General features: G+C 55.4%; 229 protein-coding genes, 2 tRNA genes and 4 rRNA genes (2 of these 235 cut by a window edge). 83 read left to right on the plus strand and 152 right to left on the minus strand.

Going from position 1 to position 228,126, the window contains the following annotated elements:
* The 4 genes from gltB to BFV65_RS18910 all read left to right on the plus strand — a co-directional run.
* A protein-coding gene (gltB, locus tag BFV65_RS18895; RefSeq protein ID WP_069596995.1) for a glutamate synthase large subunit crosses the window boundary here: on the plus strand, positions 1-1,589 show its 3' portion. It extends 2,872 nt beyond the left edge of the window; 1,589 of the gene's 4,461 nt are visible here — the last part of the coding sequence; its start codon lies off the left edge, out of view; it ends in the stop codon at positions 1,587-1,589.
* 9 nt (positions 1,590-1,598) lie between these two features.
* Entirely contained in the window at positions 1,599-3,017 is a 1,419-nt protein-coding gene (gene gltD, locus BFV65_RS18900; protein ID WP_023298729.1) for a glutamate synthase subunit GltD, read from the plus strand.
* Between the two features lie 187 nt (positions 3,018-3,204).
* Entirely contained in the window at positions 3,205-4,455 is a 1,251-nt protein-coding gene (gene codB, locus BFV65_RS18905; RefSeq protein ID WP_069596996.1) for a cytosine permease, read from the plus strand.
* Positions 4,445-5,725, plus strand: coding sequence for a cytosine deaminase (locus BFV65_RS18910; protein WP_058677026.1), 1,281 nt, complete (start codon positions 4,445-4,447; stop codon positions 5,723-5,725). Before codB ends, BFV65_RS18910 begins: the two co-directional genes overlap by 11 nt.
* Before the next feature lie 150 nt (positions 5,726-5,875).
* On the opposite strand, the gene BFV65_RS18915 is transcribed toward BFV65_RS18910, so the two are convergent.
* The 11 genes from BFV65_RS18915 to zapE form a co-directional block, all read right to left on the minus strand.
* The gene (locus BFV65_RS18915; protein WP_022649546.1) at positions 5,876-6,580 is read right to left on the minus strand and encodes a DUF1120 domain-containing protein; all 705 of its coding nucleotides are present in this window, start codon (positions 6,578-6,580) and stop codon (positions 5,876-5,878) included.
* Positions 6,577-7,107, minus strand: a complete 531-nt coding sequence (locus BFV65_RS18920) for a DUF1120 domain-containing protein (RefSeq protein WP_022649547.1) — start codon at positions 7,105-7,107, stop codon at positions 6,577-6,579. The genes BFV65_RS18915 and BFV65_RS18920 overlap by 4 nt, the downstream gene beginning before the upstream one ends.
* Complete coding sequence (locus tag BFV65_RS18925) at positions 7,104-9,491, minus strand: fimbrial biogenesis usher protein (protein ID WP_069596997.1); 2,388 nt, start codon at positions 9,489-9,491, stop codon at positions 7,104-7,106. The genes BFV65_RS18920 and BFV65_RS18925 overlap by 4 nt, the downstream gene beginning before the upstream one ends.
* Before the next feature lie 24 nt (positions 9,492-9,515).
* Positions 9,516-10,187, minus strand: a complete 672-nt coding sequence (locus BFV65_RS18930) for a fimbria/pilus chaperone family protein (protein WP_069596998.1) — start codon at positions 10,185-10,187, stop codon at positions 9,516-9,518.
* A 147-nt stretch (positions 10,188-10,334) separates the two neighbouring features.
* Positions 10,335-11,081, minus strand: coding sequence for a DUF1120 domain-containing protein (locus BFV65_RS18935; protein ID WP_022649550.1), 747 nt, complete (start codon positions 11,079-11,081; stop codon positions 10,335-10,337).
* Between the two features lie 49 nt (positions 11,082-11,130).
* On the minus strand, positions 11,131-11,871 hold the full coding sequence (locus BFV65_RS18940) for a DUF1120 domain-containing protein (RefSeq protein ID WP_022649551.1): 741 nt from the start codon (positions 11,869-11,871) through the stop codon (positions 11,131-11,133).
* 268 nt (positions 11,872-12,139) lie between these two features.
* Positions 12,140-12,637, minus strand: a complete 498-nt coding sequence (gene sspB / locus BFV65_RS18945; RefSeq protein WP_069597117.1) for a ClpXP protease specificity-enhancing factor — start codon at positions 12,635-12,637, stop codon at positions 12,140-12,142.
* Between the two features lie 5 nt (positions 12,638-12,642).
* Positions 12,643-13,281, minus strand: coding sequence for a stringent starvation protein SspA (sspA, locus tag BFV65_RS18950; protein ID WP_003860438.1), 639 nt, complete (start codon positions 13,279-13,281; stop codon positions 12,643-12,645).
* Between the two features lie 307 nt (positions 13,282-13,588).
* The gene (gene rpsI, locus BFV65_RS18955; protein ID WP_003860436.1) at positions 13,589-13,981 is read right to left on the minus strand and encodes a 30S ribosomal protein S9; all 393 of its coding nucleotides are present in this window, start codon (positions 13,979-13,981) and stop codon (positions 13,589-13,591) included.
* Between the two features lie 15 nt (positions 13,982-13,996).
* The gene (gene rplM / locus BFV65_RS18960; protein ID WP_003860434.1) at positions 13,997-14,425 is read right to left on the minus strand and encodes a 50S ribosomal protein L13; all 429 of its coding nucleotides are present in this window, start codon (positions 14,423-14,425) and stop codon (positions 13,997-13,999) included.
* Positions 14,426-14,828: 403 nt separating this feature from the next.
* Positions 14,829-15,953: a cell division protein ZapE gene (gene zapE, locus BFV65_RS18965; protein ID WP_069596999.1), complete on the minus strand. Its 1,125-nt coding sequence runs from the start codon at positions 15,951-15,953 to the stop codon at positions 14,829-14,831.
* Positions 15,954-16,142: 189 nt separating this feature from the next.
* Between zapE and zapG the strand changes: the two genes are divergently transcribed.
* The 3 genes from zapG (at position 16,143) to degS (ending at position 19,239) form a co-directional block, all read left to right on the plus strand.
* Complete coding sequence (zapG, locus tag BFV65_RS18970; protein ID WP_022649554.1) at positions 16,143-16,541, plus strand: Z-ring associated protein ZapG; 399 nt, start codon at positions 16,143-16,145, stop codon at positions 16,539-16,541.
* A gap of 170 nt (positions 16,542-16,711) precedes the next feature.
* Positions 16,712-18,079: a serine endoprotease DegQ gene (gene degQ, locus BFV65_RS18975; protein WP_022649555.1), complete on the plus strand. Its 1,368-nt coding sequence runs from the start codon at positions 16,712-16,714 to the stop codon at positions 18,077-18,079.
* A gap of 92 nt (positions 18,080-18,171) precedes the next feature.
* Positions 18,172-19,239 carry an outer membrane-stress sensor serine endopeptidase DegS gene (degS, locus tag BFV65_RS18980; protein WP_003860430.1) on the plus strand — a complete coding sequence of 356 codons (1,068 nt, stop codon included), beginning with the start codon at positions 18,172-18,174 and terminating at the stop codon, positions 19,237-19,239.
* 51 nt (positions 19,240-19,290) lie between these two features.
* Here the strand turns inward: degS and mdh are convergent, their stop codons facing one another.
* Positions 19,291-20,229: a malate dehydrogenase gene (mdh, locus tag BFV65_RS18985; protein ID WP_069597000.1), complete on the minus strand. Its 939-nt coding sequence runs from the start codon at positions 20,227-20,229 to the stop codon at positions 19,291-19,293.
* 397 nt (positions 20,230-20,626) lie between these two features.
* Between mdh and argR the strand changes: the two genes are divergently transcribed.
* Together argR and yhcN are read left to right on the plus strand one after the other, a co-directional pair.
* Positions 20,627-21,097: a transcriptional regulator ArgR gene (gene argR, locus BFV65_RS18990; protein WP_003860428.1), complete on the plus strand. Its 471-nt coding sequence runs from the start codon at positions 20,627-20,629 to the stop codon at positions 21,095-21,097.
* Between the two features lie 378 nt (positions 21,098-21,475).
* Positions 21,476-21,739: a peroxide/acid stress response protein YhcN gene (yhcN, locus tag BFV65_RS18995; protein ID WP_006812160.1), complete on the plus strand. Its 264-nt coding sequence runs from the start codon at positions 21,476-21,478 to the stop codon at positions 21,737-21,739.
* Positions 21,740-21,798: 59 nt separating this feature from the next.
* On the opposite strand, the gene BFV65_RS19000 is transcribed toward yhcN, so the two are convergent.
* The 5 genes from BFV65_RS19000 to aaeX all read right to left on the minus strand — a co-directional run bounded on the left by BFV65_RS19000 (position 21,799) and on the right by aaeX (position 26,774).
* Positions 21,799-22,071 (minus strand): barstar family protein, encoded by a 273-nt coding sequence (locus tag BFV65_RS19000; protein WP_022649557.1) that lies wholly within the window; start codon positions 22,069-22,071, stop codon positions 21,799-21,801.
* 45 nt (positions 22,072-22,116) lie between these two features.
* Positions 22,117-23,571: an NAD-dependent succinate-semialdehyde dehydrogenase gene (locus tag BFV65_RS19005; RefSeq protein ID WP_017382714.1), complete on the minus strand. Its 1,455-nt coding sequence runs from the start codon at positions 23,569-23,571 to the stop codon at positions 22,117-22,119.
* 86 nt (positions 23,572-23,657) lie between these two features.
* Positions 23,658-25,625: a p-hydroxybenzoic acid efflux pump subunit AaeB gene (aaeB, locus tag BFV65_RS19010; protein WP_063146511.1), complete on the minus strand. Its 1,968-nt coding sequence runs from the start codon at positions 25,623-25,625 to the stop codon at positions 23,658-23,660.
* A 5-nt stretch (positions 25,626-25,630) separates the two neighbouring features.
* Positions 25,631-26,563, minus strand: coding sequence for a p-hydroxybenzoic acid efflux pump subunit AaeA (gene aaeA, locus BFV65_RS19015; RefSeq protein WP_023298740.1), 933 nt, complete (start codon positions 26,561-26,563; stop codon positions 25,631-25,633).
* Positions 26,564-26,570: 7 nt separating this feature from the next.
* Positions 26,571-26,774, minus strand: coding sequence for a p-hydroxybenzoic acid efflux pump operon protein AaeX (gene aaeX, locus BFV65_RS19020; RefSeq protein ID WP_003860416.1), 204 nt, complete (start codon positions 26,772-26,774; stop codon positions 26,571-26,573).
* Between the two features lie 178 nt (positions 26,775-26,952).
* Between aaeX and aaeR the strand changes: the two genes are divergently transcribed.
* A complete protein-coding gene (gene aaeR / locus BFV65_RS19025) occupies positions 26,953-27,879 on the plus strand; it encodes an HTH-type transcriptional activator AaeR (RefSeq protein WP_022649561.1) in 927 nt (308 codons plus the stop codon).
* 113 nt (positions 27,880-27,992) lie between these two features.
* Here aaeR and tldD read toward each other — a convergent pair whose 3' ends face one another.
* From tldD to csrD, 8 genes are all read right to left on the minus strand, one after another.
* Positions 27,993-29,438, minus strand: coding sequence for a metalloprotease TldD (gene tldD / locus BFV65_RS19030; protein WP_022649562.1), 1,446 nt, complete (start codon positions 29,436-29,438; stop codon positions 27,993-27,995).
* An 83-nt stretch (positions 29,439-29,521) separates the two neighbouring features.
* The gene (gene yhdP, locus BFV65_RS19035; protein ID WP_069597001.1) at positions 29,522-33,328 is read right to left on the minus strand and encodes an AsmA2 domain-containing protein YhdP; all 3,807 of its coding nucleotides are present in this window, start codon (positions 33,326-33,328) and stop codon (positions 29,522-29,524) included.
* 42 nt (positions 33,329-33,370) lie between these two features.
* A complete protein-coding gene (gene rng, locus BFV65_RS19040; protein ID WP_003860405.1) occupies positions 33,371-34,840 on the minus strand; it encodes a ribonuclease G in 1,470 nt (489 codons plus the stop codon).
* Positions 34,830-35,423, minus strand: coding sequence for a Maf family protein (locus BFV65_RS19045; protein WP_003860403.1), 594 nt, complete (start codon positions 35,421-35,423; stop codon positions 34,830-34,832). Before BFV65_RS19045 ends, rng begins: the two co-directional genes overlap by 11 nt.
* A gap of 9 nt (positions 35,424-35,432) precedes the next feature.
* A complete protein-coding gene (gene mreD, locus BFV65_RS19050; protein WP_003860402.1) occupies positions 35,433-35,921 on the minus strand; it encodes a rod shape-determining protein MreD in 489 nt (162 codons plus the stop codon).
* Entirely contained in the window at positions 35,921-36,937 is a 1,017-nt protein-coding gene (gene mreC, locus BFV65_RS19055) for a rod shape-determining protein MreC (protein ID WP_003860400.1), read from the minus strand. Before mreC ends, mreD begins: the two co-directional genes overlap by 1 nt.
* 62 nt (positions 36,938-36,999) lie before the next feature.
* Positions 37,000-38,043, minus strand: coding sequence for a rod shape-determining protein MreB (mreB, locus tag BFV65_RS19060; protein ID WP_000913396.1), 1,044 nt, complete (start codon positions 38,041-38,043; stop codon positions 37,000-37,002).
* A 282-nt stretch (positions 38,044-38,325) separates the two neighbouring features.
* Positions 38,326-40,266 carry an RNase E specificity factor CsrD gene (gene csrD / locus BFV65_RS19065; protein ID WP_045622126.1) on the minus strand — a complete coding sequence of 647 codons (1,941 nt, stop codon included), beginning with the start codon at positions 40,264-40,266 and terminating at the stop codon, positions 38,326-38,328.
* 183 nt (positions 40,267-40,449) lie between these two features.
* Between csrD and acuI the strand changes: the two genes are divergently transcribed.
* The 14 genes from acuI (at position 40,450) to BFV65_RS19135 (ending at position 53,378) form a co-directional block, all read left to right on the plus strand.
* Positions 40,450-41,424: an acrylyl-CoA reductase (NADPH) gene (acuI, locus tag BFV65_RS19070; protein WP_023298743.1), complete on the plus strand. Its 975-nt coding sequence runs from the start codon at positions 40,450-40,452 to the stop codon at positions 41,422-41,424.
* 77 nt (positions 41,425-41,501) lie between these two features.
* Positions 41,502-42,503 carry a protein-methionine-sulfoxide reductase catalytic subunit MsrP gene (gene msrP / locus BFV65_RS19075; RefSeq protein ID WP_032626457.1) on the plus strand — a complete coding sequence of 334 codons (1,002 nt, stop codon included), beginning with the start codon at positions 41,502-41,504 and terminating at the stop codon, positions 42,501-42,503.
* Complete coding sequence (gene msrQ / locus BFV65_RS19080) at positions 42,504-43,103, plus strand: protein-methionine-sulfoxide reductase heme-binding subunit MsrQ (protein WP_022649567.1); 600 nt, start codon at positions 42,504-42,506, stop codon at positions 43,101-43,103.
* 234 nt (positions 43,104-43,337) lie between these two features.
* Entirely contained in the window at positions 43,338-43,790 is a 453-nt protein-coding gene (gene aroQ, locus BFV65_RS19085; RefSeq protein WP_022649568.1) for a type II 3-dehydroquinate dehydratase, read from the plus strand.
* 21 nt (positions 43,791-43,811) lie between these two features.
* Positions 43,812-44,273 carry an acetyl-CoA carboxylase biotin carboxyl carrier protein gene (accB, locus tag BFV65_RS19090; protein ID WP_010436174.1) on the plus strand — a complete coding sequence of 154 codons (462 nt, stop codon included), beginning with the start codon at positions 43,812-43,814 and terminating at the stop codon, positions 44,271-44,273.
* Positions 44,274-44,283: 10 nt separating this feature from the next.
* Positions 44,284-45,633 (plus strand): acetyl-CoA carboxylase biotin carboxylase subunit, encoded by a 1,350-nt coding sequence (gene accC, locus BFV65_RS19095; RefSeq protein ID WP_003860388.1) that lies wholly within the window; start codon positions 44,284-44,286, stop codon positions 45,631-45,633.
* 108 nt (positions 45,634-45,741) lie between these two features.
* Positions 45,742-45,984, plus strand: coding sequence for a YhdT family protein (locus tag BFV65_RS19100; protein ID WP_022649569.1), 243 nt, complete (start codon positions 45,742-45,744; stop codon positions 45,982-45,984).
* Positions 45,974-47,425, plus strand: coding sequence for a sodium/pantothenate symporter (panF, locus tag BFV65_RS19105; protein WP_022649570.1), 1,452 nt, complete (start codon positions 45,974-45,976; stop codon positions 47,423-47,425). Before BFV65_RS19100 ends, panF begins: the two co-directional genes overlap by 11 nt.
* Before the next feature lie 11 nt (positions 47,426-47,436).
* Positions 47,437-48,318 carry a 50S ribosomal protein L11 methyltransferase gene (gene prmA, locus BFV65_RS19110; protein ID WP_046620921.1) on the plus strand — a complete coding sequence of 294 codons (882 nt, stop codon included), beginning with the start codon at positions 47,437-47,439 and terminating at the stop codon, positions 48,316-48,318.
* 138 nt (positions 48,319-48,456) lie between these two features.
* Positions 48,457-49,197 carry a carbonic anhydrase gene (locus tag BFV65_RS19115; RefSeq protein ID WP_069597002.1) on the plus strand — a complete coding sequence of 247 codons (741 nt, stop codon included), beginning with the start codon at positions 48,457-48,459 and terminating at the stop codon, positions 49,195-49,197.
* A gap of 329 nt (positions 49,198-49,526) precedes the next feature.
* Positions 49,527-50,492, plus strand: coding sequence for a tRNA dihydrouridine synthase DusB (dusB, locus tag BFV65_RS19120; RefSeq protein WP_006812176.1), 966 nt, complete (start codon positions 49,527-49,529; stop codon positions 50,490-50,492).
* 23 nt (positions 50,493-50,515) lie between these two features.
* The gene (fis, locus tag BFV65_RS19125; RefSeq protein ID WP_000462905.1) at positions 50,516-50,812 is read left to right on the plus strand and encodes a DNA-binding transcriptional regulator Fis; all 297 of its coding nucleotides are present in this window, start codon (positions 50,516-50,518) and stop codon (positions 50,810-50,812) included.
* A gap of 177 nt (positions 50,813-50,989) precedes the next feature.
* Positions 50,990-51,154: a DUF2556 family protein gene (locus tag BFV65_RS19130; RefSeq protein WP_003860373.1), complete on the plus strand. Its 165-nt coding sequence runs from the start codon at positions 50,990-50,992 to the stop codon at positions 51,152-51,154.
* A 139-nt stretch (positions 51,155-51,293) separates the two neighbouring features.
* Complete coding sequence (locus BFV65_RS19135) at positions 51,294-53,378, plus strand: putative bifunctional diguanylate cyclase/phosphodiesterase (protein ID WP_069597003.1); 2,085 nt, start codon at positions 51,294-51,296, stop codon at positions 53,376-53,378.
* Here the strand turns inward: BFV65_RS19135 and envR are convergent.
* On the minus strand, positions 53,373-54,020 hold the full coding sequence (envR, locus tag BFV65_RS19140; protein WP_022649574.1) for an acrEF/envCD operon transcriptional regulator: 648 nt from the start codon (positions 54,018-54,020) through the stop codon (positions 53,373-53,375). The two genes, BFV65_RS19135 and envR, sit on opposite strands and share 6 nt — an antisense overlap.
* Positions 54,021-54,416: 396 nt before the next feature.
* On the opposite strand from envR, the gene BFV65_RS19145 reads away from it, so the two are divergent.
* From BFV65_RS19145 to BFV65_RS19155, 3 genes are all read left to right on the plus strand, one after another.
* Entirely contained in the window at positions 54,417-55,556 is a 1,140-nt protein-coding gene (locus BFV65_RS19145; RefSeq protein WP_022649575.1) for an efflux RND transporter periplasmic adaptor subunit, read from the plus strand.
* A gap of 11 nt (positions 55,557-55,567) precedes the next feature.
* Positions 55,568-58,681: an efflux RND transporter permease subunit gene (locus tag BFV65_RS19150; RefSeq protein ID WP_069597004.1), complete on the plus strand. Its 3,114-nt coding sequence runs from the start codon at positions 55,568-55,570 to the stop codon at positions 58,679-58,681.
* Positions 58,682-58,928: 247 nt separating this feature from the next.
* Positions 58,929-59,150, plus strand: a complete 222-nt coding sequence (locus tag BFV65_RS19155) for a lipoprotein (protein WP_003860364.1) — start codon at positions 58,929-58,931, stop codon at positions 59,148-59,150.
* Between the two features lie 347 nt (positions 59,151-59,497).
* Here the strand turns inward: BFV65_RS19155 and rrf (BFV65_RS19160) are convergent.
* The 6 genes from rrf (BFV65_RS19160) to BFV65_RS19185 all read right to left on the minus strand — a co-directional run bounded on the left by rrf (BFV65_RS19160) (position 59,498) and on the right by BFV65_RS19185 (position 64,722).
* A 5S ribosomal RNA gene (gene rrf / locus BFV65_RS19160) occupies positions 59,498-59,613 on the minus strand.
* A gap of 43 nt (positions 59,614-59,656) precedes the next feature.
* A tRNA-Thr gene (locus BFV65_RS19165) sits at positions 59,657-59,732 on the minus strand.
* 14 nt (positions 59,733-59,746) lie between these two features.
* A 5S ribosomal RNA gene (rrf, locus tag BFV65_RS19170) occupies positions 59,747-59,862 on the minus strand.
* A 71-nt stretch (positions 59,863-59,933) separates the two neighbouring features.
* Positions 59,934-62,838, minus strand: a 23S ribosomal RNA gene (locus tag BFV65_RS19175).
* A 182-nt stretch (positions 62,839-63,020) separates the two neighbouring features.
* Positions 63,021-63,096: transfer RNA gene (locus BFV65_RS19180), tRNA-Glu, on the minus strand.
* Positions 63,097-63,180: 84 nt separating this feature from the next.
* Positions 63,181-64,722: ribosomal RNA gene (locus BFV65_RS19185) — 16S ribosomal RNA — on the minus strand.
* Together the 16S, 23S and 5S rRNA genes with 2 tRNA genes alongside form the textbook arrangement of a ribosomal RNA operon.
* 473 nt (positions 64,723-65,195) lie before the next feature.
* Between BFV65_RS19185 and BFV65_RS19190 the strand changes: the two genes are divergently transcribed.
* Positions 65,196-65,750 (plus strand): gamma carbonic anhydrase family protein, encoded by a 555-nt coding sequence (locus BFV65_RS19190; RefSeq protein WP_069597005.1) that lies wholly within the window; start codon positions 65,196-65,198, stop codon positions 65,748-65,750.
* On the opposite strand, the gene BFV65_RS19195 is transcribed toward BFV65_RS19190, so the two are convergent.
* From BFV65_RS19195 to dprA, 6 genes are read right to left on the minus strand one after another with little or no spacing between them, the layout of a single operon-like run.
* Positions 65,726-65,974, minus strand: coding sequence for a DUF1488 family protein (locus BFV65_RS19195; protein ID WP_022649578.1), 249 nt, complete (start codon positions 65,972-65,974; stop codon positions 65,726-65,728). The two genes, BFV65_RS19190 and BFV65_RS19195, sit on opposite strands and share 25 nt — an antisense overlap.
* Positions 65,971-66,789 (minus strand): shikimate dehydrogenase, encoded by an 819-nt coding sequence (gene aroE, locus BFV65_RS19200; RefSeq protein WP_023307090.1) that lies wholly within the window; start codon positions 66,787-66,789, stop codon positions 65,971-65,973. Before aroE ends, BFV65_RS19195 begins: the two co-directional genes overlap by 4 nt.
* A gap of 4 nt (positions 66,790-66,793) precedes the next feature.
* Entirely contained in the window at positions 66,794-67,366 is a 573-nt protein-coding gene (tsaC, locus tag BFV65_RS19205; RefSeq protein ID WP_022649580.1) for an L-threonylcarbamoyladenylate synthase type 1 TsaC, read from the minus strand.
* Positions 67,359-67,913, minus strand: a complete 555-nt coding sequence (locus tag BFV65_RS19210) for a DNA topoisomerase family protein (protein ID WP_023298754.1) — start codon at positions 67,911-67,913, stop codon at positions 67,359-67,361. The genes tsaC and BFV65_RS19210 overlap by 8 nt, the downstream gene beginning before the upstream one ends.
* A gap of 26 nt (positions 67,914-67,939) precedes the next feature.
* On the minus strand, positions 67,940-68,413 hold the full coding sequence (smg, locus tag BFV65_RS19215) for a DUF494 family protein Smg (protein WP_000460665.1): 474 nt from the start codon (positions 68,411-68,413) through the stop codon (positions 67,940-67,942).
* Positions 68,385-69,509 (minus strand): DNA-protecting protein DprA, encoded by a 1,125-nt coding sequence (gene dprA / locus BFV65_RS19220; protein ID WP_038416821.1) that lies wholly within the window; start codon positions 69,507-69,509, stop codon positions 68,385-68,387. Before dprA ends, smg begins: the two co-directional genes overlap by 29 nt.
* Positions 69,510-69,636: 127 nt before the next feature.
* Between dprA and def the strand changes: the two genes are divergently transcribed.
* The 5 genes from def to mscL all read left to right on the plus strand — a co-directional run bounded on the left by def (position 69,637) and on the right by mscL (position 74,415).
* Entirely contained in the window at positions 69,637-70,146 is a 510-nt protein-coding gene (def, locus tag BFV65_RS19225; RefSeq protein WP_006812188.1) for a peptide deformylase, read from the plus strand.
* A gap of 23 nt (positions 70,147-70,169) precedes the next feature.
* The gene (gene fmt, locus BFV65_RS19230; protein ID WP_069597006.1) at positions 70,170-71,117 is read left to right on the plus strand and encodes a methionyl-tRNA formyltransferase; all 948 of its coding nucleotides are present in this window, start codon (positions 70,170-70,172) and stop codon (positions 71,115-71,117) included.
* A gap of 52 nt (positions 71,118-71,169) precedes the next feature.
* Entirely contained in the window at positions 71,170-72,456 is a 1,287-nt protein-coding gene (gene rsmB / locus BFV65_RS19235; protein WP_069597118.1) for a 16S rRNA (cytosine(967)-C(5))-methyltransferase RsmB, read from the plus strand.
* 22 nt (positions 72,457-72,478) lie between these two features.
* Positions 72,479-73,855 carry a Trk system potassium transporter TrkA gene (trkA, locus tag BFV65_RS19240; protein ID WP_003863337.1) on the plus strand — a complete coding sequence of 459 codons (1,377 nt, stop codon included), beginning with the start codon at positions 72,479-72,481 and terminating at the stop codon, positions 73,853-73,855.
* A gap of 146 nt (positions 73,856-74,001) precedes the next feature.
* Positions 74,002-74,415: a large-conductance mechanosensitive channel protein MscL gene (gene mscL, locus BFV65_RS19245; protein ID WP_003863335.1), complete on the plus strand. Its 414-nt coding sequence runs from the start codon at positions 74,002-74,004 to the stop codon at positions 74,413-74,415.
* Here the strand turns inward: mscL and BFV65_RS19250 are convergent, their stop codons facing one another.
* The 31 genes from BFV65_RS19250 to rpsJ form a co-directional block, all read right to left on the minus strand.
* On the minus strand, positions 74,416-74,631 hold the full coding sequence (locus BFV65_RS19250; protein WP_022649585.1) for an alternative ribosome-rescue factor A: 216 nt from the start codon (positions 74,629-74,631) through the stop codon (positions 74,416-74,418). It abuts the gene before it with no gap.
* Positions 74,632-74,688: 57 nt separating this feature from the next.
* Positions 74,689-75,114 carry a Zn(2+)-responsive transcriptional regulator gene (gene zntR / locus BFV65_RS19255; protein WP_003863328.1) on the minus strand — a complete coding sequence of 142 codons (426 nt, stop codon included), beginning with the start codon at positions 75,112-75,114 and terminating at the stop codon, positions 74,689-74,691.
* A 2-nt stretch (positions 75,115-75,116) separates the two neighbouring features.
* A complete protein-coding gene (locus tag BFV65_RS19260; protein ID WP_022649586.1) occupies positions 75,117-75,485 on the minus strand; it encodes a DnaJ family domain-containing protein in 369 nt (122 codons plus the stop codon).
* Between the two features lie 107 nt (positions 75,486-75,592).
* Entirely contained in the window at positions 75,593-75,976 is a 384-nt protein-coding gene (rplQ, locus tag BFV65_RS19265) for a 50S ribosomal protein L17 (protein ID WP_001216368.1), read from the minus strand.
* A gap of 40 nt (positions 75,977-76,016) precedes the next feature.
* Positions 76,017-77,006 carry a DNA-directed RNA polymerase subunit alpha gene (locus BFV65_RS19270; protein ID WP_002919219.1) on the minus strand — a complete coding sequence of 330 codons (990 nt, stop codon included), beginning with the start codon at positions 77,004-77,006 and terminating at the stop codon, positions 76,017-76,019.
* A gap of 25 nt (positions 77,007-77,031) precedes the next feature.
* Positions 77,032-77,652, minus strand: a complete 621-nt coding sequence (gene rpsD, locus BFV65_RS19275; protein ID WP_003863314.1) for a 30S ribosomal protein S4 — start codon at positions 77,650-77,652, stop codon at positions 77,032-77,034.
* Positions 77,653-77,684: 32 nt separating this feature from the next.
* Complete coding sequence (rpsK, locus tag BFV65_RS19280) at positions 77,685-78,074, minus strand: 30S ribosomal protein S11 (protein WP_003863312.1); 390 nt, start codon at positions 78,072-78,074, stop codon at positions 77,685-77,687.
* 16 nt (positions 78,075-78,090) lie between these two features.
* Positions 78,091-78,447 (minus strand): 30S ribosomal protein S13, encoded by a 357-nt coding sequence (gene rpsM, locus BFV65_RS19285; protein ID WP_003863308.1) that lies wholly within the window; start codon positions 78,445-78,447, stop codon positions 78,091-78,093.
* 146 nt (positions 78,448-78,593) lie between these two features.
* Positions 78,594-78,710: a 50S ribosomal protein L36 gene (rpmJ, locus tag BFV65_RS19290; protein WP_000868187.1), complete on the minus strand. Its 117-nt coding sequence runs from the start codon at positions 78,708-78,710 to the stop codon at positions 78,594-78,596.
* Between the two features lie 31 nt (positions 78,711-78,741).
* Positions 78,742-80,073, minus strand: a complete 1,332-nt coding sequence (gene secY, locus BFV65_RS19295; protein ID WP_003863305.1) for a preprotein translocase subunit SecY — start codon at positions 80,071-80,073, stop codon at positions 78,742-78,744.
* 7 nt (positions 80,074-80,080) lie between these two features.
* Complete coding sequence (rplO, locus tag BFV65_RS19300; protein WP_014885468.1) at positions 80,081-80,515, minus strand: 50S ribosomal protein L15; 435 nt, start codon at positions 80,513-80,515, stop codon at positions 80,081-80,083.
* Positions 80,516-80,518: 3 nt separating this feature from the next.
* Positions 80,519-80,698, minus strand: coding sequence for a 50S ribosomal protein L30 (gene rpmD, locus BFV65_RS19305; protein ID WP_003863301.1), 180 nt, complete (start codon positions 80,696-80,698; stop codon positions 80,519-80,521).
* 6 nt (positions 80,699-80,704) lie between these two features.
* The gene (gene rpsE / locus BFV65_RS19310) at positions 80,705-81,205 is read right to left on the minus strand and encodes a 30S ribosomal protein S5 (protein ID WP_003863299.1); all 501 of its coding nucleotides are present in this window, start codon (positions 81,203-81,205) and stop codon (positions 80,705-80,707) included.
* Between the two features lie 14 nt (positions 81,206-81,219).
* A complete protein-coding gene (rplR, locus tag BFV65_RS19315; RefSeq protein WP_003863297.1) occupies positions 81,220-81,573 on the minus strand; it encodes a 50S ribosomal protein L18 in 354 nt (117 codons plus the stop codon).
* A gap of 9 nt (positions 81,574-81,582) precedes the next feature.
* Positions 81,583-82,116, minus strand: coding sequence for a 50S ribosomal protein L6 (gene rplF / locus BFV65_RS19320; protein WP_003863296.1), 534 nt, complete (start codon positions 82,114-82,116; stop codon positions 81,583-81,585).
* 12 nt (positions 82,117-82,128) lie between these two features.
* On the minus strand, positions 82,129-82,521 hold the full coding sequence (gene rpsH, locus BFV65_RS19325) for a 30S ribosomal protein S8 (RefSeq protein WP_006178918.1): 393 nt from the start codon (positions 82,519-82,521) through the stop codon (positions 82,129-82,131).
* Positions 82,522-82,551: 30 nt separating this feature from the next.
* Complete coding sequence (gene rpsN / locus BFV65_RS19330; protein WP_003863291.1) at positions 82,552-82,857, minus strand: 30S ribosomal protein S14; 306 nt, start codon at positions 82,855-82,857, stop codon at positions 82,552-82,554.
* A 14-nt stretch (positions 82,858-82,871) separates the two neighbouring features.
* Positions 82,872-83,411 carry a 50S ribosomal protein L5 gene (gene rplE, locus BFV65_RS19335; protein ID WP_022649589.1) on the minus strand — a complete coding sequence of 180 codons (540 nt, stop codon included), beginning with the start codon at positions 83,409-83,411 and terminating at the stop codon, positions 82,872-82,874.
* A gap of 14 nt (positions 83,412-83,425) precedes the next feature.
* A complete protein-coding gene (gene rplX / locus BFV65_RS19340; protein WP_003863287.1) occupies positions 83,426-83,740 on the minus strand; it encodes a 50S ribosomal protein L24 in 315 nt (104 codons plus the stop codon).
* Positions 83,741-83,750: 10 nt separating this feature from the next.
* Positions 83,751-84,122 (minus strand): 50S ribosomal protein L14, encoded by a 372-nt coding sequence (gene rplN, locus BFV65_RS19345; protein ID WP_002919748.1) that lies wholly within the window; start codon positions 84,120-84,122, stop codon positions 83,751-83,753.
* Positions 84,123-84,288: 166 nt separating this feature from the next.
* The gene (gene rpsQ / locus BFV65_RS19350; protein WP_002438707.1) at positions 84,289-84,543 is read right to left on the minus strand and encodes a 30S ribosomal protein S17; all 255 of its coding nucleotides are present in this window, start codon (positions 84,541-84,543) and stop codon (positions 84,289-84,291) included.
* A complete protein-coding gene (rpmC, locus tag BFV65_RS19355) occupies positions 84,543-84,734 on the minus strand; it encodes a 50S ribosomal protein L29 (RefSeq protein WP_003863282.1) in 192 nt (63 codons plus the stop codon). The genes rpsQ and rpmC overlap by 1 nt, the downstream gene beginning before the upstream one ends.
* Complete coding sequence (gene rplP, locus BFV65_RS19360; RefSeq protein WP_002919759.1) at positions 84,734-85,144, minus strand: 50S ribosomal protein L16; 411 nt, start codon at positions 85,142-85,144, stop codon at positions 84,734-84,736. The genes rpmC and rplP overlap by 1 nt, the downstream gene beginning before the upstream one ends.
* A gap of 12 nt (positions 85,145-85,156) precedes the next feature.
* Positions 85,157-85,858: a 30S ribosomal protein S3 gene (rpsC, locus tag BFV65_RS19365; protein WP_000529945.1), complete on the minus strand. Its 702-nt coding sequence runs from the start codon at positions 85,856-85,858 to the stop codon at positions 85,157-85,159.
* Positions 85,859-85,875: 17 nt separating this feature from the next.
* On the minus strand, positions 85,876-86,208 hold the full coding sequence (gene rplV / locus BFV65_RS19370) for a 50S ribosomal protein L22 (RefSeq protein WP_002919773.1): 333 nt from the start codon (positions 86,206-86,208) through the stop codon (positions 85,876-85,878).
* A 14-nt stretch (positions 86,209-86,222) separates the two neighbouring features.
* Complete coding sequence (rpsS, locus tag BFV65_RS19375; protein ID WP_001138117.1) at positions 86,223-86,501, minus strand: 30S ribosomal protein S19; 279 nt, start codon at positions 86,499-86,501, stop codon at positions 86,223-86,225.
* A gap of 16 nt (positions 86,502-86,517) precedes the next feature.
* A complete protein-coding gene (rplB, locus tag BFV65_RS19380; protein ID WP_000301859.1) occupies positions 86,518-87,339 on the minus strand; it encodes a 50S ribosomal protein L2 in 822 nt (273 codons plus the stop codon).
* Positions 87,340-87,356: 17 nt separating this feature from the next.
* Positions 87,357-87,659: a 50S ribosomal protein L23 gene (gene rplW / locus BFV65_RS19385; RefSeq protein ID WP_000617546.1), complete on the minus strand. Its 303-nt coding sequence runs from the start codon at positions 87,657-87,659 to the stop codon at positions 87,357-87,359.
* Positions 87,656-88,261 (minus strand): 50S ribosomal protein L4, encoded by a 606-nt coding sequence (rplD, locus tag BFV65_RS19390; RefSeq protein WP_000424395.1) that lies wholly within the window; start codon positions 88,259-88,261, stop codon positions 87,656-87,658. The genes rplW and rplD overlap by 4 nt, the downstream gene beginning before the upstream one ends.
* Positions 88,262-88,271: 10 nt before the next feature.
* The gene (gene rplC / locus BFV65_RS19395) at positions 88,272-88,901 is read right to left on the minus strand and encodes a 50S ribosomal protein L3 (RefSeq protein ID WP_006178923.1); all 630 of its coding nucleotides are present in this window, start codon (positions 88,899-88,901) and stop codon (positions 88,272-88,274) included.
* A 32-nt stretch (positions 88,902-88,933) separates the two neighbouring features.
* Entirely contained in the window at positions 88,934-89,245 is a 312-nt protein-coding gene (rpsJ, locus tag BFV65_RS19400; RefSeq protein WP_001181005.1) for a 30S ribosomal protein S10, read from the minus strand.
* A 380-nt stretch (positions 89,246-89,625) separates the two neighbouring features.
* On the opposite strand from rpsJ, the gene BFV65_RS19405 reads away from it, so the two are divergent.
* Entirely contained in the window at positions 89,626-90,099 is a 474-nt protein-coding gene (locus BFV65_RS19405; RefSeq protein WP_022649590.1) for a prepilin peptidase, read from the plus strand.
* Here the strand turns inward: BFV65_RS19405 and bfr are convergent.
* From bfr to fkpA, 11 genes are all read right to left on the minus strand, one after another.
* Positions 90,083-90,559, minus strand: a complete 477-nt coding sequence (gene bfr / locus BFV65_RS19410; RefSeq protein ID WP_003863270.1) for a bacterioferritin — start codon at positions 90,557-90,559, stop codon at positions 90,083-90,085. The two genes, BFV65_RS19405 and bfr, sit on opposite strands and share 17 nt — an antisense overlap.
* 72 nt (positions 90,560-90,631) lie before the next feature.
* A complete protein-coding gene (bfd, locus tag BFV65_RS19415) occupies positions 90,632-90,826 on the minus strand; it encodes a bacterioferritin-associated ferredoxin (protein ID WP_003863268.1) in 195 nt (64 codons plus the stop codon).
* A gap of 178 nt (positions 90,827-91,004) precedes the next feature.
* Complete coding sequence (gene tuf, locus BFV65_RS19420) at positions 91,005-92,189, minus strand: elongation factor Tu (protein ID WP_017693880.1); 1,185 nt, start codon at positions 92,187-92,189, stop codon at positions 91,005-91,007.
* 69 nt (positions 92,190-92,258) lie between these two features.
* Entirely contained in the window at positions 92,259-94,373 is a 2,115-nt protein-coding gene (gene fusA / locus BFV65_RS19425; RefSeq protein WP_022649591.1) for an elongation factor G, read from the minus strand.
* A gap of 96 nt (positions 94,374-94,469) precedes the next feature.
* Positions 94,470-94,940, minus strand: coding sequence for a 30S ribosomal protein S7 (gene rpsG, locus BFV65_RS19430; protein ID WP_003861706.1), 471 nt, complete (start codon positions 94,938-94,940; stop codon positions 94,470-94,472).
* Between the two features lie 96 nt (positions 94,941-95,036).
* On the minus strand, positions 95,037-95,411 hold the full coding sequence (gene rpsL / locus BFV65_RS19435; protein ID WP_000246815.1) for a 30S ribosomal protein S12: 375 nt from the start codon (positions 95,409-95,411) through the stop codon (positions 95,037-95,039).
* A 124-nt stretch (positions 95,412-95,535) separates the two neighbouring features.
* Complete coding sequence (gene tusB, locus BFV65_RS19440; RefSeq protein ID WP_022649592.1) at positions 95,536-95,823, minus strand: sulfurtransferase complex subunit TusB; 288 nt, start codon at positions 95,821-95,823, stop codon at positions 95,536-95,538.
* A 7-nt stretch (positions 95,824-95,830) separates the two neighbouring features.
* A complete protein-coding gene (gene tusC / locus BFV65_RS19445) occupies positions 95,831-96,190 on the minus strand; it encodes a sulfurtransferase complex subunit TusC (RefSeq protein ID WP_023298759.1) in 360 nt (119 codons plus the stop codon).
* Positions 96,190-96,576 carry a sulfurtransferase complex subunit TusD gene (gene tusD / locus BFV65_RS19450; RefSeq protein ID WP_069597007.1) on the minus strand — a complete coding sequence of 129 codons (387 nt, stop codon included), beginning with the start codon at positions 96,574-96,576 and terminating at the stop codon, positions 96,190-96,192. Before tusD ends, tusC begins: the two co-directional genes overlap by 1 nt.
* A complete protein-coding gene (locus tag BFV65_RS19455; RefSeq protein ID WP_003861697.1) occupies positions 96,576-97,298 on the minus strand; it encodes a helix-turn-helix transcriptional regulator in 723 nt (240 codons plus the stop codon). The genes tusD and BFV65_RS19455 overlap by 1 nt, the downstream gene beginning before the upstream one ends.
* A 167-nt stretch (positions 97,299-97,465) precedes the next feature.
* A complete protein-coding gene (gene fkpA / locus BFV65_RS19460; protein WP_003861695.1) occupies positions 97,466-98,284 on the minus strand; it encodes an FKBP-type peptidyl-prolyl cis-trans isomerase in 819 nt (272 codons plus the stop codon).
* A 238-nt stretch (positions 98,285-98,522) separates the two neighbouring features.
* On the opposite strand from fkpA, the gene BFV65_RS19465 reads away from it, so the two are divergent.
* Entirely contained in the window at positions 98,523-98,741 is a 219-nt protein-coding gene (locus BFV65_RS19465; protein ID WP_023298761.1) for a protein SlyX, read from the plus strand.
* A gap of 51 nt (positions 98,742-98,792) precedes the next feature.
* Here the strand turns inward: BFV65_RS19465 and slyD are convergent, their stop codons facing one another.
* The 4 genes from slyD to kefG form a co-directional block, all read right to left on the minus strand.
* On the minus strand, positions 98,793-99,383 hold the full coding sequence (gene slyD / locus BFV65_RS19470) for a peptidylprolyl isomerase (protein WP_003861691.1): 591 nt from the start codon (positions 99,381-99,383) through the stop codon (positions 98,793-98,795).
* 94 nt (positions 99,384-99,477) lie between these two features.
* Positions 99,478-99,678: a YheV family putative zinc ribbon protein gene (locus BFV65_RS19475; protein WP_022649597.1), complete on the minus strand. Its 201-nt coding sequence runs from the start codon at positions 99,676-99,678 to the stop codon at positions 99,478-99,480.
* A 13-nt stretch (positions 99,679-99,691) separates the two neighbouring features.
* Positions 99,692-101,497 (minus strand): glutathione-regulated potassium-efflux system protein KefB, encoded by a 1,806-nt coding sequence (gene kefB, locus BFV65_RS19480; protein WP_003861688.1) that lies wholly within the window; start codon positions 101,495-101,497, stop codon positions 99,692-99,694.
* The gene (gene kefG / locus BFV65_RS19485; protein WP_003861686.1) at positions 101,497-102,048 is read right to left on the minus strand and encodes a glutathione-regulated potassium-efflux system ancillary protein KefG; all 552 of its coding nucleotides are present in this window, start codon (positions 102,046-102,048) and stop codon (positions 101,497-101,499) included. Before kefG ends, kefB begins: the two co-directional genes overlap by 1 nt.
* 132 nt (positions 102,049-102,180) lie before the next feature.
* Between kefG and BFV65_RS19490 the strand changes: the two genes are divergently transcribed.
* Together BFV65_RS19490 and BFV65_RS19495 are read left to right on the plus strand one after the other, a co-directional pair.
* Positions 102,181-104,085 (plus strand): ABC transporter ATP-binding protein, encoded by a 1,905-nt coding sequence (locus BFV65_RS19490; RefSeq protein ID WP_063152845.1) that lies wholly within the window; start codon positions 102,181-102,183, stop codon positions 104,083-104,085.
* Between the two features lie 15 nt (positions 104,086-104,100).
* The gene (locus BFV65_RS19495) at positions 104,101-105,033 is read left to right on the plus strand and encodes a LysR substrate-binding domain-containing protein (protein ID WP_022649599.1); all 933 of its coding nucleotides are present in this window, start codon (positions 104,101-104,103) and stop codon (positions 105,031-105,033) included.
* 102 nt (positions 105,034-105,135) lie between these two features.
* Here the strand turns inward: BFV65_RS19495 and mdcH are convergent, their stop codons facing one another.
* The 8 genes from mdcH to mdcA all read right to left on the minus strand — a co-directional run bounded on the left by mdcH (position 105,136) and on the right by mdcA (position 112,182).
* Complete coding sequence (mdcH, locus tag BFV65_RS19500; RefSeq protein ID WP_069597008.1) at positions 105,136-106,032, minus strand: malonate decarboxylase subunit epsilon; 897 nt, start codon at positions 106,030-106,032, stop codon at positions 105,136-105,138.
* Positions 106,032-106,649, minus strand: coding sequence for a malonate decarboxylase holo-ACP synthase (locus BFV65_RS19505; protein WP_069597009.1), 618 nt, complete (start codon positions 106,647-106,649; stop codon positions 106,032-106,034). Before BFV65_RS19505 ends, mdcH begins: the two co-directional genes overlap by 1 nt.
* A gap of 2 nt (positions 106,650-106,651) precedes the next feature.
* Positions 106,652-107,611: an AEC family transporter gene (locus BFV65_RS19510; protein WP_023307100.1), complete on the minus strand. Its 960-nt coding sequence runs from the start codon at positions 107,609-107,611 to the stop codon at positions 106,652-106,654.
* A gap of 123 nt (positions 107,612-107,734) precedes the next feature.
* The gene (mdcE, locus tag BFV65_RS19515; protein ID WP_003861675.1) at positions 107,735-108,535 is read right to left on the minus strand and encodes a biotin-independent malonate decarboxylase subunit gamma; all 801 of its coding nucleotides are present in this window, start codon (positions 108,533-108,535) and stop codon (positions 107,735-107,737) included.
* Positions 108,535-109,368 carry a biotin-independent malonate decarboxylase subunit beta gene (locus tag BFV65_RS19520; RefSeq protein WP_003861672.1) on the minus strand — a complete coding sequence of 278 codons (834 nt, stop codon included), beginning with the start codon at positions 109,366-109,368 and terminating at the stop codon, positions 108,535-108,537. The genes mdcE and BFV65_RS19520 overlap by 1 nt, the downstream gene beginning before the upstream one ends.
* Positions 109,361-109,660: a malonate decarboxylase acyl carrier protein gene (gene mdcC, locus BFV65_RS19525; protein ID WP_000411786.1), complete on the minus strand. Its 300-nt coding sequence runs from the start codon at positions 109,658-109,660 to the stop codon at positions 109,361-109,363. The genes BFV65_RS19520 and mdcC overlap by 8 nt, the downstream gene beginning before the upstream one ends.
* A 9-nt stretch (positions 109,661-109,669) precedes the next feature.
* Positions 109,670-110,527 carry a triphosphoribosyl-dephospho-CoA synthase gene (locus BFV65_RS19530; RefSeq protein WP_022649605.1) on the minus strand — a complete coding sequence of 286 codons (858 nt, stop codon included), beginning with the start codon at positions 110,525-110,527 and terminating at the stop codon, positions 109,670-109,672.
* Entirely contained in the window at positions 110,527-112,182 is a 1,656-nt protein-coding gene (mdcA, locus tag BFV65_RS19535) for a malonate decarboxylase subunit alpha (protein WP_069597010.1), read from the minus strand. The genes BFV65_RS19530 and mdcA overlap by 1 nt, the downstream gene beginning before the upstream one ends.
* A gap of 228 nt (positions 112,183-112,410) precedes the next feature.
* On the opposite strand from mdcA, the gene BFV65_RS19545 reads away from it, so the two are divergent.
* Genes BFV65_RS19545 through BFV65_RS19555 form a run of 3 tightly spaced genes read left to right on the plus strand, consistent with a single transcriptional unit; the run spans position 112,411 to position 114,547 of the window.
* Positions 112,411-113,433 carry a hydrolase gene (locus BFV65_RS19545; protein WP_063150934.1) on the plus strand — a complete coding sequence of 341 codons (1,023 nt, stop codon included), beginning with the start codon at positions 112,411-112,413 and terminating at the stop codon, positions 113,431-113,433.
* Positions 113,430-113,648, plus strand: a complete 219-nt coding sequence (locus BFV65_RS19550) for a YheU family protein (protein WP_022649608.1) — start codon at positions 113,430-113,432, stop codon at positions 113,646-113,648. The genes BFV65_RS19545 and BFV65_RS19550 overlap by 4 nt, the downstream gene beginning before the upstream one ends.
* 29 nt (positions 113,649-113,677) lie before the next feature.
* Complete coding sequence (locus BFV65_RS19555; protein WP_003861663.1) at positions 113,678-114,547, plus strand: phosphoribulokinase; 870 nt, start codon at positions 113,678-113,680, stop codon at positions 114,545-114,547.
* An 85-nt stretch (positions 114,548-114,632) separates the two neighbouring features.
* Here BFV65_RS19555 and BFV65_RS19560 read toward each other — a convergent pair whose 3' ends face one another.
* Positions 114,633-115,037 (minus strand): OsmC family protein, encoded by a 405-nt coding sequence (locus BFV65_RS19560; protein WP_022649609.1) that lies wholly within the window; start codon positions 115,035-115,037, stop codon positions 114,633-114,635.
* Between the two features lie 310 nt (positions 115,038-115,347).
* Between BFV65_RS19560 and crp the strand changes: the two genes are divergently transcribed.
* Both crp and BFV65_RS19570 read left to right on the plus strand, forming a co-directional pair.
* The gene (gene crp / locus BFV65_RS19565; protein WP_000242758.1) at positions 115,348-115,980 is read left to right on the plus strand and encodes a cAMP-activated global transcriptional regulator CRP; all 633 of its coding nucleotides are present in this window, start codon (positions 115,348-115,350) and stop codon (positions 115,978-115,980) included.
* 57 nt (positions 115,981-116,037) lie between these two features.
* Positions 116,038-118,125 (plus strand): YccS/YhfK family putative transporter, encoded by a 2,088-nt coding sequence (locus BFV65_RS19570; RefSeq protein WP_046620320.1) that lies wholly within the window; start codon positions 116,038-116,040, stop codon positions 118,123-118,125.
* Here the strand turns inward: BFV65_RS19570 and argD are convergent.
* The 4 genes from argD to ppiA form a co-directional block, all read right to left on the minus strand.
* Complete coding sequence (gene argD / locus BFV65_RS19575; protein WP_201788117.1) at positions 118,122-119,342, minus strand: bifunctional acetylornithine/succinyldiaminopimelate transaminase; 1,221 nt, start codon at positions 119,340-119,342, stop codon at positions 118,122-118,124. The genes BFV65_RS19570 and argD overlap by 4 nt on opposite strands.
* 87 nt (positions 119,343-119,429) lie before the next feature.
* Positions 119,430-119,993, minus strand: a complete 564-nt coding sequence (gene pabA, locus BFV65_RS19580) for an aminodeoxychorismate synthase component 2 (protein ID WP_048966611.1) — start codon at positions 119,991-119,993, stop codon at positions 119,430-119,432.
* A 30-nt stretch (positions 119,994-120,023) separates the two neighbouring features.
* A complete protein-coding gene (locus BFV65_RS19585) occupies positions 120,024-120,608 on the minus strand; it encodes a putative adenosine monophosphate-protein transferase Fic (protein ID WP_069597012.1) in 585 nt (194 codons plus the stop codon).
* A gap of 105 nt (positions 120,609-120,713) precedes the next feature.
* A complete protein-coding gene (gene ppiA, locus BFV65_RS19590; protein ID WP_022649614.1) occupies positions 120,714-121,286 on the minus strand; it encodes a peptidylprolyl isomerase A in 573 nt (190 codons plus the stop codon).
* Positions 121,287-121,564: 278 nt separating this feature from the next.
* Between ppiA and tsgA the strand changes: the two genes are divergently transcribed.
* From tsgA to BFV65_RS19625, 5 genes are all read left to right on the plus strand, one after another.
* A complete protein-coding gene (gene tsgA / locus BFV65_RS19600) occupies positions 121,565-122,749 on the plus strand; it encodes an MFS transporter TsgA (protein WP_022649615.1) in 1,185 nt (394 codons plus the stop codon).
* Between the two features lie 260 nt (positions 122,750-123,009).
* A complete protein-coding gene (nirB, locus tag BFV65_RS19610; RefSeq protein WP_069597013.1) occupies positions 123,010-125,553 on the plus strand; it encodes a nitrite reductase large subunit NirB in 2,544 nt (847 codons plus the stop codon).
* Positions 125,550-125,876, plus strand: coding sequence for a nitrite reductase small subunit NirD (gene nirD, locus BFV65_RS19615; RefSeq protein ID WP_022649617.1), 327 nt, complete (start codon positions 125,550-125,552; stop codon positions 125,874-125,876). The genes nirB and nirD overlap by 4 nt, the downstream gene beginning before the upstream one ends.
* A gap of 134 nt (positions 125,877-126,010) precedes the next feature.
* The gene (cysG, locus tag BFV65_RS19620; protein ID WP_069597014.1) at positions 126,011-127,384 is read left to right on the plus strand and encodes a siroheme synthase CysG; all 1,374 of its coding nucleotides are present in this window, start codon (positions 126,011-126,013) and stop codon (positions 127,382-127,384) included.
* A 146-nt stretch (positions 127,385-127,530) separates the two neighbouring features.
* On the plus strand, positions 127,531-127,701 hold the full coding sequence (locus BFV65_RS19625; RefSeq protein ID WP_003861638.1) for a YhfL family protein: 171 nt from the start codon (positions 127,531-127,533) through the stop codon (positions 127,699-127,701).
* 134 nt (positions 127,702-127,835) lie between these two features.
* Here the strand turns inward: BFV65_RS19625 and trpS are convergent, their stop codons facing one another.
* The 12 genes from trpS to BFV65_RS19690 form a co-directional block, all read right to left on the minus strand.
* A complete protein-coding gene (trpS, locus tag BFV65_RS19630) occupies positions 127,836-128,840 on the minus strand; it encodes a tryptophan--tRNA ligase (RefSeq protein ID WP_023298773.1) in 1,005 nt (334 codons plus the stop codon).
* Positions 128,833-129,594, minus strand: a complete 762-nt coding sequence (gph, locus tag BFV65_RS19635; protein ID WP_017384158.1) for a phosphoglycolate phosphatase — start codon at positions 129,592-129,594, stop codon at positions 128,833-128,835. Before gph ends, trpS begins: the two co-directional genes overlap by 8 nt.
* Positions 129,587-130,264 carry a ribulose-phosphate 3-epimerase gene (rpe, locus tag BFV65_RS19640; RefSeq protein ID WP_063150942.1) on the minus strand — a complete coding sequence of 226 codons (678 nt, stop codon included), beginning with the start codon at positions 130,262-130,264 and terminating at the stop codon, positions 129,587-129,589. Before rpe ends, gph begins: the two co-directional genes overlap by 8 nt.
* Before the next feature lie 39 nt (positions 130,265-130,303).
* Entirely contained in the window at positions 130,304-131,116 is an 813-nt protein-coding gene (gene dam / locus BFV65_RS19645; protein ID WP_022649620.1) for an adenine-specific DNA-methyltransferase, read from the minus strand.
* Between the two features lie 67 nt (positions 131,117-131,183).
* The gene (damX, locus tag BFV65_RS19650; RefSeq protein ID WP_022649621.1) at positions 131,184-132,482 is read right to left on the minus strand and encodes a cell division protein DamX; all 1,299 of its coding nucleotides are present in this window, start codon (positions 132,480-132,482) and stop codon (positions 131,184-131,186) included.
* A 92-nt stretch (positions 132,483-132,574) separates the two neighbouring features.
* On the minus strand, positions 132,575-133,663 hold the full coding sequence (gene aroB / locus BFV65_RS19655; protein ID WP_022649622.1) for a 3-dehydroquinate synthase: 1,089 nt from the start codon (positions 133,661-133,663) through the stop codon (positions 132,575-132,577).
* A 57-nt stretch (positions 133,664-133,720) separates the two neighbouring features.
* Entirely contained in the window at positions 133,721-134,242 is a 522-nt protein-coding gene (aroK, locus tag BFV65_RS19660) for a shikimate kinase AroK (protein WP_003861630.1), read from the minus strand.
* Between the two features lie 286 nt (positions 134,243-134,528).
* The gene (hofQ, locus tag BFV65_RS19670; RefSeq protein ID WP_069597015.1) at positions 134,529-135,767 is read right to left on the minus strand and encodes a DNA uptake porin HofQ; all 1,239 of its coding nucleotides are present in this window, start codon (positions 135,765-135,767) and stop codon (positions 134,529-134,531) included.
* The gene (locus BFV65_RS19675; RefSeq protein WP_032621951.1) at positions 135,679-136,083 is read right to left on the minus strand and encodes a HofP DNA utilization family protein; all 405 of its coding nucleotides are present in this window, start codon (positions 136,081-136,083) and stop codon (positions 135,679-135,681) included. Before BFV65_RS19675 ends, hofQ begins: the two co-directional genes overlap by 89 nt.
* Entirely contained in the window at positions 136,073-136,525 is a 453-nt protein-coding gene (locus BFV65_RS19680) for a HofO family protein (RefSeq protein ID WP_022649624.1), read from the minus strand. The genes BFV65_RS19675 and BFV65_RS19680 overlap by 11 nt, the downstream gene beginning before the upstream one ends.
* 3 nt (positions 136,526-136,528) lie before the next feature.
* Entirely contained in the window at positions 136,529-137,023 is a 495-nt protein-coding gene (locus BFV65_RS19685; protein WP_022649625.1) for a PilN domain-containing protein, read from the minus strand.
* Entirely contained in the window at positions 137,023-137,796 is a 774-nt protein-coding gene (locus tag BFV65_RS19690; protein ID WP_032626799.1) for a type IV pilus biogenesis protein PilM, read from the minus strand. Before BFV65_RS19690 ends, BFV65_RS19685 begins: the two co-directional genes overlap by 1 nt.
* Before the next feature lie 120 nt (positions 137,797-137,916).
* Here BFV65_RS19690 and mrcA point away from each other — a divergent pair, with 120 nt between their 5' ends.
* Positions 137,917-140,469 (plus strand): peptidoglycan glycosyltransferase/peptidoglycan DD-transpeptidase MrcA, encoded by a 2,553-nt coding sequence (mrcA, locus tag BFV65_RS19695; RefSeq protein WP_045308980.1) that lies wholly within the window; start codon positions 137,917-137,919, stop codon positions 140,467-140,469.
* 93 nt (positions 140,470-140,562) lie between these two features.
* Here mrcA and nudE read toward each other — a convergent pair whose 3' ends face one another.
* Positions 140,563-141,123, minus strand: a complete 561-nt coding sequence (nudE, locus tag BFV65_RS19700; protein WP_003861622.1) for an ADP compounds hydrolase NudE — start codon at positions 141,121-141,123, stop codon at positions 140,563-140,565.
* Positions 141,124-141,450: 327 nt separating this feature from the next.
* Between nudE and BFV65_RS19710 the strand changes: the two genes are divergently transcribed.
* The 4 genes from BFV65_RS19710 (at position 141,451) to hslO (ending at position 145,638) form a co-directional block, all read left to right on the plus strand.
* Positions 141,451-143,589, plus strand: a complete 2,139-nt coding sequence (locus BFV65_RS19710) for an intracellular growth attenuator family protein (RefSeq protein ID WP_063163904.1) — start codon at positions 141,451-141,453, stop codon at positions 143,587-143,589.
* Positions 143,590-143,653: 64 nt separating this feature from the next.
* Entirely contained in the window at positions 143,654-144,337 is a 684-nt protein-coding gene (gene yrfG / locus BFV65_RS19715) for a GMP/IMP nucleotidase (protein ID WP_000550486.1), read from the plus strand.
* Positions 144,334-144,735 (plus strand): ribosome-associated heat shock protein Hsp15, encoded by a 402-nt coding sequence (gene hslR, locus BFV65_RS19720; protein ID WP_003861618.1) that lies wholly within the window; start codon positions 144,334-144,336, stop codon positions 144,733-144,735. Before yrfG ends, hslR begins: the two co-directional genes overlap by 4 nt.
* Before the next feature lie 18 nt (positions 144,736-144,753).
* Positions 144,754-145,638: an Hsp33 family molecular chaperone HslO gene (hslO, locus tag BFV65_RS19725; RefSeq protein WP_006812239.1), complete on the plus strand. Its 885-nt coding sequence runs from the start codon at positions 144,754-144,756 to the stop codon at positions 145,636-145,638.
* A 122-nt stretch (positions 145,639-145,760) separates the two neighbouring features.
* On the opposite strand, the gene BFV65_RS19730 is transcribed toward hslO, so the two are convergent.
* Positions 145,761-147,518: a DUF4153 domain-containing protein gene (locus BFV65_RS19730; protein WP_069597017.1), complete on the minus strand. Its 1,758-nt coding sequence runs from the start codon at positions 147,516-147,518 to the stop codon at positions 145,761-145,763.
* 376 nt (positions 147,519-147,894) lie between these two features.
* On the opposite strand from BFV65_RS19730, the gene pckA reads away from it, so the two are divergent.
* Positions 147,895-149,511, plus strand: a complete 1,617-nt coding sequence (pckA, locus tag BFV65_RS19735; protein WP_046620356.1) for a phosphoenolpyruvate carboxykinase (ATP) — start codon at positions 147,895-147,897, stop codon at positions 149,509-149,511.
* 94 nt (positions 149,512-149,605) lie between these two features.
* Here pckA and envZ read toward each other — a convergent pair whose 3' ends face one another.
* Together envZ and ompR are read right to left on the minus strand one after the other, a co-directional pair.
* Positions 149,606-150,952: a two-component system sensor histidine kinase EnvZ gene (envZ, locus tag BFV65_RS19740; protein ID WP_003861615.1), complete on the minus strand. Its 1,347-nt coding sequence runs from the start codon at positions 150,950-150,952 to the stop codon at positions 149,606-149,608.
* Complete coding sequence (ompR, locus tag BFV65_RS19745) at positions 150,949-151,668, minus strand: osmolarity response regulator transcription factor OmpR (protein WP_069597018.1); 720 nt, start codon at positions 151,666-151,668, stop codon at positions 150,949-150,951. The genes envZ and ompR overlap by 4 nt, the downstream gene beginning before the upstream one ends.
* Before the next feature lie 228 nt (positions 151,669-151,896).
* Between ompR and greB the strand changes: the two genes are divergently transcribed.
* From greB to feoC, 5 genes are all read left to right on the plus strand, one after another.
* Positions 151,897-152,370 carry a transcription elongation factor GreB gene (greB, locus tag BFV65_RS19750; RefSeq protein ID WP_022649631.1) on the plus strand — a complete coding sequence of 158 codons (474 nt, stop codon included), beginning with the start codon at positions 151,897-151,899 and terminating at the stop codon, positions 152,368-152,370.
* Positions 152,371-152,457: 87 nt separating this feature from the next.
* The gene (locus BFV65_RS19755) at positions 152,458-154,788 is read left to right on the plus strand and encodes a Tex family protein (protein WP_069597119.1); all 2,331 of its coding nucleotides are present in this window, start codon (positions 152,458-152,460) and stop codon (positions 154,786-154,788) included.
* Positions 154,789-155,091: 303 nt separating this feature from the next.
* A complete protein-coding gene (gene feoA, locus BFV65_RS19760; protein WP_022649633.1) occupies positions 155,092-155,319 on the plus strand; it encodes a ferrous iron transporter A in 228 nt (75 codons plus the stop codon).
* Positions 155,320-155,349: 30 nt separating this feature from the next.
* Positions 155,350-157,668: a Fe(2+) transporter permease subunit FeoB gene (feoB, locus tag BFV65_RS19765; RefSeq protein ID WP_058645894.1), complete on the plus strand. Its 2,319-nt coding sequence runs from the start codon at positions 155,350-155,352 to the stop codon at positions 157,666-157,668.
* Between the two features lie 11 nt (positions 157,669-157,679).
* Positions 157,680-157,916, plus strand: a complete 237-nt coding sequence (gene feoC, locus BFV65_RS19770) for a [Fe-S]-dependent transcriptional repressor FeoC (protein ID WP_015571443.1) — start codon at positions 157,680-157,682, stop codon at positions 157,914-157,916.
* On the opposite strand, the gene bioH is transcribed toward feoC, so the two are convergent.
* On the minus strand, positions 157,891-158,673 hold the full coding sequence (gene bioH, locus BFV65_RS19775; protein WP_045622171.1) for a pimeloyl-ACP methyl ester esterase BioH: 783 nt from the start codon (positions 158,671-158,673) through the stop codon (positions 157,891-157,893). The genes feoC and bioH overlap by 26 nt on opposite strands.
* A gap of 36 nt (positions 158,674-158,709) precedes the next feature.
* Here bioH and gntX point away from each other — a divergent pair, with 36 nt between their 5' ends.
* From gntX to gntT, 3 genes are all read left to right on the plus strand, one after another.
* Positions 158,710-159,390 (plus strand): DNA utilization protein GntX, encoded by a 681-nt coding sequence (gntX, locus tag BFV65_RS19780; protein WP_023298787.1) that lies wholly within the window; start codon positions 158,710-158,712, stop codon positions 159,388-159,390.
* Between the two features lie 61 nt (positions 159,391-159,451).
* Positions 159,452-160,027 carry a Fe-S biogenesis protein NfuA gene (nfuA, locus tag BFV65_RS19785; protein ID WP_003861601.1) on the plus strand — a complete coding sequence of 192 codons (576 nt, stop codon included), beginning with the start codon at positions 159,452-159,454 and terminating at the stop codon, positions 160,025-160,027.
* A 305-nt stretch (positions 160,028-160,332) separates the two neighbouring features.
* On the plus strand, positions 160,333-161,649 hold the full coding sequence (gene gntT, locus BFV65_RS19790; RefSeq protein WP_022649637.1) for a gluconate transporter: 1,317 nt from the start codon (positions 160,333-160,335) through the stop codon (positions 161,647-161,649).
* Positions 161,650-161,736: 87 nt separating this feature from the next.
* On the opposite strand, the gene malQ is transcribed toward gntT, so the two are convergent.
* Positions 161,737-163,815 carry a 4-alpha-glucanotransferase gene (gene malQ / locus BFV65_RS19795; protein ID WP_023298789.1) on the minus strand — a complete coding sequence of 693 codons (2,079 nt, stop codon included), beginning with the start codon at positions 163,813-163,815 and terminating at the stop codon, positions 161,737-161,739.
* A gap of 9 nt (positions 163,816-163,824) precedes the next feature.
* The gene (malP, locus tag BFV65_RS19800; RefSeq protein ID WP_022649639.1) at positions 163,825-166,218 is read right to left on the minus strand and encodes a maltodextrin phosphorylase; all 2,394 of its coding nucleotides are present in this window, start codon (positions 166,216-166,218) and stop codon (positions 163,825-163,827) included.
* A gap of 573 nt (positions 166,219-166,791) precedes the next feature.
* On the opposite strand from malP, the gene malT reads away from it, so the two are divergent.
* A complete protein-coding gene (gene malT, locus BFV65_RS19805; protein ID WP_022649640.1) occupies positions 166,792-169,497 on the plus strand; it encodes an HTH-type transcriptional regulator MalT in 2,706 nt (901 codons plus the stop codon).
* A gap of 97 nt (positions 169,498-169,594) precedes the next feature.
* On the opposite strand, the gene BFV65_RS19810 is transcribed toward malT, so the two are convergent.
* From BFV65_RS19810 to glpE, 3 genes are read right to left on the minus strand one after another with little or no spacing between them, the layout of a single operon-like run.
* Positions 169,595-170,353 (minus strand): DeoR/GlpR family transcriptional regulator, encoded by a 759-nt coding sequence (locus BFV65_RS19810; RefSeq protein WP_022649641.1) that lies wholly within the window; start codon positions 170,351-170,353, stop codon positions 169,595-169,597.
* Positions 170,354-170,369: 16 nt separating this feature from the next.
* Positions 170,370-171,200 (minus strand): rhomboid family intramembrane serine protease GlpG, encoded by an 831-nt coding sequence (gene glpG, locus BFV65_RS19815; RefSeq protein WP_069597019.1) that lies wholly within the window; start codon positions 171,198-171,200, stop codon positions 170,370-170,372.
* A 47-nt stretch (positions 171,201-171,247) separates the two neighbouring features.
* Positions 171,248-171,580 carry a thiosulfate sulfurtransferase GlpE gene (glpE, locus tag BFV65_RS19820; protein ID WP_022649643.1) on the minus strand — a complete coding sequence of 111 codons (333 nt, stop codon included), beginning with the start codon at positions 171,578-171,580 and terminating at the stop codon, positions 171,248-171,250.
* Between the two features lie 250 nt (positions 171,581-171,830).
* Here glpE and glpD point away from each other — a divergent pair, with 250 nt between their 5' ends.
* Positions 171,831-173,339 (plus strand): glycerol-3-phosphate dehydrogenase, encoded by a 1,509-nt coding sequence (glpD, locus tag BFV65_RS19830; protein ID WP_038416857.1) that lies wholly within the window; start codon positions 171,831-171,833, stop codon positions 173,337-173,339.
* Positions 173,340-173,430: 91 nt separating this feature from the next.
* On the opposite strand, the gene glgP is transcribed toward glpD, so the two are convergent.
* The 6 genes from glgP to asd form a co-directional block, all read right to left on the minus strand.
* Positions 173,431-175,878 carry a glycogen phosphorylase gene (gene glgP, locus BFV65_RS19835; RefSeq protein ID WP_023307123.1) on the minus strand — a complete coding sequence of 816 codons (2,448 nt, stop codon included), beginning with the start codon at positions 175,876-175,878 and terminating at the stop codon, positions 173,431-173,433.
* 18 nt (positions 175,879-175,896) lie between these two features.
* A complete protein-coding gene (gene glgA, locus BFV65_RS19840) occupies positions 175,897-177,330 on the minus strand; it encodes a glycogen synthase GlgA (protein ID WP_069597020.1) in 1,434 nt (477 codons plus the stop codon).
* Positions 177,330-178,625: a glucose-1-phosphate adenylyltransferase gene (gene glgC, locus BFV65_RS19845; RefSeq protein ID WP_003861582.1), complete on the minus strand. Its 1,296-nt coding sequence runs from the start codon at positions 178,623-178,625 to the stop codon at positions 177,330-177,332. Before glgC ends, glgA begins: the two co-directional genes overlap by 1 nt.
* Positions 178,626-178,642: 17 nt before the next feature.
* A complete protein-coding gene (glgX, locus tag BFV65_RS19850; protein ID WP_069597021.1) occupies positions 178,643-180,616 on the minus strand; it encodes a glycogen debranching protein GlgX in 1,974 nt (657 codons plus the stop codon).
* Positions 180,613-182,799 carry a 1,4-alpha-glucan branching enzyme gene (gene glgB, locus BFV65_RS19855; protein ID WP_023298793.1) on the minus strand — a complete coding sequence of 729 codons (2,187 nt, stop codon included), beginning with the start codon at positions 182,797-182,799 and terminating at the stop codon, positions 180,613-180,615. The genes glgX and glgB overlap by 4 nt, the downstream gene beginning before the upstream one ends.
* A gap of 239 nt (positions 182,800-183,038) precedes the next feature.
* Positions 183,039-184,142, minus strand: a complete 1,104-nt coding sequence (gene asd / locus BFV65_RS19860; protein ID WP_022649649.1) for an aspartate-semialdehyde dehydrogenase — start codon at positions 184,140-184,142, stop codon at positions 183,039-183,041.
* Between the two features lie 178 nt (positions 184,143-184,320).
* Here asd and yhgN point away from each other — a divergent pair, with 178 nt between their 5' ends.
* Positions 184,321-184,914: an NAAT family transporter YhgN gene (gene yhgN, locus BFV65_RS19870; RefSeq protein WP_003861574.1), complete on the plus strand. Its 594-nt coding sequence runs from the start codon at positions 184,321-184,323 to the stop codon at positions 184,912-184,914.
* Between the two features lie 109 nt (positions 184,915-185,023).
* Entirely contained in the window at positions 185,024-186,181 is a 1,158-nt protein-coding gene (locus BFV65_RS19875; protein ID WP_023305267.1) for a DDE-type integrase/transposase/recombinase, read from the plus strand.
* Between the two features lie 136 nt (positions 186,182-186,317).
* Here BFV65_RS19875 and gntU read toward each other — a convergent pair whose 3' ends face one another.
* From gntU to BFV65_RS19900, 5 genes are all read right to left on the minus strand, one after another.
* Positions 186,318-187,658, minus strand: coding sequence for a gluconate transporter (gene gntU / locus BFV65_RS19880; RefSeq protein WP_017693851.1), 1,341 nt, complete (start codon positions 187,656-187,658; stop codon positions 186,318-186,320).
* A 3-nt stretch (positions 187,659-187,661) separates the two neighbouring features.
* Positions 187,662-188,189 (minus strand): gluconokinase, encoded by a 528-nt coding sequence (gntK, locus tag BFV65_RS19885; protein ID WP_003861569.1) that lies wholly within the window; start codon positions 188,187-188,189, stop codon positions 187,662-187,664.
* 126 nt (positions 188,190-188,315) lie between these two features.
* The gene (gntR, locus tag BFV65_RS19890) at positions 188,316-189,311 is read right to left on the minus strand and encodes a gluconate operon transcriptional repressor GntR (protein ID WP_003861567.1); all 996 of its coding nucleotides are present in this window, start codon (positions 189,309-189,311) and stop codon (positions 188,316-188,318) included.
* 91 nt (positions 189,312-189,402) lie between these two features.
* Positions 189,403-190,098 (minus strand): pirin family protein, encoded by a 696-nt coding sequence (locus BFV65_RS19895; protein ID WP_003861565.1) that lies wholly within the window; start codon positions 190,096-190,098, stop codon positions 189,403-189,405.
* Between the two features lie 123 nt (positions 190,099-190,221).
* Positions 190,222-191,259, minus strand: a complete 1,038-nt coding sequence (locus tag BFV65_RS19900; RefSeq protein WP_069597022.1) for an oxidoreductase — start codon at positions 191,257-191,259, stop codon at positions 190,222-190,224.
* A 257-nt stretch (positions 191,260-191,516) separates the two neighbouring features.
* Here BFV65_RS19900 and yhhY point away from each other — a divergent pair, with 257 nt between their 5' ends.
* Positions 191,517-192,005 (plus strand): N-acetyltransferase, encoded by a 489-nt coding sequence (yhhY, locus tag BFV65_RS19905; protein WP_069597023.1) that lies wholly within the window; start codon positions 191,517-191,519, stop codon positions 192,003-192,005.
* Between the two features lie 100 nt (positions 192,006-192,105).
* On the opposite strand, the gene ggt is transcribed toward yhhY, so the two are convergent.
* The gene (gene ggt, locus BFV65_RS19910; protein WP_072201895.1) at positions 192,106-193,851 is read right to left on the minus strand and encodes a gamma-glutamyltransferase; all 1,746 of its coding nucleotides are present in this window, start codon (positions 193,849-193,851) and stop codon (positions 192,106-192,108) included.
* Positions 193,852-193,973: 122 nt separating this feature from the next.
* Between ggt and BFV65_RS19915 the strand changes: the two genes are divergently transcribed.
* Complete coding sequence (locus BFV65_RS19915) at positions 193,974-194,345, plus strand: DUF2756 family protein (RefSeq protein ID WP_069597024.1); 372 nt, start codon at positions 193,974-193,976, stop codon at positions 194,343-194,345.
* On the opposite strand, the gene ugpQ is transcribed toward BFV65_RS19915, so the two are convergent.
* From ugpQ to livK, 10 genes are all read right to left on the minus strand, one after another.
* Positions 194,335-195,075, minus strand: coding sequence for a glycerophosphodiester phosphodiesterase (ugpQ, locus tag BFV65_RS19920; protein ID WP_038416862.1), 741 nt, complete (start codon positions 195,073-195,075; stop codon positions 194,335-194,337). The genes BFV65_RS19915 and ugpQ overlap by 11 nt on opposite strands.
* Positions 195,072-196,142: a sn-glycerol-3-phosphate import ATP-binding protein UgpC gene (locus BFV65_RS19925; protein WP_022649656.1), complete on the minus strand. Its 1,071-nt coding sequence runs from the start codon at positions 196,140-196,142 to the stop codon at positions 195,072-195,074. Before BFV65_RS19925 ends, ugpQ begins: the two co-directional genes overlap by 4 nt.
* A gap of 1 nt (position 196,143) precedes the next feature.
* Positions 196,144-196,989, minus strand: coding sequence for a sn-glycerol-3-phosphate ABC transporter permease UgpE (gene ugpE, locus BFV65_RS19930; protein WP_023298800.1), 846 nt, complete (start codon positions 196,987-196,989; stop codon positions 196,144-196,146).
* Positions 196,986-197,873, minus strand: a complete 888-nt coding sequence (ugpA, locus tag BFV65_RS19935; RefSeq protein ID WP_022649658.1) for a sn-glycerol-3-phosphate ABC transporter permease UgpA — start codon at positions 197,871-197,873, stop codon at positions 196,986-196,988. The genes ugpE and ugpA overlap by 4 nt, the downstream gene beginning before the upstream one ends.
* 129 nt (positions 197,874-198,002) lie before the next feature.
* Complete coding sequence (ugpB, locus tag BFV65_RS19940; RefSeq protein ID WP_069597025.1) at positions 198,003-199,319, minus strand: sn-glycerol-3-phosphate ABC transporter substrate-binding protein UgpB; 1,317 nt, start codon at positions 199,317-199,319, stop codon at positions 198,003-198,005.
* A gap of 246 nt (positions 199,320-199,565) precedes the next feature.
* A complete protein-coding gene (gene livF / locus BFV65_RS19945; protein WP_023298801.1) occupies positions 199,566-200,279 on the minus strand; it encodes a high-affinity branched-chain amino acid ABC transporter ATP-binding protein LivF in 714 nt (237 codons plus the stop codon).
* A 1-nt stretch (position 200,280) separates the two neighbouring features.
* Positions 200,281-201,048, minus strand: coding sequence for a high-affinity branched-chain amino acid ABC transporter ATP-binding protein LivG (livG, locus tag BFV65_RS19950; protein WP_022649661.1), 768 nt, complete (start codon positions 201,046-201,048; stop codon positions 200,281-200,283).
* Complete coding sequence (locus BFV65_RS19955; protein ID WP_069597026.1) at positions 201,045-202,322, minus strand: high-affinity branched-chain amino acid ABC transporter permease LivM; 1,278 nt, start codon at positions 202,320-202,322, stop codon at positions 201,045-201,047. Before BFV65_RS19955 ends, livG begins: the two co-directional genes overlap by 4 nt.
* Positions 202,319-203,245 (minus strand): high-affinity branched-chain amino acid ABC transporter permease LivH, encoded by a 927-nt coding sequence (gene livH, locus BFV65_RS19960; RefSeq protein WP_022649662.1) that lies wholly within the window; start codon positions 203,243-203,245, stop codon positions 202,319-202,321. The genes BFV65_RS19955 and livH overlap by 4 nt, the downstream gene beginning before the upstream one ends.
* A gap of 46 nt (positions 203,246-203,291) precedes the next feature.
* The gene (gene livK / locus BFV65_RS19965) at positions 203,292-204,401 is read right to left on the minus strand and encodes a high-affinity branched-chain amino acid ABC transporter substrate-binding protein LivK (RefSeq protein WP_069597027.1); all 1,110 of its coding nucleotides are present in this window, start codon (positions 204,399-204,401) and stop codon (positions 203,292-203,294) included.
* A gap of 424 nt (positions 204,402-204,825) precedes the next feature.
* Here livK and panM point away from each other — a divergent pair, with 424 nt between their 5' ends.
* On the plus strand, positions 204,826-205,209 hold the full coding sequence (panM, locus tag BFV65_RS19980; RefSeq protein WP_069597028.1) for an aspartate 1-decarboxylase autocleavage activator PanM: 384 nt from the start codon (positions 204,826-204,828) through the stop codon (positions 205,207-205,209).
* A 163-nt stretch (positions 205,210-205,372) separates the two neighbouring features.
* Here panM and livJ read toward each other — a convergent pair whose 3' ends face one another.
* The 6 genes from livJ to ftsY form a co-directional block, all read right to left on the minus strand.
* Positions 205,373-206,473 carry a branched chain amino acid ABC transporter substrate-binding protein LivJ gene (livJ, locus tag BFV65_RS19985; RefSeq protein WP_015571474.1) on the minus strand — a complete coding sequence of 367 codons (1,101 nt, stop codon included), beginning with the start codon at positions 206,471-206,473 and terminating at the stop codon, positions 205,373-205,375.
* 197 nt (positions 206,474-206,670) lie between these two features.
* Complete coding sequence (locus BFV65_RS19990) at positions 206,671-207,936, minus strand: 4-aminobutyrate--2-oxoglutarate transaminase (RefSeq protein WP_069597029.1); 1,266 nt, start codon at positions 207,934-207,936, stop codon at positions 206,671-206,673.
* Positions 207,937-208,072: 136 nt separating this feature from the next.
* Positions 208,073-208,930: an RNA polymerase sigma factor RpoH gene (gene rpoH / locus BFV65_RS19995; protein WP_000159624.1), complete on the minus strand. Its 858-nt coding sequence runs from the start codon at positions 208,928-208,930 to the stop codon at positions 208,073-208,075.
* Positions 208,931-209,180: 250 nt separating this feature from the next.
* The gene (gene ftsX, locus BFV65_RS20000; RefSeq protein ID WP_022649667.1) at positions 209,181-210,236 is read right to left on the minus strand and encodes a permease-like cell division protein FtsX; all 1,056 of its coding nucleotides are present in this window, start codon (positions 210,234-210,236) and stop codon (positions 209,181-209,183) included.
* Positions 210,229-210,894: a cell division ATP-binding protein FtsE gene (gene ftsE / locus BFV65_RS20005; RefSeq protein ID WP_006812284.1), complete on the minus strand. Its 666-nt coding sequence runs from the start codon at positions 210,892-210,894 to the stop codon at positions 210,229-210,231. The genes ftsX and ftsE overlap by 8 nt, the downstream gene beginning before the upstream one ends.
* 2 nt (positions 210,895-210,896) lie before the next feature.
* The gene (ftsY, locus tag BFV65_RS20010; RefSeq protein ID WP_069597030.1) at positions 210,897-212,357 is read right to left on the minus strand and encodes a signal recognition particle-docking protein FtsY; all 1,461 of its coding nucleotides are present in this window, start codon (positions 212,355-212,357) and stop codon (positions 210,897-210,899) included.
* 126 nt (positions 212,358-212,483) lie between these two features.
* Between ftsY and rsmD the strand changes: the two genes are divergently transcribed.
* Together rsmD and BFV65_RS20020 are read left to right on the plus strand one after the other, a co-directional pair.
* Positions 212,484-213,086 (plus strand): 16S rRNA (guanine(966)-N(2))-methyltransferase, encoded by a 603-nt coding sequence (gene rsmD / locus BFV65_RS20015; RefSeq protein ID WP_022649669.1) that lies wholly within the window; start codon positions 212,484-212,486, stop codon positions 213,084-213,086.
* The gene (locus tag BFV65_RS20020; RefSeq protein WP_022649670.1) at positions 213,070-213,351 is read left to right on the plus strand and encodes a DUF1145 family protein; all 282 of its coding nucleotides are present in this window, start codon (positions 213,070-213,072) and stop codon (positions 213,349-213,351) included. The genes rsmD and BFV65_RS20020 overlap by 17 nt, the downstream gene beginning before the upstream one ends.
* Positions 213,352-213,438: 87 nt before the next feature.
* Here BFV65_RS20020 and BFV65_RS20025 read toward each other — a convergent pair whose 3' ends face one another.
* Positions 213,439-213,798, minus strand: a complete 360-nt coding sequence (locus BFV65_RS20025) for a DUF2500 domain-containing protein (protein ID WP_022649671.1) — start codon at positions 213,796-213,798, stop codon at positions 213,439-213,441.
* A gap of 129 nt (positions 213,799-213,927) precedes the next feature.
* Here BFV65_RS20025 and BFV65_RS20030 point away from each other — a divergent pair, with 129 nt between their 5' ends.
* Both BFV65_RS20030 and zntA read left to right on the plus strand, forming a co-directional pair.
* Entirely contained in the window at positions 213,928-214,554 is a 627-nt protein-coding gene (locus tag BFV65_RS20030; RefSeq protein WP_022649672.1) for a lysoplasmalogenase, read from the plus strand.
* Positions 214,555-214,630: 76 nt separating this feature from the next.
* Positions 214,631-216,802, plus strand: coding sequence for a Zn(II)/Cd(II)/Pb(II) translocating P-type ATPase ZntA (zntA, locus tag BFV65_RS20035; RefSeq protein WP_069597031.1), 2,172 nt, complete (start codon positions 214,631-214,633; stop codon positions 216,800-216,802).
* An 89-nt stretch (positions 216,803-216,891) separates the two neighbouring features.
* Here zntA and BFV65_RS20040 read toward each other — a convergent pair whose 3' ends face one another.
* The 4 genes from BFV65_RS20040 to tusA form a co-directional block, all read right to left on the minus strand.
* Positions 216,892-218,178: a TRAP transporter large permease gene (locus BFV65_RS20040; RefSeq protein WP_022649674.1), complete on the minus strand. Its 1,287-nt coding sequence runs from the start codon at positions 218,176-218,178 to the stop codon at positions 216,892-216,894.
* Between the two features lie 10 nt (positions 218,179-218,188).
* A complete protein-coding gene (locus BFV65_RS20045; protein ID WP_003861278.1) occupies positions 218,189-218,698 on the minus strand; it encodes a TRAP transporter small permease in 510 nt (169 codons plus the stop codon).
* Positions 218,699-218,710: 12 nt separating this feature from the next.
* The gene (locus BFV65_RS20050; protein WP_069597032.1) at positions 218,711-219,682 is read right to left on the minus strand and encodes a TRAP transporter substrate-binding protein; all 972 of its coding nucleotides are present in this window, start codon (positions 219,680-219,682) and stop codon (positions 218,711-218,713) included.
* Between the two features lie 234 nt (positions 219,683-219,916).
* A complete protein-coding gene (gene tusA / locus BFV65_RS20055) occupies positions 219,917-220,159 on the minus strand; it encodes a sulfurtransferase TusA (RefSeq protein WP_045308776.1) in 243 nt (80 codons plus the stop codon).
* A gap of 169 nt (positions 220,160-220,328) precedes the next feature.
* Here tusA and BFV65_RS20060 point away from each other — a divergent pair, with 169 nt between their 5' ends.
* From BFV65_RS20060 to BFV65_RS20110, 11 genes are all read left to right on the plus strand, one after another.
* Complete coding sequence (locus tag BFV65_RS20060) at positions 220,329-220,994, plus strand: 7-cyano-7-deazaguanine/7-aminomethyl-7-deazaguanine transporter (protein ID WP_022649676.1); 666 nt, start codon at positions 220,329-220,331, stop codon at positions 220,992-220,994.
* Between the two features lie 72 nt (positions 220,995-221,066).
* Positions 221,067-221,624 (plus strand): DcrB family lipoprotein, encoded by a 558-nt coding sequence (locus tag BFV65_RS20065; protein ID WP_022649677.1) that lies wholly within the window; start codon positions 221,067-221,069, stop codon positions 221,622-221,624.
* A 135-nt stretch (positions 221,625-221,759) separates the two neighbouring features.
* A complete protein-coding gene (locus tag BFV65_RS20070; RefSeq protein WP_003861270.1) occupies positions 221,760-222,809 on the plus strand; it encodes an AI-2E family transporter in 1,050 nt (349 codons plus the stop codon).
* Positions 222,810-222,934: 125 nt separating this feature from the next.
* Complete coding sequence (locus BFV65_RS20075; RefSeq protein WP_023307137.1) at positions 222,935-223,657, plus strand: beta-ketoacyl synthase chain length factor; 723 nt, start codon at positions 222,935-222,937, stop codon at positions 223,655-223,657.
* Complete coding sequence (locus BFV65_RS20080; RefSeq protein ID WP_063149277.1) at positions 223,654-224,469, plus strand: lysophospholipid acyltransferase family protein; 816 nt, start codon at positions 223,654-223,656, stop codon at positions 224,467-224,469. The genes BFV65_RS20075 and BFV65_RS20080 overlap by 4 nt, the downstream gene beginning before the upstream one ends.
* The gene (locus tag BFV65_RS20085; protein ID WP_003861263.1) at positions 224,450-224,707 is read left to right on the plus strand and encodes a phosphopantetheine-binding protein; all 258 of its coding nucleotides are present in this window, start codon (positions 224,450-224,452) and stop codon (positions 224,705-224,707) included. Before BFV65_RS20080 ends, BFV65_RS20085 begins: the two co-directional genes overlap by 20 nt.
* 11 nt (positions 224,708-224,718) lie before the next feature.
* Complete coding sequence (locus BFV65_RS20090) at positions 224,719-224,970, plus strand: acyl carrier protein (protein ID WP_022649680.1); 252 nt, start codon at positions 224,719-224,721, stop codon at positions 224,968-224,970.
* On the plus strand, positions 224,942-225,541 hold the full coding sequence (locus BFV65_RS20095) for a COG4648 family protein (protein WP_058645921.1): 600 nt from the start codon (positions 224,942-224,944) through the stop codon (positions 225,539-225,541). Before BFV65_RS20090 ends, BFV65_RS20095 begins: the two co-directional genes overlap by 29 nt.
* Positions 225,534-226,880 (plus strand): AMP-binding protein, encoded by a 1,347-nt coding sequence (locus BFV65_RS20100; RefSeq protein WP_069597033.1) that lies wholly within the window; start codon positions 225,534-225,536, stop codon positions 226,878-226,880. Before BFV65_RS20095 ends, BFV65_RS20100 begins: the two co-directional genes overlap by 8 nt.
* Positions 226,867-227,217 (plus strand): ApeI family dehydratase, encoded by a 351-nt coding sequence (locus BFV65_RS20105; RefSeq protein ID WP_022649683.1) that lies wholly within the window; start codon positions 226,867-226,869, stop codon positions 227,215-227,217. Before BFV65_RS20100 ends, BFV65_RS20105 begins: the two co-directional genes overlap by 14 nt.
* Positions 227,208-228,126: the 5' portion of a glycosyltransferase family 2 protein gene (locus BFV65_RS20110; protein WP_063149274.1), read on the plus strand. The gene runs 773 nt beyond the window's last position; only the first 919 of its 1,692 coding nucleotides appear in the window; its start codon is at positions 227,208-227,210; its stop codon lies off the right edge, out of view. The genes BFV65_RS20105 and BFV65_RS20110 overlap by 10 nt, the downstream gene beginning before the upstream one ends.

Genomic DNA, 228,126 nt, shown 5'->3' on the forward strand with positions numbered 1-228,126 from the left:
ACTCGGTGCCGGGCGTGACGCTGATCTCCCCGCCGCCACACCACGATATTTACTCTATCGAGGATCTGGCGCAGCTGATTTTCGACCTGAAACAGGTCAACCCGAAAGCGATGATCTCCGTGAAGCTGGTTTCCGAGCCGGGCGTTGGCACCATCGCCACCGGCGTGGCGAAAGCCTATGCGGATTTGATCACCATCGCCGGCTACGACGGCGGCACCGGCGCAAGCCCGCTCTCCTCCGTAAAATATGCGGGTTGTCCGTGGGAGCTTGGCCTGGTGGAAACCCAGCAGGCGCTGGTCGCCAACGGCCTGCGTCACAAAATCCGTTTGCAGGTAGACGGCGGGCTGAAAACCGGCCTCGACATCATCAAAGCGGCGATTCTGGGTGCGGAAAGCTTCGGCTTCGGTACCGGCCCGATGGTTGCGCTCGGCTGTAAATACCTGCGTATTTGCCACCTGAACAACTGCGCAACGGGCGTTGCTACCCAGGACGAAAAGCTGCGTAAGAATCACTATCACGGCCTCCCGTTCAAAGTGACTAACTACTTTGACTTCATCGCCCGTGAAACCCGCGAGCTGATGGCGCAGCTGGGCGTGAAGCGTCTGGTGGATCTGATTGGCCGTACCGACCTGCTGAAAGAGCTTGAGGGCTTCACGGCCAAGCAGCAGAAGCTGGAGCTGTCTAAGCTGCTGGAAACCGCTCAGCCGCATCCTGGCAAAGCGGTTTACTGCACCGAGAACAACCCGCCGTTCGACAACGGCGTGCTGAACGCGCAGCTGCTGCAACAGGCGAAGCCGTACGTGGATGAGAAGCAGAGCAAAACGTTCTGGTTTGATATCCGCAACACCGATCGTTCCGTGGGTGCATCCCTCTCCGGTTACATCGCGCAAACGCACGGTGACCAGGGCCTGGCGTCGGATCCGATTACCGCGCACTTCAGCGGTACCGCGGGTCAGAGCTTCGGTGTGTGGAACGCGGGCGGCGTTGAGTTATACCTGACCGGTGATGCCAACGACTACGTCGGAAAAGGCATGGCGGGCGGTCTGCTGGCGGTGCGACCTCCGGTTGGTTCAGCCTTCCGCAGCCATGAAGCAAGCATTATCGGCAATACCTGTCTGTACGGTGCAACCGGCGGTCGTCTGTTTGCCGCGGGCCGTGCGGGCGAGCGTTTTGCGGTGCGTAACTCCGGTGCCATCACCGTGGTGGAAGGCATCGGCGATAACGGCTGTGAATACATGACGGGCGGAATTGTGTGCGTCCTGGGTAAAACCGGCGTGAACTTTGGCGCGGGCATGACGGGCGGTTTTGCCTACGTCCTGGATGAAGACGGTGAGTTCCGCAAACGCGTGAACCCGGAACTGGTGGAAGTGCTGGACGTTGATACGCTGGCCATCCACGAAGAACACCTGCGCGGCTTAATTACCGAACACGTGCAGCATACCGGTTCTTCGCGCGGCGAAGAGATCCTGGCCAACTGGCCGGCGTTCTCTGCGAAATTTGCGCTGGTTAAGCCGAAGTCCAGCGATGTTAAAGCCCTGTTGGGTCACCGTAGTCGTAGCGCAGCAGAGCTGCGCGTGCAGGCGCAGTAAGGAATTCAGATGAGCCAGAACGTTTACCAGTTTATCGACCTTCAGCGTGTTGATCCGCCAAAGAAACCGCTGAAGATCCGTAAAATTGAATTTGTTGAAATCTACGAGCCGTTTTCAGAAGGCCAGGCCAAAGCACAGGCAGACCGCTGCCTGTCCTGCGGTAACCCTTACTGCGAATGGAAGTGTCCGGTCCATAACTACATCCCGAACTGGCTGAAGCTGGCCAACGAAGGGCGTATTTTTGAAGCCGCCGAGCTGTCTCATCAGACCAACACCCTGCCGGAAGTGTGCGGCCGCGTGTGCCCTCAGGATCGTCTGTGTGAAGGCTCCTGTACGCTGAACGACGAGTTTGGCGCGGTGACCATCGGCAACATCGAACGCTATATCAACGATAAAGCGTTCGAAATGGGCTGGCGTCCGGATATGACCGGCGTGCGTCAAACCGACAAGCGCGTGGCGATTATCGGCGCGGGCCCGGCAGGCCTGGCCTGTGCGGACGTGCTGACCCGTAACGGCGTGAAAGCGGTGGTCTTTGATCGCCACCCGGAGATTGGCGGCCTGCTGACCTTCGGTATCCCGGCCTTCAAGCTGGAGAAAGAGGTGATGACCCGCCGCCGCGAAATCTTCACCGGCATGGGCATTGAGTTCAAACTCAACACCGAAGTGGGCCGCGACGTGCAGCTCGACGACCTGCTGAAAGATTACGACGCCGTGTTCCTGGGCGTAGGCACTTATCAGTCCATGCGCGGTGGTCTGGAGAACGAAGATGCGCCAGGCGTGTACGACGCGCTGCCGTTCCTGATTGCGAATACCAAACAGCTAATGGGCTACGGCGAGACCGCCGATGAGCCGTTCGTCAGCATGGAAGGCAAACGCGTGGTGGTGCTGGGCGGCGGTGATACCGCGATGGACTGCGTGCGTACCTCCATTCGTCAGAACGCGGCGCACGTCATCTGTGCTTACCGTCGTGACGAAGAGAACATGCCGGGCTCTAAGCGCGAAGTGAAAAACGCGCGTGAAGAGGGCGTGGAGTTCCAGTTCAACATCCAGCCTCTGGGTATTGAGGTGAATGCCAACGGTAGAGTGAGCGGCGTGAAGATGGCGCGCACGGAGATGGGCGCGCCGGATGCGAAAGGCCGTCGTCGCGCGGAGATCGTGGCCGGTTCTGAACACGTGATCCCGGCTGACGCCGTGGTGATGGCGTTTGGTTTCCGTCCTCACAGCATGGAGTGGCTGGCGAAGCACAGCGTAGAGCTGGACTCTCAGGGCCGCATAATTGCGCCGGAAGGCAGCGACAACGCGTTCCAGACCAGCAACCCGAAAATCTTCGCCGGTGGCGACATCGTTCGCGGCTCTGACCTGGTGGTGACGGCGATTGCCGAAGGCCGTAAAGCGGCTGACGGGATCATGAACTTCCTGGAAGTGTAAGCCCCTCTGACTCCCCGGCAGAAGCATAAAGCGGAACGCTGGGGAGCCTGTTTTCAGTAGCCTGCCCTTAAGTTAATGATACCTTTTTAAGCAAAAAAGCAGCATGAATCCAGACGTAAACGTTTGCTTTCATGAAAAAACTGTATATTATGCGGCGGATTTTTTGGCCAAAATTCAAGGAGGCGTTGTGTCGCAAGATAACAATTATAGCCAGGGCCCCGTCCCTCTGGCGGCGCGGAAAGGCGTGATTCCACTCACTTTTGTGATGTTAGGGTTAACCTTTTTTTCCGCCAGTATGTGGACCGGAGGTACGCTCGGTACCGGTCTTTCCTATAATGATTTCTTCCTTGCAGTTCTCTTCGGCAATCTCCTCCTCGGTATTTACACTGCTTTTCTTGGCTACATTGGCGCAAAAACCGGCCTCTCAACCCATCTTCTTGCGCGTTACTCGTTCGGTATAAAAGGTTCCTGGCTTCCCTCCATGCTTTTAGGCGGTACGCAGGTAGGATGGTTTGGCGTCGGCGTAGCGATGTTTGCCATCCCGGTGAGTAAAGCCACGGGCATCGACGTCAATATCCTGATCGCGGTATCCGGTCTGTTGATGACCATGACCATCTTCTTTGGTATCTCAGCGCTGACGATTCTGTCGATCATCGCCGTTCCCGCGATAGTTATCCTCGGCAGCTACTCCGTCTGGCTGGCGGTGCACGGCGTGGGCGGGCTGGATCATTTAAAAGCGATGGTGCCACAGACCCCGCTCAGTTTTTCAGGCGCGCTGGCGCTGGTCGTCGGCTCCTTCATCAGCGCCGGAACGCTGACCGCCGACTTCGTCCGCTTTGGGCGTAACGCGAAAGGCGCCGTGGTGGTGGCAATGGTGGCGTTTTTCCTTGGCAACTCGCTGATGTTTATCTTCGGTGCGGCAGGCGCCGCGGCAGTTGGACAGGCGGATATCTCGGACGTGATGATCGCTCAGGGGCTACTGCTGCCCGCCATTATCGTTCTCGGCCTGAACATCTGGACAACCAACGACAACGCGCTCTATGCGTCGGGTCTGGGCTTTGCCAACGTGACCGGCCTTTCCAGCCGCACGCTGTCGGTGGTTAACGGTATTATCGGCACGCTCTGCGCGCTGTGGCTGTACAATAACTTTGTCGGCTGGCTCACCTTTCTGTCGGCGGCGATCCCTCCCGTCGGTGGGGTGATTATCGCCGACTATCTGATCAACCGCCGCCGCTACGCCAGCTTCCATAGCGCTACCTTTGTGCCGGTCAACTGGGTAGCCATTCTTTCAGTCGCGCTCGGCGTGGCTGCCGGGAATATTATTCCCGGTATAGTGCCGGTGAATGCGGTCCTCGGCGGCGTATTCATCTACCTTCTGTTAACCCCCTTAGTCAGACGTACCTTTGCTACCGCCCCGGAGGCTCCACATGCAGAATAATACCCTCACCATTCGTCAGGCCCGTTTACAGGGGCAAGAGGGGTTATGGCAGATCGCAATTGAAAACGGGCGCTTTAGCCGTATTGAACCGCAGGACGCGGCATCGTCACCTGTGGGCCAGGTGCTTGATGCTGAAGGCGGGCTGATCATTCCCCCTTTCGTTGAGCCGCATATCCATCTGGATACCACTCAAACGGCTGGTGAACCGAGCTGGAACCAGTCTGGTACCTTATTCGAGGGGATTGAGCGCTGGGCTGAACGTAAGGCGCTGCTCACCCACGAAGATGTTAAGACCCGCGCAATGCAGACGCTGAAGTGGCAGATGGCCAACGGCATTCAGCATGTGCGTACTCACGTTGACGTCTCCGATCCCACGCTGACGGCGCTGAAAGCGATGCTGGAAGTGAAGCAGGAGGTCGCCCCGTGGGTCGATCTGCAAATCGTGGCGTTCCCCCAGGAGGGCATTCTTTCTTATCCCAACGGTGAAGCGTTGCTGGAAGAGGCGGTGCGTATGGGGGCGGACGTCATTGGCGCAATTCCGCACTTTGAATTTACCCGCGAGTATGGTGTGGAGTCGTTGCACAAAACCTTCGCACTGGCGCAGAAGTACGACAGGCTGATCGACGTACACTGCGACGAAATCGATGATGAACAGTCGCGCTTCGTGGAAACCGTCGCCGCGCTGGCGCACCGTGACGGGATGGGCGCGCGCGTTACCGCCAGCCATACCACAGCGATGCACTCCTATAATGGCGCCTACGCGTCCCGCCTGTTTCGTTTGCTGAAAATGTCGGGCATCAACTTCGTCGCCAATCCGCTGGTGAACATCCACCTTCAGGGCCGTTTCGACACCTATCCTAAGCGCCGCGGCGTAACGCGCGTGAAAGAGATGCTGGAGGCGGGGATCAACGTCTGCTTTGGGCATGATGACGTTTTCGATCCGTGGTATCCCCTGGGCACCGCCAATATGTTGCAGGTGCTGCATATGGGTTTACACGTCTGCCAGCTGATGGGGTACGGGCAGATTAACGACGGGCTGAATCTGATCACCACCCACAGCGCGAAAACGCTCAACCTGCAGGACTACGGCGTGAAGGTGGGTAATTCTGCGAACCTGGTTGTTTTACCGGCCGAAAATGGCTTTGATGCGGTTCGTCGCCAGACGCCAGCGCGTTATTCTGTTCGTCACGGGCGGGTTATCGCCGAGACGGTACCCAGCCAGACAACGCTGCATCTGACGCAGCCGGAAGCGGTAACCTTTAAACGGTAATTATCGCTTCAGGAAATCTCATCCGGAGACGTATCAGCCTGTTTACGCTTTATCAGGTCTACAAATCGCAGCCTCTTTGCAGACCTGGTAAGCGCGGCGCCAGTGGTGAACTGGCGCGTCTATTTTCGATATTCTTTTACAGAAAAGAGATTATAAATAGACCAGCGTAATCACCGCCTCGCCGTCCAGCTTGATCTCTTGCCCGCTGCCAAGCCCGTTGGCGACAGCGGCGCTCACCTGTAGCGGAACAACCGCCGATGAGATCGGCTGCGGAATATCCGTGCCTTTTTGCACAAACGTATAGAAAAAGTCCTGCTGGGTCGGCAAGGGCAATAGCGTCGTGCGCGTCCATGGACCATTTTTGGTCGCGGCCCCGGCGATCTCCACCTGAACAGCGGCACTTTCGTCGGCTGCCGTCACGCCTGCCGCGTTAATTTGCACCCCATAACTGCCAATCGGCTTCTGCTCGCTGGTCAATCCTAAACCAAACAGGCGGGTCGTATCACGCACATAGGCACCGTTATTTATCTGGAATTTTACCCCTTCTTGCCCGGATTTATCTTTGCCAACGACCACGGAACTGGCGCGGGTATCACGCGCGGTAATCGCAACTCCCGTAGAAGATTCACACGTCACCGATAGTGTAAGATCGCGAGTACCAAGCTGTGTGAATGCGCTGGAGGAGAGCGACCCCGCATAGCGCGTGCCGAAATCTGCCACACCGCCATTGCTCAACGCCGGTGTACAGGCGGCAGCGTCAACGGTGACATCCACATCAATATTGACCGTATCAGTTGCCCATACCGCTGAAGCGGCAGACATTCCGCAGAGTAATAGCGCTATACGCTTTTTCATTGTACATCCATCCTTACGCGTAAATTTCCGCGCCACACTTCTCTGTCCGTAATATGGTTACTTTTGAAGCGCGGTTTGATGGTAAGCGTGACAGACGCCGTTTTTCCCCGCAGCTCCTGACCGTTGATAAACGCAATCCCTTCGTTAAGCGCTGGCGCGATCTCTCTCACGCCGCCATTGGTAACCCACGGGTCGCCGGCATGAATAGCCGCCAGATTGACTGTACGATCGTCCACCGTTGCCTGCGCGGCAGTAACGCGCATGACGCCGTTATCACCAAAACCAAATTCATGCCCTTTCGGTACGTTACTGCCCAGAAAGAGACGAATACGCGACGGTTCATCGCATATCACGTTCAGGACAATCTGTTTCTCCGGCATCTCAATCAACCTGTTCCCTTCCGCCTGGCGCTCTGCGGCACTCATACGGCCATAGCTGAGTTTTTGCTGGCTTGATACTAACTGGCAGTCAGCCATAGCATGCAGAGAAAACGCCATTGCGCACACGGCTAAAAAAAGCGCCTTCATTTACACACCTCATTGACAGTTTCATAGAATGTATCGGTATTTGCCTCTTTCGGAAGCTTCAGACCAAATGCACAGGTGCCGTTATCCAGTTTTGCCACCACCTGTAGAGCAGGTTCAACATCGTTAAAAAAGACCACGCCGTCATCCACTGAGGTCGTAAGATAATTTCCGTGCGAATCCTCAAGGGCGATCCCTTTCGGCAGCTTTTTACCGTTTGCCAGGGTAACGTTCACCAGTGCACGTCGCTGGGTTAACGCAGTAAAATCAAGATGCCCTACCGCTCCTTTGCCAAGCGTGACGACACGGGTTCCATTCCCGATATCCATATTTTTCGGCAATGTTTCCGTATCCACTTCTACCCGCGCTGGGCGCCAGGCTCCCACTGACGGTACCACTGCCTGACCACGGAAGTCGGTCCATACCGGCCCCTGGGGCGTGTCAATCCTCACACCGGAGACGGGTTTATCCAGAGCAGCGATCGCGAACGTGTCGCGGATCGCCCATGGAGAGAACGTAACGCCTTGTCCATGAACCGCGATGCCCCCCTGTAGCGATCCTGAATAGCTGCGGCTATTCTCGTTATCCGAACTGGCGCTCAGGCCAAGCTGCGTATAGTGAAGGTTGCTGCTTATCCCACCGTTTACATTATCGCGATTCGTGGCCTGATCGTGTTCAGCTCCCAGCGACCAGGATGTGGTATCACTTACAACGCCAAGCGCAGAGGCGCCATACCGCGTTTTATGGTCATCATGACGGCTGTACAGGCTAACGCTATTGCTGGCACCAAAAGGAATACTGAGGTTGACGTAGAACAGATCGCCATCATCCTCATTCTCCTCATCTGCACTCAACTGATGTTGCCAGTTCATGGAAATCGTGGCGTACTTGAATGACTTGTTCCAACCCGCAGAGATGAAGCGGGAATCATCTGACTTATCATAACCCTGCGTTTGGTAGTAGCTGGTGCTAAGCGTGCCTAAGTAGGGCACACTCCAGGTCAGCCCGGCGGAATACTCATTTTTATTACCGCTGTCGAAATCATCATCCAGTGCTTCAAAAAGTTCGCGATAGTCTTGCGATTTATGCGTAACAGAGGCGTTAGCCCCCATGCCAAATGCGGGGTCAGAACTCCATGTTGCCGATAGCGTGTACCTCTGCCCTTTCAGTGAATCTTTCGAATCGTTGGACTGGTTCGCCTGGAGTGAAACAAGCCAGGCTGGTAGCGGCACTGTATCAAGGCTGGTGGCGACAGCCTGGTAATCTTCGCCTACGATTGAGCCTGCGTTGAAATTCACCCGTTCGCTTAGTTTCCAGCCTCCAGAAAGGCTGGCTACCCATGGCGTTTCACTATAGCTATCGCTCACTCGTCCCAGCGCGAAGTGATATCCTGAAGGCGCCCCTGCGCTCTGGTTATACAGCGCTGCGGGCACCACATAGCTGTGCTGGCTGCCATCGGTTTCCACTACCGTCACGTTCAGATCGCTAACGCCGTTACGTACCGGCACATCGGTGAGATTAAACGGCCCGACCGGCACCAGTGTGCTGTACACCAGAACATTTTGCTGACGCACTTCAATACGGGCCTGAGGCGTATTGGCGATACCGGACACGCTCACTCCGCTACCGCCCTGTTGTAAGGCGCTCTCCGGTGAAAGCTCGATACCATAGATTCCCGTTCCCTGAAGAAGGGAGTTATTGATATTGACCTCGCCCGCCCTCAGGGTACTTTTCAGGGGGACAAAAGTATGCTGCAAATAGGTCGACGAGTTATTACTCTCGAATTCTCCGTCGCTCCGGCTCAGCAGTTGCTGAGTACGTAAGATCCAGTCGTCGAAATTGACCCCACCGTCCAGCATGGCCTGTGAATAGTCTGAGTGCCCGTCACCAAACTCATTGCGCGAGGAGAGAAGAGAATAATTCAACAGCGCAGCAGTGCCACCGGAAGTATAAGCTCCGATATCCGATTCGCTGTTTGCTATCCGATCCGCCGGTACAACCAGACTTAGAGATTCTTGCGCAGGCGAAGCCTCCACAATAGCGCTCGGGATATGACCGGTATAATCGTAGCAGCCGGACTCATAGTCAGAGGGAACTTTTAATCCTGCCTGCTCCATAAAAGGTTTGTCGAAACAGAGATCGCCGTTGTTGTCGAAACGAGCAATAACGTTGCCTTTATTATCACCATTCACCTTCAGGGCGACGGAAACGCTACCCGGTAAATACTTCGTCTTGCGAGAGAAATAATTTGATACGTCCGGGTTTATCCCCAGTGAACGAAGCGTTTCCTGATCAAAATTAATGGCAGCAGTCTCCATCTGCTGAGCCATCGCCTGGCCAGAACAGACCAGGCCAATGAGACAGGCGAGTAACGTTTTTTGCTGCATATCCTTTGCTGTCCTTATAGAGGCTTACTTCAAATCTGTAGTAAAGCGATCCCCTTTATAGCCGTAACGACTCGCCGGATAGAATTCAACTTTATTATCAGAGAAATTTGGTAATGTTGTTTTTATCGAGGTGTGAGGAAGGATGTAGGTCTTATCCAGCACACCCGCTTTTCCTGAGGGTAATGTTTTAAAGGATGCCGTTATACGAACAACGTAATCGCTGGAATTGTTGATAACCAGGCCATCACCCTTTTTGTTCCATGTCAAAAATTTCCATGGCTGCGTCTCCTCAGGTAGACCCGCAGGATGAATTACAACAGGAAGATCCTGGCGGATAGTCAACGCAACTTTATCTTCTCCTTTCTCCTTTGGAGGAATGCCTTCGAACGTGACGCGTTTAAGTTCTTCATACTTCATGGGTTTGCTGGTTTGCAGCAGAAAACGCATTCGCTGTGTTTCCCCGGCGTCGACACGGACTACAGGTTGAGAAACGATTAAACGAATAGATTTATCGCTATCAGGTAAATCTACAATGTTTGTATAAAGCAATGCAGGTTGCGAATCCGTATTTTTAACATTCATACTGGCTTCGCCTTTTTGTGCATCGACTAATAAAACCGATGTTTCTGGAACCATACCGGTGGCACAACACTTTGTCGCTACAGCCAACAACGCAAGATATAGAATTTTCTTCATGACTTTCCACTCACATAAATAAATAAAAATCATACCGGCATTATTTTTATTATTCTTGCGGCAGAGAAAGCTATTTTAATGCAAAAAAAGCGTGACAATGGCTTTTAAATACTCTAACCATTGCCACGTTAATTAAGCGTTAAATTATTAGAGATATACCAGACTAATGGTTGCGTTACCGTCCAGCGTAATTACGTCAGTCGTACCTAATACCGAGTTATCCTGCACTGCAGAGGTAACCAGCAACGGCACGCTAAGCTGTTTGAAGGCTTTTGGCTGCGTGGTACCGGCTGTTGCTACGGTATTCGCTTTTTGGTAGCCCGTGCAGCCATTAAGCGAGCAGAGGTAACCCAGGCCTGGCGCAACTTTCTCCCAGGAACGCTGGCCTTCAGTGATGCTCCCTGTTACCAGGGTGTCAACATTCGCGCCATCCGCTGTGACCGCTTCAGTATTGATGGCAACGGTGTAAGCACCAATGCTCACGCCAGCGGTGGTTTTACCCAGACCAAAGGCACCAGCGGTGTTGCTGAAGTCTGATTTATCCGTACCGCTACCTGCGATAAACGCGGTTGAAGACAGGTTAACGCGACTGTCCAGGCGGTTATCGGTGGAGGTAAAAGCAACGCTCATGTTGCTTTCGCAACTGATATTTAGCGTGATGCTTTTCTGCCCCAATTGTACCAGCTTGTTTGTCGCACCGGTCGGTGCAATATTTTGGTTCAGTACCGTTCCATAATCTACAACGCCGCCATCAGGCAGGGTCGGCGTACATGCAGCCGGGTTAATCGTACCGACAACTTTCAGCGTAACATCGTTAGCGGCCTGGGCAGCAAAAGCGGATAAACCGAAGGCTACGGCGACGGTTGCTGCCGAGAGTACTTTTTTAAATTCCATTATTTTCATTTCCCGATTTATTTTCTACAGCATTTAGCAATAACGAATATCAAAGATAAACAAGGCTCAGCGTGGCATTACCGTCAAGCGTGATAGTATCGCCTGTACCCAATACAGTGTTGTCCTGAAGCGCAGTTGTAATGCGTAACGGCATATTCATAACTTTAAAAGCTTTTGGTGTGGTGGTTCCCGATGCAGCAGCCGTAAAGACACGTGTCTGGCCTGTGCCACTGTTAACTGGTGCAAAAGCACCCGTACTGGATTTTACCCAGGTATAATTTGATGTATCGGTACCTGTGGCTGCAATGAGATCAGCGACAACACCATCTGTTGTTGTATTAACGGGATCTGCTGCAATGACATAGGAGCCAATATTCACACCCGCACTCGTTTTACCCAAGCCATAGGCGTTTCCTGAAGCGTTAGCATTTACATTATCGAAAAACCCATTTTCAATATAAGCGGCGCTCCCCAGGCCCACACGAGTATCATGGCGGTTATCCGTAGAAGTCACCCCAACGCTGGTATCGCTGTCACAGGTAATAGTGAGAGTAATACTTTTAGCCCCCAACTGAACCAGTGTATTCGCCGTGCCAGTGGGATTGATGGTAGAAGCTGGCATTGTGCCATAATCTACCACTCCACCGTTTGGCAGCGAGGGTACGCAGGAACCAGGAACGATATTACCAATAACTTTCAACGTCACATCATTAGCAGCGTGTGCATTTGACATGGCGAGGGCTGCACAAATAGCAGCAGATGAAAATAATTTTTTAAAAGTGATATTCATAATTTGTCCTTAAAAGAAAATCCGTTTTTGTTAACGCACATATATATTTTCACAGGGTGATATCGGATACAATCAAATTAAAATAAAACATTATTGAAGATAAATTTAACTGTCCTACAGAAAATAACCCAACAAGATTAATCCCATGCCAATTAATAGACCGATATCTTTTGCAAAGACACAAGTTTTTTAGAGAGTAATTTTATGCAGAAAATAAAAAAACCTGCACAGTTGTGCAGGTTCGGAAAAATATTGTGCTTTATGAAGTTTATTTGACGACACGTAGTGCCGGACGACCACCGCGCGGAGGCGGATCGTCATTAGGGTCATTGTCGTCGTGATGATCGGGTTTATCGCCATCAATCACAGACATTACCGTGTCGCTTTCACGTTCATCGGATGTCCCATCATCGTTCAGGCTGGCGACCTCTTCATCATAAGCCGCTTCCGGTTCGAACATGGTACCTGCACCGTTTTCACGGGCGTAGATAGCCAGAACCGCAGCCAGCGGAACGGAAACCTGACGCGGCACGCCGCCGAAACGCGCATTAAAGCGCACTTCGTCGTTCGCCAGTTCCAGGTTACCCACTGCACGTGGCGCAATATTCAGTACAATCTGTCCGTCGCGTGCGTATTCCATTGGAACCTGCACGCCCGGCAACGTCACATCCACAACCAGGTGCGGCGTGAGCTGGTTATCCAGCAGCCATTCATAGAAGGCGCGCAGCAGATACGGACGGCGTGGTGAAAGTTGTGACATTTCCACAGTCATTAGCCTCGGCCGAGACGCATTTCGCGCTCCGGTTCAGTTAAGGATGCCAGGAAAGAGTCGCGTTCGAATACGCGAGTCATGTAGCCTTTCAGCTCTTTCGCGCCAGGACCGCTGAATTCTACGCCCAGGGTTGGCAGGCGCCACAGCAGCGGTGCCAGGTAGCAATCTACCAGGCTGAACTCATCGCTCAGGAAGAAAGGTTTTTGACCAAATACCGGCGCAATCGCCAGCAGCTCTTCACGCAGCTGTTTACGCGCAGCATCCGCTTCTGAAGAGGAACCGTTAACGATAACGTTCATCAGCGAGTACCAGTCTTTCTCGATACGCTGCATGTACAGGCGGCTTTCACCACGCGCAACAGGGTAAACAGGCATCAGTGGCGGATGCGGGAAACGCTCATCCAGGTATTCCATAATGATACGGGATTCCCACAGGGTCAGCTCACGATCCACCAGCGTCGGTACGCTTTGGCTCGGGTTGAGATCGATCAGATCCTGAGGCGGGTTATCCTTTTCCACATGCTCGATCTCAAAACTGACACCCTTCTCGGCCAGCACGATACGAACCTGATGGCTATAAATGTCAGTAGGACCAGAAAACAGCGTCATTACCGAACGTTTGTTGGCAGCGACAGCCATGAAAACCTCCAGGTATATTCAGAATTTTTACTGCTACCAGCCCAACGGGGCCAGCCAGATGATGTATCGCCCATCCCAGAGAAAACACATTGTTCAAGAATCGAACAAAAATCGAGTATTCACCGATATTTGGGCATAAAATTGGATGATAGTTTACCAGATTTTGATGGCTTTGTGGTGAGGGGATGCCGGAAATGTGGAAAAAGAGAAGATATATGAAATGTTACTGTGGATAACCTGCGCATTATCCATAAAAAAACCCGCCGAAGCGGGTTTTTCGCCAATCGTTCTGCGTAAGCAGAATAGATTAACGTTTGGAGAACTGTGGACGACGACGTGCTTTACGCAGACCCACTTTCTTACGTTCAACCTGACGAGCGTCACGAGTAACGAAGCCAGCTTTACGCAGTTCAGAACGCAGGGATTCGTCGTACTCCATCAGCGCGCGGGTGATACCGTGACGGATCGCACCTGCCTGACCGGAGATACCACCACCTTTAACGGTGATGTACAGATCCAGTTTTTCTACCATATCAACCAGTTCCAGCGGCTGGCGAACTACCATGCGGGCAGTTTCGCGACCGAAGTATTGTTCCAGAGAACGCTGGTTAATTACGATTTTACCACTGCCCGGTTTAATGAAAACGCGAGCTGCGGAACTTTTGCGGCGACCAGTGCCGTAGTATTGATTTTCAGCCATTGCCTATAATCCCGATTAGATGTCAAGAACTTGCGGTTGCTGTGCCGCGTGGTTGTGCTCGTTGCCTGCGTAAACTTTCAGTTTACGGAACATAGCACGACCCAGCGGGCCTTTTGGCAGCATGCCTTTAACCGCGATTTCAATCACACGCTCAGGACGGCGGGCAATCATCTCTTCAAAGGTCGCTTCTTTGATACCACCGATGTGGCCGGTGTGGTGGTAGTACATTTTGTCAGTACGCTTGTTGCCGGTAACAGCAACTTTGTCAGCGTTCAGAACGATGATGTAATCACCGGTATCAACGTGCGGAGTATATTCCGCTTTATGCTTACCGCGCAGGCGACGAGCCAGTTCAGTAGCCAGACGGCCCAGAGTTTTACCGGTCGCGTCAACAACATACCAGTCGCGCTGTACGGTTTCTGGTTTAGCTGTAAAAGTTTTCATTAAAAGCTTACCCAAATAATAAGTTACACGTTGGTGAACACCCAAACGTTTAGTCAGTTGAGGTTCACACGACAAAGTCCGGCAAACCTACCCCTTCGAATAGCACATGCCGACACATAGAAAGTTTCGGGAAAAAAACCTTCTCGTAACGTGGGGTCGCAAGATTATAGAGAAGTTGAGGTCAAAGATCGACCCTTAAATGTGATTTGGGATGGGTTTTTCGGGGCTACGTATTGTGCGGTCTGGTGCCCTCACCCCCAGCCCCTCTCCCACGGGGAGAGGGTAGCGTTTGTTAAGGTCTGGTGCCCTCACCCCCAGCCCCTCTCCCACAGGGAGAGGGTAGCGTTTGTTAAGGCCTGGTGCCCTCACCCACAGCCCCTCTCCCACGGGGAGAGGGTAGCATTTATGGCATATGCTCACGCTTGAGGTACTCTTCGCTCTGCATCTCTTGCAGGCGCGACAGGCAGCGCTGGAACTCAAACTTCAGGCGCTCGCCCTGATAGATCTCATATAAAGGCACCTCGGCACTGACTACCAGCTTGACGTGGCGCTCATAAAACTCGTCCACCAGCGCGATGAAGCGGCGCGCTTCGCTCTCCATGAGTGGGGTCATGACGGGCACATCCCATAACATAACGGTATGGAACAGACGCGAAAGCGCAATGTAGTCATGCTGGCTGCGGGCGTCCACGCAGAGCGTTGCAAACGAGACGGCCAGCGTCTGGTTCTCTACGCCAAGCGTCGGCAACGGACGATGATTAATCTCCAGCGCTGGCGCGTTATCCCGCGGCGCCCCTGCCAGCGCCAGCCAGAGTTTATCCATCTCGCTGGCTGTGTCGGCGTTCAGCGGTGAAAGCCACAGGTGCGCCTGCGTCAGCGTGCGCAAACGATAGTCGACGCCAGCGTCGACATTCATGATGTCGCAGTACTGCTTAATGGCATCTATGGCTGGCAGGAAACGCGCCCGCTGGAGACCGTTGCGATAAAGCTCATCCGGCGGGATATTTGAGGTCGCCACCAGGGTGATCCCACGCGCAAACAGCGCTTTCATCAGCCCCCCCAGCAGCATCGCGTCCGTAATATCGGAAACAAAGAATTCGTCGAAGCAGAGTACGTCCGTTTCCGCCTTGAAGCGGTCCGCCACGATTTCCAGCGGGTCGGTTTCGCCCTGGAGCGCCGTCAACTCCTCATGAACCCGCAGCATAAAACGGTGAAAGTGCAGACGCTGCTTACGCGTGCCGGGCAGGCTCTGGTAGAACATGTCCATCAGCCAGGTCTTACCCCGCCCAACGCCGCCCCACATATATAAGCCACGAACCGGTGCGTTTACCGTGGGCTCTTTTTTGCCCAGTAAACGGCCGAATGCCGCCTTCAGCCCACTGCTCTGCACCGCATCGGCGGGTTTCGCCAGAAGCTCCTGGTAAATCGTGTCCAGGCGGTTTACCGCTTCAAGCTGGACATCATCCGGCTGGTGTGTGCCCTCACTCAGGGCGAGTTGGTAACGCGATGATGGGGACAGGTTTTGCATGATGTTATTGTTATTCCTTTAGTTAAACCTCATCAGCGGTCGTGGCTGATGAAAAAAAGGCCGTTCTACACTACGCGATGATACGTCAGGATTCCACTTCTGCGGAAATAGCGGTTATAGTGGCATAATCAGGCACAGGCAGGAGCCGAGCCAACACCCTACGGAACAACAAGACAACGGGAGAAGTTCATGACCTGGGAATATGCGCTAATCGGTTTAGTCGTCGGCATCATCATTGGTGCTGTGGCCATGCGTTTCGGTAACCGCAAATTGCGTCAGCAGCAGTCACTGCAATACGAACTGGAAAAGAACAAAGCCGAACTGGAAGAATACCGCGAAGAGCTGGTCAGCCACTTTGCCCGTAGCGCTGAGCTGCTGGACAACATGGCGACAGATTATCGCCAGCTCTACCAGCACATGGCGAAAAGCTCCAGCAGCCTGCTGCCGGAAATGACCGCGGAGAGCAACCCCTTCCGCAATCGTCTGGCGGACTCTGAAGCCGGTAACGATCAGGCACCGGTTCAGATGCCACGCGACTATTCAGACGGCGCGTCCGGCCTGCTGCGCGGTGGCGTAAAACGCGATTAATCGCACAACCTGAATAAATTTTACGGGCGCACCTTATGCGCCCGTCCTTTCTTCCCGTCCCCAGCTATTATTTAGTCAAACACCTCATTGTTCAGCGGTTGAAAATTCAATAACATCAAGATGTTTTTGGGGCCGTTCTTTTTCATTCCAGGATACGAGAGTCAGCATCGATGAAGAAAAAAAACCAGCTGTTGAGCGCCTTAGCGTTAAGTGTCGGGTTATCTCTCTCGGCGTCCTTCCCCGCCAGTGCGGCACTACCTTCGCAGGTGCCAGGACAAGAAGCCATTCCCAGCCTTGCGCCGATGCTTGAAAAAGTCCTGCCTGCGGTAGTCAGCGTTCAGGTGGAAGGGACGGCACGCCAAAGCCAGCGTATTCCCGAAGAGCTGAAGAAATATTTTGGCGAAGAGGCGCCGGATCAGCAGGCTCAGCCGTTTGAAGGCCTTGGTTCAGGCGTGATTATCGACGCGGCCAAAGGCTATATCCTGACCAATAACCACGTGATCAGCCAGGCTGATAAAATCAGCGTTCAGCTGAACGATGGCCGGGAGTTTGACGCCAAACTGATCGGCGGTGACGATCAGAGTGATATCGCCCTGCTACAGGTGCAAAACCCCAGCAACCTGACCCAGATCGCCATCGCCGATTCCGATAAGCTGCGCGTGGGTGATTTTGCCGTCGCGGTCGGTAATCCGTTCGGTTTAGGGCAGACCGCCACCTCCGGGATTGTCTCTGCCCTGGGGCGCAGCGGCCTGAATCTCGAAGGGCTGGAAAATTTCATCCAGACCGATGCCTCCATCAACCGGGGCAACTCCGGCGGTGCGCTGCTTAACCTGAACGGCGAACTGATCGGCATCAATACCGCTATCCTCGCACCAGGCGGCGGTAGCATCGGGATTGGTTTTGCCATTCCGAGTAACATGGCTAAAACCCTGTCTCAACAGCTGATACAGTTTGGCGAGGTTAAGCGCGGGCTGCTGGGCATTAAAGGCATGGAGATGAGCGCCGATATCGCCAAAGCCTTTAAGCTCAACGTCCAGCGCGGGGCGTTTGTCAGCGAAGTGCTGCCCAACTCAGGCTCTGCGAAAGCGGGCGTGAAATCCGGTGACGTTATTGTCAGCCTGAACGATAAACCGCTGAGCAGCTTCGCTGAATTACGTTCGCGTATTGCCACCACGGAGCCTGGCGCTAAAGTGAAGCTGGGCCTGATCCGCGAGGGCAAACCGCTGACCGTGGAAGTGACACTGGACAAGAGCACCTCCTCTTCCGCCAGTGCAGAACAGATCTCCCCGGCGCTACAGGGTGCAACGCTGAGCGACGGTCAGCTTAAAGACGGCACGAAAGGCATTTCTGTCACTGCCGTTGAGAAAAGCAGTCCAGCCGCGCAGGCAGGTTTACATCAGGACGACGTGATCGTGGGCGTGAACCGCACTCGCGTGCAGTCTATTGCCGAAATGCGCAAGGTGCTGGAGAGTAAACCGGCGGTCATTGCCCTGCAAATTATCCGTGGCAACGACACCCTCTACATTTTACTGCGTTAACCATTTGCGACTCCGGGCATCGCCGCTGCGTGTGATGTCCGGATAACTCATGTTATGCTGCAAACCGTTCCTTTTTTAACGACACACGCATCATGCTTTTAAAGCTCTTTCGTTCAATTGTCATTGGTTTGATCGTTGCCGGTCTGCTGCTGGTGGCTATGCCATCTTTACGCCAGTTCAACAAACTGTCGGCTCCTCAGTTCGACAGCACGGATGAAACGCCTGCAACGTACAATCAGGCGGTACGCCGTGCCGCCCCCGCCGTGGTTAACGTCTATAACCGCGGGCTTAACAGTTCCGCTCATAACCAGCTGGAGATCCGCACGCTCGGTTCCGGTGTGATCATGGATGACCGGGGTTACATCATCACCAATAAACACGTGATCAACGATGCCGACCAGATTATCGTCGCCTTGCAGGATGGCCGCGTGTTTGAAGCCCTGCTGGTGGGGTCGGACAGCCTGACCGATCTGGCGGTGCTGAAGATCAACGCCACGGGCGGTCTGCCGACTATCCCGATTAATCGCAAACGAACGCCGCACATCGGCGATGTGGTGCTGGCGATCGGTAACCCGTATAACCTGGGCCAGACCATCACTCAGGGGATCATCAGCGCGACAGGTCGAATTGGACTGAACCCGTCAGGGCGGCAGAACTTCCTGCAAACCGATGCCTCGATCAACCACGGTAACTCCGGCGGTGCGCTGGTGAACTCTCTGGGCGAACTGATGGGCATTAACACCCTCTCCTTCGACAAGAGCAACGATGGTGAAACACCGGAAGGGATTGGCTTTGCCATTCCGTTCCAGCTGGCGACCAAGATCATGGACAAGCTGATCCGCGATGGCCGCGTGATCCGTGGCTACATCGGTATTGGCGGGCGTGAAATCGCGCCGATGCATACGCAGGGCGGTGGTATCGATCAGATCCAGGGGATTGTGGTCAACGAAGTGGCACCTGGCGGCCCGGCGGCCAATGCAGGTATCCAGGTGAACGACGTTATTCTTTCCGTCAACGGCACGCCGGCGGTCTCTGCGCTTGAAACGATGGACCAGGTGGCGGAAATTCGACCGGGCTCTATCATCCCCGTAGAAGTCATGCGTAATGACAAGAAGCTCACGATTCAGGTCACCATCCAGGAATACCCGGCCACTAACTGACGGGCATAAAAAAACGGAGCTTAGCGCTCCGTTTTTTTTACCGGGACAAGATCACTTGTTAACGAACTCTTCGCCCAGCGTGATGTCTTTCTTCAGCGTATCCAGCATGCCTTCCATCGCGTTTTGCTCAAACGCGCTCAGCGTGCCGATAGACTTACGCTCTTCAACGCCGTTTTTACCCAGCAGCAGCGGCTGAGAGAAGAAGCGCGCGTGTTCACCGTCGCCTTCTACGTAAGCGCATTCAACCACGTTTTTCTCGCCCTGCAGCGCGCGAACCAGAGACAGGCCGAAACGCGCCGCCGCCTGGCCCATAGACAGGGTTGCAGAACCGCCACCCGCCTTCGCTTCCACCACTTCGGTGCCTGCATTCTGAATACGTTTGGTCAGGTCAGCCACTTCCTGCTCGGTGAAGCTCACGCCCGGGATCTGCGACAGCAGAGGCAGGATGGTCACGCCAGAGTGTCCGCCGATAACCGGCACTTCCACTTCCGTTGGCTGCTTGCCTTTCAGCTCAGCCACGAAGGTATTGGAACGGATGATATCCAGCGTAGTTACGCCGAACAGTTTGTTCTTGTCGTAAACGCCCGCTTTTTTCAGCACTTCTGCTGCGATGGCAACGGTGGTGTTCACCGGGTTGGTGATGATACCGATGCACGCTTTCGGGCAGGTTTCAGCGATCTGCTGAACCAGGTTTTTCACGATGCCCGCGTTGACGTTGAACAGGTCTGAACGATCCATACCCGGTTTACGTGCAACACCCGCGGAGATCAGCACCACATCGGCACCCTGCAACGCAGGACGCGCATCTTCACCGGAGAAGCCTTTGATTTTCACAGCTGTCGGGATGTGGCTCAGGTCAACCGCCACACCTGGGGTTACCGGAGCAATATCGTACAGGAAGAGTTCTGAGCCTGAAGGCAGTTGGGTTTTCAGTAGTAGGGCAAGCGCCTGGCCGATACCACCAGCAGCGCCGAGGACTGCGACTTTCATCCTAAACTCCTTATTATGGTTAACTTAAGTATCTGTAACTCCGTTGCGGCGACCATAATTCAGCACGTCATTAATTACAATTTTCATCGCTAAAGAATTTGAGGTCGCACGTCTTTGACCTTCACCCGAATGCTATCAGGCTGTGGGCAACAACGAATTAAGAGGGGGTTACAATACACCCTGCCACGCCACCAAAACAACATCATTTTGATAACATTTAATTTACTTTTAAGCTTATTTGCGCGGCGTGACCCAGGCATGTTTTCTGATAACGAAATCTGATAAAATCTCTCCCTTTCATAACATTATTTCAGCCTGGTGCCAGGTAGATAATTTGCATAAAAATTCATCCACATGCATAATAATGTTGTTTCTATCGTCATATTCCGGGTGACTTATGCGAAGCTCGTCTAAGCAAGAAGAATTAGTGAAAGCGTTTAAAGCGCTACTCAAAGAAGAGAAATTCAGTTCTCAGGGAGAAATTGTTCAGGCGTTGCAGGAGCAAGGCTTCGACAACATCAACCAGTCGAAGGTCTCCCGCATGTTAACCAAGTTTGGTGCAGTGCGTACGCGCAACGCCAAAATGGAGATGGTTTATTGCCTGCCTGCTGAACTTGGCGTGCCAACGACCTCCAGCCCGCTGAAAAACCTGGTTCTGGACATTGACTATAACGATGCCGTGGTCGTGATCCACACCAGCCCGGGTGCAGCCCAGCTGATTGCCCGCCTGCTGGACTCGCTGGGTAAAGCAGAGGGGATCCTCGGGACCATCGCCGGCGATGACACCATTTTTACGACCCCGGCAAATGGTTTCTCGGTGAAAGACCTCTACGAAGCGATTCTGGTCCTGTTCGAACAGGAGCTGTAATCTTCTGCCCCGTAGCGCCTGGCTGCGGGGATCATTCTGCTGCCGCCTCGTTTTACCCTGCTTTTCTCTGCCTGCTGCTTTTGCAAATAGTGCTTTTTACCGCCTGTTAACATTCATTCAGTGAATGATCTGCCGTAAAATCGCACTAAAAATCAAAGCCACCTATCCAATTGATTTACATAAGAAAAAATCATAACACCTGCAGAGTAACGCCCTTTTTTATTCATTCCCGTTATAAAAAATGATGTTTTTAACACGTAATAACAGGCGAAACCATTAGTCTGGTATTAATTTTTTGCGTGATTAGTGTATACTTGATTTTGTGATGAGGGTCACAGAACAAAGACCCCAGTAAAATAATTGACGAGGTAAATAATCATGAAAATTAAAACCACTGTAGCTGCCCTGAGCGTACTGTCAGTCCTGTCATTCGGTGCGTTTGCAGCCGACACTATTAACGCCGAACAGGCACAATCCCGTCAGGCTATCGGGACCGTTTCTGTTGGTGCCATCGGTACTTCTCCGATGGACATGCACGAAATGCTGAACAAAAAAGCGGAAGAACAGGGTGCGTCATCTTATCGCATCATCGAAGCGCGCAGTGGCGACCACTGGCACGCTACCGCAGAACTGTACAAATAAACCCTCGTCGTATCTCATCATACGACTTGCCCCTGACCTCCCGGTCAGGGGCTTTTTTATCACTGGCGCACGTTGAAACGCAGTTGCCCTTCCAGCTCCTCCTCCGCTTCATCAAACAATAAAATCAATGCGCCAAAGCGTCTGCGCAGTTTTTCAGGCAGATGGGTAAATTCGATCTCCAGCGGTAACGGCAGCCTGTCGCCGGTAACTACATCCCATAGCATATCAAGATTGTTTACGCTGCCCCGCTCCAGGTCGAACGCCCGGATAAACTCGCGGTAGAAGTCTTCCTGACTATCAATTTCGTCAAAATCAAAGGTATAAATTTTCATTGCCAGCCACCCGGTACAGGCGGGCGGCAGATGCCGCCCTGTCTATTATAAGCCCCCGATATGCAGGGTTTTAACTTCCAGAAACTCCTCCAGCCCCAGCACGGACCCCTCGCGTCCCAGCCCGGACTCTTTTACGCCCCCAAACGGACCCAGCTCGGTCGAGACCGCACATTCATTAATTCCGATCATGCCGCTCTCAATGGCCTGTGAGACGCGGAACACGCGCGAGAGATTCTGGGTATAAAAGTAGGCCGCCAGCCCGTAAGGCGTATTGTTAGCGCGCATAACCACTTCGTCTTCCGACGTGAAGCGGAAGCAGGCGGCAACGGGACCAAAGGTCTCTTCTTCTGCCAGCTTCATGCCTTCATGGCAGTCACCGAGTACGGTTGGCATCCAGAAGTTGCCGCCAAGTTCGTGCGGTTTACCCCCAGCCAGCACCGTGGCCCCCTTCGCTACCGCATCTTCGACGTGCTCACGGACTTTCTCGACAGCCGAAGGCTCAATCAGCGGGCCGACAACGACGCCCTCGTCCAGACCGTTACCCACCTTCAGCGCCTTCACCGCATCGGCAAGCTGATTGACAAACTTGTCATAGACCGTCTCCTGAATATAGAAACGGTTTACGCTGACGCAGACCTGCCCGGCGTTACGGAATTTATTGGCGATGGCGCCTTTGACGGCGGCCTCAATATCCGCGTCCTCGAAAACGATATACGGCGCATTGCCGCCCAGCTCCATAGATACCTTTTTCATGGTCTCAGCGGAATTGCGAACCAGCGTTTTCCCGACGGCGGTTGACCCCGTAAACGAGATTTTGCGCACGTCATGGCTGGCCATAATGGCGTCGCTAATTTCTGAGGTGCTCCCCGCGACCGCATTCAGCACACCATCCGGCACACCGGCCTGCTTCGCCAGCGTCAGCAGCGCAAAGGCGCTCAGCGGCGTGTTGTTTGCAGGCTTGATGACGCCGGTACATCCTGCTGCCAGCGCCGGGCCGAGCTTACGGGTGAGCATAGCCATCGGGAAATTCCATGGCGTGATAGCAGCAACCACCCCAACAGGTTCACGAGTGGCCAGAATACGGGAGCCGGGTTTAACCGGAGGAATGATTTCACCGTTAGCGCGCTTGGCCTGCTCCGCAAACCACTGAATAAAGCTGGCAGCGTAGTCCACCTCGCCCTCAGCCTCTTTCAGCGGCTTGCCCTGCTCGGTGGTCATCAGCCGCCCGAGCCAGCTTTTGTTCTCGATAATCAGTTCATACCAGCGATAGAGGATCGTGGAACGCTCTTTTGCCGTTTTTGCGCGCCATGCGGGAAAGGCTTTCGTCGCGGCCGCAATGGCCTCTTCGGTTTCGGCTTTCCCTGCTTTCGCCACTTTCGCAACCACCTCGCCCGTGGCCGGGTTTAGCACATCAAACGTGGTGTCGAGTGTTTTCCAGATACCGTTAACCAGATACCCGGTCTGAAAAAGAATACTGTCCTGAAGAGCCTGGGTTGTCATGTGTCCTCCCTTCCTGAATGTTTGAACCTGCAAGAATAAGTATAGCCACAAAAAAACCGACGCTTTTGGCGTCGGTTTTCTCTTCGTTAGCTGTCTGTCAGCGCATTCTGGTAGCGGTGCAGCATAAACACCAGCCGCTCTACCGGCTCGGTAACCTGCGGCGGGGCTTCCCAGACTCGCAGTTTCTCCTGGTAGATATCCAGCTCCTCCAGCAGTTGCTTAAAGTAGCGGCGACGTTTGTCATCACTGGATGCCGATATCACATGGTCCGCCGTTCGCCGTAGCTGGCGGTGGAAAGCGGACAAATCGTCGTTGATCGGCACTGGCGCGTTCCGCAGACGCTGGTGCGCGATAATCATGGTTAACGCCAGACGGAAGCGAGCGACATCGCCCGGGAATTTATTCAACAGCAGGAACAGTTGCTGGTAAAGGGCCGGAAGGTGGTTCTGCTTGCGCCGCGCGGTGTTGGTGGTCAAGGACGATACGGCGGCCGACACAAACTGATTGAGCAGCACGCGCCCTGTCCGCGCCTGAGAGTTATCCCGCACCAGCAGGATCACCATCATCGCCAGGAAACAGCCCACCAGCTGGCCTAATGCGCTATCCAGGAACTGGCTGAAATGGAAGGTCATCGGGTTATCCAGCACGAGGATGTTAATCGTACTCGCCAGCGCACCTAACGATCCCAGACGGCGTTTTTGTACCTCAATCCCGATAAAGAACGCCATCACCGCCAGGCTGATACAGAGCAAAAGCATGCTTTGCTGCGTCGAGGGGATGATTACCAGGAAGTAGAACGCGCCAATGGGTAACGCCGCAATGGTGCCGTACAGAAAATCAATAGCGACCATGCGCGGGTTGGGCAGACGCATCGCCAGCGCGGTAACGACGGCAATCATCACCATCGCGCCGCTGCCGGACGTCCAGCCGGTCCACAGCCAGAACAGCGTGCCGAGTATACAGGCCAGGGTGGTACGCCAGAAGTTAACCATCGCATGATGACGCTCGGCGGATTCCGGTTTGATCACCACTTCGCCCTGTAACACCTCTTCTTCCGCCGCACTGATTTTGGTGTTGCTAATCACGCCGCGTTTCAGAAGCAGGTAGCGCGTTGCGGCGCCAACCCAGGTATAAATGGTGACTGGCGTATCCCGTTCGCCCGTCCAGGCAATCACACGACGCATGCGTTTAAGCTGTCGATGCACGTCCTGCACTGTCTCCACAGGCTCATCAAACAGTTCGCGGAAGGTATCCGTTACCACTTCGGGGCGAGTGTTCTGAATCAGGTAGGTTTCACACGCCTGGGTGATCAGCGTTAACGAGACGGTATTGATCGCTTTCAGTCGACGATTGGCACGCTCCCAGCGGGAAGACTCCATATTGAGATTACTGCGCATCCCTTCCAGCGCCTGCGTGCGGCGCACCAGCGCGCTCCAGGCCTTGTCGACCTCTTCGCTGTCGCCGTGCTTAATGCACAGCTGCATGAGCTGGTACTGGGCAACAATCAGCGCGTCCAGCTCACGATCGACTTCCTGCTTGATGGATCGCGGAGAGAAAAGCAGATCGGCGACAATCGCGCAGACGATACCAATGACAATCTCGCTGCAACGTTCCACGGCGAACTGCGGAGCAAGCAGCGGTTCACTCTGAATGGTGATGATAATAATCAGCGCGGTATATCCCGCCAGGCCCCAGGCGTACGAGTTCTCCACCTTCACCAGCGAAGAGACCCAGGTGCAAAAACCCGCCCAGATACAGCATACAATCAGCATCAGCAGCGGCGTGCGGATCATCAGGATGATAATGGTCAGGGCGGCGATACAGCCGATAAAGGTACCGATAATACGCAGCATCCCGCGATAGCGAATTGCCCCGGAGTAAGGCTCGCCACCCGCCGCGAAGGCAGGACCGGCGGCGACGATCGCGGCGGTCAGAACAGCCCAGCGCGGCGTTTCAAGCTGGAAATGGAAGCCAACAAACAGCGCCAGCACAATGGCGCATGCCAGCTTCACGGCGAAGCGGATGTGCTGGCTGGCGATGGAAAAAATGCCCATAGCGATCAACCAAACTCGCGCAGGCGATGGGCGATTTGACGGAAGATAGAATCCTGGCTGGCATCACGGTCTTTTTCACCGGTGATCACTACCGTCGCCGTGGTGCCTGCGGGCCAGAGGTTGCTCTGCTGCTCATCCAGACGAATGCGTACCGGTACGCGCTGCGCCAGACGAACCCACTCGAGGTTAGAATCGACGGTCGCCATCCCTTTTGAATCATTGGTACTGCTGGCGTTGGTCACCCCCGCGGCCACGCTGTCCACGGTTCCTTTCAGGACCCGGTTGCTGCCGAGCGGCGTGATTTCGGCGCGATAGCCCGGACGCACGCCTTCCAGCTTGGTCTCTTCCATATAGGCGAGGACGTAGAAAGAGTTCTGTTTCACCAGCGCCACGGCGGTGGAGCCGCGCGTGATAAACTCACCCGCATAGACGTTGAGGTTGGTTACCCAGCCATCGGACGGGGCGCGGATAACGGTACGTTCCAGATCGAGCTTCGCCAGATCGCGCGTCGCCTGCGCTTTTGCCAGCTGATGCAGCACGGTTTGCAGCACGTTATTGGACTGATCAATCTCTTCCCGGGACATGGCCTGGATGCCCAGCTTGTTACGACGTCCTGCTTCACGGCGTTTTTCAGCGGCCAGCGCGTTGTAATACGCTACGTCGGCTTCCGCTTCTTCCAGCGCTTTTTGATAGCGCGGCTGGTCGATAGTGAACAGTACCTGATCTTTTTTCACCAGCTGGTTATCGTGGACATTGACCGCCGTAATGAGACCGGCGACATCGGGCGCTATCGCGACCACCTCCGCGCTGAAACGCGCATCGCGCGTCCACGGGGATTCGGTGTAATAAACCCAGGCGCGAAAAATAGCGATGAACGCCAGGATGACCAGCGCCATAGTGATGGCAGTGCGGGAGATTTTTCTTGTTAGCGTTTTCACATCAACCTCAGACAAACATGCGCGATATTAAATAGAACAGGCAGCAATACAGCGCGGTATTAAACAATGCAGGATGCCAGACGAAATCATAAATCCCGGTAGGGACCAGCACCTTGCGCACCAGCCAGAAGATCGCCAGTGATAAAAGAAGCTCGAAAAATATCGGTGGGAACGACAGACCGAACACCACGATAACGGGAAACAGACTCATGTTGACCTTGATTAAAGAGATGCAGGTTACTGAATTATTAAGCTCACGCCGCCGCAGGAGAGCATGAATTGCCGGGCGAGAGTGGCGCAGCCGTTATGTAATTAATAATATATTAACGTAACTGTTATGCTGTTATCTATCATATGTGATCTAAATCACTTTTAAGCCAGAGTGAATAATGGAACGTCTAAAACGCATGTCCGTCTTTGCGAAAGTGGTTGAGCAAGGCTCTTTTACCGCCGCAGCACGTCAGCTACAAATGAGCGTCTCATCCATTAGCCAGACAGTGTCAAAACTGGAAGATGAGCTCCAGGTGAAGCTGCTCAACCGCAGCACCCGCAGCATTGGGCTGACGGAAGCGGGTAAAATTTACTATCAGGGCTGCCGTCGAATGCTGCATGAAGTGCAGGATGTTCACGAGCAGCTCTACGCCTTTAACAACACGCCTATCGGCACGCTGCGTATCGGGTGTTCTTCAACTATGGCACAAAATGTTCTCGCTGCCATGACGGCGGAAATGCTGAAAGAGTATCCCGGTTTAACCGTTAATCTGGTAACGGGTATTCCGGCACCGGATCTGATTGCCGATGGGTTAGACGTGGTGATCCGCGTTGGCGCATTGCAGGACTCGAGCCTGTTCTCGCGTCGACTGGGCAGCATGCCGATGGTGGTCTGCGCTTCGAAAAGCTATCTGGCACAGTATGGCGTACCGGAAAAACCTGCCGACCTGAGCAACCACTCGTGGCTGGAATACAGCGTTCGCCCAGATAACGAATTTGAATTGATCGCGCCAGAAGGGCTTTCCACCAAACTGCTGCCTGAAGGCCGCTTCGTGACCAACGATCCGATGACCATCTCACGCTGGCTGGTGGCCGGGGCCGGGATCGCCTACGTGCCGCTGATGTGGGTGATCAACGAGATCAACAGCGGCGAACTGGAGATCCTCTTCCCGCGCTACCAGTCGGATCCGCGCCCGGTGTACGCGCTCTATACCGAAAAGGACAAGCTGCCGCTGAAGGTGCAGGTCTGTATTAACTATCTGACGGACTATTTTGTGGAAGTGGCAGAGCTGTTTCAGGGGATGCGGGGAAGAAGGAAAGAGTAGGCCTCCCCCCTCACCCCGGCCCTCTCCCCAAAGGTGCGAGGGAGAAAAGACGGCACGGAGCAGTCCCCTCTCCCCGTTGGGGAGAGGGTTAGGGTGAGGGGAAAATGAAAAAATTACGCCGTGCCGCCCACCGTCAGGTTATCGACCTTCAGGGTTGGCTGGCCCACGCCTACCGGCAGGCTCTGACCTTCTTTGCCGCAGACGCCCACGCCGTTATCCAGCTTCAGGTCGTTACCCACCATGGAGATCTGCTGCATTGCTTCAATCCCGGATCCGATCAGCGTCGCCCCTTTTACCGCTTTGGTCACTTTGCCCTTCTCAATCAGATACGCCTCTGAGGTAGAGAAGACAAATTTACCGGAGGTGATATCCACCTGGCCGCCGCCAAAGTTCGGCGCGAAGATCCCGTAATCAACGGATTCGATAATCTCCTGCGGCGTGGATTTACCCGGCAGCATGTAGGTGTTGGTCATGCGCGGCATCGGCAGGTGTGCGTAGGATTCGCGACGACCGTTACCCGTTGGCGCAACGCCCATCAGACGCGCGTTAAGCTTGTCCTGCATGTAACCTTTCAGTACGCCATTTTCGATCAGCACGTTGTACTGGCCCGGCGTGCCTTCATCGTCGATAGAAATCGAGCCGCGACGGTCGAGCATGGTGCCATCATCCACCACGGTACACAGCTCGGAGGAGACAAGCTGCCCCATCTGACCGCTGAATACGGACGTCCCGCGACGGTTGAAATCCCCCTCCAGGCCGTGACCGACCGCTTCGTGCAGCAGCACGCCAGGCCAGCCTGCGCCCAGAACCACCGGCAGCGTACCGGCAGGTGCCGCCACGGCAGACAGGTTGACCAGCGCCATGCGCACGGCTTCTTTTGCCCACGCATCCGCGCGCGCTTCGCCGTCAACGTCGCCGAGGAACCAGTCGTAGCCAAAACGACCGCCGCCACCGCTTGAGCCGCGCTCGCGCTTGCCGTCGTCTTCCACCTGCACGCTGATAGAGAGGCGCACAAGCGGACGCACGTCGGCGGCCAGCGTACCGTCCGTCGCCGCCACCAGAATCAGCTCATAGACCCCGCTCAGACTGGCAGAGACTTCCTGCACGCGTTTGTCCGCCGCGCGAGCCACTTTGTCCACGCGACGCAGGATGTCCAGCTTCTCTTCGCGGCTCATGCTTTGCAGTGGGTCGATGCTGGTATAAAGCGCAGCGTGCTGCACTTCACCCAAGGTTTTCACGCGACCGTCGCCGGTATCACGCACAATGGTTCGCGCCGCCTGCGCGCTCTGCTCCAGCGCGGCCAGGCTTATCTGGTCTGCATAAGCAAAACCGGTTTTTTCGCCGCTGACGGCGCGCACGCCGACGCCCTGGTCAATGTTATAAGAACCATCTTTAATGATGCTGTCTTCTAAAACCCAGGATTCGTGATAGCTCGACTGGAAATAGAGATCGCCGTAGTCGAGGCGGCGTTCGGTCAGTTGACCAAGAATGGAGAACAGGTCCTGATGGCTCAGGCCGTTCGCTGCGAGCAAATGTTCACTTACCAGGTTCAGACTCATCGTATTGCTACTCGTTCGTTGCCGCCAGTGGCGGTATAAAATCAATATTATTGAGAGTGAGGCAATTACCTGCCCACGTCAAATCATTGCTGTGCTTCTTTGCGCGGCTGGCGCAGCACTTCATTAATCTGCGGTTTATCGATTGGGCCCGTAATGCGGTAACGCAGAATCGAGACTTTGCTCCAGAGCGGCCCCAGCACTTTGCTGGCGGCAAATACCGCCGCGCCGATTATCGGATTGACCACAAAAGCGGTAGCAACACCCACTGTAGCGGAGATTTCCGGGGCAACAACCGCTTCCATATCCAGCTCCCGGCGCACGAGGTTCACTGATCCTTTCATGGCGATGTCCGCTTCCAGGCCGTCCAGCAGCGTATCATCGGTATGCATCACGCCGTCCTTGATCCAGGCCGTTCCGCGAATGGAGTCATAATAGAAACCGTCGTTGAAGGTATCGCTGAAATCGAAGCGCAGCTTGCGCAGCAGCGCGTCAAAGCTCAGCAGGCGCAGTATTTGCCCTGCATGACCGGTGCTAACATCGGCAATTTGTCCCTTACCAAAACGGGTTCTGAGGATACCGTTCAGCGAGGCAACGTCCGGCTGCCACGGTGCCGCGCGCCAGTGCAGATCGTAATTCACATCGAAGGACGATCCGCGAAGCGGCGTGCTGATCCCAAAGAAGTTAGCCGCGGAGTCCAGCTTGTTGCCTTTAATATCGCCCTTCAGCGAGGTGCGCTGTTCACCCGGTTTGTTCACCCACTCGCCAGCGGCGGTCATGCGGCCAAAGCCGGTATCCACCAGCCCACCAGAGAGGCTCAGCGTATTGCCCTGAATAGCAAAATCACCGTCGATACGGCCATATTTCTGTCCCCACAGCCAGCACTCCGCACAGCGCAGCTGGAGATCGGGCCAGTTGCTGAAATCCACGCGCGACGTTCCACTGCTGCTGAAAGGAGACGTACTTGTCGACTGTGTTTTAGACGCCGTAAAGGTCGGGTTGTAATAGAGATAACGGATAGCCGCCTGCCATGGCGCGTTATCGCGCATCGTCAACGAACCGTTAATTTCACGCCCCTGCGCCTCGACCTTTGAGCCGTTCACCGTCGGCCGGGAGACAATACTCAGGTTGTTCCACTGCTGCCCACCCAGCGTCAGCGCAGGCGTGCGCAAGGTAATGGACTGCGGGAACTGCGCCGTTTGATCGACGTTTTGCCCGACACCTTTCTGAAACAGTGCCAGCCACTCTGCGCCATCCATCGGCGGGAGATTCAGTTCAATGCCCGCCTGCTCCGGCAGCGGCGGCGTGGTACGGCTGTCCGTCGTCCAGATCGCCCTGTCCAGCGTCAGCTTGCGGTTAAGCAGCCAGCGGCTGTTGAAGTGGTTTGTTCCGCCAGCGTTTCCGGTTAAATCAAAGCTGTTAAGGTTGCCCGCAACCTTAACGTTGACGGGCAGTGCTTCACCGCTTTTCTTGTTCAGCGGTGCGGGAAGCTGGCTACTGAGGTTTTTTAGATCGCCCGTAATGTCGACGTTATAGCGCGCACCGGCATGATAAGGCAGGTCGATGGCGACCTTGCCATTCCATGACACCGCGCCGTCCACCGCATTCTCAATCGGCTTCGGCAGAACATCCATGCGTGACGGCTGCCAGTTCGCGTCCATATTGACCGCCACCTGGTAGGCTTTATCGCCCTCGGTGGTGGAGAAATCGATATTAACGGGTTGATTGAACCAGGTCGCTTTCAGCGGCTTACTTTTCAGATTGCCGTTAACAAAGCTGAACTGACCGCTAAGGTTTTTCAGCGTGCTGTCCAGCGGCTTGATATAGAGGCTGTTATTGTTCAGACGAACGTCGCCTTTGGCGGTGGTCATTTCACCGTCGAGCGGGATATCCAGATGTAAGCGAGCATTCACATCACCATCTAACTGCAACTGCTGGAGAGTGGCCGCCAGGGAGTCATCCAGCGGCGTATCTTCAAAATACGGGCCAACCGCTTTACCCGGCCCCTTAATATCCGCATCAATCAGCAGTTTCTCTTTGGAGTAATCCGGGATGTTTGCCGTCAGGTTGCTTGCCGTTACGCCGCCCAGCGCAACGCTGTCCGTCTTCATCCACAAGCCGTCATTCAGGAAGTTGAGTTCGATATTCAGATTCTTCAGCGCGGGCCAGTCCGGCTGGAAGGCATAGGTGGCGTTGCGTAGCGGCACCAGAACCTGGAACTGGCCTTCGTTATGCTTATACGGGAACAGGTGCGGATTGCCGCCGTAGACCAGCGTGGCGTTGTCCGCCTGACCGCCCTGAATGGCGCCGCTGAGATAGTCTACCAGCGCTTTCCCCATCAGGTTTTCCGGGAAGTAGCGCCACGCCTGCGAACCGTCATCTGTGCTGATGCCTGCCAGAATGCCCAGCCACGGCTCATCGCCTTCAGGCTGTAGATAACGGAAATTACCGCGGGCATGTACCGCTTTGGCTTTTACATCAATATCGCGACCATCGAGCTGAAAACCTTTGTCATTCTTCAGCCAGTTAAGAGTGGCGTTTCCCTTTTCGATCTCCAGTGGCGCACGGAAGACCGTTTCGTACGGCATTTTTGCTTCCTGCATTTCTGCCGTCAGCCTGCCGTTTTCCACGCTTCCTTCCAGTTTACCGCTGAAGTGCTCGGCACCCGGCAGCAGCTTCCACTGTTTCCATGCGAGATTTTTCCATGCCGCCTGAAAACGCGTCTTTTCCGTGGCCTGGAGCGGAATATCCAGCGCCAGCCGGTTTATCTGCCCGCTCGGTTGCGTCGCCAGCCAGATTTCGCCCAGCTCCGGGGAGAGTTTTGCGGCCATTGAACGCAACCCTTCGATCGCCGTCAGATCCAGGTTACTGGCACGGATACGCAGCTCATCGCTGCGTTTACCGTTTATCCCGCCGACGTCCTGCTCCGGCATCCACGCCAGCGTCAGTGCGCCGCGCGGCCAGGGTTTGTTATCCATGGAGATGCGCGTATCCGGAATAGCGAACTGCCAGCCGCCTTTATCCTGCGTCACGTGTGCGGTGAGGTTATCGACGGAAAGCTGATGCTGATGGTTTTCCCCCTTCCAGCTCGCGCCCCCCTGCTTAAGCCAGATATCCCCGCTGGCGAATGCCCCGTTCGTCAGGGTCATCCAGCCTTCCAGGCTGAAGCGCGCGGTTTCCAGCTGCATGTTCTGCTGTAGCCACTCACCCAGCCACGGCTTCACGTCCACGTCGTCCGCCTGTAGCCACACCCTGCCGTTGTTCAGCAGGCCATTGTCGTCGCGCAGATCCATCCGCACCTGCATAACGCCGTGCTGCCCGTTCAGGCTGGAGAGATTCACCTGCCCCTCGGCGCGGTGGCGATCTTTCCCGTTTAGCCAGGTCAGCTGTGGGATCGCCAGCTCAGCGCGCTGTCCGGAAAGGGTTATAAAGCTCACTTCGCTGTCGCGGAGATCGAAATGATCGAACTGACGCAGGAAGAGATCGCTGATACGGCTGGTTTCCAGCCCACGATCGCTGTCGCCGCTTTGCAGCGGCGTGTTGGTCATCAGCTGAAGTTGCCAGAAGGTGAGATCGCGAAACTGCCAGCGCAGATGCAGCAGGCTTTGCCAGACATCCAGCGCCAGGGTGACGCGTTTGATTTTAAGATGGCCGCCATCTTTCAGGCTGGCGCTGATATCCCGCGCATCAAGCGTCGGGCCAAAGTTCTGCCAGCTTGCCTCGATATGGCTCACGTCCACCGGCAGACCGGTGGCAGATTCGATTTTTGCCAGGATCTGCGGCCGCCAGCTGTCCAGATGCGGCAAGGCGAGACGCAGCCCGCTCACGAGCAACGCGACAATCACGACCAGCGTTGCCCCTGTAAGCAGTAAAATCCCCGGCAATCGCCTCACGCGTCTCTCCTTGTCAGCCTTAAATCTCGCAGCGAACTGCGTTTACATCATGACGACGTCAAACTGCTCCTGGTTATAGAGCGGCTCAATTTGCACTTTTACCTGTTTGCCGACAAAGATTTCCACTTCCGCCAGCGCGTGCGACTCTTCCCCTTTCAAGGCCTCTGCCACCGCAGGGGAAGCATAGACCAGAAAACGGTCTGAGTCGTAGGCATGATGGACACGGACAATCTCACGCATGATCTCGTAGCAGACCGTCTCCACCGTCTTTACCGTTCCGCGTCCATGGCAGGTTGGACACTCATTACACAGGACATGTTCCACGCTTTCGCGGGTCCGTTTCCGGGTCATTTCCACCAGACCGAGCTGCGAGAAGCCATTGATGCTGGTTTTCACGCGATCTTTACTCAGCGCCTGCTCCAGGGAGTGCAGCACGCGACGGCGGTGGTCTTCATTATTCATATCGATAAAGTCGATGATGATAATACCGCCCAGATTACGCAGGCGAAGCTGGCGTGCGATGGCCTGCGTCGCTTCTATATTGGTATTAAAGATGGTGTCATCGAGGTTGCGATGGCCGACAAACGCGCCGGTGTTGATGTCGACGGTGGTCATCGCTTCGGTTTGATCGATGATCAGATAGCCACCCGATTTCAGCTCAACCTTACGCTCCAGCGCACGCTGGATTTCGTTTTCAACGTCATAGAGATCAAATATCGGCTGGCGTCCGGTGTAATGCTCCAGCAGCCCCGGCATTTCCGGGATGTACTCGGCGGTGAACTCCAGTAAGGCTTCGTACGTCAGACGGGAGTCCACGCGGATTCGGTCGAGCTGCGCATCGGCGAAATCACGTAATACGCGCTGAGCGAGCGCCAGCTCACCGTACAGCCGGTAGCGGGTCTGGTTGCGTTTTTTACGCTCCATCACTTTGGTCCAGACGCGCTTCAGATAGGCCGCATCCGAGGCCAGGTCTTCTTCGCTGATCCCTTCCGCTGCGGTACGGATAATAAACCCGCCCTGCTCGTCGCAGTAGGCGCTGACCACCTTTTTCAGGCGTTCACGCTCGCTTTCGCTCTCAATACGCTGTGACACGCCGACGTGCGACGCCCCCGGCATAAAGACCAGATAACGTGAAGGAAGGGTGATGTCGGTGGTCAGACGCGCGCCTTTGGTGCCCAGCGGATCTTTTACCACCTGCACCATCAGATCCTGGCCCTGACGCACCAGCTCAGAGATGTCGCGCACGGCAAACTGCTTTTGCTCTTCGCCTGCCACGCATTCGGTATGCGGCATGATGTCGGAGGCGTGTAAAAACGCCGCTTTATCGAGCCCAATATCTACAAAAGCCGCCTGCATACCCGGCAGTACACGACTGACACGACCTTTGTAGATATTGCCTACGATTCCGCGCCGCGCTTCACGCTCAATATGAATTTCCTGAAGAATGCCACCATCAATGTAGGCCACACGGGTTTCCGATGGCGTTACGTTTACCAACAATTCAGCCGTCATAATTATCCCTTCCCTCACGCAGTGAGTTAAAATTGCTCAGCAACTCATACGTTTCCACCAGCGGTAAGCCGACTACGGCGTGATAGCTGCCATTTATCTTCCTGACAAAACAGCCACCCAACCCTTGAATACCGTATGCACCTGCTTTATCCATAGGTTCACCGCTGGCGATATAGCCGGCGATCTCCTCGTCGGTGAGGACTCTGAACGTCACTTCCGTTACCACAAGGCAATCCAGAACGTACTGGCTGTCTGCCAGCGCTACCGCCGTCATCACCTGATGGGTTTGTCCGGACATGTTACGCAGCATCCGCGCAGCATGGTCTGCGTCGCGGGGTTTCTCAAGCACCTCACCATTGAGGATGACGATGGTATCGGCCCCCAGCACCGGTAAGTCACGCGGCACGCATGCAACGCCCGCCTGCGCTTTTTCACGCGCCAGACGGGAGACATACTGCTGAGCGCTTTCGCCCTCAGCACGTTTTTCTTCGATACCGGTAACGATGCGTTCGAAGGATACACCCAACTGCGCGAGCAGTTCCTGGCGACGCGGAGAACCGGAGGCAAGATACAAAGACGTCATAGAAACCTTTTATTGCACGGCAAACTGCTGGCGAATTTTACGCATCAGCAGGAACAGCCACGGCCAGAGCACACCGTTTACTACACTACTCCAGAACACTTCCGGTCGGAAAGAGACGTTGATCACTAAAAACTCTGCCCAGAAAACAACGATATCCGCAGCGAGCGACAACAACATCACCACCAGCGCCTGTTGCCAGAGCGCAAGGTTACGAAAGAGCTGGAATTTGAGTGCAACGAGATACGCAATAATGCTCATGGATAAGGCGCGGACGCCAAGCGTAGAGCCACTGATAAGATCCAGTATGGCACCCATCACAAAACCTGTGCCGACATTTACGCGGTGCGGCAGGGCAAGGATCCAGTAGAGCAAAATGAGTAATACCCAGTTTGGCCGGAAAACAAGAATGTCGTCCGGCCAGGGCATAATTTGCAGCAACAATGCAACGAGGAATGAGAGCCAGATTACCCAGCGCCCCTGGCTACGATAACTGGCCACTACTGCCCTCCACCCGAGACTTGCGGCGGTGGCGGCGCATCCGGTAGCGGCTGCGTTAACCCCGTCGCCGGAGCCGGTACGGGCGCAGGTGGCCCCATTGCATCCGGCGCAGGCAGCACCTGCGGCATCATCTGCATCAGGCGCTCATTGGCCACGCGATGCACATCTTCCGGCGTCATCGGGTTAGCGCCGTTACGATCGGCGCCCCATAGCAGCAGCAGGTAGCGTAAACGCTGCAAGCCAGCCGTTGGACGCGCCTGGATCACGGTGTAGGCACGTTGAGTGTCGAGCTTCACGGAAGAGACAACCGCAACCGGGTAGCCTTCAGGGAAACGACCGCCCAGACCAGACGTCACCAGCACGTCACCCACGCGGATATCCGTGTTGGCGGGCAGGTGTTCCAGTTGCAGATCGTCGGTACAACCATTACCGGCGGCAATTACGCGAATATCGTTACGCAGCACCTGAATCGGCAGTGCATGGGTGGCATCGCAAATCAGCAGCACACGGCTGGTCAGTTTGGCAACCGCCACGACCTGGCCCACAACGCCTTTATCGCTGATGACAGGCTGACCTTCGTATACGCCGTTCACGCTGCCTTTATCAATCACCACCTGATCGCTGTATGGATCGTTTACGGTGGAGATCACCTGGGTGACCATTTTCTGTTCATCCTGGCGCAGCGGCGAGCCAAGCAGTTCCCGCAGACGCGCGTTTTCCTGCTTATATTGCCCCAGCATCAGTAGCTCGCTGTTTTTCAGCAGCAGTTCCTGGCGTAATGCACGGTTTTCGAGTTCGAGCTGGTCACGCGATGAAAGCGTTTGCGACACGGAGTCGAGCAGTTCACGGGGACCATTTGAAATAAAGTAGAAAGGACTGACGGCGGTATCCATGTACGTTCGGATCTGGCTGAACGTACCGAGGCGGCTATCGGCAATAATGACCCCGAGCGCCACCAGAACCGCCAGGATCAGGCGAAACTGTAGCGACGGGCCACGGCTAAAAATTGGCTTCATAGGCTATGCGTATTCTCGCGTCAGAGAGAAAGGGTAGCCATTTGCTACCCTCTCACACCCGACTACTCTTCGCTAAACAAGTCGCCGCCGTGCATGTCGATCATTTCCAGCGCCTTGCCACCACCACGGGCGACGCAAGTCAGTGGATCTTCTGCAACTACGACAGGAATACCTGTCTCTTCCATTAACAGGCGGTCGAGGTTACGCAGCAGCGCACCACCACCGGTCAGAACCATACCGCGCTCGGAGATATCGGAGGCCAGCTCTGGCGGGCACTGTTCCAGCGCAACCATCACCGCGCTCACGATGCCGGTCAGCGGCTCCTGCAACGCTTCCAGGATTTCGTTGGAGTTCAGGGTGAATCCGCGTGGCACGCCTTCTGCCAGGTTACGACCGCGAACTTCGATCTCGCGAACTTCATCACCCGGATAGGCAGAACCGATTTCATGCTTGATGCGCTCTGCGGTCGCTTCACCGATCAGAGAGCCGTAGTTACGGCGAACGTAATTGATGATGGCTTCGTCGAAACGGTCGCCGCCGATACGCACGGAAGAGGAGTACACCACGCCGTTCAGGGAGATAACGGCCACTTCAGTAGTACCGCCACCAATATCCACCACCATAGAACCGGTTGCTTCAGAAACCGGCAGACCCGCACCAATTGCCGCAGCCATCGGTTCTTCAATCAGGAACACTTCACGCGCACCGGCACCCTGAGCGGATTCACGGATTGCACGGCGTTCAACCTGGGTTGCGCCAACCGGCACACACACCAGTACGCGCGGGCTTGGGCGCATGAAGCTGTTGCTGTGAACCTGCTTGATGAAGTGCTGAAGCATTTTTTCGGTCACGAAGAAGTCAGCAATAACGCCATCTTTCATTGGGCGGATCGCGGCAATGTTGCCCGGCGTACGGCCCAGCATCTGCTTCGCATCATGGCCTACTGCGGCCACGCTTTTTGGCGAGCCAGCACGATCCTGACGAATGGCCACAACGGAAGGCTCATTCAATACGATGCCTTGTCCTTTTACATAGATAAGGGTATTCGCGGTACCCAGGTCAATGGACAGGTCATTGGAAAACATGCCACGAAATTTTTTCAACATACTAAGGGATAATCCTGAAAGCTGGGGCGGAAAACAAAATCCGCTTACTTTACCAACCACACGCAGCAGCGACAAGGCGCAAAAATCGTCTGCTACGGTGAAAATTAGTGCAGCACGTTTCCTTTGTTACAAATTCATCCCCTGAATCCCTCAGGGCTGAGTAAACAGCAGCGTCCCTCACTTTCACTTGTAACCTATAAAAGGTCGTTCACTGGCTTTTATGCTCGTCTTACTCAAAGCTACAGGCGCGATATTCTACGTGAAAACAAAGTAAACGGCAGGTCAAACAGAGTATCTTTGCAAATATTTTTTCACATTGGTGTCAAGCGGCTGAGAGGCGGCAAAAAAATCCCCCTGACCGCCCGTCACGCCGCGCTCTGTCAACATCTGCCATTCACTGCGTGAACGTACGCCTGCGGCAAATACTTGCGTTTGCGTTCCTTTGCACGCCTCCACCAGGCTTTGTACCAGCAGCTGGTTTTCCGTGCGCTTTTCGATATTCCTTACCAGACCCGGATGCAGCTTCAATAATTCGACATCCAGCTCTTTGATCCAGCTGGTGCTGACCAGGGTAAGACCCGCCTGTGTTACCGCCACGCGAGCCCCAAGCGCATTGATTAAACGCACAACCGAGCGCAACCGGCTGATGTGTTGACCTACATCTGCCTCTGCAAGTTCAAAAATAATGCGTTTGCGTTGCGATTTTTCGCATTGCATTAACGTGTCACGTAACCAACGCTGAAAACGCGGACGGATCAGCGATTCGACGGTCACCTGTAAAGCCAGATTTTCTTCAGGCCAGTACGATAAAAACGGAATGAGGCGGGTGATTTGCTGGCGGTCATACTCTTCGGACAATCCGAATTGCAGCACCATCGGCAAATACTCTGCGGAGATAACCTCCTCGGTCCCGTCAAAAATACGGCACATCAGCTCACGATGATGGACATGACCATTTTTTATGACCGCCGGTTTTTGATAGATGCGCGGTCCACCCCGGCTCAGCATCTGTTCAATCAGGGTTCGCCAGCGTACGTTGCCGCGCCCTTTTTCCGGTAGCGTATCATCATAGACCGCCCAGCCGTTCGCCCCCTGCAATACGGCGTTGCGCGTGGCCGCTTCTGCATGTTCCATCACCTGCTCCGTCGACTGACCGCCGCGCCAGGCACAGATGCCCATATGCACCATGTCGTCGCGGTCGAGCATTTTGCTCTGGGGTAGCGCATCGACGGCTTTCAACAGCTGGCTGGCGATACTCTCGGACTCCTTTAAGGTGCGATGCGGCAGCAAGACGGCAAAGTCGCTGCGGTGGTAGCGTGCCAGTAACGCGCCGGGGTAGCGCATAATAAAGGTGGACAGCAGGTTAATCAGCGTGAAGAGGTTCTCTTCCGCCACGCGCTGGCCCCAGGTATCACGGAGCAGATCGAAGTCGGGCAGGCGAATCATCATTACCACGCCATGCGTCCCCACCTTTTCGGGGTCATCAAGAAGCGTAGCCAGCTGATTATCAAAGAAGAGACGGTTGTTAAGGCCCGTTTTGTTATCCTGCGCGGCGTAGGAGCGAATCAACGTGTCCATACGGCTACGCTGATCGCTGGCAAACTGGATTTCGGAGAGCAGCACGTCCAGGGCGCTACTGGTACGTGATGGCCATTCATAAACCGATCCCCGTACCTGCGGACCCCGCTCGCCATTCAGTATTCGCACCGAGCGTGTTTCCAGCAGTTCCTGGCCGGAAAGTTGACGACGCTGCCAGCGAACGGCGAGGAAAATCAGCAGGACGATCAAGGCTACGGCGATGGTTAAGGGCGCGGTGGTCATGAGCGAGCGTAAATAGTTGCTCATCGGATCCTGGTACATCAGATGGATTGTCATACCCGGATGTTTAAGTGAGCGTACCGTTATGTCCCGATACTGATCTACCGTGCCGGCAGGACGGTAGCTGCCCTGACGGGTATGGCTGAAAACGGTCTGCTTCCCCTGTTTAATGTCGATCTGCACGATATCCACAGGCACCATTAACTCATCCAGTTCACGCGAAAGTGTCGGGAAGGAGGTTGTAATCAGGCGAGTGTCGATAACCGATGCAACCGATTCTACCCGGTTAACCAGCTTATCCTGGATGGCATTATAAAAGCTCAGCGAGCAGCCGATTAGCGTGACAAATATGGTCAGTCCCGTCAGCAAGGTGATAAAAGCTGAGAACTTCGTCGTTAATCGCATCCTTGAGATTACTCCGTGGGTTGAAGGGGTCGCAAGTGAGCGCTAACTTGCATTTCAAATGCGGCATACTACCAAACCTGGTGTATCTGGCAATTTATTGCGTTAAATCGGCACTGCGTTTCATTGAGCGAGTATAGTCTTCAGTACATATTTTCCCATCATCAATCCTAGTGAGGACCCTGTATGCAGGCTTTGATCTTAGAACAGCAGGACGGCAAAACCGTTGCCTCGGTGCAAGCCATTGACGAGAGCCGCCTGCCGGAGGGCGACGTGACCGTAGATATCGACTGGTCAAGCCTGAACTATAAAGATGCACTGGCCATTACGGGAAAAGGTAAAATCATCCGAAATTTCCCAATGGTGCCAGGCATCGACTTGGCTGGCCGCGTGCATACCAGTGAAGATCCGCGTTTTCACGCCGGACAGCAGGTGCTGCTCACCGGCTGGGGCGTAGGTGAAAACCACTGGGGAGGACTGGCAGCGCAGGCGCGCGTAAAAGGTGACTGGCTGGTCCCGATGCCGAAAGGCCTGGACGGCCGTAAGGCGATGATCGTCGGCACGGCAGGTTTCACCGCCATGCTCTGCGTGATGGCGCTGGAAGAGGCCGGGATCCGTCCTGACTCTGGCGAAATTGTCGTGACTGGCGCCAGCGGTGGCGTGGGCAGCACGGCCGTCACGCTGCTGCACAAGCTGGGGTACCAGGTCGCCGCCGTCTCTGGCCGCGAAAGTACGCATGATTATCTACGTCAGTTGGGCGCAAGCCGTATTCTGAGCCGCGACGAATTCGCCGAGACCCGTCCGCTGGAAAAACAGGTCTGGGCTGGCGCTGTAGATACCGTCGGCGACAAAGTGCTGGCGAAGGTACTGGCGCAAATGAATTACGGTGGCTGCGTGGCGGCCTGTGGTCTGGCGGGTGGTTTTGCCCTGCCGACGACGGTGATGCCATTTATTCTGCGTAACGTGCGTCTTCAGGGTGTCGATTCGGTCATGACCCCAGCCGAGCGGCGGGCTGAGGCCTGGGAACGTCTGGCGCGGGATCTGCCAGCCTCATTCTATGAGCAGAGCGCCACTGAGATCACCCTGAGCCAGGCGCCAGAGTACGCCAATAAAATCATGGACAACCAGTTCCACGGTCGTGCGCTGGTTAAAATCGCCTAATCTTCAAATTTTCGTGACATATTCGCGCTAACCCTCCTCCTCCTTCATGCTTAGAAAAACGCCTGACGGAGGATGCCATGAAAACCCGAAAACTGACGGAAGCCGACGTAACGTCCGAGTCTGTCTTTATGCTACAGCGTCGCCAGATCCTGAAAATGCTTGGCATCAGCGCCACTGCCCTGACGCTCACCCCTGCGGCCCACGCCGATCTGCTCGACTGGTTTAAGGGCAACGACCGCCCGAAAGCCCCCTCTGGCGCACCGCTTAACTTCACGAAACCGGCGCAGTGGCAGAATAAACTGACGTTGACGCCGGAAGATAAAGTCACCGGCTATAACAACTTCTATGAGTTTGGCCTCGATAAGGCCGATCCTGCCGCCAACGCCGGGAGCATGAAAACCGATCCCTGGACGCTGAAGATTGATGGCGAAGTGGCAAAGCCGCTGACGCTGGATCATCATGACCTCACCACCCGCTTCCCACTTGAAGAACGCATTTACCGTATGCGCTGTGTGGAAGCCTGGTCGATGGTGGTGCCGTGGGTAGGTTTCCCTTTGCATAAACTGCTGGCGCTGGTTGAGCCCACCAGCAACGCGAAGTATGTTTCCTTCCAGACGCGCTATGCCCCGGACGAGATGCCAGGCCAGAAGGATCGGTTTATCGGCGGCGGGCTGGAGTATCCCTACGTTGAAGGTTTACGTCTCGACGAAGCCATGCATCCGCTTACGCTGCTCACCGTCGGGGTTTACGGCAAAGCGCTGCCGCCGCAAAACGGGGCGCCCATTCGCCTGACCGTACCGTGGAAATACGGTTTCAAGGGCATCAAATCGATCGTCAGCATTAAGCTCACCCGTGAACGCCCACCCACCACCTGGAATCTCGCAGCGCCAGATGAGTATGGTTTTTTTGCCAACGTTAACCCGCACGTTGATCATCCACGCTGGTCGCAGGCGACGGAACGTTTTATCGGTTCCGGCGGCGCGCTGGATGTTAAACGCCAGCCAACGCTGCTGTTTAACGGCTATGCAGATGAGGTGGCATCCCTCTATCGTGGGCTGAATTTACGGGAGAACTTCTAAGTGCGTTTAACGGCAAAGCAGATAACCTGGCTGAAGGTACTCCTGCATTTAGCCGGATTGCTCCCCTTTATCTGGCTCTTTTGGGCAGCCAGCCAGGGACAGTTCAGTGCCGATCCGGCTAAAGATATTCAGCATTTTACGGGTCGGATGGCTCTGAAATTTTTGCTGGCGACCTTGCTCGTCTCACCGCTTGCGCGCTACGCTAAACAGCCATTGCTAATACGTACCCGTCGGCTTTTGGGGCTATGGTGTTTTGCCTGGGCGACGCTGCATCTCACCAGTTACGCCCTGCTGGAACTGGGCATTAACAACCTGGCACTCCTTGGCAGCGAACTGGTTACGCGTCCTTATCTGACGCTGGGTATCGTAAGCTGGCTGGTTTTACTGGCGCTGACACTGACATCCACGCAGTACGCGCAGCGAAAAATGGGACGGCGCTGGCAACTGCTGCACAACTTCGTCTATCTTGTCGCGATCCTCGCGCCCATCCATTACCTGTGGTCGGTGAAGATTTTATCTCCTCAGCCGGTCATCTACGCCCTGCTGGCATTGGCCCTTTTAGCATGGCGTTACAAGAAGTTCCGCCAGTGGGTACGATAGTCCACGAAACTGTGCGTTTTCCCGCAGATTATTTATCAGCCGCGAATCTTTTTCGGATAGCGGTTGATAATCTTCCCTGATAAGACCAGTATTTAGCTGCCAAATGCTACGAAATCGTTATAATGTGCGACTTCGGTTTTCCGGACAGGGGTTTTTGGCCTCTGAAAGGGTGACAATTGCGTGTTGACGGTATATGTTGTTTTTTACCCGAAAATCGCAGGAGATAGCGGCACAATGGCTGACAAATTCCAAATTTTAGTATTGAACGGACCGAACCTGAACATGCTCGGCACCCGTGAGCCAGAGAAGTACGGCACGCTGACATTGAGCGAAATTGTTAACCGTCTGGGTACGGAAGCAGCCTCGCTGAATGTGGATTTGGACCATTTTCAGTCAAACGCGGAGTACGCAATCATCGACCGTATTCATCAGGCTAAAGACACTGTGGACTATATCCTGATCAATCCGGCCGCGTTTACGCACACCAGTGTTGCTATACGCGACGCACTGCTCGCGGTGAGTATCCCGTTTATCGAGATCCATCTGAGTAACGTGCACGCCCGAGAGCCGTTCCGCCACCATTCCTACTTGTCAGATATCGCCGCTGGCGTGATATGTGGGCTGGGTGCAGACGGCTATTCATACGCTTTACAGACAGCGGTAAAACGCTTGTCACAATCACACTAAACAAGAGTACGGAACCCACTCATGGATATTCGTAAGATTAAAAAACTGATCGAGCTGGTTGAAGAATCAGGCATCTCCGAACTGGAAATTTCTGAAGGCGAAGAGTCTGTACGCATCAGCCGTGCAGCCCCAGCCGCTAGCTTCCCGGTAATGCAGCAAGCTTATGCTGCGCCAGTGCAGCAGCCTGCGCTCTCCGCAGCCGTTGCACCAGCAGCAGAAGCCGCACCTGCAGCAGCTGCAGAAATCAGTGGTCACATCGTACGTTCCCCAATGGTTGGTACTTTCTACCGCACCCCGAGCCCGGACGCGAAAGCGTTCATCGAAGTGGGTCAGAAAGTCAACGTAGGCGATACCCTGTGCATCGTTGAAGCCATGAAAATGATGAACCAGATCGAAGCAGACAAATCAGGTACTGTGAAAGCGATTCTGGTCGAAAGTGGTCAGCCGGTAGAATTTGACGAGCCGCTGGTCGTCATCGAGTAACGAGGCGAACATGCTGGATAAAATTGTTATCGCCAACCGTGGCGAGATTGCACTGCGTATTCTTCGTGCCTGTAAAGAACTGGGCATCAAGACCGTGGCCGTGCACTCAAGCGCGGATCGCGATTTAAAACACGTATTGCTGGCGGATGAGACGGTCTGTATCGGTCCGGCTCCGTCCGTAAAAAGCTATCTGAACATCCCGGCGATCATCAGCGCCGCCGAAATCACTGGCGCGGTCGCGATTCACCCGGGTTATGGTTTCCTCTCTGAGAACGCCAACTTTGCTGAGCAGGTTGAACGCTCTGGCTTTATCTTCATTGGCCCGAAAGCCGACACCATTCGCTTGATGGGTGACAAAGTGTCTGCCATCACCGCGATGAAAAAAGCCGGCGTGCCAACCGTACCGGGCTCTGACGGCCCGCTGACCGACGATATGGATGCTAACCGCGCCCATGCTAAACGCATTGGCTACCCGGTTATCATCAAGGCGTCTGGCGGCGGCGGCGGTCGCGGTATGCGCGTTGTACGCAGCGATGCTGAACTGGCGCAGTCCATCTCCATGACCAAAGCGGAAGCGAAAGCGGCTTTCAGCAATGACATGGTCTACATGGAAAAATACCTGGAAAACCCACGCCACATCGAAATTCAGGTGCTGGCTGACGGTCAGGGCAACGCGATCTATCTGGCTGAACGTGACTGCTCCATGCAGCGTCGTCACCAGAAAGTCGTCGAAGAAGCGCCAGCGCCGGGCATTACGCCGGAACTGCGTCGCTACATCGGTGAGCGTTGCGCCAAAGCGTGTGTCGATATCGGCTATCGCGGGGCGGGTACCTTTGAGTTCCTGTTCGAAAACGGCGAGTTCTACTTCATTGAGATGAACACCCGTATTCAGGTTGAACACCCGGTTACCGAAATGATCACCGGCGTTGACCTGATCAAAGAACAGCTGCGTATCGCAGCCGGTCAGCCGCTGTCCATCAAACAGGAAGAAGTTGTGGTTAAAGGCCATGCGGTAGAGTGCCGTATCAACGCCGAAGACCCGAACACCTTCCTGCCAAGCCCGGGTAAAATCACGCGTTTCCACGCGCCGGGTGGCTTTGGTGTGCGCTGGGAGTCCCATATTTACGCCGGTTACACCGTACCGCCGTACTATGACTCAATGATCGGTAAGCTGATCTGCTACGGCGAAAACCGTGACGTGGCCATTGCCCGCATGAAGAACGCCCTTCAGGAGCTGATCATCGACGGGATCAAAACCAACGTTGATCTCCAGATGCGCATCATGAGCGACGAGCACTTCCAGAATGGTGGTACTAACATCCACTACCTGGAGAAAAAACTCGGTCTGAACGAGAAGTAAGAGACCAGTGTTGCTAAAAGGCCGGATTATCCGGCCTTTTTTATTTCTGGGGATCGCAAAGCCCCATCATGTACAATCCCCGCTTTCTTCATCCTCAAGGGACAAAAAATGGACAAACGTTTTGTTCAGGCCCATAAAGAAGCGCGCTGGGCGCTGTGGCTGACCCTTCTCTATCTCGCTGCATGGTTAGTAACTGCTTACTTACCTGATTCAGCGATTGGCATTACCGGCCTCCCGCACTGGTTTGAAATGGCCTGCCTGCTGCTGCCGCTGGTGTTTATTGTGCTGTGCTGGGCGATGGTGAAATTCATCTATCGCGATATCTCCCTGGAGGACGATGATGCAGCTTGAAGTCATTCTGCCGCTTGTCGCTTACCTGTTCCTGGTGTTTGGCCTGTCGGTTTATGCGATGCGTAAACGTTCGACCGGCACCTTTCTGAACGAGTATTTTCTCGGGAGCCGCTCAATGGGTGGCGTCGTGCTGGCCATGACGCTGACCGCTACTTACATCAGCGCCAGCTCGTTTATCGGTGGCCCGGGCGCCGCTTATAAGTACGGACTGGGCTGGGTACTGCTGGCCATGATCCAGCTGCCTGCCATCTGGCTCTCTCTGGGCATACTGGGTAAAAAGTTTGCCATTCTGGCCCGTCGCTACAATGCCGTGACGCTGAACGATATGCTGTTTGCCCGCTATCAGAGTCGCTTGCTGGTATGGCTGGCAAGCCTGAGTCTGCTGGTGGCGTTTATTGGTGCGATGACGGTGCAGTTTATCGGCGGCGCACGTCTGCTGGAAACGGCAGCCGGGATCCCCTACGAGACGGGTCTGGTCATTTTCGGTGTGAGTATCGCGCTGTACACCGCGTTTGGCGGGTTCCGTGCCAGCGTTCTGAACGACACGATGCAGGGAATGGTGATGCTTATTGGCACTCTCGTTCTGCTGGTGGGTATCGTGCATGCCGCAGGGGGCCTGAGCCATGCGGTTGAAACCCTGGAAGCGATCGATCCGAAACTGGTCTCGCCGCAGGGGGCGGATGACATCCTCTCTCCAACCTTTATGACCTCGTTCTGGGTGCTGGTGTGCTTTGGCGTGATTGGCCTGCCGCATACCGCCGTGCGCTGCATCTCATATAAAGACAGCAAAGCGGTACACCGCGGGATTATTATCGGGACAATTGTGGTGGCAATCCTGATGTTTGGTATGCACCTGGCGGGCGCGCTGGGACGCGCGGTGATCCCTGACCTTACCGTACCGGATCTGGTCATTCCAACCCTGATGGTGAAAGTACTTCCGCCGTTTGCCGCCGGAATTTTCCTCGCCGCACCCATGGCGGCCATTATGTCGACCATCAACGCTCAGTTGCTGCAAAGTTCCGCTACGATCATTAAAGATCTCTATCTGAATTTGCGCCCTGAACAGGTCGAAAATGAGCGACGCCTCAAGCGCATGTCGGCGGTGATTACCCTGGTGCTGGGGGCGTTGCTGCTGCTGGCCGCGTGGCGTCCACCGGAGATGATCATCTGGTTGAACCTGCTCGCCTTTGGCGGGCTGGAAGCCGTTTTCCTGTGGCCGCTGGTGCTGGGGCTGTACTGGGAACGCGCGAATGCCGCGGGTGCATTAAGCGGCATGATTGTCGGGGGCGTCCTGTATGCCGTTCTCGCCACGTTGAAAATTCAGTATCTTGGCTTTCACCCGATCGTGCCTTCGTTACTGTTAAGTTTACTGGCGTTTGTGGTGGGTAACCGTTTTGGCCGTCCCGTTCCACCCGCCACCCTGATTTCTACTGATAAATAAAGAGTTTTGCCATGCCGTGGATCCAATTGAAACTGAACACAACCGGCGCGAACGCCGAAGAACTGAGTGATGCGCTGATGGAGGTCGGTTCGGTCTCTATCACGTTCCAGGACACGCATGACACGCCGGTCTTTGAGCCGCTACCAGGCGAAACGCGCCTGTGGGGTGATACGGACGTTATCGGCCTGTTCGATGCAGAAACCGACATGAAAGAGGTCGTGGCGATTCTGGAAAACCATCCGCTGCTGGGCGCGGGTTTCGCGCATAAAATCGAACAGCTGGAAGACAAAGACTGGGAACGCGAGTGGATGGACAACTTCCATCCGATGCAGTTTGGTCAGCGTCTGTGGATCTGCCCAAGCTGGCGCGACGTTCCCGATGAAAATGCGGTCAACGTAATGCTGGATCCGGGTCTGGCGTTCGGCACCGGTACCCACCCGACAACCTCCCTGTGCCTGCAATGGCTGGATGGCCTGGATCTGGAAGGCAAAACCGTGATCGACTTCGGTTGCGGATCCGGGATCCTCGCTATCGCGGCGCTGAAACTGGGCGCGGCAAAAGCCATCGGGATCGACATCGATCCGCAGGCGATTCAGGCCAGCCGTGATAACGCCGAGCGTAATGGTGTTTCCGATCGCCTTGAACTGTATCTGCCTGATGCACAGCCAGAGGCCATGAAAGCCGATGTGGTGGTCGCGAATATCCTGGCTGGCCCGTTACGCGAGCTGGCGCCGTTAATCAGCGTGCTGCCGGTTGAAGGCGGTCTGCTGGGCCTGTCCGGTATCCTTGCCAGCCAGGCAGACAGCGTCTGTGAAGCCTACGCCGATCTCTTTGCGCTCGACCCGGTTGTCGAGAAAGAAGAGTGGTGTCGCATCACCGGTCGTAAAAAATAAGCCTTTGGCGTGGTCGTCTGACCACGCCTTTTCCCTTCGGTTTTTTCTCCCCCCCTTCATCCTTTCTTCGATAAAATAACCGCACAAATCATAATGTTAATCATTGATTTGGATAATAAAATTCACAGGAAGAATACGATGAAACACATTTCAGGCAAGGCAGCGCTGCTGGCGCTGAGCGTGATTTCGGCTTCAACTTACGCCTCACACTGGAGCTATCAAGGAGAAGGCGCACCGGAACACTGGGGCGAACTGGACGAGGCGTACAAGACATGTAAAAGCGGGATGTATCAGTCGCCGGTTAACATTGATAATACGGTCAAAGCTCACATCTCTCCGCTGGAAACGCACTATATCGACGGCCCGGTCACCCTGACAAACAACGGCCATACTATCCAGGCGAGTGAAAATGCCGATACACGCGACAGCATCACGCTTGATAAACAGACCTGGACATTACAGCAGTTCCATTTCCATGCGCCTTCCGAAAACACGGTGCACGGTAAAAAATACGCAATGGAAATGCATCTGGTCCATAAAAACGCTGACGGCGAACTGACGGTCGTTGCCGTTATGTTCGATCAGGGCGCGGCAAACACTGAGCTGGATAAACTCTGGGGCGTGATGCCAGGACAGGTTGACCAGAACGTTACAATTAAGCCAACCCTCGATATGAATAAATTACTGCCTGCGGATAAAACCTACTGGCGTTTTAGCGGCTCCCTGACCACACCACCGTGCTCAGAAGGGGTGACATGGTTGGTGCTCAAGCATCCGCTGACCGTCTCTGCTGAACAGCTGCAAAAATTCACTCACACTATGCACCACGAAAACAGCCGCCCGGTTCAGCCGCTTCATGGCCGTCTGGTTGTTGAATAAGCCGATTTTTTGCGCTGATATCCTGTGCTGAAATGCGACGCAGATCGCAAAGAAGCGCCATAATCTGCTGTATATCGCAGCAGATTATCCCGGCCAATTGATTCATTTATTCAGAAATGATGAGAAGTTACGGGAAATTGTAAGCGCCCACAAAATGTTCATTTCTTCATAACACAATGATTTAAATAGCGAATAATCTTATCCGAAAAGAATGACTGGCGATTCCTTGATCTACAACAGAGGATTGTTCAAAGTTTGGCCTTTCATCTCGTGCAAAAAATGCGTAATATACGCCGCCTTGCAGTCACAGTATGGTCATTTCTTAACTCATGCGCATCGGACACCACCAGCTTAGAAATCGCCTGATCGCAGCCCCAATGGCAGGTATTACCGACCGGCCGTTCAGGACGCTGTGCTACGAGATGGGAGCAGGATTAACCGTTTCCGAGATGATGTCGTCTAACCCGCAGGTTTGGGAAAGCGACAAGTCCCGCCTTCGGATGGTGCACGTGGATGAGCCAGGTATCCGCACCGTGCAAATTGCCGGAAGCGTGCCTGAAGAGATGGCAGATGCCGCGCGTATTAACGTGGAAAGTGGCGCCCAGATTATTGATATCAATATGGGTTGCCCGGCCAAAAAGGTGAATCGCAAGCTTGCAGGTTCAGCCCTTCTGCAATACCCCGACCAGGTGAAGTCAATCCTGACGGCGGTTGTCAGCGCAGTGGACGTTCCTGTTACGTTGAAGATTCGCACGGGTTGGTCGCCGGAACACCGTAACTGTGTAGAGATTGCCCAACTGGCCGAAGACTGTGGCATTCAGGCCCTGACCATTCATGGACGCACTCGCGCCTGTTTGTTCAACGGTGAAGCTGAATACGACAGCATTCGGGCAGTTAAGCAGAAAGTTTCCATTCCGATTATCGCGAATGGCGACATAACTGACCCGCTTAAAGCCAGAGCTGTGCTCGACTATACGGGAGCTGATGCTCTGATGATAGGACGTGCCGCTCAGGGAAGACCCTGGATCTTTCGGGAAATCCAGCATTATCTGGACACTGGGGAGCTGCTTGCCCCGCTGCCTCTGGCAGAGGTTAAGCGCTTGCTTTGTTCGCATGTTCGGGAACTGCATGACCACTACGGCCAGGCAAAAGGGTACCGAATTGCGCGTAAACACGTATCCTGGTATCTCCAGGAGCACGCTCCAAATGACCAGTTTCGGCGCACATTCAACGCCATTGAGGATGCCAGCGAACAGCTGGAGGCGTTGGAGGCATACTTCGAAAATCTTGCGTAATGAAATAAAGAGCTGACAGAACTATGTTCGAACAACGCGTAAATTCTGACGTACTGACCGTTTCTACCGTTAACTCTCAGGATCAGGTGACTCAAAAGCCCCTGCGTGACTCGGTTAAACAGGCACTGAAGAACTATTTTGCTCAACTGAACGGTCAGGATGTTAATGACCTGTATGAGCTGGTACTGGCTGAAGTTGAACAGCCACTGTTGGACATGGTGATGCAATACACCCGTGGTAATCAAACCCGCGCTGCCCTGATGATGGGCATCAACCGTGGTACCCTGCGTAAGAAATTGAAAAAATACGGCATGAACTAATTTCGATTAGCTAACTGCTTGTTTAAAAAGGCGCTCTTCGGCATGGGGAAGCGCCTTTTTTATTGCCCGGATGAGCGACCGTCAACGCTTTGTAAACCTTCTCCTTCCCCACTTTTCAACGCCCGCTTTTCGTGTATATTTCCACCACCTTACAGGCTCTCTTTTCGCGGAATGACAATGATTCGTAAATACTGGTGGCTGGTCGTTTTTGCTGTCTCTGTTTTCATTTTCGATGCGCTGCTGATGCAGTGGATTGAACTGATGAGCACCGAAACCGATAAATGTCGCAATATGAATTCCGTGAACCCGCTAAAACTGGTCAACTGCTCAGAGCTGGACTAGCCTCTTCCATCCTGTACCCCTCTGTTATCACCCAATAAAAACAGGGGCTTAAATCACTTTTCGTCATTTCCTGACGATGATAATGTCTGTGCCCTTTCCAACCGCTCTTGCTTAACGTCTCACAACGAGTGAACAGACCATGCTGGTTAGCCAATACAACCAAATCCTCGTCGTCATCTCCTTTATTGTCGCCATTCTTGCCGCCTATACCGCGCTGAATATGGCTGCGCGCGTTGCCGGAAGCCAGGGCGTCGCTGCACGCGTCTGGCTGGCAGGTGGCGGAGTTTCGATGGGGATTGGCGTGTGGGCGATGCATTTCATCGGTATGCTGGCGATGGATCTTTCCATGAGCATGAGTTACAACGCGACCCTGACCGTGCTTTCGATGATTATCGCCATCAGCTCGTCAATGTTCGCCCTGTGGCTCGTTAGCGGCGAGCAGCTACATTTGCGCCGACTGCTGCCTGGCGCCGTCGTGATGGGTGCAGGCATAGTTACCATGCACTACACCGGTATGGCTGCCCTGGAGGTCACTCCGGGTATTGTCTGGGATAAAACGTGGATGGCTATCTCTGTGGGCATAGCCCTTGCCGCTTCACTGGCCGCTCTTTGGCTGACGTTCCGTTTACGTCAGGAAGCTGCACGAATGGCGTTGATGCGTCTGGGGGCGGCGATCACCATGGGCATCGCTATCGCTGGCATGCATTACGCCGGCATGGAAGCAGCACAATTTCCAATGTCGACGATGGTCCACCATCATGGCATTAACGGGAGCTGGCTGGCGATACTGGTTAGCGTGGTCGCGCTCGCTATTCTGGGGATTACGCTGCTGGTATCGATGTTCGATGCCCGCCTTCAGGCTCGTACCTCGCTGCTGGCCTCATCCCTGGCAGAAGCTAACCGTGAACTCGCTCAGCTGGCGTTGCATGATACGCTGACGCGCTTACCCAATCGTATTCTGCTTGAGGATCGCCTCGATCAGGCCATCAGCAAGGCCGATCGCGAAGGAAGCCCTTTCGCGCTGATGTTTATGGATCTTGATGGCTTTAAAACCGTCAACGATGCCTATGGTCATGATGTCGGTGACAATCTTCTGGTTGCGGTGACTCAGCGTTTGCTGTTGCAGTTGAAAGGTCAGTACACGCTGGCGCGTATCGGTGGGGATGAATTCGTCCTGCTGGCCGAAACCACTACCCCGGATGATGCTGCCTCACTGGCAAATTCACTGGTACGCGTCATTGATAGCCCGTTCCATCTCGATCCTTACGAATTGATGGTCACCCTGAGCATTGGCATTGCGCTCTATCCACACGATGGCAAAACCGATCGTGAACTGATGTTTAACGCTGATGCTGCGATGTACCACACGAAACATATGGGTCGCAACGGTTATCACTTCTTTCAGCCGTCAATGAATACGCTGGCGCAGACGCATCTACAGCTGATGAATGATCTGTGGCAGGCCATCGACCGTGATGAGTTACGCCTGCTTTATCAACCTAAATTCCACGCCCCTGCCGGGCCCGTTCTCGGGTTTGAAGCGCTGTTACGCTGGCAGCATCCCAAACAGGGATTACTGCCCCCCGACCTGTTTCTACCGCTTGCAGAGAAAACCGGGCTGATTATTCCAATTGGAGACTGGGTAATCGATGAGGCCTGCCGCCAGCTGCGAGAATGGCACCTTCAGGGCCACACGGATTGGTCAATGGCGGTGAATCTTTCTACGTTGCAGTTCGAACAGCCGTCACTGGTTAAAACGGTTCTCGATTGTCTGACGCGCCATAGCGTACCGCCCGGCATGTTGATCCTGGAGGTGACCGAAACCACGGCGATGAGCAATCCGGACGAAAGCGTTCGTGTCCTGACAGCGCTGACGGATGCGGGCGTAAAAGCCTCGATAGACGATTTTGGTACAGGTTATTCAAGCCTTCTTTATCTTAAGCGACTCCCTGCCTGCGAGTTGAAAATCGATCGTGCTTTTGTAAAAGAGTTAAGTGGAGAGAGTGAAGATGCGACGATCGTCTCGGCGATTATCGCCCTGGCAAAAACGCTGAATCTGAAGGTCGTGGCAGAAGGGGTCGAAACCGCAGCGCAGCAGACCTTTCTGACAGAACTGGGATGCAATACGCTACAGGGTTATCTGCTGGGCAAACCGATTACCGCGCAGGCTATTATGGAACAGTGCCAGCACGGGGAGATGTCACCATCCCGTATGCAATCATGAGGCTGTATCGTAGAACACTGGCGCCACTCGAGTGATATTTAGTGTTGCAAGAATATTATCCACCAGCGCCGGCGCCTGTTTGTACAGATTAAAACTGTTGCTATCCATTAACCAGTTTTTAATGACTCCGCTAAAAAATGCGTGGAAAACAATCAGCGCCAGTTCAATATTAGTTTGGGAAGAAATAATGCTACGCGCAACGCATTGTCTCAACGTCCTGCGAAGATAAGTATCGTTTAAACCGATCCGCTTGCGTATTTCACATTCTGAAATCACATCGTCATGAAATTCACACTTATGATACAGAATTTGTAAAAGAGCATACTGACGTGGCTCGCTCGCAATATATTGCAGCGCGACAATAAACTGTTCACGAAGCATTAACAAAGGGTCATCTTTTTCAGAAAGTATTAACCTGTCACGAATCATTTCACGCAGCGGCAATTGCTGTTCCCAGATGGCGTTAAATATTTCCGCTTTACTCGAAAAATGCCAGTAAACCGCCCCGCGAGTAAGTTGAGCAGCATCGGCGATGTCGGTAAGCGTGGTATTAGCCACGCCACGTGTCGCGAATAGCCCGATAGCGGCTTCAATCAGCTGCTGCCGGGTCTTTTGAGCCTCTTCTTTCTTTTTACGCGCCATAGCCTGCTACTCATTACTTATACGGTTGATACGACATCAAACGTTATTAAAGGGTCGTGTAAGTCAAAGTATTCACCATAACCCGTTTTAGTTTTGCACAAAAAAAGTCAATTCATTTAATTTATAATTCATACGAATAAATTGAGCGAATCAAATTCATTAAATAAATAGTTTGTTTTTACTCATAAGTATTCCGTTGATTATCCTGACAGAAGCCGGATTTCGAATACACTGGTTCAGAATCTGATTTTGCTTTTTATTGCCTCCATCAGCACTTATAAATTAAAAAACCTTGAATACCCTCATTATTATACGCAGCTACATTTCTTTTTTTGCCTCACACCCTTTCACCGACTTATGGCATATATCGGTTCAAGGGTAGTTTAAGGAACAGTAATGACGAATCACTTCAGACGCTTACCCTTATCCGGTTTCATTGTCTGTGCTGCACTGCTCGCCGGGTGCGATGGACAAGAAAACCCACAGCAGCATGGGCAAGCTCCTCAGGTCAGTGTTCATATTGTCAAAAGCGCGCCACTGGCCGTAACGACGGAATTGCCAGGCAGAACTGACGCTTATCGTGTAGCGGAGGTTCGTCCCCAGGTAAGTGGTATCATTCTGCACCGTAATTTTACCGAAGGCAGCGACGTCAAAGCGGGTGAATCACTTTATCAGATCGATCCGGCCACCTATCAGGCAGCCTACGACAATGCGAAAGGTGAACTGGTAAAAGCGCAGGCGGCGGCAAACATAGCCCATCTGACGGTAAAACGTTACCTTCCGCTGGTCGGTACGCAATATGTGAGCAAGCAGGAGTATGATCAGGCGGTGGCAACCGCCCAGCAGGCGGATGCAAGCGTCGTTGCCGCGAAAGCTGGCGTTGAAAGCGCGCGGATCAATCTTGCTTATACGAAAGTCACATCGCCAATCAACGGGCGCATTGGCAAATCCAGCGTCACTGAAGGGGCGTTAGTCACTAATGGTCAGTCAACCGCACTGGCGACAGTTCAGCAGCTCGATCCCATTTATGTCGATGTAACGCAATCCAGCAGCGATTTTATGCGTCTGAAGCAGCAGACGAGCCTGCAAAAGGGAGACACCAGCAGCGTTGAGTTGCTGATGGAAAATGGCCAGCCTTATCCGCTGAAAGGAACGCTCCAGTTCTCTGATGTCACGGTAGATGAAAGTACCGGCTCAATCACCCTTCGCGCTCTCTTCCCTAACCCTCAGCATATGCTGTTACCGGGTATGTTTGTCCGTGCACGCATTGACGAAGGCACACAGCCTGATGCCATCCTTGTTCCCCAGCAGGGGGTAACCCGTACACCTCGCGGTGATGCAACCGTGCTTGTGGTAAACGATAAAAACCAGGTGGAATCTCGCACTGTCGTTGCACCGCAGGCGATTGGCGATCGGTGGTTGATCACGGAAGGTCTGAAAAATGGCGACCGCGTCATTATCAGCGGCCTGCAAAAAGTTCGCCCTGGCGTCACCGCCGTGGCTATTCCTGATACCGCCGCGACTCCAGCCAGTTAAGGGATAACGAGATGGCTAATTTCTTTATTCAACGGCCTGTTTTCGCCTGGGTGCTCTCCATCATTCTGATGATTGCGGGCGGGCTGGCCATTTTAAAACTGCCGGTGGCGCAATATCCAACCATTGCGCCGCCAGCAGTTGCGGTGACAGCGACCTACCCTGGCGCTGATGCCCAGACGGTCCAGGATACCGTGACGCAGGTTATCGAACAGAACATGAACGGAATCGACAATCTGATGTACATGTCGTCCACCAGTGATTCTGCCGGTAACGTCACCATCACCCTGACGTTCGAGTCGGGTACGGATCCTGATATCGCGCAGGTGCAGGTTCAGAACAAACTCCAGCTCGCTATGCCGCTGCTACCGCAAGAAGTACAGCAACAGGGGATCGGCGTGGAAAAATCCAGCAGCAGCTTCCTGCTGGTCGCGGGATTTGTGTCGGATAATAAAAACCTCACTCAGGATGATATCTCCGACTATGTCGCTTCTAACGTAAAAGATGCGATCAGCCGTACTTCCGGCGTCGGTGATGTGCAGCTGTTCGGTGCGCAGTATGCAATGCGCATCTGGCTGGACAGCAACGCGATGAATAAATATCAGCTCACGCCGTTGGATGTCATTAACCAACTGAAAACGCAGAACGACCAGATTGCTGCGGGCCAGTTGGGAGGAACGCCGTCCGTACCAGGGCAGCAACTGAACGCCTCAATTATTGCTCAAACGCGCCTGAAATCACCGGAGGAGTTTGGCCGTGTGACGCTGAAGGTGAACCAGGACGGTTCAATGGTCCACCTGAAAGATGTGGCCCGCATTGAGCTGGGTGGCGAAAACTACAACATGGTCACCAAAATCAATGGCCAGGCAGCAACGGGGCTCGGGATCAAGCTGGCGACTGGCGCAAACGCGCTGGATACCGCTGCCGCCATTAAGAGTAAACTGGCGCAGTTGCAGCCCTTCTTCCCTCAGGGCCTGAAAGTCGTTTATCCGTACGACACCACACCTTTCGTGAAGATCTCAATCCATGAAGTGGTGAAGACGCTGTTTGAAGCGATCGTTCTCGTGTTCCTGGTGATGTACTTGTTCCTGCAAAACCTGCGGGCGACCCTTATTCCGACTATTGCCGTGCCCGTGGTGCTACTGGGTACCTTTGCAGTACTGGCTGCGTTTGGTTTCTCCATTAACACCCTGACGATGTTCGGGATGGTATTGGCGATAGGTTTGCTCGTCGATGATGCCATCGTGGTGGTTGAGAACGTAGAACGCGTCATGGTTGAGGACAAGCTGCCGCCAAAAGAGGCGACCCAGAAGTCGATGGAGCAAATCCAGGGCGCTCTGGTGGGCATTGCCATGGTGCTTTCAGCGGTGTTTATTCCGATGGCATTTTTTGGAGGTTCAACCGGGGCTATCTATCGCCAGTTCTCGCTGACCATTGTCTCCGCGATGGCCTTATCGGTGCTGGTGGCGTTGATATTAACGCCTGCTTTATGTGCAACGCTGCTCAAACCGGTTTCCAGCGACCATCATGAAAAGAAAGGTGGATTCTTCGGCTGGTTTAACGCGCTTTTTGATAAGAGCGTGGAGCACTACAGCAACAGCGTGAGCGGCATTTTACGTAAGACCGGACGCTATCTGCTGGTTTACGTCATCATCGTCGGCGGCATGGCAATACTGTTCCTGCGCCTGCCTTCCTCCTTCCTGCCGGAAGAGGATCAGGGGGTGTTTATGACGATGGTTCAGCTGCCGGCAGGGGCGACGCAGATGCGTACCCAGCAGGTACTCGATCAGGTTCAGGACTATTATCTGACGAAAGAGAAAGCGAACGTTGAATCGGTCTTTACCGTAAACGGATTTAGCTTTAGCGGGCAGGGGCAGAACTCCGGTATCGCTTTCGTCAGCCTGAAGCCATGGGAAGAACGCCCGGGCAAGGAAAACGGCGTTGAGGCGATTGTCAGCCGCGCAACGAAAGCGTTTAGCCAGATCAAAGATGGTCTTGTATTTCCGTTTAACCTCCCTGCCATTATTGAACTGGGTACCGCAACAGGCTTTGACTTTGAACTGATTGACCAGGCAAACCTGGGACATACGCAGCTCACGCAGGCACGTAACCAACTGCTTGGCATGGTAAGGGAACATCCTGACTTACTGGTCCGCGTGCGTCCTAACGGACTGGAAGATACGCCACAGTACAAACTGGATGTCGACCAGGAGAAGGCCCAGGCGCTGGGTGTGAGCATATCTGATGTCAATCAGACCATCTCAACAGCATTGGGTGGCACTTATGTGAACGACTTTATCGATCATGGACGCGTGAAAAAAGTTTATGTCCAGGCTGATGCTCGCTTCCGTATGTTACCAGGAGATATTAACGACCTGTATGTGCGTAGTGCTAACGGCGAAATGGTGCCTTTCTCTGCCTTTAGCAGCTCTCACTGGGTGTACGGCTCACCTCGTCTGGAACGTTACAATGGGATGCCATCAATGGAGATCCTCGGTGAGTCTGCGCCAGGCAAAAGTACCGGTGAGGCAATGGAGATGATGGAAAGCCTTGCGTCGAAACTGCCTTCCGGAATTGGCTACGACTGGACGGGGATGTCTTATCAGGAACGTCTTTCCGGAAATCAGGCTCCAGCACTGTATGCCATTTCACTGATTGTGGTGTTCCTGTGTCTGGCGGCTCTCTATGAAAGCTGGTCAATTCCATTCTCGGTCATGCTGGTTGTGCCCCTGGGGGTGATCGGCGCGCTTCTGGCTGCATCAATACGTGGGCTGAACAATGACGTTTACTTCCAGGTTGGTCTGCTTACGACAATTGGTTTATCAGCCAAAAACGCCATACTGATCGTTGAGTTCGCCAAGGATCTTATGGATAAAGAAGGCAAAGGGATTATTGAAGCCACGCTGGAAGCCTCACGTATGCGTCTGCGCCCTATCCTGATGACCTCTCTGGCATTTATCCTTGGTGTGATGCCTCTGGTCATCAGTTGTGGCGCAGGTAGTGGGGCACAAAACGCTGTCGGGACGGGCGTGATGGGCGGGATGCTGTCAGCCACTCTGCTGGCCATTTTCTTTGTTCCTGTTTTCTTCGTTGTTGTCCGGAGACGGTTTACAAAGCATAAGGATTAATGAAAATCATAAAGGCACCTCTGGTGCCTTTTTAATTTCCTGTCAGCATTCTAATAAAAAGACATCTCTTCACATTTCCTCCATAAATAATCAACGCCCCTCTTTTTTCTCCATGATTTTTACAATCCACACAATTTGAGATTATTCCCCGTGCTGTATGGTATTAGTGCGGTGGTAAAATAATCATCAATTCGTAAATTGCCGCATCGGCTCTTAAGCGAATAAGCGATCATATTGAGGTAACATCATGAAAAGATTCCTTTCCGTTGCACTCCTCGCTGCGCTGCTTGCGGGTTGCGCGCACGACTCTCCCTGTGTACCGGTATACGACGATCAGGGGCGACTGGTTCACACCAATACCTGTATGAAGGGGACTACCCAGGATAACTGGGAAACAGCAGGTGCGATTGCCGGTGGCGCCGCAGCAATAGCTGGCCTGACTCTCGGTATTGTCGCCCTGACTAAATAATCCTTTTAAAAGCGCGGCCATCGCCGCGCTTTTATTTTATCTAATCAAAGGGATGTATATTTCCCCTCTCAGATATCATCAGATAATTTTTAGATTCAGTATCCTGTTTTTTTATAGCCCTATTTCCTTACCCATACAACCTCCGTCTGAATCACTGAATTGATTTAACGCTGCTGCGAGTAAGCATTATGCATTCCGTGAATTCATTTATAGCTGGGTTAAGACGCTTTAATACGTCAAGTAAGGTATTAACGGCACTCGTTGGAATATCTGATAAGGAAATTGGTTTAGCTGAGGGCATAACGCAAAAAGGCCATCCTTTCGGATGGCCTTTCTACTTGTTTGATGTCTGGCAGTTCCCTACTCTCACATGGGGAGACCCCACACTACCATCGGCGCTACGGCGTTTCACTTCTGAGTTCGGCATGGGGTCAGGTGGGACCACCGCGCTAAAGCCGCCAGACAAATTCTTTTACTTCTTGCCGAACTTTAACCTAAGTATAAAGTGGTGCTGATACCCAGAGTCGAACTGGGGACCTCACCCTTACCAAGGGTGCGCTCTACCAACTGAGCCATATCAGCACGCTAAATTTGATGCCTGGCAGTTCCCTACTCTCACATGGGGAGACCCCACACTACCATCGGCGCTACGGCGTTTCACTTCTGAGTTCGGCATGGGGTCAGGTGGGACCACCGCGCTAAAGCCGCCAGGCAAATTCTGTTAATCTGTATCAGGCTGAAAATCGTGTCTGTCTCTCTTCGCCAAAACATCTTCGGCGTTGTAAGGTTAAGCCTCACGGTTCATTAGTATCGGTTAGCTCAACGCATCGCTGCGCTTACACACCCGACCTATCAACGTCGTAGTCTTCAACGTTCCTTCAGGAGACTTAAAGTCTCAGGGAGAACTCATCTCGGGGCAAGTTTCGTGCTTAGATGCTTTCAGCACTTATCTCTTCCGCATTTAGCTACCGGGCAGTGCCATTGGCATGACAACCCGAACACCAGTGATGCGTCCACTCCGGTCCTCTCGTACTAGGAGCAGCCCCCCTCAATTCTCCAGCGCCCACGGCAGATAGGGACCGAACTGTCTCACGACGTTCTAAACCCAGCTCGCGTACCACTTTAAATGGCGAACAGCCATACCCTTGGGACCTACTTCAGCCCCAGGATGTGATGAGCCGACATCGAGGTGCCAAACACCGCCGTCGATATGAACTCTTGGGCGGTATCAGCCTGTTATCCCCGGAGTACCTTTTATCCGTTGAGCGATGGCCCTTCCATTCAGAACCACCGGATCACTATGACCTGCTTTCGCACCTGCTCGCGCCGTCACGCTCGCAGTCAAGCTGGCTTATGCCATTGCACTAACCTCCTGATGTCCGACCAGGATTAGCCAACCTTCGTGCTCCTCCGTTACTCTTTGGGAGGAGACCGCCCCAGTCAAACTACCCACCAGACACTGTCCGCAACCCGGATTACGGGTCTACGTTAGAACACCAGCCATTAAAGGGTGGTATTTCAAGGTTGGCTCCACGCAGACTGGCGTCCACGCTTCAAAGCCTCCCACCTATCCTACACATCAAGGACCAGTGTTCAGTGTCAAGCTATAGTAAAGGTTCACGGGGTCTTTCCGTCTTGCCGCGGGTACACTGCATCTTCACAGCGAGTTCAATTTCACTGAGTCTCGGGTGGAGACAGCCTGGCCATCATTACGCCATTCGTGCAGGTCGGAACTTACCCGACAAGGAATTTCGCTACCTTAGGACCGTTATAGTTACGGCCGCCGTTTACCGGGGCTTCGATCAAGAGCTTCGCGTTGCCGCTAACCCCATCAATTAACCTTCCGGCACCGGGCAGGCGTCACACCGTATACGTCCACTTTCGTGTTTGCACAGTGCTGTGTTTTTAATAAACAGTTGCAGCCAGCTGGTATCTTCGACTGATTTCAGCTCCGTCCGCAGGGACTTCACCTACATATCAGCGTGCCTTCTCCCGAAGTTACGGCACCATTTTGCCTAGTTCCTTCACCCGAGTTCTCTCAAGCGCCTTGGTATTCTCTACCTGACCACCTGTGTCGGTTTGGGGTACGATTTCGTGTTACCTGATGCTTAGAGGCTTTTCCTGGAAGCAGGGCATTTATCACTTCAGCACCGTAGTGCCTCGTCATCACACCTCAGCGTTAATAAGGTACCGGATTTACCTGGAACCTCCGCCTACATGCTTAAACCGGGACAACCGTCGCCCGGCTGACATAGCCTTCTCCGTCCCCCCTTCGCAGTAACACCAAGTACAGGAATATTAACCTGTTTCCCATCGACTACGCCTTTCGGCCTCGCCTTAGGGGTCGACTCACCCTGCCCCGATTAACGTTGGACAGGAACCCTTGGTCTTCCGGCGAGCGGGCTTTTCACCCGCTTTATCGTTACTTATGTCAGCATTCGCACTTCTGATACCTCCAGCATGCCTCACAGCACACCTTCAACGGCTTACAGAACGCTCCCCTACCCAACAACACATAGTGTCGCTGCCGCAGCTTCGGTGCATGGTTTAGCCCCGTTACATCTTCCGCGCAGGCCGACTCGACCAGTGAGCTATTACGCTTTCTTTAAATGATGGCTGCTTCTAAGCCAACATCCTGGCTGTCTGTGCCTTCCCACATCGTTTCCCACTTAACCATGACTTTGGGACCTTAGCTGGCGGTCTGGGTTGTTTCCCTCTTCACGACGGACGTTAGCACCCGCCGTGTGTCTCCCGTGATAACATTCTTCGGTATTCGTAGTTTGCATCGGGTTGGTAAGCCGGGATGGCCCCCTAGCCGAAACAGTGCTCTACCCCCGAAGATGAATTCACGAGGCGCTACCTAAATAGCTTTCGGGGAGAACCAGCTATCTCCCGGTTTGATTGGCCTTTCACCCCCAGCCACAGGTCATCCGCTAATTTTTCAACATTAGTCGGTTCGGTCCTCCAGTTAGTGTTACCCAACCTTCAACCTGCCCATGGCTAGATCACCGGGTTTCGGGTCTATACCCTGCAACTTAACGCCCAGTTAAGACTCGGTTTCCCTTCGGCTCCCCTATACGGTTAACCTTGCTACAGAATATAAGTCGCTGACCCATTATACAAAAGGTACGCAGTCACCCCATAAAGAGGCTCCCACTGCTTGTACGTACACGGTTTCAGGTTCTTTTTCACTCCCCTCGCCGGGGTTCTTTTCGCCTTTCCCTCACGGTACTGGTTCACTATCGGTCAGTCAGGAGTATTTAGCCTTGGAGGATGGTCCCCCCATATTCAGACAGGATACCACGTGTCCCGCCCTACTCTTCGAGTTCACAGCAAGTGTGCTTTCGTGTACGGGACTATCACCCTGTACCGTCGGACTTTCCAGACCGTTCCACTAACACACAAGCTGATTCAGACTCCGGGCTGCTCCCCGTTCGCTCGCCGCTACTGGGGGAATCTCGGTTGATTTCTTTTCCTCGGGGTACTTAGATGTTTCAGTTCCCCCGGTTCGCCTCGTTAACCTATGTATTCAGTTAACGATAGTGCAACGAATTGCACTGGGTTTCCCCATTCGGACATCGCCGGGTCAAAGGTTCATATCACCTCGCCGGCGCTTTTCGCAGATTAGCACGTCCTTCATCGCCTCTGACTGCCAGGGCATCCACCGTGTACGCTTAGTCGCTTAACCTCACAACCCGAAGATGTTTCACTTCTGATTGCGAAAATTTGAGAGACTCGAACACACATGAGCTGTGTGTCGTTTCAATTTTCAGCTTGATCCAGATTTTTAAAGAGCAAATATCTCAAACATGACTCGCAAGTCAGTTTTGAGATATGACGGCAGGTGACTTTCACTCACGAACCAGCAAGTGGCGTCCCCTAGGGGATTCGAACCCCTGTTACCGCCGTGAAAGGGCGGTGTCCTGGGCCTCTAGACGAAGGGGACGTACAGTCTCAATCGCAAGACGCCTTGCTATTTACTTTTCATCAGACAATCTGTGTGAGCACTGCAAAGGCAGGTTCTTTAAGGTAAGGAGGTGATCCAACCGCAGGTTCCCCTACGGTTACCTTGTTACGACTTCACCCCAGTCATGAATCACAAAGTGGTAAGCGCCCTCCCGAAGGTTAAGCTACCTACTTCTTTTGCAACCCACTCCCATGGTGTGACGGGCGGTGTGTACAAGGCCCGGGAACGTATTCACCGTGGCATTCTGATCCACGATTACTAGCGATTCCGACTTCATGGAGTCGAGTTGCAGACTCCAATCCGGACTACGACGCACTTTATGAGGTCCGCTTGCTCTCGCGAGGTCGCTTCTCTTTGTATGCGCCATTGTAGCACGTGTGTAGCCCTACTCGTAAGGGCCATGATGACTTGACGTCATCCCCACCTTCCTCCAGTTTATCACTGGCAGTCTCCTTTGAGTTCCCGGCCTAACCGCTGGCAACAAAGGATAAGGGTTGCGCTCGTTGCGGGACTTAACCCAACATTTCACAACACGAGCTGACGACAGCCATGCAGCACCTGTCTCAGAGTTCCCGAAGGCACCAAAGCATCTCTGCTAAGTTCTCTGGATGTCAAGAGTAGGTAAGGTTCTTCGCGTTGCATCGAATTAAACCACATGCTCCACCGCTTGTGCGGGCCCCCGTCAATTCATTTGAGTTTTAACCTTGCGGCCGTACTCCCCAGGCGGTCGACTTAACGCGTTAGCTCCGGAAGCCACGCCTCAAGGGCACAACCTCCAAGTCGACATCGTTTACGGCGTGGACTACCAGGGTATCTAATCCTGTTTGCTCCCCACGCTTTCGCACCTGAGCGTCAGTCTTTGTCCAGGGGGCCGCCTTCGCCACCGGTATTCCTCCAGATCTCTACGCATTTCACCGCTACACCTGGAATTCTACCCCCCTCTACAAGACTCTAGCCTGCCAGTTTCGAATGCAGTTCCCAGGTTGAGCCCGGGGATTTCACATCCGACTTGACAGACCGCCTGCGTGCGCTTTACGCCCAGTAATTCCGATTAACGCTTGCACCCTCCGTATTACCGCGGCTGCTGGCACGGAGTTAGCCGGTGCTTCTTCTGCGGGTAACGTCAATCGACAGGGTTATTAACCCTGTCGCCTTCCTCCCCGCTGAAAGTACTTTACAACCCGAAGGCCTTCTTCATACACGCGGCATGGCTGCATCAGGCTTGCGCCCATTGTGCAATATTCCCCACTGCTGCCTCCCGTAGGAGTCTGGACCGTGTCTCAGTTCCAGTGTGGCTGGTCATCCTCTCAGACCAGCTAGGGATCGTCGCCTAGGTGAGCCGTTACCCCACCTACTAGCTAATCCCATCTGGGCACATCCGATGGCAAGAGGCCCGAAGGTCCCCCTCTTTGGTCTTGCGACGTTATGCGGTATTAGCTACCGTTTCCAGTAGTTATCCCCCTCCATCAGGCAGTTTCCCAGACATTACTCACCCGTCCGCCACTCGTCAGCGAAGCAGCAAGCTGCTTCCTGTTACCGTTCGACTTGCATGTGTTAGGCCTGCCGCCAGCGTTCAATCTGAGCCATGATCAAACTCTTCAATTTAAGTTTGATGCTCGTGAATTAAACTTCGTAATGAATTACGTATGTTCACTCAGAGACTTGGTATTCATTTTTCGTCTTGCGACGTTAAGAATCCATGTCACTTTGAGTGCCCACACAGATTGTCTGATAAATTGTTAAAGAGCAGTTGCGACGCGCTTCAGCGCTCTGTCGCGAGGTGGCGTATATTACGCTTTCCTCTTTCAGAGTCAACCCGTTATTTCAGGATTTTTCTCTTCAACCGACCGGGTAGTCTGTGAAGTGATTCACATCTGCCGTGTCGATGGAGGCGCATTATAGGGATCCCAGTTTTTAGCACAAGTATTTTTTAGATCTTTTTTTCCAACTGATGATTTTCCGTGCTTTTCGCTGAAAACCCACCCGATCCGCTTAAAAATTGACGCATTTTGCCTTGCCTCGCTCCAGGAATACGATCAAAGTCTTCTTTAATAACGCTCATCTGTATCGAGGTAGATATGTTTGCAGTATTACGTCCTTATAAACATCTGTTCCCCCAAAAAGGCGATCGCGTGATGATCGATGCCAGCAGCGTGGTCATTGGTGATGTTCGCATGGCCGATGATGTCAGCATCTGGCCACTTGTCGCGATCCGGGGCGATGTTAACTACGTTGCAATCGGTGCACGCACCAATATTCAGGACGGCAGCGTGTTGCATGTGACTCATAAGTCATCTTATAACCCTGAGGGCAACCCGCTCATTGTTGGGGAAGATGTTACCGTCGGCCATAAAGTGATGCTCCACGGCTGCACGATCGGTAACAGGGTTCTCGTTGGGATGGGATCGATTTTGCTGGATGGCGTCATTGTAGAAGATGACGTAATGATTGGCGCAGGGAGTCTTGTTCCGCAAAACAAGCGTCTTGAAAGTGGGTATCTCTATTTAGGCAGCCCGGTTAAACAGATCCGCCCCCTAAAAGAGACGGAGATCGAAGGATTGAAATACTCAGCGAACAATTACGTTAAATGGAAAAATGACTATCTGGATCAGGATAACCAGATCCAACCCTGATCGTCTTCCTGCTGATCGCGGATCAAATCGCTGGCATCCTCTTCCAGGTCCCAGCGATTTTCGCAAAAGACCGCTAACGGATCTGCCCCCCCAAAGCGCTGAAGCAACGTTTCCCCTTTAATCGCACAGGTAAGCTGCATACCATGCACCAGCACCGGGAAACAAACCGCTTGCTTGTTTTCATCCCAGATTTCTCTGTCGGGAAAATGAATCGCCTGATTCACGCCGTCAGTTCCTGTTTGAGCTTTTCAATCACCGGTTCTACAGCGGGTAACAGGCCATGCCAGAGTAGCACCGCATGAGCCGCCTGCCCCACCAGCATTCCCAGACCATCAGCCACGTGTTTTGCCCCCTGTTGTTCGCACCAGGTCAGAAAGGGCGTTTTCCCTTTTTGATAAAACATGTCATAGGCGTAGATGTGGGAATGAATCAGGGATGCAGGAATCGCCGGGATCTCTCCATTAATACCGCTTGAGGTGGCATTAATCACAAGATCAAATTCGTGACGCGCGAGATCGTCAGGTGCTACCGCAGCTACGCTGCCTGTGTGTGCGAACAACGCCGCCAGCTCTTCTGCTCTGGAGAAAGTACGGTTGGTGATTGTCACCGCACAATCCAGCGAAAGAAGAGGAAGCAATACGCCGCGCGAGGCGCCACCCGCGCCGATCAGCAGGATCCGAAAGCCTGGTTTAATAAACGACAATCGCTCCAGATCGCTGAGTAAACCAATCCCATCGGTGTTATCGCCCAGAAGGCGACCATCTTCAAGCCGCTTAAGAGTATTGACGGCGCCAGCGAGCGACGCACGTTCGGTCAGTTCATCCGCGCGCCCGAAAGCCTCTTCTTTAAAAGGCACCGTGACGTTCGCACCTTTACCACCCGCATCAAAAAAGCTATTCAGCGTCGGTATAAATGCATCAACAGGCGCAAGAACCCGACCATACGGGTGATCTATATGCAATTGCTCCGCAAACAGCCGATGGATCAGAGGCGACTTGCTGTGCGCGATCGGGTTACCAAAAACAGCATAGGTTTCCATCACATTATCCCTGGCGAAAACGTTCGCCGGTCAAGGCATCGCGAATTTCTGACGGGTTAAGACGACCACCGGTTTCACCCACGGCTACCGGGAAATCATTCCCGAACTGCGCCAGAACTTCTTCGGTTGTCCGACAAGGGGGAAGCCCGGTCAGGTTGGCGCTGGTTGAAACCAGAGGTTTACCAAACGCCTGGCATAACTCCACCACCAGCGGATGGTCGGTGACACGTACCGCGAGTGAATCGAAACGCCCGGTTAACCAGCGCGGCGTTGTCGGCTGTGCAGGAAAAACAAACGTCACGGGACCAGGCCACGCAGAGAAAATGGTTTCCCGCTGTGCAGGTGTCAGCATGGAATCATCAATATAAGGCTTAAGCTGCTCGTAGTTCGCAGCGATCAAAATCAATCCTTTTTCGACAGGCCGCTGTTTTAGCGCCAGCAGACGGTTAACGGCGACTTCGCTGTCAGGATCACACCCGACCCCGAAAACGGCTTCTGTTGGATAGGCGATGACTTCTTCTTTTTTCAGGATTTCCACCGCCTGCGCGATGGAGCCTGATGGCAGGTTATTATTCACTGATTTGATCCGCCGAAACCGGCTTTCCACATTGTTTACTGGCGCAAAAGCGTTTCAAGCCTTGCGCGGTTTTCTTCTCTATAAGTAACGGATAATCGCAATGAGAGCAGACGCCCGCTACTGGTTTGAAATTGATGACGAACTGGCATTCAGGATAGCGATCGCACGAATGGAAGGTCTTGCCATAACGAGAGCGCCGCTGCACCAATTGGCCACGCTGGCACTGAGGGCAGGCAATTGCCGTTTCATCTGGCTTATCAATTTGTTCCGTATGTTCACACTCCGGGTAGCGGCTGCATCCGATAAACATCCCGAACCGCCCCTGCCGCAGCGCCAGTTCACCGCCACAGAGAGGACAAAGCTGTCCCTCCAGAATTTTGACGATATGTCCATCCGCCTGGCTTTTCAGGGGACGGACATAATCACATTCCGGATAGTGTGAACAACCGAGAAACGGACCGTGTTTCCCGGACCGAATAACAAGTTCTGCCCCGCACTGTGGGCAGGGCTCGTTTTTATGCACCGTGAAGAGTGCTGATTTGGCCATAACAACTCTTGTTGCTGCACATAGAATTAATGCAGCATACCTTCATTCACTTCAAAGAGTAATTCTTCCATTTGCTGATAGGCATTTTCACAGCCTGGAATGTTGAACAGAACCATCAGGATCACCCATTTCAGATCTTCCAGTTCAAACTCAGCAGTATCCAGCGCCATGACGCGCTCTATCACCATCTCTCTCGTTTCGAGGTTTAGCACCTGAATCTGCTCGAGGAATAAAATGAATCCCCGGCAGCTGGCATCCAGCCTTTCACACTCTTCAGCTGTATAGATGCGCACAGACAATGGGTCAGAAGCAAGCTGCATCGGTTCGGCGAGGCCGTCCTGATAATCAGCCAACTTATCCAGCCACATCAACGCATTATATATATCTTCCCGCTCAAAACCTGCGTCGGTCAGATCCCGTGTTAATTTGTCCTGATCCACCTGCATTTCTGCTTCGTTGTGGATGTAAGTCTCAAACAAATACATCAGTACGTCGAACATGGCATGCCCTCCTTAATCGGACATAGCCGCCGGGTACAGCTGCGATCCACCCTGCTAACTCCAGTTCGAGTAGCTGTGCTACCGTTACTGGCACAGGTTGGCCGGCACGTTCAGCGACAACGTCAACAGGTGTTACCTCATCTCCTACGTTAGCCAGGAGCTTGGGAAATGGCAATGCTACTGCCTCCTGATCCGATGAAATATGTCGCTTTTGGAGATCATCCTGCAACCAATGCAGTCCATACTGCAAATTTTCAAGGATATCTTCTTTGCAGGTCACCAGCGTCGCCCCCTGTTTTATCAGCCAGTGAGGGCCTTCGCAGCCGGGGTTCCCCAACGGGCCGGGCAGCGCAAAAACTTCACGCCCCTGCTCCAGTGCGCACCTTGCGGTAACCAGCGATCCACTCCGAATCGCAGCTTCGACCACCAGCACACCCTGGCTTAACCCACTGATGATCCGGTTACGCCGTGGAAAGTTACCCGGTCTGGGCGGTGTTGAGAGTGAAAACTCAGACACTATTGTCCCCTCTGAAGCGATAAGTTGCTCAGCCAGAATGTGATGACGACGCGGATAGAGACTAAAAAGACCATTGCCAAGCACGGCGACACTTCGCCCTTTTGCAGACAACGCCGCATGATGTGCTACACCGTCGATGCCGCAAGCCAGACCACTGGTGATCGTAAAGCCACATTGGGACAGCTGTTCGCTCAGCATTTTCCCCCAACGCTCGCCATACCACGAGGGCGCACGGCTGCCCACAACCGCAAGCTGCATGCTATTAAGCACGTCAACGCGGCCTCGCACAAATAGCGCCCCGGGAAAATCAGGGATAGAACGCAACAATGGCGGGAAGCGAGGATCATCCGCCGTGAGAAGGTGGTTGTCGGCGTGTTCCAGCCATTCCAGACTACGTTCAAGCTCACTCTCACTGAACGAAAAAAACTTTACGGCATGTTTGGGCGAAAGCCCTGACGCGTTGACAGCTTCAGCATCGACGGTTGCCTGGCGAAGCAGCCTCTGCGCAATCTCCAGCATCGCATCACCGTATAACGACCCAATGTTTATAAGCCGTAACCATATCTCTGTGGACGTCATCCTTTTCCCTGCCATAAGCAGCCTCAGCAATCTTTGCGATTGGTCACTGATGCTGTCAATCGACCGGGGATTTGTCTAGAATAGAAGTAATATTCTTATCAACTCCTGAACACGACTCTGGAAATTTATGGCAGTTTTGCAAGTGTTACATATTCCTGACGAGCGCCTTCGCATCGTCGCGGAACCGGTTAAAGAAGTGAATGCAGAAATTCAGCGTATCGTCGATGATATGTTCGATACCATGTACGCTGAAGAAGGCATTGGCCTTGCCGCGACCCAGGTAGACATTCACAAACGTATTATTGTGATCGACGTTTCTGAAAATCGTGATGAGCGCCTGGTGCTGATCAACCCTGAGCTGCTGGAAAAAAGCGGCGAAACAGGTATTGAGGAAGGCTGTCTGTCTATCCCTGAACAGCGCGCTTTGGTGCCACGTGCCGAAAAAGTTAAAATCCGCGCACTGGATCGTGACGGCAATCCGTTTGAGCTGGAAGCCGACGATCTGCTGGCAATTTGCATTCAGCATGAGATGGATCACCTGGTCGGTAAACTGTTTATCGATTACCTCTCACCTCTGAAGCAACAGCGTATTCGTCAGAAAGTTGAGAAACTGGATCGTTTGCGTTCTCGCGCTTAACGCCCCCGGATACAAGGAATAACGTGTCTACATCACTACGTATAATCTTCGCGGGTACCCCTGATTTTGCAGCGCGTCATCTCGACGCGCTGTTAACGTCTGGCCATCAGATTGTTGGCGTATTTACTCAGCCGGACCGTCCGGCTGGCCGCGGTAAAAAACTGATGCCTGGCCCGGTTAAGGTACTGGCAGAAACACATGGTTTACCGGTTTTCCAGCCTGCGTCATTACGACCTGAGGAAAACCATAAGTTAGTGGCAGACCTGAACGCGGACGTGATGGTAGTTGTGGCTTACGGCCTCATTCTGCCGAAAGCGGTACTTGATATGCCCCGCCTGGGCTGTGTTAACGTTCATGGTTCTTTGCTCCCACGCTGGCGTGGTGCAGCCCCTATTCAGCGCGCTCTGTGGGCAGGCGATGCTGAAACTGGCGTGACAATCATGAAGATGGACGTAGGTTTAGACACGGGCGACATGCTGTATAAACTGGCGTGTCCCATCACCGCAGAAGATACCAGCGCCACGCTGTATGACAAGCTGGCGGATCTCGGCCCGCAGGGGCTGATTGAGACGCTGCAACAGCTTGCTGACAATACAGCGACACCTGAAGTGCAGGATGAGGCACAGGTGACCTATGCTGAGAAACTGAGTAAAGAAGAAGCCCGGATCGACTGGTCCCTGTCAGCAGCTCAACTCGAACGCTGCATCCGCGCCTTTAATCCATGGCCGATGAGCTGGTTGATGATTGATGAGCAGCCAGTGAAAGTCTGGAAAGCTTCAGTTATTAACGGCAATGCATCGGCAGAGCCCGGTACGATTATCGACGCCAGCAAAAACGGTATCCAGGTTGCGACCGGAGAAGGGATACTGAATCTTGAATCGCTGCAACCGGCCGGTAAAAAGGCAATGAGCGCGCAGGATCTATTAAATTCTCGTCGTGAATGGTTCATCCCTGGCAATCGCCTTGCCTGAACAAATTTATTCTTAAGGCCCGGTGTTTCCGGGCATTTTTATTTTTACGGTTATGAAAAGACAAAATCTACGCACTATGGCGGCTCAGGCCGTTGAGCAGGTTATCGAGCAGGGCCAGTCACTGAGTAATGTCCTGCCTCCACTGCAACAAAAGGTTTCCGATAAAGACAAAGCCCTGCTTCAGGAGCTGTGCTTTGGCGTGCTGCGCACCCTCTCTCAGCTTGAGTGGTTGATTAACAAGCTGATGTCACGCCCGATGAGCGGCAAGCAGCGTACCGTGCATTATTTGATCATGGTCGGTTTCTACCAGCTTCTTCATACCCGCATTCCACCTCATGCTGCGCTGGCCGAGACAGTGGAGGGTGCCGTTGCGATTAAACGTCCTCAGCTAAAAGGATTGATCAACGGCGTGCTGCGTCAGTTCCAGCGTCAGCAGGACGAACTGCTGGCAGAATTTGCGCAAAGCGAAGCGCGCTTCCTTCACCCTGAATGGCTGCTGAATCGCCTTAAAAAAGCCTACCCACAGCAATGGCAAGACATTGTGGATGCCAATAATCAACGTCCGCCGATGTGGTTACGCGTCAATCGTAACCATCATACACGCGACGCATGGCTGGCCCTGCTGGAAGAGGCCGGAATGAGCGGCTTCACACACGCTGCTTATCCTTATGCGGTTCGTTTAGCCTCCCCTGCACCGGTACATGCATTACCCGGTTTTGAAGAGGGCTGGGTAACGGTACAGGACGCATCTGCTCAGGGCTGCATGACCTGGCTTGAGCCGAAAGACGGGGAGCAGATCCTCGATCTCTGTGCAGCGCCAGGGGGGAAAACAACGCACATCCTGGAAGTGGCGCCGCAGGCCAGCGTGATGGCCGTGGATGTTGATGAGCAGCGCCTTTCACGCGTCTATGACAACCTTAAGCGTCTGGGTATGAAAGCACAGGTTAAGCAAGGCGATGGACGCAAACCCGCTGACTGGTGTGGTGATACCCGGTTCGATCGCATTTTGCTGGACGCCCCCTGCTCAGCAACCGGCGTGATTCGTCGTCATCCCGATATCAAATGGCTGCGTCGCGATCGTGATATCAAGGAGCTTGCCCAGTTGCAATCCGAAATTCTGGATGCCATCTGGCCGCATCTCAAACCCGGCGGAACCCTGGTGTATGCAACCTGCTCTGTTCTCCCGGAAGAGAACAGTCAGCAAATTGCGGCTTTCCTGAAACGCACCCCGGACGCTACGCTGCACGATACGGGAACGCCTGAGCACCCGGGTCTGCAAAACCTGCCGGGCGCAGAAGAGGGTGATGGTTTCTTTTACGCTAAGCTAATCAAAGAGTGATGTTGAGAACAGGTCACAAAAGATGAAAATTATCATTCTGGGCGCAGGGCAAGTTGGCGGAACGCTGGCGGAAAATCTCGTGGGCGAAAACAACGATATCACCATTGTGGATACCAATGGCGATCGCCTGCGCGTTTTGCAGGACAAGTTCGACCTCCGCGTTGTTCAGGGGCACGGCTCTCATCCACGTGTGCTTCGGGAAGCGGGCGCGGACGATGCCGACATGCTGGTTGCAGTAACCAGTTCTGATGAAACCAACATGGTTGCATGTCAGGTGGCCTACTCGCTTTTCAACACCCCAAACCGCATCGCCCGCATTCGTTCTCCGGACTATGTCCGGGATGCGGAGAAGCTGTTTAATTCCGAAGCGGTACCCATCGACCATCTTATTGCGCCTGAACAGCTGGTTATCGACAGTATTTATCGTCTGATTGAGTACCCGGGCGCGTTGCAGGTTGTGAACTTTGCTGAAGGGAAAGTAAGCCTGGCGGTCGTGAAGGCTTATTACGGGGGCCCGCTGATTGGTAATGCCCTGTCGACAATGCGCGAGCATATGCCACATATCGATACGCGTGTTGCGGCGATTTTCCGTCACGACAGACCTATTCGTCCGCAAGGTTCCACCATTGTAGAAGCCGGGGATGAAGTCTTCTTTATTGCGGCTTCTCAGCATATCCGTGCGGTGATGAGTGAACTACAGCGTCTCGAAAAACCGTATAAACGTATTATGCTGGTTGGCGGCGGTAATATTGGCGCAGGTCTGGCGAGACGGCTGGAAAAAGACTACAGCGTGAAGCTGATCGAACGGGATCAACAACGCGCGTCAGAGCTGGCTGAAAAACTTCAGAATACCATCGTGTTTTATGGCGATGCTTCGGATCAGGAATTGCTGGCCGAAGAGCATATCGATCAGGTTGATCTTTTTATTGCCGTCACCAACGACGACGAAGCGAATATTATGTCCGCCATGCTCGCTAAACGTATGGGGGCGAAAAAAGTTATGGTGCTTATCCAGCGTAAGGCTTATGTCGATCTGGTACAGGGTAGCGTAATTGATATTGCTATTTCACCCCAGCAAGCCACCATCTCTGCCCTGCTAAGCCATGTGCGTAAAGCGGATATTGTCGGCGTGTCATCTCTTCGTCGTGGTGTTGCTGAAGCCATTGAAGCCGTCGCTCACGGGGATGAAACGACGTCACGCGTTGTTGGTCGCGCAATCGATGAAATTAAACTTCCACCAGGCACCATTATCGGCGCAGTAGTGCGAGGTAATGATGTGATGATCGCCAATGATAATTTACGTATTGAGCAGGGTGACCACGTTATTATGTTCCTGACCGATAAAAAATTTATTACCGACGTCGAGCGTTTATTCCAGCCAAGCCCGTTCTTCCTGTAATGATTTGGGTGCTCAGACGAGGGCACCCAAATATTAACCTTCTAATTTTCATGCCTTTTATTTTTCATAACGATTATTTATCCCCAATGGCAATTAGCTAATCATTTGTTAAACTTATAGGCGTCAGCTGGCACAAGGAGAACATAATGAGTTTTATTAAAGAATTTCGCGAATTTGCGATGCGCGGGAATGTGGTGGATTTGGCTGTGGGTGTCATTATTGGTGCGGCGTTCGGTAAGATCGTTTCATCATTAGTCGCCGACATTATTATGCCGCCGTTAGGACTGTTGATTGGAGGCATTGATTTCAAACAATTCGCCTTCACCCTTCGGGAAGCTCAGGGCGATATCCCTGCGGTTGTAATGCACTACGGCGTATTCATTCAGAACGTATTTGATTTCGTGATCGTGGCATTTGCCATTTTCATGGCGATCAAACTTATCAACAGACTTAACCGTAAAAAAGAAGAACCGGCTGCTGCCCCGCCAGCACCAACTAAAGAAGAAGTCTTACTGACTGAAATTCGCGATCTGTTAAAAGAGCAGAATAACCGCGTTTAATCAGGCGAGAGAAACAGAAAGGCCAGTGGTAAAAAAGCGATTAGCTTGCTTGCCACTGGCCTCCCAGTTACCACGTTGTGCATGTTTACCTTTACGCAAATAACTCCCTTTTCCCTTCTTGTTCTTCTCAACACGCTGTCTAAAAAGCGGGTCGTGAAGCAATGCCTCAATGGCGTTATCCTTAATTTGTCCCTTAGTATGCTGATAGCGGCTCATCATTTCTCCTGAGCATAGTTAATGTCGGCGGGAGTCTAGTCCGTGGCTGATAAAAAATCAACAACCCTGAGTTTCACTACTGGCGCCCTGTTCAAGGGCTTCCAGTATTGAGCAATAAACACTGCTGTGAGCAGTACCGCAGCACGCGTCATTCAGCCTTTGTAGAGATCGTTGCATGGCCTGCAGCTCCTGAATTCGTCCTTCAACTTCATCCAGCCGGGCCTGAACGATGCTTTTAGATTCCTGACACGTATGATGTTCAGGATCGATACGGATCGACAGCAGTTCACGGATCGACTCCAGCGTGAAGCCGAGTTGCCGGGCATAGCGGATAAAACGAAGGCGTTGGAGGTCGTTATCCGTATAAAGGCGAAATCCACCTTCTGTTCTGACCTCATGATCGATCATCTGCTGCTTTTCGTAGTAGCGGATAGTATCCGGCGTTACGTTAGCAAGCTTCGCAAGTTCACCTATGCGGTACATGGCTACTCCTCGTTTATTTTTTGCATTAACCTTTCACTGTACTCACCATGCAAAAAGTCAGTATTCATTCCCGTCTGGCGCAGTTTTATTTCGATGAGCGCTAATCGACGGCTGATTTCGGAGTACCGCGGGTCATTCTTATGAATGCCTTTAAGCAGATCGGCAAGCTCGACGGCTTCATTGCGTTGCTGAAGTTCAGGGGGTAAACAACCTGCGTTTTTCAGTAAGCGATAACCGGCTCGTAATTCAGGGGGAATGTGTGAATCATCGTCCAGCACCAGTGGCTCACCGCTACCGGGGAGATTTTCAAACTCGCCTTTGTTTTGGGCATCGCTAATATGGCGTTCAGCCCACTGATCGAGCAACCACATAATGATCTCCAGGGGATGAGCAGAAAAGATACAGACATTGTAAATAAGTGGAGATTCTGCGGATATAAAAAAACCCGCCGAGGCGGGTTTTTTTACGTTACTACAGATTACTCTGCAGCAGCTTCTGCTTTCTCTGAACGATCAACCAGCTCGATGTATGCCATCGGCGCGTTGTCGCCTGCACGGAAGCCACACTTCAGAATGCGAGTGTAACCACCGGCACGGCTCGCGAAACGCGGGCCCAGTTCGTTAAACAGTTTTGCCACGATCTCGTTATCACGAGTACGGGCGAATGCCAGACGACGATTAGCAACGCTGTCAGTCTTGGCAAGAGTAATCAGCGGCTCAACTACGCGACGCAGCTCTTTCGCTTTAGGCAGGGTCGTCTTGATGATTTCATGACGAACCAGTGAACCTGCCATGTTGCGGAACATAGCCTGGCGATGGCTGCTGTTGCGGTTCAGTTGACGACCACTCTTACGATGGCGCATGACCTTATCCTTCTCAGTAAAACCTTAACCTGTGATCCGGTTACTCGTCAGCAATGCTTGCTGGTGGCCAGTTTTCCAGGCGCATGCCCAGAGACAGACCACGTGAAGCCAGCACGTCTTTAATCTCGGTAAGAGATTTTTTACCCAGGTTCGGCGTTTTCAGCAACTCAACCTCGGTACGCTGTACCAGATCACCGATATAGTGGATAGCTTCTGCCTTGAGGCAGTTAGCAGAGCGGACAGTCAATTCCAGATCGTCAACAGGGCGCAGCAGGATCGGATCGAATTCTGGTTTCTCTTCTTTCACTTCCGGCTGACGTACATCACGTAAGTCAACGAAAGCTTCCAGTTGTTCTGCCAGGATGGTTGCCGCACGACGAATCGCCTCTTCAGGATCGATTGTGCCATTGGTTTCCATTTCGATGACCAGCTTGTCCAGGTCGGTACGCTGTTCTACACGCGCTGCTTCAACATTGTAGGCAATACGCTCTACAGGGCTGTAGCATGCGTCGACCAGCAGACGGCCGATTGGGCGCTCATCTTCTTCCGAATGAATTCGGGCAGAAGCCGGCACATAACCACGACCGCGCTGAACTTTGATACGCATGCTAATAGCTGCGTTCTCATCGGTCAGGTGGCAGATCACGTGCTGCGGCTTGACGATTTCAACATCACCGTCGTGGGTGATGTCGGCTGCAGTCACAGGGCCAATGCCAGATTTATTCAGAGTAAGAATAACTTCATCTTTACCCTGAACTCTCACCGCCAGCCCTTTCAGGTTGAGCAGGATTTCAAGGATATCTTCCTGAACGCCTTCTTTGGTGCTGTACTCATGAAGTACACCATCAATCTCAACCTCGGTCACCGCGCAACCCGGCATCGATGAGAGCAGAATACGGCGCAGTGCGTTACCCAGAGTATGGCCAAAGCCACGCTCTAAAGGCTCAAGGGTCACCTTGGCGTGCGTCGAACTCACTTGCTCGATATCTACCAGGCGCGGTTTTAGAAACTCTGTCACAGAACCCTGCATTGTGTCCTCTCTTTGGTACTAAGCTTTACTTGGAGTAAAGCTCGACGATCAGGTGTTCGTTAATGTCCGCAGACAGATCAGAACGCTCAGGCTGACGCTTGAACGTACCTTCCATCTTGCCAGCATCAACTTCCAGCCAGGTTGGCTTTTCACGCTGCTCAGCCAGCTCCAGAGCGGCTTTCACGCGAGATTGCTTTTTCGCTTTCTCACGAATGCTAACAACGTCATTCGCTTTAACCTGATAAGAAGCGATGTTAACAACACGACCGTTTACCATGATTGCTTTATGGCTAACCAACTGGCGTGATTCAGCACGAGTCGCGCCGAAGCCCATACGGTATACAACGTTGTCCAGACGACCTTCCAGCAGAGCCAGCAGGTTTTCACCTGTGTTGCCTTTCAGACGTGCTGCTTCTTTATAGTAGTTACGGAACTGACGCTCCAGCACACCGTAGATACGGCGAACTTTTTGCTTTTCACGCAACTGCACACCATAGTCAGACAGACGCGGTTTACGCGCACCGTGCTGGCCAGGAGCTTGTTCAATTTTACACTTGGTATCGATCGCGCGAACGCCAGACTTAAGGAATAAGTCGGTGCCCTCACGACGGCTCAGCTTGAGCTTAGGACCCAAATATCTTGCCATTTTCTATCTCCAACTAACCTAAAAAACGAGCGTTATACGCGACGTTTTTTCGGCGGACGACAACCGTTATGAGGGATCGGAGTCACATCAGTAATATTCGTGATGCGGAAACCAGCGGCGTTCAGAGCGCGAACAGTAGATTCACGACCCGGACCCGGACCTTTAACCATAACTTCCAGATTCTTGATGCCGTATTCTTTTACGGCTTCAGCGCAACGCTCTGCTGCAACCTGAGCTGCGAACGGAGTGGATTTGCGAGAACCACGGAAACCGGAACCACCGGCTGTTGCCCAACCCAATGCGTTACCCTGACGATCAGTAATAGTAACGATGGTGTTGTTGAAAGAAGCATGGATATGAGCCACGCCGTCAGAGACTTGTTTTCTTACACGTTTACGTGCACGAACTGGTGCCTTTGCCATTATTCAATCACCCCGATTATTTCTTGATCGGTTTGCGCGGACCCTTACGGGTACGTGCGTTGGTCTTAGTACGCTGACCGCGCACTGGCAGACCACGACGATGACGCAAACCGCGATAGCAACCAAGATCCATCAGGCGCTTGATGCTCATGCTGATTTCACGGCGCAGATCACCTTCAACGACAAATTTGGCAACTTCGTCACGCAGCGTGTCGATTTGTTCTTCAGACAGCTCACTGATCTTAACATCTTCAGCGATACCCGCTGCAGCCAGAATGGCTTTGGAACGGGTCTTGCCGACGCCGTAGATCGAAGTTAATGCGATCACAGCATGTTTCTGATCAGGAATGTTAATGCCTGCTATACGGGCCACTATGCACTCCTACTATTTAATATGTACGCACCATGCTGAAAAGCCCGTTTTCAGGATACTCAAATGGAAACGTACAGACATACAAAAGATTGGCTGGCTAATCTAGCCAGCTCAACCCAACTTTGCAAGAAAAATATGCGAAATAATCAGCCTTGGCGCTGTTTATGCTTCGGCTCGGCACTGCAAATCACACGGATGACACCATCACGCTTAACGATTTTGCAGTTACGGCATAATTTCTTGACGGAAGCACGAACTTTCATTTTTACTCTCCGTAACTTCTCAGACGACCATTTAGCGGCCGTAGCCTTTCAGGTTCGCCTTCTTCAATGCAGACTCATACTGACTGGACATCATCAGAGTTTGCACTTGAGCCATAAAGTCCATAATCACGACAACAACGATAAGCAGTGAGGTCCCACCGAAGTAGAACGGTACTTTCATTGCATCACGCATGAACTCCGGGATCAGGCAGATAAAAGTAATATAAAGCGCACCAACCAAAGTCAGGCGAGTCATTACTTTATCGATATACTTCGCCGTTTGCTCTCCCGGACGAATTCCTGGTACAAATGCACCGGACTTCTTCAGGTTATCTGCTGTTTCACGCGGGTTGAAGACCAACGCCGTGTAGAAGAAACAGAAGAAGATGATCGCAGACGCATAGAGTAACACATAAAGTGGTTGCCCAGGCTGCAAATACAGCGAAATTGTTGTCAGCCAGTTCCAACCAGTACCGCCCCCGAACCATGACGCGATGGTTGCCGGGAACAGAATAATACTGGAAGCGAAGATAGCCGGGATAACCCCCGCCATATTCACTTTCAGCGGTAAATGTGTGCTCTGTGCAGCATAGACACGACGACCCTGCTGACGTTTAGCGTAGTTCACCACAATGCGGCGTTGACCACGTTCAACGAAGACAACAAAGAACGTCACTGCAAATACTAATACTGCAACCAACAGCAACAGGAGGAAGTGCAGGTCGCCTTGACGCGCTTGCTCGATAGTATGGGCGATGGCCGGCGGGAGACCCGCAACGATACCGGCGAAGATAATGATTGAGATACCGTTACCGATACCTCGTTCAGTAATCTGTTCGCCGAGCCACATCAGGAACATGGTCCCTGTGACCAGACTTACAACAGCGGTGAAATAGAATGCAAAGCCTGGGTTTAATACCAGGCCCTGCATACCAGGCATATTCGGAAGACCGGTAGCAATACCGATCGACTGGAATATTGCCAGCACCAGAGTGCCGTAACGGGTGTACTGGCTAATCTTACGACGTCCAGACTCCCCTTCTTTCTTCAACTCTGCCAGGGCCGGATGAACGACCGTCAGCAGTTGGATAATAATCGATGCCGAAATGTACGGCATAATACCCAGTGCGAAAATAGAAGCACGGCTGAGAGCACCACCAGAGAACATGTTGAACATTTCAATGATGGTGCCTCGCTGTTGCTCAAGCAGTTTGGCAAGTACAGCGGCATCAATACCAGGGATCGGAATAAAAGAGCCAATACGGAACACAATCAGCGCGCCGATTACAAACAGCAGTCTGCGTTTCAGCTCGCCAAATCCACCTTTGGCACTTTGAAAATCTAATCCCGGTTGCTTAGCCATCTGCTACTTATTCCTCAATTTTACCGCCAGCAGCTTCGATAGCAGCACGAGCACCTTTAGTAACACGCAGGCCACGAACAGTTACCGGAGTAGAAACTTCACCAGACAGGATCACTTTCGCGAACTCGATCTGGATACCGATAATGTTAGCTGCTTTCAGCGTATTCAGGTCTACAACGCCGCCTTCAACTTTCGCCAGGTCAGACAGACGGATTTCCGCTGTAATCGCTGCTTTGCGAGAGGTGAAGCCGAACTTCGGCAGACGACGGTACAGTGGCATCTGGCCACCCTCGAAACCGCGACGTACGCCACCGCCAGAACGAGAGTTCTGACCTTTGTGACCACGACCACCGGTTTTGCCGAGGCCAGAACCGATACCACGACCCAGGCGTTTACCCGCCTTTTTAGAGCCTTCGGCCGGAGACAGAGTATTTAAACGCATCTCTTACTCCTCAACTTTAACCATGAAGTAAACCGCGTTGACCATACCACGAACAGCAGGAGTATCCTCGCGCTCAACGGTATGACCAATACGACGCAGACCCAGGCCAAGCAGCGTTGCCTTGTGTTTCGGCAGACGACCGATTGCACTGCGGGTTTGAGTGATTTTAATAGTCTTTGCCATGGTCAATTACCCCAGAATTTCTTCAACGGATTTACCACGCTTGGCAGCGACCATTTCTGGAGAATTCATATTTTCCAGGCCATCAATAGTTGCACGAACCACGTTGATCGGGTTGGTGGAACCATATGCTTTAGCCAGAACGTTATGAACTCCAGCAACTTCCAGAACGGCGCGCATTGCACCACCGGCGATGATACCGGTACCTTCGGAAGCTGGCTGCATGAATACACGAGAACCCGTGTGAACACCTTTAACTGGGTGTTGCAGGGTACCGTTGTTCAGCGCGACGTTAATCATATTGCGACGGGCTTTTTCCATCGCTTTCTGGATCGCTGCTGGAACTTCACGCGCTTTACCGTAACCAAAACCAACGCGACCGTTACCATCACCCACTACAGTCAGAGCTGTGAAGGAGAAAATACGACCACCTTTAACGGTTTTAGATACGCGGTTTACCGCGATCAGCTTTTCCTGCAGTTCGCCAGCCTGTTTTTCGATGTGAGCCATCTTACACCTCTACCTTAGAACTGAAGGCCAGCTTCACGGGCAGCATCTGCCAGTGCCTGGACACGACCATGATATTGGAACCCGGAACGGTCAAAGGAAACATTGCTGATGCCTTTTTCCAGAGCGCGTTCTGCAACAGCTTTACCTACAGCTGCAGCGGCGTCTTTGTTACCGGTATACTTCAATTGTTCTGAGATAGCTTTTTCTACAGTAGAAGCAGCTACCAGAACTTCAGAACCGTTCGGTGCAATTACCTGTGCGTAAATATGACGCGGGGTACGATGTACCACCAGGCGAGTTGCACCCAGCTCTTTGAGCTTGCGGCGTGCGCGGGTCGCACGACGGATACGAGCAGATTTCTTATCCATAGTGTTACCTTACTTCTTCTTAGCCTCTTTGGTACGCACGACTTCGTCGGCGTAACGAACACCCTTGCCTTTATAAGGCTCAGGACGACGGTAGGCGCGCAGATCTGCTGCAACCTGACCGATCAGCTGTTTATCAGCGCCTTTCAGCACGATTTCAGTCTGAGTCGGGCATTCTGCAGTGATTCCGGCCGGCAGCGGATGCTCAACAGGGTGTGAGAAGCCCAGAGACAGGCCTACTGCATTCCCTTTGATAGCTGCACGATAACCTACACCAACCAGCTGAAGCTTTTTAGTGAAGCCTTCGGTAACACCAACAACCATTGAGTTCAGCAGGGCACGCGCGGTACCAGCCTGAGCCCATCCATCCACGAAACCATCACGTGGACCGAAGGTCAGAGCGTTATCTGCATGTTTAACTTCAACAGCTTTGTTGAGGGTACGAGTCAGCTCGCCGTTTTTACCTTTGATCGTAATAACCTGACCGTCGATTTTGACATCAACGCCGGCAGGAATAACGACCGGTGCTTTAGCAACACGAGACATTCTTTCCTCCGATTAGGCTACGTAGCAGATAATTTCGCCACCAAGACCAGCCTGGCGCGCTGCACGATCAGTCATAACACCTTTAGAGGTAGAAACAACTGCGATACCAAGACCAGCCATTACTTTTGGCAGCTCATCTTTTTTCTTATAGATGCGCAGGCCTGGGCGGCTGACACGCTGAATGCTTTCTACAACAGCTTTACCCTGGAAATACTTGAGAGTAAGTTCCAGTTCCGGCTTGGTGTCGCCTTCAACTTTAAAATCTTCGATAAAACCTTCTTCCTTCAGCACGTTGGCAATTGCCACTTTCAGCTTGGCGGAAGGCATGGTGACCGCAACTTTGTTCGCGGCCTGACCGTTACGGATACGGGTCAGCATATCCGCGATCGGATCTTGCATGCTCATCTGTCTTTACTCCCGTGATTCAATTGGTAATTACCAGCTAGCCTTTTTCAAGCCTGGTACTTCACCGCGCATGGCGGCTTCACGCAGTTTGATACGGCTCAACCCAAACTTGCCCACATAACCATGTGGACGACCTGTTTGACGACAGCGGTTACGCTGACGAGACGGGCTGGAATCACGCGGCAGAGACTGCAGCTTGAGAACCGCATTCCAACGATCTTCGTCGGAAGCGTTCACATCAGAAATGATCGCTTTCAGTTCAGCGCGTTTAGCGAAGAATTTATCAGCTAAAGCTACGCGCTTTACTTCGCGTGCTTTCATTGATTGCTTAGCCATTCAGTAACCCTACCTTACTTGCGGAACGGGAAGTCAAAGGCAGCCAGCAGAGCACGGCCTTCTTCATCAGATTTCGCAGTAGTGGTAATGGTAATATCCAAACCACGCACGCGGTCGACTTTATCGTAGTCGATTTCTGGGAAGATGATCTGCTCACGGACACCCATGCTGTAGTTACCACGACCGTCGAAAGACTTAGCGGACAAGCCACGGAAGTCACGGATACGTGGAACAGCAATAGTGATCAGGCGCTCAAGGAACTCCCACATGCGTTCGCCACGCAGAGTTACTTTACAGCCGATCGGATAGCCCTGACGGATTTTGAAGCCTGCAACAGATTTGCGTGCTTTGGTGATCAGCGGTTTTTGACCGGAGATTGCTGTCAGGTCAGCTGCTGCGTTATCCAGCAGTTTCTTGTCAGCGATCGCTTCACCAACACCCATGTTCAGGGTGATCTTCTCGACCCGAGGGACTTGCATGACAGAATTGTAGCTAAACTCAGTCATGAGTTTGTTAACTACTTCGTCTTTGTAGTAATCATGCAGTTTCGCCATCGTACTACTCCAAATTACTTGATAGTTTCGCTGTTAGACTTGAAGAAACGGACTTTTTTGCCGTCTTCGAATCTAAAGCCTACACGGTCAGCCTTACCGGTAGCCGCATTGAAGATTGCAACGTTAGAAACCTGAATAGCAGCTTCTTTTTCAACGATGCCGCCTGGTTGGTTCAGGGCCGGAACCGGCTTCTGATGTTTCTTAACCAGGTTGATACCTTCAACGACGAGTTTGCCGGAAGACAGAACATTTTTTACTTTACCGCGTTTACCTTTATCTTTACCGGTTAACACGATAACTTCGTCATCACGACGGATTTTCGCTGCCATGATTCGCTCCTTAGAGTACTTCTGGTGCCAGAGAGATAATTTTCATGAACTTCTCAGTACGAAGTTCACGAGTTACCGGCCCAAAGATACGCGTGCCGATAGGCTGCTCGCTGTTATTGTTTAAAATAACGCATGCATTACCATCGAAGCGAATGACAGAACCGTCAGGGCGACGAACACCCTTCTTGGTGCGCACCACTACCGCCTTCAGCACATCACCTTTTTTGACCTTACCACGTGGAATTGCTTCCTTGATGGTGATCTTGATGATGTCGCCTACGCCTGCGTAGCGACGGTGCGAGCCACCCAGAACCTTGATACACATTACGCGACGTGCACCGGAGTTGTCGGCGACGTTCAGCATAGTCTGTTCTTGGATCATTTTAGTGCTCCGCTAATGTCAACTACTACCTGAGACTCTAAAATCAGAGCCGTTAAAAAGCCCCATATCGAGGGCGCGGCATTATAACACCGCTTCTGCAATATGGGTAGAAAAAATAAACGGCTCATTGCTGAGCCGTTTATTCGTATTGAGAATGCGTACTCTATTACAGAACCGCTTTCTCTACAACGCGAACCAGCGTCCAGGACTTAGTCTTGGACAGTGGACGGCATTCACGGATTTCAACCTTGTCGCCGATACCACATTCGTTGTTCTCGTCATGTACGTGCAGTTTGGTCGTACGCTTGATGAATTTACCGTAGATCGGGTGTTTCACAAAACGTTCGATAGCTACAACAATGGATTTCTCCATTTTATCGCTAACAACACGACCTTGCAGAGTACGGATTTTATCGGTCATTACGCACCCGCCTTCTGAGTCAGTAAAGTCTTAACGCGCGCAACATTGCGACGCACTTGCTTCAGCAGGTGAGTCTGTTGCAGCTGGCCACTTGCAGCCTGCATACGCAGGTTGAACTGCTCACGCAGCAGGTTCAGCAGCTCAGCGTTCAGCTCTTCAACGCTTTTTTCACGCAGCTCTTTTGCTTTCATTACATCACCGTCTTAGTTACAAAGGTGGTTTTGATAGGCAGTTTCGCTGCTGCCAGGCCGAAGGCTTCACGGGCCAGCTCTTCCGGAACACCGTCCATTTCATAAAGGACTTTGCCCGGTTGGATCAAGGCAACCCAGTATTCCACGTTACCTTTACCTTTACCCATACGAACTTCCAGTGGCTTCTCGGTGATCGGTTTGTCCGGGAATACACGGATCCAGATCTTACCTTGACGCTTAACTGCACGGGTCATTGCACGACGTGCTGCTTCGATCTGACGTGCAGTCAGACGACCACGGCCAACAGCTTTCAGACCGAAAGTGCCGAAGCTAACATCCGTACCCTGCGCCAGACCACGGTTGCGGCCTTTGTGCACTTTACGGAATTTTGTACGCTTTGGTTGTAACATCAGCGACGCTCCTTATTTACGGCCTTTACGCTGCTGCTTTTTAGGTTGAGCAGCCGGTTTTTCCGGTTGTTCAACAGCAGCCATACCACCCAGGATCTCACCTTTGAAGATCCATACCTTAACGCCGATTACACCGTAAGTGGTGTGCGCTTCAGAGGTGTTGTAGTCGATGTCAGCACGCAGAGTGTGCAGCGGTACGCGACCTTCGCGGTACCATTCGGTACGTGCGATTTCCGCGCCGCCCAGACGGCCGCTAACTTCAACTTTGATACCCTTAGCGCCCAGACGCATTGCGTTCTGTACAGCACGCTTCATAGCACGACGGAACATAACACGACGTTCCAGCTGAGAAGTGATGCTGTCAGCAACCAATTTAGCGTCCAGTTCAGGCTTACGAACTTCAGCGATATTGATCTGTGCAGGAACGCCAGCGATATCCGCTACGACCTTGCGCAGTTTTTCTACGTCTTCGCCTTTCTTACCGATAACGATGCCAGGGCGAGCAGTGTGAATAGTCACACGGATGCTCTTAGCTGGACGCTCGATAACGATACGAGATACAGACGCTTTAGCCAGTTCCTTAGTCAGGTACTGACGTACTTTAAAATCGCTGTCCAGGTTGTCAGCGAATTCTTTGGTGTTCGCAAACCAGGTAGAGTTCCATGGTTTTACAATACCCAGGCGAATACCATTAGGATGTACTTTCTGACCCATTGCTAGTCTCCAGAGTCTCAGCGATCGGACACAACCACAGTAATGTGGCTGGTGCGCTTCAGGATGCGATCTGCACGACCTTTCGCACGCGGCATAATGCGCTTCATGCTTGGGCCTTCATCTACGAAAATTTTCGCGACTTTCAGATCGTCGATGTCAGCGCCATCGTTGTGTTCAGCGTTAGCAATGGCAGATTCCAGTACTTTCTTGACCAATACCGCAGCTTTCTTGTTGGTATAGGTCAGGATGTCCAGGGCCTGCGACACTTTCTTACCGCGAATCAGGTCAGCAACAAGGCGAACCTTCTGTGCAGAAGAACGAGCATGGCGATGTTGAGCTAAAGTTTCCATCTCTTCCTCCTACCTTATTTCTTCTTCGCTTTTTTATCAGCAGCGTGGCCGCGATAAGTACGAGTCGGTGCGAATTCACCCAGTTTGTGACCAACCATTTCGTCGGTAACAAAGACTGGAACGTGCTGACGACCATTATGGACAGCGATGGTCAAACCGATCATGTTAGGAAAGATCGTTGAACGACGGGACCAAGTGCGCAGGGGCTTCTTGTCTCCGCTTTCCACCGCTTTCTCTACCTTCTTCAGCAAGTGCAGGTCAATAAAAGGACCTTTCTTGAGAGAACGTGGCATGGCTTATCCTCTAAAATTATTTGCTACGGCGACGTACGATAAATTTATCAGTACGCTTGTTGCTGCGGGTCTTCTTACCTTTGGTCTGAACGCCCCACGGAGTTACCGGGTGCTTACCAAAGTTACGACCTTCACCACCACCATGTGGGTGATCGACTGGGTTCATCGCAGTACCGCGAACGGTAGGACGAACACCACGCCAGCGTGCAGCACCAGCTTTACCCAGAACGCGCAGCATATGCTCAGCATTGCCAACTTCGCCCAGAGTAGCGCGGCAGTCTGCTTCGACTTTACGCATTTCACCAGAACGCAGACGCAGGGTGACATAAGCACCGTCACGCGCAACGATCTGAACGTAAGTACCCGCGGAACGCGCCAGCTGACCGCCTTTACCTGGTTTCATTTCTACGTTATGAACGGTAGAACCAACCGGGATATTGCGCATCGGCAGGGTGTTGCCTGCTTTGATTGCAGCATCAACGCCAGACTGAATCTGGTCGCCAGCTTTCAGGCCTTTAGGGGCCAGGATGTAACGGCGTTCGCCATCTTTGTACAGAACCAGCGCGATGTTCGCGGAACGGTTCGGATCGTACTCAAGACGCTCAACAACTGCTGGGATACCGTCTTTGTTGCGTTTGAAGTCAACAATACGATAAGCCTGCTTGTGGCCACCACCGATGTGACGAGTGGTGATACGGCCATTGTTGTTACGACCACCGGATTTGCTGTTTTTTTCCAGCAACGGAGCAAAAGGTTTGCCCTTGTGCAGCTCAGGGTTAACCACTTTAACTACGTGGCGACGACCCGGAGATGTCGGTTTACATTTAACAACTGCCATTGTATTACTCCTCCGACTTACTCAGCGCCGCCAACGAAGTCCAGGTTCTGGCCTTCTTTCAGGGTGACGTAAGCTTTTTTCCAGTCGCTACGACGACCGATACGCTGTCCGTGACGTTTAACTTTCCCTTTAACTACCAGGGTGTTAACGACTTCGACTTCGACTTCAAACAGTTTCTGCACAGCAGCTTTGATCTCTGCTTTGGTCGCGTCTTTAGCAACTTTGAGAACGATGGTGTTTGTTTTTTCCATCGCAGTAGACGCTTTTTCAGAAACGTGCGGTGCGCGCAGCACCTTCAGCAGACGTTCTTCACGAATCATGCCAGCATCTCCTCAACTTGCTTAACAGCATCAGCAGTCATTACGACTTTGTCGAAGGCGATCAGGCTAACCGGGTCGATACCAGTCGCGTCGCGTACGTCAACCTTGTGCAGGTTACGCGCGGCCAGGAACAGGTTCTCGTCCAGCTCACCGGTGATGATCAGCACATCTTCCAGAGCCATGTCTTTCAGTTTCTGTGCCAGCAGCTTAGTTTTAGGCGCTTCAACAGAGAACTTCTCGACAACGATCAGACGATCCTGACGTACCAGTTCGGACAGGATGCTTTTCAGCGCGCCGCGGTACATCTTTTTGTTAACTTTTTGACTGTGGTCCTGTGGACGCGCAGCGAAGGTCACGCCACCTGAACGCCAGATCGGGCTCTTGATAGAACCTGAACGCGCACGGCCGGTACCTTTCTGGCGCCATGGCTTTTTGCCTGAACCAGTTACTTCAGCACGAGTCTTCTGAGCACGAGTACCCTGACGAGCACCAGCTGCATAAGCAACAACAACCTGGTGAACCAGCGCTTCGTTGAAATCACGACCGAAGGTAGTTTCGGAAACAGTCAGCGCGCTCTGCGCGTCTTTCAATACTAATTCCATTGCTATCCCCTTACGCCTTCACAGCTGGTTTAACGATCAGGTCGCTACCGGTTGCACCCGGGACCGCACCTTTAACCAGCAGCAGGTTGCGCTCAGCGTCAACACGTACTACGTCCAGGCTCTGAACGGTTACACGTTCGTTGCCCAGCTGACCTGCCATTTTCTTGCCTTTGAACACTTTGCCCGGAGTCTGGTTCTGACCGATAGAACCCGGAACGCGGTGAGACAAGGAGTTACCGTGAGTAGCGTCCTGGGTACGGAAGTTCCAGCGCTTAACGGTACCAGCAAAACCTTTACCTTTAGAGGTACCGGTTACGTCAACTTTTTTAACGTCAGCAAACAGCTCAACGCTAATGTCCTGACCTACGGTGAACTCTTCGCCTTCAGCAAGACGGAATTCCCACAGACCACGGCCAGCTTCTACGCCAGCTTTAGCGAAGTGACCCGCTTCTGGTTTGGTTACACGGTTAGCTTTTTTAGCACCAGTGGTCACCTGAACAGCGCGGTAGCCATCGTTAGCCAGATCTTTAACCTGGGTAACGCGGTTTGCTTCAACTTCGATTACGGTTACTGGGATTGAAACGCCATCTTCAGTGAAGATGCGGGTCATGCCCACTTTTTTACCGACTAAACCAATCATTGTATCAACCTCTCAATCGCTCGATGACCTGATTAACCCAGGCTGATCTGCACGTCTACACCGGCAGCCAGATCCAGACGCATCAGAGCATCAACGGTTTTCTCAGTTGGCTCAACGATGTCAACCAGACGCTTGTGAGTGCGGATCTCGTACTGATCACGCGCATCTTTGTTAACGTGCGGAGAGATCAGAACGGTAAAGCGCTCTTTGCGGGTCGGCAGCGGGATCGGACCACGGACTTGCGCACCAGTGCGCTTAGCAGTCTCGACGATTTCCGCGGTTGATTGATCGATCAGACGATGATCAAACGCTTTAAGGCGGATACGGATTCTTTGGTTCTGCATGAGACCAGAGCTCCAATTATTTTATAAACGAAAATGATTACTCCTCAAACCCATTACGATTGATGGGAGAGTGTAACCGTTCTTACGTAGCTCCCCAATTGGGAGCATTGTTGAGTAACAAAGTGAGCTACTCTGGTTCAGATTGAACCCGCCGTCAATTACGACAAGCCCGCGCATTATACGTAAATCAGCGAAAGACGCAAGTGCCGTTTAGAAATTAAGCGCCAAAGTCGTACTCTGCGTAAGGCCTCGCAATTTTTTATGCAAAGTATCCCTTCTCATCTCTTTGTCTGAAGCCGCTATGCAATTGTTGTTTTTACACATTGCCGGGCATGCAGATTGTTACGAGTATGCGCTCAAACCATTTTGAGGCTCTCGCTATGCTAATGTCCCTCCCCTTTCTGCTGATCTATTTTGCGTTATCGGCCTTGCTTGTACGCACCGATATTCGCACGGGGCTGCTTCCCGATAAATTCCTTTGCCCGCTGCTATGGACGGGCCTGCTCTACCAGCTTTGTCTTCATCCTGATTTTTTGCCGAGCGCGGTAGTGGGTGCGACGGCAGGATACGCCGGATTCGCCGTTATCTATTGGGGATATCGACTCATCTGCCGATGTGAAGGGATGGGATATGGCGACATAAAATATCTGGCGGCGCTGGGAGCATGGCATGGCTGGTGTGTACTGCCAGTACTGGCATTAGTGGCCGCGTTAATGGCTCTGCTGTATCTGGTTGGTTTCTCGTTGTTCAACCCTGATAAGCAGGCATTAAAAAACCCACTGCCTTTTGGGCCATTTCTGGCGGCAGCGGGTTTATGCGTTGGCTGGGAAAGCCTGATTAACTTTCCACTTTGATCTGAGACTGAAGGTAGTTCTGTAGGCCAATTTTGCTAATGAGATCCAGTTCGGTCTCAAGCCAGTCGATGTGCCCTTCTTCATCGGCCAGGATCTGGATCATCATATCCCGGCTGACGTAGTCATGTACGCTGTCTGCATAGGCAATGGCTTCACGCAGGTCTTTTGCACCCTCCAGCTCTAGCCGGAGATCAGAACGCAGCATCTCTTCAACATCTTCTCCGATGCCCAGTTTTCCGAGATCCTGTAGGTTAGGAATGCCTTCGAGGAATAAAATACGCTCAATATATTTATCGGCGTGTTTCATTTCATCAATGGACTCATGGTATTCAACATCGTTGAGGCGAGTCAGTCCCCAGTTTTTGAACATTCTTGCATGGAGAAAATACTGATTAATTGCGACAAGCTCATTTCCCAATAATTTATTGAGATAACTTATGATTTTAACATCACCTTTCATTATATAGTCCCTCCGCTTCCACTCATTGAAGCGTAGATCGGGCTACGGGGATGTCAAAAAAAAGATGGAGGCTTACGCGATCTCTTTGAATTCCGGGATCTGCATCAGTTCGTCCTGCATGATCTCACGCGCTGCGCGAACGCATTTACCGCATTGATTTCCCACCGGAACAAACTTACGAAGCTGCTGGAAAGATTGTGGTTGAAACTGGCGAACGGCCTGACGAATTTTTTTGTCGCTTACACCATTACATAAACAAACGTACATAAAGACTCCCGTTCAAAATATGCGCAAAGTGTAAGTGAGAATGGTTATGATTACAATAGCACGGGCGTCGGAATACGTGGCGGGAGAAAGCAAAAAATGCGAATTTTTATGACAATGCCCAACGGCAGAAAACAAAAAAAGGACGCCGAAGCGTCCTTTTTATTTCAGGGATAATTAATTAGCCCAGAACTTTAGCAACAACGCCCGCGCCAACGGTACGGCCGCCTTCACGGATTGCGAAACGCAGACCGTCATCCATCGCGATTGGGTGGATCAGAGTCACAACCATCTTGATGTTGTCGCCTGGCATTACCATCTCTACGCCTTCTGGCAGTTCGATGGTACCGGTCACGTCAGTTGTACGGAAGTAGAACTGTGGACGGTAGCCTTTGAAGAACGGAGTATGACGGCCGCCTTCGTCTTTGGACAGAATGTACACTTCAGATTCGAACTTGGTGTGTGGCTTGATTGAGCCTGGCTTCGCCAGAACCTGACCACGTTCGATTTCTTCACGTTTGATACCACGCAGCAGAACACCAACGTTCTCACCAGCACGGCCTTCGTCCAGCAGTTTGCGGAACATTTCAACGCCAGTACAGGTAGACTTCGCAGTCTCTTTGATACCAACGATTTCAACTTCTTCACCAACTTTGATGATACCGCGCTCTACACGACCGGTAACAACGGTACCACGACCGGAGATGGAGAATACGTCTTCGATTGGCAGCAGGAATGGCTTGTCAATCGCACGCTCTGGTTCTGGGATGTAAGAATCCAGGTAGCCAGCCAGTTCGATGATTTTCTCTTCCCACTCTGCTTCGCCTTCCAGCGCTTTCAGCGCGGAACCACGAACGATTGGGGTATCGTCGCCTGGGAAATCGTACTGAGACAGCAGTTCACGAACTTCCATCTCTACCAGTTCCAGCAGCTCTTCGTCATCAACCATGTCGCATTTGTTCAGGAACACGATGATGAAAGGAACGCCTACCTGACGACCCAGCAGGATGTGCTCACGAGTCTGAGGCATAGGGCCGTCAGTCGCAGCAACAACCAGGATCGCGCCGTCCATCTGCGCAGCACCGGTGATCATGTTTTTAACATAGTCGGCGTGGCCTGGGCAGTCTACGTGTGCGTAGTGGCGAGTCGGGGTGTCATACTCAACGTGAGAGGTGTTGATGGTGATACCACGAGCTTTTTCTTCTGGTGCGTTATCGATCTGGTCGAAAGCACGAGCAGCACCGCCGTAGGTTTTAGCCAGTACGGTAGTGATTGCAGCAGTCAGGGTAGTTTTACCATGGTCAACGTGGCCGATAGTACCAACGTTGACGTGCGGTTTTGTACGTTCAAATTTTTCTTTAGACACGGCTATATTCCTTACTATAGTGCTCTCCCCTTCGGAGAGAGCACGGGACTTAGGTTTTAATCCTGTGGATTACTTACCACGGGCTTCGATAACGGCCTGAGCTACGTTGTTCGGCGCATCATCATACTTCAGGAATTCCATAGTGTATGATGCACGACCTTTGGTCAGAGAACGCAGCTGAGTTGCATATCCGAACATTTCAGACAGCGGAACTTCAGCGTGGATCTTAACGCCAGTTACTTCGGATTCCTGACCACGCAGCATACCGCGACGACGGCTCAAGTCACCGATAACGTCACCGGTGTTCTCTTCCGGAGTTTCTACTTCAACCTTCATGATTGGCTCAAGCAGAACTGGTTTTGCTTTCTTAAAGCCTTCTTTAAAGGCAATAGACGCAGCCAGTTTAAACGCCAGTTCAGAGGAGTCAACGTCGTGGTAAGAACCGAAGTGCAGACGAACACCCATGTCTACAACCGGGTAACCAGCCAGAGGACCAGCTTTCAGCTGCTCCTGGATACCTTTATCAACGGCAGGGATGTATTCGCCAGGAATTACACCACCTTTGATGTCGTTGATGAACTCGTAACCTTTAGGGTTAGAGCCCGGCTCCAGTGGGTACATGTCGATCACAACGTGACCGTACTGACCGCGACCACCAGACTGCTTAGCGTGTTTACCTTCAACATCGGTAACTTTCGCGCGAATCGCTTCGCGGTAAGCAACCTGAGGTTTACCCACGTTCGCTTCAACGTTGAATTCACGCTTCATACGGTCAACGATGATGTCCAGGTGCAGTTCACCCATACCAGCGATGATGGTCTGGTTAGATTCTTCATCAGTCCATACGCGGAATGATGGGTCTTCTTTCGCCAGACGGCCCAGAGCCAGACCCATTTTTTCCTGGTCAGCTTTGGTTTTTGGTTCAACCGCGATGGAGATTACCGGCTCAGGGAATTCCATACGCTCCAGAATGATCGGGTGATCCGGGTCACACAGGGTGTCACCAGTAGTCACGTCTTTCAGACCGATAGCAGCAGCGATGTCGCCCGCACGAACTTCTTTGATCTCTTCACGTTTGTTAGCGTGCATCTGTACGATACGGCCAAAACGTTCACGCGCCGATTTCACGGAGTTCAGGATGGTGTCACCGGAGTTAACCACACCAGAGTAAACGCGGAAGAAGGTCAGGTTACCCACGAATGGGTCGGTAGCAATTTTGAACGCCAGCGCAGAGAACGGCTCGTCATCACTTGCGTGACGCTCAGCCGGAGTATCTTTACCGTCGTCCAGGATGCCGTTGATCGCAGGAACGTCAACCGGGGATGGCAGGTAGTCAACTACCGCATCCAGCATTGCCTGAACACCTTTGTTCTTGAACGCAGAACCACAGGTTACCAGGATGATTTCGTTGTTCAGAACACGCTGACGCAGAGCAGATTTGATCTCTTGCTCAGTCAGTTCTTCACCACCCAGGTATTTCTCCATCAGCTCTTCAGAAGCTTCTGCTGCGGATTCGATCAGGTTCTGGTGCCATTCGTCAGCCAGGTCCTGCATCTCTGCCGGGATATCTTCGTATTCGAAGGTAACGCCCGCATCTGCTTCGTTCCAGTTGATGGCTTTCATTTTCACCAGGTCGATAACACCGGTGAAGCCTTCTTCAGCACCAATTGCCAGCTGAAGCGGAACAGGGTTCGCGCCCAGACGGGTTTTGATCTGGCCAACAACTTTCAGGAAGTTAGCACCCATACGGTCCATTTTGTTAACGAACGCGATGCGTGGAACTTTATATTTGTTAGCCTGACGCCATACGGTTTCAGACTGTGGCTGAACACCACCAACTGCGCAATAAACCATTACCGCGCCGTCAAGAACACGCATGGAACGTTCTACTTCGATGGTGAAGTCAACGTGCCCTGGGGTGTCGATGATGTTTACGCGATGCGGTTCGTACTGCTTAGCCATACCTGACCAGAAAGCAGTAGTCGCTGCGGAGGTGATAGTAATACCACGCTCCTGCTCCTGTTCCATCCAGTCCATGGTGGCTGCGCCGTCATGAACTTCACCGATTTTATGGTTTACACCGGTGTAGAACAGAATACGTTCGGTAGTAGTGGTTTTACCGGCGTCGATGTGCGCACTGATACCGATGTTACGGTAGCGTGCGATGGGTGTTGTACGAGCCATTTGATTCCTCGTTTATATCTTTAGGCGTTCAGTTAAGTTACCCAGAGCGGGCGGCTTCTCTGAAGCGCCCGCCTGGTGACTACGACTCCGAAGGGATTACCAACGGTAGTGTGCGAACGCCTTGTTGGCTTCTGCCATACGGTGAACGTCTTCACGTTTCTTAACTGCAGTACCTTTGTTTTCTGCAGCATCAGAAAGTTCGTTCGCCAGACGCAGAGCCATGGATTTATCACCGCGTTTACGAGCAGCTTCAACGATCCAACGCATTGCCAGAGCATTACGACGAACCGGACGAACTTCAACTGGAACCTGATAAGTAGAACCACCAACGCGGCGAGACTTAACTTCTACAGTCGGGCGCACGTTGTCGAGAGCGACTTCGAAAGCTTCCAGTTCATTTTTACCAGAACGCTGAGCCAGGGTCTCCAGCGCGCTGTATACGATTGCTTCTGCAGTAGATTTTTTACCATCTACCATCAGGATATTTACAAATTTTGCCAGCAGTTCTGATCCGAATTTCGGATCTGGAAGAATTTTACGCTGACCAATGACGCGACGACGTGGCATGGGATTACTCCGTTGTTAATTCAGGATTGTCCAAAACTCTACGAGTTTAGTTTGACATTAAGATAAATCAGTTTGGCCTTACTTAACGGAGAACCATTAAGCCTTAGGACGCTTCACGCCGTACTTGGAGCGAGCCTGCTTACGGTCTTTAACACCTGAGCAGTCCAGCGCACCACGAACGGTGTGGTAACGAACACCCGGAAGGTCTTTAACACGACCGCCACGGATCAGGATCACGGAGTGCTCCTGAAGGTTGTGACCTTCACCACCGATGTAGGAAGTCACTTCGAAACCGTTAGTCAAACGCACACGGCATACTTTACGCAGTGCGGAGTTTGGTTTTTTAGGAGTGGTGGTATATACACGAGTACATACGCCACGTTTCTGCGGGCAGGCTTCCAGCGCAGGCACGTTGCTTTTTGCAACTTTGCGTGCACGTGGTTTGCGTACCAGCTGGTTAACTGTTGCCATTAAATAGCTCCTGGTTTTAGCTTTTGCTTCGTAAACACGTAATAAAACGACCTCATACAATATGAGGACGCGAAATTTTAGGGCTACGTCGAAAAGGTGTCAAGAAATATACAGCGATCTCAAATCACCAGTTCATTTGACTGGCGTGCGTCACAGTAAGATTGACGAAATCAGTATAGCCAACCACGTCAATTTTGGCTGAAATTTGACCAGAAAGACCCCGCGCATCCAGATCCTCTTTAAGCGCAGAGACTGTTATGGGGGCATTAGCGAGGATTTCAACAAAACGGCTGCCATCAAGCGCCGCGAGCACGCCATCCTGAATCAGCAGCAGATCATCGCCTTCGCGCAGCATGCTCAGTAACGTGTCGATATCGCATTGCCACGGTGAACGGCTCAGGGTATGGAGCATGACAGCCTCAGAAAGTCAGAACGGTATCGTAGTGAGAAAGTTGTTCGCGCAGCGCAGAAGATGTCAGGATCGTCACGTCCAGCACGAACGGTATTTTCTCATTTAACCCACGAGCGGCCAGCGAGTCGGCGCACACATAGAAGGTTTCAATGTCATAGAGCGGCAGAACTTTAAAGGTCGCAATGTAGTCGCGCGCAAGAATAGCCTGCGGTTGTTGGCCTGCCAGAAGCTGGAATACGCCATCGCCTAAAAAGAAGACGCCAATATCTTCGGTTAGAGCCGAGGTCGCGAGCAATGCATCCAGCCCTTCCCGGCCTGAAGCGCTGCCATGCGGGGCAGAAGTAAAAACAAACGCTACGCGCTTCATCAAAATTGCACCACTCTGTCGCAGGTCAACGCCGCCTGTGCTAATGCGCCTAATCCGCTGAGCGAAAAGCCCGGTTGCAGGTTAGGCCCTGCCAGACCAAGGCGTTCGGCTTCAGTCGCATCCGTCACGCCGCGACGCAGTGCCGCCGCGACGCAGATATGCAGGTCGACGCCCTGCGTTTCGTTTAATTTTTGCCAGGCGCGCACAAGGTCAAACTCATCGCTCGCCGGGGACGTAAACTGGTTCGCGTTATAGACCCCTTCACGATAGAAGAAGACGCTTGCCAGTTCATGACCGGCATCAAGCAGCGCATGGGCAAACTGTAGCGCGCTGCTGGCCTGCTGGGTACCGTACGCCGGGCCCGTCACCATTAACGCAAAACGCATTACTTGTCTTGCCCCAGGAAGTCGCCGCTTTTGAACTGGCGAATATAGAGGTAAACCGTGTGTTTGGAGATATTCAGGCGATCGGCCACCTGGTTGATGGCATCTTTGATATCAAAAATCCCTTTCTCATAGAGGTTCAGGACGATCTGACGATTCTTGGCGTTGTTGGATACGTTGCGATCGGCATTCACCTCTTCAATGGTGAACTCCAGCGTCTGTGTCACGAGATCCTCAACAGAAGAGGCAAAGTTCACCGATGAGCCCACGTCCGGCGTTTCTGGCGGAATGAAAGTGCTCATGATTTGCGAGAATGGCACATCAAGGTTCATGTTGATGCACAGCAGACCGATCACCCGGTGTTCGCGGTTTCGAATCGCGATAGTTTCTGATTTCATCAGCACGCCGCTTTTGGCGCGGGTGAAATAGCATTTTGAGACGCTGCTGTCCGCGCCGGTCATGTCATGCAACATACGCAATGCAAGGTCGGTGATTGGCGAACCAATTTTACGGCCAGTGTGCTCACCATTCGCAATGCGGATAGCGGAACACTTAAGATCTTGCAGGGAATGCAATACGATTTCGCAGTGGGAACCAATGAGCATCGCTAACCCGTCCACTACCGCTTCGTAGGATTTCAGAATATCGAAGTCGGTCTGGTCAAATGGACGTTGATCCAGCAAATCAAGTTCACTGGTTTCGTTGGTTAAAAGCGACCTGGACATGAAAAAAACACTCCTTTTCAGGAGCCTGTCGTTAGGTTTTCAGGGCAGGCTCATTATCTACACGGACAACTAAATTAATACAGCGTGTATAACGCTTTCCAGTGTTAATTATATCTGCCCCACAATAAAAAAACCGCCGCCTGTAAAGGCGGCGGTTTTTTTCAGCATTACTTCTTAGCTGCTGCGGCTTTGTCGTCAGCCGGTGCGTCTGTTTTCGCATCCGCTTTCGGCGCCGGTTTGATGTCCAGCAGTTCTACATCAAATACCAGCGTAGAGTTAGCCGGGATACCCGGAACGCCGGTTTTGCCGTAAGCCAGATCCGGTGGGATGACCAGCTTGATTTTACCGCCTTTCTTGATGTTCTTCAGGCCTTCGGTCCAGCCCGGGATCACACCGTCCAGACGGAAGGAGAGAGGCTCACCGCGAGTATAAGAATTATCGAATTCTTTACCGTCGATCAGCGTACCTTTGTAGTTAACTACAACGGTGTCGCTGTCTTTAGGCGCGTCGCCGGTACCTTCTTTCTCAACTTTATAGATCAGGCCAGTAGAAGACGTTTTAACGCCTTTCTCTTTAGCGAACTTATCGCGGTAGGCTTTGCCTTTCGCTTCGTTATCTTTAGCGTCTGCTTCCATCTTGGTCTGAGCGGCGCCTTTCACGCGCGCTTCAAACGCTTGCAGAGTCTGCTCGATTTCCTGGTCAGACAGTTTGCTCTTGTCTGCGAACGCATCCTGAACCCCTGCGATCAGCTGGTTTTTGTCCAGTTTGATGCCCAGTTTCTCTTGTTCTTTCAGAGAGTTTTCCATGTAACGGCCCAGAGACGCGCCAAGTGCGTAGGCGGATTTCTGGTCGTCATTCTTGAATGCCGCTTTGCTGTCTGTAGTCGCAGCAGGCTTCGCAGCAGTATCAGCAGCGAAAGACAGCGGCGCATTGAGCGCTACAGCCATAGTGGTCGCCAGCAGCGTAACTTTAAACAGTGATTTCATCCATATCTCCAGGACCTGAGGTCTCTCACCCCAGTGTTAAACGTAAATGAGTGACGTACTATAAAACGTTGTGGAAGAAATCTACAGACAGACTCCCCCGAATGTCGCTTCTTTTCAGACTATTTTTGTTTAAATAAGTTTCTTGTCAGGGAGATGGATACTGTACTTAAGGAAAAAGTCAGATAAACTTCGCCGCCGCTGGTCCATTATGGCGCATGAGAGATAAACGAGGTGAATGATGAAGGATACAACGATCGAAGCGAGACTGGCTGAGCTGGAAAGCCGCCTGGCTTTTCAGGACATCACCATCGAAGAACTGAACCAGACCGTGACGGCTCATGAGCTTGAAATGGCAAAAATGCGCGATTTGATGCGACTTCTCACTGAAAAAGTGAAGGCAACGCAGTCGTCGCACATCGCCTCTCAGGCTGAAGAGACGCCACCACCTCATTATTGAGGCGTAAAAAAAGCGGGATTATCCCGCTTTTTTATTTTCCGCAGTACGGAATCAGTGGCAGCCGCAGCCGCCGTTACCGCAACCACCTTTACCGTGGCCGTGGTCATGACCATGATCGTGGCCGTGACCACCGCAGCAGCCGTCGTGGCCGTGATCGTGGTCATGGTCGTGACCGTGCGCACCATGAACGTGGCCATGAGCCAGCTCTTCTTCGGTCGCTTCACGGATAGCAACAACTTCTACGTTGAACTTCAGGTTCTGACCAGCCAGCATGTGGTTGCCGTCAACCACAACGTGGTCGTCTTCAACTTCTGTGATTTCAACCGGAACCGGACCCTGGTCAGTTTCAGCCAGGAAGCGCATGCCAACCTGCAACTCGTCAACGCCCATGAACACGTCTTTAGGAACGCGCTGAACCAGGTTGTCATCATACTGACCGTAAGCGTCGTTCGCGCCGACAGCAACGTCGAATTTGTCGCCAACTTCATGACCTTCCAGCGCCGTTTCCAGGCCGGAAATCAGGGAACCGTGACCATGCAGGTAGTCCAGCGGCGCACTCACCGGAGACTCATCAACCAACACACCGTCTTCTGTACGTACCTGATAGGCCAGGCTGACCACCAGGTCTTTTGCTACTTTCATGATATCTCCTGAGCGTGGGAAAATTGCTGGCGCAGATTGTAGCGGAATTCTGCACCCGTGTACCCTTAAGCTTAAAAAAACTCAGAGCATATCGCTAGTCTGGATGAAAAATGCCGATCACTTGCTCTTCTTTGCGAACGTGATCGCGGGCTTCTTTGTCGGCCTCACGCATCTGGTGACCGCACTTAACACATTCAACAATATCGATATTATTCTCCCGCCACATGGCCAGCGTATCTTGCGCCTGGCAGGACGGGCATTTTGCGCCCGCGATAAAGCGTTTACGTAAAGCCATCTTTCGTTACCCTTTATTCAAATTCATCCCAGCCGTCGAGCTGGCGTCGTTCCTGTTGCATCTCACGCTGGAAGATCTCCTCCAGTTCGCGACGCGCTTCCCGCACGCGGGAGATCTGCGCCGTGTCGCTGTGCACAGGCATCAGTTCACGCAGCATTCGCATATCCAGCCGGCGGAAATGCATCTGGGCGCGTTGCGCCTGGTGAGGATGCATACCCAGCGAAACCAGCGCCTTGCGCCCCAGCTCCAGCGCGCTGGAGAAGGTTTCGCGGGAGAAGTGTTTCACACCCGCCTGCAAAAGTTCGTGAGCCTCAACACGTCCGCGCGCACGCGCCAGAATATGCAGATGCGGGAAATGCTGCTGGCACAGCTCCACCAGCTTCATTGTGTCTTCCGGATCGTTACAGGTGATGACGATGGACTCCGCAGCCTCTGCGCCCGCCGAGCGCAACAGCTCAAGCTGCGTCGCATCCCCGTAGTACACCTTATAACCATATTTGCGCATCAGGTTGACGGCGCTGATATCGCGCTCCAGCACCGTAATGCGCATTTTATTTGCCATCAACAGGCGACCAATCACCTGTCCGAAGCGGCCAAAGCCCACGACGATCACCTGCGGTTTATCATCTTCCACCCACGGCGCTTCGTCTTCATCGTCTGCGGGATTAAGACGGCGCGACAGCAGTTTGTCCACCAGCTTCATCAGCAGCGGCGTGGTCATCATCGACAGCGTGACCGTCACCAGCAGCAGCGCCATCTGGTCATCTTTAAACAGCTTCTGTGACGACGCAGTGGAAAACAGCACAAACGCAAACTCTCCGCCCTGACTTAACACGCTGGAAAACTGCATCCTTTCCGAGCTGCGCAGCCCGTAAATCCTCGCGAGGAGATACAGCACCAGCGTTTTGACCGCCACCAGTACGGCGACACTCGCAATAACCCACAGCAGATGGGTATAGAGCACGCCAAGATTAAGCGCCATACCCACCGAGATAAAGAACAGCCCTAACAGCAGCCCCTTAAACGGATCGATGGCGGTCTCCAGCTCGTGGCGGTACTCGCTTTCCGCAAGCAGCACCCCGGCGATAAACGTCCCGAGCGCCATCGACAGCCCCAGCGCATCCATAAACAGCGCTGAACCAAGCACCAGCAGCAGCGTTGCGGCGGTGAAGACCTCGCGTACGCCGGATGCCGCAATAAACCGGAACACTGGACGCAGTAAAAACCGTCCGCCGATCAGCATCCCCGCGAAGGCCAGCACCTTCATGGAGATCTTCATCCAGTCGAAATGATCGTCTCCGGAGCCTGCCAGCAGCGGCACCAGCGCCAGCGCCGGGATCACCGCTAAATCCTGGAACAGCAGCACCGAAAAGCCCAGTTGCCCCGCCTCGTTGCGGTTCATCCCTTTGTCGCGCATCAGCTGAAGCGCCATCGCCGTCGACGACATCGCAAGACCGATCCCGCCAATCACCGCGGCCTGCCAGGAAAACTGCGTCAGCATCAGCAGGCCCGCCAGAATGGCGGCGCTGAGCAATACCTGCGCCGCCCCGACGCCAAAAATAGATTGCCGCAGTTGCCACAGCTTGGACGGATTAAGCTCAAGCCCGATGATAAACATCAGGAACACCACGCCCAGCTCGGAGAAGTGGAGAATTTCATCCACATCGCTGATAAACCCAAGCCCCCAGGGACCAATGGCTATCCCCGCCAGCAAATAGCCCAGCACCGCGCCAATGCCGAGACGCGCGGCAAGGGGGACCGCGACGACGGCGGCAAACAAAAACAGCACCCCGGCGAGGAGTAAATTCGAACCGTCCATTAGCGTCCTCCCGCCGGAATCGGTGACGCCAGCCATTCGCCATAGGCCCTGGCATGGCTCGCCAGCGCTTTCGGATCCTGCCGCCGTGCCCAGTAGATAATAATCGGGCTCATCCAGTGCATACGGCACATCGCCGCCGTCAGCTCAAACGGCCGCAGAATGTCGCTCATGGGGTAACGGTTCAGCCCGTCGTGACGGTAAGCGCTTTCCGGCTCACCGGTGGTGATGACACTCCGCCAGTACTTTCCCGCCAGCTGGTTGCCCCCCACCCCGCTGGAAAATCCCCGGCTCAGCACGCGGTCCAGCCACTCTTTCAGCAGCGCCGGACAGCTATAGGTATAAAGCGGATGCTGGAACACAATCACGTCGTGCTGACGCAGCAGTTCCTGCTCGTAAGGAATATCAATAAAGAAATCGGGATAGTGCGCGTAGAGATCGTGCACCGTTACGTTACTGAGCTGTGTGGCCGGCTTAAGCAGCACCCGGTTTGCCACCGAGTCCTGTGATTCCGGATGGGCATACAGCAGCAGCACTTTCGCTGTCTGAGACATCACTCCCCTCCCGGTTCTGTTTTTGTGTATTGTTGTCGTTTTGGGCTACCATGGCGGCCCGGTGGGGAAATTGGCCCACACCTTACATTATCATAATGACAAATTAACATAGTCGGAACATACGGCGCTTCTATGATTGTTTTCTCCTCGTTACAAATTCGTCGCGGCGTGCGCGTCCTGCTGGATAACGCGACTGCTACCATCAACCCGGGCCAGAAAGTGGGGCTGGTCGGCAAAAACGGCTGCGGTAAATCCACCCTGCTGGCACTGCTGAAAAACGAGATAAGCGCGGATGGCGGGAACTTTACCTTCCCGGGCAACTGGCAGCTCGCCTGGGTAAACCAGGAGACCCCCGCGCTGAGCGAACCGGCGCTCGACTATGTTATCGACGGCGACCGTGAATACCGCAAGCTCGAAGCGGAGCTCAACGCCGCCAACGAACGCAACGACGGCCACGCCATCGCCACCGTCCACGGCAAGCTGGACGCCATCGACGCCTGGACCATTCGCTCCCGCGCCTCCAGCCTGCTGCACGGCCTGGGCTTCAGCAACGAACAGCTTGAACGCCCGGTGAGCGATTTCTCGGGTGGCTGGCGTATGCGCCTTAACCTGGCGCAGGCGCTGATCTGCCGCTCTGACCTCCTGCTGCTCGATGAACCGACCAACCACCTCGATCTCGATGCGGTTATTTGGCTGGAGAAGTGGCTCAAGAGCTATCAGGGCACTCTGATTCTGATCTCCCACGACCGCGACTTCCTCGACCCGGTGGTGGATAAAATCATTCATATCGAACAGCAAAGCCTGTTCGAGTACACCGGCAACTACAGCTCTTTCGAGCGCCAGCGCGCGACGCGCCTCGCCCAGCAGCAGGCGATGTATGAAAGCCAGCAGCAGCGCGTGGCGCACTTGCAAAGCTTTGTGGATCGCTTCAAGGCCAAGGCGTCAAAAGCCAAGCAGGCGCAGAGCCGCGTCAAAATGCTGGAACGCATGGAGATGATTGCCCCCGCGCACGTGGATAACCCGTTCCACTTCAGCTTCCGCGAGCCGGAGAGCCTGCCGAACCCGCTGCTGAAGATGGAAAAAGTGAGCGCGGGCTATGGCGATCGCATTATTCTCGACTCTATCAAGCTCAACCTGGTGCCGGGTTCACGCATAGGTCTGCTGGGGCGTAACGGCGCCGGTAAATCGACGCTGATCAAGCTGCTGGCGGGCGAGCTTAACCCGGTCAGCGGCGAAATCGGGCTGGCGAAGGGCATCAAGCTTGGCTACTTCGCTCAGCATCAGCTGGAATTTTTACGCGCCGATGAATCGCCGATCCAGCACCTGGCGCGCCTGGCGCCGCAGGAGATGGAGCAGAAGCTGCGCGACTACCTCGGCGGCTTTGGCTTCCAGGGCGATAAGGTGACTGAAAATACAGCGCGTTTCTCCGGCGGCGAAAAAGCGCGTCTGGTGCTGGCGCTGATCGTCTGGCAGCGTCCAAACCTGCTGCTGCTCGATGAACCGACCAACCACCTCGATCTCGACATGCGTCAGGCGCTGACCGAAGCGCTGATCGAGTTCGAAGGGGCGCTGGTTGTCGTTTCGCACGATCGCCACCTGATCCGCTCCACCACCGACGATCTCTATCTGGTTCACGGCGGCAAAGTGGAACCGTTCGACGGCGACCTGGAAGATTACCAGCAGTGGCTGACGGACGTGCAGAAGCAGGAAAACCAGCCGGAAGAGTCAGCGAAAGACAACGCCAACAGCGCCCAGGCGCGTAGAGACCAGAAGCGCCGTGAAGCGGAACTGCGCACCCAGACTCAGCCGCTGCGTAAAGAGATTACCCGTCTCGAAAAAGAGATGGAAAAGCTTAACGCCACGCTTGCCGCCGTCGAAGAGAAGCTGGGCGACAGCGAACTGTACGATCAGAGCCGCAAAGCGGAGCTGACGGACTGTCTGCAAACGCAGGCGAAAACTAAATCCAGTCTCGAAGAGTGCGAAATGGCATGGCTGGACGCGCAGGAACAGCTGGAAGCGATGCTGCAAGCCGACTAACACGCCGGGAGGGTTATGGGCTTCGATACCACGAGCGAGATTACATTCCGTAAGCTCAGCATCTTCATGACGTTCATGGACAAGGGCAATATCGCACGTACCGCCGAAACGCTCGGCCTGAGCGGTGTCAGCGTGCACCGCGCGCTGCATACCCTCGAAGAGAACGTCCGCTGCCCGCTCTTTGCTCACAAAGGGCGTAACCTGATTGCCCTCCCCTCCGCGTGGACGCTGCTGGAGTATTGTCAGGAGGTGATGCAGGTGATGGAGCGCGGGCTGGAAGAGTCGCGCAAGATTGCCGGTATCGGCCAGGGACGGTTGCGCGTCGGTACGCTTTACTCGCTGACGCTGGAAACCGTGCCGCGCCTGATAATGGGCATGAAGCTGCGCCGTCCGGATCTGGAGATGGATCTGACGATGGGCTCGAACGAAACCCTGCTCCATATGCTGGATGAGGGGTCGCTGGATGCGATTTTAATCTCTATCTCCGAGAGCGATATCGACCGTAACAGCCTCGAAGTGCTGCCCCTGTTCCATGACGATATTTTCCTTGCCGCACCGGCCTCTGCCACACTGAATACCAGCGGTCCCGCCGATCTGCGTGACTATAAAGATCAGAAGTTTGTCGCCCTCGCGGAAGGGTTCGCCACTTACGCCGGGTTTCAGGAAGCGTTTCATATTGCCGGTTTCGAGCCGGAGATTGTGACGCGGGTAAACGATATTTTCTCGATGCTGAGCCTGGTGCAGGCGGGGGTCGGGTTTACGCTGATGCCGGGCAGGATGAAGAAAGTGTACGAAAATTCGGTGCAGCTACTGAAGCTGGCACAGCCGTACCAGATGCAGCAGCTGATTGCGATCGTCTTTGCCCGCAACCGCGAGCAGGATCCGAGCCTGCGGGCATTGGCCGCGGAAGGGCGGATGTATGCCAGAAGTTTGCAGGACGGAGCCTGAGGCCTTGCCGGGTGGCGACGCGTTGCGTCTTACCCGGCCTACAAAATAATACAACCGAACCCGTAGGCCCGGTAAGGCGCAGCCGCCACCGGGCAAAAAAACTCACGCACGAAGCCGCCCCGCCAGATGCACCGCCACGTCCACCCCGCTGCGCTCCAGCGAAATGGATTCGCCTTCCCACGCCGCCTGCCGCGTCAGGCAGGTTAATATGCCTCCCGGCGGCATCTCAATCGCCAGCCGCGCTTCACGCTCGTTAGCGGAAATCACCGCCTCCTGCCAGCGCACGGTTCGCGCCATGTTCATTGCCAGATCGTCGGCAATTTTCTCCGGCTGCCAGAGCACGCGTCCGGTACTGCCGCTCAGGTACGCGCAGCGGGGACGGGAAAGCGTGACCGATTCAAACGCCGCTGCCAGCTTCTTCGCCGGTTCCGCCAGCAGCGCGCAGTGCGATGGCACGCTCACCGCCAGCCGTTTGGCCTTGCTTGCGCCCTTCGCCAGCGCGCGCTCCGCCACCTGCGCCATACCTTCATCGGTTCCGGCAATCACGATCTGCGTTTCGGCGTTCAGGTTAGCGATATAGGTTCCAGTCCCCTGAATCAGGTTTTCCACCTGCGGCAGGGTCAACCCCATAATCGCCGTCAGGCCGTAGCCGTGCGGATACGCCTGCTCCATCAAATCACCGCGCAGCGCCACCAGCTTCAGCGCATCCGTAAAGTCCAGCGAGCCTGCGATAACCGCCGCAGGATAAGCGCCAATGGACAGACCGCTTACAATATCCGGCGACACGCCGCGACGTTCCAGCTCGCGCGCCCAGGCCACGCCGGCAATCAGCAGTGAAAGCTGAACCGCACGGGTGTGGGTTAACGAGGATGCGCTGTCCAGGGTATCGACTTCCGCCCCCAGCACAGCACGGGCCTGCTCCAGCTCCGTTCCCGGCAGGTTTTGCAGCATACCTTCGTGCTGTGTGCCCTGCCCCGGAAAGGTAAACAGTATTTTCATTACTCCTCCCTGTGCCATGGATCCGCTACCAGGCGCGGTCCACATTGCGTTTTTAGCAGCGTTTTGCCGTCGCGTAACCATTCTGCCAGCGCGAATCCGCCCTCGGGCGTGTCCACCTGCGTATCCACCCGGCACAACGCACGGCTGAGCTGAGCCTGCCAGTCAGTAAACGCCTCAGGGGAAACGGTACGCGGGGCGCGGATCAGCAGATCGAGATCGCTATCGGCGTGGATCACCGGAATGCCGGTCGCCAGCGCGTAACCCGTACTGCCGGTTATCCCCCACGTCCACGGCCACGACTGCTGCGCAAGCTGAAGCGCCACCTGAACCGGCGGCTGAGTGACAAACGGCGAACGCAGCAGGTCGGCGGCAACGCTCAACTCTTCGGGCGACACCACGCGCAACACGTTCTCAGGCTTCACCCATCCGACCGCCCGCTGGTCGCGGCGCAATCCGCGCACGCCAACGGGAATACGGCCTTCATTATCAACATCACGCCGCACCACTACCGGTAGCCCGGTATGCCAGGCCGCATCTACCCAGGATTCGGTAATCCCTTCCAGGGCGTCCCGCGCGGTAAGCCAGATGAGGTCGTGTGGGCGTAATGTTGTGGTCATAATTACATTCCTGAAGTCAGCGAGATAAACAGCGGCAGCGACAGAATACACAGTATGGAGCTCAACAGCAGCACGGCTTCAGCATCCGGCGACTGCACGCCAAAGCGGTTACCGAACACCACGCCAAAGAAGCCCGCAGACAGCGCAATCATCAGGATGGCGGTGATCGCCACGGAGCCGTGCAGACCGAAGATTAAAACGATACCCCAGGCAATCGCTGGCTGGATCAGCAGCTTGGCGATAGTGGAAGTGATCACCATGGTGTTGATCTGAAGCTTACGCGCGGAGAGGATCACCCCGGTCAGGAACAGCGCCGCAGCGGTCGCGGACAGTCCCAGTGGTTTAATCGCCGCCAGTACCAGCTCTGGCATTTTGATGCCGATAGCGGACAGGATCACACCCAGCAGCGGGCCCATCACGATCGGTTTTTTAATGGAGCGCCACATCAGCACCGGCAGCATGGAAAGCGTTGAACCGGAGTTATTGCCCTCGGCGCGCGCTTTTTCACGCTCCAGAATAAGCAGGCAGAACGGGGTCATCAGCACCGAACCACAGGCGATGGAGACCGCCACGGAGAGTGAAGTAGAAGAACTTTCACCCAGCACGCTGCCCAGAATCGGCAGGCCGAGCGCCGCATAGTTTGGCAGAGCGACGGTCAGCGTCAGTACGGCTGCATCCTGCGGAGATTTTTTAAAGACTTTGGTGGCGAGGAAGTAGATGGCCGCATAGGTGATCCACATCGCCAGGGTGAGCACCAGGATCAGCGGCGACTGCGCCACAATGCCGGTCCACGGGGTTTGCACGGTGGCGCTGAACAGCGCGGCAGGGAGTGCAAAATCCATAACGAAGATATTCAGCAGGGAAACATTTTTGTTATCGACCATCTTTGCTTTACCGGCCCAGAATCCCAGCAGCATGATGACGAAAATCGGTGCAAGAGCATGAACAATTACGTAAGTCATAAATCACCTGTAGTAAAAAAGTTTAAGCACTGGCGCGATGTTTATTATTTTCAGGATGCAGGTTCCCGCGTGGACGCAACGGGCGCGCCCACGGGGTAATGCATCTGGCAGGTCTCTTTTTACTTACCAGCTGGCTCGCATACGTTCACGTACGAGCGCCGAGCTGCGGCGGTTGTCAGCACCCAGACGGTTTTTCAACGTGGTGTCCTGACGAGCGTCGCTGATGGCCTGTTGCAGGGTAGTTTTCACCCGCGTCAGATCGCTTTCGGAAGGGGCATCCGGGTTGCTGATATCCAGCAGGTCGGAGAGCAGCCCCAGCGTGGCGTAGTTGCTGATGTCGTACGCCATTGGCGGAATGGTTGCCGCCAGTTTTTCCAGCGCCTCCACGGTACGCAGCGTAATGCGCGCCGCAGACTCTTTGCCCATGGCATGGATCAGCACGCCTTTATCGTTGAAGGCAATCAGGCGGTTGGCCTGGTAGCCGTGCGCCAGAAACGCGCCGGACATGGCCTTACCGACGATAAGACCAATCACCGGATGCCCCGCCAGCCGCGCATTGGCATAGGCGGCAGCGGCGCCGGCCAGCGCCTGGTGGATACCAAACGCCTCTTCGCGACGGCCATAGGCCTGGCTTGGGACATCGATCACCGCCACAATCGGGCGCTTCACGGCTTTATCGGCGTCAGCGGCGACGGTTTCGCTGACCACTTTTGCCAGCGTCCAGCCCTCCAGCAGCCCCACTTCCCCTTGCGCCGCGCGCGGGAAGTGGTTGTTGGCGTCCGGCACCACGGCGACAAAGCGCACCGTTTCACCGTTCAGCTCGCCGTCTGCCGCCTGCACGGACGGGCATAACCCCTCCAGACGTTTCGCGTTCGGGGCCAGAGTTTCCAGCCAGAGTTCGCCACGGCTAATTGAGTTAGTCATCATTTCACCTCCCGGGCAAAAAGCGCTTTAATCTGTTCGGCATCGGCCTGTTTGCGGGTGTCGAAATTCGTCAGACGGTTCAGGTAATCGTCGTAGTTATCGGTGCGATGTTTCGCCGGTACGCCTTTGGCGATAGCCTCGTTCATCGCGGCTTTCACCGCGTTCACGCCGTCGCCCACCAGCGCGTCCACCAGCCCACTTTCATAGCGCACTTCGCCGCCGGTCATGCTCCAGATAAACGGACGGTCGCGGGAGTCATACTCTTCAATGCCCGCTTCCTGCTCAATAACCTGCGGGCCGTTGAGGCCAAGACGCGCTTCGCGGGTTACAATCAGGTAGCTGCACAGCGCCGCGGCGATAGACATCCCGCCGAAGCAGCCCACGGTCCCGGCGACAATCCCGACAACCGGGGTATAGCGACGCAGGTCAACGATCGCGGCGTGGATATCGGCAATCGCCGCCAGGCCAAGGTTGGCTTCCTGCAAACGTACGCCGCCGGTTTCGAGGCACAGTACCGCCTGAGTCGGAATGCCGTTGCGGTTATCTTCCGCCGCCAGCTCCAGCGCCGCCGCCATTTTGGCACCGGACACTTCGCCCATGCTGCCGCCCTGGAAGGTGCCTTCAATCGCCACCACCACTGCAGGCTGGCCGTTGATGGTCCCTTTCGCGACTACCATGCCGTCATCGGCCTGAGGAACAATCCCCTGTGGCCCAAGCCACGGAGAGATAATGCCTTCAAACGGATCCAGCAGTTCGCGGTAGCTGCCGTCGTCGAGCAGCGCCTGCGCACGCTGGCGCGCTTTTAATTCGATAAAGCTGCTGTCATCACGCATGGTTCACCCCTTCAAAAACCTGTTCGATACGAATGCGTGCCACGCCCGGCGTCGCGCCGAAGTCGTGGATGGTCAGCTTACCTGCGGGCAGGCTGCTGACGGTTTGCAGGCGATTGAACAACGCCTCCCAGCGCCCACGGCTGTTGTCGACGGAGGTGGTGATATCAATGGTTAAGGTCTGGCCCGGTTCGGCGGTGAAAAGCACCTCCATATCCCCGGAACCGACTACCCCTGCCAGCGCCCTGCCGCTTACTTCGCGGCTGGCGGGCACGGTCAATGTGATTTTTTCCATAACATCCTCTTAATGCTTTGAATAGGGCGTTTCGACGCGGTCAAGAAACAGCGTGGCGGCAAGCAGGTCTGCGGCTCCGCCCGGCGAGGCGTTAAGCGTCAGCATCTGACGGTCTAACCGCGCCAGCGCCTGCTGCCCCGCAAGTGTTGCGCATCCTCCCGCGTTCAGCACCGCACGGGCGCCGTTCTGCATGGCATCCAGCCCCTCCATGCCGGCGCGCGACAGCACGCAGGTGTCGGTGAGCGAGGTCATGATCGCCATCAGCGCGTCGAGTCTGGCCTGCGTTTCGCTGCTGCCGTTGAGACGGCTGAGGTGAAGCTGCGGCAGCGCGCGCTGCATGATGTGCGGAAACGCCTGCTGAGCCTCTTCACGCGCGCCCGGTACACGGTAGCGGTGCGTGACGCGTAACCCCTTGCTGAATACTTTCGGCGCCGCGTCATCCGGCAGTTTCGCCAGCTGAGCGGCGGTGTTCGCGACGGTTTGCGCCCGGGCATCGCCGCCCAGCATCGCCACCGCGCTCACCAGCAATCCCAGCGCCCAGATCGCGCCACGGTGTGTGTTCACGCCGTCGGTAGCGGCCATCATCTGCCGTTCGCCTTCACGACCCAGGCGGCCAACGGTTTGCCTGAGGGCAATATCCGCCGGACGCTGCCAGCTCTGTTGCGCCAGCGCCTGAAACGTGGGGGTCAGGCTGTGAGCGGAGCGCTCCATCAGCGCAAGCGATAAATCGTGATGCGCGCCGTTCCCCCGGCTGTCCACCAGACCGGGCTTCGGGCTTAAACGTGCTTCGTCAATCAGACACTGCGTGGCGGTTCGCGCCAGCCATTCGGCACCGCCTTCAACCTGGATCTGGGGCAGAAGTTTCATTACCAGCTCCGGAATTTCGCAGGTGGGTTATACAGGCCGCCGGACCACTCAACGAGGTTAGCCACGCTGCCCGCAGCCAGCAGAGAGCGGGTGGCATCGGTACGACGAATGCCCATATCTTCCGGATACACAACCTTGCCGCTCTGGCGCAGTTCCGCCACGCGTTTGGCATCAACGCCCAGACCGATATCGGTGATACCCGCCACGGCGGCGACCATGGCGCGACGCTCTTCCAGATCTTTCGCCCGGTAGAGGTAAGCAATCCCCTCTTCCGTCAGCACGTGGGTGACGTCATCGCCGTAAATCATAACCGGCGCCAGCGGCATGCCGGAGGCTTTCGCCACGTCTACGGCGTCGAGTTTCTCCACGAAGGTTGGCTTAACGCCCGCCTGGAAGGTTTCCACCATCTGCACAACCAGCTTTTTACCGCGCTGCATCGGGTCAGGCTCGGTGATCATGTTCAGCCAGGCCGGTGTGGCGTGGCGACGACCGTGCGGATCGTGGCCCATGTTTGGTGCGCCGCCGAAGCCGGAGAGACGGCCGCGGGTCACGGTTGAGGAGTTAGCGTAACCATCAACCTGTAGCGTGGAACCGATAAACATGTCGACCGCGTACTGACCAGCCAGCTGACAGAAGGCGCGGTTAGAGCGCATGGAGCCGTCAGCACCGGTAAAGAACACGTCCGGACGGGCGCGGATGTACTCTTCCATCCCCAGCTCGCCGCCGAAGCAGTGGACGCTCTCCACCCAGCCGCTTTCGATGGCCGGGATCAGCGTTGGATGCGGGTTCAAAGTCCAGTGTTTACAGATTTTGCCTTTGAGTCCGAGCTGTTCGCCGTAGGTTGGCAGCAGCAGTTCGATCGCTGCGGTATTAAAGCCAATCCCGTGGTTCAGGGACTGCACCTGGTGTTCAGCGTAGATGCCTTTAATCGCCATCATCGCCATCAGGATGTGTTCCTGTTTAATCAGGCGCGGGTCGCGGGTGAAGAGCGGCTCAATAAAGAACGGCTTGTCCGCCACCACCACGTAATCGATCCACGAGCCCGGAATATCGACGCGCGGCAGGTCGCACTCGTCGTCCACCAGCTCGTTCACCTGTGCGATGACGATGCCGTCGTGGAACGCGGCGGCTTCCACCAGCGCCGGGGTATCTTCGGTACTCGCCCCGGTGTAGAGGTTACCTTTACGGTCTGCTTTAAAACCGGCAATCAGCGCCACGTTTGGCGAAAGGTCGACGTATAAACGTGAGTAGAGTTCGATGTAGGTGTGAATCGCCCCGATTTCGAGCTGACCATCCTCCAGCAGCTGCGAAATGCGCAGGCTTTGCGTACCGGAGAAGGAGAAGTCGAGCTTGCGGGCGATGCCTTTCTCAAAGATGTCCAGATGTTCGCTGCGGCCCACGCTCGGCATGATCATATGCAGATCGTGCACGATTTGCGGGTTCACTTCGGCCAGTGAACGGGAAAGGAAATCCGCCTGCTTCTGGTTGTTGCCTTCCAGAACGACTTTGTCGCCTGGTGCGATCAGTTTTTCCAGCATGGCGACAAGATCGCCGGTTGGCAGTACCTTGCCCTGCACCGGTACGGACGCCAGACGACGCGCTTTCTCGCTGCGTCGGGTGTTCCATTGCCGGGTGGGTGTTTGCCCAGATAACATTATTAACCTCCTGATTCAGCACATCATTCTGATTTGCTTAACGTTGAGTAAAGTGTGCGCTCTGGTGAGAAAGGCATCAATTAAGCGTAGGACGTAATCATTAGCCTGAGAGTAATAATCAAGGTAAAGAAATGTGATCGGGATCAGTTCATGTTTCGGAAAAACGGGCTAAACGGGGTACAATTCGGAAGGTATAGTTAATTTCTGACAAGAATCAGCATCGCCCTTATGACCCAAATCATTCCTTCAGACTTCGACATTGCAGCCGAAGAGAGCGCAGAGTTCGTGCCCATGCGCGGTGTGGCTAACCCTCACCTGCAAACCATGCTGCCGCGCCTGATCCGCCGCAAGGTGCAGTTCAACCCCCACTGGCAGCGCATTGACCTGCCGGACGGTGACTTTTTGGATCTCGCCTGGAGCGAAGATCCGGATCGGGCCAGACATAAACCCCGTCTGGTGGTGTTTCACGGCCTGGAAGGCAGCCTGCACAGCCCTTACGCACACGGTCTCATTGAGGCGGCGAAAGCCCGCGGCTGGCTTGGGGTGGTGATGCATTTTCGCGGATGCAGCGGCGAGCCTAACCGTCAGAACCGCATTTATCACTCGGGTGAAACCGAGGACGGCTCCTGGTTCCTGCGCTGGCTAAGAGACAATTTCGGCGAAGCACCAACGGCAGCGGTGGGGTATTCGCTGGGCGGGAATATGCTGGCCTGCCTGCTGGCGAAGGAGAGCGACGCCGTACCGCTGGATGCGGCGGTGATTGTCTCTGCGCCCTTTATGCTGGAGCAGTGCAGTTATCATATGGAAAAGGGATTTTCGCGGGTCTATCAACGCTACCTGCTCAACCTGCTGAAAGCCAACGCCGCGCGTAAACTTAAGGCCTATCCGGATACGCTGCCTGTGACGCTGCAACAGCTCAAACGCGTGAAGCGTCTGCGCGAGTTTGATGATTTGATCACCTCGAAAATTCACGGCTTTGCCGATGCGATTGACTATTACCGTCAGTGCAGCGCCATGCCTTTACTGAATCAAATCACGAAACCCACGCTGATTATCCACGCCAAAGACGATCCGTTTATGGATCATCACTCGATCCCCGCCCCTGACTATCTGCCGGATAACGTGGAGTATCAGCTCACCGAGTTCGGCGGGCACGTGGGCTTTGTTGGCGGCACGCTGCGTCGGCCAAAAATGTGGCTTGAGACGCGTATACCCGACTGGTTAACGGCCTATCTGGACGGTAAAAAATGATTATTCCCTGGCAGGATCTCTCTCCCGACACGCTCGATAATCTGATTGAAAGCTTTGTCTTGCGCGAAGGCACCGATTATGGTGAACATGAACGTTCGCTTGAACAAAAGGTCAGCGATGTGAAGCGCCAGCTTAAAAGCGGCGACGTGGTGCTGGTATGGTCCGAACTGCATGAGACGGTGAATATCATGCCCCGCAACGCGTTTCATGGCTGATCTTACACTTTTCCAGTCAGGGAGTTGCTATGTCTGCCAGACATCCGGTTATTGCCGTTACGGGTTCGAGTGGGGCGGGAACCACTACCACCAGCCTCGCCTTCCGCAAGATTTTCGCCCAGCTTAACTTACGGGCGGCAGAGGTAGAGGGCGACAGCTTTCACCGCTACACGCGCCCGGAGATGGATATGGCCATCCGCAAGGCGCGCGATCTGGGTAAACACATCAGCTATTTTGGCCCGGAGGCCAATGACTTCGGCCTGCTGGAGCAAACCTTCCGTGAATACGGGCAGAGCGGCACCGGGCAGTCCCGCAAGTATCTCCACACCTACGATGAAGCCGTGCCCTGGAACCAGGTCCCCGGCACGTTCACGCCCTGGCAGCCGCTGCCGGAACCGACTGACGTGCTGTTTTACGAAGGATTGCACGGCGGCGTGGTGACGCCTCAGCACGACGTGGCGCGCCATGTGGATTTGCTGGTGGGGGTGGTGCCGATTGTTAACCTTGAGTGGATCCAGAAGCTGACGCGTGACATGAGCGAGCGCGGCCATTCGCGAGAGGCGGTAATGGATTCGGTGGTGCGCTCCATGGAAGATTACATCAACTTCCTGACGCCGCAGTTCTCCCGAACCCACATTAACTTCCAGCGCGTCCCCACCGTGGACACCTCCAACCCGTTCGCCGCAAAAAGCATCCCTTCCCTGGACGAGAGCTTTGTGGTGATCCACTTCCGCAACCTGGAAGGCATTGATTACCCCTGGCTGCTGGCGATGCTACAAGGTTCGTTTATTTCGCACATGAATACGTTAGTGGTACCGGGCGGAAAAATGGGGCTGGCGATGGAGCTGATCATGACGCCACTGGTGCAGCGGCTGATGGAAGGAAAGCAAATCGCGTGAGTTGTTTTGCCCGGTGGCGCTGCGCTTACCGGGCCTACGGGCGTGCTTTTGTAGGGCGGGTAAGCGAAGCGCCACCCGCCAAAAATTAAGCCTCGATCACTTCATACGAATGGGTGATGTTTACCGCTTTCTCCAGCATTAGCGCCACAGAGCAGTATTTCTCCGCAGACAGGTCAACCGCACGCGAGACCGCCGCATCCTTCAGTTCTTTGCCGGTGACGATAAAGTGCAGATTAATATGCGTGAACAGACGTGGCGCCTCTTCGCGACGTTCTGACGTCAGCTTCACTTCACAATCGGTCACGTCATGACGGCCTTTTTGCAGGATCGACACCACGTCGATCGCGCTGCATCCACCTGCCGCCATCAGCACCATTTCCATCGGGCTTGGAGCTTTATCGCCGGAGTTGCCATCCATCAAAACCTGGTGCCCGGAAGCAGACTCGCCCAGGAACGTTAACCCTTCAACCCATTTCACACGCGCTTGCATATTCACTCACTCCAACGTTGCATTTTTTATGACAGATTACGTGTACGTTACATTTCTCGCAACGGAAGGCGACCTGCGTCATGCTGAAGCGAGACACCAGGAGACACGCGGCGAAAGCTATGCTAAAACACTCTGGATGCTACAGTAATACATTGACGTTACACATGTATGCAGAGGACATCAAACTTTACTGGCTGCGAAACGTTACGACAGCCGACTTCCCAGGTATGGGTAAGAATTCGATTGCAACCCCAGAGTCCGGATGCATCTTATGACTCTGGTGACAGCTTATAACAGAGGATAACAGCGCATGGTGCTTGGCAAACCGCAAACAGACCCGACTCTCGAATGGTTCTTGTCTCATTGCCACATTCATAAGTACCCATCAAAGAGCACGCTGATTCACCAGGGTGAAAAAGCGGAAACGTTGTATTACATCGTTAAAGGCTCGGTGGCCGTGCTGATCAAAGATGAAGAAGGGAAAGAGATGATCCTTTCTTATCTGAACCAGGGCGATTTTATCGGTGAACTGGGCCTGTTTGAAGAAGGCCAGGAACGTAGCGCCTGGGTTCGTGCAAAAACAGCATGTGAAGTGGCTGAAATTTCTTACAAGAAATTCCGTCAGCTGATTCAGGTCAACCCTGACATCCTGATGCGTCTTTCTTCCCAGATGGCACGCCGTCTGCAAGTGACCTCTGAGAAGGTGGGTAACCTCGCCTTCCTGGACGTGACCGGTCGTATCGCGCAGACTCTGTTGAACCTGGCGAAACAGCCAGACGCCATGACCCACCCTGACGGTATGCAAATTAAAATTACCCGCCAGGAAATCGGTCAGATCGTCGGCTGCTCCCGTGAAACAGTGGGCCGTATCCTGAAGATGCTGGAAGATCAAAACCTGATCTCCGCCCACGGTAAAACCATCGTGGTTTACGGGACCCGTTAATTCCGGTAAAACGGCGTGCCGCCGCAGGGTGGCACGCCGTTTTTGTCTCTACTCCTTATGTGGCGCAGGCTGATCTATCACCCGGAAGTTAACTACGCACTGCGACAAACGCTGGTGTTGTGTCTTCCCGTGGCCGTGGGCCTGATCCTCGGACATCTTCAGCAAGGCCTGCTGTTTTCTCTCGTGCCCGCCTGCTGCAACATTGCCGGTCTGGACACCCCGCATAAACGCTTTTTCAAACGCCTGATTATTGGCGGCTGCCTGTTTGCCGGCTGTAGCCTTGCCGTGCAACTCTTACTGGCCCGCGACATTCCTCTGCCGCTGATCCTGACCGTGCTGGCGATGACGCTTGGCGTAACCGCTGAAATCAGCTCGCTGCACGCCCGCCTGCTTCCTGCGTCGCTGATTGCCGCCATCTTCACCTTAAGCCTTGCGGGCAATATGCCGGTGTGGGAGCCATTGCTGATCTACGCCCTCGGCACGCTGTGGTACGGGCTGTTTAACTGGTTCTGGTTCTGGTTGTGGCGGGAACAGCCGCTTCGCGAATCCCTGAGCCTGCTCTACGTGCAGCTTGCTGAATACTGTGAAGCAAAATACACCCTGCTCACGCAACATACCGACCCGGAAAAATCCCTGCCGCCGCTGCTGGCACGCCAGCAAAAAGTGGTGGATCTGATCAGCCAGTGCTATCAGCAGTTGCACATGCTTGCCGCCAACAAAAATCATGAATATAAGCGGCTGCTGCGTACCTTCCAGGTCGGGCTGGATTTGCAGGAGCATATTTCCGTCAGCCTTCATAATCCGGAAGAGGTGCAAAAGCTGGTGGAGCGCAGCCATGCGGAAGCGGTGATCCGCTGGAACGCGCAGACCGTCGCGGCGCGCCTGCGGGTGCTGGCTGACGATATCCTCTATCACCGCTATCCGACGCGCTTTAACATGGACAAACAGCTCGGCGCGCTGGAAAAGATTGCGCGTCAGCACGCGGATAACCCGGTCGGGCAGTTTGCCGCCTGGCATTTCAGCCGCATCGCCCGGGTGTTGCGCACCCAGCGCCCGCTTTATGCCCGGGACCTGATGGCCGATAAGCAAAAACGACTGCCGTTGCTGCCTGCGCTCAAAAGCTACCTGTCGCTGAAGTCTTCCGCCCTGCGCAACGCCGCAAGAATTAGCGTCATGCTCAGCATCGCCAGCCTGATGGGAATGGCCCTGCACCTGCCGAAACCCTACTGGATCTTAATGACCGTGCTGTTTGTCACCCAGAACGGCTATGGCGCCACGCGGGTGCGCATTCTGCATCGGGCGGGCGGCACGATGGCGGGGCTGATTATCGCGGGCGTAACGTTGCACTTCCACGTGCCGGAAGGGTATACGCTGGTCGGCATGCTGGCGATTACGATGGTGAGTTATCTGATCATCCGTAAAAACTACGGCTGGGCGACGGTGGGCTTTACGGTAACGGCGGTGTACACCCTGCAGTTGCTTACGCTCAACGCCGATCAGTTAATTATTGCCCGCCTGGTCGATACCCTGATTGGCTGCCTGATCGCCTTTGGCGGCATGGTCTGGCTGTGGCCGCAGTGGCAAAGTGGATTACTGAGGCAAAACGCCCACGACGCGCTGGAGGCGGATCAGCAGGCCATTCGCCTGATCCTGAGCGACGACCCGCAGCCGTCTCCGCTGGCCTACGAGCGCATGAAGGTCAACCAGGCGCATAATGCCCTGTTCAACTCCCTTAACCAGGCCATGCAGGAGCCGGGCTTCAACTCGCACTATCTGGCAGATATGAAGCTGTGGGTCACGCACAGCCAGTTTATCGTCGAACACATCAATGCCATGACCACGCTGGCGCGCGAGCACACCATGCTGACGCCGGATCTGGCGCAGCGCTATTTGCAGTCGTGTGAAATTGCCCTCCAGCGCTGTCAGCAGCGTCTGGAGTACGACGCGCCGGGCGAGTCAGGGGATTCGAACATTCTGGAAGCGCCGGAGACGCTGACCCACGGGCCGATGAGCACCCTTGAGCAGCATTTACAGCGCGTTCTCGGGCATCTCAACACCATGCACACCATTTCGTCGGTGGCATGGCGTCAGCGTCCGCATCACGGGATATGGTTAACGCGCCGGTTAAAACGAACCGCGTATTAGCCTCTGACGATCTTCGCCACCGCCGCGGAAAAACGGGTTAACCCGTCTTCGATGTCTTTGTCTTCCACCACCAGCGACGGCGCGAAGCGCATCACGTCCGGCCCGGCGTTGAGCACCATGACGCCTTCGTGCGCGGCGGCGTGCAGGAAATCGCGCGCGCGGCCTTTATACTGAGGCTTCAGCTCGGCGCCGATCAGTAACCCCATCCCGCGGATTTCGCTGAAGACATCAAACTGTTCGTCAATCTGCTGAAGATGTTTCACAAAAAGGGCGCGTTTCGCATTCACGCCATTCAGGACGTCCGGCGTATTAATGATGTCGAACGCCGCTCCCGCCACGGCGCACGCCAGCGGATTACCGCCGTAAGTGGAGCCGTGTGAGCCCACATGAAATGCGGAAGCAATATCCTGGGTGGTTAGCACCGCGCTGACCGGGAAACCGCCGCCGAGCGCTTTCGCGCTGGTCAGAATATCCGGCGTTACGCCGTAGTGCATATAAGCGAACAGGTCTCCGGTACGCCCCATCCCACACTGCACTTCATCAAACACCAGCAGCGCCTGGTGCTCGTCGCACAGTTCGCGCAGCCCTTGCAGAAATTCCGGGGTGGCCGCCGTGACGCCGCCTTCCCCCTGAATGGGTTCGACCACCACGGCACAGGTGTGATCGTCCATCACCGCTTTAACGGCGTGCAGATCGTTAAACGGCACGTGGATGATATCCGCAGGTTTCGGACCAAAGCCGTCGGAATACTTCGGCTGGCCGCCAACGGAAACGGTAAAGAACGAGCGACCGTGGAAGGCGTTATGGAAGGCGATGATTTTGGTTTTGTACGGACTATGACGCGTGGTTGCGTAGTAGCGCGCAAGCTTAAAGGCGGTTTCGTTGGCTTCGGTGCCAGAGTTCATAAACAGCACGCGTTCGGCGAAGGTGGCATCGATGATCTTACGCCCCAGACGCAGCGCCGGTTCGTTAGTGAACACGTTGCTGGTGTGCCACAGCGTTTCGCCCTGCGCTTTCAGCGCGTCCACCAGCGCAGGATGGCAATGGCCCAGCGCCGTCACCGCAATACCGCCTGCGAAATCAACATACTCGTTGCCCTGCTGATCCCAGACGCGGCTGCCTCTCCCTTTCACCGGGATAAACTCAGCCGGTGCATAAATCGGCAGGATCACTTCATCGAATGTCGCGCGGGTAATTGCTGGTTGTTCAGTTGCCATGTCATGACCCTCCATTTTTATGTCACAGTGATTGTGAAAATATAATCACAAAATATGCATAAAAAATCACAACAAGGCAACAGATATTCAGCGATTAAGGAAATTGGCCAGCAGCGCGTGCCCCTGTTCGCTGAGAATGCTTTCCGGGTGGAACTGCACCCCTTCCAGATCGTACTCGCGGTGGCGAATGCCCATGATTTCCCGGGTCGCACTCCAGGCGGTCACTTCAAAGTCTGCGGGCAGGGTCGGCGGATCAATCACCAGAGAATGGTAGCGCGTCACGGTTAACGGATTGTTTAGCCCCAGGAATACGCCGGTACCGGTGTGCGTGATCGGTGAGGTTTTGCCGTGCATGACTTTCGCGGCACGGACAATGGTGGCGCCAAAGACCTGCGCAATGGCCTGGTGACCCAGGCAGACGCCCAGAATCGGCAGCTTGCCCGCATAGTGGCGGATTACCTCCAGCGAGATGCCGGACTCCGACGGCGTACACGGCCCGGGCGAAATCACGATTTTCTGGGGCGCCAGCGCGTCAATGTCAGCCAGCGCGATCTCATCGTTACGGCGGACAACCACCTCTGCCCCCAGCTCACAAAAATACTGGTAAAGGTTCCAGGTAAAGGAATCGTAGTTATCAATCAGCAGAATCATGGCGGCTCCTGAAAAAATGGCCGCCCTATTTTACTCAGATCCCCGCGCTTCGCTCACAACTTTGGCAAAGATAGCATTCAGGGCGGTCAGATCACCCATCGCCCCGCTCTGGTTGGCAGATGCCCAGTCGTCCGGGTCGATCCCCTGCCAGTTCAGCACGTAGCCCGCATGGATCGCCAGCTGTTCAAAGAAGATCCGCTGAGCCACGCCATTACCGCTCATAAACGGATGTAGCATGTTGATTTCACAGTAGTAATGACTGATTCTGTCTGTAAACTCTTCTTTCTGAAGGCCCACCAGATATTTATCGCTTTCCAGCGAAGCCATCAGCTCATTACCCACCTTCTCGATGTACTCGAAATGGCAAAATGGAATGTCGCCCTTGGAGATATCGGCGGTGCGCAGCTCGCCAGCGCCTTTCATTTCGTTGCGGAATAAATGGCGGTGAATAAGGCACAGATGGGGTAAACCCGGTGCAGAAGGCCCCAGTGCCAGCATCTCGATATCGGGTTTAGCGGGACCCTTGCCTTTTTCAAGGAGGCAACTGGCCTGAAGATTGACGCTACGCTGTTGCTCCCAGAGTCGGGATTTTTGCTTGTCGGTGAGTTTTTTCACTACGCCTCCCTGAATAGTCCGTTTGCCACAAGTATAAGCAGCAAAACGCGCTTTCGCAGGGAGGGCGGAAAGACACGGGCAGGATGTGCCCGTGTGAGGGAACGATTACGGCAGCACTTTCGCGGAGAGAATCACCACTGGCTTAGACGGCACATTCTGGTATGGACCGACATCGTGAGTCTGAACCTGAGAGATCTTGTCCGCCACGTCCATGCCTTTCACCACTTTACCGAACACCGCGTAGCCAAAGTCGCGCTGGCCGTGGTCCAGGAAGGCGTTATCCGCCACGTTGAGGAAGAACTGGCTGGTGGCGCTGTCTTTATCCGCCGTACGCGCCATAGAAATGGTGCCGCGCTTGTTCAGCAGGCCGTTATCCGCTTCATTTTTGATTGGCGGGTTAGGCTTTTTCTGCTGCATCTGCTCGTTGAAACCGCCGCCCTGAATCATAAAGCCCGGGATCACGCGGTGGAACGTGGTGTTGTTATAAAAACCACTGTTCACGTAGTCGAGGAAGTTTTTCACGGAAACAGGGGCTTTCTGGCTATCCAGCTCCAGCTCAATATTCCCCGCAGAGGTAGTCAGCAGGACGTGAGGGTCTCCTTTAGCTGCCAGCGCAGCAGGGGAAACGGCAGAAAGAGCAAACACAGCTGCGACAGCCGCCAGTGTTGATTTGAGCATGAGAATTCCTTAACAAAGCGCAGTATAAAAAGCGAATGGCTTGATTCTAAAGAGCAGTATGACCCCAGACCAGTCTTTTACCTAATTTTACGAAATTGAAACAATTATTACCGCGCAAACGATTGTTCACCCCGCGATATAATGTGATCTCCATCACGTTAAAGCCTGCAATTGTGCTCAATATTTTCTGAAAAGATTTAATTAGATCACTTTCGCGACTAAAATCTGCCCGCTCAAACGCAGTCATTGCGTTTTTCTTTACTTTTAACAGGCCAGACATGACTAACAGCAATCGCATCAAGCTCACATGGATCAGCTTCTTCTCCTACGCCCTGACCGGCGCGTTGGTGATCGTCACCGGGATGGTGATGGGAAATATCGCAGACTACTTCCAGTTGCCCGTTTCCAGCATGAGCAATACCTTCACTTTCCTGAACGCGGGGATCCTGATCTCTATTTTCCTTAATGCCTGGCTGATGGAAATCGTGCCGCTGAAAACCCAGCTGCGCTTCGGCTTCGTGCTGATGGTTGCCGCCGTGGCGGGCCTGGTGCTGAGCCACAGCATCGCCCTCTTCTCTGCCGCCATGTTCGTGCTGGGCCTGGTGAGCGGGATCACCATGTCGATCGGTACGTTCCTGATCACCCATATGTATGAAGGCCGCCAGCGCGGCGCGCGTCTGCTGTTCACCGACTCCTTCTTCAGCATGGCCGGGATGATTTTCCCGATGGTCGCCGCGTATCTTCTGGCGCGCAGCATTGAGTGGTACTGGGTGTACGCCTGCATTGGTCTGGTCTATGTCGCGATCTTTATTCTCACCTTCGGCTGCGAGTTCCCGGTGCTGGGCAAAAAAGCGCAGACCACGTCTGAGCCAGTTGCGAAAGAAAAATGGGGTATCGGCGTACTGTTCCTTTCCATCGCCGCGCTGTGTTACATCCTGGGCCAGCTGGGCTTTATCTCCTGGGTTCCTGAGTATGCGAAAGGTCTGGGCATGAGTCTGAACGACGCGGGTAAACTGGTGAGCGATTTCTGGATGTCTTACATGTTCGGCATGTGGGCGTTTAGCTTTATCCTGCGCTTCTTCGACCTGCAACGGATCCTGACCGTTCTGGCGGGTCTGGCAACCGTGCTGATGTATCTGTTCATCAACGGTTCCCCGGAGCATATGCCGTGGTTCATCCTGACCCTGGGCTTCTTCTCCAGCGCGATTTATACCTCGATCATCACCCTTGGCTCTCTTCAGACCAAAGTGGCCTCGCCAAAGCTGGTGAACTTCGTGCTGACCTGCGGCACCATCGGCACCATGCTGACCTTCGTGGTCACGGGCCCAATTGTGGCGCATAGCGGCCCGCTGGCGGCGCTGCATACCGCTAACGGTCTGTACGCCGTGGTGTTCATCATGTGTTTCGTGCTGGGCTTTGTGACCCGTCACCGTCAACACAACCCGGCAACAGCTACCCACTAATCGCCGTAACCCCTTTGCGTACTGCAAAGGGGTTTTCTCCTGCTCACCCGCCCTGCCCGCCGATGGGTAAAAAACCCCACCAAAATTGTGCGAAAAACAAGCAAGCACAAAAATCAAACAATATCCGTAACTTATAAAAATCCTGACAAATCATAGATATACCCCCTAAGGGGTAGGTGAAGGCGTATTTGATTTGCATCAATAAGTGCCCCTGCTGAATCGTTAAGGTAGGCAGTAATAGAAAAGAAATCGAGGCAAAAATGAGCAAAGTCAGACTCGCTATCATCGGTAACGGCATGGTCGGCCACCGCTTTATTGAGGATCTTCTCGATAAAGCCGATGCTAACCAGTTCGATATTACCGTGTTCTGTGAAGAACCCCGCAAGGCGTACGACCGTGTGCACTTGTCTTCCTACTTCTCTCACCATACCGCCGAAGAACTCTCTCTGGTGCGCGAAGGTTTCTACGAGAAGCATGGCGTAAAAGTGCTGGTGGGCGAACGCGCTATCACCATCAACCGTCAGGAGAAAGTGATCCACTCCAGCGCCGGACGCACGGTTTTTTACGATAAGCTGATCATGGCGACAGGCTCGTATCCGTGGATCCCGCCGATTAAAGGTTCGGAAACCCAGGATTGCTTCGTTTACCGTACCATTGAAGACCTCAACGCCATTGAATCCTGCGCACGTCGAAGCAAACGTGGCGCGGTTGTCGGCGGTGGTCTGCTGGGTCTGGAAGCGGCAGGCGCACTGAAAAACCTCGGCGTTGAAACCCACGTCATCGAATTTGCCCCGATGCTGATGGCGGAACAGCTGGACCATATGGGTGGCGACCAGTTACGCCGTAAAATCGAAAGCATGGGCGTGAAGGTTCACACCAGCAAGAACACCAAAGAGATCGTGCAGGAAGGCACTGAAGCGCGTAAAACCATGCGCTTTGCCGATGGCAGCGAGCTGGAAGTGGATTTCATCGTCTTCTCCACCGGCATTCGCCCGCGCGACAAGCTGGCCACCCAGTGCGGTCTGGCCGTTGCGCAGCGCGGCGGGATCATGATCAACGACACCTGCCAGACCTCCGATCCGGACATCTACGCCATCGGCGAATGCGCCAGCTGGAATAACCGCGTATACGGTCTGGTTGCACCTGGGTACAAAATGGCGCAGGTCGCCGTTGACCATATCCTCGGCAGCGAAAACGCCTTCACCGGCGCAGACATGAGCGCCAAGCTGAAGCTGCTGGGCGTGGACGTGGGCGGTATTGGCGATGCGCATGGTCGCACCCCGAACTCCCGCAGCTATGTTTATCTGGACGAAAGCAAAGAAGTCTACAAACGTCTTATCGTCAACCAGGACAACAAAACCCTGCTCGGGGCGGTGCTGGTGGGCGACACCAGCGACTTCGGCAACCTGCTCCAGCTGGTGCTGAACGCCATTGAGCTGCCGGAAAACCCGGATGCGCTGATCCTCCCGGCGCACGCCTCCAGCGGTAAGCCGTCCATCGGCGTGGATAAACTGCCGGACAGCGCGCAAATCTGCTCCTGCTTCGACGTGACCAAAGGCATGCTGATCTCCGCCATTAACAAAGGCTGCCACACCGTTGCGGCGCTGAAGGCGGAAACCAAAGCCGGGACCGGCTGCGGCGGCTGTATCCCGCTGGTTACCCAGGTGCTGAACGCCGAGCTGGCAAAACAGGGCATTGAAGTGAACAACAACCTGTGCGAGCACTTCGCTTACTCTCGCCAGGAGCTGTATCACCTGATCCGCGTGGAGGGCATTAAGTCCTTCGACGAACTGCTGGAGAAACACGGCCAGGGCTACGGCTGTGAAGTATGTAAGCCTACCGTCGGTTCCCTGCTGGCGTCCTGCTGGAACGAATATGTGCTCAAACCAGAACACACTCCGCTTCAGGACACCAACGATAACTTCCTGGCCAATATTCAGAAAGACGGGACTTACTCGGTGATCCCGCGTTCTGCCGGGGGAGAAATTACCCCTGAAGGGCTGGTCGCCGTGGGCCGTATCGCCCGTGAGTTTAATCTGTACACCAAAATCACCGGTTCCCAGCGTATCGGCCTGTTCGGTGCGCAGAAAGATGACCTGCCGGAAATCTGGCGTCAGCTGATTGAGGCGGGCTTCGAAACCGGTCACGCGTACGCCAAGGCGCTGCGCATGGCGAAAACCTGCGTGGGCAGCACCTGGTGCCGCTACGGCGTGGGCGACAGCGTGGGCTTCGGCGTCGAGCTGGAAAACCGCTACAAAGGTATCCGTACGCCGCACAAAATGAAGTTCGGCGTCTCAGGGTGTACCCGTGAATGTGCGGAAGCACAGGGTAAAGACGTGGGTATTATCGCCACCGAGAAAGGCTGGAACCTGTACGTGTGCGGTAACGGCGGGATGAAACCTCGCCACGCCGATCTGCTGGCTGCCGATCTCGATCGCGATACGCTGATCAAATACCTCGACCGCTTCATGATGTTCTACATTCGTACCGCCGATAAGCTGACCCGTACCGCGTCCTGGCTGGATAATCTCGAAGGCGGCATCGACTATCTGAAGTCAGTCATTATCGACGACAAGCTGGGCCTGAATGAACAGCTGGAATCCGAGATGACTCGCCTGCGCGAGGCGGTTATCTGCGAGTGGACCGAAACCGTGAACACGCCAGCGGCGCAGACGCGCTTCAAACACTTTATCAACAGCACCCAGCGCGACCCGAACGTGCAGGTGGTGCCGGAGCGCGAACAGCATCGTCCAGCGACCCCGTATGAACGTATTCCGGTGATGCTGGTGGAGGAAAACGCATGAGCCAGTGGGTAAACATCTGCAACATTAACGACATTCTGCCAGCAACCGGCGTCTGTGCCCTGCTGGGCAACGAGCAGGTGGCGATTTTCCGCCCTCGCCACGATGAACAGGTTTTTGCCATCAGCAATATCGACCCGTTCTTCGAGGCCAGCGTGCTCTCCCGCGGTCTGATTGCGGAGCACCAGGGCGAACTGTGGGTTGCCAGCCCGCTGAAAAAGCAGCGCTTCCGCTTAACCGACGGGCGCTGCATGGAAGATGAAAGCTTCTCGGTCAAACACTACGACGTCCGCGTGAAGGACGGCGAGGTGCAGCTGAAAGCGTAACCCCTCGCCTTTTCAATAGGAAAGGCTTATGACCCCTTATGGGTAACGGCAGGAAAAACCGTATGTTCTGTACGATTCCTGCTGTTATCCTGACGTCAATTCTTCCCCCGCCATGAATGCTGTGAGGTAACGTCGTGGATCACCTGCCGATTTTTTGTCAATTACGCAACCGCGACTGCCTGCTCGTGGGCGGCGGCGATGTGGCTGAACGCAAGGCGCGCCTGCTGTTAGAGGCGGGCGCCCGACTGACCGTTAACGCCCTCACCTTCGCCCCACAGTTTGACGTCTGGGCGCAGGAAGGGATGCTCACGCAGGTGCAGGGCGAATTTGATGAATCCCTGCTGGATACTTGCTGGCTGACCATCGCCGCAACGGATAACGATGACGTTAACCAGCGAGTCAGCGACGCCTGCGAAGCGCGCCGCATCTTCTGTAACGTGGTGGATGCGCCGAAAGAGGCGAGCTTTATCATGCCATCCATTATCGACCGCTCGCCGCTGATGATTGCGGTGTCGTCCGGTGGCCGCTCGCCCGTTCTTGCCCGTCTGCTGCGGGAAAAACTGGAAGCCGTGCTGCCTCAACACCTTGGTCAGATTGCCCATTATGCCGGGCAGCTGCGTTACCGCGTGAAGCAAACCTTCGCAACCGTGGGCGAACGCCGTCGCTTCTGGGAGAAGTTCTTTGTCAACGACAGGCTGGCGCAGTCGCTGGCCAATCAGGACGCCAAAGCGGTTGAAGAGACGACCGAGCAACTCCTCTCTGAACCGCTGGATCATCGCGGTGAAGTGGTACTGGTGGGCGCAGGTCCCGGCGATGCGGGCTTGCTGACGCTGAAGGGTCTCCAGCAGATCCAGCAGGCGGACATCGTGGTGTATGACCGTCTGGTCTCTGATGACATCATGAATCTGGTGCGCCGCGATGCTGACCGCGTGTTCGTCGGCAAACGGGCAGGTTATCACTGCGTACCGCAGGAGGAGATCAACCAGATCCTGCTGCGGGAAGCGCAAAAAGGTAAGCGCGTGGTGCGTTTGAAAGGGGGCGATCCGTTTATCTTTGGTCGCGGCGGCGAGGAGCTGGAAACTCTCTGCAACGCGGGCATTCCGTTCTCCGTGGTGCCGGGCATTACGGCGGCATCCGGCTGTTCTGCCTATTCCGGCATTCCGTTAACCCATCGCGACTATGCCCAGAGCGTGCGCCTGGTGACAGGCCACCTGAAAACCGGCAGCGAGCTGGACTGGCATAATCTGGCCGCTGAAAAGCAGACGTTGGTCTTCTATATGGGGCTAAATCAGGCAGCCACGATTCAGGCGAAACTGCTGGAGCACGGCATGGATGCAGATATGCCGGTCGCACTGGTAGAAAACGGTACCGCCATTACGCAGCGCGTGGTCGATGGCGTACTGACGCAGCTGGGCGAGCTGGCGCAGCAGGTTGAAAGCCCGGCGCTGATCGTGGTGGGCCGCGTGGTAGCACTGCGTGAAAAACTGAACTGGTTCTCCAGCCACTAACGCACAATCTCTCTCCCGGGAGTAGTCTTGAAGCGGACTACTCCCTTCTTACCTCAGTCGATAACATACCGCCCGCGTAATGGAACTTTTCCATTTATTCCCTCGTGTTACATCCAATTTTTTGATTTTATTGACAAGGAATGCGTATGTTCAAACTGGCAAAAGCTGCCGTTCTGGTCGGCCTGTTAACAACTCTGACGGCCTGCACCGGTCACGTTCAAAATACTAAAAATAATTGCAGCTACGATTACCTGCTTCACCCGGCGATCTCCATTTCGAAGATCATTGGCGGTTGCGGCCCGGCGGCACAGCAGTAAGCGTTATTCAGGCGTAAAAAAACCGGGGATTTCCCGGTTTTTTTTCGTCAGTTTTGTCGGGTGGCGGCTCCGCCTTACCCGACCTACACGGTCCCGTAGGCCGGGTAAGCGTAAGCGCCACCCGGCAAAGCGGCTTAAGGTTTCGCCACAAACCCAATCGCCTCGTACACCGCTTTCAGGGTTTCGGAGGCGCGCGCGCTGGCTTTTTCCGCGCCCTCTTTCATCACTTTTTGCAGGAAAGCTTCGTCGTTACGGTAACGGTGATAGCGCTCCTGCAACTCGGTCAGCATGCCGGAAACGGCGTCTGCCACTTCACCTTTCAGGTGGCCGTACATTTTGCCTTCAAAGTGTTTTTCCAGCTCAGGGATGCTCTGTCCGGTCACACCGGAGAGAATGTCCAGCAGGTTGGATACGCCCGCTTTGTTCTGCACGTCGTAGCGCACCACTGGCGGCTCGTCGGAGTCGGTCACCGCACGCTTGAGCTTTTTCACCACCGATTTCGGATCTTCCAGCAGGCCGATAACGTTGTTGCGGTTATCGTCAGACTTGGACATCTTTTTGGTCGGCTCCAGCAGCGACATCACGCGCGCGCCGGATTTCGGAATAAACGGCTCAGGCACTTTGAACACGTCGCCGTAAAGCGCATTGAAGCGCTGGGCGATATCGCGGCTCAGCTCCAGGTGCTGCTTCTGATCTTCGCCCACTGGTACCTGGTTGGTCTGGTACAGCAGAATATCTGCCGCCATCAGCACCGGATAATCAAACAGACCGGCGTTGATGTTTTCAGAGTAGCGCGCAGATTTATCCTTGAACTGGGTCATGCGGCTCAGCTCGCCGAAATAGGTGTAGCAGTTCAGCGCCCAGCCCAGCTGCGCGTGCTCTGGCACGTGAGACTGAACAAAAATGGTGCTCTTCTCGGGATCGATACCGCACGCCAGGTACAGCGCCAGCGTATCGAGCGTCGCCTTGCGCAGCTTCTCGGGATCCTGACGCGCGGTGATAGCATGCAAATCCACGATGCAGTAAATGCAGTGGTAGTCATCCTGCATGCTCACCCACTGACGTAACGCACCCATGTAGTTACCAATGGTCAGTTCACCTGAAGGCTGTGCGCCACTAAAAACGATGGGCTTAGTCATTATTCAATTCCTGATGTTCACTGTGCGAGAGCCCGAGTGCGGGCAACAAATCTTTGAAGTGGTCGAACACAACGTCCGGCTCACTCAGCGTAATGGCTTCACCGTAGTTGTAGCCGTAGGTCAACCCAACAGACGGGCAACCTGCCGCTCTGGCAGCCAGAATATCATTGCGGGAATCCCCGACAAAGAGCAGCTCCGCAGGCGCTAAGGATAATTTTCCTGCCACCAGCAATAGCGGTTCCGGATGCGGCTTTTTATTCTGCACGTCATCGCCGCCCACAATTACGGAGAAGTATTTCGCGATATCCAGCGCTTCCAGCAGAGGCGCAACGAACGGTGTTGGCTTGTTGGTCACCAGCCCCAGCGGGATGCCTTTCGCATGTAGCGCGCTCAGCGTTTCAGCGACATCCGGGAACAGGAAGCTGCCCTCTTCGACGGTCTCTTCGTAGAAACGGTCGAACAGTTTGCGCAGAATACGCTGCTGCTCATCCTGGGGAATATCCGCGTGGTCAACACTCGGTTTCCCTTGCGCAGAACGCTGAGATGCACGTTCCTGACGAGCCCAGGTCAGCGCGCGCTCCATCAGCACGTCTGCACCGTTACCAATCCACGTCACGACGCGCTCTTCGCCCGCAACGGGGAGTTCAAGGGCATACAGCGCCTGATCGACGGCGCGGGTTAATCCAGGCGCGCTGTCGACCAGCGTGCCGTCGAGGTCAAATGCTACGCCCCGAATAGCCTGCAATTTATCCATGACTTACCTTCACCAGTTCACGGCGCATTTCATCAATGACTTTTTTGTAATCCGGTTGATCGAAGATGGCGGAGCCTGCGACGAACATATCCGCCCCTGCCGCCGCAATCTCACCGATGTTATTGACCTTCACGCCGCCGTCCACTTCCAGACGAATATCATAGCCAGACTCATCAATGCGGCGGCGCACTTCACGCAACTTGTCGAGCGTCTGAGGAATAAACGACTGGCCGCCAAAGCCCGGGTTGACGGACATCAGCAGGATCACGTCCAGCTTGTCCATCACGTAGTCGAGATAGCTCAGCGGGGTCGCCGGGTTAAAGACCAGCCCCGCCTTACAGCCGTTCTCTTTGATCAGCTGTAGCGTGCGGTCAACGTGTTCGGAGGCTTCCGGGTGGAAAGTGATGATGCTGGCACCCGCCGCGGCGAAATCAGGCACGATGCGATCAACCGGTTTCACCATCAGATGCACGTCAATGGGCGCGGTGATCCCGTAGTTACGCAGCGCTTTAAGCACCATCGGACCGATGGTCAGGTTGGGAACGTAGTGGTTATCCATAACGTCGAAATGGACGACATCTGCGCCAGCCGCGAGAGCTTTGGCAGTGTCTTCACCCAGGCGGGCAAAATCGGCCGACAGAATTGAGGGGGCAATCAAAAACTGTTTCATCCGCATCTCCTTGAAATGTGTTTACCGGCGGGCAAAGGCTCAGGGTCGATAAAGCGCCAGAAGTTCGTCCACCTTTTTACGTGTGCCGCCATTGCTACTAATGCTACGCCGCACTTTTACCTGAAAATGCTTCGCGGCTTTGTACCATTCGCGCGTATCAGGCGTGTCGTGATTCGAAATTAACACCGGAATTCTTTTGCTGACCAGCTTTTCCGCCATCTCAGCCAGACGCGCCTGCTCGGCCGGGCTGAAGCTGTTGGTGTGGTAGGCGGTGAAATTTGCCGTGGCAGACAGCGGCGCGTAAGGCGGGTCGCAGTAGACCACCGAGTTTACGCCCGCCAGCTCCATGCACTCTTCATAGGAGAGACAGTAGAACTCGGCATTCTGCGCTTTTTCAGCAAAGTGATACAGCTCGTCCTGCGGGAAATAGGGACGCTTATAGCGGCCAAACGGCACGTTAAACTCGCCACGCAGATTATACCGGCACAGACCGTTGTAGCCATGGCGGTTGAGATAAAGAAACAACAGCGCGCGACGGAACGGGTCCTGGCTCTGATTAAACTCAGCGCGGAACTGATAGTAAATGTCCGGGTTGTTGTTCTCTGGCGTAAACAGCTTCCGCGCCTCTTCCACATACTCATCGGTACGCAGTTTCACGATGTTATAGAGGCTGATAAGGTCGCTGTTGATATCCGCCAGGATATAACGAGAAAAATCGGTATTCAGGAATACCGATCCAGCACCCACGAAGGGCTCGATAAGACACTCGCCTTTCGGCAGGTGCTTTTTAATATCGTCGAGCAGGGGGTATTTCCCCCCTGCCCATTTAAGAAAAGCGCGATTTTTTTTCATGCTGACTAACTGATTACACCTTCTCCGGCTGTGGAGAAAGCTCCGACAGCATCCTGCGCTTTAAACATTACTTCAGATCGGCCTGCACCTGATGAATTGGCTTCGCCCACGGGTTTTTCGCCTGCACATCGGCAGGCAGCGTGGAGACGGCTCGTTTTGCTTCATCTTTTGAGGCATAAACTCCGCTTACCAGAACGTACCAAGGCTGTCCGTTACGGGTCGTCTGATAAACCACATAGTTTTTCAGATTCGATTTCTTCGCCCAGGCGTTGAGGTTGTCGTAGTTAGACGAACTGCTCAGCTGCAACGTGTAGTTGCTGGATGATGCGGATTTCAGAGAACCCACGTTACCCGTCGTTTTACCTGCCGCGGTGCTGGATGCGCTAGCGGTTGGCGTAGCAGCCGGTGCCGCAGTTGCAGCAGGCGCGGTTGTGGTCGCCGTTGCTTTAGGTGCAGCGGTTGCCGCAGGCGTTGGCGCTTTAACCGGTTGGCTCACCGCAGGTTTTGTCTGCGCTGGCGCTTTCGTTTCTGGCGCTTTTGCCACGGTCTGCGGTTTCGTCTCACGCTTCGGCTCAATCACAGCCTGCTTACGCTCCTGACGCGGCGCAGTCTGGGTATGGCGCGGTTTGGTTTCCGTTGCCGCCGTTTGCTGCTGGGCATTGCTGCCATGAACTGGCGCAACGGTGGCAGGTTCAGTAGGCAGCGTGGAGTTCACCACGGCAGCGTTAACCTGCTCCTGATTCTGCGGCTGCGTCAGCGCGTTATTCAGATCGCCCTGAACTTCAACACGCTGCTGGCCCTCCGGCGTAACAGGCGCCTGGCCCTGAGTTGGGGTCGCAGAGACGGGCGGCAGAGAGATATCCTGACCGGCGCTGGTGTTACCTGCGGTCTGCTCTGCGGAAGTGGTGCCCGGCGCTGGCTGAGCGCCATTCGCCTGGTTGCTCGCATCGTTACCAGACAGGTCGATGCTCTTCTCGGCAGACGCTGTCTGCTCGGTAGAATGGGTAGAAGGTGCTTTTAGCGCGGAACCAATGCCGACAATCAGCAATACCAGAACCAGAACGCCAAGGCCCATCATGATGTACTGACGGGAGGCCGGTTTTGCCGCTACCGCTTTTTTACGTTTGCGCGGACGACGTTCAACAGGCTGTTCATCCATTAACTCTTCTTCGGATTCATACTCCTCGTCTTCACGCTCATTTCGCGCGTTACGGCTACGCGAAGGGCGACGATCGTCTGCATCCAGATCGACATCGTCAAAGTTGATCTGCGGCTCGTTATCACGTTCTGAAGATTGACGAGAACGACCAGTACGACGATCGCTGGGATCGGGTTTCAGCTCGTCTTCTGGTTTGAATTCATCCATTTAACACCCCACTCAAAGGCTTCTGCCAACGACTCTGCATTTACCTGAAGCTAAAACGACCACCTGTTACAGCAGCCTGACCTTTCTAGTTGTTACGCCTGCTGACAATCAGCAATAGCGCCAAGTACGACTTCGTGCGGCACTCCGCCGCGCACTTCACTTTTCCCTATTGCAAGCGGGAGTACCAGACGCATCTCACCTGCCAATACTTTTTTATCGCGCATCATGTGGGGAAGGTACGCCTGCGCAGACATTTCCTGCGGACCACTCACCGGCAAGCCAGCACGTTTAAGCAACGTGATGATACGTGCTGTCTCTTCCGGTCTGAACTGCCCCAGACGTTCAGAGGCACGGGCCGCCATGACCATTCCGGCAGCGACAGCTTCACCGTGAAGCCAGTTACCGTAGCCCATTTCGGCTTCGATCGCATGACCAAACGTATGCCCCAGATTCAGTAAAGCACGTAAGCCGGTTTCACGCTCATCTGCGGCAACGACTTCTGCTTTCAGCTCACAGCACCGGCGAATACAGTAGGCCATTGCCTGCCCATCGAGGCGCAGCAGCGCATCCATATTCTCTTCCAGCCAGGTGAAGAACTCACCGTCAAGAATAATGCCGTATTTGATCACTTCTGCAAGGCCGGACGCCAGTTCGCGCGCTGGCAAGGTTTGCAGACAGTCGAGATCCACCACCACCGATGCAGGCTGGTAGAACGCGCCAATCATGTTTTTGCCGAGCGGATGGTTAACCGCCGTTTTACCGCCCACAGAAGAATCGACCTGTGAGAGCAACGTGGTTGGAATTTGAATAAAGCGCACACCGCGCTGGTAGCTGGCGGCTGCAAAACCGGTCAGATCGCCCACAACGCCGCCGCCCAGGGCAAGCAGTGTTGTATCACGACCGTGCGGTTTTTGCAGAAGTGCGGTAAAGACGGTATCCAGTACCGTCAGGCTTTTGTACTGCTCGCCATCGGGCAGAATCACACTGTCGACCTTCACGCCCGCCTGCTCAAGCAGGTGGCGTACACGGTCGAGATAAAGCGGAGCCAGCGTCTCGTTGGTGACCAGCATCGCCTGATCACCCGCTTTCAGTGGTAAGAAGGAAGCTGGATCGTTAAACAAACCAGCCGCGATGGTGATAGGGTAACTACGTTCCCCGAGAGTAACTGTAATCCTCTCCATGACGCGACATCCACCTTAAATGCTTTTACCCGCAGGCGAGTGTATATAAAGCCAGAATCAGTTGCTTTCCAGCATATGAATAATCTGGTTTGCAACCACTTTAGCGCTTTGATCGTCAGTACGAATGGTCACATCAGCAATCTCTTCGTACAGAGGATTGCGTTCATCGGCCAAAGCTTCCAGAACTTCACGTGGCGGTGTTTCAACCTGCAACAACGGGCGCTTTTTATCACGCTGCGTGCGTGCCAGCTGTTTTTCGATGGTCGTCTCAAGATAGACCACTACGCCACGGGCGGAGAGACGGTTGCGGGTTTCGCGAGATTTTACAGAGCCGCCGCCTGTTGCCAGCACAATGCCCTGTTTTTCCGTGAGTTCGTTGATCACTTTTTCTTCTCGGTCACGGAAACCTTCTTCGCCTTCTACGTCGAAGACCCAGCCCACATCCGCTCCGGTTCGTTTCTCAATCTCTTGATCAGAATCGTAAAATTCCATATTGAGTTGTTGAGCTAACTGACGCCCAATAGTGCTTTTGCCGGCACCCATAGGCCCAACCAGAAAGATATTGCGTTTCTCTGCCATTTTTTCGGTACTACTAAGACTATTCGTTAATGGTAATCCCCGCTGCGCAGACACCCGGCGTAGCAGGACATGAACTGAAACCTCATTTGCAATAGAGCGAGAGTCAGACGAAAAATTATCTCAATACTCCGGCTTGTTTGGCAACTGATTAAATCACCGTTCCCGGCGCATAAGGAAATAAGACGTAAGTCCAACTCAAATCGGTACTCCTTGTATGCTAATTCATGCCCCACGTCAAACATCTGCAACAAACTGAATGCAAAATCATTGCGGGGATCGTTACCCATTAATGAATACTGACCAGACGTGGCGTGATAAACACCACTAACTCGCGCCGTTCGTTATCTTTTCCGTCATGGCGGAACAGCTGACCCAGCCACGGAATGTTGCCCAGCACGGGCACGCTGTCGCGTCCGGTTTTATTCTTTTGCGAAAAGATCCCGCCCAGCGCGAGCGTTTCCCCACTTTTTACCTCTACCTGCGTTTCGATCTCCTGCTTATCAATCGCCAGCGTTTCGCCGTCCGCCTGTTGCAGCACCTGGCCAGGCATATTTTCACTGATATGCAGCTTCAGACGAACGCGGCCGCCCGGGAGCACCACCGGCGTGACCTCCATGCCTAATACCGCCTCTTTAAACTCAACGGAGGTCGCTCCGCTTTCGCCGCTGGAAACCTGATACGGGATTTCGCTGCCCTGCTTGATGCTGGCCGGCTGCATGTGCGACGCCAGTAGCCGCGGGCTGGCGATGATATCCACCTGCTGCTTTTGCTCAAGCGCCGACAACTCAAGATCCAGCATCCTGCCGTTGATGCGCCCGATATTAAACCCAACGTGTGTGGTTGCATTGGCCACCGACAGGTCAGCGCCCAACGTCGTGACCTGACCCACCTTACCGGCCTCCGTTGCGTCAGCGAGGTTCCATTTCACCCCCAGTTCACGCAGGCTTTTTTCACTAATGGTCACAATCTGCGCCGCCAGTTCTACCTGCTCGACGGGCAGATCCATCTGCGCTGCCCAGCGCTGGAGCATATCCACCACCGACTTGTTATCCCTGACCAGGAGACGGTTGGTGCGCTTGTCGACGGAGAGACTGCCTTTCGGGCTTAAGAGCTTTTCCGCCGCTTTTTGCAATTCGGCCGCATCCGCATAAGCAAACGGAATGCTGTGAGAGAGCAGCGGAGCGTCGAGCAGACGCTGGGCCCGCTCCTGCTCTTTACGCGTCTGTTGCTCCCGCTGCCAGGCCGCCGTATGCACATAAAAAATGCCGCCCTCTTCCCGCAATACCAGCCCGGCACTGTTCACTACCGTCTGAAGCGCCTGCCTCCAGGGCACCCGCGTTAGATTCAGCGAAAGCGAACCGCTGACATCCGGCGACACCACCAGATTGCGATCCTCCTGCGCTACCATCGCCTGTAATACCTGCACCACCGGGACATCATCCACCAGCAGGGTGACCGGTTTTGGCGTCGCGGCCCACAGGGGCTGGCTGAGTGCCGCCAGTAACAGCCCTATCCATATCTTCACTTTTTTTCGTTCCTTCTCGCTGCCATGTCCATCGTTTCGGCTCGCACATCTCGCCGACATCAACGGTTAGTTGTTGTGTATCTATCGCACTCACACGCCAGCCTGGCGGTAACCGCATCTGCGTTTTTACCCGGTGCCAGCGGTTCTGCCCGTCCTGCATAAGGCCGATATCCCTGCTGCCGCTGACGACTCCCTGATACCGCCACTGGCTGAGTTGCCCTGCTGCGCAACGCTCTTCCGGCACGGAGAAGGGATCCCGCATCCCGGTCAGGAAAAGCGGAGAAAGCAGGATCAGCAAACGGGTTTTACTGCGCATGACCGATCTCCAGTTGCAGGCTAAGGCGTAGCTGTTTTCCCTGTGGGGTGATGGAAAACGCGCTCACCCGCACGTTCTCAAGCGCCAGCCGGGAAAAGAGCGCCGGAACTGCGCCCCACAAGGCATCCAGCGCCAGCTCTCCCCCACTCTGCTGCGGTTTCCAGTACACCAGCCTTGCGTCCTCACGCTGAAATGCCAGCGGAGAAAAGGGCTGCACCGGCTTCACTTGCGTAACCACAGGTCGCCGCCCGGCCTTCGGCCACAGCGAGGCGTTGATTCGCTTCGCACTGCTGGCCTGCACCTGAATATCGGCGTAGCACAGAGCAGCGGGTCTGAGCAGCGCTCCCCAAATCGCAAACGCAACGATCCCCGACGCGATCAACCAGCAAAGGACGCGCCGGGAAGGACGTGCATCTGTCCAGCGTTGATACCAGATGCCCACTGGCTACCTCCGGCTATGCAGTTGAAAAGAGAACATCCATCGCCCCTGGCTATCCTGTTGCAATTCGCCTGCCGGTCCGGGGTTAAACCCCGTCACCCTTTTCAGCGCATCGGTCATGGCAGAGAGCGTCGGGAGTGAGGTGGTATAGCCCGTCAGGATCAGCGAGGGTGGCTGATAACGCAGCGCCGTCAGCCACGCCTGCCGGGGCATTGCACTGGCAAGGGATTCAAGCGCGGGTTGCCATGCCACCGTCTCGGGCGGCTGCGAAGGGGGTTCCAGCCCCGCAGACTGCGGCTGACGGGCTTTCAATACCTTCTGCACCGCACGCGTTCCCGCCAGATCGCTCTGCAACGCCTGTGACGCGAGAGTCTGCGTCGCCCGAAGGCTGACGCCTCCCGCCAGCATCACCAACAATGAGGCGGTAAACAGCAGCCCCCAAAAACGCAGGCGCTGATTACGTTGCTGCCGACGCCAGGGTAAAAGATTGGGCATGCTCATTACGGCGCCTCGCTCATGGCCAGCGCCAGGGCGACGGTGTAATCAGCACCACATTCTGGCAACGGCGGCTGACACAGCGTCACCGCTTCCCACGGATCGCGGGCAGCATCAAACACGGCGATATCAGAAGGAGAAAGCGCAAGCAACGCCGCCAGCTCATTCACCGTCGCCGCTTCTGTGGTGTAGCGCCGCCCCCACTGGTGACGCATCGCCCACAACCACTGGTCTTTATCCCTCCAGGCTACGCACCGGACGGGGGCAACAGCAGAGAGAAGATTAGCCAGTGCGCCGGCATCCGGGACGATTGCGGCCAGGCGCAAACGCAGCGCTTTCGCCAGCGACAACAGGGTATCGACCTCTCTGTTTTGCGCGGCGGTAACCTGAAAAGTGTTGCTGAACGTATCCTGCGCGTAGTCAAAGCAGAGCGTATCGGGAGGCATCTCCAGCTCACGCGCTAATGCGGCGCCTACCCAGGTGAGCTGTTCGCTGTCACGCAAGTTAACGGATGGACGGGGCAACGCGCGTTGCAGAACGCGCGTTGCCGGAAATGAGAGAAATACCCGATGCGAGTGCGGCAATGTTTTCCGCCAGCCACGTAATGCGTTAACCAGTTGTTCTGGCTTAAGTATTTTGCCTTCACCCATAACCCCGTCCGACAGCGGCACCGCCCACCAGCGCCGTAAACGCCAGCCGGCCCGCTCTCTGGTCAGCGCCACGGCAATCACCTTATCCTGTTGAATATGAACGCCTGTTTGCCACGTTTTAAAAGCCATACTTCACGATCTCCTTATCGCCCGTCGGAGTGACGGCTATATCAATGAATCAGGCTTGCCTTTATACTACCGCGCGATTGTTTAGAAACTGCCCAGGCTAAACCAAATGGGAAATCTCCGGTGAAGTTCGTAAAGTATTTATTGATCCTTGCAGTCTGTTGCATTCTGCTGGGAGCAGGCTCGATTATTGGTTTGTACAAATATGTCGAGCCGCAACTCCCTGATGTCGCCACACTTCGTGATGTGCGGCTTCAGATCCCTATGCAGGTCTATAGCGCCGATGGTGAACTGATGGCGCAATACGGCGAGAAACGTCGTATCCCACTGACCTTAAATCAAATTCCACCCGTGATGGTGAAGGCTTTTATCGCCACCGAGGACAGCCGTTTTTACGAGCACCACGGTGTCGATCCGGTCGGTATTTTCCGTGCGGCAAGCGTGGCGCTGTTCTCCGGTCATGCCTCTCAGGGGGCAAGTACCATTACCCAGCAGCTGGCGCGTAACTTCTTCCTCAGCCCGGAAAAGACGCTGATACGTAAGATCAAAGAAGTGTTCCTCGCGATCCGCATTGAGCAACTGCTGAGCAAAGACGAGATCCTTGAGCTTTACCTCAACAAGATCTATCTGGGCTACCGCGCCTATGGCGTAGGGGCTGCGGCTCAGGTCTATTTCGGTAAGTCGATCGATCAGCTCACGCTGAGCGAAATGGCGACCATTGCCGGCCTGCCAAAAGCACCATCAACGTTTAACCCGCTCTACTCGCTGGACCGCGCCACCGCGCGCCGTAACGTTGTGCTATCGCGTATGTTGAGCGAAGGCTACATCAGCCAGGATGAGTACGATCGGGCACGCAGCGATGTGATTGATGCCAATTACCATGCACCGGAAATTGCTTTCTCATCGCCGTATCTGACGGAAATGGTTCGCCAGGAGATGGTGCGCCGCTACGGCGACAAAGCATATGAAGACGGCTATCGCGTTTACACCACCGTGACCCGCAAGGTGCAGCAGGCTGCCCAGCAGGCGGTGCGTAATAACGTGATGGATTACGATATGCGTCACGGCTATCGCGGCCCGTCCAACGTGCTGTGGAGAGTGGGCGAAGGCGCATGGGACAGCAAAAAAATTACTGATTCCCTGAAAGCGCTGCCGACCTATGGCCCGCTGCGTCCGGCGGTGGTCACCCAGGCCGATCCGCAGGAAGCGGTGGCGATGATGGCCGATGGTACATCCGTTTCGCTGCGTATGGAGGGTATCCGCTGGGCGCGTCCGTACCGTTCTGACACCCTTCAGGGGCCTACTCCACGTAAAGTGACGGATGTGGTACAAACCGGACAACAAATCTGGGTGCGTCAGGTAGGCGATGCCTGGTGGCTGGCACAGGTGCCGGACGTCAACTCTGCCCTGGTCTCCATCAATCCGCAGAACGGTGCCGTGATGGCGCTGGTTGGCGGGTTCGATTTCAACCAGAGCAAATTTAACCGCGCAACCCAGGCGCTGCGTCAGGTCGGTTCGAACATCAAACCGTTCCTGTATACCGCGGCGATGGACAAGGGGCTAACGCTCGCCAGCATTCTCAACGACGTGCCAATTTCCCGATGGGATGCCGGTGCGGGCTCTGACTGGCAGCCGAAGAACTCTCCGGCGCAATACGCTGGCCCTATCCGTCTGCGTCAGGGCCTTGGCCAGTCGAAGAACGTGGTCATGGTTCGCGCGATGCGTGCGATGGGCGTTGATTATGCGGCAGAGTATCTGCAACGCTTCGGCTTCCCGGCGCAAAACATCGTTCATACCGAATCTTTGGCGCTCGGCTCCGCGTCCTTCACGCCGCTCCAGGTCGCGCGTGGCTACTCGGTAATGGCAAACGGCGGCTTCCTGGTCGATCCGTATTTCATCAGCAAAATCGAGAACGATCAGGGCGGCGTACTGTTTGAAGCGAAGCCGAAAATTGCCTGCCCTGAATGCGATATTCCGGTGATTTACGGCGACACGCCAAAATCCAATGTCCTTGAAAACAAGGATATGGAAGATGTTGCCATCTCTCAGGAACGACAGAATCTGGCGGTGCCGCAGCCTCAGCTGGAACAGGCCAATCAGGCGCTGGTCGCCCAGAGTGGCGCGCAGGAGTATGCTCCACACGTGATCAGCACGCCGCTGTCGTTCCTGATTAAGAGCGCGCTAAACACCAACATCTTTGGCGAACCGGGCTGGCAAGGCACCGGCTGGCGAGCGGGCCGCGATTTGCAGCGCCGCGACATCGGCGGCAAAACAGGCACAACCAACAGCTCAAAAGATGCCTGGTTCTCAGGTTATGGCCCGGGCGTTGTCACCTCGGTCTGGATTGGTTTTGACGATCACCGCCGCACTCTGGGGCGCACAACCGCTTCTGGCGCGATTAAAGATCAGATTTCCGGTTACGAGGGTGGGGCTAAGAGTGCGCAACCGGCCTGGGATGCTTACATGAAGGCCGCTCTCGAGGGCGTGCCGGAGCAGCCGCTAACGCCTCCGCCGGGCATTGTCACGATCAATATTGACCGCAGCACCGGACAGCTCGCGAATGGCGGCAACAGCCGTGCCGAGTATTTCATCGAGGGTACGCAGCCAACCACGCAGGCGGTGCATGAGGTGGGTACCGAAATCATTGATAACGGCGAAACGCACGAACTGTTCTGACGCCAACAAAAAAGCCGGGCGGTGGCGACGCCTGACCCGGCCTACAGCGTAATGCAAAACGGCAACCATCGGTTGCCGTTTTTACGGGTGGCGCTACAAACGCCCCTGCCCCTTCAGCCACTCCCGCACCAGGAACAGTGCGCTCACGTTGCGTGCCTCGTTAAAGTCAGGATCTTCCAGCAAATCCATCAGGTGGGCCAGCGGCCAGCGAACCTGCGGCAGCGGTTCCGGCTCGTCTCCTTCCAGCGATTCAGGATAGAGATCTTCCGCGACAACAATGTTCATTTTGCTGGAGAAATAGGACGGCGCCATGCTCAGCTTTTTCAGGAACGTCAGCTCTTTCGCGCCAAAGCCGACCTCTTCTTTCAGCTCCCGGTTTGCCGCTTCAAACACCGTTTCGCCCGGATCGATCAGTCCTTTGGAGAAGCCCAGCTCGTAGGATTCTGTGCCCACAGCGTATTCACGAATGAGGATCAGGTGCTCGTCGACGATAGGCACTATCATCACCGCTTCACGCGAGGAGGGGCGCATACGCTCATAAACACGACGCACACCGTTGCTGAACTCCAGATCCACGCTTTCAACATTAAACAGACGCGATTTTGCGACGGTTTCAACATTCAGAATGGTGGGCTTTTGTAAGGGTTTGGTCATCTTGACGGGTCTTTGCTGGGTGAACTGGCTTTATTGTGCGATACGCCGCACGGTTTCGGCAATGTCAATTGCTCTTTATTTACATTTATGCAACGTAACTGTAGGCAATTCTCATTTCAAAACAAATGTCAAGAGGTTGAAAAGTTTCCAGGAATTTGCTGATATCGCGCCGGAACAGGCTTTGTTATCATTACCGGTCACTGGGATGCGCGTCAACATGCTCAAGTTAGACTCCATACTTGCCGATAGCCGACCACAGAATCTCATTCATTGTACAAAAGGTGCGTCTGACAACACCTGTAAGAAGATAAGTAAGATGGGGAAAGCATGAGCACCATTTTGATTTTTCTCGCTGCTGTGCTGGCCTGCGCGTCGATTGCGGTGTGGGTATTCAGGCGCCGCGTACATCGCCGTTATCGGCTGCCCTTTTTGAACGCGTTTGCCGGGGCAAACACGCGCAAGCTTTCGCCAGAGGAACGCAGCACCGTTGAGCAGTATCTCGACACGCTGAACCGATCCCGGCTTTCGCCTGGCCCTACCGGCGCCAGCGCCGCCCCCGTATCGCTCAACCTGAACGCCCAAAGCGACACCGTTCTGTGCGTAACGCGCTCCATTACCCGCTACGGCATCACAACCGACGATCCCAACAAATGGCGTTACTATCTCGACTCTGTTGAAGTGCACCTGCCTCCCTTCTGGGAGCAGTATATCAACGACGAAAACAGCGTCGAGCTCATCCATACCGATACGCTGCCGCTGGTTATCTCCCTTAATGGTCATACTCTGAGCGAATATGTTCAGGAAGCGCCACGCTTTGCGCTGGAACGCGCAAGCGGAACGCAGGCCTCTATTCGTGGTGAAGAGACAGAGCAGATTGAACTGCTCAACATCCGCCAGGAAACGCATGAAGAGTACGTCCTGAGCCGCCCGGATGGCATTCGCGAAGCGGTGCTGATTGTCGTCTCGTTCCTGCTCTTTTTCATCTGCCTGCTGACGCCGGACGTGTTTGTTCCGTGGCTCGCGGGTGGCGCAGTACTGCTTCTGGCCGCCGGGCTGTGGGGCATATTTGCCCCGCCGGCAAAAACGTCATTACGCGAAATTCACTGCCTGCGCGGAACCCCAAAACGCTGGGGACTGTTCGGCGAAAACGATCAGGAACATATCAACAATATCTCGCTCGGGATCATCGATCTCATCTATCCGCGCCACTGGCAGCCGTGGATTGCGCAGGACCTGGGCCACAAAACGGATATTGATATCTATCTCGACCGCCACGTTGTACGCCAGGGACGTTACTTATCCCTGCACGACGAAGTAAAAAACTTCCCGCTTCAGCACTGGCTTCGCAGCGCGGTGATTGCCGGTGGCGCCGCGTTAATCTTCCTCATGCTGCTGCTTTTCGTGCCGCTGGATATGCCGATTAAATTTACCCTGTCATGGATCAAAGGGGCGCAAACCGTGGAAGCCACCAGCGTACAGCAGCTCGAAGAAGCGGGTGTACGCGTGGGGGATACGTTGCGGCTGAAAGGCACCGGGATGTGTAATATCCACTCACCGGGCGCCTGGAACACGCGCCAGAACTCGCCGTTCGCGCCGTTCGACTGCTCTCAGATCATCTGGAATGACGCCTCTCCGCTGCCGCTTCCGGAATCGGATGTGGTCAATAAGGCCACCGCGCTCACCCAGACGATTAATCGCCAGCTCCATCCAAAACCGGATGATGATTCTCGCGTCAGCCCTGCCCTGCGTTCGGCCATTCAGAAGTCCGGCATGGTGCTGCTGGATGACTTTGGCGAAATCGTCCTGAAAACAGAAGATCTCTGCTCAGCTCAGGATGACTGTATCCGGCTGAAGAACGCGCTGGTCAACCTCGGCAACAGCAAAGACTGGGACGCGCTGGTGAAACGCGCCGAAGCGGGACGCCTCGATGGTGTGAATGTGCTTCTGCGTCCGGTCAGCGCCGAGTCGCTGGATAACCTGGTGGCGACCTCTACCGCCCCCTTCGTGATGCGTGAAACCACCCGTGCCGCCCAGGCGCTTAACAGCCCGGCGCCAGGCGGATTTGTGATTGCCAGCGATGAAGGCAGCGACCTGGTGGATCAACCCTATCCGCAGGTTTCGCTGTATGACTATCCTGCTCAGGAACAGTGGAGCGAATTTCAGCGTCTGGCGCAGATGCTGATGCGAACGCCGTTCAGCGCAGAAGGGATCGTCACCACCCTCTTTACCGACGCCAACGGCACGCGTCATATTGGCCTGCACCGCATGCCGGACAGCGCTGGCCTGTGGCGCTATGTAGGGACATCCCTGCTGCTGATTGCGATGCTGGCGTGTATTGTCTGGAACGGTTATCAGGCCGTACGCCGCTATCAGCGCTCCCGCACGCGACTGGCAGAAATCCAGGCCTACTACGAAAATTGCCTAAACCCGAAACTGATCTCCTCTTCTGAGAGCCTGATCGGTTAACGTCCCTGCGCGACAAGTTGTGCTACCCTGTCGCGCACGTTTCTTCTGGCTGGAGTTCCCCCTTATGCATCTTAATATCGACTGGCAGGCGGTCGATACCGTCCTGCTTGATATGGACGGCACGCTGCTTGATCTCGCCTTTGATAACTATTTCTGGCAAAAGCTGGTTCCGGAAACGTACGGTGAACAGCAGGGGATCTCCCCGGCGGAAGCGCAGGAATTCATTCGTTCGCAATATAGCGCGGTGCAGCATACGCTAAACTGGTACTGTCTTGACTACTGGAGCGAGCGACTCGGTCTGGATATTTGCGCCATGACCACCGCCCAGGGCGCACGCGCCGTACTGCGCGACGATACGGTCCCGTTCCTGGACGCGCTGAAAGCCTGCGGTAAGCGCCGTATTTTGCTGACAAATGCGCATCCCCATAACCTGGCCGTGAAGCTGGAACATACCGGTCTTGCTTCGCACCTTGATTTATTGCTTTCCACCCACACATTTGGTTATCCGAAAGAGGATCAGCGGTTGTGGCATGCCGTGGTGGAAGAGACCGGTTTACAGCCGGAACGCACGCTGTTCATTGACGACAGCGAGCCGATTCTGGATTCTGCGGCCGCATTTGGCATTCGCTATTGCCTTGGCGTGACCAATCCTGATTCCGGCCTGGCTGAAAAAAGCTATCTGCGACATCCGGGGCTGAACGACTATCGCCGGATGATCCCCTCACTCACCGTGAAGGAGACGCCATGAAAGAAAAACCCTCTGATGGGGTAAGACTGGATAAATGGCTGTGGGCCGCCCGTTTTTACAAAACGCGCGCCCTTGCCCGTGAAATGGTTGACGGCGGAAAGGTGCATTACAACGGTCAGCGCAGCAAACCGAGCAAGCTGGTTGAACTGAATGCCACGTTAACGCTTCGCCAGGGCAACGATGAGAAAACGGTGGTGGTGAAAGCCATTACCGAACAGCGGCGGCCCGCAACCGAAGCCGTTTTGCTGTATGAAGAGACGGCCGAAAGCATAGAGAAGCGCGAGAAAACCGCGCTGGCGCGCAAAATGAACGCGCTGACGATGCCTCACCCGGACCGGCGACCGGATAAAAAAGAGCGCCGCGATCTGATGAAATTTAAACACGGTGAGAGCGAGTAACCCTCACCTGCATGAGAGATGAAAATGGCCCAACACGACCAATTACACCGCTATCTGTTTGAACAATTCGCCGTGCGCGGCGAGCTGGTCACCGTATCCGAAACCTGGAAACAGATTCTGGAAAACCACAACTACCCGCTGCCGGTAAAAACCCTGTTGGGCGAACTGCTGGTTGCCACCAGCCTGCTGACCGCCACGCTGAAGTTTGCTGGCGATATTACCGTCCAGTTGCAGGGCGATGGCCCAATGTCGCTGGCGGTGATCAACGGCAATAACCAGCAGCAGATGCGCGGCGTGGCGCGCGTTCAGGGCGATATCCCTGAAAATGCGGATCTGAAAACGCTGGTCGGTAACGGCTACCTGGTCATCACGATTTCGCCTGAAGAGGGGGAACGCTATCAGGGCGTTGTCGGTCTGGAAGGCGATACGCTTGCCGCCTGCCTGGAAGATTACTTCATGCGTTCCGAACAGCTGCCAACCCGTCTGTTCATCCGCACCGGTGAAGTGGATGGCCAGCCTGCTGCCGGTGGTATGCTGCTTCAGGTTCTGCCTGCGCAGGATGCGCAGACCAATGATTTCGAACATCTGGCAACGCTGACGGAAACCATCAAAGCGGAAGAGCTGTTCACCCTGTCGGCGACCGACGTGCTGTGGCGTCTCTACCACGAAGAAGAAGTGACGGTTTACGATCCGCAGGCGGTGGAATTTAAGTGCACCTGCTCCCGCGAGCGTTGTGCTGGCGCCCTGAAAACGCTGCCGGATGAAGAGATCGACAGCATCATGGCGGAAGACGGTGAAATCGATATGCACTGTGACTACTGCGGTACGCACTACGTGTTCAATTCGATGGATATCGCGGAGATCCGCAATAACGCCTCTCCGGCGGATCCGCAGGTTCACTAAGCTCTGAGCCTGTTGCCCGGCGGCGCTATGCTCTCACGGGCCTACAATGAATTGTGCAATTTTTTGATATGATTGCTAATTGTAGGCCGGGTAAGCGTAGCGCCACCCTGCAAGAAAGAGCACTAACGCCGCTGCGCATTATTGTAACTGTCGTAGCTCATATCGACACGCTCCCCAAAAATCTCAATATCCGCCCAGGGCTTCACGACAGATTTCACTTTCCTCTGCCTTAATGCGCGGTCAAGTTCTTCTCTGGTCAATGCCTCCGGCATTTTCCACGCGTCCCCGGCGATCCTCCAGCCCGTGTTGGTTTGTGTGTAAGCCACGATCGTGCGATCGGTAAATTGAAATAGCACGGCTTCAGGCTTGCCGTCGCCGTTAAGATCCAGCGGCATGAGTAAACAGTTACTCTGGGCGCTATCGCAGCTCTCAAAGCGATACTGATTGCTGAGCATGGCTTGCCACAATGCCTTATCAGGACGAGCCATTCCCGGTGCGAGCTGGACCTGTTTTTCCAGCATCGCGGCGGTCATCTTACCTGCTCCGCCAGCGTTCCTGGAGAGAAGACCATTTATTTCACGCTGGTGTTTTGGGTTAGAGATAAACTGCGGATCGTTTTGCAGCGTGAGCATTGCCTCCCGCCCCTTTCGTCCAGCGTTACTGAGCATATACAGGCTGACTTGATCCGCCGTTATTCTGCCGTCCTGATAGCGGGCCATATGGCTTGCAACGCTTATTCGCCACGGATCCAGCACGGGGGTATGGATCAACGCCAGGAAGATGAGGGAAAGCAGCCCGGTCGTCGGGATGACGTACGCATGGATCTTCTGCGGTTCACGGCGCTGAATCAGAACGCTGGCGCAAAAACCGACCGCCCAGACCAGCGCCACGATGGTTATCAATACCCCGTACAGACGCTCGGGTGACCAGCCGTATTGCGAAATGCGTAGCCACAGCGCCCACCCCGCCAGAACCGGATACGCGGGTACGATAGCCACAGCAAGGCGAATCATCCCTCGCAACGGGGCATAGTAAGGCAGCGTTTGACGCTGTGGATGCCACACTATCGTCACCAGGAATAACAGCAGCAGCGCTAAGGTGGTCAGCAAGCCCGCGGCGGATATTCTGGCTGAAATGGATTCAAAGCCGACAAAAGGCAACGCGCCAATAAAGAGCAGCGCCAGCGCCGCCATCAGGGGAAGCAGACCGGTGGCTATGAGGGTCAGCAGATTTTGCAGGGCAAGGATTAACCTTACCTGCATGCGCGTGAGCACGGCCGCACTGGCTGAAACCACGCCAATCGCCACTGAAATAAATCCGTCAGAATGAAAGAAAAGCCGATCAAAAAAGCCGATGCCGATAAGTTCGAAAAGCTCGGCCCAGAGGAAAAGCACCAGCCAGAAGAGACCATTCGAAACAAAAATAATGAGCAGTGTCAGCGCGTTATGCCAGTTTCGTTGATAAAAGTCGCTGTAGAACGAGGTAGTCGGGACGGGATCCAGACGCCGCTGAAGCCATGGCAACACGAACAGCGTCATCAGCAGCAGATGAAAGCCGAAAACGAGCATCTCATCTCTGAGATTCCAGCTTTCGAGTCCTGCAACGCTCCACTTAAGCCAGCCGCCCATACCCGCGACTGCCGCGCCGATCATCCCGAGTGACAGCCACAACAATGGCTTTCTGAATGACGTCATGGCAAGAGACAACGTGGTTGTCATTACCACGGTGGCAGGTACTACACACATCAGCCACAGCGTATCCGATGGCAATTTTGCGTACTCGATATACCACGTAATTACATAGCAAATTACGCCCTGTAGAGCCCCCGCCAGCACGACGGCTACGCGCGTTGAAGGAGATAACGTCTCACGGTTTTCCATTTCTCATCCCTTGTTCATGAAAAATCTATTGTCTCATCAAGGCAAAACTCTGGCCCCCACCTCAAACTCTGAAAATAGCTGACCCAAGAGACCTGAATCGTTTTCCCAATGTAACTCTTACGTAATTTTCTTTCATGTATGCGATTACATTCACATTCTTCTGGATAAATTCACCAGAGATTAACCTTTTAAGAACATTTTCCCCAACCAAAAAGCGATTCCTGCGATAATCTGCCCGCCCTGTGACTGGAGTCGCAGCGTTTTCCGTTAGTAAGGGTTTTGACCAGATACGTAAATCTATGAGCCCCGTCGCGGTTAACATCCCCAGAAAAACCCTACAATTTCAGGCAGTACATATTGGCTAAGGAGCAGTGATATGCGTGTTAATGGTTTAACCCCGCAAGATCTCAAGGCTTATGGTATTCACGACGTCCAGGAAGTGGTCTACAACCCCGATTACGATACGCTGTATCAGGAAGAGCTCAATCCGGCACTGGAAGGGTACGAGCGAGGTGTGTTGACGAATCTTGGTGCTATCGCCGTCGATACCGGTATTTTTACCGGCCGTTCGCCGAAAGATAAATACATCGTCCGAGATGATACCACCCGCGATACGCTGTGGTGGGCCGATAAAGGCAAAGGGAAGAACGATAACAAACCGCTCTCTCCTGAAACCTGGCAGCATCTGAAAGGGCTCGTCACCCATCAGCTTTCCGGCAAGCGTCTGTTCATCGTCGATGCTTTCTGCGGCGCTAACGCCGACACCCGTCTCTCCGTTCGGTTTATCACTGAAGTGGCCTGGCAGGCGCATTTCGTGAAGAACATGTTCATTCGTCCGACCGATGAAGAACTGCAAAACTTCACCCCTGACTTTATCGTGATGAACGGCGCGAAATGCACCAACCCGCAGTGGAAAGAGCAGGGTCTGAACTCCGAAAACTTCATCGCCTTCAACCTGACCGAGCGTATCCAGCTGATCGGCGGTACCTGGTACGGCGGCGAAATGAAGAAAGGGATGTTCTCGGTCATGAACTACCTGCTGCCGCTGCGCGGTATCGCCTCCATGCACTGCTCGGCGAACGTCGGTGAAAAAGGTGACGTGGCGGTGTTCTTCGGCCTTTCCGGCACCGGTAAAACAACGCTGTCCACCGATCCAAAACGTCGTCTGATTGGCGACGACGAGCACGGCTGGGACGACGACGGTGTGTTTAACTTTGAAGGCGGCTGCTACGCGAAAACCATTCGCCTGTCTGAAGAGGCAGAGCCGGATATCTACCACGCGATTCGCCGCGATGCGCTGCTTGAAAACGTCACCGTGCGTGCCGATGGCTCTGTCGACTTCGACGATGCGTCCAAAACCGAAAACACCCGCGTGTCTTACCCGATTTACCACATCGACAACATCGTGAAGCCGGTGTCGAAGGCGGGCCACGCCACGAAGGTGATTTTCCTGACCGCGGACGCGTTCGGCGTGTTGCCGCCAGTTTCCCGCCTGACCGCCAGCCAGACGCAGTACCACTTCCTCTCTGGCTTTACCGCTAAGCTGGCGGGTACCGAGCGCGGCGTGACCGAGCCAACCCCAACCTTCTCCGCCTGCTTCGGCGCGGCGTTCCTGTCGCTACACCCGACGCAGTACGCGGAAGTGCTGGTGAAACGCATGCAGGCATCCGGCGCACAGGCATACCTGGTGAACACCGGCTGGAACGGGACGGGCAAACGTATCTCCATCAAAGATACCCGCGCCATCATCGACGCGATTCTGGATGGTTCGTTGGATAACGCCGAGACCTTTACGCTGCCGATGTTCAATCTGGCGATCCCAACAGAGCTGCCTGGCGTGGATACGCGTATCCTCGATCCGCGTAACACCTATGGTTCACCGGAACAGTGGCGCGAGAAGGCAGAATCGCTGGCGAAACTGTTTATCGAAAACTTTGAGAAGTATACCGACACCCCGGCGGGTGCTGCGCTGGTGAGTGCGGGACCAAGGTAAAAGCAAAAAGGCAACGAAAGTTGCCTTTTTTAATGTTTTCTCCCTCAGCCCCGTGGGAGAGGGCCGGGGTGAGGGCATCAGGCCCCACCCTTTTTTAACTCTCTTTCACCTGCCCCCGTAAAACCGGCACCGGTAACCATGCGCGAATGCTCAAACCACCCCGTTCGCTGGTGCCAATTTCCAGCAGTCCGTTATGGTTATCAACAATACGCTGCACAATCGCCAGGCCTAAGCCGGTTCCGCTGGTGCTGCGCGCGCTGTCGCCGCGCACAAACGGTTGGAACAAGTGCTTACGCTGCTCAGGCTTGATGCCCGGGCCATCGTCTTCCACCTGGAACCAGGCGCGGTTGAGTTCCGTACCGCTGCTGACTTTGATCCAACCGTTGCCGTAGCGCGCCGCGTTGACCACCATATTCGCCACCGCGCGTTTGATGGAGAGCGGGTGCATACGTACCTGAATCTCGCCCGCCTGAAGGTCGGTCGCAATTTCACGTTCATAACCGCTTTCGGCGGCAACAACTTCGCCCAGAACCGCGTTCAGATCCGCCATCTCCATCGGCATCTCCTGCCCGGTGCGCAGGTAGTCGATAAACTGCTCGATGATGGCGTTACACTCTTCGATATCCTTGTTGATGGACTCTGCAAGATAACCATCCTGCTCGCCCATCATCTCTGTTGCCAGCCGGATACGTGTCAGCGGGGTGCGAAGGTCATGGCTAACCCCCGCCATCAGCAGCGTACGGTCGTCAGCCAGCTGTTTAACGCCTGCCGCCATGTGGTTAAAAGCACGCGTTACCGAGCGCACTTCCGATGCGCCATACTCGCGCAGCGGCGGTGGGATAATACCTTTACCAACCTGCAATGCCGCATGCTCCAGGTCGACCAGCGGTCGGTTCTGGATACGAATAAACAGCCATGCGCCGCCGATAGCCAGCAGCATGATCGCCAGGGTGTATCGGAACAGCGGTGAGAAGTCGCCCTGATGAATCTCGGTGAGCGGAACACGCACCCAGATGTTGGGTGACAGCCAGGTTTTCAGCCAGACAACCGGCGAGCTTTTATTGACCTCAACGCGCACTTCCGTCGGGCCGCCAAGCTGCTGCGCCATCTGCTGGCTAAGGAATTCATAGTGCTGCGCCCAGCGCAGGCCGGCATCTTCCGCCGCTTCGTTCGAATAGAGAGAAATGCCCAACTCACGGTAGATTTCCCGACGGAATGCCGGGGGAACAACCAACTGCGTGCCGTCCTCCAGTTGCAGTTTGTCGGTCATCAGCATACGCACTTCGTATGCCAGCACCTTATTAAACTGCTGAAGGCTCGGCAGGATCGCAAAGTTCAGCACCACCAGGTAGGTCGTCACCAGGCTGACAAACAGCAGGGTGACGATCAATAACAGCGTGCGGGCAAACGAACTTCGCGGCGAGAAGCGCATTCGCCTCATGCTTTAGAGCCGTCCGGGACAAACACGTAGCCCAGACCCCACACGGTCTGAATATAACGAGGATGCGCCGGATCTTCTTCCACCATGCGGCGCAGACGAGAGATCTGCACGTCGATAGAACGTTCCATTGCGGAGTATTCACGGCCGCGCGCCAGGTTCATCAGCTTGTCACGTGAAAGCGGTTCACGCGGGTGGCTGACCAGCGCTTTCAGTACCGCAAACTCGCCGCTGGTGAGCGGCATTGGCTCATCTTCACGGAACATTTCACGGGTGCCGAGGTTCAGCTTGAACTTACCGAATGTAATGACGGCCTCTTCCTGAGACGGCGCGCCCGGCAGCTCGTTCGCCTGACGACGCAGCACGGCGCGAATACGCGCCAGCAGTTCACGCGGGTTGAACGGCTTAGGAATGTAGTCATCAGCGCCAATCTCAAGGCCGACGATACGATCAACTTCTTCACCCTTCGCCGTCACCATGATGATTGGCATCGGGTTGCTCTGGCTACGCAGACGACGGCAAATAGAGAGCCCATCTTCGCCAGGCAGCATCAGGTCCAACACCATCAGGTGGAAGGATTCACGCGTCAGCAGACGATCCATCTGTTCCGCGTTCGCGACGCTACGAACCTGGAAGCCCTGCTCGGTCAGATAACGTTCCAGCAGCGCACGCAGGCGCATGTCGTCATCTACGACCAGAATTTTGTAGTTCTCTTGCATTGTGTGTACTCCCAAAGGTTCGGATAAGCCTGGAACAGCGTATTCTAAAAAAGTGCACGGGTTCGACCAGCAAATTCTGGTATAAATTCTAGACGAAATTGTTACAAAGCATATTTAACAGCAGCTTATCTGTTCATTTCATCACATAAATCATTATTAATCTTGTCTGTTACACTGTGCGCTACGTATTGTGCGCAAAGACAGTTAACCGGCATTAAAGGCAGCACCATGAAAACGCCTCTGATCACCCGCGAAGGGTACGAGAAACTCAAAAAAGAGATGGATTACCTGTGGCGCGAAGAGCGTCCGGAAGTGACCAAAAAAGTCACCTGGGCCGCAAGTCTGGGCGACCGCAGCGAGAATGCGGACTATCAGTACAATAAAAAGCGACTGCGCGAAATCGATCGCCGGGTACGCTACCTGACGAAATGCCTCGAGAATCTCAAAATTGTCGATTACTCCCCGCAGCAGGAAGGTAAAGTGTTTTTCGGCGCGTGGGTCGAAATTGAAAACGACAACGGCGACACCCTGCGTTTTCGTATCGTTGGCTATGATGAAATTTTCGGTCGTAAGGATTACATTTCTATCGATTCACCCATGGCCCGCGCCCTGCTGAAAAAAGAGGTGGGCGATTTAGCCGTTGTCCAGACGCCCGCGGGTGAAGCAAGCTGGTACGTCAACGAAATCGAGTATGTTAAATAGTCCGAGAGCGCCCTCCCCGGCTGGCATTTTTTGGTGTCAGCCCGTATAACTATCCCCCTGATTTTCGATCCACAAGATGAACTGACCATGATGAAAGAGTCGCTCTGCCGCATTATTGCGGGTGATATTCAGGCCAGAGCCGAACAGGTAGAAGCTGCCGTTCGTCTGCTTGATGAAGGGAACACCGTGCCGTTTATTGCACGTTATCGTAAGGAAGTCACCGGCGGTCTGGATGACACGCAGCTGCGAAACCTGGAGACCCGTCTGGGCTATCTTCGCGAGCTGGAAGACCGACGTCAGGCGATCCTCAAATCTATCGGCGAGCAGGGCAAGCTGACCAGTGACCTGGAAAAAGCCATTAACGGTACCCTGAGTAAAACCGAGCTCGAAGACCTCTATCTGCCGTACAAACCGAAGCGCCGCACGCGCGGGCAGATTGCGATCGAAGCCGGCCTTGAGCCACTGGCCGATCTGCTGTGGAACGAGCCGTCTCACGATCCGGAAACCGAAGCCGCCAAATTTATCGACGCCGATAAAGGCGTAGCGGACACCAAAGCTGCGCTGGACGGCGCGCGCTATATTCTGATGGAGCGCTTCGCCGAAGACGCGGCGCTGCTGGCCAAAGTGCGTGATTACCTGTGGAAGAACGCCCATATCGTCTCCACCGTGGTGTCCGGCAAAGAGGACGAAGGCGCGAAATTCCGCGACTACTTCGATCACCACGAACCCATTTCTACCGCGCCGTCTCACCGCGCGCTGGCGATGTTCCGCGGTCGTAACGAAGGCGTGCTGCAACTCTCCCTGAATGCCGATCCACAGTTTGACGAGCCGCCAAAAGAGAGCCACTGCGAGCAGATCATTATGGATCACCTCGGTCTGCGCCTGAACAACGCCCCGGCGGACAGCTGGCGCAAAGGCGTGGTGAGCTGGACCTGGCGCATTAAGGTGCTGATGCACCTCGAAACCGAGCTGATGGGCACCGTGCGCGAGCGCGCCGAAGACGAAGCGATCAACGTCTTCGCCCGTAACCTGCACGACCTGCTGATGGCTGCGCCAGCTGGCCTGCGCGCCACCATGGGTCTCGATCCGGGTCTGCGTACCGGCGTGAAGGTGGCCGTGGTTGACGGCACCGGCAAGCTGGTTGCCACCGACACCATTTACCCGCACACCGGTCAGGCAGCGAAAGCGGCTGTCGTCGTCGCCGCGCTGTGCGAGAAGTACAACGTTGAGCTGGTTGCCATCGGTAACGGTACGGCGTCCCGCGAAACCGAACGTTTCTATCTCGACGTGCAGAAGCAGTTCCCGAAAGTGACGGCGCAGAAAGTGATCGTCAGTGAAGCGGGGGCATCTGTCTATTCCGCCTCGGAACTGGCAGCGCAGGAGTTCCCGGATCTGGACGTTTCCCTGCGCGGTGCGGTCTCTATCGCCCGTCGTTTGCAGGATCCGCTGGCGGAGCTGGTGAAGATTGACCCGAAATCCATCGGCGTGGGCCAGTATCAGCACGACGTGAGCCAGACGCAGCTGGCGCGCAAGCTGGATGCGGTAGTGGAAGACTGTGTTAACGCCGTCGGCGTGGACCTGAACACCGCTTCCGTTCCCCTGCTGACCCGCGTGGCGGGTCTGACCCGTATGATGGCGCAGAATATCGTCGCCTGGCGTGATGAGAACGGTCAGTTCCAGAACCGCCAGCAGTTGCTGAAGGTGAGCCGTCTGGGGCCGAAAGCATTTGAGCAGTGCGCGGGCTTCCTGCGCATCAACCACGGCGATAACCCGCTGGATGCCTCTACCGTTCACCCGGAAGCCTATCCGGTTGTCGAGCGTATCCTGGCCGCCACCCAGCAGGCGCTGAAAGACCTGATGGGCGACAGCAGCGCGCTGCGTAACCTGAAAGCGGTGGATTTTACCGACGAACAGTTCGGCGTGCCGACGGTCACTGACATCATCAAAGAGCTGGAAAAACCGGGCCGCGATCCGCGTCCTGAGTTTAAAACCGCGACCTTTGCTGACGGCGTGGAAACCATGAACGACCTGCTGCCGGGCATGGTGCTGGAAGGGGCGGTAACCAACGTCACCAACTTTGGCGCGTTTGTGGATATCGGCGTGCATCAGGACGGTCTGGTGCATATCTCTTCCCTCGCCGACAAGTTCGTTGAAGATCCGCACACCGTGGTCAAAGCGGGCGACATCGTGAAGGTGAAAGTGCTGGAAGTGGATCTTCAGCGCAAGCGTATCGCCCTGACCATGCGTCTGGACGAGCAGCCGGGCGACACTAACGCGCGCCGTGGCGGTAATGGCGGTGGCCGTGAACAGCAGCGTCCGGCAGCGAAAGCCGCGAAGCCACGCGGACGTGACGCACAGCCAGCAGGCAACAGCGCGATGATGGATGCTCTGGCAGCGGCGATGGGTAAGAAACGCTAATCCTGTAAATGCCCCTCACCCTAACCCTCTCCCCAAAGGGGAGAGGGCCGGGGTGAGGGGAAAAATTATATCGTAAAATATGAAACCGATTGCATATCCATATTTAAACCGCTATTTATCACTCCATTAACAAATACGCTTTTTATTCCTTCCCGGGTATTCCCGCAAATATTGAGCAAGGTCAAGCAGACCGCAAATTAATACGATTAACAACATCCCGTCACATTTTTATTATTGCTGATAAAAACTATTCTCATTATCATCGCAGTGTTGATTATTTAACCTCTCGTGGAATCAGGCGCTATGCAATTCACTCCAGAAAGTGCGTGGAAAATTATCGGTTTTACCCGTGAGATAAGCCCGGCCTATCGGCAGAAGCTACTGTCACTGGGCATGCTACCCGGCTCATCATTCCAGGTGGTGCGCGTGGCGCCGTTGGGCGATCCTGTTCATATCGAAACCCGACGCGTTAATCTGGTTCTGCGTAAAAAAGACCTCGCATTAATTGAAGTTGAATCTTTATCCCGTTAACAAGCCAGCGGTTTCAGTGAGTCTAAAACAATGAAAAAATTAACTATTGGCTTAATTGGCAATCCTAATTCCGGCAAGACAACCTTATTTAATCAGTTAACCGGCGCACGCCAGCGTGTGGGAAATTGGGCAGGCGTAACGGTTGAACGCAAAGAAGGCCTGTTCACCACGACAGATAATCAGGTCACGCTGGTTGATTTACCGGGGACCTATTCACTCACCACAATTTCATCTCAGACCTCTCTCGATGAGCAAATTGCCTGCCACTATATTCTGAGCGGCGACGCGGATCTGCTCATCAATGTGGTGGATGCCTCCAATCTCGAACGAAATCTGTACCTCACGCTACAGCTGCTGGAGCTGGGGATCCCCTGCATCGTAGCGCTTAACATGCTCGACATCGCCGAGAAGCAAAAGCTGCGCATCGACGTCGACGCCCTCTCCGCCCGTCTGGGCTGCCCGGTGGTTCCGCTGGTTTCTACCCGCGCGCGCGGCATTGACGCCCTGAAGCTGGCAATTGACCGCCACACGGGCAATGCCGACGTCGAACTGGTGCACTACGCCCAGCCGCTGCTGCGCGAGGCCGGGCAGCTGGCGCAGGAGATGGACAACGCCATGCCCGCCAGACAGCGCCTGTGGCTTGGCCTGCAAATGCTGGAAGGCGATATCTACAGCCGCGCCTACGCAGGCGATGCGGCGGATAAACTGAGCGTTGCACAGGCTCGCCTGAGCGACGAGCTCGACGACCCGGCCCTGCATATTGCGGATGCGCGCTATCAGGCCATCGCCGCTATCTGTGACGTGGTCAGCAATGCATTAACCGCTGAACCCAGCCGCTTCACCGCCGCCGTGGATAAGATTGTGCTCAACCGCTTCCTCGGTTTGCCAATCTTTTTACTGGTGATGTACGTAATGTTCCTACTCGCTATAAACATCGGCGGTGCATTACAACCCATCTTTGATGGCGGCTCTGTCGCTATCTTCGTGCACGGTATTCAGTGGCTGGGCTACACCCTCCACTTCCCGGAATGGTTGACCATCTTCCTTGCGCAGGGGATCGGCGGCGGGATCAACACCGTCCTGCCGCTGGTACCGCAGATCGGCATGATGTACCTGTTCCTCTCCTTCCTTGAGGATTCCGGTTACATGGCACGCGCCGCCTTCGTGATGGACCGCCTGATGCAGGCGCTGGGGCTGCCGGGGAAATCCTTCGTGCCGCTGATTGTCGGTTTTGGCTGTAACGTGCCGTCAGTCATGGGCGCGCGTACGCTGGACGCACCGCGCGAACGCCTGATGACCATCATGATGGCGCCGTTCATGTCCTGCGGCGCACGTCTGGCGATCTTCGCGGTCTTTGCCGCGGCGTTCTTTGGTCAGGAAGGGGCGCTAGCCGTCTTCTCCCTGTATGTGCTGGGTATCGTGATGGCTATTCTCACCGGCCTGATGCTGAAGCACACCATCATGCGTGGCGAAGCGTCGCCGTTCGTGATGGAACTGCCGGTTTATCACGTTCCGCATCTGAAAAGCCTGATTATTCAAACCTGGCAGCGCCTGAAGGGCTTCGTTCTGCGCGCCGGTAAGGTGATTGTAGTGGTCAGCATTTTCCTGAGCGCCCTGAACAGCTTCACCCTGAGCGGCCAGGCAGCGGACAACATTAATGACTCTGCCCTTGCCTCCGTCAGCCGGATCATTACGCCGGTCTTCAAACCGATTGGCGTACAGGAAGACAACTGGCAGGCAACCGTGGGCCTGTTCACTGGCGCGATGGCAAAAGAGGTGGTTGTCGGCACCCTGAACACGCTCTACACCGCGGAAAACATCCAGGAAGAGGAGTTCAACCCGGCTGAGTTCAGCCTCGGTGACGAACTTCTGGGTGCAGTAGAAGAGACCTGGCAGAGCCTGAAAGACACCTTCAGCCTGAGCGTGCTGGCGAACCCGATTGAAGCCAGCAAAGGCGACGGCGTAATGGCGACCGGAGCAATGGGCGTGATGGGCCAGAAATTTGGCAGCGCGTCGGCGGCCTACAGCTACCTGATCTTCGTCCTGCTCTATATTCCGTGCATCTCGGTCATGGGCGCCATTGCCCGTGAGTCCAGCCGCGGCTGGATGGGCTTCTCCATTCTGTGGGGGCTGAACATTGCCTACTCGCTGGCGACCGTGTTTTATCAAACCGTCAATTACAGCCAGCATCCGCGCTACAGCCTGGTCTGTATCCTCGCGGTGATCCTGTTTAACGTGATGGTGATTGGCCTGCTGCGCCGGGCACGTAGCCGCGTTGACGTTAACCTGCTGGCAACGCGCAAAACCCCAACGACCTGCTGTAGTAGCCCTGCGGGCGACTGTCACTGAGGGGAAAAAAGATGGCATCGTTGATTCAGGTCCGTGACTTACTGGCGTTACAGGGACGAATGGAGGCGAAGCAGCTCAGCCTCAGCCTGCATACGCCGCAGCCGATGATCGATGCCATGCTGGAAAGGCTGGAGGCGATGGGGAAAGCCGTGCGCATTCAGGAAGAGCCGGACAGTTGTCTGTCCGGCAGTTGTAAAAGTTGTCCGGAAGGTAAAGCCTGCCTCAGGGAGTGGTGGACGCTTCGCTGATAAAACCGGTCAGCGCTGAACAAAACTCAGCAGGATGAGAGATGAACGGCGCATGTGCCGCTTTGGCAACCACCATTGATTCACTCTCCGGCCACAGCGCATCCAGCAGCGGAACAACCTTGCGCGGGACCAGTCCATCCAGATAGCCATAAATACGCAGATGCGGCACCGTCAGTGACGCCAGCGGCTCACGCAGATCGGCCGTTTTCAGGATCTCCAGTCCACCGTTCAGCACCTCAACCTCCGGCATCGGCAGGGAAAGCACCGTCTGCTTCAGCATCCGCGCGTCCTGACGGGCGGTTTCAGTTCCCATCGTCTGCAACGCCAGGAAACGCTCCACCGTCCGCTGGAAATCTTCGCTCAACTGGTGCTGGAACCCGGCCAGCACCTCAGGTTTGATGCCCGGCCACGCCTCGCGGGCGCTGAAACAGGGTGATGAGGCAACGGTGATCAGCGCCTGGACCCGCTCAGGATGGCGCAGCGCAATCTGGCTTGCCACCAGCCCGCCCAGGCTCCAGCCGAGCCAGACGGCTTTTTGCGGCGCCGCTTCCAGAACCTGCTCCGCCATGTCCTCGAGCGTCATCGCGCCGTAGCCGTGGCTACGGCCATACCCCGGCAGATCCACCAGGTGTACCGTAAATTGCGAGGCCAGTTCCTCACTTATGCAACGCCACACTTCGGCGTTCAGTCCCCATCCGTGCAGCAGCACAAGATGACAATTTCCCGTCCCAACGGTCTGCCACCACAGCGTCTTCATCAGTTAACGTTCTCTTTTTTCACATGGAGGTTGCGTATGCTAACAGTGCCCGGCTTGTGCTGGCTATGCCGAATGCCACTTGCGCTGAGCGCGTGGGGCGTCTGTTCCGTTTGCACGGGAGCGCTGGGTTACCTGAAGGGCTGTCCGCAATGCGGCTTGCCTGCCGTAAGCCAGACGCTCCCCTGTGGTCGATGCCTGAAAAAAGCGCCGCCGTGGAGCGCGCTGGTGGCGGTGGATGATTACGTTTTGCCGCTGAGTCGTCTGGTTCATCAGTTTAAGTTTTCCAGCCAGTTCGCGCTGGCGCAGCCACTGGCACGCCTGTTATTACTGGCGGTATTGCAGGCGCGAAGAACGCGCGGGCTACCGTCGGTCGACACGCTCGTGAACGTGCCACTCTTTCAGCGTCGGCACTGGCGGCGGGGATACAATCAGAGCGACCTGCTGTGCCGTCCGCTCGCCCGCTGGCTGGGTTGCCGGTACCCCGCCTCTGCGCTGAAACGTATTCATGCCACTGCCGTTCAGCACCGGCTCAACGCCCGGTCGCGCAAAAGAAACCTGAAAAACGCCTTTCGCCTTGAATTGCCGGTCAACGGTCTCCATATCGCGATTGTGGATGATGTCGTCACCACGGGCAGTACCGTGGCTGAACTTTCCCGACTGCTTTTGCAAAGCGGCGCCGCGTCAGTTCAGGTATGGTGTCTGTGCCGTACCTTGTAGCCCTTCTTCAATGGGCGTATGATTATACCCAGGTAATTTAGTCAACTATTAGGCCAAAGCTATGATCCGTATTTCCGATTCTGCACAAGCGCACTTTGCCAAACTGCTGGCAAATCAGGAAGAAGGGACGCAGATCCGCGTGTTTGTGATCAATCCAGGCACTCCGAATGCAGAATGTGGTGTCTCTTATTGTCCTCCGGATGCTGTGGAAGCAACTGACACTGCCCTTAAATTTGAACAGCTCACCGCATACGTTGATGAGCTGAGCGCGCCGTATCTTGAAGATGCGGAGATTGATTTCGTCACCGACCAGCTGGGTTCTCAGCTGACGCTGAAGGCGCCAAACGCGAAGATGCGTAAAGTCTCTGACGATGCCCCGCTGATGGAGCGTGTGGAATATCTGCTGCAATCGCAGATCAACCCGCAGCTGGCCGGCCACGGTGGACGTGTTTCCCTGATGGAAATCACCGAAGATGGTCTGGCGATCCTGCAATTCGGCGGCGGCTGTAACGGCTGCTCCATGGTCGATGTAACCCTGAAAGAAGGGATCGAGAAGCAACTGCTGAACGAATTCCCGGAACTGAAAGGCGTGCGCGATCTGACCGAACACCAGCGCGGCGAGCACTCTTACTACTAATTCAGTGCCCGTCTGTATTGCCCGGTGGCGCTGCGCTTACCGGGCCTGCTTTTTCTTGCCTCCCCCTCTATATGTTGACCTGCGTCTCATAATTCAAATTTTGCCTCCCTGGGTGATTCTCAATCACGCCATGTTACCCGTATCATTCCCATGGGCACTCAACACCCTTATAACAGCCGACTAAACTTATCGTTTTCGCAGGCATCAGTATGAGTGCCGTTAATACTCTGTTCCCAGTTGGGACAACCGGAATTTGTCGTTGAAACAATGACGTTACCCATAACAATTCAAAGGCCAGGTCAATCATGCCATTAGTCATCGTCGCTATCGGTGTTGTGTTATTACTGCTCTTGATGATCCGCTTCAAAATGAACGGATTTATCGCTCTGGTTCTGGTGGCACTTGCAGTCGGTCTGATGCAGGGAATGCCGCTGGTTAAAGTTATCAGCTCCATTAAAGCCGGTGTCGGCGGTACGCTCGGCAGCCTGGCGCTGATCATGGGCTTCGGCGCCATGCTCGGTAAAATGCTCGCGGACTGCGGTGGCGCGCAGCGTATTGCCACTACCCTTATCGATAAATTTGGCAAGCAGCACATCCAGTGGGCGGTGGTGTTAACCGGTTTTACCGTCGGTTTCGCACTGTTCTATGAAGTGGGCTTCGTCCTGATGCTGCCGCTGGTGTTCACCATCGCCGCTGCCGCCAACATCCCGCTGCTGTTCGTAGGCGTACCGATGGCTGCGGCGCTGTCCGTCACCCACGGCTTCCTGCCGCCGCATCCGGGTCCAACGGCTATCGCCACCATCTTCCACGCCGACATGGGTAAAACCCTGCTGTTCGGTACGATTCTGGCGATCCCAACGGTTATCCTGGCCGGTCCTGTTTATGCGCGCTTCCTGAAAGGCATTGATAAGCCCATCCCGGAAGGCCTGTACAGCGCCAAAACCTTCACAGATGCAGAGATGCCTGGCTTTGGCGTCAGCGTCTGGACCTCTCTGGTGCCGGTGATCCTGATGGCAATGCGTGCCGTAGCAGAGATGGTTCTGCCGAAAGGTCACGCGTTCCTGTCCGTTGCGGAGTTCCTGGGCGACCCGGTGATGGCAACACTGATTGCGGTCCTGATCGCCATGTTCACCTTCGGTCTTAACCGTGGTCGTTCCATGGATCAGATCAACGACACGCTGACCTCTTCCATCAAAATCATTGCCATGATGCTGCTGATCATCGGCGGTGGCGGCGCGTTTAAGCAGGTGCTGGTCGACAGTGGCGTGGATAAATACATTGCTGCCATGATGCATGAAACCAACGTATCGCCGCTCCTGATGGCATGGTCTATTGCCGCGGTGCTGCGTATCGCGCTGGGCTCTGCAACCGTTGCGGCGATTACCGCGGGTGGTATCGTTGCGCCGCTGATTGCGACCACGGGCGTAAGCCCTGAGCTGATGGTTATCGCGGTCGGTTCGGGCAGCGTGATTTTCTCCCACGTGAACGATCCGGGCTTCTGGCTGTTCAAGGAGTACTTCAACCTGACCATCGGTGAAACCATCAAGTCCTGGTCCGCGCTGGAAACCATTATTTCGGTGTGTGGCCTGGTCGGGGTGCTGCTGTTGAATATGGTGGTCTGATGCCCTAAGTCGGGTGGCGGCTACGCCTTACCCGACCTACATGAGCACGACCTGATAATAAAAAACCCGCCACTGGCGGGTTTTTTATTATTTCTTCGCGGCTGCTTTTCGCCGTTTATCCAAATCCTTAATCAGCCTGTTCACCCCGTCATCGGCGAACATCGCTTCAAGCGTAGTGGACAGCTTGCGACGCCAGTTTTTGTACTGATAGCTGGTACCGGGTATGTTTACCGGCTCCGCCATATCAATCCAGTCTTCCGGTTGCAGACCGAGCAACGCGCTGTTGCTGTCGGCAATATAGCGCTGTAAGCCACGGTTAAGCGTTGGCGTCATCGACATCAGCGACGCCTTATGCCCGGCGCGCTTCGGCAGACAGCCATGCTTATGCAGCGCATCCAGCAGCCCCTGTTTCGCCAGCTCGCGATCCTGATACAACCCACGCAGAACCTCTTCATCCGGGTAGAGACCCAGCGTTTTGCCGAGCGTCAGGTCGCCGCTTTCCCAGTAGCCTCTGAGCGTAGGAAGATCATGCGTCGTCGCGACTGCCATTGACTGTTCAGGGTACGCTTTCGGCGCGCGGAAGGTTTTCTCATGGTCGTTTTCAAAATAGAGCACTTTGTAGGAGTAAACCCCGCTGTCGCGGAGCTTGCTGACAATCTCAACCGGCACGGTACCGAGATCTTCGCCAATCACCATGCACTGATGACGTTTACTCTCCAGCGCGAGGATTGAGAGCAGATCGTCCACCGGATACTGCACGTACGCCCCGTGATCGGCCGTTTCACCGTACGGGATCCACCACAGACGCAGCACAGACATGACATGGTCGATACGCAACGCGCCGCAGTTCTGCATGTTAGCGCGCAGCAGATCGATAAACGGCTCGTAGGCACGCGCCGCCATCACGTGTGGATCCATCGGCGGCAAGCCCCAGTTCTGACCAAGCGGGCCCAGAATATCCGGCGGCGCACCGACGGAGGCTTTCAGACAGTAAAGTTCACGGTCACACCAGGTCTCCGCCCCGCCTTCCGCCACGCCGACGGCCAGATCGCGATACAGACCGATCGGCATGTTATAGCCCTGACTCACCTGCCAGCAGGCAGCAAACTGGCTGTACGCCAGCCACTGCAACCAGAGATAGAAATCCACCTCGTCGGCATGCGTCTCACAAAACGCCTTCACTTCCGGGGTATCCACGGACTGATACGCTTCCGGCCACACCGGCCAGCCCCAGCGCATCTCATCCTCCTGGACCTGATACGCATGCAGCGCATCAAACGCCGCCTGCCAGTAAAGGCTCTCGCCTTCCTGCATCACAAACTGGCGGAAGGCTGCCATCTGCTCGTCGTCACGCTTCGCAAAGCCCTTCCAGGCCAGACGCAGCGCCGCCATTTTCAGCGCGGTCACGGAGGCATAATCGACCCAGTCCGCATCGCGGGCCTGTTTCAGCATCTGTTGGGTGGTGTCCAGCTTCCACCACGCCTGCGCCTCTTTGCTGTTTTTGAAATCGTCTAACGCGTTAACGTCGATGTAGATCACGTTCAGCCAGCGGCGGGAAGACGGGCTGTACGGGCTCGCGCTTTCCGGATTCGCCGGATAGAGGGCGTGGATCGGGTTGAGGCCGATAAATGCCCCGCCGCGCTCACCAACAGATGCCAGCATCTTTTTCAGGTCGCCAAAATCGCCAATGCCCCAGTTGCTGTCTGAACGCAAGGTGTAAAGCTGCACACAGGCGCCCCACAGCTTTTTGCCTTCGAGTAGCGCCTGCGGCTCATAGCAGCGCTTCGGCGCGACGATCACCCGACAGTGGAAGCGGCTGTCATTCTGGGTGAGCGTCAGGCTGTGATAGCCCTCCGGCAGCTTCGCCGGAAGGGTGAGGGTTTTGCCGCCGGTGGCATGGCCTTTATGCTGATGCCCCTCTTCGGTAGTGAGCAGCCAGCTGAACTCGCCGCGTCCTTCCACCGCCAGCGGCATCTTTTTGCCCGCGGTAAAGACCTTCACGTTCGGCACCGGCGCTCCCGACGCTTTCGCGTCGGTTTTGTGCATGGCATCCAGCAAACGTCTTTTGGTGTCCGCACCAATAGACTGCGGTTTGCCGTGCGCATTGATGTAACTGAGGCTAATTCCCGCCGCCTGCGCGGCACTGTCCAGACGTTTACTCTCCATCGCGCTTCCTTAGCGTTTTGCCTGCCAGATACGAGCCTGATAATCACGGATTGAGCGGTCAGAGCTGAACATACCGCAGCGCGCGGTGTTCAGGATACATGCGCGAGTCCAGGCATCCTGGTCACGGTACAGCACGTCGACCTGCTTCTGCGCTTCAACGTAAGCGGTGAAGTCCGCCATCACCAGGTACGGGTCGCCGCCCTGTTTGTCCATGCTGTGCAGCATCTGGTCAAACGCGTGCTTGTCGCCGTCGCTGTACTTCCCGCTTTCCAGCTCTTTCAACACCGCATCCAGCACTTTGTCTTTTTTACGCCATTTCACCGGGTCGTACCCTTTGGCTTTGATGGCTTTCACTTCTTCAACAGTATGGCCGAAGATAAAGATGTTCTCTTCACCGACCTTCTCGGCGATTTCAACGTTCGCACCGTCCAGCGTGCCGACGGTCAGCGCGCCGTTCAGGGCCAGCTTCATGTTGCCGGTGCCGGACGCTTCTTTACCGGCGGTAGAGATCTGCTCGGAAATATCCGCCGCCGGGATCAGCATTTCAGCCGCAGAGACGCAGTAGTCCGGCAGGAACACCACCTTCAGCTTGTCGCCCACTTTCGGATCGTTGTTGATCGCCGCCGCCACTTTATTAATGGCAAGGATAATGTTTTTCGCCAGGTAGTAGCCCGGCGCCGCTTTCGCACCGAACAGGAACACGCGCGGGACGCGGTCGGCCTGAGGGTTCTCGCGGATCTCTTTGTACAGCGCCAGAATGTGCAGCAGGTTCAGGTGCTGACGTTTGTACTCGTGCAGGCGTTTGATCTGGATATCGAAAATCGCATTTGGGTTAATTTCAATTCCGGTACGCATTTTCACGAACTCGGCCAGACGTACCTTGTTCTCCAGCTTAATGGCGCGGTACTGCTCGCGGAACTTCGCGTCGTCAGCGTATTTTTCCAGGTTGATGAGCTGGTCCAGATCGTTGGCCCACTCTTTCTTCAGGGTCTTGTCCAGCAGGCCGGCCAGCAGCGGGTTGCACTGTTTGATCCAGCGACGCGGCGTAATGCCGTTGGTCACGTTGTGGAATTTGGTCGGCCACAGCTGGTGGTATTCCGGGAAGAGATCTTTCACCACCAGATCCGAGTGCAGCGCGGCCACGCCGTTCACCGCAAAGCCGCTTACCACGCACATGTTCGCCATGCGCACCTGTTTGTTGTGTACCACGGCCAGCTTCGCCCAGACGGCTTTGTCGCCCGGCCAGGTTTTCTCCACCAGCGTTTTGAACTGGTCGTTAATCTTATTGATGATCTGCATATGGCGCGGCAGCAGCGTTTTCACCAGCTTCTCATCCCAGCACTCCAGCGCTTCTGGCATCAGGGTGTGGTTGGTGTAGGCGAAGGTACGGCTGGTGATGGCCCAGGCGTCGTCCCAGCTCAGCTGATGCTCGTCGATCAGCACGCGCAGCAGTTCCGGGATGGCAATGGTTGGGTGCGTGTCGTTGAGCTGAATAACTTCGAAGTCCGGCAGCTGCGCCAGCTTGCGGCCTGCCAGGTGGTGGCGGCGCAGAATGTCCGCCACGGAGCAGGCGCACTGGAAGTATTGCTGCATCAGGCGCAGCTTTTTACCCGCCAGATGGTTGTCGTTCGGGTAGAGCACTTTGGTCAGCTTCTCGGCGTCGATACCCTGCTGCTCGGCGCGCAGGAAATCACCGTCATTGAATTTAGTCAGGTTAAATGGATGCGCGTGCTTCGCCTGCCACAGACGCAGCGGCTGCGCCACGCCGTTACGGTAGCCGAGCACCGGCAGATCCCAGGCTTCACCGGTAATGGTGAACGCTGGTTCCCAGAGCCCCTGCTTCGTGACTTTCCCGCCAATCCCGACCTGCACATCCAGCTGTGCGTTGTGGCGGAACCACGGGTAAGTATTACGATGCCAGTCGTCCGGCGCTTCCATCTGGTGGCCGTCAGCGAACGACTGGCGGAACAGACCGTACTGGTAGTTCAGACCATAGCCAATGGCCGACTGGCCCACGGTTGCCATGGAATCCAGGAAGCAGGCTGCCAGACGTCCCAGACCGCCGTTACCCAGCGCCGGATCAATCTCTTCTTCCAGCAGATCGGTCAGGTTGATGTCGTGTTCTTTTAGCACATCGCCGACGTCCTGATACCAGCCAAGGTTCAGCAGATTGTTACCCGTCAGACGGCCAATCAGGAACTCCATCGAAATGTAGTTGACGTGACGCTGGCCTTTCACAGGCTTCGTCGCGGGCTGAGCGTCCAGCTGCTCTGCGAGCGCCCCGCTCACCGCCTGCCACCACTGGTGAGGCGTCATCTCGTTTGCAGCATGAAGGCCAAAACGCTGCCACTGACGCGTCAGGGCAGCCTGGAATTGAGCTTTGTTGAAAGTAGGCTGTGACATAGGGAATCGGCATCCTGTAGAGAGAAAACACATTTGGCGCTAGTGTGCCTGGCTCATTGCGCCTCTTCCTCCTCCTGTCGGGGATTAGGCAGGGAGGAGTAGCGGGGATGAGCATAAAAGTGTGATCGAGGCCACTGTGTAAGTGTGCGCTTCGCTGAAAAAGCGATCCCGGAAGAGCGTCAAAGAAATGAAATGCAGTTTCGGAGGAAATTAATCATCGCTGAAATGATTACTTACGTAGAATAATATTTCTCACGTACAGCGGCTTTCCAGCAACACTATTAAGCCAGAGCAACTTTCCCCAAAGTTAATTAACTTCACCGTCATTATCTCTTTCTGAAACCAGTTTCAGCGCAACCGCGCGCCATGCAGACAAGCCAGTAACAGCGCGGCATCCAGCCATTTATGAAAAGTTCCACCAATGATGAGAATGTTTTGTGACAGAGTGCAAATTCAGAGCCTCCAAACCCAGACATAACTTGCAATAGTTCCTCTATTGGCCGAACTTATAGATATTAATTACGAAGCGCAAAAAAAATAAATTCTCTCGTTCCCCACAGTGAAGTGAAAACTATGTTGATTCCGTCCAAATTAAGTCGCCCGGTTCGTCTTGACCATACTGTGGTCCGCGAGCGCCTGCTGGCTAAACTTTCCGGTGCGCATAATTTCCGACTGGCGCTGGTTACGAGTCCTGCGGGTTATGGAAAAACAACGCTCATTTCGCAATGGGCGGCAGGTAAAAGCGATCTTGGCTGGTACTCCCTGGATGAAGGTGATAACCAGCAGGAGCGTTTTGCCAGCTATTTAATTGCCGCGATTCAGCAGGCAACCAACGGACACTGCGTCACCAGCGAGGTGATGGTGCAAAAGCGCCAGTACGCCAGCCTGTCCTCTCTGTTCTCCCAGCTGTTTATCGAACTGGCCGAATGGCATCGCCCGCTGTATGTGGTGATTGATGATTATCATCTGATCACCAACCCGGTTATTCACGAGTCGATGCGGTTCTTCCTGCGCCATCAGCCGGAAAACCTGACGCTGGTCGTCCTGTCGCGCAACCTTCCGCAGCTGGGCATTGCCAACCTGCGGGTGCGCGATCAGCTACTGGAAATTGGCAGTCAGCAGCTGGCCTTTACCCATCAGGAAGCGAAACAGTTCTTTGACTGCCGTCTGACTTCTCCGATTGAGGCGTCGGAAAGCAGCCGCCTGTGTGATGACGTTGCAGGCTGGGCCACGGCGCTTCAGCTGATTGCCCTTTCCGCGCGGCAAAACAATAGCCCAACGCACCAGTCCGCGCGCCGCCTGGCGGGCATCAACGCCAGCCACCTGTCGGATTATCTGGTGGATGAGGTACTCAACAGCGTAGACCTCACTACCCGCCATTTCCTGCTGAAAAGCTCCCTGCTACGTTCGATGAACGATGCGCTGATTGTGCGCGTCACCGGTATTGAAAACGGGCAGCTTCAGCTCGAAGAGATTGAACGTCAGGGTTTGTTCCTGACGCGAATGGACGATCCCGGAGAATGGTTTAGCTACCATCCGCTGTTTGGCAGCTTCCTGCGCCAGCGTTGCCAGTGGGAGATGGCCGCAGAGCTGCCAGAAATTCACCGCGCCGCCGCCGAAAGCTGGATGGCGCAAGGTTTCCCGAGCGAGGCTATCCACCATGCGCTGGCCGCCGGAGATGCCGGTATGCTGCGCGATATTCTGCTCAACCACGCGTGGGGACTGTTCAACCACAGCGAACTGACGCTGCTGGAAGAGTCGTTAAAAGCGCTGCCGTGGGAGAGCCTGCTGGAGAATCCGCGTCTGGTGCTGCTCCAGGCCTGGCTGATGCAGAGCCAGCATCGCTACAGCGAAGTGAACACCCTGCTGGCGCGCGCCGAGCAGGAAATGGAAAGCGAGATGGATGCCACCCTGCACGGCGAATTTAACGCCCTGCGTGCGCAGGTGGCGATTAACGACGGCGACCCGGAAGAAGCCGAACGGCTGGCGATGGTCGCGCTGGATGAGCTGCCGCTGGCGAATTTCTACAGCCGTATTGTGGCCACCTCGGTACACGGCGAAGTGCTGCACTGTAAGGGCGACCTCACGCGTTCGCTTTCGCTCATGCAGCAAACCGAACAGATGGCCCGCCGCCACGATGTCTGGCACTACGCCCTCTGGAGCCTGATCCAGCAAAGCGAGATTTTATTTGCTCAGGGGTTCCTGCAGGCCGCCTGGGAAAACCAGGAGAAAGCGTTCCAGCTGATCCGTGAGCAGCATCTGGAACAGTTGCCGATGCATGAGTTCCTGTTGCGTATTCGCGCTCAGCTGCTCTGGGCATGGTCGCGTCTGGATGAAGCAGAAAGCTGCGCCCGCCAGGGCCTGAATGTGCTTTCGAGCTTCCAGCCGCAGCAGCAACTCCAGTGCCTGGCCCTGCTGGTGCAGTGCTCGCTGGCGCGCGGCGACCTGGATAATGCCCGCAACCACCTTAACCGCCTGGAAAACCTGCTTGGCAACGGACAGTACCATAGCGACTGGGTCTCCAACGCCGATAAGGTCCGGGTGATTTACTGGCAGATGACCGGCGATAAAAAGTCCGCCGCAAACTGGCTGCGTCACACGCCTAAACCAGAATTTGCCAATAACCACTTCCTGCAAAGCCAGTGGCGCAATATTGCCCGCGTGCAGATCCTGCTGGGTGACTTCGAGCCTGCCGAAATCGTGCTGGAAGAGTTAAACGAAAACGCCCGTAGCCTGCGCCTGATGAGCGATTTAAACCGCAACCTGCTGCTGTTAAACCAGCTTTACTGGCAGGCGGGACGTAAAAACGATGCCCAGCGCGTGCTGCTGGAAGCGTTGCAGCTGGCGAACCGCACCGGGTTTATCAGCCACTTTGTGATTGAGGGTGAAGTGATGGCCCAGCAGTTGCGCCAGCTGATTCAGCTCAACACGCTGCCGGAACTCGATCAGCATCGCGCCCAGCGCATTCTGCGCGAGATCAACCAGCACCATCGCCACAAGTTTGCGCACTTCGATGAGAACTTTGTTGAACGTCTGCTGAACCATCCGGAAGTACCGGAGCTTATCCGCACCAGCCCGCTCACACAGCGTGAATGGCAGGTGCTGGGGCTGATCTATTCAGGCTACAGCAACGAGCAGATAGCCGGTGAGCTGGCGGTGGCGGCAACCACCATCAAAACGCACATTCGCAATCTGTATCAGAAGCTGGGCGTGGCGCACCGTCAGGACGCGGTGCAGCATGCGCAGCAGTTGTTGAAGATGATGGGGTACGGAGTTTAGTTTTGTGCGGCCTGATGCCCTCACCCCGGCCCTCTCCCACAGGGAGAGGGAGAACAATTTGTAGGTCGGGTAAGCGCAGCGCCACCCGACACAACCGCTAGCACAACTCCAGCTGCAAATTGTTATCCTTAATCACCTGCAACACGCCCGCCGGCGGCATCTCGTCGGTGTAGACCGCATTCACCATGCTAATGCTGCCCATGTTGACCATCGCATTGCGGCCAAATTTCGAGTGATCCACCACCAGCATCACGTGGCGCGAGTTCTCAATAATCGCGCGCTTGGTGCGCACCTCGTGGTAATCAAACTCCAGCAGCGAGCCGTCGGTGTCGATGCCGCTGATCCCCAGAATGCCGAAATCGAGGCGGAACTGAGAGATAAAATCGAGCGTCGCTTCGCCGATAATGCCCCCGTCGCGGCTGCGCAGTTCGCCGCCCGCGAGGATGATGCGGAAATCGTCTTTCTGCATCAACGTGTTGGCCACGTTCAGGTTGTTGGTCACCACGCGGAGGTTCTCGTGATTCAGCAGCGCATGGGCGACCGCTTCCGGCGTGGTGCCGATATCAATAAACAGCGTCGCGCCGTTCGGGATCTGGCTCGCCACTTTACGGGCGATACGCTCTTTCTCTGCCGTTTGCGTCGCCTTACGGTCATGCCATGAGGTGTTCACCGAGCTGGACGGCAGCGCCGCGCCGCCGTGATGGCGCAGAATACGGTTCTGATCGGCCAGGTCGTTGAGGTCACGACGGATGGTTTGCGGGCTGACGGCAAACTGCTCCACCAGCTCTTCAGTACTGACGTATCCCTGTTTTTTTACCAGTTCGATAATGGCGTCATGACGTTGTGTTTGTTTCATGAAATATCCCTGGGAATTATGTTCGTTTTCGCGCATGGAGCGTATCGGCCAGCGCCATCGCCAGCCCAACCGCCAGGCCGGTAACGTGCGCACCATTGGCGATAGACATACCAAACAGATCAAACCATCCGGCAATAAGCCATATTAACGCAAAGGTTATTAATCCACGTTGTAAATAGATGCCGCTTTCCGGGTCGCGCTCGCCTCTGAGCCAGGCGTAACCCATCAGGGCGTACACCACGCCGGATAACCCGCCAAACCACGGACCGCTGAATTTATGCTGCACATAGCCGCTTAACAGGGCGCTGATAAGGGTGATCACAATCAGCTTGCCGCTGCCGAGCCGCTTCTCCACCGCCCCGCCGAGATACCACCACCACAGCAGGTTAAAGAGGATATGCATCACCGAGAAGTGCATCAGCGCATGCGTGAAGTAGCGCCAGACGTCAAATTGCAGGGAGGGATCGTACGGCCATGCGAGGGCAATCATCACGCTCTGGTCGCCCACCACGCTCATAATAATGAAGACGATGATGCAGGCTGCCATCAAAAGCAGCGTAAACGGTCCTGCACGCTCGCGGAGGGTGGCGAGAAACGGAAAACGTTGATAGTGCAGGCCACTGCCGGTCTGGCCGGATTGCCAACTTGCCGCCAGATAACGCGGGTCGCCCGGGTTTTCCAGGAAACGCGCCAGCTCGGCGTTCACGCGCCCAGCCTGGCTTTCGTCTGCCAGCCAGACATCCGTCTGTGTATGCTGCTGAATAGTCAGGATAATGCCCTGCGTCGCCATATAATCGACAAACGCCTGGGCGACGCGCGGGTTGCTAAAAGAGGTGATCATCAACATGGGCAGCGGTCGCTTATTTCCACACAAAAGGGGACAGTATAGCGGGATCAGCGCTCAAACGCGTATTCAACTTCTGCCGGGAAATGACGATGCCATGCATCGAAGCCGCCATCGACGCTGTATACCGCGTCGTAACCCTGCTGGAGCAGATACTGCGCCGCGCCTTTACTGCTGTTGCCGTGATAGCACATCACCATCACCGGCGTGTCGAAGTCGTTATCGCGCATAAACGCGCCCAGCGTGTCGTTGGTGAGATGGAACGCGCCCGGCGTGTGGCCCATCGCAAAGCTCTGCGGATCGCGGATATCCACCAGCACCGCGGTTTTCTGGTGCATCTTCTGATGGGCTTCTTCTACGTTAATACATTCAAACTGATCCATGGTGTTCTCTTTCTGTTGTTCTGGTTGGGTGCGCTCTGGTGCCCTCACCCCAGCCCTATCCCACAGGGAGAGGGAGAAAAGTTAGTCGCACGATTTTACCCCGTAGTGTACGTCCTGGCGGCGGGTAAACGCCATTATGTTATCCATATCACTCTAAATTGTTTTTTTGATGTTACCAAAAGCGCGTTCCTTTGCTATTATGAGCGATATCGAACATTTTTGAGCTTTAACGAAAGTGCATGAGGGTGTTATGGAAACCAAAGATCTGATTGTGATAGGCGGGGGCATCAACGGTGCCGGTATTGCGGTTGATGCCGCAGGACGCGGTTTATCCGTGCTGATGCTGGAAGCTAACGATCTCGCCTGCGCGACGTCGTCCGCCAGCTCCAAGCTGATCCACGGAGGCCTGCGCTACCTGGAACACTACGAATTCCGCCTGGTCAGCGAAGCGCTGGCCGAACGCGAAGTGCTGCTGAAAATGGCTCCGCATCTGGCGATCCCGATGCGCTTCCGCCTGCCCCACCGCCCGCACCTGCGTCCGGCGTGGATGATCCGCATCGGCCTGTTCATGTACGATCATCTGGGTAAACGCACCAGCCTGCCGGGTTCGACCGGTTTGCGTTTTGGCTCAGAATCGGTCCTTAAGCCTGAAATCGTGCGCGGTTTCGAATATTCCGACTGCTGGGTGGACGATGCGCGTCTGGTGCTGGCTAACGCGCAGATGGTCGAGAAGAAAGGCGGCGAGGTGAAAACCCGTACCCGCGCGATCGCCGCGCGCCGCGAAAACGGCCTGTGGATCGTGGAAGCGGAAGACGTGGATACCGGCGAGAAGTTTAGCTGGAAAGCGCGCGGCCTGGTGAACGCCACCGGCCCGTGGGTGAAACAGTTCTTCGATGACGGTATGCACCTGCCTTCTCCGTACGGCATCCGCCTGATCAAGGGCAGCCACATTGTGGTGCCGCGCGTGCATACCCAGAAGCAGGCTTATATCCTGCAAAACGAAGACAAGCGCATCGTGTTTGTGATCCCGTGGATGGACGAGTTCTCCATCATCGGCACCACTGACGTGGAGTACAAGGGCGATCCGAAAAACGTTGAGATTGAAGAGAGCGAAGTCAGCTACCTGCTGAAAGTGTACAACGCACACTTTAAGAAACAGCTGGCGCGCGATGACGTGGTCTGGACCTACTCCGGCGTGCGTCCGCTGTGTGATGACGAGTCTGACTCACCGCAGGCCATCACCCGTGACTATACGCTTGATATTCATGACGTGGACGGTCAGGCGCCGCTGCTGTCGGTGTTTGGCGGTAAGCTCACCACCTACCGTAAACTGGCGGAGCACGCGCTGGAGAAACTGGCGCCGTATTACAAAGGCATCGGCCCGGCGTGGACGAAAGGCGCCGTGCTGCCTGGCGGCGATATCGGCAATAACCGCGACGATTACGCCGCGAAGCTGCGTCGCCGCTTCCCGTTCATTACCGAAGGAATGGCGCGCCACTACGCCCGCACCTACGGCAGCAATACCGAACTGTTCCTCGGCAACGCGAAAGAGATTGCCGATCTGGGCGAGCATTTTGGCCATGAGCTGTACGAAGCGGAACTGCGCTACCTGGTGGAACACGAATGGGTGCGCCGTCTGGACGATGCCATCTGGCGTCGTACTAAAGAAGGGATGTGGCTGAATGCCGAGCAGCAGTCTCGCGTGGCGCAATGGTTGCAACAGCATGCGGGAAAGCGTGAATTGTCACTGGCGTCCTGAGGGTGACAAAAAATGCCCGGTGGCGCTGCGCTTACCGGGCCTACAGGATCGAGTAGGCCGGGTAAGGCGGAGCCGCCACCCGGCTTTGTTTTTACAACCGCACCGGATCAATATGCCAGATATTCTCGGCATACTCTTTGATGGTCCTGTCTGACGAGAAGTATCCCATGTTGGCGATGTTATGCATCGCGGCGCTGGTCCACTTCTCCTGCTGACGGTACAGTTCGTCCACCTTATCCTGACAATCCACGTAGCTGCGGTAATCCGCCAGCACCTGATAATGATCGCCAAAGTTAATCAGCGAGTCCACCAGGTCACGATAGCGCCCAGGCTCCTCAGGGTTAAACACCCCGGTGGCGATTTGCGTCAGCACCTGGCGTAACTCTTCATCCTCTTCATAATACTCACGCGGCGAGTAGCCCTGCTTGCGCAGCGCCTCCACCTCTTCCGCCGTATTCCCGAAGATAAAGATATTCTCCGCGCCCACATGCTCCAGCATTTCGACATTTGCGCCGTCCAGCGTGCCGATGGTCAGCGCGCCGTTCAGGGCAAACTTCATGTTGCTGGTGCCGGATGCTTCCGTCCCCGCCGTGGAAATCTGCTCTGAGAGATCCGCCGCCGGAATAATCAGCTGCGCCAGGCTTACGCTGTAGTTCGGGATAAACACCACTTTCAGCTTGTCGCCAATGTCCGGATCCTGGTTCACTACCTTCGCCACATCGTTGATAAGATGAATGATGTGCTTCGCCATGTAGTACGCGGAGGCCGCCTTACCGGCAAAGATTTTCACGCGCGGCACCCACTCCGCCGTCGGGTCAGCCTTAATGCGGTTGTAGTGAGTGATGACGTGCAGGACGTTCATCAGCTGACGCTTGTACTCGTGGATACGTTTGATCTGCACGTCGAACAGCGCTTTCGGGTTCGCCACCACGTTGAGATGCATCGCCAGCCAGACTGACAGCCGTTTCTTGTTCAGCAGCTTGGCTTCCCGTACGGCTTTGTTCACCGTCGGAAAATCAATGTGTTGCTCAAGCTCGCTCAGCTGGCTCAAATCGGTGCGCCAGGTGCGGCCGATATTTTCGTCCAGCACGTCAGACAGCGGCTGGTTCGCCAGCGCCAGCCAGCGGCGCGGGGTGACGCCGTTGGTCACGTTGCAGAAACGCGTCGGGAAGATCTTCGCAAAGTCTGCAAACAGGGACTGCACCATCAGGTTCGAATGCAGCTCTGAAACCCCGTTAACCTTATGGCTGATCACCACCGCCAGCCAGGCCATGCGTACGCGGCGACCATTGGATTCATCAATGATCGAGGCGCGGCTCAGCAGGCCGGTATCGTTCGGGTACTGCTCCTGCAAGGTCTTGAGGAAGTAGTCGTTGATCTCGAAGATGATTTGCAGGTGACGCGGCAGAATTTTGCCGAGCATATCCACCGGCCACGTCTCCAGCGCTTCACTCATCAGCGTATGGTTGGTGTACGAGAACACCTGGCAGGTCACTTCAAACGCGTCATCCCAGCTGAACTTATGCTCGTCAATCAGCAGGCGCATCAGCTCAGGGATCGACAGCACCGGATGGGTATCGTTGAGGTGAATCGCCGTTTTCTCCGCCAGATTCGCATAGGTTTTGTGCAGCTGATAGTGACGGCTAAGGATATCCTGAATCGTTGCCGAGACGAGGAAATACTCCTGACGCAGACGCAGCTCGCGGCCCGAGTAGGTCGAGTCATCCGGATACAGGACGCGGGACACGTTCTCAGAGTGGTTTTTATCTTCCACCGCCGCGAAGTAGTCACCCTGATTGAATTTACCGAGGTTGATCTCGCTACTGGCCTGCGCGTTCCACAGGCGCAGCGTGTTGGTCGCATCGGTGTCGTAGCCGGGGATAATCTGGTCATAGGCCACGGCGAGGATCTCTTCGGTTTCCACCCAGCGGGATTTTTTCCCTTCCTGCTGAATACGCCCGCCAAAACGCACCTTGTAGCGCGTGTTGTGGCGCTTGAACTCCCACGGGTTACCGTACTCCAGCCAGTAGTCCGGCGACTCTTTCTGACGCCCATCAACGATGTTCTGCTTGAACATGCCGTAGTCGTAGCGAATACCGTACCCGCGTCCCGGCAGCGCCAGCGTCGCCAGTGAATCGAGGAAGCAGGCGGCAAGACGCCCGAGACCACCGTTACCCAGCCCCGGGTCGTTCTCTTCGTCAATCAGCTCTTCTAAGTCCAGCCCCATCTCTTCCAGTGCGTTTTTGACGTCGTCATAAATCCCGAGCGATAACAGCGCATTGGAGAGGGTGCGACCAATCAAAAACTCCATCGACAGGTAATACACCTGTCGCGTCTCCTGCGAGAGCTGGGCGCGGTTGGAGCGCAGCCAGCGTTCGACCATACGGTCACGCACCGCAAACAGCGTGGCGTTCAGCCACTCATGTTTGTTGGCAATAACGGGATCTTTCCCAATGGTAAACATCAGCTTATAGGCGATGGAGTGTTTCAACGCCTCAACGCTGAGCGTGGGGGAAGAGTAGCTAAATGGAGCATTCATATCAGTAACTTCGCCTCGTTACATCAAGCGTTGATAAAGGTCGCGGTAGGACTGCGCCGCAACGTGCCAGCCAAAGTCCATGGACATCGCCTGACGTTGTACGTAACGCCACAGGGATGGACGGGACCACAAGACGAAAGCACGCCGGATCGCCCGAAGTAGCGACCAGGCATTACTGTCCTCGAAAACAAACCCGCTGGCGATACCATCCGCCAGGTTTTCCAGGGAGCTGTCAGACACCGTATCCGCCAGCCCGCCCGTGCGGCGTACCAGCGGCAGCGTGCCGTATTTCAGACCATAGAGCTGCGTCAGGCCGCAGGGCTCGAAACGGCTCGGCACCAGAATCACGTCTGCGCCGCCCATGATGCGGTGCGAGAACGCTTCGTGATAGCCAATCTGCACGCCCACCTGCCCCGGATGTTCCGCCGCGGCCGCGAGGAAACCTTCCTGCAATACCGGGTCGCCCGCGCCGAGCAGCGCCAGCTGGCCGCCCTGCTCCAGTAATCCTGGCAGCGCTTCCAGCACCAGATCCAGCCCTTTCTGGCTGGTCAGGCGGCTGACCACCGCAAACAGCGGTACCTTGTCGTTGACCTTCAGCCCCATCGCAATCTGTAGCTGACGCTTGTTCTCCGCTTTGTCCTCCACGGAGTCGCGACCATAGCGCGCTGCCAGCAGGAGGTCCGTTTCCGGATTCCAGATCTGTTCATCCACGCCGTTCAGAATGCCCGACAGACGACCTTCACGGTGGCGCTGTTGCAGTAGCCCTTCCATACCGTAACCGAACTCCGGCTGGGTAATTTCCCGCGCGTAGGTTGGGCTGACCGCCGTGATGTGGTCGGCGTAGTACAGACCGGCCTTCAGGAACGAAATCTGTCCGTTAAACTCCAGTCCGTGCATGTTAAAGAACGACCATGGCAGATCGATGTCATTCATATGATGCGCGTAATACATGCCCTGATACGCCAGGTTGTGCACCGTAAACACCGATTTCGCCGGGTGTCCTTTCGCCGCCAGATACGCAGGAGCCAGCCCCGCATGCCAGTCGTGCGCGTGCACCACGTTCGGACACCAGAACGGATCCAGCCCGACGGCCATCTCCGCCCCCACCCAGCCGAGCAGGGCAAAGCGCAGCACGTTATCGGTATAGGCGTACAGGTTGGTATCGTGATACGGGCTGCCGGGTCGGTCGTATAAATGCGGCGCATCAATCAGGTAAATCCCTACGCCATTGTAATGTCCAAACAGCAGGGTGATACGTCCCGCGAAGGTCTCGCGGCGGGTAACAACCTTCGCATCGGGAATACCACGCCGGATATCCGGAAAAGCGGGTAACAACACGCGGGTATCCACCCCTCCGGCAATTTGCGCCGCCGGTAATGCACCAAGAACATCCGCCAGTCCGCCCGTTTTTAACAACGGGAACATCTCAGAACATACGTGTAAAACCTGCATCATCGCTCCTGTTTGATTTGCAGCTTCCGCAACATTTCCCGTGTTACTAACACGATCCCCTCTTCCGATCGGTAGAAACGACGTGCATCTTCTTCCGCGTTTTCCCCAATCACCATCCCTTCGGGAATGACGCAGGCACGGTCGATAACGCAGCGACGCAGACGACATGAGCGCCCTACCCAGACATCCGGCAGCAGGACTGCCGAATCGATATTACAGAATGAGTTTATACGCACGCGCGGGAACAGCACGGACTGCACCACCACCGAACCGGAGATAATGCACCCGCCAGAGACCAGCGAGTTCAGCGTCATACCGTGGCTGCCGGAGCGATCCTGGACGAACTTCGCCGGCGGCAGCGATTCCATATGGGTGCGAATCGGCCAGTTCTGGTCGTACATATCCAGTTCAGGCGTCACGGACGCCAGATCGAGGTTGGCTTTCCAGTAGGCTTCCAGCGTGCCGACGTCGCGCCAGTAAGGTTCCGCATTCGGATCGGACTGCACGCAGGACAACGGGAAAGGATGTGCATACGCCATGCCAGCTTTGGTAATTTTCGGGATGATGTCTTTACCGAAGTCGTGGCTGGAGTTTTCGTCTTTGTCGTCTTCTTCCAGCAGTTCATAAAGATAATCGGCATCAAAGACATAGATCCCCATGCTGGCGAGCGATTTGGTGTCGTCTCCCGGCATGGTTGGCGGATTCGCCGGTTTTTCGACAAAGTCGATAATCTTGTCATCGCCATCTACATGCATCACGCCAAACGCGGTTGCTTCTGCAACAGGCACCGGCAGACACGCCACGGTGCAGCGCGCACCTTTTTCGACGTGGTCGATCAGCATGTGGGAGTAATCTTGCTTGTAGATGTGGTCCCCGGCGAGGATAACGATGTATTCCGCGTTGTAGCGGCGAATGATGTCGAGGTTCTGGGTCACGGCATCCGCCGTGCCGCGGTACCAGTTCTCCCCGTGAACGCGCTGCTGCGCCGGGAGCAGATCGACAAACTCGTTCATCTCTTCGCTGAAGAATGACCAGCCGCGCTGAATGTGCTGCACCAGCGTGTGCGACTGATACTGGGTAATGACGCCAATACGGCGAATGCCTGAGTTCAGGCAGTTGGAGAGTGCAAAATCGATAATACGGAACTTACCACCAAAGTGAACGGCCGGTTTGGCGCGCTTGATGGTCAAATCTTTCAGACGGGTACCACGCCCGCCCGCGAGGATCAGGGCAACTGTTTTTAATGGTAGCTGGCGCGCCAACATTAACGGATCGTTCTTCTCTAATCTAACCATGACTAACTCCTTTTTTATCATCTTTGGAATACGCACACTCCGTGCGCAGGCCCGTGCCAGACAGCCATAACAACCGGATTATCCGCTCCGGCAAAGGGAGGAATGGCTCGCCATTCCCCGTCAGGTAAAACAATCTCTGCGACGTCATCCGTCGCGTTCAGCGTCACCAGCCACGCATCCGAAAGCAGGATTTGCAGACAGGGTATGCTGTGTTGCCACTCTTGCGCGCTTAACGGTTGCGCGTCTTTATTCAGCCAGCGAACGTTGCCGTCGCCCTCTTCCCACCAGCTGTCGGCGGTGAGCGCGGGGATGTGCTGGCGAAGATGGATCAGCGCCGCGGTGAAATGGGTCAACCCGCTGTTCGCTTCTTCCCAGTTGAGCCAGGTCAGGGTGTTGTCCTGGCAATAGGCGTTGTTGTTGCCGTGCTGGCTGTGACCGTGCTCATCGCCCGCCAGCAGCATCGGCGTGCCCTGCGACAACAAAAGCGTCGTCAGCAGCGCATGAACGCTGGCGCGTCGCCGCTCGATCACATCCAGACTTCCGCCTAACCCTTCTATACCATGGTTAAAGCTATGGTTGTTGTTAGTCCCATCGCGATTCTCTTCGCCGTTTGCCTCATTGTGTTTCTGATTGAAACAAACGCAGTCGCGCAGCGTAAAACCGTCGTGCGCCGTCACCAGATTAATGGTGGCCGACGGACGTTTGCCGTCACGCTTAAAGAGATCGCTGGAGCCGGCAAAGCGACCGGCAAACTCCCCCAGCGACAGATCGCGCGTCAGCCAGAAGCGGCGGACGGCATCGCGGAAGTGGTCGTTCCACTCGGCAAACAGCGGCGGGAAGTTCCCCACCTGATAACCGCCCTCGCCGATGTCCCAGGGCTCCGCAATCAGCTTCACCTTTGAAAGCACCGGACAGTTTTTGATGGCCTCAAACAGCGGCGCCTGCTGGCTGAACGCCGGGGTGCGCCCCATTACCGGCGCCAGGTCGAAACGAAAACCGTCCACGTGGAACGTCTCAACCCAGTATTTCAGGCACGCGTACGCGTAATGCGTAACGGCCGGATCACTGAGGTTGAGGGTGTTACCGCACCCGGTCCAGTTCTCGTAATCGCCGTCGTCCCTGATCCAATAATAGCTACGGTTATCGATTCCGCGCTGTGAGAGCGTCGGGCCATCAAGATCGCTTTCTGCACTGTGGTTCAACACCACGTCCAGAATGACCTCGATACCCGCCGCGTGAAGCGCCTTCACCGCATCGCGAAACTCATCCCGCGCCTTCTCCGGATGCACCGCGTAGCGCGGGTCGAGGGCGAACATCGCCAGCGGGTTGTAGCCCCAGTAGTTGCTTAACCCAAGACGCTGCAGCCGCGGCTCGCTGGCAAAATGCGCCACGGGCAACAGCTCCAGGGCGGTGATCCCTAAGTGCTTCAGGTACGCGACCATCGTCGGATGCCCAAGCGCTTTGTAGGTACCGCGCATCTCTTTGGGGATTGACGGATGCAGATACGTCAGCCCTTTGACGTGGGCTTCATAAATAACGGTGTTGCCCCACGGCGTGCGAGGCGGGGCATCGTCTTCCCAGTCGTAGAGATCGTGTACCACCACGCTTTTGGGCGCGACGGGTGCGCTGTCGCGGTGGTCTGGTTCGCCGTAGCCAACGTGGAACAGCGGGTCGTCTTTAAACTCGCCGTCCACGCGGTGCGCACATGGGTCAATCAGCAGCTTCGCCGGGTTAAACCAGTGCCCCTGAGAGGGCTCCCAGGGGCCGTGTACGCGAAAACCGTAGTGCATCCCCGGCCGTCCTCCGGGCAGGTAGCCATGCCAGGTATCCCCCGTGCGCGCCGGTAAATCGTAACGGTGTTCGTTACCTTCCCCGTCAAACACACAGAGTTCCACCCGCTCAGCGTGGGCAGAAAAGAGCGTAAAGTTCACCCCCTTTCCGTCAAAACTCGCCCCGAGCGGTTCGGGTTTACCTGCCGAGAGCTGCGTCATTCTCCCTCCCGCACCAGCCAGATTGTGCTCAGCGGCGGCAGCGTCAGGCCAAGGGAGTTCGGACGACCGTGGCTTTCGATGGCGTCGCTCTGTACCAGGCCACCGTTACCGGCGTTGCTGCCGTGGTAGTGCATGGAGTCGGTGTTAAGGATTTCGCGCCATTTGCCCGGCTGGTTTATGCCGAAGCGGTAGTGTTCGCGCGGTATCGGCGTGAAGTTGCTGGCGACGATGATCTCGTTACCGGCTTTATCACGTCGTACAAAGACAAACACCGAGCGCTCGTGGTCGTCCACCACCAGCCACTCAAAGCCGTACGGATCGAAGTCCAGCTCGTGCAGCGCTTTGTGGTGACGATAGGTCAGGTTCAGGTCGCGAACCAGACGCTGCACGCCGTGGTGCCAGTTGTCCGCGCCTTCCAGCAGATGCCAGTCAAGGCTGGTGTCGTGGTTCCATTCGCGCCCTTGCGCAAATTCGTTGCCCATAAACAGCAGTTTTTTGCCCGGGAAGGCGAACATCCAGCCGTAATAGGCGCGCAGGTTGGCAAACTTCTGCCACGCGTCCCCCGGCATGCGGTCGAGAACGGATTTCTTGCCGTGTACCACTTCATCGTGCGAAAGCGGCAGCATGAAGTTTTCGGTGTAGTTGTAGAGTAGCCCGAAGGTGAGCTTATCGTGGTGATACTGACGATAAACCGGGTCAAGCTTCATGTAGTCGAGCGTGTCGTGCATCCAGCCGAGGTTCCACTTGTACCAGAAGCCCAGGCCGCCCATTGCCGGTGGACGGGAAACGCCCGGGAAGTCTGTTGACTCTTCCGCCATGGTCACGGCGCCTTCCACCTGCTCGCCGATAATGCGGTTGGTGTTGCGCAGAAACTCAATCGCTTCGAGGTTTTCACGCCCGCCATACTCGTTTGGGATCCACTCACCCTCTTTGCGGCTGTAGTCGCGGTAGATCATCGACGCCACTGCATCGACGCGCAGGGCATCAATGCCGAAACGTTCGATCCAGTACAGCGCGTTCCCGACCAGGTAGTTTGACACTTCACGGCGACCGTAGTTGTAGATCAGCGTGTTCCAGTCCTGGTGATAGCCTTCGCGCGGATCGCTGTGCTCGTACAGCTTCGTACCGTCAAACTCTGCCAGCGCAAAATCATCCGACGGGAAGTGGCCCGGCACCCAGTCGAGGATCACGTTCAGTCCGGCAGCGTGCGCGGCATCAATGAAATAGCGGAAGTCATCGCGCGTGCCGAAGCGGCGCGTAGGCGCATATAGCCCGGTCGGCTGATAGCCCCAGCTACCGTCGAACGGGTGTTCGTTGATTGGCAGCAGCTCCAGATGGGTAAAGCCCATCCATTTGGCGTACGGCACCAGCTGGTCCGCCAGCTCGCGATAGCTCAGCCAGAAGTTGTTATCGGTGTGGCGACGCCAGGAGCCGAGATGCACTTCATAGACGGAGATCGGCGCATCAAAGCGGTTGGCCTGCTTGCGCTCCTCGCTCTGGACAACCTTCTCCGGCAGGCCGCAAATCAGCGAGGCGGTATTCGGGCGCAGTTCGGCCTCAAAGGCGTACGGGTCGGATTTAATACGCAGCTTGCCGTTGGCATCGATCATCTCGAATTTGTAGAGCTGACCGTTGTGCGCGCCGGGGATAAACAGCTCCCAGATACCGGTTTCCCGGCGCAGGCGCATGGGGTGACGACGACCGTCCCAGTAGTTGAACTGCCCGACGACGGAGACGCGCTGGGCGTTTGGCGCCCATACGGCAAAGCGCGTGCCGGTGATACCGTCCATGGTATCCGCATGGGCACCCAGCGTTTCGTAGGGGCGTAAATGGGTCCCTTCGGACAGCAGCCAGGCGTCCATCTCTTTTAAGAGCGGGCCGAAGCTATAGGGATCATCAATCAGGTTTTGCTGACCGTGCCAGATAACGGCAAGCTGATAACGAAAAGGATTTTTACGGCGGGGCATGACGCCCGAGAAGAAGCCACGCGAGTCGAGGCATTCCAGATTACCCACCTTGCGGCCGGTTTTGGGTTCGATAACCCACACTTCTGTTGCATCCGGTAACAGCGCCCGAACTTCCAGTCCGGCCTCTGTACGGTGCATCCCTAGCACAGAAAAGGGGTCGGCAAAGTGACCCGCAATAAGCGCATTAATCACGTCTCTCGAAATACGATCGGACATGGTATTCATCCTGTTTTTTTATGTCGCCCTTTTTACGCGCTCCGGGACGACTTTTAATGTGACCTAAACGGTGCAGTTAATCCTCTCTGCTCCGCCCTACCCTCAGGTGAGAAATAAATCTTCCTTAAAGCATAGCCAACGTCGTGGGCCCTCCTGATAAAAAATAAGACATCTGCGTTTTACTCCATGTAGTACGCAAAAAAAGGGGGTGACATTCACCCCCGGTGTTTAACAAATTATTACGCCAGCTGGCGCAGCATGCGGCGCAGCGGCTCGGCGGCACCCCAAAGAAGCTGGTCGCCAACGGTGAACGCGGAGAGGTACTCCGGTCCCATGTTCAGCTTGCGCAGGCGGCCAACCGGGGTGGTCAGCGTGCCGGTAACGGCTGCCGGGGTCAGTTCGCGCATGGTGATATCGCGATCGTTTGGCACCACTTTCGCCCACGGGTTGTGCGCGGCCAGCAGCTCTTCCACGGTAGGAATAGACACATCTTTTTTCAGTTTAATGGTGAAAGCCTGGCTGTGGCAGCGCAGCGCGCCGATACGCACGCACAGACCGTCAACCGGAATGGTGTTCGCGGTGGCGAGGATTTTGTTGGTCTCAGCCTGGCCCTTCCACTCTTCGCGGGTCTGGCCGTTATCCAGCTGTTTGTCGATCCACGGTATCAGGCCGCCAGCCAGCGGTACGCCAAAGTTATCCACCGGCAACTCGCCGCTGCGGGTGAGCTGAGTGACTTTACGCTCGATATCGAGGATCGCGGACGCCGGGTTTGCCAGCTCGGTCGCGACGCTCTGGTGCAGCTGGCCCATCTGGGTCAGCAGCTCGCGCATATGACGCGCGCCGCCGCCGGACGCCGCCTGGTAGGTCGCTACGGAGACCCACTCCACCAGATCCTGTGCGAACAGGCCGCCGAGGGACATCAGCATCAGGCTGACGGTGCAGTTACCGCCAACAAACGTTTTCACGCCGTTGTTCAGGCCGTCGGTGATGACATCCTGGTTAACCGGGTCGAGAATGATGATGGCATCGTCTTTCATACGCAGCGAAGAGGCCGCGTCAATCCAGTAGCCCTGCCAGCCGCTTTCACGCAGCTTCGGATAAATTTCGTTGGTATAATCGCCGCCCTGGCAGGTCACAATAATGTCGAGTGCCTTCAGCGCTTCCAGATCGTAAGCATCCTGCAACGTGCCTGTGGTACCACCAAAGGACGGTGCAGCCTGGCCGAGCTGGGAAGTGGAGAAGAAGACCGGGCGGATGGCGTCGAAATCGCGCTCTTCAACCATGCGTTGCATGAGTACAGAGCCGACCATACCGCGCCAGCCGATAAAACCAACGTTTTTCATAGCATTTTTTTCCTGCAAGGGGTGTGTGCTGATTGTGCAAGCCAGTATTGAACTGGGATATGCTTCACATTACAAAATGCTGCCAAAGTCGCAAGCGAAATTAATCGATGATTGCCCGGCAATCAGAAAAAGTGCTAATCATCGCAATGACCACAATAAGTATCAGGGATAATTTAAGATGAGTGAAATCATTTCCGCAGCGGTTTTATTGATCCTGATTATGGATCCGCTCGGTAATCTGCCGATCTTCATGTCGGTGCTGAAGCACACCGAGCCGAAGCGCCGTCGGGCGATCATGATCCGCGAGCTGCTCATCGCCCTGCTGGTGATGTTTATCTTCCTGTTCGCCGGTGAAAAAATCCTCGCTTTCCTGAACTTACGTGCCGAAACGGTCTCCATTTCCGGCGGGATCATTTTGTTCCTGATTGCCATAAAGATGATTTTCCCGAGCGCGGAAGGCAGCAGCAGCGGCCTGCCTGCGGGTGAAGAACCGTTTATCGTGCCGCTGGCGATTCCGCTGGTCGCCGGGCCAACGATTCTGGCGACGCTGATGCTGCTGTCGCATCAGTACCCGAATCAGATGAGCCACCTGGTCATTGCCCTGCTGATCGCCTGGGGCGGGACATTTATTATTCTGCTGCAGTCGTCGCTGTTCCTGCGCCTGCTGGGAGAGAAAGGGGTGAACGCCCTCGAGCGCCTGATGGGGCTGATTCTGGTGATGATGGCGACGCAGATGTTCCTGGATGGGATCCGGGCATGGATGAAAGGGTGAAGATGTAAAAAAGCCGGGTGGCGCTTAGGTATGAACCGGGAACATGGGTAACACTTTAGACCGGATACATGGGTAACAGTTATAACTGGCATAGAAGAGGAGACTCGCTATGCCCTGGACTGAGACCCGACCTATGCAACGCCTTGATTTCATCCGTGCCTGCCATGCAGGTACGGATTCTTTTTCTGCCCTCTGCCGTCTCTTCGGCATCAGTCGAAAAACCGGTTACAAATGGCTTCAGCGTTTTGACCCCTCTGACCTGTCATCTCTCTCTGACCGGTCACGTGCTCCGCACTCCCACTCCCGGACAGTTCCTGATGATATCGCCGGGCAGCTTACGGCCCTGAGGCAAAAACACCCTGACTGGGGCCCCAAAAAACTGCGGATGTGGCTGCTCAATCATCACGTCGATTTTACCGTCCCCGCTGCCAGTACTATCGGCGATATCCTCAAGCGTGAAGGCCTGGTTCCGGATAAAAAGCGAAAACGCAGAACCCCGGGCAATCGCCAGCCCCTGACCATCATCAGTGAGAACAATCAGGTCTGGAGCGCTGATTTTAAAGGCAAGTTCAGGCTGCTGAGCCGGAAATACTGTCATCCCTTCACCCTCACCGACAATCACAGCCGGTATCTTCTGAGCTGCCGGGGAGCAGACCGGGAGAGCGAGCCCTTCGTCAGGCAGTGCCTGACGGATGCGTTCCTGGAGTACGGTCTGCCGGAAGTCCTGAGAACGGATAATGGTCAGCCTTTCGCAGGAACAGGTATCGCCGGGTTAAGTCGCCTTGCAGTCTGGCTGATAAAGCTGGGCATCAGACCGGAACGCATCAGAAAGGGGCATCCGGAAGAAAACGGCCGTCATGAGCGAATGCATCGTTCGCTGAAAAGTGCAGTAAAACAGGGCAACATATTTATGACGATGGAAGAACAACAGCGGTGGTTCAGTGGCTACCGGGAAGAGTTTAACTATGAAAGGCCACATGAAGCCCTGGCGGGTGCAACGCCCGGAACGGTATGGCAACCCTCAGGCCGGCACTGGGATGGCAGGGTTCCTGAATATGCTTATCCGGAAGGAGGTACGGTCTACAGGGTGAAATCAAGGGGGACACTCTATATGGGGAAAAAGGGGACGGTGTTCCTGAGTGAAGCGCTGACTGATGAGTACATCATGCTGGAAGAACAAGATGATGGCCTGGAGGCCATCATCTTTAATGGAATAACGCTTGCGTACTACGACCGAAAAACCCAGAGTGTGCTCCGGATAGACTGAAAAGTGTTACCTATGTTCCCGGTCTGATCTGTTACCTATGTATACGGTCATACACTTACGCTTACCCGGCCTACGGGACCTGATTTTTTTGTAGGTCGGGTAAGGCGAAGCCGCCACCCGACAAAATACGGTCTCGTTAGCTCAGCAGCGTAAACGCAATCATCCCGACAACCGCACCCGTCGTGCCGAGGATGGTTTCCATCAGCGTCCAGGTTTTGAGGGTTTGCGCTTCGGTTGCGCCGGTAAATTTACCGAACAGCCAGAAGCCTGCGTCGTTCACGTGAGATACCACAATCGAGCCGCCCGCGATACAGATAGAGAGCGCCGCCATCTGCGCGCCGGAGTAGTTCAGCTGTTCAATTACCGGCATCACCAGCCCCACCGCGGTTAAGCACGCCACGGTCGCGGAGCCCTGAATGATACGCACCGCCGCGGCCAGCACGAAGCAGGTGACCGCAATCGGCAGGCCCATTCCGGTCAGCGCTTCGCCCAGCGCCGGACCCACACCGGAATCCACCAGCACCTGCTTGAACACGCCGCCCGCCCCGATCACCAGCAGAATAATCCCCGCCGGTTGTAGCGCGGCACCGCATATCTCCATCACGCGATCTTTTGGCATGCCCTGACGCATCGCCAGCCCGTAAATCGCGACCAGACACGCCACCAGGATCGCAGTGAACGGATGACCAATAAATTCGAACCATTCGTAAGCGGTTGACCCCACCGGCACAAAGCGGGCAGCGATGGTTTTCAGGCCCACCAGCACCAGCGGCAGCAGGATCAGCGACAGACTGAAGCCGAAGGACGGCATTTTGCCCTCGCCCAGGTGCGGCTCGGAGATGTCATCCGGAATGTGCAGCTCAACGTAACGGCTAATGAAGTTGCCCCACAGCGGACCGGCGATAATCATCCCCGGGATCGCCGCACACAGGCCAATCAGGATCATCCAGCCAAAGTCAGCATGCATCTGGGAAGCCAGCAGCATCGGCGCAGGCCCCGGCAGCAGAAACGCCGCCGCCGCCGCCACGCCCGCAAACAGCGGAATGACCAGCTTCACGAGGTTGGTACCGGTATGGCGTGCCATGGAGAACGCCACGCTAATCAGCAGCACCACCGCCACTTCAAAGAACAGCGGCAGCGCGCAAATCAGACCAGCCAGACCAATCGCGTAGTGCGCACGGCTGTGTCCGAAGGATTTCAGCATCTTGACGGCAATCTGATCGACCGCGCCCGTCTCGTGCAAAATCTTGCCAAACATCGCGCCGAGCGCGACTACGATGGCCAGGAAGCCGAGCGTGCCGCCCATCCCTTTTTCCATCGTCGCCGCAATTTTGTCGAGCGGCATTCCGGAAAAGAGACCGGCACCAATAGAAACCACCATCAAAGCAACGAAGGCGTGCATACGTGCCTTCATCACTAAAAACAGCAGCAGCAATACGGAACCCACTGCTGTCAAAACAAGCGTTAATGTACTCAAAACTTACTGCCTTTTATTAATAACCTCGATGGTGCTGGCAACAACACCTTCCAGCGGCTGATCGATATCAACCACTAAGACATCCTGTTCGTCAGCCCCCGGCTCCTGCAACGCTTCGAACTGCGTTACCAGCATCTGGGTTTTGAAGAAGTGGCCTTTACGCGCCTTCAGGCGGCTTTCAATTACCCCGAAATCGCCTTTCAGGTAGATGAAAGAGAGGTTCGGGTTGCCATCGCGCAGCAGGTCGCGATAGGTTTTTTTCAGCGCGGAACAGACTATCAGGGAGACTTTATTGGTGCGCTGCATCGCGAACGCGGCATCATTCAGCGCCTGCAACCAGGGTTTGCGGTCGTCGTCATTCAGCGGCTCGCCGGAAGCCATTTTCATGATGTTGCTGCGCGGATGGAGGAAGTCACCATCAAGAAACGCAGCCTGGAGTTGATGCGCCACTTCGCTCGCCACGGCAGATTTACCGCTACCGGACACGCCCATCAGGACGTAAACGTGGTGATCGTGATTAGTCGTGCTCAAAGGGTGTCCCTCAGTCAATTGTTACGGGTAACAGTTATCGGTAACATTGTCCTGCCGGGGCATAAGAGAAGCAATATCCAAACGTGCGTGAAGTGAATAAGTGTGAGCTACTTCAAATTTGTCGGATTAAATAGATCCACCCGGTGACAAGGTGAAACCTAAATCTAACATTTTAGGGGTAACTGCCTCACCACGAATGCGCGCCAGCAGGCGTTCTGCACCAATGCGGCCCATGCGTTCACGCGGGGTCAGGACGCTTGCGAGACGCGGCTCCATCACCTGGCCAATGTCGTGGCCGTGGAAGCCGGCAATCGCCATATCATCCGGGATTTTTAAACCCAGGCGCTGACACTCAAACGCGGCGCCGACCGCAAGGTCATCGTTGGTACAGAAAATACCGTCCAGTTGCGGATACTCGCGTCGCGCCTGACGCATCAGCTCAATACCCGACGTATAAGAGGAAGATTGCTCCACCATCACGCTGTACGGGGTTAAACCGGCGTCGAGCATCGCCTGCTCGTATCCCTTCTGTTTGATGATAGTACGTTCATCCAGACGCGCACCCAGATAGGCCACATGGCGATGACCGCGGGCGATGATCGCCGCCGTCATCTGACGCGCCGCTTCAAAGTTATCGAACCCCACGGCGATGTCGAGGCACGGCGACTGGCTGTCCATCAGCTCCACCACCGGAATGCCTGCCACTTCAATCATTTTCAGCGTGCGCGGGGTGTGAGTACGTTCCGTTAAAATCAGGCCGTCAATGTTCCAGGAAAGCATCGATTCAAGACGTTCCTCTTCCAGTTCCGGCTTGTACCCATAGTGGGCGAGCATGGTCTGATAACCAAAGGCATCGGTCACGCTTTCGATGCCACGCAGCACTTCAGCGAAAACCTGGTTGGTTAAGGAAGGAAGCAGGACGCCCACCGCACGGCTGGTCGCATTGGAGAGAATATCGGGCGCGCGGTTGGGGATATAACCCAGTTCATCAAGGGCGGCGGCAATCTTGCCACGCAACGCCACGGAAACCTGCTCCGGGTTACGTAAAAAACGGCTGACCGTCATTTTGGTCACACCGACGCGATCGGCGACATCCTGAAGTACGGGGCGTTTCTTTTTCATCGTCCTGAGAAATCTTGAAGTGAGAGATTTGCTCAGTTTATCACGGACAAAGCTCAACCTTCCCCGTTTAAAGGGAAGGTTGAGAAATTATTTAGACCGGCGGCAGATCAAACAGCAGAATTTCACTTTCGCTGTCGGCATGCACGGAGAGCGCCTGCTCATCCCAGACTGCCAGGCCATCGGCGGTGGTGGCTTTGGTGCCGTTGATGGACACCTCGCCTTTCACCACCTGGATCCACACGCGGCGGTTGGCGGCGATCTGGTGCACAGACTGTTCATCTTTCGCCAGCGCCCAGCGGTACAGCTCCATATCCTGATGCACTTTCAGGGAACCTTCACGCGCATCCGGGGAGAGCACCAGCTGTTTACCCTGTTTCGCATCGAAGCGGCGCTGTTCGTAGCGAGGCGTGATGCCGGTCTCTTCTGGAATGATCCAGATTTGATACAGGTGCAGTTTTTCCGTTTTGCTCGGGTTGTACTCAGAGTGACGCACCCCGGTCCCCGCGCTCATAATCTGGAACTCGCCCGCCGGAACCTGCTCTTTATTGCCCATGCTGTCCTGGTGCTCAACCGCCCCTTCCAGCACATAGGTCAGGATTTCCATGTCCTTGTGCGGGTGGGTACCGAAGCCCTGGCCTGCATCAATCACGTCGTCGTTAATGACGCGCAGCGCGGAGAAGCCCATGAAGTTCGGGTCGTAGTAGTCGGCAAACGAGAATGAATGCCATGAGTCCAGCCAGCCATGATTCGCGTGACCACGTTCGTTTGCTTTGCGTAAGTAGATCATTGTTTTCACCCTCAGTTCGTTTCGATGGAGTAAGTGTGGACGCAAACGCTCAGGGATCATAGAGGGTGAAAATTGACTCCTCTGTTCAAAAATTTAGAACAAGAACAAAGGAGCCATTTTTGCTTATCTGGCGAGGGTTAGCGTGGCAGGGGAAGCCTGTTCGAAGGCCCGTTCAAGGATTTCCAGGTTCGTCAGAACGTCAGATTCCTTGACGTAATTCGGCGTGCCGCTGGAGAGGGTTTCATACAGCGCATCGTAGACGCGTCCATAATCGCCCGTTTCCGGCTTCAGCTCTTCCCTGACCGTCAGGCCCTCGTCGTTCACGTACTCCAGCACGCCCACGGAATCATCTGCCGCAAAGCCCGGTTCGCCCGGCATGATGTTGGCCTTCAGGCTGGTCTCCTGCTGGTCGATGCCGTACTTGATAAATGAGCCTTTCTTGCCGTGAACGATAAATTTCGGGTAGTCGATTTTCACCAGATGACTGGTTTTGACGATGGCTTTCAGGTCGCCGTAGAACAGCTGGGCTTCGAAGGTATCGTCCGGATTGGCCTTATTGCGCAGGCTGCGGATGTCGTACGTCACGTGGTCCGGGCGGCCAAACAGGGAGATGATCTGGTCCATGGTGTGTACGCCCAGACCGTAGAACGACCCGTCCTGCGGCAGGCCGGGTTTGGTTTCTGCCACAGGGCGGTAGTAATCGAAGTGGCTTTCGATTTCAACGATCTCGCCGAGCTTGCCGCTTTCGATTGCCTTTTTTGCCGTCAGGAAGCAGCTGTCAAAGCGACGGTTCTGGTAGGGCGTGACGGTCAGGCCTTTGCTTTTCGCCAGCGCAAAGAGTTCCTTCGCTTCGGCGATGGTCGGGGTGAACGGTTTTTCCACCAGCACGTTTTTACCTGCTTCCAGCGCGCGTTTCGCGTAGTCAAAGTGGCTGTCGGCGTGGGTACAGACCACCACCAGCTTCACCTGCGGATCATTTAACACTTCATCAAGATCGCTGGTGAAATGAATATGGGAATACTGCGGAGACTGCTCTTCTGGCTTCGCGCGGCGGCGATAGATATGGGCCACGTGCCAGGTCTCTTTTCGGTTAAGAACATACGGAAGGTGGTAACGCGTGGTGCTTTTGCCAAATCCAATAAATGCACAATGTAGTGTCATGGCTCAGTCCTTTTGGAAGGTTACTGAGTCTAACCATAACAAAAAAAAAGCCAGCGAGAAGCTGGCTAAAGTAATACTGGAAGCAATGTGAGCAATGTCGTGCTTTCAGGTTCCCGTAGGAGGTCTTCCTGAATGCAGAGCAATAATAATCATTCTCATTCGCACTTGTCCAACACTTTTTGCAAAAAATAGCGATTGACTCAACTTTTAAAGTCACTGATGTTGGAAGGGACTTTTAACTGACTGAGGAACAAGGAATGAGTGAGATAGTGATACGCCACGCTGAACCGAAAGATTACGACGCCATTCGTCAGATCCACGCCCAGCCGGAGGTGTACCACAACACGCTACAGGTTCCTCATCCCTCAGAGCAGATGTGGCATGACCGGCTAACCGATCAGCCCGGTATCAAGCAGCTTGTCGCATGTATTGATGATACCGTCGCCGGGCATCTGTGCATTGCCGTAGCCCAGCGTCCGCGCCGCAGCCACGTTGCCGATTTTGGAATTTGTGTGGGTGCGCAGTGGCAAAACCGGGGCATCGCCAGCGCGCTGATACGCACCATGATTGATATGTTCGACAACTGGCTGCGCGTCGACCGCATCGAGTTAACGGTGTTTGTCGATAATGAACCGGCAATCGCGGTGTACAAAAAGCACGGGTTTGAGATTGAAGGCACCGGCAGGCGCTACGCCCTGCGCAACGGCGAGTACGTGGATGCGTATTATATGGCGCGTATGAAGTAACCCCTCACCCCGACCCTCTCCCCGAAGGGGCGAGGGAGAAAAGACCGCACCGTGCAATCCCCTCTCCCCTATGGGGAGAGGGTTAGGGTGAGGGGAGCCCTCAATACCCCGCCGTTAAATCATCCACCGACCGCGGATCCGACGCGCCAAACAGGGCCCCGTCCGGCCCGACCATAATGCTCTGGGTGCTGCCCATCGCCTCCTTCACCGCCACCTTCTGCCCGCGCTGCTCAAGCAGCTTGAGGGTATCCGGGCTAAAGCCCTTCTCCACGCGCAACTCGTCCGGCAGCCACTGGTGATGGAAACGCGGCGCATTGGTCGCTTCGGCGACGTTCATCCCAAAGTCGATGCTGTTCACTACCATTTGCAGCACGGTGGTGATAATCCGGCTCCCGCCCGGGCTGCCGGTCACCAGCCAGGTTTTGCCGTCTTTCACCACGATGGTGGGCGACATGGACGACAGCGGGCGCTTCTTCGGCCCGACCGCATTTGCATCGCCGCCGACCAGCCCGTAGACGTTCGGCACGCCCGGCTTGGCCGAGAAGTCATCCATCTCGTTGTTCAGCAAAATACCGCTGTTGCCCGCCACAATCCCGGTGCCGAAGGTGGTGTTGAGCGTGTATGTCACCGCCACCGCGTTTCCGTCTTTGTCCACGACCGAGAAGTGGGTGGTCTGGTTACTTTCATACGGCGCCAGCTTGCCCGGGCGGATCTCGCTGGACGGTTTAGCCTTGTTGATGTCGATCTCATCGGCAATCGATTTGGCATAGGCTTTGTTGGTCAGCGCCTGCCACGGCACCTTCACGAAATCCGGATCGCCAAGGTATTCCGAGCGGTCCGCGTAGGCGCGCTTTTCCGCCTCCGCCATCACCTGCATGGCATCGGCACTACCGAAGCCGAACTTGTGCATATCGAAGTTTTCCAGAATATTGAGGATCTGCACAATGTGAATGCCCCCGGAGGACGGCGGCGGCATAGAGAAGACCTCGTAGCCGCGATAGGTGCCGCTAATCGGCTCGCGCTCCACCGCCTTATATTCCGCCAGATCCGCTTTGGTGATCAGCCCGCCGTTCTTCTGCATCTCATCGGCAATCTGATCGGCAATCGGCCCCTTATAGAAGGCGTCCGGACCGTTTTCGGCAATCAGTTCGAGACTTTTTGCGAGGTTCTTCTGCACCAGCTTATCGCCCTTCTTCAGCGGCTCGCCGTCTTTCCAGAAGATAGCCTTGCTGTTTTCATGATTGGGAATAACTTCGCTGCCGTAGGTTTTGAGGTCGTCCGCCAGCGCGTCGTTGACGACGAAGCCGTCGCGCGCCAGCCTGATGGCAGGCTGCACCACTTTATTCAGCGGCAGCGTGCCGTATTTTTCCAGCGCCAGCGAGAACCCCGCAACAGTGCCCGGCGTGCCGGAGGCAAGGTGCGAGGTCAGGGATTTTTTACTGTCCGGATTGCCCTGATCGTCGAGGAACATATCGCGGGAGGCCTGATTCGGTGCCATCTCACGAAAGTCGATGGCCGTAGTTTTACCGTCTTTCGTGCGCAGCATCATAAACCCGCCGCCGCCCAGGTTCCCCGCCTGTGGATGCGTCACCGCCAGCGCGTACCCGACCGCGACCGCCGCATCCACCGCGTTACCGCCCTGTTTAAGAATATCGACGCCCACCTGAGTTGCCAGCGCGTCAACCGAGGCCACCATGCCGTGCGTCGCCCGCACGGGATGAAAAACATCCTCCTCCACGCCGTAAGAGACCGGAGGAGCGGCGGGCGGGTTGGCCGCCACGGTAAATGTGCCGCCTGCCATCAGCGCAGCGATGGCGACCCAGCGCAAAAAGGTTGGTTTCATCATTATTGTTCTCCAGGTGAAGGGGCCTATATTCCCCGCTTAAGCCTGGTTCACAACTCTTAAAAAATCATCGTTATGCCGGAATCAGGATAAACTTAAGAGAAGCCTCAAAGGAGGAGATAACCATGAAACGATTACCGATCCTGATCGCGCTGCTTCCGTTCGCCGCGCTCGCACAGCCGATAAACACGCTGAACAACCCGAACCAGCAGGGCTATGTCATTCCGAGCCAGCAGCGTATGCAGACGGAGATGATGAGCCAGCAACAGCAGCAGAAAGGGATGCTTAATCAGCAGTTAAAGACGCAGACCCAGGTGCAGCAGCAGCACCTGCAAAACCAGATGAACGCTAATACCCAGCGCGTGCAGCAGGGCCAGATGCGCGAGCAGCCGCTGTCAAACTCAAACGGTGGGATGTTAGGGGGCGGGATGTCGCAAAGCAGCGGTCAGCAGCATATGCTGCCGACCCAGCAGAACGGCAGTATGCTTAATAAATAAAGTTCGGCCCGATCTGGTCAATCGCATCGGTACAGATGCTGTCCACGCCCCAGCGCAGCAGCTCGGCTGCACGCTGGGGTTTGTTGACGGTGTAGACCAGGATATGCAGACCGGCCTCTTTCAACAGCGTCACGCGCGCTTCATCCAGCAGCTTATGGTTGAGGTGGATCGACACGCAACCTAAGCGGGCAGTCAGCGCGCGCCAGTCTTCTCGCCACTCATCCAGCAGCAGCCCGCGCGGCAGCTCTGGTACGGCCGCCTGTGCCGCTTCCAGCGCGTCGATGTCAAACGACGACAGCAGCGGTACCGTCATCCCTTCCCACAGCTCACGCGCGGCCAGCGCGATGACTTTGCCCGTCAGCGGCCCGGTGCCGGTGGTCGGTTTGATTTCGATGTTGGCCATCATGCCGTGCTGGCGGCAGCGGTCCGCCACTTCCGCCAGCAGCGGCAGCGGTTCACCTTTGAATTCCCCGCTGAACCAGCTTCCGGCATCCACCTTCAGCAGATCGCGCCACGGCAGTTCGCCCGCCACGCCCCAGCCGTTGCTGGTGCGTTCAAGGTTGTCGTCATGCAGCAGGAAAATTTCGCCGTCCTTCGACAGCTTGGCGTCGAACTCGATCATCGTGTGGCCGTAGCGCGCGCCAGCGTCAATTGCCGCCAGGGTGTTTTCCGGCGCCAGTTTACCGCCACCACGGTGGGCGACGATGTGGGGGTAAGGCCAGTTGCTCATACTCGTTGTCCTGTTTCACCGTCAAATAAGTGCAGGTGATTTTCCGGCATATGCAGCCACAGCGTGCTGCCTGCTTTCGGGCGCTCCTGATGCGGCAGACGCACTACCAGCTTTTGCTCGCCCCAGCGTCCGTGCGCCAGGTTGTCTGCACCCAGCATCTCCAGCGTGTCCATCACCAGCGGCACGCCGCCGTCCGCCTGAGACGTCAAACCAATATGCTCCGGGCGGATACCAAGCGTCATCTTACGCCCGGCGTAGCCACGATAGTACCAGTTGATCGGCAACGCCATCCCGCTTTCCAGCTCAAAATGGGTTCCTGCAGCATTGATCCGCCCGTCCAGCAGGTTCATCGCCGGGCTGCCGATAAAACTCGCCACAAAACGGCTGGCCGGTTTTTCGTAGACTTCCACCGGGGTGCCAATCTGCTCGGCGATGCCTTTGTTCATCACCATCACGCGCTGGGCGAGAGTCATGGCCTCTACCTGATCGTGGGTCACGTAGAGGGACGTGGTTTTAAGGCGGCGATGCAGCTGCTGTAGCTCAAGGCGCATCTGCACGCGCAGCTTGGCGTCGAGGTTTGACAGCGGTTCGTCGAACAGAAAGACCGCCGGGTCGCGCACGATGGCGCGCCCCATCGCCACGCGCTGACGCTGGCCACCCGAAAGCTCACGCGGGCGACGCTTGAGCAGGCCGTCAAGCTCCAGAATGCGCGCGGCTTCTTTCACGCGCTCCTCGATATGGCCTTTGCCCATGCCGCGAATTTTCAGCCCCCAGGCCATGTTCTCTTCCACGCTCATGTGCGGATAGAGGGCGTAGTTCTGGAACACCATCGCGATGCCGCGATCTTTGGGCTCCATCTCGGTGACGCGCTGGCGGTCAATCCAGATATCCCCGGACGTTACGCGTTCCAGCCCCGCCACCATGCGCAGCAGCGTGGATTTCCCACAGCCGGACGGGCCGACCATGACGATAAATTCCCCGTCCGCCACGTCGAGCGTCAGCGGCTGAATGACCTGGGTTTTGCCGTCCCAGCTTTTGGTTACTGCCTGTAATTTTAAACCTGCCATCTTATTTCTCACTGTCCACTAAACCACGCACAAACGCACGCTGCATGGCTAAAACGATAACGACCGGGGGGATAAGGGTGAGCAGCATCGCCGCCATTACCTGGTTCCAGAGGGTGGTGCCTTCGCCGGTGGCTATCATGCCTTTGATGCCTGCCACGGCGGTGCCGAGGTTGACGTCCTGAACGATCAGCAGCGGCCACAGGTACTGGTTCCAGCCGTAGATAAAGGTGATCACAAACAGCGCCGCAAGGTTGGTTTTCGACAGCGGCAGCACGATGTCGCGGAAGAAGCGCATCGGCGAGGCGCCGTCAATACGCGCGGCTTCAATCAGCTCATCCGGCAGGGTCATAAAGAACTGGCGGAACAGGAAGGTGGCGGTCGCCGAAGCCATCAGCGGCAGGGTTAAGCCCGCGTAGCTGTCGAGCATCTTCAGATTGGCGATCACCTCCACCGTCGGGAAGATACGCACCTCCACCGGCAGCATCAGGGTGATGAAAATCATCCAGAAAAACAGGTTACGCAGCGGAAAGCGGAACCAGACGATGGCAAACGCCGAGAGCATCGACACCGTGATTTTGCCGACGGTGATGCCGAACGCCATGATGAAACTGTTGAGCATCATCAGCCAGAACGGCGCGCTGTTGGCCCCCACGCCCTGGGTCCAGATAGTTTTCATGTTCTCGAAAAGATGCCCGCCGGGGACGAGCGTCATCGGCGTGTCGAACACCGCTTTGGTGTCCAGCGTGGCGGCGACGAAGGCCACGTACAGTGGGAACAGGATGACGAGGATGCCCAGGATCAGCAGGGTATGGCTGAAAATCGTCAGCCCGCGACGGTTCTCAATCATTGGTAGCGCACCTTACTTTCGACATAGCGGAACTGCACCACCGTGAGGATGATGACGAGGAACATCAGCACCACGGACTGGGCGGCAGAGGCAGAGAGATCAAGCCCGGCAAAGCCTTCGCGGTAAATTTTATAAATCAGCGTGGTCGTCGCCTGTACCGGACCGCCCGCAGTGGCGGCGTCGATCACCGGGAAGGTGTCGAAGAAGGCGTACACCAGGTTGACCACCAGCAGGAAGAAACTCACCGGGGCGATCAGCGGCAGCGACAGTTTGAAGAAGCGACGAACGGGCCCTGCGCCGTCAATCGCGGCGGCCTCCACCAGCGAACGCGGGATAGACTGTAGCGCGGCGAAGAAAAACAGGAAGTTATAGCTGATCTGCTTCCACACCGAGGCGAACACCACCAGGAACATCGCCTGACCGCTGTTCTGGGCGTGGTTCCAGTCGTAGCCAAACTCGCCCAGGAAGTGGGTAATCAGCCCGCGCCCCGGGTTAAACAGGAAGATCCACAGCACGGCGGCCACGGCGGGAGCCACAGCGTAAGGCAGCAGCATCAGGGTCTGATACAGACGGCTGCCGCGCACTACGTAATCCACCAGCGCGGCGAAGAACAGCGACGCGACAAGACCGCTGACGGTGACCAGCGCGCTGAATTTGATCGTCGTCCAGAAGGAGTCCAGGTAGTAGCTGTCATGGAACAGCGCGGTAAAGTTGTCCAGCCCGACAAACTGGCTGGAAAGCCCGAACGGATCGACGCTTTGTACCGAGTACCACAGCGCTTCGCCCGCAGGCCAGATAAAGAAGATAACGGTGATGACCAGCTGCGGCGCGACCAGCAGGTACGGCAGCCAGCGGGAACGGAACACCGGACGGGATGATGACATAGGTTAGCTCAAGTAGGTTTTCGCCCCTCACCCCGGCCCTCTCCTCATAGGGGCGAGGGAGAAAAGACGGCTCCGTGCAGTCCCCTCTCCCCTATGGGGAGAGGGTTAGGGTGAGGGGTAAGATTTTAATTAAGACTTCGTCGACTGCTCAAAGCGGCGTAACAGTTGGTTGCCGCGCTCTACCGCTGAATCCAGCGCCTGCTGAGGCGTTTTCTTCCCGGTCCAGACGCTTTCCAGCTCTTCATCAACGATGGTGCGGATCTGTGGCATGTTGCCCAGACGCAGGCCTTTGGTGAACGGCAACGGCGGCTTGTTCAGCATCTGACGCGTCGCGATGTCCGCGCCCGGGTTCTTGCTGTAGAAGCCCTGCTCCCGGGTCAGGTCGTACGCGGCTTTGGTGATCGGCAGGTAGCCGGTCTTCTGGTGCCACTCGGCGGCGTTTTCCGGCTTCGCCAGGAAGTCGAGGAACTCGGCCACGCCTTTGTAGGTGCCGTTGTCTTTACCCTGCATCACCCACAGGCTCGCCCCGCCGATGATGGCGTTCTGCGGCGCGCCTTTTACATCAGCGTCGTACGGCATCATGCCCACGCCGTAGTTGAATTTGGCGTAGTGACGGATGTCCGCCAGCGAACCGGAAGACGCGGTAGTAATGGCGCAGTCACCGTTGTAGAACTTCTCGGTGGATTCGTCTTTGCGCCCGAAATAGCTGAAGTCGCCCTTCTTGTTCAGATCGGCCAGCAGCGCGATGTGCTTCACCTGCTCCGGCTTGTTAAATTCCAGAACCGCGTCGGTGCCATCGAAGCCGTTGTTTTTGGTGGCAACCGGCAGGCCGTGCCAGGCGCTGAAGTTTTCAATCTGGATCCAGCCCTGCCAGCCGCTGGCGTAGCCGCACTTCATCCCCGCCGCTTTCAGCTTCGCGGTGTACTCCGCCAGATCCTGCCAGGTTTTTGGCGGCTGTTCCGGATCTAAACCGGCTTTTTTGAAGGCATCTTTGTTGTAGTACAGCACCGGCGTGGAGCTGTTAAACGGTTGGGACAGCAGGTGGCCGGTTTTGGAATCGGTGTAGTAACCGGAGACGGTCGGCACAAACTGGGATTCGTCAAAGTTGATGCCCGCGTCTTTGAACACTTCATAGACCGGCTTGATGGCTTTGGAGGCCATCATGGTCGCGGTGCCGACTTCATAAACCTGTAACAGGGCTGGCGCATTGCCGGTACGGAAGGCGGCGATGCCCGCGCTCAGGCTCTGCTCGTAGTTACCTTTGTACACCGGCACAATTTTGTAATCCGGGTGGGTGTCGTTGAAACGTTGCGCCAGGGAGTCAACCTCTTTACCCAACTCCCCTTCCATAGAATGCCAGAACGGAATGGTGGTCACAGCTATTGCGTTCGTCGCAAAAGCCAGACCGATTGCCAGACCCAAAGCTGTGTGTCGTAACGATGTCATTGTCATCTCTCTTATTATGCCGGATGCGCGATATCACGCGTTTTGTGCTCGCGAGGTAACATGACATGCTCGAATGACAGAAAAATAACTGTTTGTTTACAGATAGGTGACAGCCAGGCGTCAGAGGGATGATGGTTGTGTGAAGGGGTTAATATGAAAAAAAGCCGGGTGGCGGCTTCGCCTTACCCGGCCTACATGGTATCCGTAGGCCCGGTAAGCGCAGCGCCACCGGGCGATACAGACGGCTTAGCCGCCCAAATACGCGCTCCGCACCGCTTCGTTCGCCAGCAGCGCATCGCCGGTATCGGAGAGCACCACGCGGCCGTTCTCCAGCACGTAGCCACGGTCAGCGAGCTTCAGCGCCTGGTTGGCGTTCTGCTCGACGAGGAAGATGGTCATCCCCTCTTTGCGCAGCTGCTCGATGGTGTCGAAAATCTGCTGAATGATGATAGGCGCCAGCCCGAGCGACGGTTCATCCAGCAGCAGCAGACGCGGCTGGCTCATCAGCGCGCGGCCAATCGCCAGCATCTGTTGCTCCCCGCCGGACATGGTGCCCGCGCGCTGAATTCGCCGCTCCCACAGGCGCGGGAAGAGTTCGTATACCCATTTGATGCGGGTCTGGTATTCATCCCGGTGGGCGAAGAAACCGCCCATCGCCAGGTTCTCTTCGACCGTCATGCGCGAGAACACGCGACGCCCTTCCGGGACGATCGCTACCGCTTCACGCATAATTTTAGCCGTCTGCCAGTCGGTAATATCTTTGCCGTCAAACACAATCCGCCCGCTGGTGGCGCGCGGATCGCCGCACAGGGTGCCGAGCAGCGTGGTTTTCCCCGCGCCGTTGGCGCCAATCAGGGTGACGATCTCGCCCTGATTGATGTGCAGGCTGACGTCGTGCAGCGCCTGGATCTTGCCGTAGTGCGCATTGACCTTGTCGAACGTTAACATCGCTTTTTCCATCTTATGCCTCACCAAGGTATGCGCGGATCACGTCCGGGTTGCTGCGGATCTCTTCCGGCGTGCCGTTCGCCAGCGGCGTGCCCTGGTTAACCACGTAGATACGGTCCGAAATGCCCATCACCAGCTTCATGTCATGCTCAATCAGCAGGATGGTGGTGTCGTGATGATCGCGAAGCTCGGCAATCAGCTCGTCCAGCTCTTTGGTCTCTTTCGGGTTGAGGCCCGCCGCCGGTTCGTCGAGCATCAGGATCTCCGGCTGGGTCACCATGCAGCGCACGATCTCAAGGCGACGCTGGTCACCGTAGGCGAGGTTGCTCGCCTGACGGTTGGCGTGCTGGAGCAGGCCGATACGGTCGAGCCAGGTGGCGGCGCGATCGAGCGCCTCCTCCTGCGCGCGGCGGAAGGCCGGGGTTTTCAGCAGGCCGGAAAAGAGGCCGGTTTTGAGCTGCTGATGTTGCGCCACCAGCAGGTTCTCAATCACCGTCATCTCCCGGAACAGACGCACGTGCTGGAAGGTACGCACCACGCCCATGCGGGCAATCTGCTGGCCCGGCAGCCCTTCGAGGTGCTGGTCGCGCAGCATGATGGTGCCACCTGTCGGCTTGTAAAAACCGGTCAGGCAGTTGAATACTGTGGTTTTCCCTGCGCCGTTCGGGCCAATCAGGGAGACAATCTCTTTCTTGTGCAGATCCAGATTCACGTTGTTGACCGCCAGCAGGCCACCAAAACGCATCATCAGACCGTTAACGGATAATAATGGCTGACTCATGCCTGCTCTCCTTTCGCTTCCGCGCTCTTAAGCTTCAGCTGTGGACGCGTCATCGGCAGCAAGCCCTGCGGACGCCAGATCATCATCAGCACCATCAAGCCACCCAGCATCAGCATGCTGTATTCGTTAAAGTCGCGCATCAGCTCGCGCGAGACCACCAGCAGGATGGCCGCGAGGATCACGGCGAACTGGGAACCCATCCCGCCGAGCACCACAATCGCCAGCACGAAGGCCGATTCGGCAAAGGTGAACGATTCCGGGCTGACGAAGCCCTGACGCGCGGCAAACAGCGTTCCGGCGAAACCGGCAAACGCGGCGCTGATGGTAAACGCGGTCAGCTTGATACGGGTCGGATTCAGGCCCAGGGAACGGCAGGCGATCTCATCCTCACGCAGCGCTTCCCATGCGCGGCCCAGCGGCATGCGCAGCAGACGGTTGATCACAAACAGGGTAATCACCACCAGCAGCAGCGCCACCAGGTAGAGCCAGATCACGCGGTCGGACGGGTCGTATTTGATGCCAAAGAAGTTGCTGAAGGTATCCCAGCCGCCTTCGCGGGCGGTACGGCTGAACTCCAGGCCGAAGAAGGTCGGTTTCGGGATCTGGCTGATGCCGTTCGGACCGCCGGTCACTTCGGTATTGTTGAGCAGCAGGATACGGACGATTTCACCGAAGCCTAAGGTCACAATCGCCAGGTAGTCACCGCGCAGGCGCAGCACCGGGAAGCCGAGCAGGAAGCCCGCGGCGGCAGAGACCAGCCCCGCCAGCGGCAAACAGGTCCAGAAGCCGAGGCCGTAATAATGGTTCAGCAGCGCGAAGGTGTACGCACCGATGGCGTAGAACCCGCCGTAGCCCAGCACCAGCAGGCCAGACAGCCCCACCACCACGTTCAGACCTAGCCCCAGAATCACGTAGATCATGGTCAGGGTGGCAATATCCACCGTCCCGCGCGATACCATAAACGGCCACGCCACGGCAGCCACCAGCAGCGCCACAAGGAACAGCTTCTGCTTCACGGTTGTACCGTCGATCGCCGGCAGGACGAATTTCGGCCCGGAGACGTTCTTCAGCGTCTTCTGGAACAGCGGACGCAGCAGCTGGAACAGGAACACCACGGCGGTGCCGATAAACACCCACTGCCAGCGAATATCAGCGGCGGTGTCGACCACCAGCTTCGTGCCGTCCAGCCCTAACTGGACGCCCATAAAGACGCCCGCCAGGACGAAGAACATGGCGGCAGAAAGCAGCGCCATCGCAAAATGCATCGGTTTCATACTTTCTCTACCTCCGGACGGCCCAGAATACCGGTAGGCATCACCAGCAGAACCAGAATCAGCAGGGCAAACGACACCACATCTTTATATTCGGTGCTCAGGTACGCCGAGGAGAGCGCTTCGGCCACGCCCAAAATCAGGCCGCCAATCATCGCGCCCGGAATGCTGCCGATACCGCCCAGTACCGCGGCGGTGAAGGCTTTCATCCCGGCCATAAAGCCGATGTACGGGTTGATTACGCCGTAGAACTGGCCGAGCAACACGCCCGCCACCGCCGCCATCGCTGCACCGATCACGAAGGTCAGGGCAATCACGCGGTCGGTGTTGATCCCGAGCAAGCTCGCCATCTTCAGGTCTTCCGCGCAGGCGCGGCAGGCGCGTCCCATGCGGGAGTAGCGGATGAAAACGGTCAGGGCCAGCATCGCCAGGAAGGTCACAATCCAGATAACCAGCTGCATGGTGGTGACAGAGGCAGAGAAGTTTTCGCTGGCCCCCACAATCCACTGGCCGTTAAACAGGCTTGGAAGCGCCACGTCACGCGAACCTTCTGTCAGGCTGACGTAGTTTTGCAGGAAGATGGACATACCGATGGCGGAGATCAGCGCAATAAGGCGCTTGGAGCTGCGCACCGGCCGGTAGGCCACCCGTTCGATGCTCCAGCCGTAGGCGCTGGCAATCACAATCGCGCCGACAAACCCGGCGGCCACCAGCAACCAGCTGCTGTCGATGCCCATCATCATCAACGCGGCGATGATCATAAAGGAGACGTAGCTACCGATCATGTACACCTCGCCGTGGGCGAAGTTGATCATGCCGATAATGCCGTAAACCATCGTGTAGCCGATGGCGATCAGCGCGTAGGTGCTTCCCAGCGTGACGCCGTTAAACATCTGCTGCAAAAAGTAGAGAAACTGCTCGGACATATGCAAACCTTTTTATATCCGCCCGGTAAACCGGGCGGTGGGATTATTATTTGGCGACCGAGGACGAACCGTCGGCGTGCCACTTAAAGACACCAAATTCAAATCCCTTCAGATCGCCTTTCTCATCCCAGTTCAGCGGCCCAATCACGGTGTTCGCCCCGTGTGCTTTTAAATCTTTCACCAGATCCAGCGGCTCTTTGCTGCCGGTGCGATCCATGGCCGTGGCCAGCGACTGCACGGCCGCGTAGGTGATCCAGACGTATGGGCCACTCGGATCTTTCTTCTGTGCCTTGAGCGCATCCACGATAGCTTTATTCGCCGGATCCTGGTCATAGCGTTTTGGCATCGTCACCAGCATGCCTTCGGCAGAATCGCCCGCGATGTTCGACAGGGAGGCATTACCGACGCCCTCAGGCCCCATAAACTGGGTTTTCAGACCGGTGGCGCGCGCCTGGCGCAACATCTGCCCCATTTCCGGGTAGTAGCCGCCGTAGTAAACGAAGTCGATATTCTCTTTTTGCAGGCGGGCGATCAGCGCGGAGAAGTCTTTCTCACCGGCGGTAATGCCGTCGAAGAAGACGATATTCGCCCCGCCTTTTTTCAGGCCGTCCTGTACGGAGCGCGCCAGGCCTTCACCGTACTGCTGTTTGTCATGAATGATGGCAATGCGCAGTGGCTTAACGGTTTCGAGGATGTATTTGGCGGCGGTTGGCCCCTGCGAGGAGTCCAGACCGGCGGTACGCATAATGTGCTGGTAACCGCGCTGGGTCAGTTCCGGGTTGGTGGCGCCCGGGGTGATCATCAGGATGCCTTCGTCTTCGTAGATATCAGACGCAGGCTGCGTGGAGGAGGAACACAGGTGCCCGATGACGTACTGGATACCGTCGTTAACGATTTTGTTGGCGACCGCGACGGCCTGTTTTGGATCGCAGGCGTCGTCATACTCTACGCCCACCAGCTTGTCGCCTTTGATGCCGCCTTTAGCATTGATATCTTTGATGGCCTGACGCGCGCCGTTGAACTCCATATCGCCCCACTGGGCAACGGGGCCGGACATCGCACCCACTACCGCAACTTTAATGTCGTCTGCCATAGCGGCATGCGAGATCGACAGTGCGACCATCCCCGCGATTAACGTCTTCGCGTTCCTTTTCATCTCAGAATCCCCATTCGTGAAGTGATGTTTATATTTTGTTTTATTATGGTTAAAAAGCATTCTGTACTTTTAATGAACAACGCTATTTTTACCAGTGCCTTTAATGGTTTAGCGCAGGTTTTTAACAAAAACCAGACTAATATCTCTATTTTTCAGGCGATTAAGCAAAGATAATATTCTGAAATCAGACGGAGATAAACAAATAAAAGCGCAGTTTGCAGCATAAAATAACGGTACAAAGCGCCGAATAAATCACTACCATTCAGGTTAAAATTCTGCTTATTTTTCGATCCATGTGTTTTCAAACTGCCCATCGCGTTGCCAAAAAACTAATCACCTAGTAAATGGGAAGAAAAAGAGAAAGTGCCTGAGCAATTAAATTGAGTACACTGGCCGTACTCTTTTTGATTTGGACAAGCAGCTAATGAAACTGACTATCGTGCGTCTGGTGACCTTTAGCGACCAGGATCATATCGACCTGGGCAAGATCTGGCCGGAATATTCTTCTTCATCGCTGGCCGTCGATGAGAACCACCGCATGTATGCCGCGCGCTTTAACGAGCGCCTGCTGGCCGCCGTCCGCGTAACGCTGAGCGGCACGGAAGGGGCGCTGGACTCCCTGCGCGTGCGCGACGTGACCCGTCGTCGCGGGGTCGGGCAGTATTTGATTGAAGAGGTGATCCGCGAAAACCCGAGCGTGACCTCCTGGTGGATGGCCGACGTGGGCGTGGAGGATCGCGGCGTAATGGCGGCGTTTATGCAGGCGTTAGGGTTTACGGCGCAGGCGAACGGGTGGGAGAAGCGCTAAAAGAAAGCCGGGTAGCGGCTGCGAGGTGCTCATTGTAGGCCCGGTAAGCGAAGCGCCACCGGGCAAAAGCGGGGCTGTGCGGCCTGATGCCCTCACCCCGGCCCTCTCCCACGGGGAGAGGGAGAAAACATTAAAAAAGGCAACTTACGTTGCCTTTTTGCTTTTATTTGGCGTCTGTCGCCGTGCCGTTGGCATGCCAGTCAAACACGCCGAACTCGAAGCCCTTCAGGTCGCCCTTCTCATCCCAGGACAGCGGCCCCATCACGGTTTCCACCGAGTTCGCTTTCAGCCAGGTGGCAATCTCCGCCGGATCGGCTGACTGGTTCAGGCCCGCTTGCAGAGACTGCAACGCTGCGTAAGTGGTCCAGACGAACGCACCGCTTGGATCCTGTTTCTTCGCCTTGATGGCATCTACAACAGGTTTGTTCGCAGGCACCTGGTCGTAGTTTTTCGGTTTGGTCACCAGCAGCCCTTCAGCAGACTCACCCGCGATGTTAGACAGGGAAACGTTCGCCACGCCTTCTGGCCCCATGAACTGTGTCTTCAGACCCGCCGCACGCGCCTGACGCAGGATCTGCCCCATTTCCGGGTGGTAGCCGCCGTAATAAACGAAGTCGATATTCTCTTTCTTCAGACGCGCTACCAGAGTCGAGAAGTCTTTCTCACCGGCGGTGATACCGTCAAAGAACACCACGTTGGCATTCGCTTTTTTCAGGTTATCCTGCACCGCACGGGCCAGGCCTTCGCCGTACTGCTGTTTGTCATGAACAATCGCGATGCGCTGCGGCTTCACTTTTTCCACGATGTATTTCGCGGCGGTTGGCCCCTGATCGGAGTCCAGACCGGTGGTACGCAGGATCAGCTTATAGCCGCGCGCGGTCAGCTCTGGTGCCGTCGCAGCCGGCGTGATCATCAGAATGCCTTCGTCTTCGTAGATGTCAGACGCGGGCTGGGTGGAAGAGGAGCACAGGTGACCGATAACGTATTTGATCCCGTCGTTTACCACTTTGTTCGCCACCGCGACCGCCTGTTTCGGGTCACAGGCATCGTCATATTTTACGATTTGCAGCTTTTCGCCCTTGATGCCGCCCTTAGCATTAATGTCTGCAACCGCCTGTTCCGCGCCCGTAAATTCCTGGTCGCCGTACTGTGCTACCGGACCGGACATCGCGCCCACCACGGCCACTTTAATATCGGCCTGCGCCATAGTGCTGAATGCCAACGCGATACATCCTGCCAGTAACGCTTTACCCTTCATGTTCATCCTGAGATTCCCCATTATTATGGTTATAACGATTGTTGTGATGTTGTTGTGTAGCGCTTTATTTCAATTATAGGCGTGCCGTTCGCGCTTTTTCAGCATACTCTGCTAAAACATACCCCATTTTTATGATTTTGGAATAGCTAATTTGAAATGAAAATATGATAAGCCCGACTGTCATTTGAGCCGGGCTTTTGGCTTTATCGTGTCAGCGAGGCGGAAATAATATCCAGCGCTTTACGGAACTGCGCTTCGGGGATGGTGAGCGGGTAGAGGAAGCGGATAACGTTGCCGTAGACGCCGCAACTCAAAAGCAGCAGCCCTTCGTTCAACGCGCGCTCCTGAACCTGACGGGTAAATTCCGGCGACGGCTGTCCGGTTTGCGGATCGGTAAATTCCACCGCCACCATCGAGCCCTGCCCACGGATATCGGCGATCCAGGGACAGCCATCCTTCGCTTTATTCAGCACCTCGACAAGATGATGGCCGAGATGAGACGCGCGCGTGCAGAGATCTTCCTCGTCAATCACGTCCAGCACCGCATGGGCCGCCGCAATCGCCAGCGGGTTACCCGCATAGGTGCCGCCCAGTCCGCCCGGAGCGGGCGCGTCCATCACCTCTGCCCGGCCAGAGACGGCAGAGAGCGGCATTCCGCCCGCCAGGCTTTTCGCCATGGTGATCAGATCGGGCTTCACGCAGTGGTTTTCCATGGAGAATAGCTTGCCGGTACGGGCGAAGCCGGTTTGCACTTCGTCGGCAATCAGTAAAATCCCGTGGGTATCGCACAGGGCACGCAGCGCCTGCATAAAATCAGCGGGCGCGACGTTGAATCCGCCCTCGCCCTGAACCGGTTCAATAATGATTGCCGCCACCTGATCGGGCGCGATATCGGCTTTGAAGATGCGCTCCAGGCTTTTTAACGCTTCGGCGGTACTGACGCCGTGCAGGTTGTTGGGGAATTGCGCGTGGTACACCGAGCCGGGGAACGGGCCGAAGCCGAGCTTATAGGGCGCCACTTTGCCGGTCAGCGCCATGGTCATAAAGGTACGGCCGTGGAACGCGCCGCCGAAGGTGATAAGGCCGGGACGTCTGGTGTACGCCCGGGCAATTTTCACCGCGTTTTCGACCGCTTCTGCACCCGTTGAGAAGAAGGCGGTTTTGGCTGGCCCCTCTATGGGTACGCGCTGGTTGATGCGCTCGGCAAGCGCCACATAACCTTCATAGGGGACGATCTGGTAAGCGGTATGGGTAAAGGCATGAAGCTGTTTTTCGATGGCGGCGATAACTTTAGGATGGCGATGCCCGGTATTCAGCACGGCGATCCCGGCGGCAAAATCAATATACTCGTTACCTTCTACATCCCACACCGTGGTGTTTTCGGCTTTATCGGCATAGAAGTTACACATGACGCCGATACCGCACGGCGTCGCCTGTAAACGCCGGTCGTTCAGTTCGTTATTTTTCACCCTGTCACCCTCTGAAAGTCGCCTGCTTAGCGCATCAGTAAGTGTTTGCCAGGGGGAAGAAATTCGCCAGAGCGGGCGCTAAAAAAACAAAACCCCCAGACTCTCATCCAGGGGTTCTCGGTGTACTTCGAGGAAATTACGCTTCGATAGCGGCGCGAAGTTTTTTCATGGCGTTCTTCTCAAGCTGACGCACACGTTCAGCGGAGACGCCGTAGCGGTCGGCCAGTTCCTGCAACGTGGACTTGTTATCTTCGTCCAGCCAGCGGGCACGGATGATATCCTGGCTACGCTCGTCGAGGCCTTCCATCGCGAAGGTCAGCTTGTTCGCCGCCTGGTCTTCCCAGTTATCCTCTTCAATGCCGTCAGCAAAGTTAGAGGTTTTATCCTGCAGATACAGGACCGGTGCCATCGGCTGGCTGTCGGAGGCATCGTCGTCGGCAGACATATCAAACGTCATGTCCTGCGCGGCCATTCGGGATTCCATCTCGCGGACGTCTTTGCTGGAAACACCCAGCTCGCGCGCCACCATTTCCACTTCATCCTGATTGAACCAGCCCAGACGCTGCTTGGTTTTACGCAGGTTGAAGAACAGTTTGCGCTGCGCTTTCGTCGTAGCGACTTTCACAATACGCCAGTTACGCAGGACGTATTCGTGAATTTCCGCTTTGATCCAGTGCACGGCGAAGGAGACGAGTCGCACACCCACTTCCGGGTTGAAGCGACGTACCGCCTTCATCAGGCCAATGTTACCTTCCTGAATCAGGTCCGCCTGCGGCAGGCCGTAGCCCGCATAATTACGAGCAACGTGAACAACAAAGCGCAGGTGAGACAGGATCAGCGTTTTAGCTGCTTCCAGATCGCCCTGGTAATGCAGCTTTTCAGCAAGCTCCTTTTCTTCCTCAGCCGTTAACATCGGCCAGGTGTTCGCAGCCCGGATGTAAGATTCCAGGTTACCAACAGGGGCTAAAGCTAAAGTTTGCATTTCTTTGGTCATTCATTCCTCTCAATGTTTCTTCTGGTCCAGGTTGTCCCCGTCAGGCAACAACCATGCCAAAGCGTTTGAGCAACGAGATTAGCATTCACTCTTTTATCAGACAGTGATTTTATCCACAAGTTCCAGGTGCAACAGTGAATAAATTACGCACAAAATGTGACATGAAGATGATTACAGGGGAAGAGACAACAGGGACGCTTTCCCTGCAAGCGAACATCTCGGTGCAGGGAAAGATTATATCACGCTTTTATTAGTCGGGAGTAAAGTGGCGTAAATGTTGAACCGTTGCCAGCCATGCCGCCACCCAGCCGATCATGGAGCAGACCAGCAGCAACAGCAGGCACTCATCGAACCCTAAGCCACTGATATCAAACTTCGTTCCGAAAACCTGCGCCACCTCGGTGACGGCAGAGGACAGCCGCATCACCAAAATTTCTGACAAAATCAATGAAAGAAATGCACCAGAAAAACCTAATAACGCGCCGCCATAGAGGAACGGGCGGAGGATGAAACCATCCGTTGCGCCAATCAGTTTCTGCACGTTGATGGTATCGCGACGGGCGAAGATGCTCAGGCGCACGCTGTTACCGATGACGAGGAACACCGCCGCCACCATCAGCACGCCGATCATCGCCGATACGCGCCCCACCAGCCCGGTCAGGGCGGCAAGACGGGCAAACCAGCTGTCGTCCATGCGCACTTCATCAATCCCATTGATGCGGGTAATGCGGTCGCGCAGGGTGTTGAGCGAATCGGTGCCCTGGAAATCGAGCTTCGGGATCACCACCGCCACGGCGGGCAGCGGGTTCTCTTCCAGCATATCCAGCGCGCCGCCGAACCCGGACCAGTTGCGGAATTCGCCCAGCGCTTCATCGCGGGAAAGATAGTTCACTTTCTCCACGCCCTGCTCGGCCTGAATCTGCCCCACTACCTGAGCCGCCGCGTTATCGTCGAGGGCTTTATCCAGATAAACGGTAATCTGCGGCGACGGATAGTACTGGGACGCCGCCTGGTTCACGTTTTTGTAAACCATGTAGCAGACGCTGGGCAGCGTCAGGGAGATGGCAATCACCATCACCGTCAGGAACGTCGCCAGCGGTTTGCTTTTTAGATCCTGCAACGCGCCCTGGAAGGCGTAGCGCACCTGTTCGTTGAAGACGTTGGTTTTACGGGAGTTCGGTTTCGGTGTCGCTTTGGCACGCTTAGGCGCATGGCGATTGCCGTCTCCGCCGCCCTGAGGCTTGCGGAAACGGTCAAACCGGTTGCTGAACTGCCGTATCTGGTTCATTGCATCACGCTTATTCACCGTGGCCTCCGTGCAAATGCCCGTCGCTCAGGGTCAGCATGCGGTACGAACGGCGTGAGATAAGCCCCATGTCGTGCGTCGCCATCAGTACCGTGACCCCCACGCGGTTAAATTCCTCAAACAGACGCAGGATCCCTTCAGAGAGGGCATCGTCCAGGTTACCGGTCGGTTCATCCGCCAGCAAGACGGCAGGCTTGTTCACCACCGCACGGGCGATGCCCACGCGCTGCTGCTCACCGCCGGAGAGCTGGATCGGGAAGTTCTTCGCTTTGTCCAGCAGCCCGACCTTATCCAGCGCCGCCGAAACGCGACGGCGGATATCATCGTAACTGGCGCCGGCAATAATCAGCGGGATCGCGACGTTATCGAAAACCGTGCGATCCATCAGCAGGTGGTGATCCTGGAAAATCATGCCAATCTGACGACGCAGGAACGGCACTTCACGGTTCTTAAGACGGCTAATTTCATGGCCGCTGAACCAGATTTTCCCGGCACTTGGCCGCTCGATCCCACAGATCAGCTTGAGCAGGGTACTTTTCCCCGCGCCGGAATGGCCGGTCAGGAATGCCATCTCGCCTGGCTGGAGGTGGAATGTTACCCCCTGCAGCGCTTGTCTCCCGCCGAGATAGGCCTTGCTGACGTGTTCAAAGCGAATCATTGTTAGTCCTCTCGGGCAAATAGTGCCTCAATAAAGTCGTCCGCTTTAAACGGACGTAAATCCTCAATACGCTCGCCCACACCGATGTAACGGATAGGAATGCCGAACTGGTCGGCCACGGAGAAGATCACCCCGCCTTTCGCGGTGCCGTCCAGCTTGGTCAGCGTGATCCCGGTCAGTCCTACCGCTTCATTGAACAGCTTCGCCTGACTGATGGCGTTCTGTCCGGTGCTGGCGTCGATAGTCAGCATAATTTCATGCGGTGCATCTTCGTCCAGCTTCTTCATGACGCGAACGATTTTCTTCAGCTCTTCCATCAGGTGCGATTTGTTCTGCAAACGCCCTGCGGTATCTGCAATCAGCACGTCCACGTTACGCGACTTCGCCGCCTGGATGGCATCGAAAATCACGGACGCGGAATCCGCGCCGGTGTGCTGGGCAATGACCGGAATATTGTTGCGCTGGCCCCACACCTGGAGCTGTTCCACCGCTGCCGCACGGAAGGTATCGCCCGCCGCCAGCATCACCGATTTGCCCTGCTGCTCAAACTGGCGCGCCAGCTTGCCGATGGTGGTGGTTTTACCCACGCCGTTGACGCCAACCATCAGAATAACAAAGGGCATTTTGCCTTCAATATTAAGCGGTTCGTCAACTTTTGCGAGAATTTCACCCATCTCGTCTTTCAGCAGGCCGTACAGCGCCTCGGCGTCACGCAGCTGTTTGCGGTTCGCTCCTTCGGTCAGGTTGGCGATGATTTTCCGGGTGGTTTCCACGCCCACGTCCGCAATCAGCAGTTGCTCTTCCAGCTCCTCAAACAGATCGTCGTCGATCTTCTTGCCGCGGAACAGACTGATAAATCCGGAACCTAAGTTTTCTTTGGTTTTGAGCAGGCTGCGCTTCAGGCGCGCGAAGAAACCTTCTTTGGTCGGTTTTTCCTGCTCCTGAACGATCTCTTCTTCGGCCTGCTCTTCCACCGGCACGACGATGACCGCTTCTTCAGCCGCTTCCGCCGCCAGCGCCTGGGCCTCCAGCTCTTCGTCGGTCAGCTCTGGCTCAAGGGCCGCTTCTTCTTCCACCGCCTCAACAATTTCAACGGTTTCCGCTTCGGCCTGCCACTCTTCGGCAGAAACCTCTTCAGCTTTCACCTCTTCCGGCAGCGGCAGCGCTTCGTGTTCGATAGCGGCCTGCGGCGCTTCGGTAAGGGTTTCAACGATAACCGACTCTGGTTTTTCGCTCTCCTGAACCTGTTCAGTAACCTCAACCACCTCTTCGGCAAAGGATTCAATCTCTTCTTTGCTGTGGGCTGGCTCTTCCGCTTCGACAACCGCAGCGGTTTCGACAGGCGTTTCAGGCTGTGACTGCTCTTCTACAACCTGCTGTTCTTCGGTTTTCTGTTCTGTTTCTTGCTCTTTTTCACCGAAACCCAACCAGGAAAAGAAGCCACGTTTTTTTTGTTTTGCCATCTGCGACTACACTCCTCGCGGCGCTATATACAGGGAAGCTAAAAAAATGATGAAATAGTCTAACACTTTACTTAATTGACATCACCGCCCGCAATCGCAGGGCATTGTTAACAGAGCTTTCCTGAGATGAAGAAACCCACCCGCGCCCCGGCCGGTCAAATTCGCATTATCGGCGGTCAGTGGCGAGGCCGGAAATTACCGGTGCCGGACAGCCCCGGTTTACGCCCTACCACGGACCGCGTTCGCGAGACGCTGTTTAACTGGCTCGCCCCGTCAATGGTAGACGCCCATTGCCTGGACTGCTTCGCCGGAAGCGGTGCATTAGGGCTGGAAGCGCTGTCGCGCTATGCTGCGAGCGCCACGCTGCTGGAGATGGAGCGCGGCGTCGCGCAGACGTTACAGCAAAATTTGGCTACGCTGAAAGCAACCAACGCCAAAGTGGTGAATACCAACACGCTGAGCTTCCTCGCGCAACAGGGGACGCCGTTCAACGTGGTGTTTGTTGACCCGCCGTTCCGTAAAGGGCTGCTGGAAGAGACATTATCGTTGCTGGAAAAAAATGGCTGGCTGGCAGACGACGCGCTGATTTACGTTGAAAGCGAAGTGGAAAATGGTCTGCCGCCCGTTCCCGTTCACTGGGATCTGCACCGCGAGAAGGTCGCCGGCCAGGTGGCTTATCGTCTGTATCACCGTCAGGCACAAGGAGGATCCGATGCCAGTACTGATTAACGTAGGGCGCTTGCTGATGCTGGGCGTCTGGGCATTTTTGATTTTGAATCTGGTGCACCCGTTCCCGCGTCCGCTGAATATCTTCATTAACGTGGCGCTGATTTTTACCGCGTTTATGCATGCCTTGCAGATGGTGATGCTGAAAAACGGACTGCCGAAAGATAGCCCACCGATGACCGGCTGGCAGCAGCTGCGGGTGTTTATTTTCGGCGTATTTGAGCTGCTGGTGTGGATGAAGAAGTTTAAGGCGCAGGTGAAGAAGTAACCCCCTCACCCTAACCCTCTCCCCGAAGGGGAGAGGGGACGCTTACACCCTCTCCCCTTCGGGGAGAGGGCCGGGGTGAGGGGAAAATTACTGCTCCGGTTCAAACCCTTCAAACCGCGACCCTTTGTAGCTTAGCGTGCCTTTCTCCCCCACCGTCAACTGGTGGTACTGCTGCGCCTCCAGTCGGAAGGTCATCTCCAGCCCGCCGGTTTCCGGCTTAAAGCTCGCTTCATAGCGCATCGTTGTGCCCGCAGGCGTCACCTGCTGCTGGCGGGATCGGCGGTCATTAAGCGGTTTCTCGCGCTTGTTCGTCACCACCACGCGCTTTTGCATCAGCGGCGCGGCATCGTTGTCGGCCTTCTCACGGCGCTGCTGCACGAAGCGAAACGAGGCGGCAATGACGATAATCGCCAGCACGACAATAAAAAACAGCGGCATCTTGCTCATTGAAAAATCCCATCAGATTATGCGGAATTCAGGATACCTCGCCTGCCCCGGCATTGCCAAACGCCCGCTCGCGTCACTACACTGGATCAGAAACTGATCATTCAGCCTCAACAGTTACAGGGAGTTAATATGCTTTGGTCATTTATCGCTGTCTGTTTTTCCGCATGGCTTTACGTCGATGCGTCTTACCGTGGCCCAGCCTGGCAGCGCTGGTTGTTTAAACCCGTCACGCTATTGCTCCTGCTGTTGCTTGCCTGGCAGGCACCGATGTTTAACGCCATCAGCTATCTTGTCCTCGCGGGGCTGTGTGCGTCCCTGATTGGCGATGCCTTAACCCTGCTGCCGCGCCAGCGTCTGCTGTACGCCGTGGGGGCATTCTTCCTGTCGCATCTGCTCTATACCATCTACTTTGCCAGCCAGATGACGCTCTCCATCTTCTGGCCGCTGCCGCTGGTGCTGCTGGTGATTGGCGCCCTGCTGATCGCGGTGATCTGGTCGCGTCTGGAAGAGATGCGTCTGCCGGTGTGTACGTTTATCGCCATGACGCTGGTGATGGTGTGGCTGGCGGGCGAGCTGTGGTTCTTCCGTCCGACAGCGCCTGCGATGTCCGCGTTCTTCGGTGCCGCACTGTTGCTGTTGGGTAACATCGTCTGGTTGGGCAGCCACTATCGCCGCCGCTTCCGTGCGGATAATGCGATTTCTGCCGCCTGTTACTTTGCCGGACACTTCCTGATTGTGCGTTCGCTGTATATCTAAATAACGCTTGACTCTGGAGTCGACTCCAGAGTGTATGCTGCGGTTAATGAGAAAATTATCATTACCGGAGACTGCCATGTCGACTCCAGAAATACCTAAAAAAGTTCCCCAATTCTCGGCACTTAAGCTCAGCCCGGTTCCGCCAAAAGAGGACTGCTGCTGCGAGGGCGCATGCGAAACGCAAACTCAAACGCTGCCTGAAAGCGGCAATCACTACAGCTGGGTCGTCAACGGCATGGACTGCGCGGCCTGCGCCCGCAAAGTGGAAAACGCGGTGAAGCAGGTGCCGGGCGTGAGCCACGTTCAGGTGCTGTTCGCTACCGAAAAGCTGCTGGTCAGCGCCGAAAACGACGTCAGCAGACAGGTTGAAGCCGCCGTCAGCAAAGCGGGTTATACCCTGCGCAGCGAAACGGCGCCCGCAGAAAAAACGTCCCCGCTAAAAGAAAACCTGCCCCTTATCACCCTCATCATGATGATGGCCCTGAGCTGGGGGCTGGAGCAGATCAACCACCCGTTCGGCAACCTGGCGTTTATCGCCACCACGCTGGTTGGCCTGTCCCCGATTGCCCGTCAGGCGCTGCGTCTGATGAGAAGCGGCAGCTGGTTTGCCATCGAAACGCTGATGAGCGTGGCGGCTATCGGGGCGCTGTTTATTGGCGCGACGGCGGAAGCGGCGATGGTGCTGCTGCTGTTCTTAATTGGCGAACGCCTTGAGGGCTGGGCGGCGAGCCGGGCGCGTAAAGGGGTGAGCGCGCTGATGGCGCTAAAGCCGGAAACCGCCACGCGGGTTATTGATGGTCAGCGTGAAACGGTCGCCATCAACACCCTGCGACCGGGTGACGTGATTGAAGTGCCCGCAGGCGGACGTCTGCCAGCCGATGGGGCCCTCGTTACCGCCACCGCAAGTTTTGACGAAAGTGCCCTGACCGGGGAATCCATCCCGGTTGCGCGCGCGGCGGGTGAAAAGGTGCCTGCGGGCGCCACCAGCATCGACCGACTGGTGCAGTTGACGGTCCTTTCCGAACCGGGCGACAGCGCCATCGACCGCATCCTCAGGCTGATTGAAGAGGCCGAGGAGCGCCGCGCGCCGGTAGAACGCTTTATCGATCGCTTCAGCCGGATTTACACCCCCGCCATCATGCTGGTGGCGCTGCTGGTCACCGTCGTCCCGCCGCTGTTCTTCGGCGCGCCGTGGGAGGGCTGGATTTACAAAGGGCTGACGCTGCTGCTGATCGGCTGCCCTTGTGCGCTGGTGATCTCCACCCCGGCGGCGATTACCTCCGGGCTGGCGGCGGCGGCACGTCGCGGGGCGCTGATTAAGGGCGGCGCGGCGCTGGAACAGCTGAGCCAGATTCAGCACATCGCCTTCGATAAAACCGGCACGCTGACCGTCGGCAGGCCGCAGGTGACCGGCGTGTATCCGCAGGACATCAGTGAAGACGCCCTGCTGACGCTGGCCGCTGCCGTGGAGCAGGGTTCCACCCACCCTCTGGCGCAGGCGATTGTGCGTGAAGCACAGCGCCGCGGGCTGAACATCCCTCCGGCAACGGCCCAGCGAGCGCTGGTCGGGTCAGGGATTGAAGCTGTGGTCGAAGGCAAAAAAGTGCTGATCGCCGCGGCGGACGCGCGCTCTACTCCACAGGTTGAGGCGCTGGAGCAGTCCGGGCAGACGGTCATTACCGTGATGCAGGACGGTGTGCCGATGGGCATGCTGGCGCTGCGCGACACCCTGCGTGACGATGCGAAAGACGCCGTCGACGCGCTACACAGGCTGGGAGTACAGGGCGTGATCCTGACCGGCGATAATCCGCGCGCGGCGGCGGCGATTGCAGGCGCGCTGGGGCTGGAGTTTAAGGCCGGATTGTTGCCTGCGGATAAAGTCAGCGCGGTAACCGAGCTGAACAGCAACGCCCCGCTGGCGATGGTCGGGGACGGAATAAACGATGCCCCGGCAATGAAAGCTTCCAGCATCGGCATTGCGATGGGCAGCGGCACCGACGTGGCACTGGAGACCGCCGACGCGGCGCTGACGCACAACCGCCTGACCGGGCTGGCGCAGATGATAGAACTTGCGCGGGCAACGCGCGCCAATATTCGGCAGAACATCGCCATTGCGCTGGGTCTGAAGGGGATTTTCCTGGTCACCACGCTGCTCGGCATGACCGGACTGTGGCTGGCGGTACTGGCGGATACGGGGGCGACGGTGCTGGTTACGGCGAACGCGTTGCGGTTGTTGCGTCAAAGGTAAAAGTGAAACGGCAACCGGGTTGCCGTTTCTCGTGTTTGCCCCCTCTCCCCGCGGGAGAGGGCCGGGGTGAGGGCATCAGGCCGCACGTGTCACTGCATCCCTAACAGCCCCGGCAACCACAATGAAATCGCCGGAATGTACGTCACCATCCCCAGCACGACCAGCAACATACCGTAAAATGGCAGCATCGCCCGCACCACGTGTTCGATCTTCTGCTTACTCACCGCACTCGCCACGAACAGCACCGACCCGACCGGCGGCGTTATCAGCCCAATCCCCAGGTTAACCATCATGATCATCCCAAAATGCACCGGGTCGATACCCAGTGCATTGGTCACCGGCAGCAGCACCGGCGTCAGGATCAGGATGATCGGCGCCATGTCCATCAGCGTGCCAATCAGCAGCAGCATGATGTTGAGGTACATGAGGATCACGTACTTGTTATCGGAGAGCGATGTGAAGAATTCGGTGATGCGCATCGGCAGCTGCATGTAGGTCATCACCGCCCCAAACGCCGCGGCAAAGCCGATTAAAATCATCACGATGGTGACGGTTTTCACCGTGCGGCACATCAGCTTCGGCAGTTCGCTCCACTTGTAGTCGCGGTAGATAAACATGGTGACGAAGAACGCCCACAGGCAGGCCACGGCGGCAGATTCGGTGGCGGTAAAAATCCCGGACAAGATCCCGCCGAGGATAATCACCACCGTCATCAGCCCCCACAGGGCATCGAGCATAATTTTCAGCGCCTGCCTGAACGGGATTTTGTCCCCCTTCGGGTAGCCGCGCTTGCGGGCGAAGCACAGGCAGAGCACCATCAGGCTCACGCCCAGCAGCAGGCCCGGCAGCACGCCCGCGATAAACAGCGTGGCGATGGAGACCGTTCCCCCGGCCGCCAGGGAGTAAATCACCGAGTTGTGGCTGGGCGGGATCAGAATCGCCTGCACCGACCCGCTGGCCGTCACCGCCGCCGCGTATTCGCGCGGATAACCCTTCTTCTCCATCTCCGGGATCATCACGCTGCCGATAGACGCCGTATCCGCCACCGACGAGCCGGAAATCGCGCCGAAGAACGTCGAGGCGACAATGTTCACCAGCGACAGCCCACCGCGGATAAAGCCGACGAACACGTAGGCGAAATTCACCAGCCGTCGGGCAATGCCCCCTTCCGCCATGATCGCCCCGGCAAGAATGAAGAACGGGATCGCCAGCAGGGTAAATTTATTGACCCCGCTGGTGATCTGGATCATCAGCGCCTCCAGCGGCAGGTCAATCCACAGCGCGCCCGCCACGGCGCTTAAGCCGACGGCGAAGGCCACCGGCATCCCCAGCGCCAGCAAAATGGCGAGGGTGAATAACAAAACAAAAGCATCCATTGTTCACCCCTTAACTGTGATTGCCGATCAGCACGACCGGACGGTTTTCCTGCGAGCCAAACAGCAGGCGTTCAAGCACAAACAGGATCAAAATGGCCGACCCGACAGGCAGAGGCAGATAGCTTTCGCCGGAGGTCAGGAGCGGAAACTCCGCCACCGGCTGCTCCCACAGCTCGACGCACAGCCAGTAGCTGTACCAGCACATCAGGCCAGAAATCAGCAGCATCAGCAGATCCACCACTCGCGCGCATACTCTTTGCAGCGACGCGGGCAGGCGGTCGGTGAGCATGTTGACCGCGATATGCGACCCGGCGCGATAGCTCACCGCCGCGCCGATAAAGGTAAACGTCACCATGCAGATAATGGCGATCGGCTCCGGCCAGGATTCGCCGCGATTGAGCACATAGCGAGAGAAGATGCCAATGGGGATCACAATCGTCATCACCAGTAGCGAGAGACCCGCCACCACCATTGCGAGCAGGTACAGACGGTCCATCCACTTCAGGTAGAGTTCGGACATACGTACTCCGGCTTACTGAACGTCAGCGATGGCTTTCATCAGATCCTGATGCTTATCGCCATACTGCGCGCGCACCGGCTCTGTCGCCTTGATAAACACCGTTTTATCGATGTCGTGGAACTGCACGCCGCCGGCCTTCATTTTCGCCAGCGCCTGGTCGTTATACGCATTCCACAGCTTGCGCTGCTCGAACTGCGCTTCGCGGGCCAGCGTCAGGATCTTTTGCTGTTCGTCAGCGCTGAGCTTGTCCCATTTCACTTTGGAATAGAGCAGCATTTCCGGGGTGATAAAGTGGCCGCTCAGCGTGTAGTTTTTGGCGACCGGCATATAGTTGTGGGCGATAAAGGTTGGCGGGTTGTTCTCCGCGCCATCGATCACCCCGGTCTGCATGCCGCTGTAAACCTCGCTGACGCCCATCGCCACCGAGTTCGCCCCCATCGCTTTCAGCGTGGCCAGCGCCACCGGGCTACCCTGGACGCGGATCTTCTTCCCTTTCAGGTCTTCCGGTTTAACGATTGGCTCTTTGGTGATCAGGTTGCGGGTGCCGGAATCCATCCAGCCGAGGAAGACCAGGCGCGATTTCGGGTTGGCGGTCAGCTTGTCGCCAATCTGCTTGCCGATATCCCCGTCGATCACCTTGTGCATGTGGTCTTCATCGCGGAATACGTAGGGCAGCGTAAACACTTCGATATCCGGCAGGATGGCGGCAACCGGCGCCATAGAGACGCGGATCATGTCTATCGCCCCCATCTGCGCCTGCTCAATCATCTGCTTTTCATCCCCCAGCACGCCGCCGGGGAAGACCTTAATCTCCAGCTTGCCATCGGTTTGTTGTTTGAGTTTTTCACCCATCTGCTGAACCGCCACCACGTTCGGGTAGCCTTCAGGATGCACATCGGCGGCTTTGATGGTCTGGGCAGAAACGGTGCAGGCAAAAGCAGACAGGCACAGAGCAGCCAGTAACGGCTTGAGGGTCGTTTTCATTGAGTCAACTCCAGGGTAGTGAAATAAGCGTTAAAACGATGTTTTAGTTTTTGACGTATAAAAATTAGACTACGGCTGGAAAAAGGAGGGTGAAGCGCCTCACAAAAAGCGCGAAATTTTGAAACGATGGTTCGAAATTGTGATGAGTACTTGTCGGGTGGCGGCTGCGCCTTACCCGACCTACTAGACCCGTAGGCCCGTGCAAGCGAAGCGCCGCCGGGCATCAGGCCGCACTTACCCCTTACGAATCAAATACCGGTACGGCAAGGTCCCGGTTTGCTGCGCTACCAGTTCATGTTCCATAAAGGTACAAAAACCGGGAATATCGCGGGTAGTGGCCGGGTCATCGGCGACGATCAGCAGCGTTTCGCCGCTCTGCATGTTACGGACGGTCTTACGCACCATCATTACCGGCTCCGGGCAACGGAGGCCCTGAGCATCAAGCGTGTGGTCTGGGCTGGAAAACAGGTCGGTCATGTTCTTCTCGTTCAGGTAAAAACGGCTGTAGTTTACGCCCCGCTATCGCCAATGCAAACCAGGTTAACGATTGCGTGAAAATTAGCCATTGCAAAGTGTCGTGAAAGCAGTATCATGCGGCGGCTTTATTGGGTTCCCTCACCCCAAATATTAATCAAAAAGGTACAATATGAACTCCTTTACACAATCGCAACGCGTCAAGGCGTTGTTCTGGCTTTCGCTATTTCATCTGCTGGTGATCATCTCCAGTAACTATCTGGTACAGCTCCCCATCTCCATTTTTGGTTTCCATACCACCTGGGGCGCGTTCAGTTTCCCGTTTATTTTCCTTGCGACGGATTTAACCGTGCGTATTTTTGGCGCACCGCTGGCGCGGCGGATTATTTTTGCGGTGATGATCCCGGCACTGTTTGTCTCCTACGCCATCTCCTCGCTGTTTTACATGGGAAGCTGGCAGGGCTTCGAAGCGCTGACGCACTTCAACCTGTTCGTCGCGCGTATTGCCGCCGCCAGCTTTATGGCCTATGCCCTGGGGCAGATCCTCGATGTCCACGTGTTTAACCGCCTGCGTCAGAACCATCGCTGGTGGATGGCACCAACGGCTTCCACGCTGTTCGGTAACGTGAGCGATACGCTGGCCTTCTTCTTCATTGCCTTCTGGCGCAGCCCGGACGCCTTCATGGCAGAACACTGGATGGAAATCGCTCTGGTGGACTACGCCTTTAAGGTGCTTATCAGCCTGGTCTTCTTCCTGCCGATGTACGGCGTGCTGTTGAATATGCTGCTGAAAAGACTGGCAGATAAATCTGAAATCTCCGCATTGCAGGCAGGTTAAGGGTTCGCTTTATCAGTTGTGATAAGATGAACGAATGAGCCGCTATGGCCGTTTATCGAAAGGAAGAAGTCAATGCGCAATCTGGTTAAATATGTCGGGATTGGCCTGCTGGTTGTTGGCCTTGCAGCCTGTGATAACAGCGACACCAAAACGCCTGCTCAGGGCGCGTCAGCAGAAAGCAACGCCACCGGTCAGCCGGTGAGCCTGATGGATGGCAAACTCAGTTTCTCTCTGCCCGCGGACATGACCGATCAGAGCGGTAAGCTGGGCACCCAGGCGAACAACATGCACGTCTACTCCGATGCCACCGGGCAAAAAGCAGTCATTGTGATTGTCGGTGACGATACCAGCGAAGATCTGGGTGTGCTGTCCAAACGTCTGGAAGATCAGCAGCGCAGCCGCGACCCGCAGCTTCAGGTGGTGACCAATAAGTCTATCGAGCTGAAAGGCCACACGCTGCAACAGCTGGACAGCATCATCTCCGCCAAAGGCCAGACCGCTTACTCCTCCGTGGTTCTCGGCAAGGTAGATAATAAACTGCTGACCATGCAGATCACTCTGCCTGCAGATAATCAGCAAAAAGCGCAGGCAACCGCTGAAAACATCATTAACACCCTCGTGATCCAGTAATCGTTCACCAGGATGACGTGGCCTCCGTCGCTTGCGCCGGGGGCCATTTTTTTTCCATGACTTTAAGACTAACGCTCCAGACGAAGCGAATCCTGCGCACTACAATTAGCAAGCCCCCCGGAAAAAGGAATTCTTATGACTGCCAGCCCGCCCGACAAAGCCGGACTTCATATTTTATTAAAACTCGCCTGCCTGGTGGTTATCCTTGCGGGTATCCATGCGGCGGCGGATATCATTGTTCAGCTTCTGCTGGCGCTGTTTTTCGCCATCGTCCTCAACCCGCTGGTGACGTGGTTTTTACGCCGGGGCATCAGCCGCCCGGTCGCGATTACCATTGTGGTGATGGTGATGCTGGTTGTCCTGACGGCGCTGTTCGGCGTGCTCGCCGCCTCGCTGAGCGAATTTTCCACCATGCTGCCGCAGTACAATAAAGAGCTGACGCGCAAGCTGGTCGATCTCCAGCGCATGTTGCCGTTCGTGAATCTGCATATCTCACCGGAACGGATGCTGCGCCGGATGGATTCCGAGAAGGTGATGACCTACGCCACCACGTTGATGACCGGGCTTTCCGGGGCAATGGCCAGCATTCTGCTGCTGGTGATGACGGTGGTGTTTATGCTGTTCGAAGTGCGCCACGTGCCGTATAAGCTGCGTTTTGCCCTGAACAATCCGCAGATCCACATTGCCGGCTTGCATCGCGCGCTGAAGGGTGTGTCCAAATATCTGGCGCTGAAAACGCTGTTAAGCCTGTGGACCGGCGTGATCGTCTGGCTGGGGCTGGTGCTGCTGGACGTGCAGTTCGCGCTGATGTGGGGCGTGCTGGCGTTTTTACTGAACTACGTGCCCAATATCGGCGCGGTGCTTTCTGCCGTTCCGCCGATGATCCAGGCGTTCCTGTTTAACGGTTTTTATGAGTGCATGCTGGTAGGAGCGCTGTTCCTCGTCGTGCATATGGTGCTGGGCAATATTCTCGAACCGCGCATGATGGGTCACCGTCTGGGCATGTCGACGATGGTGGTGTTTTTATCGTTACTGATCTGGGGATGGCTGCTGGGACCGGTGGGCATGCTGCTCTCCGTGCCGCTCACCAGCGTCTGTAAAATCTGGATGGAAACCACGAAAGGAGGCAGTAAACTCGCCATTCTGCTGGGTCCGGGTCGGCCAAAAAGCCGTTTGCCGGGATAACCGGGTGGAAAGGGTTAAAAGTGACGTTTATTCGCCAGCGCGACGACAACATTGTACGATGTGCGCAGCAAATCGCGCTGGCGAAGAAAAAGTCACAGAAACAGGTTTATCGCGGACGCGCGTAGATGAAATTTACACTTACCCTTATCGACTGGCAGGCAAGAGCGCCAGGACTCAGCGATGCCGACGAATGGCAGGCATGGTCACGCCGGTCTGACGCCATCGATCCTGATGCACCGCTGGCGAAACTGACCGATCTGCCGATGATGACCGCCCGCCGCCTGAATTCAGGCAGCAAGCTGGCCGTTGATCTTGGCCTGATGATGCTGCGCAAACACCGCATCGACGCCGTCGTCTACAGCAGCCGTCACGGGGAGCTGGAACGCAATTTTCGTATTCTCCAGGCCCTGGCGGCAGATCAGCCCGTTTCCCCCACCGATTTTGCCATGTCGGTACACAACTCGGCGGTCGGCAATCTCACTATCGCCGCGCGTCAGCCTGTTGTCTCTTCGTCGGTTTCCGCCGGTATGGATACCTTCCAGCAGAGCTTATGCGAGGTGCTGAGTCTGCTACATGCGGGCTACTCACGCGTGTTGCTGGTAGATTTCGACGGTCTGCTGCCGGAGTTTTATCACGCCGGGCTGCCGCCGCAGATGCCCGTCTGGCCCTACGCGCTGGCGCTGGTAATTGAGGCCGGAAATACGCTCAGCTGTGAAACGCACGCCAACCGCAGGCCTGAAGAGCCCGCGCTGCCGCAAAGCCTGCAGTTCCTGCGCCATTACCTGCGGGACGAGCGCCAGTTTACCCTGCCGGGCGAGCGTCTGCTGTGGCAATGGACGCGCCAATGAGAGGGTTACGTTCCCGCCTCGATCGGGTATGGCGCATGCTGATGACCGGATTGTGCTTCGCCCTGTTCGGCCTCGGCGGGCTGACGCTGTCGCTGGTGTGGTTTAACCTGCTGCTGATTTTCCAGCGTGACCGCACTCAACGTCGCCGCCTGGCACGCCGCACTATTTCTGCCAGTTTCCGCCTGTTCCTCGCGGTGGTACGCGGTGTAGGGGTACTGGATTACCATTTCAACAACCTGGACGTTTTGCGCGCCGAGCGACGCTGTCTGGTGATTGCGAACCATCCCTCGCTGCTGGACTACGTTTTGCTGGCGTCGGTGATGAACGAAACTGACTGTCTGGTGAAAAGCGCGTTGCTGCGTAACCCGTTCGTCAGCGGCGTGATCCGCGCGGCGGACTATCTGATTAACAGCGAAGCCGACACGCTGCTTGCCGCAAGCCAGCAGCGTCTGGCCCAGGGCGACACCCTGCTTATCTTCCCTGAAGGCACCCGCACCCGGGTGGGGGAAGCCATTACCCTGCAACGTGGGGCGGCGAATATCGCCGTTCGCTGCAACAGCGCCGTGCGCGTGGTGGTGATCCACTGTAGCGAACGGATGCTGGATAAACAGAGCAGCTGGTATAACGTGCCCCCCAACAAACCTGTTTTCACCGTGGATGTTCGCGAACGCATCAACATTCATGATTTTTATGATGCGAGTCAGCACGAACCCGCGCTGGCAGCAAGGCAGTTAAACCGGCATATGCAGCATCAGTTAACAACCGGTCTTCAATCTTTGTCAGGAACGAAAGATGCAAGCGCTCTATCTTGAAATTAAGAATCTCATTATCTCTACGCTGAATCTGGAAGAACTTACCCCAGAGGATATTGATACAGACGCCGCGCTCTTTGGCGACGGCCTCGGTCTGGACTCAATCGACGCCCTTGAGCTGGGGCTGGCGGTAAAAAATCAGTACGGCGTAGTGCTTTCTGCCGAAAGTGACGAGATGCGTCAGCACTTCTATTCCGTTGCCACGCTCGCGGCTTTTATTCATCAACAACGCGCCTGAGAATGACCGCTATGACAGAACAACAAACGATTTATCAGGAAGTCTCTGCGCTTCTTATTACGCTGTTTGAAGTCGCCCCGGAGGATATTACCCCTGAGGCACGGCTTTACGAGGATCTGGATCTCGACAGCATTGATGCCGTCGATATGGTAGTGCACCTGCAAAAGAAAACGGGCCATAAAATCAAGCCCGAAACCTTCAAAGCGGTGCGCACGGTGCAGGACGTCGTGGACGTTGTGGAACAGCTTCAGCGCGACGCGTAACGTGCGTTCGATTCCAGTTCTTCCCGCCCTGACGGGGCTGATGCTGCTGGCATGGCCGTTTTTGATCGGCTTTGGGCTGGCAAATAATAGCCTGCACGGGATACTGCCCGTGATGGCGCTGGTGCTGCTGTTACGCGTCTGCCAGGCCCGTCGGCAGGGCGGTCCCCTGCGTTATCTTTTCGTGAGCGTGGCGCTGGCTGGCATAGCGCTTTGCGCGGCGAGCTACGTCCTGCACGCGCACCAGTGGGTGCTGTTTTATCCGGTGGTGGTGAATCTGGTGATGCTGGCGGTGTTTGGCGGTTCGCTGTGGACGGCAATGCCTGTCGTTGAACGGCTGGCGCGCCTGCGTGAACCGGATCTCTCCCCCGTCGGGGTACGTTACACGCGCCGGGTTACCCAGGTCTGGTGCGGCTTTTTTATTATTAACGGGGCGATCGCGCTGTTTACCGTATTACACGCCGATATCCGTCTGTGGACGCTGTGGAACGGGATGATTGCCTATCTCCTGATGGGCACGCTGATGGCCGGCGAGTGGCTGGTGCGACAACGGGTGATGAAAAACGATGCTTAACCCTCTCCCGCTTAGCCAGTGGCTCAGTGCCCCCCGCCCTGACGACACCCCTGTCGCCTGGCAGGACAACCATCTCTGGACGCTTGGCGATCTGCGCCACGACGTCACTCAGCTGGTCGACACGCTGCGTGATGAAGAAGGCGAGCGCTGGGCGCTGTGCATCGAAAACGGTTATCTGTTTATTGTCGCGCTGCTGGCGACGCTGCATGCGGGTAAAACGCCGGTCCTCCCTGGGCACAGCCGGGCGGCGCAGCTTAACGAACAGCGGGCGCTGTTCAGCGGCGTCCTGAGCGACACCACGCTCGATTTTCAGGGGCGACAGCTGCGGGTGGCTTCCGTTCAGCGGGCAGGCCATCCCTTTTCACCGCTGCCTGCCATCGATGAGATGCGCACGATCGAGCTTTACACCTCCGGCTCGACCGGCACGCCGCAGCGGGTGAGTAAGCCGGTGGTCAGCCTGGATCGTGAGGCTCGTCTGCTGGCGGAACATTTTGGCGATCGTCTGGCAGGCTGTCACGTCGTCGCTTCCGTGGTGCTGCACCACCTGTATGGCCTGACGTTTCGTGTCGTCTTACCCATGGCGCTCGGCCTGCCGCTGCACGCCAGCCTGCTCAACTATGCCGAGCAGCTCTCTGCCCTTCCCGACAATAAACGCTATCTTTTCATCAGCAGTCCGGCGTTTCTCAAGCGGCTGGACGCGTCGCTGACGCCGCCCCCCGTCAACCTGCTCTTCTCCGCTGGCGGCGCGCTGCCCTGGCAGGAGGTCGCCGCGGTTCAGGCCTGGCTCAACGTCTGGCCGGATGAAATATACGGCAGCACGGAAACGGGGGTTATGGCCTGGCGCTACCGTCAGGAGGAAAGCATCCGCTGGCAGCCTTTCCCCGGCGTGACGTTTCACGGCGATCGCGTGACGTCGCCGCTGATCCCCGAGGCGGAGGGGGTCCTGCTGGATGATATCCTGCACTTCACGGCTGACGGGCAGTTCAGCCTCGTCGGGCGCCGCGGTCGGGTGGTCAAAATTGAAGATAAGCGCATTTCGCTCGATGACATTGAGCGCCGCCTGCTGGCGCTGGACGGCATCCGCGAAGCCGCCGCGCTGACGGTGACGCGCGGCGGGCGTCAGGGTATTGGCGTATTGCTGGTGCTGAATAAAGCGGTGCGTCAGCAACACGAACAGAGCAAAAAAGCGCAGGAGCTCGCCTGGCGTCGCGCCCTTCGCCCCTGGCTTGAACCGGTTGCCGTGCCGCGCTACTGGCGGATCGTTGATGAAATTCCGGTCAACAGCATGAACAAGCGCGTAACTGCGCAGCTACAGGAGTTGTTTCATGAAAATCCCTGAAATCGAACGCCGCGAGCCTGGCCCCGGGTATCTGGAGATAACCCTTTATCTTGATCCTGACCTGCTCTGGTTTAAGGGACATTTCGCCGTACAGCCGCTGCTGCCGGGCGTAGCCCAGCTCGACCGGGTGATGCATTACGCCGCCGCGCTGGCGCCGGGCTACCGTTTTCACAGTATTCAGAACGTAAAGTTCGCCGCTCCGCTGTTACCGGAGAACACGGTCACGCTGCTCCTTGCCTGGCAGCCCGAACGCCAGATGCTGACCTTTAGCTACCAGCGCCATGCGGGTAACGAGCGTCACACCGCCAGCAGCGGGAAGATTCGCTTATGTCAGTAACCTTCCGTCCCTGCGTGCTGATCCCGTGCTATAACCACGGGGCGATGATGGCTTCGGTGCTGGCGCGCCTGGCGCCTTTCGATCTGCCCTGTCTGGTGGTGGACGACGGCAGCGATGAAACCACGCGCCGCACGCTTGAAGCGCTGGCGGCGGATCGTCCGCAGGTCACGCTGCTGCGCCTCGCCGAAAACAGCGGCAAAGGCGCGGCGGTGATGCAGGGGCTGAAAGCCTGTGCCGATCGCGGCTTCACCCACGCCGTTCAGGTGGACGCTGACGGCCAGCACGCTATTGAAGACATCCCCAAACTGCTGGCGCTGGCCGAACGCCATCCCGATGCGCTCATTTCCGGTCAGCCCGTTTATGATGACTCGATCCCCCGTTCGCGCCTGTACGGGCGCTGGATTACACACGTCTGGGTCTGGATTGAAACCCTCTCCCTGCAACTAAAAGACAGCATGTGCGGGTTTCGCGTTTACCCGATAGCGCCGGTAATGCGTTTGGCGGCGGGCACGCCGCTCGGCTGGCGGATGGATTTTGATACTGAAGTGATGGTGCGCCTCTACTGGCAGGGCAACACCAGCTATTTTCTGCCCACCCGCGTGACCTATCCGCCGGACGGGGTATCCCATTTCGATGCCCTGAAAGACAACGTGCGCATCTCGTTGATGCATACCCGTCTGTTTCTCGGCATGCTGCCGCGCATTCCTTCCCTGCTGATGCGTCGCCGCTCGCAGCACTGGGCGCAGCAGCAGGAGGTGAAAGGATTATGGGGCATGCGCCTGATGTTGCGCGTCTGGCAGTTGCTGGGGCGAAAGGCGTTTACCATCCTGCTGTGGCCGGTTACGGGCGTCTACTGGCTGACCGCCCGCGCTGCGCGTCAGGCGTCGCAGCAGTGGCTGACGCGGGTTA

Source organism: Enterobacter hormaechei subsp. hoffmannii (assembly GCF_001729745.1).
In the GTDB taxonomy this organism is placed as follows: Bacteria; Pseudomonadota; Gammaproteobacteria; order Enterobacterales; family Enterobacteriaceae; genus Enterobacter; species Enterobacter intestinihominis.

Bases quoted from the DNA above. Each gene is read 5' to 3' on its own strand.
- rpmC (WP_003863282.1), bottom strand. From the start codon at position 84,734: ATGAAAGCAAAAGAGCTGCGTGAAAAAAGCGTTGAAGAGCTGAACGCT.
- smg (WP_000460665.1), bottom strand. From the start codon at position 68,413: ATGTTCGACGTACTGATGTATTTGTTTGAGACTTACATCCACAACGAA.
- rplR (WP_003863297.1), bottom strand. From the start codon at position 81,573: ATGGATAAGAAATCTGCTCGTATCCGTCGTGCGACCCGCGCACGCCGC.
- rplB (WP_000301859.1), bottom strand. From the start codon at position 87,339: ATGGCAGTTGTTAAATGTAAACCGACATCTCCGGGTCGTCGCCACGTA.
- degS (WP_003860430.1), top strand. From the start codon at position 18,172: ATGCTTTTAAAGCTCTTTCGTTCAATTGTCATTGGTTTGATCGTTGCC.
- ompR (WP_069597018.1), bottom strand. From the start codon at position 151,668: ATGCAAGAGAACTACAAAATTCTGGTCGTAGATGACGACATGCGCCTG.
- BFV65_RS18940 (WP_022649551.1), bottom strand. From the start codon at position 11,871: ATGAATATCACTTTTAAAAAATTATTTTCATCTGCTGCTATTTGTGCA.
- ugpB (WP_069597025.1), bottom strand. From the start codon at position 199,319: ATGACATCGTTACGACACACAGCTTTGGGTCTGGCAATCGGTCTGGCT.
- argD (WP_201788117.1), bottom strand. From the start codon at position 119,342: ATGGCAACTGAACAACCAGCAATTACCCGCGCGACATTCGATGAAGTG.
- glgX (WP_069597021.1), bottom strand. From the start codon at position 180,616: ATGACGCAGCTCTCGGCAGGTAAACCCGAACCGCTCGGGGCGAGTTTT.
- mdcE (WP_003861675.1), bottom strand. From the start codon at position 108,535: ATGACTAACTCAATTAGCCGTGGCGAACTCTGGCTGGAAACTCTGGCC.
- rplE (WP_022649589.1), bottom strand. From the start codon at position 83,411: ATGGCGAAACTGCATGATTACTACAAAGACGAAGTAGTTAACAAACTC.
- kefB (WP_003861688.1), bottom strand. From the start codon at position 101,497: ATGGACGGTTCGAATTTACTCCTCGCCGGGGTGCTGTTTTTGTTTGCC.
- rpsC (WP_000529945.1), bottom strand. From the start codon at position 85,858: ATGGGTCAGAAAGTACATCCTAATGGTATTCGCCTGGGTATTGTAAAA.
- rpoH (WP_000159624.1), bottom strand. From the start codon at position 208,930: ATGACCAAAGAAATGCAAACTTTAGCTTTAGCCCCTGTTGGTAACCTG.
- ugpQ (WP_038416862.1), bottom strand. From the start codon at position 195,075: ATGAGCAACTGGCCTTACCCCCACATCGTCGCCCACCGTGGTGGCGGT.
- zntA (WP_069597031.1), top strand. From the start codon at position 214,631: ATGTCGACTCCAGAAATACCTAAAAAAGTTCCCCAATTCTCGGCACTT.
- csrD (WP_045622126.1), bottom strand. From the start codon at position 40,266: ATGCGATTAACGACGAAGTTCTCAGCTTTTATCACCTTGCTGACGGGA.
- BFV65_RS19625 (WP_003861638.1), top strand. From the start codon at position 127,531: ATGTTCAAACTGGCAAAAGCTGCCGTTCTGGTCGGCCTGTTAACAACT.
- def (WP_006812188.1), top strand. From the start codon at position 69,637: ATGGCAGTTTTGCAAGTGTTACATATTCCTGACGAGCGCCTTCGCATC.
- nirB (WP_069597013.1), top strand. From the start codon at position 123,010: ATGAGCAAAGTCAGACTCGCTATCATCGGTAACGGCATGGTCGGCCAC.
- hslO (WP_006812239.1), top strand. From the start codon at position 144,754: ATGAAAATGGCCCAACACGACCAATTACACCGCTATCTGTTTGAACAA.
- BFV65_RS19115 (WP_069597002.1), top strand. From the start codon at position 48,457: ATGAAACACATTTCAGGCAAGGCAGCGCTGCTGGCGCTGAGCGTGATT.
- BFV65_RS19955 (WP_069597026.1), bottom strand. From the start codon at position 202,322: ATGAAACCGATGCATTTTGCGATGGCGCTGCTTTCTGCCGCCATGTTC.
- BFV65_RS18910 (WP_058677026.1), top strand. From the start codon at position 4,445: ATGCAGAATAATACCCTCACCATTCGTCAGGCCCGTTTACAGGGGCAA.
- rplX (WP_003863287.1), bottom strand. From the start codon at position 83,740: ATGGCAGCGAAAATCCGTCGTGATGACGAAGTTATCGTGTTAACCGGT.
- rplF (WP_003863296.1), bottom strand. From the start codon at position 82,116: ATGTCTCGTGTTGCTAAAGCACCGGTCGTTATTCCTGCCGGCGTTGAT.
- aaeR (WP_022649561.1), top strand. From the start codon at position 26,953: ATGGAACGTCTAAAACGCATGTCCGTCTTTGCGAAAGTGGTTGAGCAA.
- BFV65_RS20030 (WP_022649672.1), top strand. From the start codon at position 213,928: ATGCTTTGGTCATTTATCGCTGTCTGTTTTTCCGCATGGCTTTACGTC.
- gph (WP_017384158.1), bottom strand. From the start codon at position 129,594: ATGGATAAATTGCAGGCTATTCGGGGCGTAGCATTTGACCTCGACGGC.
- BFV65_RS19475 (WP_022649597.1), bottom strand. From the start codon at position 99,678: ATGGCTTTACGTAAACGCTTTATCGCGGGCGCAAAATGCCCGTCCTGC.
- feoA (WP_022649633.1), top strand. From the start codon at position 155,092: ATGCAATTCACTCCAGAAAGTGCGTGGAAAATTATCGGTTTTACCCGT.
- tusB (WP_022649592.1), bottom strand. From the start codon at position 95,823: ATGCTCCATACCCTGAGCCGTTCACCGTGGCAATGCGATATCGACACG.
- greB (WP_022649631.1), top strand. From the start codon at position 151,897: ATGAAAACGCCTCTGATCACCCGCGAAGGGTACGAGAAACTCAAAAAA.
- malP (WP_022649639.1), bottom strand. From the start codon at position 166,218: ATGTCACAGCCTACTTTCAACAAAGCTCAATTCCAGGCTGCCCTGACG.
- BFV65_RS18930 (WP_069596998.1), bottom strand. From the start codon at position 10,187: ATGAAGAAAATTCTATATCTTGCGTTGTTGGCTGTAGCGACAAAGTGT.
- crp (WP_000242758.1), top strand. From the start codon at position 115,348: ATGGTGCTTGGCAAACCGCAAACAGACCCGACTCTCGAATGGTTCTTG.
- BFV65_RS19520 (WP_003861672.1), bottom strand. From the start codon at position 109,368: ATGCGTGATGACAGCAGCTTTATCGAATTAAAAGCGCGCCAGCGTGCG.
- rplM (WP_003860434.1), bottom strand. From the start codon at position 14,425: ATGAAAACTTTTACAGCTAAACCAGAAACCGTACAGCGCGACTGGTAT.
- panM (WP_069597028.1), top strand. From the start codon at position 204,826: ATGAAACTGACTATCGTGCGTCTGGTGACCTTTAGCGACCAGGATCAT.
- aroK (WP_003861630.1), bottom strand. From the start codon at position 134,242: ATGGCAGAGAAACGCAATATCTTTCTGGTTGGGCCTATGGGTGCCGGC.
- BFV65_RS19915 (WP_069597024.1), top strand. From the start codon at position 193,974: ATGAAACGATTACCGATCCTGATCGCGCTGCTTCCGTTCGCCGCGCTC.
- BFV65_RS19045 (WP_003860403.1), bottom strand. From the start codon at position 35,423: ATGACGTCTTTGTATCTTGCCTCCGGTTCTCCGCGTCGCCAGGAACTG.
- gltD (WP_023298729.1), top strand. From the start codon at position 1,599: ATGAGCCAGAACGTTTACCAGTTTATCGACCTTCAGCGTGTTGATCCG.
- bfr (WP_003863270.1), bottom strand. From the start codon at position 90,559: ATGAAAGGTGATGTTAAAATCATAAGTTATCTCAATAAATTATTGGGA.
- BFV65_RS19000 (WP_022649557.1), bottom strand. From the start codon at position 22,071: ATGAAAATTTATACCTTTGATTTTGACGAAATTGATAGTCAGGAAGAC.
- BFV65_RS19550 (WP_022649608.1), top strand. From the start codon at position 113,430: ATGATTATTCCCTGGCAGGATCTCTCTCCCGACACGCTCGATAATCTG.
- BFV65_RS19925 (WP_022649656.1), bottom strand. From the start codon at position 196,142: ATGGCAGGTTTAAAATTACAGGCAGTAACCAAAAGCTGGGACGGCAAA.
- BFV65_RS19570 (WP_046620320.1), top strand. From the start codon at position 116,038: ATGTGGCGCAGGCTGATCTATCACCCGGAAGTTAACTACGCACTGCGA.
- BFV65_RS19405 (WP_022649590.1), top strand. From the start codon at position 89,626: ATGCTAATGTCCCTCCCCTTTCTGCTGATCTATTTTGCGTTATCGGCC.
- BFV65_RS20060 (WP_022649676.1), top strand. From the start codon at position 220,329: ATGAACTCCTTTACACAATCGCAACGCGTCAAGGCGTTGTTCTGGCTT.
- trpS (WP_023298773.1), bottom strand. From the start codon at position 128,840: ATGACTAAGCCCATCGTTTTTAGTGGCGCACAGCCTTCAGGTGAACTG.
- envR (WP_022649574.1), bottom strand. From the start codon at position 54,020: ATGGCGCGTAAAAAGAAAGAAGAGGCTCAAAAGACCCGGCAGCAGCTG.
- aroE (WP_023307090.1), bottom strand. From the start codon at position 66,789: ATGGAAACCTATGCTGTTTTTGGTAACCCGATCGCGCACAGCAAGTCG.
- mdcH (WP_069597008.1), bottom strand. From the start codon at position 106,032: ATGAAAATACTGTTTACCTTTCCGGGGCAGGGCACACAGCACGAAGGT.
- mdh (WP_069597000.1), bottom strand. From the start codon at position 20,229: ATGAAAGTCGCAGTCCTCGGCGCTGCTGGTGGTATCGGCCAGGCGCTT.
- rpsQ (WP_002438707.1), bottom strand. From the start codon at position 84,543: ATGACCGATAAAATCCGTACTCTGCAAGGTCGTGTTGTTAGCGATAAA.
- rplC (WP_006178923.1), bottom strand. From the start codon at position 88,901: ATGATTGGTTTAGTCGGTAAAAAAGTGGGCATGACCCGCATCTTCACT.
- BFV65_RS19005 (WP_017382714.1), bottom strand. From the start codon at position 23,571: ATGACAACCCAGGCTCTTCAGGACAGTATTCTTTTTCAGACCGGGTAT.
- aaeX (WP_003860416.1), bottom strand. From the start codon at position 26,774: ATGAGTCTGTTTCCCGTTATCGTGGTGTTCGGTCTGTCGTTCCCACCG.
- ugpE (WP_023298800.1), bottom strand. From the start codon at position 196,989: ATGATTGAGAACCGTCGCGGGCTGACGATTTTCAGCCATACCCTGCTG.
- trkA (WP_003863337.1), top strand. From the start codon at position 72,479: ATGAAAATTATCATTCTGGGCGCAGGGCAAGTTGGCGGAACGCTGGCG.
- fis (WP_000462905.1), top strand. From the start codon at position 50,516: ATGTTCGAACAACGCGTAAATTCTGACGTACTGACCGTTTCTACCGTT.
- BFV65_RS19250 (WP_022649585.1), bottom strand. From the start codon at position 74,631: ATGAGCCGCTATCAGCATACTAAGGGACAAATTAAGGATAACGCCATT.
- mdcA (WP_069597010.1), bottom strand. From the start codon at position 112,182: ATGTTATCTGGGCAAACACCCACCCGGCAATGGAACACCCGACGCAGC.
- rpsD (WP_003863314.1), bottom strand. From the start codon at position 77,652: ATGGCAAGATATTTGGGTCCTAAGCTCAAGCTGAGCCGTCGTGAGGGC.
- BFV65_RS19675 (WP_032621951.1), bottom strand. From the start codon at position 136,083: ATGCGCAGTAAAACCCGTTTGCTGATCCTGCTTTCTCCGCTTTTCCTG.
- BFV65_RS19505 (WP_069597009.1), bottom strand. From the start codon at position 106,649: ATGACCACAACATTACGCCCACACGACCTCATCTGGCTTACCGCGCGG.
- BFV65_RS19690 (WP_032626799.1), bottom strand. From the start codon at position 137,796: ATGGCTTTTAAAACGTGGCAAACAGGCGTTCATATTCAACAGGATAAG.
- tsgA (WP_022649615.1), top strand. From the start codon at position 121,565: ATGACTAACAGCAATCGCATCAAGCTCACATGGATCAGCTTCTTCTCC.
- BFV65_RS20085 (WP_003861263.1), top strand. From the start codon at position 224,450: ATGCAAGCGCTCTATCTTGAAATTAAGAATCTCATTATCTCTACGCTG.
- asd (WP_022649649.1), bottom strand. From the start codon at position 184,142: ATGAAAAACGTTGGTTTTATCGGCTGGCGCGGTATGGTCGGCTCTGTA.
- secY (WP_003863305.1), bottom strand. From the start codon at position 80,073: ATGGCTAAGCAACCGGGATTAGATTTTCAAAGTGCCAAAGGTGGATTT.
- BFV65_RS18920 (WP_022649547.1), bottom strand. From the start codon at position 7,107: ATGAAGGCGCTTTTTTTAGCCGTGTGCGCAATGGCGTTTTCTCTGCAT.
- rpsJ (WP_001181005.1), bottom strand. From the start codon at position 89,245: ATGCAGAACCAAAGAATCCGTATCCGCCTTAAAGCGTTTGATCATCGT.
- envZ (WP_003861615.1), bottom strand. From the start codon at position 150,952: ATGAGGCGAATGCGCTTCTCGCCGCGAAGTTCGTTTGCCCGCACGCTG.
- BFV65_RS19560 (WP_022649609.1), bottom strand. From the start codon at position 115,037: ATGCAAGCGCGTGTGAAATGGGTTGAAGGGTTAACGTTCCTGGGCGAG.
- yhcN (WP_006812160.1), top strand. From the start codon at position 21,476: ATGAAAATTAAAACCACTGTAGCTGCCCTGAGCGTACTGTCAGTCCTG.
- BFV65_RS19875 (WP_023305267.1), top strand. From the start codon at position 185,024: ATGCCCTGGACTGAGACCCGACCTATGCAACGCCTTGATTTCATCCGT.
- panF (WP_022649570.1), top strand. From the start codon at position 45,974: ATGCAGCTTGAAGTCATTCTGCCGCTTGTCGCTTACCTGTTCCTGGTG.
- aaeB (WP_063146511.1), bottom strand. From the start codon at position 25,625: ATGGGCATTTTTTCCATCGCCAGCCAGCACATCCGCTTCGCCGTGAAG.
- feoC (WP_015571443.1), top strand. From the start codon at position 157,680: ATGGCATCGTTGATTCAGGTCCGTGACTTACTGGCGTTACAGGGACGA.
- dprA (WP_038416821.1), bottom strand. From the start codon at position 69,509: ATGACGTCCACAGAGATATGGTTACGGCTTATAAACATTGGGTCGTTA.
- BFV65_RS20065 (WP_022649677.1), top strand. From the start codon at position 221,067: ATGCGCAATCTGGTTAAATATGTCGGGATTGGCCTGCTGGTTGTTGGC.
- BFV65_RS19900 (WP_069597022.1), bottom strand. From the start codon at position 191,259: ATGACACTACATTGTGCATTTATTGGATTTGGCAAAAGCACCACGCGT.
- BFV65_RS19130 (WP_003860373.1), top strand. From the start codon at position 50,990: ATGATTCGTAAATACTGGTGGCTGGTCGTTTTTGCTGTCTCTGTTTTC.
- nfuA (WP_003861601.1), top strand. From the start codon at position 159,452: ATGATCCGTATTTCCGATTCTGCACAAGCGCACTTTGCCAAACTGCTG.
- BFV65_RS19260 (WP_022649586.1), bottom strand. From the start codon at position 75,485: ATGTGGTTGCTCGATCAGTGGGCTGAACGCCATATTAGCGATGCCCAA.
- rplV (WP_002919773.1), bottom strand. From the start codon at position 86,208: ATGGAAACTTTAGCTCAACATCGCCATGCTCGTTCTTCTGCACAGAAG.
- rpsG (WP_003861706.1), bottom strand. From the start codon at position 94,940: ATGCCACGTCGTCGCGTCATTGGTCAGCGTAAAATTCTTCCAGATCCG.
- mreB (WP_000913396.1), bottom strand. From the start codon at position 38,043: ATGTTGAAAAAATTTCGTGGCATGTTTTCCAATGACCTGTCCATTGAC.
- BFV65_RS19685 (WP_022649625.1), bottom strand. From the start codon at position 137,023: ATGAGCATGCCCAATCTTTTACCCTGGCGTCGGCAGCAACGTAATCAG.
- glpE (WP_022649643.1), bottom strand. From the start codon at position 171,580: ATGGATCAGTTTGAATGTATTAACGTAGAAGAAGCCCATCAGAAGATG.
- aroB (WP_022649622.1), bottom strand. From the start codon at position 133,663: ATGGAGAGGATTACAGTTACTCTCGGGGAACGTAGTTACCCTATCACC.
- glgP (WP_023307123.1), bottom strand. From the start codon at position 175,878: ATGAATGCTCCATTTAGCTACTCTTCCCCCACGCTCAGCGTTGAGGCG.
- fusA (WP_022649591.1), bottom strand. From the start codon at position 94,373: ATGGCTCGTACAACACCCATCGCACGCTACCGTAACATCGGTATCAGT.
- acuI (WP_023298743.1), top strand. From the start codon at position 40,450: ATGCAGGCTTTGATCTTAGAACAGCAGGACGGCAAAACCGTTGCCTCG.
- yhgN (WP_003861574.1), top strand. From the start codon at position 184,321: ATGAGTGAAATCATTTCCGCAGCGGTTTTATTGATCCTGATTATGGAT.
- livK (WP_069597027.1), bottom strand. From the start codon at position 204,401: ATGAAAAGGAACGCGAAGACGTTAATCGCGGGGATGGTCGCACTGTCG.
- glgB (WP_023298793.1), bottom strand. From the start codon at position 182,799: ATGTCCGATCGTATTTCGAGAGACGTGATTAATGCGCTTATTGCGGGT.
- tusD (WP_069597007.1), bottom strand. From the start codon at position 96,576: ATGCGTTTTGCGTTAATGGTGACGGGCCCGGCGTACGGTACCCAGCAG.
- BFV65_RS19135 (WP_069597003.1), top strand. From the start codon at position 51,294: ATGCTGGTTAGCCAATACAACCAAATCCTCGTCGTCATCTCCTTTATT.
- BFV65_RS20045 (WP_003861278.1), bottom strand. From the start codon at position 218,698: ATGTCCGAACTCTACCTGAAGTGGATGGACCGTCTGTACCTGCTCGCA.
- tldD (WP_022649562.1), bottom strand. From the start codon at position 29,438: ATGAGTCTGAACCTGGTAAGTGAACATTTGCTCGCAGCGAACGGCCTG.
- BFV65_RS20080 (WP_063149277.1), top strand. From the start codon at position 223,654: ATGAGAGGGTTACGTTCCCGCCTCGATCGGGTATGGCGCATGCTGATG.
- livJ (WP_015571474.1), bottom strand. From the start codon at position 206,473: ATGAACATGAAGGGTAAAGCGTTACTGGCAGGATGTATCGCGTTGGCA.
- rsmB (WP_069597118.1), top strand. From the start codon at position 71,170: ATGAAAAGACAAAATCTACGCACTATGGCGGCTCAGGCCGTTGAGCAG.
- argR (WP_003860428.1), top strand. From the start codon at position 20,627: ATGCGAAGCTCGTCTAAGCAAGAAGAATTAGTGAAAGCGTTTAAAGCG.
- BFV65_RS20090 (WP_022649680.1), top strand. From the start codon at position 224,719: ATGACAGAACAACAAACGATTTATCAGGAAGTCTCTGCGCTTCTTATT.
- rplP (WP_002919759.1), bottom strand. From the start codon at position 85,144: ATGTTACAACCAAAGCGTACAAAATTCCGTAAAGTGCACAAAGGCCGC.
- malT (WP_022649640.1), top strand. From the start codon at position 166,792: ATGTTGATTCCGTCCAAATTAAGTCGCCCGGTTCGTCTTGACCATACT.
- rpsS (WP_001138117.1), bottom strand. From the start codon at position 86,501: ATGCCACGTTCTCTCAAGAAAGGTCCTTTTATTGACCTGCACTTGCTG.
- BFV65_RS19545 (WP_063150934.1), top strand. From the start codon at position 112,411: ATGACCCAAATCATTCCTTCAGACTTCGACATTGCAGCCGAAGAGAGC.
- ggt (WP_072201895.1), bottom strand. From the start codon at position 193,851: ATGATGAAACCAACCTTTTTGCGCTGGGTCGCCATCGCTGCGCTGATG.
- BFV65_RS19895 (WP_003861565.1), bottom strand. From the start codon at position 190,098: ATGATCTACTTACGCAAAGCAAACGAACGTGGTCACGCGAATCATGGC.
- BFV65_RS20105 (WP_022649683.1), top strand. From the start codon at position 226,867: ATGAAAATCCCTGAAATCGAACGCCGCGAGCCTGGCCCCGGGTATCTG.
- BFV65_RS19100 (WP_022649569.1), top strand. From the start codon at position 45,742: ATGGACAAACGTTTTGTTCAGGCCCATAAAGAAGCGCGCTGGGCGCTG.
- BFV65_RS19730 (WP_069597017.1), bottom strand. From the start codon at position 147,518: ATGGAAAACCGTGAGACGTTATCTCCTTCAACGCGCGTAGCCGTCGTG.
- BFV65_RS19755 (WP_069597119.1), top strand. From the start codon at position 152,458: ATGATGAAAGAGTCGCTCTGCCGCATTATTGCGGGTGATATTCAGGCC.
- rpmD (WP_003863301.1), bottom strand. From the start codon at position 80,698: ATGGCAAAGACTATTAAAATCACTCAAACCCGCAGTGCAATCGGTCGT.
- rpsH (WP_006178918.1), bottom strand. From the start codon at position 82,521: ATGAGCATGCAAGATCCGATCGCGGATATGCTGACCCGTATCCGTAAC.
- rplW (WP_000617546.1), bottom strand. From the start codon at position 87,659: ATGATTCGTGAAGAACGTCTGCTGAAGGTGCTGCGCGCACCGCACGTT.
- ugpA (WP_022649658.1), bottom strand. From the start codon at position 197,873: ATGTCATCATCCCGTCCGGTGTTCCGTTCCCGCTGGCTGCCGTACCTG.
- BFV65_RS20100 (WP_069597033.1), top strand. From the start codon at position 225,534: ATGCTTAACCCTCTCCCGCTTAGCCAGTGGCTCAGTGCCCCCCGCCCT.
- BFV65_RS19710 (WP_063163904.1), top strand. From the start codon at position 141,451: ATGAGCACCATTTTGATTTTTCTCGCTGCTGTGCTGGCCTGCGCGTCG.
- BFV65_RS19210 (WP_023298754.1), bottom strand. From the start codon at position 67,913: ATGGCCAAATCAGCACTCTTCACGGTGCATAAAAACGAGCCCTGCCCA.
- livH (WP_022649662.1), bottom strand. From the start codon at position 203,245: ATGTCCGAGCAGTTTCTCTACTTTTTGCAGCAGATGTTTAACGGCGTC.
- accB (WP_010436174.1), top strand. From the start codon at position 43,812: ATGGATATTCGTAAGATTAAAAAACTGATCGAGCTGGTTGAAGAATCA.
- rplO (WP_014885468.1), bottom strand. From the start codon at position 80,515: ATGCGTTTAAATACTCTGTCTCCGGCCGAAGGCTCTAAAAAGGCGGGT.
- BFV65_RS20020 (WP_022649670.1), top strand. From the start codon at position 213,070: ATGCCAGTACTGATTAACGTAGGGCGCTTGCTGATGCTGGGCGTCTGG.
- BFV65_RS18925 (WP_069596997.1), bottom strand. From the start codon at position 9,491: ATGCAGCAAAAAACGTTACTCGCCTGTCTCATTGGCCTGGTCTGTTCT.
- bioH (WP_045622171.1), bottom strand. From the start codon at position 158,673: ATGAAGACGCTGTGGTGGCAGACCGTTGGGACGGGAAATTGTCATCTT.
- rng (WP_003860405.1), bottom strand. From the start codon at position 34,840: ATGACGGCTGAATTGTTGGTAAACGTAACGCCATCGGAAACCCGTGTG.
- zntR (WP_003863328.1), bottom strand. From the start codon at position 75,114: ATGTACCGCATAGGTGAACTTGCGAAGCTTGCTAACGTAACGCCGGAT.
- kefG (WP_003861686.1), bottom strand. From the start codon at position 102,048: ATGTCTCAGACAGCGAAAGTGCTGCTGCTGTATGCCCATCCGGAATCA.
- gntT (WP_022649637.1), top strand. From the start codon at position 160,333: ATGCCATTAGTCATCGTCGCTATCGGTGTTGTGTTATTACTGCTCTTG.
- BFV65_RS19270 (WP_002919219.1), bottom strand. From the start codon at position 77,006: ATGCAGGGTTCTGTGACAGAGTTTCTAAAACCGCGCCTGGTAGATATC.
- glgA (WP_069597020.1), bottom strand. From the start codon at position 177,330: ATGCAGGTTTTACACGTATGTTCTGAGATGTTCCCGTTGTTAAAAACG.
- rpsI (WP_003860436.1), bottom strand. From the start codon at position 13,981: ATGGCTGAAAATCAATACTACGGCACTGGTCGCCGCAAAAGTTCCGCA.
- BFV65_RS19150 (WP_069597004.1), top strand. From the start codon at position 55,568: ATGGCTAATTTCTTTATTCAACGGCCTGTTTTCGCCTGGGTGCTCTCC.
- rpsE (WP_003863299.1), bottom strand. From the start codon at position 81,205: ATGGCTCACATCGAAAAACAGGCTGGCGAACTGCAGGAAAAGCTGATC.
- hslR (WP_003861618.1), top strand. From the start codon at position 144,334: ATGAAAGAAAAACCCTCTGATGGGGTAAGACTGGATAAATGGCTGTGG.
- dusB (WP_006812176.1), top strand. From the start codon at position 49,527: ATGCGCATCGGACACCACCAGCTTAGAAATCGCCTGATCGCAGCCCCA.
- feoB (WP_058645894.1), top strand. From the start codon at position 155,350: ATGAAAAAATTAACTATTGGCTTAATTGGCAATCCTAATTCCGGCAAG.
- BFV65_RS19190 (WP_069597005.1), top strand. From the start codon at position 65,196: ATGTTTGCAGTATTACGTCCTTATAAACATCTGTTCCCCCAAAAAGGC.
- BFV65_RS20075 (WP_023307137.1), top strand. From the start codon at position 222,935: ATGAAATTTACACTTACCCTTATCGACTGGCAGGCAAGAGCGCCAGGA.
- accC (WP_003860388.1), top strand. From the start codon at position 44,284: ATGCTGGATAAAATTGTTATCGCCAACCGTGGCGAGATTGCACTGCGT.
- rplD (WP_000424395.1), bottom strand. From the start codon at position 88,261: ATGGAATTAGTATTGAAAGACGCGCAGAGCGCGCTGACTGTTTCCGAA.
- gntX (WP_023298787.1), top strand. From the start codon at position 158,710: ATGCTAACAGTGCCCGGCTTGTGCTGGCTATGCCGAATGCCACTTGCG.
- prmA (WP_046620921.1), top strand. From the start codon at position 47,437: ATGCCGTGGATCCAATTGAAACTGAACACAACCGGCGCGAACGCCGAA.
- nirD (WP_022649617.1), top strand. From the start codon at position 125,550: ATGAGCCAGTGGGTAAACATCTGCAACATTAACGACATTCTGCCAGCA.
- mdcC (WP_000411786.1), bottom strand. From the start codon at position 109,660: ATGGAAAAAATCACATTGACCGTGCCCGCCAGCCGCGAAGTAAGCGGC.
- pabA (WP_048966611.1), bottom strand. From the start codon at position 119,993: ATGATTCTGCTGATTGATAACTACGATTCCTTTACCTGGAACCTTTAC.
- BFV65_RS20040 (WP_022649674.1), bottom strand. From the start codon at position 218,178: ATGGATGCTTTTGTTTTGTTATTCACCCTCGCCATTTTGCTGGCGCTG.
- rpe (WP_063150942.1), bottom strand. From the start codon at position 130,264: ATGAAACAGTTTTTGATTGCCCCCTCAATTCTGTCGGCCGATTTTGCC.
- glpD (WP_038416857.1), top strand. From the start codon at position 171,831: ATGGAAACCAAAGATCTGATTGTGATAGGCGGGGGCATCAACGGTGCC.
- tusC (WP_023298759.1), bottom strand. From the start codon at position 96,190: ATGAAGCGCGTAGCGTTTGTTTTTACTTCTGCCCCGCATGGCAGCGCT.
- mreC (WP_003860400.1), bottom strand. From the start codon at position 36,937: ATGAAGCCAATTTTTAGCCGTGGCCCGTCGCTACAGTTTCGCCTGATC.
- BFV65_RS19530 (WP_022649605.1), bottom strand. From the start codon at position 110,527: ATGAAACTTCTGCCCCAGATCCAGGTTGAAGGCGGTGCCGAATGGCTG.
- BFV65_RS18915 (WP_022649546.1), bottom strand. From the start codon at position 6,580: ATGAAAAAGCGTATAGCGCTATTACTCTGCGGAATGTCTGCCGCTTCA.
- zapE (WP_069596999.1), bottom strand. From the start codon at position 15,953: ATGCAAAACCTGTCCCCATCATCGCGTTACCAACTCGCCCTGAGTGAG.
- BFV65_RS19155 (WP_003860364.1), top strand. From the start codon at position 58,929: ATGAAAAGATTCCTTTCCGTTGCACTCCTCGCTGCGCTGCTTGCGGGT.
- BFV65_RS19145 (WP_022649575.1), top strand. From the start codon at position 54,417: ATGACGAATCACTTCAGACGCTTACCCTTATCCGGTTTCATTGTCTGT.
- ftsY (WP_069597030.1), bottom strand. From the start codon at position 212,357: ATGGCAAAACAAAAAAAACGTGGCTTCTTTTCCTGGTTGGGTTTCGGT.
- zapG (WP_022649554.1), top strand. From the start codon at position 16,143: ATGACCTGGGAATATGCGCTAATCGGTTTAGTCGTCGGCATCATCATT.
- damX (WP_022649621.1), bottom strand. From the start codon at position 132,482: ATGGATGAATTCAAACCAGAAGACGAGCTGAAACCCGATCCCAGCGAT.
- livG (WP_022649661.1), bottom strand. From the start codon at position 201,048: ATGAGTCAGCCATTATTATCCGTTAACGGTCTGATGATGCGTTTTGGT.
- livF (WP_023298801.1), bottom strand. From the start codon at position 200,279: ATGGAAAAAGCGATGTTAACGTTCGACAAGGTCAATGCGCACTACGGC.
- rpmJ (WP_000868187.1), bottom strand. From the start codon at position 78,710: ATGAAAGTTCGTGCTTCCGTCAAGAAATTATGCCGTAACTGCAAAATC.
- rplN (WP_002919748.1), bottom strand. From the start codon at position 84,122: ATGATCCAAGAACAGACTATGCTGAACGTCGCCGACAACTCCGGTGCA.
- rpsK (WP_003863312.1), bottom strand. From the start codon at position 78,074: ATGGCAAAGGCACCAGTTCGTGCACGTAAACGTGTAAGAAAACAAGTC.
- BFV65_RS20050 (WP_069597032.1), bottom strand. From the start codon at position 219,682: ATGAAAACGACCCTCAAGCCGTTACTGGCTGCTCTGTGCCTGTCTGCT.
- bfd (WP_003863268.1), bottom strand. From the start codon at position 90,826: ATGTACGTTTGTTTATGTAATGGTGTAAGCGACAAAAAAATTCGTCAG.
- slyD (WP_003861691.1), bottom strand. From the start codon at position 99,383: ATGAAAGTAGCAAAAGACCTGGTGGTCAGCCTGGCCTATCAGGTACGT.
- BFV65_RS19555 (WP_003861663.1), top strand. From the start codon at position 113,678: ATGTCTGCCAGACATCCGGTTATTGCCGTTACGGGTTCGAGTGGGGCG.
- tusA (WP_045308776.1), bottom strand. From the start codon at position 220,159: ATGACCGACCTGTTTTCCAGCCCAGACCACACGCTTGATGCTCAGGGC.
- rpsL (WP_000246815.1), bottom strand. From the start codon at position 95,411: ATGGCAACAGTTAACCAGCTGGTACGCAAACCACGTGCACGCAAAGTT.
- BFV65_RS19810 (WP_022649641.1), bottom strand. From the start codon at position 170,353: ATGAAACAAACACAACGTCATGACGCCATTATCGAACTGGTAAAAAAA.
- rpsN (WP_003863291.1), bottom strand. From the start codon at position 82,857: ATGGCTAAGCAATCAATGAAAGCACGCGAAGTAAAGCGCGTAGCTTTA.
- rplQ (WP_001216368.1), bottom strand. From the start codon at position 75,976: ATGCGCCATCGTAAGAGTGGTCGTCAACTGAACCGCAACAGCAGCCAT.
- dam (WP_022649620.1), bottom strand. From the start codon at position 131,116: ATGAAAAAAAATCGCGCTTTTCTTAAATGGGCAGGGGGGAAATACCCC.
- pckA (WP_046620356.1), top strand. From the start codon at position 147,895: ATGCGTGTTAATGGTTTAACCCCGCAAGATCTCAAGGCTTATGGTATT.
- malQ (WP_023298789.1), bottom strand. From the start codon at position 163,815: ATGGAGAGTAAACGTCTGGACAGTGCCGCGCAGGCGGCGGGAATTAGC.
- ppiA (WP_022649614.1), bottom strand. From the start codon at position 121,286: ATGCTCAAATCAACACTGGCGGCTGTCGCAGCTGTGTTTGCTCTTTCT.
- BFV65_RS19490 (WP_063152845.1), top strand. From the start codon at position 102,181: ATGATTGTTTTCTCCTCGTTACAAATTCGTCGCGGCGTGCGCGTCCTG.
- msrP (WP_032626457.1), top strand. From the start codon at position 41,502: ATGAAAACCCGAAAACTGACGGAAGCCGACGTAACGTCCGAGTCTGTC.
- nudE (WP_003861622.1), bottom strand. From the start codon at position 141,123: ATGACCAAACCCTTACAAAAGCCCACCATTCTGAATGTTGAAACCGTC.
- sspA (WP_003860438.1), bottom strand. From the start codon at position 13,281: ATGGCTGTCGCTGCCAACAAACGTTCGGTAATGACGCTGTTTTCTGGT.
- aroQ (WP_022649568.1), top strand. From the start codon at position 43,338: ATGGCTGACAAATTCCAAATTTTAGTATTGAACGGACCGAACCTGAAC.
- BFV65_RS20025 (WP_022649671.1), bottom strand. From the start codon at position 213,798: ATGAGCAAGATGCCGCTGTTTTTTATTGTCGTGCTGGCGATTATCGTC.
- mscL (WP_003863335.1), top strand. From the start codon at position 74,002: ATGAGTTTTATTAAAGAATTTCGCGAATTTGCGATGCGCGGGAATGTG.
- gntR (WP_003861567.1), bottom strand. From the start codon at position 189,311: ATGAAAAAGAAACGCCCCGTACTTCAGGATGTCGCCGATCGCGTCGGT.
- rsmD (WP_022649669.1), top strand. From the start codon at position 212,484: ATGAAGAAACCCACCCGCGCCCCGGCCGGTCAAATTCGCATTATCGGC.
- fkpA (WP_003861695.1), bottom strand. From the start codon at position 98,284: ATGAAATCACTGTTTAAAGTTACGCTGCTGGCGACCACTATGGCTGTA.
- glgC (WP_003861582.1), bottom strand. From the start codon at position 178,625: ATGGTTAGATTAGAGAAGAACGATCCGTTAATGTTGGCGCGCCAGCTA.
- BFV65_RS19495 (WP_022649599.1), top strand. From the start codon at position 104,101: ATGGGCTTCGATACCACGAGCGAGATTACATTCCGTAAGCTCAGCATC.
- BFV65_RS19455 (WP_003861697.1), bottom strand. From the start codon at position 97,298: ATGTCCAGGTCGCTTTTAACCAACGAAACCAGTGAACTTGATTTGCTG.
- BFV65_RS19465 (WP_023298761.1), top strand. From the start codon at position 98,523: ATGAAGGATACAACGATCGAAGCGAGACTGGCTGAGCTGGAAAGCCGC.
- ftsE (WP_006812284.1), bottom strand. From the start codon at position 210,894: ATGATTCGCTTTGAACACGTCAGCAAGGCCTATCTCGGCGGGAGACAA.
- degQ (WP_022649555.1), top strand. From the start codon at position 16,712: ATGAAGAAAAAAAACCAGCTGTTGAGCGCCTTAGCGTTAAGTGTCGGG.
- BFV65_RS20070 (WP_003861270.1), top strand. From the start codon at position 221,760: ATGACTGCCAGCCCGCCCGACAAAGCCGGACTTCATATTTTATTAAAA.
- glpG (WP_069597019.1), bottom strand. From the start codon at position 171,200: ATGTTGATGATCACCTCTTTTAGCAACCCGCGCGTCGCCCAGGCGTTT.
- BFV65_RS18935 (WP_022649550.1), bottom strand. From the start codon at position 11,081: ATGGAATTTAAAAAAGTACTCTCGGCAGCAACCGTCGCCGTAGCCTTC.
- yhhY (WP_069597023.1), top strand. From the start codon at position 191,517: ATGAGTGAGATAGTGATACGCCACGCTGAACCGAAAGATTACGACGCC.
- BFV65_RS19510 (WP_023307100.1), bottom strand. From the start codon at position 107,611: ATGACTTACGTAATTGTTCATGCTCTTGCACCGATTTTCGTCATCATG.
- yrfG (WP_000550486.1), top strand. From the start codon at position 143,654: ATGCATCTTAATATCGACTGGCAGGCGGTCGATACCGTCCTGCTTGAT.